At 41.4% G+C, this 230,686-nt stretch carries 218 protein-coding genes, 17 tRNA genes, 2 rRNA genes, 2 pseudogenes and 1 riboswitch (1 of these 240 cut by a window edge); of the genes and pseudogenes, 79 read left to right on the top strand and 160 right to left on the bottom strand.

The window, feature by feature from the left end:
* From ACN6NB_RS05340 to ACN6NB_RS05280, 13 genes are all read right to left on the bottom strand, one after another.
* Positions 1 to 870, bottom strand: partial view of an MFS transporter gene (locus tag ACN6NB_RS05340; protein ID WP_024426491.1) — the 5' portion only. The gene continues 396 nt to the left of window position 1, outside the view; 870 of the gene's 1,266 nt are visible here — the first part of the coding sequence; it begins with the start codon at positions 868 to 870; its stop codon lies off the left edge, out of view.
* 163 nt (positions 871 to 1,033) lie between these two features.
* Entirely contained in the window at positions 1,034 to 1,213 is a 180-nt protein-coding gene (locus ACN6NB_RS05335; protein ID WP_008348517.1) for a YjzC family protein, read from the bottom strand.
* 102 nt (positions 1,214 to 1,315) lie between these two features.
* Positions 1,316 to 2,266, bottom strand: a complete 951-nt coding sequence (argF, locus tag ACN6NB_RS05330; protein WP_039177780.1) for an ornithine carbamoyltransferase — start codon at positions 2,264 to 2,266, stop codon at positions 1,316 to 1,318.
* Positions 2,263 to 5,343, bottom strand: coding sequence for a carbamoyl phosphate synthase large subunit (locus ACN6NB_RS05325; RefSeq protein WP_247544374.1), 3,081 nt, complete (start codon positions 5,341 to 5,343; stop codon positions 2,263 to 2,265). Before ACN6NB_RS05325 ends, argF begins: the two co-directional genes overlap by 4 nt.
* Complete coding sequence (locus ACN6NB_RS05320) at positions 5,336 to 6,397, bottom strand: carbamoyl phosphate synthase small subunit (protein WP_039177774.1); 1,062 nt, start codon at positions 6,395 to 6,397, stop codon at positions 5,336 to 5,338. Before ACN6NB_RS05320 ends, ACN6NB_RS05325 begins: the two co-directional genes overlap by 8 nt.
* Before the next feature lie 70 nt (positions 6,398 to 6,467).
* Complete coding sequence (locus ACN6NB_RS05315; RefSeq protein WP_474253264.1) at positions 6,468 to 7,619, bottom strand: acetylornithine transaminase; 1,152 nt, start codon at positions 7,617 to 7,619, stop codon at positions 6,468 to 6,470.
* Entirely contained in the window at positions 7,616 to 8,392 is a 777-nt protein-coding gene (gene argB / locus ACN6NB_RS05310; protein WP_041089795.1) for an acetylglutamate kinase, read from the bottom strand. The genes ACN6NB_RS05315 and argB overlap by 4 nt, the downstream gene beginning before the upstream one ends.
* 14 nt (positions 8,393 to 8,406) lie before the next feature.
* A complete protein-coding gene (gene argJ, locus ACN6NB_RS05305; RefSeq protein WP_126682022.1) occupies positions 8,407 to 9,627 on the bottom strand; it encodes a bifunctional ornithine acetyltransferase/N-acetylglutamate synthase in 1,221 nt (406 codons plus the stop codon).
* 22 nt (positions 9,628 to 9,649) lie between these two features.
* The gene (argC, locus tag ACN6NB_RS05300; protein ID WP_058838837.1) at positions 9,650 to 10,687 is read right to left on the bottom strand and encodes an N-acetyl-gamma-glutamyl-phosphate reductase; all 1,038 of its coding nucleotides are present in this window, start codon (positions 10,685 to 10,687) and stop codon (positions 9,650 to 9,652) included.
* 137 nt (positions 10,688 to 10,824) lie between these two features.
* Entirely contained in the window at positions 10,825 to 11,373 is a 549-nt protein-coding gene (locus ACN6NB_RS05295) for an MFS transporter (protein ID WP_126682023.1), read from the bottom strand.
* Positions 11,370 to 12,815 carry an FAD-binding oxidoreductase gene (locus ACN6NB_RS05290; RefSeq protein ID WP_126682024.1) on the bottom strand — a complete coding sequence of 482 codons (1,446 nt, stop codon included), beginning with the start codon at positions 12,813 to 12,815 and terminating at the stop codon, positions 11,370 to 11,372. Before ACN6NB_RS05290 ends, ACN6NB_RS05295 begins: the two co-directional genes overlap by 4 nt.
* 124 nt (positions 12,816 to 12,939) lie before the next feature.
* Positions 12,940 to 13,248: a metal-sulfur cluster assembly factor gene (locus tag ACN6NB_RS05285; RefSeq protein ID WP_024425066.1), complete on the bottom strand. Its 309-nt coding sequence runs from the start codon at positions 13,246 to 13,248 to the stop codon at positions 12,940 to 12,942.
* 46 nt (positions 13,249 to 13,294) lie between these two features.
* Positions 13,295 to 14,080 (bottom strand): alpha/beta fold hydrolase, encoded by a 786-nt coding sequence (locus tag ACN6NB_RS05280; protein ID WP_047201775.1) that lies wholly within the window; start codon positions 14,078 to 14,080, stop codon positions 13,295 to 13,297.
* A gap of 137 nt (positions 14,081 to 14,217) precedes the next feature.
* Between ACN6NB_RS05280 and ACN6NB_RS05275 the strand changes: the two genes are divergently transcribed.
* The 3 genes from ACN6NB_RS05275 to ACN6NB_RS05265 all read left to right on the top strand — a co-directional run bounded on the left by ACN6NB_RS05275 (position 14,218) and on the right by ACN6NB_RS05265 (position 15,456).
* The gene (locus ACN6NB_RS05275; protein WP_024425068.1) at positions 14,218 to 15,030 is read left to right on the top strand and encodes a Cof-type HAD-IIB family hydrolase; all 813 of its coding nucleotides are present in this window, start codon (positions 14,218 to 14,220) and stop codon (positions 15,028 to 15,030) included.
* A gap of 88 nt (positions 15,031 to 15,118) precedes the next feature.
* Positions 15,119 to 15,268 carry a hypothetical protein gene (locus ACN6NB_RS05270; protein WP_024425069.1) on the top strand — a complete coding sequence of 50 codons (150 nt, stop codon included), beginning with the start codon at positions 15,119 to 15,121 and terminating at the stop codon, positions 15,266 to 15,268.
* Entirely contained in the window at positions 15,265 to 15,456 is a 192-nt protein-coding gene (locus ACN6NB_RS05265) for a DUF3813 domain-containing protein (protein WP_024425070.1), read from the top strand. The genes ACN6NB_RS05270 and ACN6NB_RS05265 overlap by 4 nt, the downstream gene beginning before the upstream one ends.
* 50 nt (positions 15,457 to 15,506) lie before the next feature.
* Here ACN6NB_RS05265 and ACN6NB_RS05260 read toward each other — a convergent pair whose 3' ends face one another.
* Entirely contained in the window at positions 15,507 to 15,962 is a 456-nt protein-coding gene (locus tag ACN6NB_RS05260; protein ID WP_039177744.1) for a BsuPI-related putative proteinase inhibitor, read from the bottom strand.
* Positions 15,963 to 15,977: 15 nt separating this feature from the next.
* Positions 15,978 to 16,820, bottom strand: a complete 843-nt coding sequence (locus ACN6NB_RS05255) for a YitT family protein (protein ID WP_039177740.1) — start codon at positions 16,818 to 16,820, stop codon at positions 15,978 to 15,980.
* A gap of 139 nt (positions 16,821 to 16,959) precedes the next feature.
* Between ACN6NB_RS05255 and ACN6NB_RS05250 the strand changes: the two genes are divergently transcribed.
* A complete protein-coding gene (locus ACN6NB_RS05250; RefSeq protein ID WP_144491072.1) occupies positions 16,960 to 17,811 on the top strand; it encodes a DegV family protein in 852 nt (283 codons plus the stop codon).
* 47 nt (positions 17,812 to 17,858) lie between these two features.
* Here ACN6NB_RS05250 and ACN6NB_RS05245 read toward each other — a convergent pair whose 3' ends face one another.
* The 3 genes from ACN6NB_RS05245 to ACN6NB_RS05235 all read right to left on the bottom strand — a co-directional run bounded on the left by ACN6NB_RS05245 (position 17,859) and on the right by ACN6NB_RS05235 (position 21,673).
* A complete protein-coding gene (locus tag ACN6NB_RS05245; RefSeq protein WP_144495216.1) occupies positions 17,859 to 19,508 on the bottom strand; it encodes a methyl-accepting chemotaxis protein in 1,650 nt (549 codons plus the stop codon).
* Positions 19,505 to 20,482 (bottom strand): BMP family lipoprotein, encoded by a 978-nt coding sequence (locus ACN6NB_RS05240; RefSeq protein ID WP_039177730.1) that lies wholly within the window; start codon positions 20,480 to 20,482, stop codon positions 19,505 to 19,507. The genes ACN6NB_RS05245 and ACN6NB_RS05240 overlap by 4 nt, the downstream gene beginning before the upstream one ends.
* A 342-nt stretch (positions 20,483 to 20,824) precedes the next feature.
* Complete coding sequence (locus ACN6NB_RS05235; protein ID WP_039177728.1) at positions 20,825 to 21,673, bottom strand: CvfB family protein; 849 nt, start codon at positions 21,671 to 21,673, stop codon at positions 20,825 to 20,827.
* Positions 21,674 to 21,910: 237 nt separating this feature from the next.
* Between ACN6NB_RS05235 and ACN6NB_RS05230 the strand changes: the two genes are divergently transcribed.
* The 4 genes from ACN6NB_RS05230 (at position 21,911) to ACN6NB_RS05215 (ending at position 28,926) form a co-directional block, all read left to right on the top strand.
* The gene (locus ACN6NB_RS05230; RefSeq protein ID WP_012009527.1) at positions 21,911 to 22,402 is read left to right on the top strand and encodes a YajQ family cyclic di-GMP-binding protein; all 492 of its coding nucleotides are present in this window, start codon (positions 21,911 to 21,913) and stop codon (positions 22,400 to 22,402) included.
* A gap of 81 nt (positions 22,403 to 22,483) precedes the next feature.
* A riboswitch (SAM riboswitch) is annotated at positions 22,484 to 22,602 on the top strand.
* A 78-nt stretch (positions 22,603 to 22,680) separates the two neighbouring features.
* On the top strand, positions 22,681 to 24,522 hold the full coding sequence (locus ACN6NB_RS05225; protein WP_474253263.1) for a bifunctional homocysteine S-methyltransferase/methylenetetrahydrofolate reductase: 1,842 nt from the start codon (positions 22,681 to 22,683) through the stop codon (positions 24,520 to 24,522).
* Entirely contained in the window at positions 24,506 to 27,934 is a 3,429-nt protein-coding gene (metH, locus tag ACN6NB_RS05220; protein WP_474253262.1) for a methionine synthase, read from the top strand. Before ACN6NB_RS05225 ends, metH begins: the two co-directional genes overlap by 17 nt.
* A 134-nt stretch (positions 27,935 to 28,068) precedes the next feature.
* Positions 28,069 to 28,926: a GNAT family N-acetyltransferase gene (locus tag ACN6NB_RS05215; RefSeq protein WP_099663143.1), complete on the top strand. Its 858-nt coding sequence runs from the start codon at positions 28,069 to 28,071 to the stop codon at positions 28,924 to 28,926.
* Positions 28,927 to 29,143: 217 nt separating this feature from the next.
* On the opposite strand, the gene ACN6NB_RS05210 is transcribed toward ACN6NB_RS05215, so the two are convergent.
* From ACN6NB_RS05210 to ACN6NB_RS05185, 6 genes are read right to left on the bottom strand one after another with little or no spacing between them, the layout of a single operon-like run.
* Positions 29,144 to 30,958 carry an IucA/IucC family protein gene (locus ACN6NB_RS05210; protein WP_144491068.1) on the bottom strand — a complete coding sequence of 605 codons (1,815 nt, stop codon included), beginning with the start codon at positions 30,956 to 30,958 and terminating at the stop codon, positions 29,144 to 29,146.
* Positions 30,959 to 30,971: 13 nt separating this feature from the next.
* On the bottom strand, positions 30,972 to 32,321 hold the full coding sequence (locus ACN6NB_RS05205; protein WP_064498280.1) for a lysine N(6)-hydroxylase/L-ornithine N(5)-oxygenase family protein: 1,350 nt from the start codon (positions 32,319 to 32,321) through the stop codon (positions 30,972 to 30,974).
* Positions 32,296 to 32,850 (bottom strand): GNAT family N-acetyltransferase, encoded by a 555-nt coding sequence (locus ACN6NB_RS05200; RefSeq protein WP_039177712.1) that lies wholly within the window; start codon positions 32,848 to 32,850, stop codon positions 32,296 to 32,298. Before ACN6NB_RS05200 ends, ACN6NB_RS05205 begins: the two co-directional genes overlap by 26 nt.
* Positions 32,847 to 34,628, bottom strand: a complete 1,782-nt coding sequence (locus ACN6NB_RS05195; protein ID WP_144491067.1) for an IucA/IucC family protein — start codon at positions 34,626 to 34,628, stop codon at positions 32,847 to 32,849. The genes ACN6NB_RS05200 and ACN6NB_RS05195 overlap by 4 nt, the downstream gene beginning before the upstream one ends.
* Positions 34,625 to 36,112: a pyridoxal phosphate-dependent decarboxylase family protein gene (locus ACN6NB_RS05190; RefSeq protein ID WP_144491066.1), complete on the bottom strand. Its 1,488-nt coding sequence runs from the start codon at positions 36,110 to 36,112 to the stop codon at positions 34,625 to 34,627. Before ACN6NB_RS05190 ends, ACN6NB_RS05195 begins: the two co-directional genes overlap by 4 nt.
* A complete protein-coding gene (locus tag ACN6NB_RS05185) occupies positions 36,099 to 37,445 on the bottom strand; it encodes an aspartate aminotransferase family protein (RefSeq protein ID WP_039177704.1) in 1,347 nt (448 codons plus the stop codon). Before ACN6NB_RS05185 ends, ACN6NB_RS05190 begins: the two co-directional genes overlap by 14 nt.
* Before the next feature lie 387 nt (positions 37,446 to 37,832).
* Here ACN6NB_RS05185 and ACN6NB_RS05180 point away from each other — a divergent pair, with 387 nt between their 5' ends.
* Positions 37,833 to 38,369, top strand: coding sequence for a serine O-acetyltransferase (locus ACN6NB_RS05180; RefSeq protein ID WP_041089754.1), 537 nt, complete (start codon positions 37,833 to 37,835; stop codon positions 38,367 to 38,369).
* On the opposite strand, the gene ACN6NB_RS05175 is transcribed toward ACN6NB_RS05180, so the two are convergent.
* The 4 genes and pseudogenes from ACN6NB_RS05175 to ACN6NB_RS05160 form a co-directional block, all read right to left on the bottom strand.
* Positions 38,364 to 38,621: a hypothetical protein gene (locus ACN6NB_RS05175; protein ID WP_039177699.1), complete on the bottom strand. Its 258-nt coding sequence runs from the start codon at positions 38,619 to 38,621 to the stop codon at positions 38,364 to 38,366. The genes ACN6NB_RS05180 and ACN6NB_RS05175 overlap by 6 nt on opposite strands.
* A gap of 34 nt (positions 38,622 to 38,655) precedes the next feature.
* Positions 38,656 to 38,924, bottom strand: a pseudogene (locus ACN6NB_RS05170) (hypothetical protein).
* A 64-nt stretch (positions 38,925 to 38,988) separates the two neighbouring features.
* Positions 38,989 to 39,546, bottom strand: coding sequence for a GNAT family N-acetyltransferase (locus ACN6NB_RS05165; RefSeq protein WP_058838824.1), 558 nt, complete (start codon positions 39,544 to 39,546; stop codon positions 38,989 to 38,991).
* Between the two features lie 14 nt (positions 39,547 to 39,560).
* Positions 39,561 to 40,427, bottom strand: coding sequence for an AraC family transcriptional regulator (locus ACN6NB_RS05160; protein ID WP_144491065.1), 867 nt, complete (start codon positions 40,425 to 40,427; stop codon positions 39,561 to 39,563).
* A gap of 113 nt (positions 40,428 to 40,540) precedes the next feature.
* Here ACN6NB_RS05160 and ACN6NB_RS05155 point away from each other — a divergent pair, with 113 nt between their 5' ends.
* Positions 40,541 to 41,917, top strand: coding sequence for an MATE family efflux transporter (locus ACN6NB_RS05155; RefSeq protein ID WP_144491064.1), 1,377 nt, complete (start codon positions 40,541 to 40,543; stop codon positions 41,915 to 41,917).
* A gap of 228 nt (positions 41,918 to 42,145) precedes the next feature.
* Here ACN6NB_RS05155 and ACN6NB_RS05150 read toward each other — a convergent pair whose 3' ends face one another.
* The 4 genes from ACN6NB_RS05150 to asnB form a co-directional block, all read right to left on the bottom strand.
* Positions 42,146 to 42,985, bottom strand: coding sequence for a phytoene/squalene synthase family protein (locus ACN6NB_RS05150; RefSeq protein WP_144491063.1), 840 nt, complete (start codon positions 42,983 to 42,985; stop codon positions 42,146 to 42,148).
* Complete coding sequence (locus ACN6NB_RS05145) at positions 42,978 to 44,453, bottom strand: phytoene desaturase family protein (RefSeq protein WP_144491062.1); 1,476 nt, start codon at positions 44,451 to 44,453, stop codon at positions 42,978 to 42,980. Before ACN6NB_RS05145 ends, ACN6NB_RS05150 begins: the two co-directional genes overlap by 8 nt.
* Complete coding sequence (locus ACN6NB_RS05140) at positions 44,450 to 45,967, bottom strand: phytoene desaturase family protein (RefSeq protein WP_144495231.1); 1,518 nt, start codon at positions 45,965 to 45,967, stop codon at positions 44,450 to 44,452. The genes ACN6NB_RS05145 and ACN6NB_RS05140 overlap by 4 nt, the downstream gene beginning before the upstream one ends.
* A 147-nt stretch (positions 45,968 to 46,114) precedes the next feature.
* On the bottom strand, positions 46,115 to 47,956 hold the full coding sequence (gene asnB, locus ACN6NB_RS05135) for an asparagine synthase (glutamine-hydrolyzing) (protein ID WP_474253261.1): 1,842 nt from the start codon (positions 47,954 to 47,956) through the stop codon (positions 46,115 to 46,117).
* A gap of 154 nt (positions 47,957 to 48,110) precedes the next feature.
* Between asnB and ACN6NB_RS05130 the strand changes: the two genes are divergently transcribed.
* Complete coding sequence (locus tag ACN6NB_RS05130) at positions 48,111 to 48,638, top strand: DUF2777 family protein (protein ID WP_474253260.1); 528 nt, start codon at positions 48,111 to 48,113, stop codon at positions 48,636 to 48,638.
* Positions 48,639 to 48,676: 38 nt separating this feature from the next.
* Here the strand turns inward: ACN6NB_RS05130 and ACN6NB_RS05125 are convergent, their stop codons facing one another.
* From ACN6NB_RS05125 to ACN6NB_RS05115, 3 genes are all read right to left on the bottom strand, one after another.
* Complete coding sequence (locus tag ACN6NB_RS05125; protein WP_034282135.1) at positions 48,677 to 49,045, bottom strand: YisL family protein; 369 nt, start codon at positions 49,043 to 49,045, stop codon at positions 48,677 to 48,679.
* A 92-nt stretch (positions 49,046 to 49,137) separates the two neighbouring features.
* Positions 49,138 to 50,043, bottom strand: a complete 906-nt coding sequence (locus ACN6NB_RS05120) for a fumarylacetoacetate hydrolase family protein (protein WP_064498271.1) — start codon at positions 50,041 to 50,043, stop codon at positions 49,138 to 49,140.
* Between the two features lie 126 nt (positions 50,044 to 50,169).
* Entirely contained in the window at positions 50,170 to 50,781 is a 612-nt protein-coding gene (locus ACN6NB_RS05115) for a spore coat protein CotG (RefSeq protein ID WP_474253326.1), read from the bottom strand.
* Between the two features lie 241 nt (positions 50,782 to 51,022).
* On the opposite strand from ACN6NB_RS05115, the gene ACN6NB_RS05110 reads away from it, so the two are divergent.
* The 8 genes from ACN6NB_RS05110 (at position 51,023) to ACN6NB_RS05075 (ending at position 54,488) form a co-directional block, all read left to right on the top strand.
* Positions 51,023 to 52,117, top strand: coding sequence for a CotH kinase family protein (locus ACN6NB_RS05110; RefSeq protein WP_151284190.1), 1,095 nt, complete (start codon positions 51,023 to 51,025; stop codon positions 52,115 to 52,117).
* A 122-nt stretch (positions 52,118 to 52,239) separates the two neighbouring features.
* Entirely contained in the window at positions 52,240 to 52,401 is a 162-nt protein-coding gene (locus tag ACN6NB_RS05105) for an aspartyl-phosphate phosphatase Spo0E family protein (protein WP_039177669.1), read from the top strand.
* A gap of 127 nt (positions 52,402 to 52,528) precedes the next feature.
* Positions 52,529 to 52,750 carry a spore germination protein gene (locus ACN6NB_RS05100; RefSeq protein ID WP_024425506.1) on the top strand — a complete coding sequence of 74 codons (222 nt, stop codon included), beginning with the start codon at positions 52,529 to 52,531 and terminating at the stop codon, positions 52,748 to 52,750.
* Between the two features lie 14 nt (positions 52,751 to 52,764).
* Positions 52,765 to 52,998, top strand: a complete 234-nt coding sequence (locus ACN6NB_RS05095) for a spore germination protein GerPB (RefSeq protein ID WP_003210877.1) — start codon at positions 52,765 to 52,767, stop codon at positions 52,996 to 52,998.
* A gap of 30 nt (positions 52,999 to 53,028) precedes the next feature.
* A complete protein-coding gene (locus ACN6NB_RS05090; protein ID WP_047202343.1) occupies positions 53,029 to 53,643 on the top strand; it encodes a spore germination protein GerPC in 615 nt (204 codons plus the stop codon).
* Positions 53,640 to 53,816: a germination protein GerPD gene (locus ACN6NB_RS05085; RefSeq protein WP_003210893.1), complete on the top strand. Its 177-nt coding sequence runs from the start codon at positions 53,640 to 53,642 to the stop codon at positions 53,814 to 53,816. Before ACN6NB_RS05090 ends, ACN6NB_RS05085 begins: the two co-directional genes overlap by 4 nt.
* Entirely contained in the window at positions 53,816 to 54,247 is a 432-nt protein-coding gene (locus tag ACN6NB_RS05080; protein WP_024425504.1) for a spore germination protein GerPE, read from the top strand. Before ACN6NB_RS05085 ends, ACN6NB_RS05080 begins: the two co-directional genes overlap by 1 nt.
* Before the next feature lie 22 nt (positions 54,248 to 54,269).
* A complete protein-coding gene (locus ACN6NB_RS05075; protein WP_003211468.1) occupies positions 54,270 to 54,488 on the top strand; it encodes a spore germination protein in 219 nt (72 codons plus the stop codon).
* Between the two features lie 47 nt (positions 54,489 to 54,535).
* Here ACN6NB_RS05075 and ACN6NB_RS05070 read toward each other — a convergent pair whose 3' ends face one another.
* The 5 genes from ACN6NB_RS05070 to addB are packed head-to-tail and all read right to left on the bottom strand — an operon-like array spanning position 54,536 to position 66,640.
* On the bottom strand, positions 54,536 to 54,835 hold the full coding sequence (locus ACN6NB_RS05070) for an HNH endonuclease family protein (RefSeq protein ID WP_039177660.1): 300 nt from the start codon (positions 54,833 to 54,835) through the stop codon (positions 54,536 to 54,538).
* A 19-nt stretch (positions 54,836 to 54,854) separates the two neighbouring features.
* A complete protein-coding gene (locus ACN6NB_RS05065; protein ID WP_144491059.1) occupies positions 54,855 to 58,250 on the bottom strand; it encodes an AAA family ATPase in 3,396 nt (1,131 codons plus the stop codon).
* On the bottom strand, positions 58,247 to 59,422 hold the full coding sequence (gene sbcD / locus ACN6NB_RS05060; RefSeq protein WP_058838814.1) for an exonuclease subunit SbcD: 1,176 nt from the start codon (positions 59,420 to 59,422) through the stop codon (positions 58,247 to 58,249). The genes ACN6NB_RS05065 and sbcD overlap by 4 nt, the downstream gene beginning before the upstream one ends.
* Positions 59,423 to 59,448: 26 nt before the next feature.
* On the bottom strand, positions 59,449 to 63,153 hold the full coding sequence (gene addA, locus ACN6NB_RS05055; protein WP_144491058.1) for a helicase-exonuclease AddAB subunit AddA: 3,705 nt from the start codon (positions 63,151 to 63,153) through the stop codon (positions 59,449 to 59,451).
* Positions 63,131 to 66,640: a helicase-exonuclease AddAB subunit AddB gene (gene addB, locus ACN6NB_RS05050; protein WP_474253259.1), complete on the bottom strand. Its 3,510-nt coding sequence runs from the start codon at positions 66,638 to 66,640 to the stop codon at positions 63,131 to 63,133. Before addB ends, addA begins: the two co-directional genes overlap by 23 nt.
* Before the next feature lie 152 nt (positions 66,641 to 66,792).
* Between addB and ACN6NB_RS05045 the strand changes: the two genes are divergently transcribed.
* A complete protein-coding gene (locus tag ACN6NB_RS05045) occupies positions 66,793 to 67,239 on the top strand; it encodes a ferritin-like domain-containing protein (protein ID WP_126682047.1) in 447 nt (148 codons plus the stop codon).
* Between the two features lie 197 nt (positions 67,240 to 67,436).
* On the opposite strand, the gene ACN6NB_RS05040 is transcribed toward ACN6NB_RS05045, so the two are convergent.
* Genes ACN6NB_RS05040 through ACN6NB_RS05030 form a run of 3 tightly spaced genes read right to left on the bottom strand, consistent with a single transcriptional unit; the run spans position 67,437 to position 69,159 of the window.
* Positions 67,437 to 67,847 carry a DoxX family protein gene (locus tag ACN6NB_RS05040; RefSeq protein ID WP_039177642.1) on the bottom strand — a complete coding sequence of 137 codons (411 nt, stop codon included), beginning with the start codon at positions 67,845 to 67,847 and terminating at the stop codon, positions 67,437 to 67,439.
* Between the two features lie 57 nt (positions 67,848 to 67,904).
* Complete coding sequence (locus tag ACN6NB_RS05035) at positions 67,905 to 68,744, bottom strand: M56 family metallopeptidase (RefSeq protein WP_474253258.1); 840 nt, start codon at positions 68,742 to 68,744, stop codon at positions 67,905 to 67,907.
* Entirely contained in the window at positions 68,737 to 69,159 is a 423-nt protein-coding gene (locus tag ACN6NB_RS05030) for a BlaI/MecI/CopY family transcriptional regulator (protein ID WP_024425495.1), read from the bottom strand. The genes ACN6NB_RS05035 and ACN6NB_RS05030 overlap by 8 nt, the downstream gene beginning before the upstream one ends.
* A 267-nt stretch (positions 69,160 to 69,426) precedes the next feature.
* On the opposite strand from ACN6NB_RS05030, the gene ACN6NB_RS05025 reads away from it, so the two are divergent.
* On the top strand, positions 69,427 to 70,572 hold the full coding sequence (locus ACN6NB_RS05025; RefSeq protein ID WP_474253325.1) for an AbrB family transcriptional regulator: 1,146 nt from the start codon (positions 69,427 to 69,429) through the stop codon (positions 70,570 to 70,572).
* A gap of 38 nt (positions 70,573 to 70,610) precedes the next feature.
* Here ACN6NB_RS05025 and lepB (ACN6NB_RS05020) read toward each other — a convergent pair whose 3' ends face one another.
* Together lepB (ACN6NB_RS05020) and ACN6NB_RS05015 are read right to left on the bottom strand one after the other, a co-directional pair.
* On the bottom strand, positions 70,611 to 71,123 hold the full coding sequence (lepB, locus tag ACN6NB_RS05020) for a signal peptidase I (protein WP_039177636.1): 513 nt from the start codon (positions 71,121 to 71,123) through the stop codon (positions 70,611 to 70,613).
* Positions 71,123 to 71,740, bottom strand: a complete 618-nt coding sequence (locus tag ACN6NB_RS05015; RefSeq protein WP_024425492.1) for a TVP38/TMEM64 family protein — start codon at positions 71,738 to 71,740, stop codon at positions 71,123 to 71,125. Before ACN6NB_RS05015 ends, lepB (ACN6NB_RS05020) begins: the two co-directional genes overlap by 1 nt.
* A gap of 157 nt (positions 71,741 to 71,897) precedes the next feature.
* Between ACN6NB_RS05015 and ACN6NB_RS05010 the strand changes: the two genes are divergently transcribed.
* The gene (locus ACN6NB_RS05010) at positions 71,898 to 72,266 is read left to right on the top strand and encodes a YhjD family protein (RefSeq protein ID WP_285604975.1); all 369 of its coding nucleotides are present in this window, start codon (positions 71,898 to 71,900) and stop codon (positions 72,264 to 72,266) included.
* Positions 72,267 to 72,327: 61 nt separating this feature from the next.
* On the opposite strand, the gene ACN6NB_RS05005 is transcribed toward ACN6NB_RS05010, so the two are convergent.
* The 3 genes from ACN6NB_RS05005 to ACN6NB_RS04995 form a co-directional block, all read right to left on the bottom strand.
* Complete coding sequence (locus ACN6NB_RS05005; protein WP_039177632.1) at positions 72,328 to 73,284, bottom strand: LCP family protein; 957 nt, start codon at positions 73,282 to 73,284, stop codon at positions 72,328 to 72,330.
* Positions 73,285 to 73,463: 179 nt separating this feature from the next.
* Positions 73,464 to 73,742, bottom strand: coding sequence for a barstar family protein (locus ACN6NB_RS05000; protein ID WP_064498569.1), 279 nt, complete (start codon positions 73,740 to 73,742; stop codon positions 73,464 to 73,466).
* Between the two features lie 65 nt (positions 73,743 to 73,807).
* Positions 73,808 to 74,977, bottom strand: a complete 1,170-nt coding sequence (locus ACN6NB_RS04995) for an MFS transporter (protein WP_064498266.1) — start codon at positions 74,975 to 74,977, stop codon at positions 73,808 to 73,810.
* 145 nt (positions 74,978 to 75,122) lie between these two features.
* Between ACN6NB_RS04995 and pdxR the strand changes: the two genes are divergently transcribed.
* Positions 75,123 to 76,562, top strand: a complete 1,440-nt coding sequence (pdxR, locus tag ACN6NB_RS04990) for a MocR-like pyridoxine biosynthesis transcription factor PdxR (protein WP_064498265.1) — start codon at positions 75,123 to 75,125, stop codon at positions 76,560 to 76,562.
* 31 nt (positions 76,563 to 76,593) lie between these two features.
* On the opposite strand, the gene ACN6NB_RS04985 is transcribed toward pdxR, so the two are convergent.
* On the bottom strand, positions 76,594 to 77,076 hold the full coding sequence (locus tag ACN6NB_RS04985) for a hypothetical protein (protein WP_064498264.1): 483 nt from the start codon (positions 77,074 to 77,076) through the stop codon (positions 76,594 to 76,596).
* Positions 77,077 to 77,398: 322 nt separating this feature from the next.
* A complete protein-coding gene (locus ACN6NB_RS04980) occupies positions 77,399 to 77,977 on the bottom strand; it encodes a competence protein ComK (RefSeq protein ID WP_039177625.1) in 579 nt (192 codons plus the stop codon).
* A 289-nt stretch (positions 77,978 to 78,266) separates the two neighbouring features.
* On the opposite strand from ACN6NB_RS04980, the gene ACN6NB_RS04975 reads away from it, so the two are divergent.
* A complete protein-coding gene (locus tag ACN6NB_RS04975; RefSeq protein WP_008348804.1) occupies positions 78,267 to 78,503 on the top strand; it encodes an IDEAL domain-containing protein in 237 nt (78 codons plus the stop codon).
* A gap of 56 nt (positions 78,504 to 78,559) precedes the next feature.
* Here the strand turns inward: ACN6NB_RS04975 and ACN6NB_RS04970 are convergent, their stop codons facing one another.
* Positions 78,560 to 79,420, bottom strand: a complete 861-nt coding sequence (locus ACN6NB_RS04970; protein ID WP_151284187.1) for an SDR family oxidoreductase — start codon at positions 79,418 to 79,420, stop codon at positions 78,560 to 78,562.
* A gap of 142 nt (positions 79,421 to 79,562) precedes the next feature.
* On the opposite strand from ACN6NB_RS04970, the gene ACN6NB_RS04965 reads away from it, so the two are divergent.
* The 5 genes and pseudogenes from ACN6NB_RS04965 to ACN6NB_RS04945 all read left to right on the top strand — a co-directional run bounded on the left by ACN6NB_RS04965 (position 79,563) and on the right by ACN6NB_RS04945 (position 84,660).
* Complete coding sequence (locus tag ACN6NB_RS04965) at positions 79,563 to 81,095, top strand: FAD-dependent oxidoreductase (protein ID WP_474253257.1); 1,533 nt, start codon at positions 79,563 to 79,565, stop codon at positions 81,093 to 81,095.
* 90 nt (positions 81,096 to 81,185) lie between these two features.
* Positions 81,186 to 81,725: pseudogene (locus ACN6NB_RS04960) on the top strand (protoglobin family protein); the annotation flags it as partial.
* Positions 81,726 to 81,869: 144 nt separating this feature from the next.
* The gene (locus ACN6NB_RS04955) at positions 81,870 to 82,481 is read left to right on the top strand and encodes a methyl-accepting chemotaxis protein (RefSeq protein WP_404841197.1); all 612 of its coding nucleotides are present in this window, start codon (positions 81,870 to 81,872) and stop codon (positions 82,479 to 82,481) included.
* Between the two features lie 61 nt (positions 82,482 to 82,542).
* Positions 82,543 to 83,127, top strand: a complete 585-nt coding sequence (locus ACN6NB_RS04950) for a histidine phosphatase family protein (protein WP_059376272.1) — start codon at positions 82,543 to 82,545, stop codon at positions 83,125 to 83,127.
* A 387-nt stretch (positions 83,128 to 83,514) separates the two neighbouring features.
* Positions 83,515 to 84,660, top strand: a complete 1,146-nt coding sequence (locus ACN6NB_RS04945) for a serine alkaline protease SapB (RefSeq protein ID WP_047202379.1) — start codon at positions 83,515 to 83,517, stop codon at positions 84,658 to 84,660.
* Positions 84,661 to 84,707: 47 nt separating this feature from the next.
* Here ACN6NB_RS04945 and ACN6NB_RS04940 read toward each other — a convergent pair whose 3' ends face one another.
* Positions 84,708 to 85,991, bottom strand: a complete 1,284-nt coding sequence (locus ACN6NB_RS04940) for a M48 family metallopeptidase (RefSeq protein WP_064498263.1) — start codon at positions 85,989 to 85,991, stop codon at positions 84,708 to 84,710.
* A 177-nt stretch (positions 85,992 to 86,168) separates the two neighbouring features.
* Here ACN6NB_RS04940 and ACN6NB_RS04935 point away from each other — a divergent pair, with 177 nt between their 5' ends.
* A complete protein-coding gene (locus ACN6NB_RS04935) occupies positions 86,169 to 86,576 on the top strand; it encodes a YhfM domain-containing protein (RefSeq protein ID WP_064498262.1) in 408 nt (135 codons plus the stop codon).
* 93 nt (positions 86,577 to 86,669) lie between these two features.
* Here the strand turns inward: ACN6NB_RS04935 and ACN6NB_RS04930 are convergent, their stop codons facing one another.
* The 3 genes from ACN6NB_RS04930 to ACN6NB_RS04920 form a co-directional block, all read right to left on the bottom strand.
* Complete coding sequence (locus ACN6NB_RS04930) at positions 86,670 to 88,223, bottom strand: fatty acid--CoA ligase family protein (RefSeq protein ID WP_058838803.1); 1,554 nt, start codon at positions 88,221 to 88,223, stop codon at positions 86,670 to 86,672.
* Between the two features lie 172 nt (positions 88,224 to 88,395).
* Positions 88,396 to 89,385 (bottom strand): lipoate--protein ligase, encoded by a 990-nt coding sequence (locus ACN6NB_RS04925; RefSeq protein WP_024425472.1) that lies wholly within the window; start codon positions 89,383 to 89,385, stop codon positions 88,396 to 88,398.
* A gap of 2 nt (positions 89,386 to 89,387) precedes the next feature.
* Positions 89,388 to 90,131, bottom strand: coding sequence for an MBL fold metallo-hydrolase (locus tag ACN6NB_RS04920; RefSeq protein WP_047202380.1), 744 nt, complete (start codon positions 90,129 to 90,131; stop codon positions 89,388 to 89,390).
* Between the two features lie 156 nt (positions 90,132 to 90,287).
* Between ACN6NB_RS04920 and yhfH the strand changes: the two genes are divergently transcribed.
* On the top strand, positions 90,288 to 90,425 hold the full coding sequence (gene yhfH, locus ACN6NB_RS04915) for a protein YhfH (RefSeq protein WP_008359029.1): 138 nt from the start codon (positions 90,288 to 90,290) through the stop codon (positions 90,423 to 90,425).
* A gap of 339 nt (positions 90,426 to 90,764) precedes the next feature.
* The gene (locus tag ACN6NB_RS04910; protein WP_106025312.1) at positions 90,765 to 92,054 is read left to right on the top strand and encodes a cation:dicarboxylate symporter family transporter; all 1,290 of its coding nucleotides are present in this window, start codon (positions 90,765 to 90,767) and stop codon (positions 92,052 to 92,054) included.
* Positions 92,055 to 92,087: 33 nt separating this feature from the next.
* Here the strand turns inward: ACN6NB_RS04910 and ACN6NB_RS04905 are convergent, their stop codons facing one another.
* The 7 genes from ACN6NB_RS04905 to ACN6NB_RS04875 all read right to left on the bottom strand — a co-directional run bounded on the left by ACN6NB_RS04905 (position 92,088) and on the right by ACN6NB_RS04875 (position 102,132).
* Positions 92,088 to 93,137, bottom strand: a complete 1,050-nt coding sequence (locus tag ACN6NB_RS04905) for a M42 family metallopeptidase (RefSeq protein ID WP_268502998.1) — start codon at positions 93,135 to 93,137, stop codon at positions 92,088 to 92,090.
* A 144-nt stretch (positions 93,138 to 93,281) separates the two neighbouring features.
* Positions 93,282 to 95,591 (bottom strand): YhgE/Pip family protein, encoded by a 2,310-nt coding sequence (locus ACN6NB_RS04900; RefSeq protein ID WP_474253256.1) that lies wholly within the window; start codon positions 95,589 to 95,591, stop codon positions 93,282 to 93,284.
* Between the two features lie 64 nt (positions 95,592 to 95,655).
* Positions 95,656 to 96,234 carry a TetR/AcrR family transcriptional regulator gene (locus ACN6NB_RS04895; protein WP_059376290.1) on the bottom strand — a complete coding sequence of 193 codons (579 nt, stop codon included), beginning with the start codon at positions 96,232 to 96,234 and terminating at the stop codon, positions 95,656 to 95,658.
* A gap of 173 nt (positions 96,235 to 96,407) precedes the next feature.
* Positions 96,408 to 97,820 (bottom strand): protoporphyrinogen oxidase, encoded by a 1,413-nt coding sequence (gene hemY / locus ACN6NB_RS04890; RefSeq protein WP_039177605.1) that lies wholly within the window; start codon positions 97,818 to 97,820, stop codon positions 96,408 to 96,410.
* A gap of 22 nt (positions 97,821 to 97,842) precedes the next feature.
* Positions 97,843 to 98,781, bottom strand: a complete 939-nt coding sequence (hemH, locus tag ACN6NB_RS04885; protein WP_024426557.1) for a ferrochelatase — start codon at positions 98,779 to 98,781, stop codon at positions 97,843 to 97,845.
* A gap of 32 nt (positions 98,782 to 98,813) precedes the next feature.
* Positions 98,814 to 99,872 carry a uroporphyrinogen decarboxylase gene (hemE, locus tag ACN6NB_RS04880; RefSeq protein ID WP_039177601.1) on the bottom strand — a complete coding sequence of 353 codons (1,059 nt, stop codon included), beginning with the start codon at positions 99,870 to 99,872 and terminating at the stop codon, positions 98,814 to 98,816.
* A 124-nt stretch (positions 99,873 to 99,996) separates the two neighbouring features.
* Positions 99,997 to 102,132 (bottom strand): transglycosylase domain-containing protein, encoded by a 2,136-nt coding sequence (locus tag ACN6NB_RS04875; protein ID WP_039177599.1) that lies wholly within the window; start codon positions 102,130 to 102,132, stop codon positions 99,997 to 99,999.
* A gap of 127 nt (positions 102,133 to 102,259) precedes the next feature.
* Here ACN6NB_RS04875 and ACN6NB_RS04870 point away from each other — a divergent pair, with 127 nt between their 5' ends.
* Positions 102,260 to 102,745 (top strand): antibiotic biosynthesis monooxygenase family protein, encoded by a 486-nt coding sequence (locus ACN6NB_RS04870; protein ID WP_024425462.1) that lies wholly within the window; start codon positions 102,260 to 102,262, stop codon positions 102,743 to 102,745.
* A 64-nt stretch (positions 102,746 to 102,809) separates the two neighbouring features.
* On the opposite strand, the gene ACN6NB_RS04865 is transcribed toward ACN6NB_RS04870, so the two are convergent.
* Entirely contained in the window at positions 102,810 to 102,962 is a 153-nt protein-coding gene (locus tag ACN6NB_RS04865; protein WP_228285951.1) for a hypothetical protein, read from the bottom strand.
* Positions 102,963 to 103,245: 283 nt separating this feature from the next.
* Here ACN6NB_RS04865 and ACN6NB_RS04860 point away from each other — a divergent pair, with 283 nt between their 5' ends.
* Positions 103,246 to 104,433 (top strand): M20 family metallopeptidase, encoded by a 1,188-nt coding sequence (locus tag ACN6NB_RS04860; RefSeq protein WP_039177597.1) that lies wholly within the window; start codon positions 103,246 to 103,248, stop codon positions 104,431 to 104,433.
* Positions 104,434 to 104,479: 46 nt separating this feature from the next.
* Here the strand turns inward: ACN6NB_RS04860 and ACN6NB_RS04855 are convergent, their stop codons facing one another.
* From ACN6NB_RS04855 to ACN6NB_RS04845, 3 genes are read right to left on the bottom strand one after another with little or no spacing between them, the layout of a single operon-like run.
* Positions 104,480 to 105,187 (bottom strand): EcsC family protein, encoded by a 708-nt coding sequence (locus ACN6NB_RS04855; protein ID WP_144490882.1) that lies wholly within the window; start codon positions 105,185 to 105,187, stop codon positions 104,480 to 104,482.
* A 53-nt stretch (positions 105,188 to 105,240) separates the two neighbouring features.
* On the bottom strand, positions 105,241 to 106,461 hold the full coding sequence (locus ACN6NB_RS04850; RefSeq protein ID WP_144490881.1) for an ABC transporter permease: 1,221 nt from the start codon (positions 106,459 to 106,461) through the stop codon (positions 105,241 to 105,243).
* Complete coding sequence (locus tag ACN6NB_RS04845) at positions 106,454 to 107,194, bottom strand: ABC transporter ATP-binding protein (RefSeq protein ID WP_047202605.1); 741 nt, start codon at positions 107,192 to 107,194, stop codon at positions 106,454 to 106,456. The genes ACN6NB_RS04850 and ACN6NB_RS04845 overlap by 8 nt, the downstream gene beginning before the upstream one ends.
* 487 nt (positions 107,195 to 107,681) lie before the next feature.
* Between ACN6NB_RS04845 and ACN6NB_RS04840 the strand changes: the two genes are divergently transcribed.
* The 3 genes from ACN6NB_RS04840 to ACN6NB_RS04830 all read left to right on the top strand — a co-directional run bounded on the left by ACN6NB_RS04840 (position 107,682) and on the right by ACN6NB_RS04830 (position 109,995).
* Positions 107,682 to 108,110 (top strand): HIT family protein, encoded by a 429-nt coding sequence (locus ACN6NB_RS04840; RefSeq protein ID WP_024425457.1) that lies wholly within the window; start codon positions 107,682 to 107,684, stop codon positions 108,108 to 108,110.
* A gap of 159 nt (positions 108,111 to 108,269) precedes the next feature.
* Positions 108,270 to 109,349, top strand: coding sequence for a 3-phosphoserine/phosphohydroxythreonine transaminase (gene serC / locus ACN6NB_RS04835; RefSeq protein ID WP_058838797.1), 1,080 nt, complete (start codon positions 108,270 to 108,272; stop codon positions 109,347 to 109,349).
* A 127-nt stretch (positions 109,350 to 109,476) separates the two neighbouring features.
* The gene (locus ACN6NB_RS04830; protein ID WP_039177586.1) at positions 109,477 to 109,995 is read left to right on the top strand and encodes a tryptophan transporter; all 519 of its coding nucleotides are present in this window, start codon (positions 109,477 to 109,479) and stop codon (positions 109,993 to 109,995) included.
* Positions 109,996 to 110,044: 49 nt separating this feature from the next.
* Here the strand turns inward: ACN6NB_RS04830 and yhzF are convergent, their stop codons facing one another.
* The gene (gene yhzF / locus ACN6NB_RS04825; RefSeq protein WP_024425454.1) at positions 110,045 to 110,236 is read right to left on the bottom strand and encodes a membrane protein YhzF; all 192 of its coding nucleotides are present in this window, start codon (positions 110,234 to 110,236) and stop codon (positions 110,045 to 110,047) included.
* Positions 110,237 to 110,364: 128 nt separating this feature from the next.
* On the opposite strand from yhzF, the gene ACN6NB_RS04820 reads away from it, so the two are divergent.
* The gene (locus tag ACN6NB_RS04820) at positions 110,365 to 110,721 is read left to right on the top strand and encodes a YtxH domain-containing protein (RefSeq protein WP_024425453.1); all 357 of its coding nucleotides are present in this window, start codon (positions 110,365 to 110,367) and stop codon (positions 110,719 to 110,721) included.
* A 187-nt stretch (positions 110,722 to 110,908) separates the two neighbouring features.
* Positions 110,909 to 111,529: an HTH-type transcriptional regulator Hpr gene (locus ACN6NB_RS04815; RefSeq protein ID WP_058838795.1), complete on the top strand. Its 621-nt coding sequence runs from the start codon at positions 110,909 to 110,911 to the stop codon at positions 111,527 to 111,529.
* On the opposite strand, the gene ACN6NB_RS04810 is transcribed toward ACN6NB_RS04815, so the two are convergent.
* Positions 111,507 to 111,851, bottom strand: a complete 345-nt coding sequence (locus ACN6NB_RS04810) for a YhaI family protein (RefSeq protein WP_058838794.1) — start codon at positions 111,849 to 111,851, stop codon at positions 111,507 to 111,509. The genes ACN6NB_RS04815 and ACN6NB_RS04810 overlap by 23 nt on opposite strands.
* 232 nt (positions 111,852 to 112,083) lie before the next feature.
* Between ACN6NB_RS04810 and ACN6NB_RS04805 the strand changes: the two genes are divergently transcribed.
* A complete protein-coding gene (locus ACN6NB_RS04805) occupies positions 112,084 to 112,605 on the top strand; it encodes a DUF3267 domain-containing protein (protein ID WP_039177576.1) in 522 nt (173 codons plus the stop codon).
* An 82-nt stretch (positions 112,606 to 112,687) separates the two neighbouring features.
* Positions 112,688 to 112,873, top strand: coding sequence for a hypothetical protein (locus ACN6NB_RS04800; RefSeq protein WP_072368131.1), 186 nt, complete (start codon positions 112,688 to 112,690; stop codon positions 112,871 to 112,873).
* Between the two features lie 51 nt (positions 112,874 to 112,924).
* On the opposite strand, the gene ACN6NB_RS04795 is transcribed toward ACN6NB_RS04800, so the two are convergent.
* Entirely contained in the window at positions 112,925 to 113,014 is a 90-nt protein-coding gene (locus ACN6NB_RS04795; protein WP_017360317.1) for a YjcZ family sporulation protein, read from the bottom strand.
* A 145-nt stretch (positions 113,015 to 113,159) separates the two neighbouring features.
* The gene (locus ACN6NB_RS04790) at positions 113,160 to 113,246 is read right to left on the bottom strand and encodes a YjcZ family sporulation protein (RefSeq protein WP_008361129.1); all 87 of its coding nucleotides are present in this window, start codon (positions 113,244 to 113,246) and stop codon (positions 113,160 to 113,162) included.
* A 161-nt stretch (positions 113,247 to 113,407) separates the two neighbouring features.
* On the opposite strand from ACN6NB_RS04790, the gene ACN6NB_RS04785 reads away from it, so the two are divergent.
* On the top strand, positions 113,408 to 114,286 hold the full coding sequence (locus tag ACN6NB_RS04785; RefSeq protein ID WP_039177572.1) for a peptidylprolyl isomerase: 879 nt from the start codon (positions 113,408 to 113,410) through the stop codon (positions 114,284 to 114,286).
* Between the two features lie 52 nt (positions 114,287 to 114,338).
* Here ACN6NB_RS04785 and ACN6NB_RS04780 read toward each other — a convergent pair whose 3' ends face one another.
* The 4 genes from ACN6NB_RS04780 to ACN6NB_RS04765 form a co-directional block, all read right to left on the bottom strand.
* The gene (locus ACN6NB_RS04780; protein WP_041089925.1) at positions 114,339 to 114,569 is read right to left on the bottom strand and encodes a sporulation YhaL family protein; all 231 of its coding nucleotides are present in this window, start codon (positions 114,567 to 114,569) and stop codon (positions 114,339 to 114,341) included.
* Between the two features lie 116 nt (positions 114,570 to 114,685).
* Positions 114,686 to 115,633: a 3'-5' exoribonuclease YhaM gene (gene yhaM / locus ACN6NB_RS04775; protein WP_024425447.1), complete on the bottom strand. Its 948-nt coding sequence runs from the start codon at positions 115,631 to 115,633 to the stop codon at positions 114,686 to 114,688.
* Positions 115,634 to 115,695: 62 nt separating this feature from the next.
* Positions 115,696 to 118,482: an ATP-binding protein gene (locus ACN6NB_RS04770; RefSeq protein ID WP_144490879.1), complete on the bottom strand. Its 2,787-nt coding sequence runs from the start codon at positions 118,480 to 118,482 to the stop codon at positions 115,696 to 115,698.
* A gap of 16 nt (positions 118,483 to 118,498) precedes the next feature.
* Positions 118,499 to 119,713, bottom strand: a complete 1,215-nt coding sequence (locus ACN6NB_RS04765; RefSeq protein ID WP_144490878.1) for a metallophosphoesterase family protein — start codon at positions 119,711 to 119,713, stop codon at positions 118,499 to 118,501.
* A gap of 171 nt (positions 119,714 to 119,884) precedes the next feature.
* On the opposite strand from ACN6NB_RS04765, the gene ACN6NB_RS04760 reads away from it, so the two are divergent.
* A complete protein-coding gene (locus ACN6NB_RS04760) occupies positions 119,885 to 120,073 on the top strand; it encodes a YhzD family protein (RefSeq protein WP_047202901.1) in 189 nt (62 codons plus the stop codon).
* 30 nt (positions 120,074 to 120,103) lie between these two features.
* On the opposite strand, the gene ACN6NB_RS04755 is transcribed toward ACN6NB_RS04760, so the two are convergent.
* A complete protein-coding gene (locus ACN6NB_RS04755; RefSeq protein ID WP_186315145.1) occupies positions 120,104 to 120,874 on the bottom strand; it encodes an enoyl-CoA hydratase in 771 nt (256 codons plus the stop codon).
* Positions 120,875 to 121,058: 184 nt separating this feature from the next.
* Here ACN6NB_RS04755 and ACN6NB_RS04750 point away from each other — a divergent pair, with 184 nt between their 5' ends.
* The 3 genes from ACN6NB_RS04750 (at position 121,059) to ACN6NB_RS04740 (ending at position 123,175) form a co-directional block, all read left to right on the top strand.
* On the top strand, positions 121,059 to 121,385 hold the full coding sequence (locus tag ACN6NB_RS04750; protein WP_231730827.1) for a potassium:proton antiporter: 327 nt from the start codon (positions 121,059 to 121,061) through the stop codon (positions 121,383 to 121,385).
* Positions 121,386 to 121,450: 65 nt separating this feature from the next.
* On the top strand, positions 121,451 to 121,948 hold the full coding sequence (locus tag ACN6NB_RS04745; protein WP_144490876.1) for a cation:proton antiporter regulatory subunit: 498 nt from the start codon (positions 121,451 to 121,453) through the stop codon (positions 121,946 to 121,948).
* 3 nt (positions 121,949 to 121,951) lie between these two features.
* Complete coding sequence (locus tag ACN6NB_RS04740) at positions 121,952 to 123,175, top strand: cation:proton antiporter (protein ID WP_404526856.1); 1,224 nt, start codon at positions 121,952 to 121,954, stop codon at positions 123,173 to 123,175.
* 38 nt (positions 123,176 to 123,213) lie between these two features.
* On the opposite strand, the gene ACN6NB_RS04735 is transcribed toward ACN6NB_RS04740, so the two are convergent.
* The 5 genes from ACN6NB_RS04735 to ACN6NB_RS04715 all read right to left on the bottom strand — a co-directional run bounded on the left by ACN6NB_RS04735 (position 123,214) and on the right by ACN6NB_RS04715 (position 129,104).
* A complete protein-coding gene (locus ACN6NB_RS04735) occupies positions 123,214 to 124,488 on the bottom strand; it encodes a lysine N(6)-hydroxylase/L-ornithine N(5)-oxygenase family protein (RefSeq protein ID WP_474253255.1) in 1,275 nt (424 codons plus the stop codon).
* A gap of 75 nt (positions 124,489 to 124,563) precedes the next feature.
* A complete protein-coding gene (locus ACN6NB_RS04730) occupies positions 124,564 to 126,063 on the bottom strand; it encodes a coproporphyrinogen III oxidase (RefSeq protein ID WP_474253324.1) in 1,500 nt (499 codons plus the stop codon).
* Between the two features lie 113 nt (positions 126,064 to 126,176).
* Complete coding sequence (locus ACN6NB_RS04725) at positions 126,177 to 127,043, bottom strand: Cof-type HAD-IIB family hydrolase (RefSeq protein WP_144490873.1); 867 nt, start codon at positions 127,041 to 127,043, stop codon at positions 126,177 to 126,179.
* 449 nt (positions 127,044 to 127,492) lie between these two features.
* Entirely contained in the window at positions 127,493 to 127,849 is a 357-nt protein-coding gene (locus ACN6NB_RS04720) for a YlbF/YmcA family competence regulator (RefSeq protein WP_024425750.1), read from the bottom strand.
* Between the two features lie 121 nt (positions 127,850 to 127,970).
* Positions 127,971 to 129,104 carry a DUF445 domain-containing protein gene (locus ACN6NB_RS04715; RefSeq protein ID WP_474253254.1) on the bottom strand — a complete coding sequence of 378 codons (1,134 nt, stop codon included), beginning with the start codon at positions 129,102 to 129,104 and terminating at the stop codon, positions 127,971 to 127,973.
* Positions 129,105 to 129,318: 214 nt separating this feature from the next.
* Here ACN6NB_RS04715 and ACN6NB_RS04710 point away from each other — a divergent pair, with 214 nt between their 5' ends.
* From ACN6NB_RS04710 to ACN6NB_RS04680, 7 genes are all read left to right on the top strand, one after another.
* On the top strand, positions 129,319 to 130,431 hold the full coding sequence (locus tag ACN6NB_RS04710; protein ID WP_039177539.1) for a YheC/YheD family protein: 1,113 nt from the start codon (positions 129,319 to 129,321) through the stop codon (positions 130,429 to 130,431).
* Positions 130,388 to 131,746, top strand: a complete 1,359-nt coding sequence (locus ACN6NB_RS04705) for a YheC/YheD family endospore coat-associated protein (protein WP_064498252.1) — start codon at positions 130,388 to 130,390, stop codon at positions 131,744 to 131,746. Before ACN6NB_RS04710 ends, ACN6NB_RS04705 begins: the two co-directional genes overlap by 44 nt.
* 152 nt (positions 131,747 to 131,898) lie before the next feature.
* On the top strand, positions 131,899 to 132,108 hold the full coding sequence (locus ACN6NB_RS04700) for a YheE family protein (protein ID WP_003211787.1): 210 nt from the start codon (positions 131,899 to 131,901) through the stop codon (positions 132,106 to 132,108).
* 20 nt (positions 132,109 to 132,128) lie between these two features.
* On the top strand, positions 132,129 to 133,004 hold the full coding sequence (locus ACN6NB_RS04695; RefSeq protein ID WP_039177533.1) for a helix-turn-helix domain-containing protein: 876 nt from the start codon (positions 132,129 to 132,131) through the stop codon (positions 133,002 to 133,004).
* Positions 133,005 to 133,146: 142 nt separating this feature from the next.
* The gene (locus tag ACN6NB_RS04690; RefSeq protein WP_064498251.1) at positions 133,147 to 134,253 is read left to right on the top strand and encodes an ABC transporter ATP-binding protein; all 1,107 of its coding nucleotides are present in this window, start codon (positions 133,147 to 133,149) and stop codon (positions 134,251 to 134,253) included.
* A 236-nt stretch (positions 134,254 to 134,489) separates the two neighbouring features.
* Positions 134,490 to 134,693 (top strand): alpha/beta-type small acid-soluble spore protein, encoded by a 204-nt coding sequence (locus ACN6NB_RS04685; protein ID WP_039177528.1) that lies wholly within the window; start codon positions 134,490 to 134,492, stop codon positions 134,691 to 134,693.
* Between the two features lie 285 nt (positions 134,694 to 134,978).
* Complete coding sequence (locus tag ACN6NB_RS04680) at positions 134,979 to 135,596, top strand: NAD(P)-dependent oxidoreductase (RefSeq protein WP_039177527.1); 618 nt, start codon at positions 134,979 to 134,981, stop codon at positions 135,594 to 135,596.
* Positions 135,597 to 135,701: 105 nt separating this feature from the next.
* Here ACN6NB_RS04680 and ACN6NB_RS04675 read toward each other — a convergent pair whose 3' ends face one another.
* Positions 135,702 to 137,717, bottom strand: a complete 2,016-nt coding sequence (locus ACN6NB_RS04675; RefSeq protein ID WP_144490871.1) for an ABC transporter ATP-binding protein — start codon at positions 137,715 to 137,717, stop codon at positions 135,702 to 135,704.
* Complete coding sequence (gene bmrC / locus ACN6NB_RS04670; RefSeq protein WP_144490870.1) at positions 137,714 to 139,471, bottom strand: multidrug ABC transporter ATP-binding protein BmrC; 1,758 nt, start codon at positions 139,469 to 139,471, stop codon at positions 137,714 to 137,716. Before bmrC ends, ACN6NB_RS04675 begins: the two co-directional genes overlap by 4 nt.
* A 556-nt stretch (positions 139,472 to 140,027) precedes the next feature.
* On the opposite strand from bmrC, the gene ACN6NB_RS04665 reads away from it, so the two are divergent.
* Positions 140,028 to 140,534, top strand: coding sequence for a universal stress protein (locus ACN6NB_RS04665; RefSeq protein ID WP_095408097.1), 507 nt, complete (start codon positions 140,028 to 140,030; stop codon positions 140,532 to 140,534).
* Positions 140,535 to 140,579: 45 nt separating this feature from the next.
* Here the strand turns inward: ACN6NB_RS04665 and dat are convergent, their stop codons facing one another.
* Complete coding sequence (dat, locus tag ACN6NB_RS04660; RefSeq protein WP_144490869.1) at positions 140,580 to 141,437, bottom strand: D-amino-acid transaminase; 858 nt, start codon at positions 141,435 to 141,437, stop codon at positions 140,580 to 140,582.
* 296 nt (positions 141,438 to 141,733) lie between these two features.
* Here dat and ACN6NB_RS04655 point away from each other — a divergent pair, with 296 nt between their 5' ends.
* Positions 141,734 to 142,588: a polysaccharide deacetylase family protein gene (locus ACN6NB_RS04655; protein WP_039177516.1), complete on the top strand. Its 855-nt coding sequence runs from the start codon at positions 141,734 to 141,736 to the stop codon at positions 142,586 to 142,588.
* 39 nt (positions 142,589 to 142,627) lie between these two features.
* On the opposite strand, the gene ACN6NB_RS04650 is transcribed toward ACN6NB_RS04655, so the two are convergent.
* The 3 genes from ACN6NB_RS04650 to ACN6NB_RS04640 all read right to left on the bottom strand — a co-directional run bounded on the left by ACN6NB_RS04650 (position 142,628) and on the right by ACN6NB_RS04640 (position 144,743).
* Positions 142,628 to 143,359 (bottom strand): NAD-dependent protein deacylase, encoded by a 732-nt coding sequence (locus ACN6NB_RS04650; protein ID WP_445285727.1) that lies wholly within the window; start codon positions 143,357 to 143,359, stop codon positions 142,628 to 142,630.
* A gap of 29 nt (positions 143,360 to 143,388) precedes the next feature.
* Positions 143,389 to 144,477, bottom strand: coding sequence for a mechanosensitive ion channel family protein (locus tag ACN6NB_RS04645; RefSeq protein WP_039177507.1), 1,089 nt, complete (start codon positions 144,475 to 144,477; stop codon positions 143,389 to 143,391).
* Between the two features lie 164 nt (positions 144,478 to 144,641).
* On the bottom strand, positions 144,642 to 144,743 hold the full coding sequence (locus ACN6NB_RS04640; RefSeq protein ID WP_017360338.1) for a YhdX family protein: 102 nt from the start codon (positions 144,741 to 144,743) through the stop codon (positions 144,642 to 144,644).
* 305 nt (positions 144,744 to 145,048) lie between these two features.
* On the opposite strand from ACN6NB_RS04640, the gene ACN6NB_RS04635 reads away from it, so the two are divergent.
* Genes ACN6NB_RS04635 through crcB (ACN6NB_RS04625) form a run of 3 tightly spaced genes read left to right on the top strand, consistent with a single transcriptional unit; the run spans position 145,049 to position 146,532 of the window.
* Positions 145,049 to 145,765, top strand: coding sequence for a glycerophosphodiester phosphodiesterase (locus tag ACN6NB_RS04635; protein WP_039177505.1), 717 nt, complete (start codon positions 145,049 to 145,051; stop codon positions 145,763 to 145,765).
* 5 nt (positions 145,766 to 145,770) lie between these two features.
* Positions 145,771 to 146,166, top strand: coding sequence for a fluoride efflux transporter CrcB (gene crcB / locus ACN6NB_RS04630; RefSeq protein ID WP_039177502.1), 396 nt, complete (start codon positions 145,771 to 145,773; stop codon positions 146,164 to 146,166).
* On the top strand, positions 146,167 to 146,532 hold the full coding sequence (crcB, locus tag ACN6NB_RS04625) for a fluoride efflux transporter CrcB (RefSeq protein ID WP_039177499.1): 366 nt from the start codon (positions 146,167 to 146,169) through the stop codon (positions 146,530 to 146,532). It abuts the gene before it with no gap.
* Here the strand turns inward: crcB (ACN6NB_RS04625) and ACN6NB_RS04620 are convergent.
* Positions 146,529 to 146,921 carry a hypothetical protein gene (locus ACN6NB_RS04620; protein ID WP_034282242.1) on the bottom strand — a complete coding sequence of 131 codons (393 nt, stop codon included), beginning with the start codon at positions 146,919 to 146,921 and terminating at the stop codon, positions 146,529 to 146,531. The two genes, crcB (ACN6NB_RS04625) and ACN6NB_RS04620, sit on opposite strands and share 4 nt — an antisense overlap.
* 90 nt (positions 146,922 to 147,011) lie before the next feature.
* Positions 147,012 to 148,394 (bottom strand): hemolysin family protein, encoded by a 1,383-nt coding sequence (locus tag ACN6NB_RS04615; RefSeq protein ID WP_039177497.1) that lies wholly within the window; start codon positions 148,392 to 148,394, stop codon positions 147,012 to 147,014.
* Positions 148,395 to 148,731: 337 nt separating this feature from the next.
* On the opposite strand from ACN6NB_RS04615, the gene ACN6NB_RS04610 reads away from it, so the two are divergent.
* Positions 148,732 to 149,172 carry a MerR family transcriptional regulator gene (locus tag ACN6NB_RS04610; RefSeq protein ID WP_075622707.1) on the top strand — a complete coding sequence of 147 codons (441 nt, stop codon included), beginning with the start codon at positions 148,732 to 148,734 and terminating at the stop codon, positions 149,170 to 149,172.
* Positions 149,173 to 149,230: 58 nt separating this feature from the next.
* Entirely contained in the window at positions 149,231 to 150,562 is a 1,332-nt protein-coding gene (locus tag ACN6NB_RS04605) for a hemolysin family protein (protein WP_039177491.1), read from the top strand.
* Positions 150,563 to 150,601: 39 nt separating this feature from the next.
* Here ACN6NB_RS04605 and ACN6NB_RS04600 read toward each other — a convergent pair whose 3' ends face one another.
* The gene (locus ACN6NB_RS04600; protein ID WP_039177489.1) at positions 150,602 to 151,204 is read right to left on the bottom strand and encodes a lysophospholipid acyltransferase family protein; all 603 of its coding nucleotides are present in this window, start codon (positions 151,202 to 151,204) and stop codon (positions 150,602 to 150,604) included.
* Positions 151,205 to 151,574: 370 nt separating this feature from the next.
* On the opposite strand from ACN6NB_RS04600, the gene ACN6NB_RS04595 reads away from it, so the two are divergent.
* Genes ACN6NB_RS04595 through ACN6NB_RS04585 form a run of 3 tightly spaced genes read left to right on the top strand, consistent with a single transcriptional unit; the run spans position 151,575 to position 153,395 of the window.
* A complete protein-coding gene (locus ACN6NB_RS04595; protein ID WP_024425287.1) occupies positions 151,575 to 152,066 on the top strand; it encodes a sigma-70 family RNA polymerase sigma factor in 492 nt (163 codons plus the stop codon).
* Complete coding sequence (locus ACN6NB_RS04590; protein ID WP_041089604.1) at positions 152,059 to 153,117, top strand: anti-sigma factor; 1,059 nt, start codon at positions 152,059 to 152,061, stop codon at positions 153,115 to 153,117. The genes ACN6NB_RS04595 and ACN6NB_RS04590 overlap by 8 nt, the downstream gene beginning before the upstream one ends.
* The gene (locus ACN6NB_RS04585; protein WP_024425288.1) at positions 153,105 to 153,395 is read left to right on the top strand and encodes a hypothetical protein; all 291 of its coding nucleotides are present in this window, start codon (positions 153,105 to 153,107) and stop codon (positions 153,393 to 153,395) included. Before ACN6NB_RS04590 ends, ACN6NB_RS04585 begins: the two co-directional genes overlap by 13 nt.
* A gap of 63 nt (positions 153,396 to 153,458) precedes the next feature.
* On the opposite strand, the gene ACN6NB_RS04580 is transcribed toward ACN6NB_RS04585, so the two are convergent.
* A complete protein-coding gene (locus ACN6NB_RS04580) occupies positions 153,459 to 154,859 on the bottom strand; it encodes an amino acid permease (protein ID WP_024425289.1) in 1,401 nt (466 codons plus the stop codon).
* Between the two features lie 451 nt (positions 154,860 to 155,310).
* Positions 155,311 to 156,141, bottom strand: coding sequence for a C40 family peptidase (locus tag ACN6NB_RS04575; protein ID WP_025093318.1), 831 nt, complete (start codon positions 156,139 to 156,141; stop codon positions 155,311 to 155,313).
* A gap of 353 nt (positions 156,142 to 156,494) precedes the next feature.
* Here ACN6NB_RS04575 and ACN6NB_RS04570 point away from each other — a divergent pair, with 353 nt between their 5' ends.
* On the top strand, positions 156,495 to 157,859 hold the full coding sequence (locus tag ACN6NB_RS04570) for an alkaline phosphatase (RefSeq protein ID WP_058838777.1): 1,365 nt from the start codon (positions 156,495 to 156,497) through the stop codon (positions 157,857 to 157,859).
* A 47-nt stretch (positions 157,860 to 157,906) separates the two neighbouring features.
* Here ACN6NB_RS04570 and ACN6NB_RS04565 read toward each other — a convergent pair whose 3' ends face one another.
* Positions 157,907 to 159,331, bottom strand: coding sequence for a SpoVR family protein (locus ACN6NB_RS04565; protein WP_371412178.1), 1,425 nt, complete (start codon positions 159,329 to 159,331; stop codon positions 157,907 to 157,909).
* A gap of 67 nt (positions 159,332 to 159,398) precedes the next feature.
* On the bottom strand, positions 159,399 to 160,598 hold the full coding sequence (locus ACN6NB_RS04560) for a globin domain-containing protein (RefSeq protein WP_144516502.1): 1,200 nt from the start codon (positions 160,596 to 160,598) through the stop codon (positions 159,399 to 159,401).
* 183 nt (positions 160,599 to 160,781) lie between these two features.
* Between ACN6NB_RS04560 and ACN6NB_RS04555 the strand changes: the two genes are divergently transcribed.
* Positions 160,782 to 161,213 (top strand): Rrf2 family transcriptional regulator, encoded by a 432-nt coding sequence (locus tag ACN6NB_RS04555; protein WP_039177468.1) that lies wholly within the window; start codon positions 160,782 to 160,784, stop codon positions 161,211 to 161,213.
* Between the two features lie 160 nt (positions 161,214 to 161,373).
* A complete protein-coding gene (locus tag ACN6NB_RS04550) occupies positions 161,374 to 162,849 on the top strand; it encodes a catalase (RefSeq protein WP_039177466.1) in 1,476 nt (491 codons plus the stop codon).
* A gap of 144 nt (positions 162,850 to 162,993) precedes the next feature.
* Here the strand turns inward: ACN6NB_RS04550 and ACN6NB_RS04545 are convergent, their stop codons facing one another.
* A complete protein-coding gene (locus ACN6NB_RS04545; protein WP_260982299.1) occupies positions 162,994 to 163,257 on the bottom strand; it encodes a YqzG/YhdC family protein in 264 nt (87 codons plus the stop codon).
* A 248-nt stretch (positions 163,258 to 163,505) separates the two neighbouring features.
* On the opposite strand from ACN6NB_RS04545, the gene ACN6NB_RS04540 reads away from it, so the two are divergent.
* Positions 163,506 to 163,754 carry a YhdB family protein gene (locus tag ACN6NB_RS04540; RefSeq protein WP_024426598.1) on the top strand — a complete coding sequence of 83 codons (249 nt, stop codon included), beginning with the start codon at positions 163,506 to 163,508 and terminating at the stop codon, positions 163,752 to 163,754.
* Positions 163,755 to 163,804: 50 nt separating this feature from the next.
* Here the strand turns inward: ACN6NB_RS04540 and ACN6NB_RS04535 are convergent, their stop codons facing one another.
* From ACN6NB_RS04535 to ACN6NB_RS04465, 15 genes are all read right to left on the bottom strand, one after another.
* On the bottom strand, positions 163,805 to 164,689 hold the full coding sequence (locus ACN6NB_RS04535) for a GNAT family N-acetyltransferase (RefSeq protein WP_144516506.1): 885 nt from the start codon (positions 164,687 to 164,689) through the stop codon (positions 163,805 to 163,807).
* 250 nt (positions 164,690 to 164,939) lie between these two features.
* On the bottom strand, positions 164,940 to 165,590 hold the full coding sequence (locus tag ACN6NB_RS04530) for a response regulator (protein WP_059375321.1): 651 nt from the start codon (positions 165,588 to 165,590) through the stop codon (positions 164,940 to 164,942).
* The gene (locus tag ACN6NB_RS04525) at positions 165,587 to 166,732 is read right to left on the bottom strand and encodes a GAF domain-containing sensor histidine kinase (RefSeq protein WP_059375324.1); all 1,146 of its coding nucleotides are present in this window, start codon (positions 166,730 to 166,732) and stop codon (positions 165,587 to 165,589) included. Before ACN6NB_RS04525 ends, ACN6NB_RS04530 begins: the two co-directional genes overlap by 4 nt.
* A gap of 156 nt (positions 166,733 to 166,888) precedes the next feature.
* Positions 166,889 to 168,634, bottom strand: a complete 1,746-nt coding sequence (locus ACN6NB_RS04520; RefSeq protein WP_064498239.1) for a phospho-sugar mutase — start codon at positions 168,632 to 168,634, stop codon at positions 166,889 to 166,891.
* Between the two features lie 146 nt (positions 168,635 to 168,780).
* A complete protein-coding gene (glpD, locus tag ACN6NB_RS04515) occupies positions 168,781 to 170,442 on the bottom strand; it encodes a glycerol-3-phosphate dehydrogenase (protein ID WP_474253253.1) in 1,662 nt (553 codons plus the stop codon).
* 139 nt (positions 170,443 to 170,581) lie between these two features.
* Positions 170,582 to 172,078 carry a glycerol kinase GlpK gene (gene glpK, locus ACN6NB_RS04510; RefSeq protein ID WP_039177444.1) on the bottom strand — a complete coding sequence of 499 codons (1,497 nt, stop codon included), beginning with the start codon at positions 172,076 to 172,078 and terminating at the stop codon, positions 170,582 to 170,584.
* Positions 172,079 to 172,093: 15 nt separating this feature from the next.
* Positions 172,094 to 172,909 (bottom strand): MIP/aquaporin family protein, encoded by an 816-nt coding sequence (locus tag ACN6NB_RS04505; RefSeq protein ID WP_039177442.1) that lies wholly within the window; start codon positions 172,907 to 172,909, stop codon positions 172,094 to 172,096.
* A gap of 214 nt (positions 172,910 to 173,123) precedes the next feature.
* Positions 173,124 to 173,681: a glycerol-3-phosphate responsive antiterminator gene (locus tag ACN6NB_RS04500; RefSeq protein ID WP_024425304.1), complete on the bottom strand. Its 558-nt coding sequence runs from the start codon at positions 173,679 to 173,681 to the stop codon at positions 173,124 to 173,126.
* A gap of 150 nt (positions 173,682 to 173,831) precedes the next feature.
* A complete protein-coding gene (locus ACN6NB_RS04495; RefSeq protein ID WP_474253252.1) occupies positions 173,832 to 175,172 on the bottom strand; it encodes an aminotransferase in 1,341 nt (446 codons plus the stop codon).
* A gap of 255 nt (positions 175,173 to 175,427) precedes the next feature.
* Positions 175,428 to 177,020, bottom strand: coding sequence for a PucR family transcriptional regulator (locus ACN6NB_RS04490; protein ID WP_474253251.1), 1,593 nt, complete (start codon positions 177,018 to 177,020; stop codon positions 175,428 to 175,430).
* A 33-nt stretch (positions 177,021 to 177,053) separates the two neighbouring features.
* Positions 177,054 to 177,971 (bottom strand): AEC family transporter, encoded by a 918-nt coding sequence (locus ACN6NB_RS04485; RefSeq protein WP_106025337.1) that lies wholly within the window; start codon positions 177,969 to 177,971, stop codon positions 177,054 to 177,056.
* Positions 177,972 to 178,254: 283 nt separating this feature from the next.
* Positions 178,255 to 178,671, bottom strand: coding sequence for a VOC family protein (locus tag ACN6NB_RS04480; protein WP_024425308.1), 417 nt, complete (start codon positions 178,669 to 178,671; stop codon positions 178,255 to 178,257).
* Positions 178,672 to 178,898: 227 nt separating this feature from the next.
* Positions 178,899 to 180,437 carry a bifunctional GNAT family N-acetyltransferase/carbon-nitrogen hydrolase family protein gene (locus ACN6NB_RS04475; RefSeq protein WP_012009394.1) on the bottom strand — a complete coding sequence of 513 codons (1,539 nt, stop codon included), beginning with the start codon at positions 180,435 to 180,437 and terminating at the stop codon, positions 178,899 to 178,901.
* A 15-nt stretch (positions 180,438 to 180,452) separates the two neighbouring features.
* Positions 180,453 to 181,118 carry an HAD family hydrolase gene (locus tag ACN6NB_RS04470; protein WP_041089572.1) on the bottom strand — a complete coding sequence of 222 codons (666 nt, stop codon included), beginning with the start codon at positions 181,116 to 181,118 and terminating at the stop codon, positions 180,453 to 180,455.
* Positions 181,119 to 181,428: 310 nt separating this feature from the next.
* The gene (locus ACN6NB_RS04465) at positions 181,429 to 181,776 is read right to left on the bottom strand and encodes a DUF5365 family protein (RefSeq protein ID WP_041089569.1); all 348 of its coding nucleotides are present in this window, start codon (positions 181,774 to 181,776) and stop codon (positions 181,429 to 181,431) included.
* A gap of 109 nt (positions 181,777 to 181,885) precedes the next feature.
* Between ACN6NB_RS04465 and ACN6NB_RS04460 the strand changes: the two genes are divergently transcribed.
* On the top strand, positions 181,886 to 182,794 hold the full coding sequence (locus ACN6NB_RS04460) for an RluA family pseudouridine synthase (protein WP_064498235.1): 909 nt from the start codon (positions 181,886 to 181,888) through the stop codon (positions 182,792 to 182,794).
* A 37-nt stretch (positions 182,795 to 182,831) separates the two neighbouring features.
* On the opposite strand, the gene ACN6NB_RS04455 is transcribed toward ACN6NB_RS04460, so the two are convergent.
* The 3 genes from ACN6NB_RS04455 to ACN6NB_RS04445 form a co-directional block, all read right to left on the bottom strand.
* Positions 182,832 to 183,398 (bottom strand): class D sortase, encoded by a 567-nt coding sequence (locus ACN6NB_RS04455; RefSeq protein WP_041089565.1) that lies wholly within the window; start codon positions 183,396 to 183,398, stop codon positions 182,832 to 182,834.
* Between the two features lie 46 nt (positions 183,399 to 183,444).
* Positions 183,445 to 186,348: a 5'-nucleotidase C-terminal domain-containing protein gene (locus ACN6NB_RS04450; RefSeq protein WP_474253250.1), complete on the bottom strand. Its 2,904-nt coding sequence runs from the start codon at positions 186,346 to 186,348 to the stop codon at positions 183,445 to 183,447.
* Positions 186,349 to 186,435: 87 nt separating this feature from the next.
* The gene (locus ACN6NB_RS04445) at positions 186,436 to 189,816 is read right to left on the bottom strand and encodes a CheR family methyltransferase (protein WP_260775616.1); all 3,381 of its coding nucleotides are present in this window, start codon (positions 189,814 to 189,816) and stop codon (positions 186,436 to 186,438) included.
* Positions 189,817 to 189,960: 144 nt separating this feature from the next.
* On the opposite strand from ACN6NB_RS04445, the gene ACN6NB_RS04440 reads away from it, so the two are divergent.
* Positions 189,961 to 190,605, top strand: a complete 645-nt coding sequence (locus tag ACN6NB_RS04440) for a spore coat protein (RefSeq protein WP_041089559.1) — start codon at positions 189,961 to 189,963, stop codon at positions 190,603 to 190,605.
* Positions 190,606 to 190,631: 26 nt separating this feature from the next.
* On the opposite strand, the gene ACN6NB_RS04435 is transcribed toward ACN6NB_RS04440, so the two are convergent.
* Both ACN6NB_RS04435 and ACN6NB_RS04430 read right to left on the bottom strand, forming a co-directional pair.
* The gene (locus ACN6NB_RS04435) at positions 190,632 to 191,507 is read right to left on the bottom strand and encodes a hypothetical protein (protein ID WP_144516523.1); all 876 of its coding nucleotides are present in this window, start codon (positions 191,505 to 191,507) and stop codon (positions 190,632 to 190,634) included.
* A 156-nt stretch (positions 191,508 to 191,663) separates the two neighbouring features.
* Positions 191,664 to 192,170 (bottom strand): YhcN/YlaJ family sporulation lipoprotein, encoded by a 507-nt coding sequence (locus ACN6NB_RS04430; protein ID WP_034282294.1) that lies wholly within the window; start codon positions 192,168 to 192,170, stop codon positions 191,664 to 191,666.
* A 151-nt stretch (positions 192,171 to 192,321) separates the two neighbouring features.
* On the opposite strand from ACN6NB_RS04430, the gene ACN6NB_RS04425 reads away from it, so the two are divergent.
* A complete protein-coding gene (locus ACN6NB_RS04425; protein WP_039177410.1) occupies positions 192,322 to 192,720 on the top strand; it encodes a hypothetical protein in 399 nt (132 codons plus the stop codon).
* Positions 192,721 to 192,754: 34 nt separating this feature from the next.
* Here ACN6NB_RS04425 and ACN6NB_RS04420 read toward each other — a convergent pair whose 3' ends face one another.
* Complete coding sequence (locus tag ACN6NB_RS04420; RefSeq protein WP_039177408.1) at positions 192,755 to 193,135, bottom strand: hypothetical protein; 381 nt, start codon at positions 193,133 to 193,135, stop codon at positions 192,755 to 192,757.
* A 97-nt stretch (positions 193,136 to 193,232) separates the two neighbouring features.
* Here ACN6NB_RS04420 and ACN6NB_RS04415 point away from each other — a divergent pair, with 97 nt between their 5' ends.
* The gene (locus tag ACN6NB_RS04415) at positions 193,233 to 194,324 is read left to right on the top strand and encodes a GGDEF domain-containing protein (protein ID WP_126682080.1); all 1,092 of its coding nucleotides are present in this window, start codon (positions 193,233 to 193,235) and stop codon (positions 194,322 to 194,324) included.
* A 211-nt stretch (positions 194,325 to 194,535) separates the two neighbouring features.
* Positions 194,536 to 194,736 carry a cold shock-like protein CspB gene (cspB, locus tag ACN6NB_RS04410; RefSeq protein ID WP_008349061.1) on the top strand — a complete coding sequence of 67 codons (201 nt, stop codon included), beginning with the start codon at positions 194,536 to 194,538 and terminating at the stop codon, positions 194,734 to 194,736.
* 113 nt (positions 194,737 to 194,849) lie between these two features.
* On the opposite strand, the gene ACN6NB_RS04405 is transcribed toward cspB, so the two are convergent.
* The 10 genes from ACN6NB_RS04405 to queG form a co-directional block, all read right to left on the bottom strand.
* The gene (locus tag ACN6NB_RS04405; protein WP_039177402.1) at positions 194,850 to 195,209 is read right to left on the bottom strand and encodes a hypothetical protein; all 360 of its coding nucleotides are present in this window, start codon (positions 195,207 to 195,209) and stop codon (positions 194,850 to 194,852) included.
* 13 nt (positions 195,210 to 195,222) lie between these two features.
* On the bottom strand, positions 195,223 to 195,747 hold the full coding sequence (locus ACN6NB_RS04400; protein ID WP_024425322.1) for an NAD(P)H-dependent oxidoreductase: 525 nt from the start codon (positions 195,745 to 195,747) through the stop codon (positions 195,223 to 195,225).
* A 17-nt stretch (positions 195,748 to 195,764) separates the two neighbouring features.
* Positions 195,765 to 197,384: a DHA2 family efflux MFS transporter permease subunit gene (locus tag ACN6NB_RS04395; protein ID WP_039177398.1), complete on the bottom strand. Its 1,620-nt coding sequence runs from the start codon at positions 197,382 to 197,384 to the stop codon at positions 195,765 to 195,767.
* A 39-nt stretch (positions 197,385 to 197,423) separates the two neighbouring features.
* Entirely contained in the window at positions 197,424 to 198,056 is a 633-nt protein-coding gene (locus ACN6NB_RS04390; protein ID WP_039177397.1) for a biotin/lipoyl-containing protein, read from the bottom strand.
* Between the two features lie 364 nt (positions 198,057 to 198,420).
* Positions 198,421 to 199,584, bottom strand: a complete 1,164-nt coding sequence (gene yhbH / locus ACN6NB_RS04385; RefSeq protein ID WP_268465449.1) for a sporulation protein YhbH — start codon at positions 199,582 to 199,584, stop codon at positions 198,421 to 198,423.
* A 126-nt stretch (positions 199,585 to 199,710) separates the two neighbouring features.
* Positions 199,711 to 201,606 carry a PrkA family serine protein kinase gene (locus ACN6NB_RS04380; RefSeq protein ID WP_107163795.1) on the bottom strand — a complete coding sequence of 632 codons (1,896 nt, stop codon included), beginning with the start codon at positions 201,604 to 201,606 and terminating at the stop codon, positions 199,711 to 199,713.
* Between the two features lie 376 nt (positions 201,607 to 201,982).
* The gene (locus ACN6NB_RS04375) at positions 201,983 to 202,690 is read right to left on the bottom strand and encodes a YrpD family protein (RefSeq protein ID WP_064498231.1); all 708 of its coding nucleotides are present in this window, start codon (positions 202,688 to 202,690) and stop codon (positions 201,983 to 201,985) included.
* Positions 202,691 to 202,862: 172 nt separating this feature from the next.
* Positions 202,863 to 203,336, bottom strand: a complete 474-nt coding sequence (gene trmL / locus ACN6NB_RS04370; protein WP_034282301.1) for a tRNA (uridine(34)/cytosine(34)/5-carboxymethylaminomethyluridine(34)-2'-O)-methyltransferase TrmL — start codon at positions 203,334 to 203,336, stop codon at positions 202,863 to 202,865.
* Positions 203,337 to 203,379: 43 nt separating this feature from the next.
* Positions 203,380 to 204,282, bottom strand: a complete 903-nt coding sequence (locus ACN6NB_RS04365) for an amidase domain-containing protein (RefSeq protein WP_099663079.1) — start codon at positions 204,280 to 204,282, stop codon at positions 203,380 to 203,382.
* 63 nt (positions 204,283 to 204,345) lie between these two features.
* Positions 204,346 to 205,494 carry a tRNA epoxyqueuosine(34) reductase QueG gene (queG, locus tag ACN6NB_RS04360; protein WP_047202907.1) on the bottom strand — a complete coding sequence of 383 codons (1,149 nt, stop codon included), beginning with the start codon at positions 205,492 to 205,494 and terminating at the stop codon, positions 204,346 to 204,348.
* Positions 205,495 to 205,577: 83 nt separating this feature from the next.
* On the opposite strand from queG, the gene ACN6NB_RS04355 reads away from it, so the two are divergent.
* Positions 205,578 to 206,174: a hypothetical protein gene (locus ACN6NB_RS04355; protein ID WP_224927855.1), complete on the top strand. Its 597-nt coding sequence runs from the start codon at positions 205,578 to 205,580 to the stop codon at positions 206,172 to 206,174.
* Between the two features lie 98 nt (positions 206,175 to 206,272).
* Here ACN6NB_RS04355 and ACN6NB_RS04350 read toward each other — a convergent pair.
* The 12 genes from ACN6NB_RS04350 to ACN6NB_RS04295 form a co-directional block, all read right to left on the bottom strand.
* A tRNA-Gly gene (locus tag ACN6NB_RS04350) sits at positions 206,273 to 206,346 on the bottom strand.
* A 127-nt stretch (positions 206,347 to 206,473) separates the two neighbouring features.
* Positions 206,474 to 207,130 carry a hypothetical protein gene (locus ACN6NB_RS04345; protein ID WP_144516513.1) on the bottom strand — a complete coding sequence of 219 codons (657 nt, stop codon included), beginning with the start codon at positions 207,128 to 207,130 and terminating at the stop codon, positions 206,474 to 206,476.
* Between the two features lie 70 nt (positions 207,131 to 207,200).
* Complete coding sequence (locus ACN6NB_RS04340; protein ID WP_039177382.1) at positions 207,201 to 207,482, bottom strand: hypothetical protein; 282 nt, start codon at positions 207,480 to 207,482, stop codon at positions 207,201 to 207,203.
* Positions 207,479 to 208,384, bottom strand: a complete 906-nt coding sequence (locus ACN6NB_RS04335) for a PqqD family protein (protein WP_144516514.1) — start codon at positions 208,382 to 208,384, stop codon at positions 207,479 to 207,481. Before ACN6NB_RS04335 ends, ACN6NB_RS04340 begins: the two co-directional genes overlap by 4 nt.
* On the bottom strand, positions 208,368 to 209,834 hold the full coding sequence (locus tag ACN6NB_RS04330; RefSeq protein ID WP_144516524.1) for a hypothetical protein: 1,467 nt from the start codon (positions 209,832 to 209,834) through the stop codon (positions 208,368 to 208,370). The genes ACN6NB_RS04335 and ACN6NB_RS04330 overlap by 17 nt, the downstream gene beginning before the upstream one ends.
* Complete coding sequence (locus tag ACN6NB_RS04325; RefSeq protein WP_474253249.1) at positions 209,812 to 210,558, bottom strand: ABC transporter ATP-binding protein; 747 nt, start codon at positions 210,556 to 210,558, stop codon at positions 209,812 to 209,814. Before ACN6NB_RS04325 ends, ACN6NB_RS04330 begins: the two co-directional genes overlap by 23 nt.
* Positions 210,559 to 210,673: 115 nt before the next feature.
* The gene (locus ACN6NB_RS04320; protein ID WP_012009371.1) at positions 210,674 to 210,886 is read right to left on the bottom strand and encodes a hypothetical protein; all 213 of its coding nucleotides are present in this window, start codon (positions 210,884 to 210,886) and stop codon (positions 210,674 to 210,676) included.
* Between the two features lie 541 nt (positions 210,887 to 211,427).
* Positions 211,428 to 212,570 (bottom strand): FMNH2-dependent alkanesulfonate monooxygenase, encoded by a 1,143-nt coding sequence (ssuD, locus tag ACN6NB_RS04315; RefSeq protein WP_126682083.1) that lies wholly within the window; start codon positions 212,568 to 212,570, stop codon positions 211,428 to 211,430.
* Between the two features lie 17 nt (positions 212,571 to 212,587).
* Positions 212,588 to 213,418: an ABC transporter permease gene (locus tag ACN6NB_RS04310; protein WP_474253248.1), complete on the bottom strand. Its 831-nt coding sequence runs from the start codon at positions 213,416 to 213,418 to the stop codon at positions 212,588 to 212,590.
* A complete protein-coding gene (locus ACN6NB_RS04305; protein ID WP_427369534.1) occupies positions 213,415 to 214,392 on the bottom strand; it encodes an aliphatic sulfonate ABC transporter substrate-binding protein in 978 nt (325 codons plus the stop codon). Before ACN6NB_RS04305 ends, ACN6NB_RS04310 begins: the two co-directional genes overlap by 4 nt.
* A 29-nt stretch (positions 214,393 to 214,421) precedes the next feature.
* Entirely contained in the window at positions 214,422 to 215,189 is a 768-nt protein-coding gene (locus ACN6NB_RS04300) for an ABC transporter ATP-binding protein (protein WP_474253247.1), read from the bottom strand.
* Positions 215,190 to 215,354: 165 nt separating this feature from the next.
* Positions 215,355 to 215,510: an FbpB family small basic protein gene (locus tag ACN6NB_RS04295; RefSeq protein ID WP_039177358.1), complete on the bottom strand. Its 156-nt coding sequence runs from the start codon at positions 215,508 to 215,510 to the stop codon at positions 215,355 to 215,357.
* Between the two features lie 265 nt (positions 215,511 to 215,775).
* On the opposite strand from ACN6NB_RS04295, the gene ACN6NB_RS04290 reads away from it, so the two are divergent.
* Positions 215,776 to 217,071 carry a homocysteine synthase gene (locus ACN6NB_RS04290; protein WP_039177356.1) on the top strand — a complete coding sequence of 432 codons (1,296 nt, stop codon included), beginning with the start codon at positions 215,776 to 215,778 and terminating at the stop codon, positions 217,069 to 217,071.
* A gap of 41 nt (positions 217,072 to 217,112) precedes the next feature.
* On the opposite strand, the gene lepB (ACN6NB_RS04285) is transcribed toward ACN6NB_RS04290, so the two are convergent.
* Positions 217,113 to 217,679 (bottom strand): signal peptidase I, encoded by a 567-nt coding sequence (gene lepB / locus ACN6NB_RS04285; protein WP_474253246.1) that lies wholly within the window; start codon positions 217,677 to 217,679, stop codon positions 217,113 to 217,115.
* Between the two features lie 155 nt (positions 217,680 to 217,834).
* The gene (gene ltaS, locus ACN6NB_RS04280; protein WP_024427404.1) at positions 217,835 to 219,778 is read right to left on the bottom strand and encodes a lipoteichoic acid synthase; all 1,944 of its coding nucleotides are present in this window, start codon (positions 219,776 to 219,778) and stop codon (positions 217,835 to 217,837) included.
* A 540-nt stretch (positions 219,779 to 220,318) separates the two neighbouring features.
* Here ltaS and ACN6NB_RS04275 point away from each other — a divergent pair.
* From ACN6NB_RS04275 to ACN6NB_RS04255, 5 genes are all read left to right on the top strand, one after another.
* Positions 220,319 to 221,122, top strand: coding sequence for a DUF2262 domain-containing protein (locus ACN6NB_RS04275; RefSeq protein WP_144491026.1), 804 nt, complete (start codon positions 220,319 to 220,321; stop codon positions 221,120 to 221,122).
* 18 nt (positions 221,123 to 221,140) lie between these two features.
* Complete coding sequence (locus ACN6NB_RS04270) at positions 221,141 to 221,830, top strand: DUF1963 domain-containing protein (protein WP_474253245.1); 690 nt, start codon at positions 221,141 to 221,143, stop codon at positions 221,828 to 221,830.
* Between the two features lie 64 nt (positions 221,831 to 221,894).
* On the top strand, positions 221,895 to 222,164 hold the full coding sequence (locus ACN6NB_RS04265) for a hypothetical protein (RefSeq protein WP_144490848.1): 270 nt from the start codon (positions 221,895 to 221,897) through the stop codon (positions 222,162 to 222,164).
* 145 nt (positions 222,165 to 222,309) lie between these two features.
* Positions 222,310 to 222,507, top strand: coding sequence for a hypothetical protein (locus ACN6NB_RS04260; protein ID WP_087975674.1), 198 nt, complete (start codon positions 222,310 to 222,312; stop codon positions 222,505 to 222,507).
* Between the two features lie 62 nt (positions 222,508 to 222,569).
* Positions 222,570 to 223,115 (top strand): histidine phosphatase family protein, encoded by a 546-nt coding sequence (locus ACN6NB_RS04255; RefSeq protein ID WP_106025354.1) that lies wholly within the window; start codon positions 222,570 to 222,572, stop codon positions 223,113 to 223,115.
* Positions 223,116 to 223,145: 30 nt separating this feature from the next.
* On the opposite strand, the gene ACN6NB_RS04250 is transcribed toward ACN6NB_RS04255, so the two are convergent.
* From ACN6NB_RS04250 to ACN6NB_RS04150, 21 genes are all read right to left on the bottom strand, one after another.
* The gene (locus ACN6NB_RS04250; RefSeq protein ID WP_144516525.1) at positions 223,146 to 223,850 is read right to left on the bottom strand and encodes a hypothetical protein; all 705 of its coding nucleotides are present in this window, start codon (positions 223,848 to 223,850) and stop codon (positions 223,146 to 223,148) included.
* A 58-nt stretch (positions 223,851 to 223,908) separates the two neighbouring features.
* Entirely contained in the window at positions 223,909 to 224,703 is a 795-nt protein-coding gene (locus ACN6NB_RS04245; protein ID WP_144516521.1) for a phosphotransferase, read from the bottom strand.
* A 412-nt stretch (positions 224,704 to 225,115) separates the two neighbouring features.
* The gene (locus ACN6NB_RS04240) at positions 225,116 to 225,541 is read right to left on the bottom strand and encodes a hypothetical protein (protein WP_474253244.1); all 426 of its coding nucleotides are present in this window, start codon (positions 225,539 to 225,541) and stop codon (positions 225,116 to 225,118) included.
* Between the two features lie 415 nt (positions 225,542 to 225,956).
* Positions 225,957 to 226,038: transfer RNA gene (locus ACN6NB_RS04235), tRNA-Leu, on the bottom strand.
* A 36-nt stretch (positions 226,039 to 226,074) separates the two neighbouring features.
* A tRNA-Leu gene (locus ACN6NB_RS04230) sits at positions 226,075 to 226,163 on the bottom strand.
* Positions 226,164 to 226,177: 14 nt separating this feature from the next.
* Positions 226,178 to 226,248, bottom strand: a tRNA-Cys gene (locus tag ACN6NB_RS04225).
* A 5-nt stretch (positions 226,249 to 226,253) separates the two neighbouring features.
* Positions 226,254 to 226,328 (bottom strand) — tRNA-Gly (locus ACN6NB_RS04220).
* A gap of 7 nt (positions 226,329 to 226,335) precedes the next feature.
* Positions 226,336 to 226,407 (bottom strand) — tRNA-Gln (locus ACN6NB_RS04215).
* A 9-nt stretch (positions 226,408 to 226,416) separates the two neighbouring features.
* Positions 226,417 to 226,492, bottom strand: a tRNA-His gene (locus ACN6NB_RS04210).
* Between the two features lie 29 nt (positions 226,493 to 226,521).
* Positions 226,522 to 226,595 (bottom strand) — tRNA-Trp (locus ACN6NB_RS04205).
* Positions 226,596 to 226,609: 14 nt separating this feature from the next.
* Positions 226,610 to 226,694, bottom strand: a tRNA-Tyr gene (locus ACN6NB_RS04200).
* Between the two features lie 15 nt (positions 226,695 to 226,709).
* Positions 226,710 to 226,782, bottom strand: a tRNA-Thr gene (locus ACN6NB_RS04195).
* 6 nt (positions 226,783 to 226,788) lie between these two features.
* Positions 226,789 to 226,864, bottom strand: a tRNA-Phe gene (locus ACN6NB_RS04190).
* Between the two features lie 18 nt (positions 226,865 to 226,882).
* Positions 226,883 to 226,959 (bottom strand) — tRNA-Asp (locus ACN6NB_RS04185).
* 4 nt (positions 226,960 to 226,963) lie between these two features.
* Positions 226,964 to 227,040: transfer RNA gene (locus tag ACN6NB_RS04180), tRNA-Met, on the bottom strand.
* Positions 227,041 to 227,055: 15 nt separating this feature from the next.
* Positions 227,056 to 227,131: transfer RNA gene (locus ACN6NB_RS04175), tRNA-Val, on the bottom strand.
* A 33-nt stretch (positions 227,132 to 227,164) separates the two neighbouring features.
* Positions 227,165 to 227,239: transfer RNA gene (locus ACN6NB_RS04170), tRNA-Glu, on the bottom strand.
* A 17-nt stretch (positions 227,240 to 227,256) separates the two neighbouring features.
* Positions 227,257 to 227,347 (bottom strand) — tRNA-Ser (locus tag ACN6NB_RS04165).
* A gap of 4 nt (positions 227,348 to 227,351) precedes the next feature.
* Positions 227,352 to 227,426: transfer RNA gene (locus tag ACN6NB_RS04160), tRNA-Asn, on the bottom strand.
* Between the two features lie 9 nt (positions 227,427 to 227,435).
* Positions 227,436 to 227,551 (bottom strand): 5S ribosomal RNA (gene rrf / locus ACN6NB_RS04155).
* Positions 227,552 to 227,660: 109 nt separating this feature from the next.
* Positions 227,661 to 230,591, bottom strand: a 23S ribosomal RNA gene (locus tag ACN6NB_RS04150).
* Positions 230,592 to 230,686 lie beyond the last annotated feature (95 nt).

Genomic DNA, 230,686 nt, shown 5'->3' with positions numbered 1-230,686 from the left:
TCTCTTAATTTTGACCTTCGCTAGAGCAAAGCCCATCATAAATGCGCCAACTGCAGCAACGCCTCTTAAAATGGAATACACCATGGAGTCACTTTGCAACGCTTCTGCTACGTATACCGCTGAGAGCGCCTGCCACGGAGCTGCTGCGACATTCATTAAGATACAATACAGTGTGAGTGCAAATAAAATGTGATGGTTTTTGACAACGAGAAACCCTCTTTTTAAGTTATACAAATATGTATTCTTCGCTTGTTTAATGCCTGCTGCTTTTTCTTCATCCGTTTTCTTCAGTTTAACCCCGATAATAAACAGGCCAGAAATAACAAATAAAGCAGTGGTGATCAGCAGGGTATCAGCAGGTCCAATTAATTTAACCAAAAGACCAGCCACCATGACTGCTGCAAGTGCAACAATCTCAAAAGAAGATTGCAGGATCGCATTAGCCTTTTGAATGAGATGCTTTGGAACAATCTGCGGTAAGATGGCCACCGAAGCCGGATTATATGCTGCACCTGTTGCCGATTGAATAACCATTAATGAGATCAATAACCATAGAGGCAATAGATGCGAAAAGTGCAGAAGTGGAATAATGAGTACAATTGTTGCTCGAACAACATCTGAAGCGAACATCCATTTAGACAAATGATGCTTTTTCATAAGAGGTCCTAATATTGGGGCTAACAAAGATGAAGGGAGAACAGTTACTGCTAGAAGAAGTCCTGTACCGAGCGCTCCATCCCCTCTTAAAATCAATAGCCAAAGGACGGATGTAAAAGCAAAACTTTCCCCTGTGTTTTTAATGAGTCTTGATATGAATAATGAGGTGAAGCGTTTATTCCAAACACTTTCACTGAGATTCATCTTTTCCATCACACAAATCCTTTCAACAATATATTACATATTTTACCTTAAGTTCTCTTTTTTTCATACTATTTATTTGAAAATTGGAACTTAATTGTTTTTTATTATAAAGAAAAAAGAGGCATGACACATGCCTCTAAAGACTTATTCCTTATGACTCTTAGTCAATAGCTTACGGCTTTCTTTGGTAAGTCCAAACACGATTATGGTTCGAGTTATCAGGAAAGACATCGCCTGCTTTAAGCTTAATCTTTAAAGGATCTTTCACCATACTGCCAGTTTCACCGATCTCGATATATACACCATTATTTGGTGCCTTATTCCCTGATTTAAATTGATGCTGCTGACCCATTTTCATCCTCCTTTCTCGATTGATGTTATTATGTCCCGTCCCTTGACTCTCCAATCCTTTATGCAAAAAGTCCCTGCTCATACGAGTCAGGGACACTTTGATTTATTTGGATGGTTGATACATAAGTTCTTTCATTAACGCTTTTTGCACATGCAGGCGGTTTTCTGCCTGCTGAAATACTTTTGAGTGCGGCCCGTCAATAATATCTGCCGTCACTTCTTCGCCGCGATGTGCCGGGAGACAATGAAGGAAAATATAGTCCTTTGCCGCAAGACTCATCAGTTCGTCATTGATTTGATATTCTTTAAATTCAGCAAGACGTTTCTCTGTTTCTGCTTCCTGTCCCATGCTTGTAAACACATCTGAATAAATAACATCTGCATCTTTTACAGCTGCGACAGGATCTGTCGTCACGGTCACTTCTGCACCTGATTGTTTCGCAAACTCACGGGCAGTGTCTGTTACTTCTTGAAGTGGTTCATAGCCTTTTGGTGATGCAACCGCAATGTCACAGCCTAGCTGCGCACAGCCGACCATCAAGGAGTGCGCCACGTTATTTCCGTCACCGATATAGGCGACTTTGATTCCTTTTAACGTGCCTTTTGTTTCTTTAATCGTTAATAAATCAGCAAGTGCCTGACATGGATGTGAGTAGTCCGTTAATCCATTAATGACTGGAATAGACGCGTATTGTGCAAGCTCTTCAACCTTCTCATGCTCAAAGGTTCGAATCATAATACCGTTGACATAGCCAGACAGCACCTGCGCTGTATCACTGATGGTTTCCCCTCTGCCAATTTGCAAATCATTTGAGCTGAGGAAGAGCGCATGTCCTCCTAGCTGCGTCATCCCCGCTTCAAACGAGACACGGGTTCTAGTCGAAGATTTTTCAAAAATCATTGCTAACGTTTTCCCTTTGAATAAATCTTGATATGGGTTTTGTTTCATTTCTTCCGCTTTTTCAATTAAATATGCAATCTCATGGATTGAGAAATCTTTTAACGATAAAAAGTCTTTTCCGTATAATGCCGGTTGCACGTCGATTTGACTCATGCCGTCACTTCCTTTTTATATAATTCATGGAGTGATACTGGTGATACATCTCCATTTTTCCCTTGCAGGAATGCTTGAACTGTTTCATATTCAGTTAGAACTTGAACGCCGTGTGTGAGTGCTTTTACACGCTGCTCTTTTGCCTCTTCATCTTCTCCTAAATGAATATGAAGGGATTTATCTTCATTCTGCAGCCAGGATTCAAAGCTGCCAGTCCAGACGTCAAAGCCTGCATGTTTCGCTTCATCGATCAATTGCTCACTGCCTTGTATAAAGAGGCTTCCTTTTTTCTTCCAGATCGGTGCAAACACTTTTTTCAAGGCGCTTTCGGCGTTCTTGCCTACACACATTCCTTCTCCTGTCGCTTTCATTTCAGGTGTCAGCTTGAGGTCGATATCTTGAATGGCATGGGATGAGAACACTGGGAATTTGACCGCTGTCCCCCCTTTGTTTTTCGTTGCAGGGTTTAGCTCTTCAAGCGCCGCACCAGCTAATAATTGAGTGGCCATTGGGATCATATCAATGCCCATTACCTTACTGACGACTGGAACAGTCCGGCTTGCCCGCGGATTCACCTCTAATACAAGCGCCTGATCACCTTTGATGACAAATTGGATATTCATAATGCCCTTGAACGCTAATTTCTTCGTTATTTGTTCAGACGCAGTATGCACCTGCTGTTTGATATCTTCACTGATTGAGATGCTTGGTAAAATGGCAAAGCTGTCACCTGAGTGCACGCCCGCTTTCTCAATATGTTCTACGATCGTTGGAATGAAGGCTGTTTTTCCGTCAGAAATAAGATCCACTTCAACTTCTTTTCCAGTGACGTACTCATCAATTAAGATTGGGTATGGCAAATGATCTGGCTGATCGAGCAGTGATGCCAAATGTGCTTCTGACTGAACAACGATCATTCCCATTCCGCCAATGACATACGATGGGCGAATTAATACAGGGTAACCGATGCTTTTCGCATGTACGAGTGCTTCTTCTTTTGAATGAGCTGTATCTCCTTTTGCGTGAGGAAGGTTCAGTTCATCAAGAAGCTGATAGAATAAATCACGGTCTTCAAGTGCATCCAGCGTAGCAAAGGATGTACCTAACAACGTGACACCGGCTTTTTCTAAGCCTTCTGCGACGTTGATCGCAGTCTGTCCGCCAAATTGGACAATGACAAAATCAATTTGTTCTGCTTCCACAACGTTTAGGATGTGCTCTAATGTAATCGGCTCAAAATATAAACGATCTGCAATCTCATAATCAGTACTGACTGTTTCTGGATTGTTGTTCATCATGATGGTTTCAAATCCAAGCTTTTGCAAGGTAAGAACGCCATGAACGGCACTATAATCAAATTCGACCCCCTGCCCGATTCGAATCGGACCTGAGCCAATGATAAGAGCACGCTGCTTTGTTTTTTCTTGATGCTCACCATCACTTTTTCCAAAGTAGGTGGAATAGAAGTAATTCGTTTTTGCATCAAATTCCGCCGCACATGTGTCGACAATTTTAAATGTAGCAGCAATCCCGTACTCTTGACGGAGCTGCCTGATTGACTCTTCCGTTTGACCCGTAAGAAGAGCAATCGTTTCATCAAGGAATCCTTTTTCTTTTACCTTTTTCAAGGTATCTTTTGATAGCGTCCCCTTATGATCGTTCAATTCTTGCTCGAGCGTAATCATATTCTGGAACACATGTAAGAAGAATCGATCGATTTTCGTCGTTTGATGAATCGTTTCAACCGTTTCTTGTCTTGAAAGAAGCTCCATAACTGCGAAAAATCGGCGATCGTCTGGTGTTTTGATGAGTTCAAATAATTGTTCTGTCGATTGCTCTTTCAGTTCTGGCAGGTGGAAGCCCTTCGTTTTAATTTCAAGGGATGCAACTGCTTTTTGGATGGCTGATTCTAAATTCCGATCAATCGCCATGACTTCGCCAGTAGCCTTCATTTTTGTGCCTAATTGACGGTCTGCCTGTTTAAATTTATCAAACGGCCAGCGCGGGAATTTCACGACAACATAATCGAGTGCCGGCTCAAAACTAGCATAGGTTGTGCCTGTGAGCGGGTTTTTCAATTCGTCAAGCGTATACCCCACCGCAAGCTTAGCTGCCATTTTCGCAATCGGATAGCCCGTTGCTTTTGATGCAAGAGCAGATGAACGGCTGACCCGAGGATTCACCTCAATGACAAAGTATTCTTTACTGAGTGGATCAAGGGCAAATTGGATGTTGCAACCACCGACTACATCCAGTGCTGAAATGATTTTCAGGCTCGCTGAACGGAGCATTTGATAATCCTGATCCGTTAATGTCTGGGAAGGTGCAACGACAATTGAGTCTCCTGTATGCACACCAACTGGATCAATATTTTCCATGTTGCATACCGTGATACACGTATTTTGACGGTCTCTCATGACCTCATATTCGACTTCTTTAAAGCCAGCTATGCTTTTTTCAACTAAACACTGGTGAATCGGACTCGCTAAAAGAGCTCCTTCAATGAGCGGCTTAAATGCCTCTTCTGTTAGAGCGATTCCGCCGCCTTTACCGCCAAGTGTGTATGCTGGTCTTAGGATGACTGGGAAGCCGACTTCTTTTGCAAATTGAAGGGCATCTTCCGCATTATCCACAATTTCACTATCTGGCACAGGTTCGTTCAAATGCTTCATGAGAGCACGGAATTTCTCTCGATCTTCACCGTTTTCAATTGTTTCAACTGACGTTCCGAGCAGAGTTACCCCATGCTTTTTCAGCACACCGGCTTTTTCTAGCTCGACAGCAAGGTTTAAAGCCGTCTGTCCGCCAAGGTTGGCTAAAAGACCATCTGGTTTTTCCTTTTCAATGATTCTTGTCACTGAATCAACTGAAAGCGGTTCAAAATAGATTTCATCAGCAAATGACTCGTCTGTCATAATGGTTGCTGGGTTATTATTCACTAAGATGACTTTGTAGCCTTCTTCTTTTAAGGCCATACATCCTTGTGTTCCTGAGTAATCAAATTCTGCTGCCTGACCAATGATGATTGGACCAGACCCGATGACTAGAATGGTTTGTATGCTTTGATCTTTAGGCATGTGCGACTTCTCTCCTTGCTTGTTTCACTTTCTCAATAAAATCATCGAATACCCATTCACTTTCAGCAGGCCCTGGGTGTGCTTCTGGATGAAATTGAACTGACATAATCAGCTTTTCTTTATGAATGAATCCTTCTACAGATCCATCATTGACATGAAGGAATTTCACATCCACTTCTTTGTCATTCATGCTTTTTTCATTCACCACATAGCTGTGGTTCTGACTTGTCATAAAGACACGTTTGGATTCTGTATCCTGTACAGGATGATTCGCTCCCCTGTGGCCAAATGGCAGCTTATACGTATCCCCGCCAAGTGCTAGAGCGATTAATTGGTGACCTAAGCAGATTCCAAGTGTCGGGAATGTCATCATGATGTCATGAATCGTTTTTAAATATGGTGTCATGGTTTTCGGATCTCCAGGTCCGTTTGACAGCAGGATCGCATCTGGTTTGATCTCAAACACCTTTTCCATTTGTTTATATGGAATGACGGTTACTTTACAGCCGCGCGCTGCAAGCGAATCTGCAATTGATTTTTTAAAGCCAAAATCAATGAGCGCCACATGTTCCTCACCACTGCCTTGTGTGTAGATCTCGCTATCTGTCACCTGTGCGACGACATTGTCTTGTTTCATTGCAGGCGGCGTTTCGTTTTCGTCTACACTGAGCACAGCGTTCATCGTTCCATTTGCCCGGATGTTTTGCACGACTGCGCGCGTATCTGTATGTGTCAGAAGCGGAATATTCCACTTTTGTAAATAATCTTTTAAGCTGACCGCTGCAAGATGATGTGAAAAATGCTCTGCTGCCTCGTAAACAACCACCGCTTTTACTTGAGGCTTTTTGCTCTCAAAGTCTTCATGATTAATGCCGTAATTTCCGATCAGCGGATATGTGAAAACAATGATCTGACCTTTATAGGAAGGATCTGTGAGCACCTCTTGATAACCTGTCATACCTGTAAAAAAGACCACTTCACCTGTGATGCCAGCTTCTCCTGTCAGATCTCCTTCAAAAGAGGCTCCATCTTCTAAATTTAAATAACCTTTCATGCTTATGTCACCCCAAAATTGAATAATTAATGATACAAATGTATTTTTATACGTTTCTTTGTAAAAAAATTTACACCGAAACTGTTTTATTGGCTAATACTTGAACAATTGCTTCGATCGCTTGATCCAGCTCTGCTTTCTTCACATTCAGCGGAGGTAATAAACGAATGACATTGGGACCAGCTGGAAGCACCAGCAACCCCAGTTCTCTAAGAGCTGTGATATATTCACCGACTGGCTGACCACATTCAATACCTGCCATCAATCCTTTTCCCCGCACCTCTTTTACGATATTCAGCTGTTTGACATTTTGCAGCTTTTCTAACAAGTAATCACCCTTTTCTTTCACTTCTGAAAGAAACTCTTCTTGGAAAATTACATCGAGTGTCGCATTCACAGCAGCCATGGCAAGCATATTTCCACCAAATGTTGTACCATGTGAACCTGGGGAGAATGCATCTCCTAGAGCTTTTTTCCCTATAACTGCACCAACTGGAAAGCCGTTTCCTAACCCTTTTGCTGCAGAGATAATATCAGGATCAAGACACGTCTCTTCGTACGCAAATGCTGTTCCTGTTCGACCAATGCCCGTTTGAATTTCATCTACAATCAGCAGTGCTTCATGCTTTGTGCAAAATGCTTGAACTGCTTCTAGAAATTCTGGTGTCGCTGGATTCACTCCACCTTCACCTTGCACAACCTCCAGCATCACCGCTGCCACATTATCGACCGCACAGGCTGACATAGCGTCTGGATCATTAAACGGTACATAGTGAAAGCCTTCTAGCATAGGACCAAAGCCAGTTTTGATTTTATCTTGACCTGTGGCAGCCATACCAGCATACGTGCGCCCATGGAAAGAGTGCAAAAATGTGATGATATTTGTTTTCCCTGTCGCTTTACGTGCTAATTTAATGGCACCTTCATTTGCCTCTGCGCCGCTATTGCAGAAAAAAACGAGATCGCCTGAACTGTTTGCTGCCAGCTTTTCTGCTGCTTTTTCTTGCAGACCATTTTCAAACAGATTCGACACATGCCAGACGTGATCAAGCTGTTCCTTAATGGCTTGATTGACCTTTGGATGATTGTGGCCTAAATTTGTTACTGCAATGCCTTGGATAAAGTCTAAATATTTTTTCCCATTTGTATCGACTGCCCAAGAACCTGCTGCCTCTTTAATTTCAACATTCCACCGTCCATAATTTTGAAAAAGATGACTCACAGGACCGCCTCCTTTTGTTTTACGATTCTTGTGCCTTTAAAGGTTTCTCCTGTAAAGATACTGCCTTTGCCATTTACGATCATCACTTCATCTACATCACCTGATAAAGCACTCAAAGCGGATTGTACTTTTGGAATCATTCCCCCGGAAATAATGCCTTCATCAATGAGTGAAAGGGCTTCTTGTTCGGTGACGACATCTAATAGTTCACCATTTTTTAAAATGCCTTCAACATCTGTGACAAACATGAGCTTATCAGCTTTCATGGCTCCGGCGACAGCTGATGCTGCTAAATCAGCATTCACATTTAAGGTTTGGCATTCTTCCGTCATAGACAGCGGCGCAATTACAGGAATGAATTGTTTCTCCATGAGTGCTTCCGCCATTTCTGGATGAACTTCTTTGATTTCGCCAACGTACCCATAAACGTCTTGATCAAGGAAATCGGCGACAAGCATCTGCCCATCTTTACCGGATACGCCGACAGATGATATATCATGCTTTGCGAGCTCTGACACAAAGTATTTATTGACTGTTCCCGAGAGAACCATTTCGGCTACCTCTAACACAGGCTTCGTTGTTTTACGCTGACCGTCAACAAATTCTGTTTTCACTTCTAATTTTTGCAGCATGTCGGTGATTTCAGGTCCTCCGCCATGCACGATAGCCAGCTTAAATCCAGCAGCTTGAAGTGAGCGGACATTTTCATAAAAGGTATCTGAAAGTTCTCGAATGACACTGCCTCCACACTTGAACACGATCGTTTTATCCATGTCTATCTCCTTCTTTATGTGCGATAGCTCGCGTTAATTTTCACATAATCATAGGTGAGATCACAGCCCCAAGCTGCTGCTTCACCATTTCCCTCACTCATTTGAATGAAAATCGTAATCTCATCCTGCTCTAGATATGCTTTTGCTTCCTCTTCTGAGAATGGCTGCGGTTCATTGTGTTTGAATAAACATTGTCCGCCTAAATAAACTTCTACCTCTTCCGGAGTGACGGAAGCTGCGCTATGACCAATGGCTCCAACGATTCGGCCCCAGTTAGCATCCGTACCATATACGGCGGTTTTGACAAGACTTGAACCAACGATTTTTTTCGCAATGATGCCGGCTTCCAAATTATTTTTAGCACCAGCGACTTTCGCTTCGATTAATTTCGTTGCACCTTCTCCATCTCTCGCAATCTCTTTGGCTAAATCCTCACAAGCTAGTTTTAATCCTTCTTTAAACAAAGGCCATTCTGGATGCTCTTCATTGAGTACATCGTTTTCTGCCATGCCATTTGCCATCACGAGCACCATATCGTTTGTCGACGTTTCTCCATCGACGGTAATTTGATTAAAGGTCACATCCGTAATGTCACGAAGCGCTTGCTGTAAGGCTTCCTGTTCGACATTTGCATCTGTTGTGACAAAGCCAAGCATTGTCGCCATGTTCGGGTGAATCATGCCAGAGCCTTTTGCTGCGCCTGAAATGATGATCTCTTTTCCGTCTATCGTAAGGGTGTATGTTGTATTTTTAATGACAGTATCTGTCGTTAAGATCGCTTCTTCAAAATGGCCTTTTTCGGCTTTTGCTTCTTTTAACTCGGCGATGCCCTTTTTGATTTTATCCATCTCCAGACATTCCCCAATGACACCAGTAGAAGAAACAGCAATGTAATCAGGTACTACACCTAACATATCTGCACAGGCTGCCTGCATGTCGTACGCGTCTTTTAATCCCTGCTCACCAGTACATGCATTGGCGATGGCACTATTGACAATGACACCTTTTAATTGTCCTGTCTTTTTTAAGCTTTGTTGTGTGACTTTGAGAGGCGCAGCTTGAAAGTGACTTTGTGTGTAGACCGCTGCACTTGCTGCTGGTACTTCGCTGACGATGAGGCCAAGGTCTTTTTTTGAATAGCGCAAGCCAATGTGAATCCCCTTCGCTTCAAAGCCTTTTGGTGATGATACGTCACCGTCTATTTTGACAATGCTTTTTTCATTCAATTCGATCATGTTTGTTGTCTCCCCTGTTCTCTTATGGATAAAGAGGTGTCATTGTGAGGCCCGCCTCTTCATGTAAGCCTTTGATGATGTTGAAGTTTTGAACCGCTTGGCCGGCCGCGCCTTTCATGAGATTGTCTATGACCGACACGATTGTAAGTCTCCCTGTTCGCTCATCTAAATGAAAGCCAATATCACAGAAGTTACTGCCATATACTTCTTTCGTTTGTGGATAAACGCCGTGATCTCTCACTCTGACAAAATAGGAATCTTCGTAAAAGCCTTTCATTCGCTTCATCAATTCTTCTTTTGTGACATCCGTTTTTAACTGTGTATACATCGTCGCCATAATCCCTCTTGTCATCGGGACAAGATGCGTAGAAAATGTGACGTTCGCCGTCTGCGGATTCCATTCTCTTAATATTTGCTCTATTTCTGGCGTATGCTGATGCTCATTCACCTTATAAATTTTAAAGTTATCGTTTAGTTCTGAAAAATGCGTTCCAAGTGAGGCAGATCGTCCGGCACCGGACACCCCTGTTTTTGCATCTATTATAATCATAGATTCATCTATGACATTCTGTTTGATGAGCGGTGCTAAACCGAGAAGAACTGCGGTAGGAAAGCAGCCAGGATTGGCAATCACTTCAGCTTGTTGAATTTTGTCACGATTCAGTTCGGATAAACCGTACACCGCTTGTTGAACAGATGCTTCATCCGCTGCCCTTCGTTTATACCAAGCTTCATAGGTGTCTCCATCTTGAATGCGCAAATCACCTGATAAATCAATGATCGGCACTCCTTGATTCATAAGCTTTGGCGTCAGTTCACTTGATACGCCTGCTGGAGTCGCTAAAAACACAGCATCTGTCTCTTGCACAATAGCAGCCGGGTCAATGGTTTTTAATGTTTGGTCAGTAATCGCTGTTAGATGTGGATAAGATTGACTGTATGATTGCCCATCACCACTTGATGAATACAATATACATTCCTCCACATGCGGGTGATGCTTGAAGATACGAACCAATTCCGCACCACCGTACCCTGTAGCACCTATAATACCTATTTTCAACGTCAATACACCCTCTTGATCTTTGTGAAATTATTTAACATTATAACATGTATAAAAATTAATTCAATTGTATATTTAATATTTGTTTTCATTTTTTTTCAACAAAAAAACCGCATATCTTCATGAGACATGCGGATTTATCTTTCGTTTTTGATATAGATGACCATGAGCGCACTGCATAAATATAATATAGAGCTTGCATAAAAAATGAAGTAAACGGTAAAGAAATCAGCAAACAGGCCCCCAAGCATAATGGCGATGGATGAAAAAAGAGCTGTCCAAAAATGATAGTGACCGACTTCTTTCATTCTTTTGTTCTCTGTTGTGAGGTCCGTGACGAGCAGTTTCTCTCCGTGCTTTTGAAAGCCGCCAAGCGCACCAAGTGCCAGCTGAATCATATACACTTGCTCCACTTCTGTTATATGCGGAAAAAGCAGCAAAAGAAACGCCATACCGAACGAATGAATGATTAAAAAGAGCCGCTTGTCGGTGGTTTCGGGCAGTTTCCCTAAGAGTAAATGAATAAATGCTCCGCTTAAACCAAACAGGCCGTAGGCAAGACCAAACTGTGAATAGCTTGACCCAACATTTTTAATAAAAAGAATGTAAAAAGGGAAAATCAAACTGCTGGCGAAAAACAGCAGACTTTGTGAGTAGACGAACCATTTCATTGCTTTTGCATTCATTGTGTATTGTACCTCTCATAAAAGTAGTTGGTGAACGTGCCATCTGGATCTGCTTGTTTTTTCTTTTGGAAGAATACATCGGTTTTAGGATACGCCCGCTTCATTTGCGCTTTCGTTTGATAAGGCATATACGGTAAGTAATAGCTTCCATCGTGCTGCAGCGTGATATCTGTCATTTTTCGAATGATTCGCTCGGCTTCCGCCTTCTCTTCTTTTTCGAACCCGTAATTCACTAAAAGCACAAGTGCAAACATATCTTGTTTCGCATAGGAGAGATCCGCTTTTTCATTTTTTTGTACATAACGTATTGTGATATTCATTAGATTCAAATCTTCTTGTTGTAAAAAGGATCTCATGTCATCGATGTACGCACGAAAACGGTCAACTGGGACGAAATATTCCTGCAGCACATCTGTGTCGGATTCATTTTCATATTCTAAAAAGGCAGAGTCAGAACGCATCACATTGTTTCTTGTGATCAGCTGATCATTTTGACTTAAGAAATACTTTTTTTGCAAATTCCAGAGCAGATCTTTTCCCATATCAAATCTTCTTGAAAGGCCGAGCATAAATTTCAAAGGCATGACGAGTTGATCTTCTTTCAGTTCTTGATATGATTCAATCCCTTGTTGTGAAGTAAGTGAATAATTCGTCACATACATCTCTTTCAAAAAGTTTGTTTTCGCTGTTGAGATTCTGGCAAGATGCATGCGTACTTCTTTATTGTGTTTGACATGCTTTTGAAAATAATCCGTATACTCATCGTAACCCAGAGAGGTTGTCTCCATTTTATATAGTTCATCTTTTGTTAAAGAAAGCTCCACATCTAAAATGACACCGAACAAACCGTATCCCCCAATGACGGCAGTAAATAAATCATCGCCTGGCTTTACTGTGACAATCTCACCGTCTGCTTTTAACAGCCTGAATGAGCGAACTGTGTCAATGAGTGACCCGTAACGAATGTCACGTCCATGTGCATTTGCACTTAAAGATCCGCCAATTGTAAAGATATTCTGCGATTGCATTACCTTCACAGCAAGACCATATGGATTCACATATTTTTGTATATCATCCCATGTAGCGCCGCTTTGAACCCGAATCGTTTTCTTTTTAGGATCAAACGCTAAAATCTGGCGGAATTCCGTCATATCGAGCACGATGCCGTTTTCATAATATGTGTGACCGCCCATACTATGCTGTTTACCGGCAATAGAAATCGGCAGGTGTTTTGCTTTTGCTTCTTTCAATACTTCTTTTAACGTGTCTATTTCTTTCCCTTGAACAACTTTTTTGATTTTGACAGGCATGAGATGACTAACATCAGTAAAAGCCTCAAGATCCTGTTTTTTGTGTGTTTGGCTTTCGCGTATGGTGATTGATGCAAAAAATGCAGCAGCATATACGATCAAAAGAACGACCCATAGCCATTTTCGTTTCATGATAGGTACTCCGTTCTATAAAATTACATCCATTATATCAAGCCATTCTCTTCCTCCACCTTAATTTTTCATAAAAAAAACCTGGCATGAGTTTATCTCATACCAGGCATTTTTCATTTTGTGCTTATTGAATACCGAGCGCGATTTTTGCGTATCTTGACATTTTGTCTCGTGTCCAAGGCGGATTCCATACGATGTGAACTTCTGTTTCTTTTACTTCTGGAAGATCACTTAATGCTTTTTTGACTTCATCCACAATAATTGGTGCAAGAGGACAACCCATTGATGTTAAGGTCATGGTGATATCCGCTTTTCCATTCTCATCAAGATCGACATCATAGACAAGTCCAAGGTTGACGATGTCGACATTCAGCTCAGGGTCAATCACCTGTTCTAGGGCGCCTAAAATATTTTCTTTCAATGCTTCATCCATGATATCCACTCCTTTTTCCATTAGTATAACGTACTTTTTGTTATGACTAAACGTTTGTGCTTTTCAGATGAGTCACAAACCAGTCAATCGTTTCAAACATCGCTTGTCTTGAGACCTTATGGCCAGCTTGTCCATCAGTGATAAAGCGAATCAGGTGCGGATCCTGCTTATATTGTGTGGACGCTAACTCATCGTATAGGGATTTTGCGTGCCTGTACGGGACCACAGGATCATTTTCTGCATGCCAGAATAACAGCGGTCTTTTGTTTAATCGATCCGTTTGCAGCGTTAAATCATATGGACGCAGGGCGTCTAATTGCAGATGAACCTCTTCGTCTGTAATGTCTTTCATCAACCCTTTGTGACGCATGTCCATGATCTGTGCTTTTAGAAACGTCGTATAGTTCGGACTCCCCATCAGGCTGACAGCGGCTTTGATCCAGTCATGTTTGGCAAGTGCACCAAAGGTAGTGATGCCGCCCATGGAAGTACCTGCAACGCCTATCAAATCGGCTTCAATCAATTGTTTTTCTTGAAAGTATGTTTTGAGTATATCGATTTCACGAATTTCGTTCAGGACAATTTCCCAGAACTTTGATGCCAGTTCCTCTAAGCTGAGGTTTTCTGATCTTACACCATGATAAGCACAGTCAGGCAAAATGACTCTCATGCCTTTTTCCGCCAGATGGAAGGCGAAGTGTAAATTATGCTCTCGTGCACTTGTAAATCCGTGAATAAAAAATACAAGCGGCAGCGGTTTGTCTTTATTTTCAGCTTTTACGATATGTAAAAATGGAATATCGCGCGTAATTTGCTCATCAATGGTGATCACAGCCTATGAATCCTCCTTTATCATTCCCGTCTTTGTTTATTTTAACATGTAGACAACAAAGATGTGATAAAGATACACTATAGAAAGAGGCGCTAACATGAATTGCCTCCTATCACTTACAGATCAAAGGAGATTTTATGGAGACTAAACCTTATCTAATCGCACTTGACCTGGATGGCACATTATTAAAAGATGATAAAACCATTTCTGCGCACACACTTGACGTCATTCAAAAAGTGAGAGACAGCGGGCATCACGTCTGTATATCAACAGGCCGGCCATTTCGATCCAGCTCTCCTTATTATCAGCAATTACAGCTTGATTCACCAATTGTGAATTTTAACGGAGCGTTTGTCCATCATCCTCTTGATGAGAAATGGGGCAGATTTCATACGTCACTTGATCTTCAAGTGGTCAAACAGCTTGTAGACATTAGTGAAGAGTATAAAGTGCACAATGTGTTAGCTGAAGTGTTAGACGATTTGTATTTCCATTATCATGATGAAAAACTCATTGATATCTTTAATATGAATGCAAACAAAGTCACTGTTGGGGACCTAAGGGACAACCTTGGAGAGAATGTGACGAGCGTGTTAATTCATGCAAAAGAAGAGGACGTCGGAGCTATTCGAAGCTATTTATCAGATGTTCATGCAGAAGTGATTGATCACAGACGCTGGGCTGCCCCGTGGCACGTGATTGAAATCATTAAAACAGGCATGAACAAAGCTGTTGGATTGCAAAAAATCAGTGATTATTACGGTGTTCCTAAGGAGCGGATTGTGGCATTCGGAGATGAAGACAACGATTTAGAAATGCTTGAATTTGCTGGATGCGGTGTGGCAATGGGCAACGGAATTGATGCCGTGAAACGTGTTTCAAATGAAGTCACTGATACGAATGAACAAGACGGGATTGCAAAGTTTCTAACGAATTACTTCTCGCTTTAATTTTTCCATTCATACATAGCAGATGGAAACGGGCATACTACCGTTAGACAGGTTGTCCTGTCAGCTTGTGTAAAGGGGCGGATTCCGAATGGGTAAAAGAAGCAAATCGAAACGCTTTATACAACAAGGTAAAGATTCAGTCAGTCTTCATGATGCACGTTTTCCTTACCGTTCGACACTTGAAGAAGCGTCAGACAGAGGAAATATGAAGACTGATGCTTCTGGAGGTTCATTGTGAGAAACGAACTTTTTGATCAAGCCAAATCATTTACTGAAGAAGCTCTTACTTCTTCATTTTCATCTGGGTTAGAGCGTCAACAGGCAGTCAAACGAGCGAAAAATGCCGTATCCTCTGCATTTGCCAATTCGACAGATGCAGAAAGAAACCAGCTGCATACCTTCCAAGACTTGCTTGATGATCTCTGACATAAAAAAGCTGTCCACATTTGATGGACAGCTTTTTCTAATTCCCTTGCTTATTTGACTTGGAATGTTTTCTTCTCCGTGATTTGTTTCAGCCCTTCTGCTTTTCCTTTAAACGTTACAACCGCTTCGTATGTTCCGGGCTTTACACCGTTTGACCACGTGTCTTGAAAATCATAGGCCTCGCCTTTTTTCAGCACAAAAGTTTGGATGGCCTGTGTGAACATACGGTCTTTCGAATAGCGATATTGTTCGTTCCCGTTTTCGTCATACACACTGAGCTCGAATTTTTGGCTTGTGTTAAAGGTAAATTCAATATCTCGATCTGATTCATTTTTCAGTGACATGTTAAATTGAACTGAAGAACCTTTCTGGACGGGGTCTACTGTGAGTACAACCGTTTTTTCTCCCATTTGACCGGAAACCTCCTTGTCTGGTTCATCCTTTTTTTGTTGTCCACAAGCGGCTAAAAACAATAGAATGAGAAGAAGTACCAACCCTTTTTTCATCTGCTACCCACCTTTTTAATCTCGTCTGAAAAATCCAAGAATATTGGTTGTCTGCACAATATTTGTAAAGGCTTTTGGATCGACTTCTTTAATAATTTGTTCAAGTTCATACAGCTCATACCTTGTAATGACGATCACCATCATTTCCTTTTGCTCGTTGGTGAATGCGCCTTTTGCAGGTACAGTCGTAATACCTCTGACCATTTTTCCGTAAATGGCTTCTTTGATTTCATCTGCTTTTTTCGTCACAATCATCGCGGTCAGCTTCTCATGTCTTGTATGGATGGCATCAATGACCCTTGTGGTCACATATAATGTGACAAGCGTATATAATGCTTTCTCCCAACCTTGTAATAATCCTGCTGTAAAAATGATGATTCCATTTAAAATGAAGAAATACGTGCCAACTGGTTTGTCTTTCCATTTTGCTAATACCATAGCAACGATGTCGAGTCCGCCTGTCGATGCCCCGTATTTGAGCGTGATCCCAATCCCAACGGCGGATATGACACCACCAAACACAGCATTTAATAAAATATCATGGGAAACACTCGTTTCTGGTAAAACGCCAAGGAAAATGGTTGTTAGTGCAACACTGATGATGCTGTACAAAGTAAAGGAACGGCCAACTTTCATCCAGCCTAAAATGCCGACTGGAATGTTTAAAATAAATAATAGAATCCCTGTTGATACATAAAATGGCGCATATTGATCGATTAAGCTGGATAGCAGCTGGGCCACCCCTGTAAAACCGCTCGCATATACGTCAGCTGGGATTAAGAATAAATTCAGTCCAATCGCATTGAGTAATGCACCAATTACGACGACAATGAGTTTTTTTGCTTCTCCAATGAACATGTTGTCATTCCTCCACTTACCATTCTCTCTATGGTTTTCCCTAAAATTTAGAATTTGAACACGAAAAGATGATTTCTATGATATAGTTAGGCTAAAAAGATGTAAAATATGGCTTATTTTTTAGAAAGAAGGGATTTATATGACTGTTCATATCATAGCAGACAGTGCTGCTGATCTGCCTCTTTCTTATTATGATGAACATAACATAACACTCATTCCGCTCCGCGTGTTGCTTGGCGAGCAGGAATTTGAGGATTTGATCACCATTGAACCAAAACAAGTATTTGATGCGATGAGACAAGGAGCCAGTCCAAAAACGTCACAGGCTTCACCAAACCGAATCAAGGAAGCCTTTGTCTCTGCCGCTCAAACCCATACATCTGCCATCTATGTCGCTTTTTCATCAGAGCTTTCAGGTACATATCAGACAGCTATGATGATGGCAAATGAAGTGAAGGAAGAATATCCTGATTTTGATTTACGAATCATTGATTCTAAATGCGCTTCACTCGGCTATGGGCTTGCTGTCAAACACGCTCAATCACTTGCCATTGACGGAAATACAATACAAGAAATTGAAACGTCTGTAAAGCATTTTTGTGAATCTTTACAACATATTTTTACTGTAGACGATTTAACGTATTTAGCAAGAGGCGGAAGAATCAGTAAAGCGTCCGCATTTGTTGGCGGTTTGTTAAGCATTAAACCCATTTTACATGTCGAAGATGGAAAACTCATCCCACTAGAAAAAATCCGCGGACGTAAAAAGCTGCTGAAACGTATTATTGAACTAATGAAAGAACGCGGAACGGATTGGCCTAATCAAACGGTTGGCATTAGTCATGGTGATGATCCTGCACTTGCAGAAGACATGAAACAACTGATTGAAGACGAATTTCATCCTAAAGAAATTGATGTTCATATCATCGGCGCCGCTGTGGGGTCCCATTCAGGACCTAGCACGCTTGCGATCTTTTTTACAGGCAAATGATCATAAAAAGCACCCTTCCCTGACACAACACGGGAAGGGTGCTTTTCTTATGAAAGTTTAAATCGCTGGACGGTTTCATTTAACCTTGCCGTCATACTCATCAATTCTTCAACTTGTTTGTTCATTTGATGGAACGATTGCAGCTGTTCATTGGCTGAGGCAGAAATTTCTTCGCTGCCAGCTGCTGTTTCTTCTACTACTGCACTAATATTTTCAATCGAGTGCAGTACTTGTCCGCCAAGTTCTGTTGATTGGATAATTTGGTCATTTAAGACCGCCATTTCTTGTTTAATATGCTGCGCTTTTGTTTCTATATCTTCAAAGGAGTGTGAGGTTTTGTCCATCGCATCCTGCTGCTGAAGTGAAAGCTTGACCCCTTCTTGAACCGTTTGACTAATGGATTGAATCCCTCTTTCAATATGACTGACCATGTCAAAAATTTGTCTTGTTGCATTTGACGATTCATCGGCAAGCTTGCGAATTTCATCTGCTACAACGGCAAAGCCTTTTCCAGCTTCGCCTGCCCTTGCCGCTTCAATGGCTGCGTTTAAGGAAAGTAAGTTTGTTTGATCCGCAATGTCAGAAACTGTTTTGGCCATGGCCGAGATTCCGCTGGCGTATTGCGTGAATTCTCCTGCTGATTCTTCGATTTGTCTCGTGGCATGTGTATTTTTTTCAATCGCTGATTTTGTTTCTGTTAACGTGTGCTTTCCGCTTTCTACGGCTTCGATGGCATCCTCTGTACTGCGGATGACCGTTTGTGATCGTTCGGAATTTTTACGTCCATGCTGGTCCATTTTCTCAATCAAGCTGACGCCATGCTGGAGATCTTCTGAAATCGCTTGTGACCCATTGGCCATTTCGTCTGTTGAGACAGATACTTGATTGGCAGATTCCATCATCTTTTTATTTTCATCATTCAGGTGGATCGAGAATGTCTCTACTCGGCTTGAGACATGGCTGATTTCTTTAATCAAACTAATCAACTGATCTGTCATTTGATTAAAGGATTCATTCAAGCCTCCGATTTCATCCTTACGCTGAATATCCGTCCGCTCCACAGCAAGATTTCCTTCTGCGATCTGCTTTGCTCTGTAGGATATTGATTTGATAGGTGTCACGATGGATCGCGTTAGTCCAATATTCAAAAAGACGGCAATGACAATCAGTGTGAGGGCTGAGACGAGTGCACTTGTAATAATCCATTGAACATTGTCTGCTGCATCCTCTAGATTTTGTTTATACGCTTCTTCTGCTCTTTTATTCATCGTATGCACATCATTTAAAACGCCATCAATTCTTGCTGCCACACGTCTTGCATCCGAGGCGTTTTTTTCGCCAATGGCATTGTTGGCTTCTTTGGTCCATGTGTCATATTTTGAATTTAACCTTGTTAATGCCTCTTTGTTCAAATTTCCTGCATGCTTGTTTAACGTTTGCAGCTGTTTTTTTGCTGTAGAAATATCGTTTTGAACGATCTCTAGCTGTTCATCTGAAAGTGTCATCGAATAATTGGTCATCGCTTGCTCGACACTTTCAAAACTTGCCTTCGTTTTTTGTACGTTTAATAAGGTTTGGACATCTGCTTCATTTGATGATTGGATCTTTGTCATGCTGACAATGATAAAGGCGATAACGCCAACTGCTAAAAGAAGTGAGATAAGTGAGTTGAGTAAAATTTTGACGCGTAAACTCATGATGCGCCCCCCTCTTCTTTTAGAAGCGTCTGCTTCAGACCATTTAATTTTTTGGTCAGTGTCTCAGCATTTTTCAAGATCCGGATTTTTGCCATATCGATTCCATCATTGCTTAAGTCATAGACAACATGTCCGCTTTTAATTTGATTGTTCTTGACGACCTGTTCGCTGAATTGATAAACCACTTCATCGACTTTTTTCACCATAGATGAAATGACCGCTTTTTCCGCAGTATAATACTGATCGCTGTCAACACCAATGGCATATTTGCCTTGCGATTGCGCTTCTTTTAATACACCAACACCTGAATAACCGGCTGCAGCATATAAAACGTCTGCTTTCTTTTTGATCATATCTTTGGCTATTTTACCGCCCTTGCCTGCATCACTAAATGTACCGGCATAGGTAGATAAGATTTTGATTTTGGGATTGACTGATTTGGCGCCTTTTTGAAACCCTTTTTCAAAACGATGAATGACGTCTGCATCAACACCGCCAACAAATCCAATGACATCGCTTTTTGTTGTCATCGCAGCAAGTGCACCTGCTAAATAGCTGCCTTCCTCTTCTTTAAACGTCACAGAAGTCACATTTTTCAGCTCAGATACGGCATCAATCAGAAGGAACTGCTTCTTCGGATATTTTTTCGCGACTTTTTCTAGGTCTTCTTGCATACTAAAACCTACACCGATAATGAGATCATTACCATCTTTTACGAGTTCTGTCAGCCCTTTTTCATATGTATCAGTTTCTGCAATTTCTCTATAATCAAATTCAATGCCAAGCTCATCACGTGCTTTTTCTAATCCTTTAAATGATGAATCGTTAAATGATTGATCACCAAGACCATCATCTGTGAGCATAACGCCAATATGCTTCGCAGTTGATTTTGGCGACCCCTCCTGTTGATTACCGCATGCGGCGAGCACCATAAGCATGGCTGCCATCAGAAGCAATGAAATCTTCACTTTCATCCAAAAACACACTCCTTTTATCATCCTTACTCCTTTTTTATCGGATTTGAGGGGCGTTGTTTCAATGCTATAGTGAAGGTTTTCATGACTTTTTTCATAGAAAAAATCCATTATTTAAGACAAAAATAAAAAAGTGAGCAAATGCTCACTTTTAGATCATTGACAAAGGGCTAAAATGAACTTTATTTTAGAACTTTGTCTTCTTTTCAGCGTGACCTGAAAACCTTTGCAGTCTAGGAGGGACGAGTACCGGAGCGGAGCGAATTTGACATTCGTGAGTACTGGCACGCAGGACTGACACCGAATGCGAGGGTTTGTCTGCACGCTGAAGTGAGCAAATGCTCACTTTTTCTCGTATGTCCAGCCTTCTTTTTGGTAAACGAGATCATTTTTCATCAGATGACCTAGTGCTCGTTTAAAGGCGGCTTTGCTCATTTGAAATCTTTCGCGGATATCCTCTGGATCACTTTTGTCTCCGTAAGGCATGGCGCCGTTTCTTGTTCTCATATAGGTTAAAATTTCTTCTGCATCGACAGATAATGCATCCTGTTTTCTAGGAAGCAGAGAAACGTTCACGGTTCCATCCTCTTTCACTGCAATAACGCGTCCCGTAACGGTCGATCCTAGTCTTGGCTCTTCTTTTCGTTCCGTGCGGTGAATAAACCCTCGCACACCTGTATCTGTCAGCATAAAAGAACCTGTCGCAATTAAACGATAGATTGTTCCAGTGATTTCTTTGTTCATTAAGGTTTCTGGTGCCTCAGTAAACAATTCACTGATCACGTCTTCTGTGGCTGGTTTTGCGAACATTCTGCCGTAACTTGTGACTTTCAGCATACAGTAGAGTTTGTCTCCTTTTTTCGGCCATGCTTCCTCAAATGGCGGGAGGTGTTCTGTTGCAACAAGTGCATCCTTTGATAGTCCAACATCGACAAATGCACCCATGTCTTCTACCACGTCTACAACTTGTACCCAGCCATATGTATGTGCGTTAATTGTAGGGATTTTCATTGTGGCAGCGAGTCTTTCTTCATGATCTACATATAAATAGACCTCTACTTCATCTCGGTCATCAAGATCCTCTGTCATTTCACTGCGGTGCAGGAGAACCGAATCTTCACCATCTGTCAAAAAGTAGCCGTATTCCATTTCGTTCTCTATTTGCAAGGTCAGTTGCTCACCTGGTCTCATGTTCTCTTCCTTCCTATCTGCCCATAAAAGAGCGTTCGTTCATCTTTTGATTCACTTTATTCTACTATACTTCTCCCCGCATGAACATCTCTAGTTCTGTTAGCTAAAGTGGACAAACTGGTCACGATTTATACCGCAGCCGGCTGAACTCTTTGCCTCATCTCTTCGATAAAGTTTCTTCTTCGCCTATTGGCATGATAAAATAGACGCAATATCAATACTTGGAGGTCATGTGTGATGGCAAAAGAAAGCTCATTTGACATTGTATCGAAAGTCGAACTGCCTGAGGTGCAAAACGCTGTTCAAGCAGCGCTGAAAGAAATTAAAAACCGTTATGATTTTAAAGGAAGTAAAAGTGACATTTCTCTCGAAAAAGAAGAACTTGTTCTCATTTCTGATGATGACTTCAAGCTTGAGCAGCTAAAAGATGTACTTGTGACAAAGCTTATCAAACGAAATGTGCCAACTAAAAACATCGATTACGGAAAAACCGAGCATGCTCTTGGCGGTACAGTACGCCAGCGTGCGAAGCTGATCAGCGGGATTGATCAAGACAACGCTAAAAAGATCAACGCACTCATCAAGCAGTCTGGCATCAAAGTGAAATCACAATTTCAGGATGACCAAGTGCGTGTGACAGGGAAAAATAAAGATGATTTACAAGAGGTTATTTCTCTTATGCGTAAGGCTGATTTGCCGATCGATGTCCAATTTATAAATTTTCGATAAATTTCAAATTTTCCATTGATTATTTTTGCATTTTTCGTTACAGTTGATGGAAGTTCAATTCATTGACATGTTCATATTGCTTTCTTATCAAGAGAGGCAGAGGGACTGGCCCTGTGAAGCCTCAGCAACCGGTGTAGTAGAAATCTATTTTCTATGACCAAGGTGCTAAATCCAGCAAGCAACTGCTTGGAAGATAAGGAGAAGAATTACGATACAGCCAAAAAGTCTTCTTCTTATCAGAAGGCTTTTTTTGTTACATAGAAATAAGGAGGAATACAATGGGCCTATTACAAGACTTACAAAATCGCGTACTGATAGCTGACGGAGCGATGGGAACACTTTTATACTCTTACGGCATTGACCGCTGTTTTGAAGAATTAAATTTATCGAAAGAGGATGAAGTGAAACGCGTGCACGAAGCTTATGTGCAGGCAGGCGCTGACATCATCCAAACGAACACATACGGTGCGAATTATATTAAACTATCCCGCTACGGCTTAGAGGAAGAAATGAAACGCATCAATACAAAAGCGGTACAAATTGCAAAAGCAGCCGCTGGCTCTGCTTATGTTCTCGGAACAATTGGCGGCATTCGAACGTTTAACAAAAATGCCTACTCTATAGAAGAAATCAAACGAAGTTTTAGAGAGCAGCTGTACATCCTATTAAATGAAGAGCCTGACGGATTATTGCTTGAAACGTATTATGACATAGAAGAAGCGAAGGCTGTTCTCCAAATTGCTCGCAAAGAAACGACTCTTCCGATTGTCATGAATGTCTCTATGCATGAACAAGGCGTTTTGCAGGATGGTACCCCGCTGAAGGATGGTTTATCTGAGTTATCATCTCTTGGTGCAGATGTCGTCGGCATCAACTGCAGGCTGGGCCCTTATCACATGATTCAGGCACTCGAAGGCGTTCCACTTTTAGAAAATTCGCATTTATCTGTCTATCCTAACAGTAGTCTCCCCTCTCTTGAAGAAGGCAGACTCGTCTATGATACTGATAACGATTATTTCCGAAAAAGTGCACTTGAATTTAGAAATCAGGGCGCACGCATTATCGGAGGCTGCTGTGGAACAACACCTCAACATATTAGCACAATGGCTGAAGCGGTCAAAGATTTAGCACCGATTACTGAAAAAGAAGTGAAGGTGTTAAAAGAAGAAATCATTTCCATCCAAGATCAGCGCACTGAACCAGGTCTTGATGAGCTGGCTGTGAAAAAACGATCGATTATCGTAGAGCTCGATCCACCGAAGAAGCTGAACTTCGAAAAATTTCTCGTTGCTGCAAATGAATTAAAGAATGCTGGCATTGATGCGTTAACGTTAGCCGATAATTCTCTTGCGACTCCGCGCATTAGCAATGTCGCTTGCGGCGCATTATTAAAGCAGCAGCTTGATATGCGTTCTCTTGTTCATATCACATGCCGCGACCGTAATTTGATTGGGCTACAATCCCATTTAATGGGGCTCGACACCCTTGGATTAACCGATATTTTAGCGATCACAGGCGATCCATCTAAAATTGGAGACTTCCCAGGTGCAACATCTGTCTATGATTTAACCTCCTTTGATTTGATTCGTCTCATCAAACAATTTAATGAAGGCCTTTCTTTCTCAGGAAAGCCTCTTGGCAAAAAGACCAATTTTTCAGTGGCTGGCGCGTTTAACCCAAATGTGCGTCATATAGATAAAGCGGTCAAACGTCTTGAGAAAAAAATCGAATACGGCGCTGATTATTTTATTTCACAGCCTGTTTATTCTGAAGAACAGCTTGTGAAAATTCATGAGGAAAGCCGCCACTTGGATAAACCAATTTACATCGGCATTATGCCGTTAACAAGCAGCCGAAATGCAGAGTTTATTCATCACGAAATTCCCGGCATCAAATTATCTGATTCTATTCGTGACATTATGGCTAAGGCTGGCGAGGATAAAGAAAAGCAGCGAGCAGAAGGTTTAGCGATTGCCCGCTCTTTATTAGATACAGCCTGCGAATTGTTTAATGGCATTTATTTAATTACTCCTTTCCTTCGATCAGATTTAACAGCAGAACTGACCACCTACATCCATCAGAAAGAAAAGGAGTCTAACATCCATGTCAACTATCACTGAACAGCTCAAAAAACGCATCCTCGTCCTTGATGGTGCAATGGGCACAATGATTCAAAACGCCAACCTGACAGCAGAGGAATTTGGCGGAGAAGAGTATGAGGGCTGTAACGAGTATTTGAATGTGACAGCCCCTCACATCATCCGTGCGATCCATAGGGAGTACCTCGAAGCAAGTGCCGATCTCATTGAAACAAATACGTTCGGCGCGACAAAGCTCGTTCTTGATGAATATGGGCTTGGCCACCTTGCCTATGAACTCAATGTTCGAGCTGCACAGCTGGCAAAGGCTGAAGCAGACCGTTTCTCCACACCGGATAAGCCACGTTTTGTTGTAGGCGCAATGGGCCCAACAACGAAAACATTATCTGTAACAGGCGGTACAACCTTCAGTGAGCTCGTCAGAAACTATGAAGAACAGGCCCGCGCTCTAATTGACGGAAAGTGTGATGCCCTTCTTTTAGAAACAAGCCAAGACATGCTGAATGTAAAAGCTGGTTTCAAAGGAATTCAGGAAGCCTTTCAGCAGACGGGCATTCAATTACCACTCATGGTATCAGGAACGATTGAACCAATGGGCACCACCCTTGCTGGTCAGGATATCGAAGCCTTTTATATCTCTCTTGAGCATATGAAACCCATCAGTGTGGGCCTGAACTGTGCGACTGGTCCAGAATTTATGACAGACCACATCCGCACGCTCTCCTCCATCGCAAAGTCAGCGGTGAGCTGCTATCCGAATGCTGGTCTCCCAGATGAAGAAGGCCAATATCATGAATCCCCTGCTTCTCTTGCTAAAAAAATCGCTGCCTTTGCTAAGGAAGGCTGGTTAAATATTGTCGGCGGCTGTTGCGGAACGACACCTGCACATATTCAAGCATTGTCAGATGAAGTACGCACGATTCAGCCGCGTCATATCACTCGCGAATCACCGCAGCATACCGTATCAGGAATTGAGCCCCTTATTTATGAGGATTCAATGCGTCCTCTTTTTGTAGGCGAACGGACCAATGTCATTGGTTCTCGCAAATTCAAACGGCTCATTGCGGAACAAAAGTTTGAAGAAGCAGCAGAAATTGCTCGTGCTCAGGTGAAAAATGGCGCTCACGTCGTTGATGTGTGTCTCGCCGATCCAGACCGTGATGAGGCAGCAGACATGGAAGGCTTTTTACAAGAAGCGATGAAAAAGGTGAAAGCTCCTTTTGTCATTGATTCAACGGATAAACACGTGATTGAAAAGGCACTCACCTATTCTCAAGGGAAAGCCATCATCAATTCTATTAATCTTGAGGATGGCGTGGAACGTTTTGAAGAGATTCTACCTCTTGTGAAGCTATATGGCGGTGCACTTGTTGTTGGCACAATTGATGAAATAGGAATGGCTGTGACAGCAGAACGAAAGCTTGAAATTGCTATACGTTCGCATGATTTGTTAACGAAGAAATATGGAATTCCTGCAAGTGACATTATTTTTGATCCGCTTGTCTTTCCTGTAGGCACTGGAGACGAGCAATATATTGGCGCCGCTGAAGAAACGATCAAAGGCATTAAAATGATCAAGGAAACCCTGCCCGAGTGCCTCACCATTTTAGGCATCAGCAATGTATCTTTCGGACTTCCGCCTGTTGGCAGAGAAATCTTAAATGCCGTCTATTTGTATCACTGCGTGCAAGCAGGACTTGACTATGCCATCGTGAATACGGAAAAGCTTGAGCGCTTCGCATCCATTCCAAAGGAAGAAATCAAACTAGCTGAAACCTTGCTTTATGAAACAAATGACCAAACACTGGCTGAATTCACCCAATTTTACCGCGGCAAAAAGAAAACGGAGAAAAAACCAAAGGTCTCCTTATCACTTGATGAAAGGCTGGCGCTCTACGTCGTCGAAGGAACGAAAGAAGGTCTCATCGATGATTTATCCCTTGCTTTGGAGCAATATGAATCGCCGCTTCATATTATCAATGGTCCGTTAATGCAGGGAATGGCTGAGGTTGGTCGTCTTTTTAATCAAAACGAACTGATTGTCGCCGAGGTGCTTCAATCAGCAGAGGTCATGAAAGCATCTGTTTCGTTCCTTGAGCAATATATGGAAAAGCAGCATGCCAGCGGGAAAGGAAAGATTCTTCTTGCGACCGTAAAAGGAGATGTCCATGATATCGGGAAAAACCTTGTCGACATCATTTTGAGCAATAACGGCTTTCAAGTAGTCGACCTCGGCATCAAGGTGACACCTCAAACATTGATTGAAGCTGTGCAAAAGGAAAAACCAGATATGATCGGATTATCAGGCTTACTTGTAAAGTCCGCACAGCAAATGGTATTAACCGCTCAGGATTTACAAAAGGCCAATATTTCTGTTCCTATTTTGGTCGGCGGTGCTGCCCTTTCTCGCAAATTTACGAAAATGAAAATTTCGCCTCATTATGATGGACCTGTTCTTTATGCAAAAGATGCCATGGACGGTCTGTCATTAGCTAATGAGTTAAAAGCGAATCCACTGCAATTTCAAACAAAGCCCGAAGAGGAGCCAGTGGCACCTTTCAAGGAGAAAGAAGGAAAGCAGCCGAAAGCTGTCATTGAATTACTAGAAAAACGCGCAGCCCTTCCTCAGGCACCGGTATTTACGCCAGAAGATACCGCACGCCATTATGTGAGGGACATCGATTTGCATCATATTATGCCTTATGTGAATGAACAAATGCTCATTGGTCATCATCTCGGCTTAAAGGGAAAGGTCAAAACCTTATTAGCTGAACAGCATCCAAAAGCATTGGAATTAAAACAGCTTGTCACAGATCTTCTAAACGAAGGCAGAGAGAAAAACTGGTTTGCGCCAGCATTTGTGTATCAATTCTTCCCTGCCGGTTCAGACGGAAATGATTTGCATATTTATGATCCCGAAAAGCCTGACCGCATCATTGAAACGTTCCAATTTCCAAGGCAGGAGAAGCTCCCGTACCGCTCCATTTCTGATTATGTACGGAAAAGTGATGAAAACGAGAAAGATTATATTGCCTTATTCGCCGTCACAGCTGGCGCGCGTATACGTGAAGTCGCGCAGCAATTTAAGCAGGAAGGAGATTATTTAAAAATGCATGCTGTCCAAGCTCTGGCACTTGAGCTTGCAGAAGGATTAGCTGAAAGAACCCACCAAGTGATTCGTGACAAATGGGGCTTCCCTGACCCAGTCGATTTTACAATGGAAAAACGATTCCAAGCAAAATATCAAGGGCAGCGCTATTCCTTTGGTTATCCAGCGTGTCCAAATCTTGAGGACCAAGAAAAGCTGTTCAAGCTGCTTCAGCCTGAAAAAATCGGCATCCACCTGACAGAAGGATTCATGATGGAACCTGAAGCATCTGTTTCAGCGATCGTCGTCTCCCACCCTGAAGCTCGATATTTTAATGTTCATTAAGTCTAGAACCTCCGTGATTGGGGGTTCTTTTTTGATACACGCTGAGAGGAAAAGGATCTCCCTTTTCCTTTTTCTTATGCTTTCTTATGGTACGATACATATAGATGAAATCAGCTAAGAAGGAGTTGCGTGTATTGGAAAACGTTGTACAACGAACTTTAACACTTGATGACATACCCGATCTTATCGCATTGTCAAAAGAGGTCGACTGGCCTGATTACAATGCGGATGAGCTTACATCTCTTTTAACAAACGGATATTTTACTGGTTTTTCAACAACGGATGGACAAGTCATCTCATGTGCGGGACTTTTCCAATATGAAAAAGCAGCATCAATTGGTGCTGTGATTGTATCTGAGACGCATCGCGGCTTAGGCCTTGCACGGAAAATGATTGACACCCTGCTTCGCCGGAGCAATCAAAGCGTTCCTGTCGTTTTAACCGCTACTGTACAAGGACAGCCCGTTTATGAAAAAATCGGATTTCAAACGGCCGGCTATATTCATACATACAAAGCACAGACCACGAATCCATCAGCTTTTCGTGTGTCAGGCGGGATTCACCTTTCTCCTGCTGATGAAGCGGACCTTCCGACTATTGAAGCACTTGACGAAAAAGGTGCAGGCACCAATCGATCTAGCTTTATAAGAAAGCGAATGGATCGAGCATCGTTCCGGCTGATCGCACAGAATGAACATCATGAAACAACTGGCTTTGCATTTGGCATCGAAACCCCTGCTAATCTCATGATTGGGCCGCTTGCAGCAAACGATGAACAAACCGCTCTCTCGCTCATCCAATCACTCATCTCGTCTTATTCAGGGGCAATTCGTTTAGATATGCAGCAAGAAACTGCTGAACGCCTTCATGAACCACTTGTTGAAGCAGGATTTACGAAAACAAACGTAGCCCATTTCATGATGATTCGCGGAAAAGAAAAACTAAATGATCCCGCCCTTTTCTATTTCCTTGCCTCTCAAGCATTTTCTTAAAAAACAAACAAGCTGTAGACACTTGATGTCTACAGCTTCAGATTGTTGACAAAGGGCTAAAATGATCTTTATTTTAGCCCTTTGTCTTCTTTTCAGCGTGATAGAAAACCTTTGCAGTATAGGAAGGACGAGTACCGGCGCGGAGCGAATGTGACATTCGTGAGCACCGGCACGCAGACCTGACACCGAATGCGAGGGTTTGTCTACAGCTTTTTTATTACTTCTCTCCAACTGACGAAAGAACATGAGCGAGTGCATTTGTGACCTTCCCATGCTCTGATGCATGCGGGCGGTCATCTCCATCTCCATAGCCATAATCAATCATTCGATTACGATTTAAGCAAAGCTTTGTCAGCTTTGGCTGGAATAGATCAAATAATTCAAAACGGTCTTTTAGCTGTGGGAATTGATTTTGATACTGCTGAATTTCATCAGCAAGCAAACGCCAAAGAGTCGTTTCATCTAACAGATCGTGATTGTCTAATACGTTGGATACATAGCGCAGATTGCAAATAAATAATCCTGTAAAGATAAATTGTACTAGACCTTCTGGCGGCTCACTGCGCAGCACTTCTTTTAAATCTTCTTCTAGTGAAGCTAATTCAGGCAGCGGCTGGTCACTTATATTCACATCATCAACGAAATCTTTGATCGCTAAACGATGCGGCTGATGATTTTTTAACACAAGAATCGTATTTTGACCATGCGGTGAAAAGACTGTGCCGTATTGATACATAAAGTGCAAAAGCGGCGGCATCACGACATGGAAGAACTTCGCCATCCATTCTTTTGCGGAGAGACCTGATTTTTCAATCAACTGCTTGATATACGGCTCTCCTTCATGATCCTCATATGTGAGTGCCGCAAGTGTAACAGGGCTTTCCCCTTCTTCTAAGTACGTATAAATGCTTTCTCTAAAAATGACACCGAGCATCTCGAGATATTGATACGGCGCACCAGGAAGTTTGCTGTAGTATGGATGATCGACATTGATACTTGCATTCTCACCTGGTAAAATGACGCGGCACACATCAGATAAAAATGAGTCTTGATCCGCAATCCCTTTAATATGTGCTGTAATGCGCGGGGCAATGACCGTACGTTCTGATGGGAGTCCACGGTACACAAGTGTATTTAAAATACTCATTGGCAGTTTAATATGATGCTTGCCTTTATTTGAGATATTTGTAAAGGTTCTGATCGACTGCTGCGGGATATATTGATCCAGCCCCTCTCCTAAATACACAATCCGGCGCAAGGCCAAATCTTCCGGAAAATGCTGAATAATCATATGCGTCCATTGCCACTGATGAACAGGCATCATATAATAGTCAGCTGCATTCAGTCCTTCATCCTTTAACACACGTTGAAATTGACGAATCGTGACTTCATCTAATTCTTTGGCGATTACCTGTTCATAGTTTTCATGATCCACTGCATGGAATGTCGCAAGCTCCCTGTGAACAGCAATCCAAGACAGCTGCACACATTCTTGACGTTCTGGTGCATAGGCTAAGTAATCATCGTAGCTGAATCCTATACGCCCTTTGTTATACACAATCCAAGGATGGCCTGTCATTTCTCCTTCAATCCATGCATAATCCGTATCTGTCAGCTCATCCGCACGAAGTGCTTTTTTCGACAGCAAATGGACATCGGCTAACAAAGTATGGTGAAGCTCTTTGATAAGATGGCCTGTTGTGTCAGAGGACATTGGAATGATCGGCTGAATGTCTAGTAAAAACACAATGGCACTGACATCCTTTGACCACTTTCCATCCTGACAGTACTCAATTGATTCAGCGATTGTATCAAAACTATCAAACAACCGAGGTTTTGCCAGATAACGATATTTCTTATGTTCATGAATGATTAATTCATACTGGGCAATGCCATCCTTACGATCTAACTCGACAGGATGAAGCATGTCCTCATACATGTATTCGGACAGCATTTTTGCCACCATTCTCTGGTTCGCCTTTTTCCAAGCAGCAGGATTCACCGCTTTTTTCAATTCGTCTTGTACACTCATCGCTTCATCCTCCTTAACCTTTGATTTCTTCAAATGTGTGTGCGTTCTTGTGTGTACCAAATGTCTGGAAGACGTGCTTTTGATAAAGTGGATACACGGTTTGACGAGCAAGTTCATTGATGATCACACTGTTTCGATAAGCCCCCAGCCCCAAATCTGGAGCGCCGACCCCATGTGTATGAAGCTCTGCATTTTGTACAAAAATATCATTTTCACCCATCGTATTTGTTTTCAAACGATATTCACGTTCCACTTGGAAACGTCCTTGATCATCCCATTGAATGTGGTGAGAAATAGGGTTGATAAATGGCGGCAGAACGGATTGATAGCCAGTCGCCAATACAACAATATCCGTCTCATGCGTAAAGGATTCTTCCTTGACCCATTGCGTGCAGGAAAGTGATAATCCGCCCGCTGTTTCCTCAATCAAGTTGACCTCCGTCATGGCTTGAAGCACTGTGTTCAGCTGCGTTCCGCAGGCAGAACGTTCATAAAGCAAATGATAAATATCACGAATCATCGCCGAACTGATGCCTTTATACAGCAAGTCTTGCTGTTTTAATAACGCATCCTTTTTTGTTTGCGGAAGCTCATAAAAGAAATCAATATAGTCAGGGGAGAAATACTCCAGCCCTAGGTTTGAATATTCCATTGGGAAAAATCCTTTTGACCGTGTGAACCAGTGAATATCCTTCGCTTCATCATCTGATAAAATGTCATAAAACACTTCTGCTGCACTTTGACCAGAGCCGATAACTGTGACAGATTTCCCTTTGAAACAGCCTTCTTTCTTTCGTTTTAAATAGTCAGCTGAGTGAAAAACCTTCTCTCCTAAAGCTGGCTGGAGCGATGCTGGCACCGCCGGCTGCGTGCCAATTCCTAAGACAAGATGTTTGCTTTCAAACACCTCTACAGTTTGGTCATTCACATGACGGACATGCACTTCATACCGCTTTTCCCCTGCCTTTTCAATCAGTGAGACAGATTCGACGTTCATGCCAAATCGGCAAGAGTCTAACTGATCAGCGACCCAGCGGCAATAATGACTGTATTCCTTGCGCGGGATATGGAAGTCCTCTAGAAAGTAAAATGAATACAAACGGTTTTGTTCCTGCAAATAGTTGAGAAAGCTATATTTGCTTTTCACATCTGCCATGCTGACAAGGTCCGCTAAAAATGGGACTTGCAGTGTCGTTCCTTCAATGAGCATCCCTGGGTGCCAGTGAAAGGCTTCACTTCTTTCAAAAAACAAAGCGTCGATTTCATTTACCTCTTCAGATAATGCGGCAAGTCCAAGGTTAAACGGGCCAATGCCGATCCCAATTACATCCACTATATTATTTTGCTTGTTGAACCGCGTCATGGTTATACTTCCTTTCGAATCGTTCTCGATCACAAAACATCAAAAGACCTGTTTTATCCGGTAAAGTGACTGGTTTTACACGTTCAAAGCCGCATTTTTCAAATACATGAATCATTTTTTCATTGCGAATATCCGGCTCAGCGACGATTTTTTCTGTTCGTTTGTTCTGCTCAAATTGAAATGCTGTCATTGCCTGAAGGAGCGGCGCAGCAAATCCTTTTCCCACATAATCCGGCTCCCCTATTAACAGGTGAATGCCTTGATCATGCGGAGAAGGCTCATAGTAGGATTCAATGACATCCCCTTTCACGTTGTAAGCCTCAAAATAACTCATTGGCGTCCCATCAATCGTGCCTAAATAAAGGGTTTGATGCGGATCATGTATTGCCTGATAAAAATGCTTTTCAAAATCAGGAAAAGGAATATTCAAATGCCAAAATGGGTGAACATACTCTTCTTGCATCCACTTATGAACAAGCTGGACGTCTCTTTCATATTCAGCACGAATAAACCTAATACGATGCCTCATCCAATCAGCGCCTCCTTATGTAAAAAGAGCGGATTCAAGACAGCTGTGTAACGAGACTGTGTTTCCAGAGACCCTGTCAGCTCATCCATATCTTCAAATCGTGTCAGCAAATTCGCTTTTGAAGGAAGTTCTTTTGAACGGAGAAGGCTATTTGTCAGATCAGAAGCTCCGTACATCTCCTCATGAGCAAGCAATGTATCTCTCACGAGTGCCAGCAAGTCTTCTTCCTTTGCTAGTCCTTCTGTGCCAAAGCCATTAATGAGACCAAATAAATGATTAAAGAAAAAATAATAACGGAGTCTCTCAACGGCTACATCATCCGCACAAATGGTTTCACTTCTTACGCTCAAGTTTTGAACTAGATTTGCGAGCTTATCTTTTTTTGATTCACTATAATAGTAGCCTTGATTGTCACGATAATAGAAGGTATCTGGATAACCATTCTTCATTTGCACAACAGCATTTTGCTGATGGGCCTCGAGTGCAAGACCATACGTTTCAAACAGCCAGAGCATCGGCTTTAACGAAATGGTTAAGTATTGTTTAAACCAATCTTGGCTGACCGCTTCTGTTGACCGGCCTTCTGCATCTGCAAGTTTATGAATAATTCCTGCTAATCTTGATTTTCCTCCGTACGCATGATCCTGACATAGCCCAGCAATCAAGCTTGCGCCTTTTTCACGATGCAAGAATGGATTTTGACGAATGACCACTTCAAAGCCAGATTCCGCTTCATCTCCTCGAATAGATAGATATGCAGGATCTTCAATGACCCGGAATCCAGAGAATTTTTCATATAAAGAAACGCCTAATTCTGTTTTTAAGATGCGGGACATCTCTACTCCTCGATCCAGTTCCTTTTGTTTATTGATGCGTAACGAATTCGTAATTTTCACAGGAACAGAGAATTTGAGCATGTAAGCAGAATCCTTTTGATAGACCGTTCTAAAGGATGAGGTCGCTGTGTATTCAGACCCCAGCGGTCCTAAATAAGTCAGTTTCCCCTCCTCTATATACCGCTTCACGAATGTCTTCTCCATGACCACTTTGACTTGCAGCGGATGAATTGGAATGAGCACATATTCTCCGTTTTCTGTTAACCTATTCAGTCTCTCTGTTTCTTCTGGCACTTGACGCGAAAGCTCTTCTAACATGAGGGTTGCCGCAGGTTGTGAAATAGATGAATCCTGAAGCACAATCGAATGGTGCGCTTTAAAGTAATGAAGCTGGAAAGCCCCTTTCAGCTCAGGAGAATAGACGGCTTCCTCCTCTTCTGTCATCCCTTGTCTGCTTTTTGGTGTTGGGTGTGTTAAATGTCCTAAGAGAAGTGACTGTTCAGCCTCGATGTACTCAAAATCAGCTTGAGATAAAGCAGCTTGATCACTTTCTCTCTCCCTTAAGAATCGTTCAATATTTCTGCAGCTTAAAATGATGCGAAGCATGAATTCATCCTCTGCATCTGTGCGGCCATATGCAATGAGAAGCTCCTTTGAACATAAAGCAACAAGTGTCGTGTAATCGACGATCGTCCCCTCTTGCTCGCTTCCACTCGGACGAAAGCGAATCGGAAAATCAAAGAGATGGCGGCCTACAGATGAAAAGTATCGGATCGGAATCACAAGCTCAAGGTCTTGCTTTGCTAGTTTTGCCACGAATACAAGCGAACCATCTGCTTTCGTCTCTTTTTTTGCAGATCGATCGATTCCTGTTTCACGTAAAAAACAGTTTAAAAAGCTTTGCATAGTTGCATTTTCAGCCATTTGTTTATATTGACTCAACGTAGTACCCTCCCGGATTGAATATGAGCGATCCCGATATCAACGATGTCAGAAAGGATTTCCTCAATATGTGTGATTGTCGTTCTCGGATTTAATAAAGTGAATTTCAAGCATGTTTGACCATCCACCACTGTTTTTGCAATGACAGCAGTTCCTGATGTGAATAGCGTTCGATGGATGATTTTATTGATGTCATCCGCACCCTTAAATCGAAACACTACTGCATTGATTTCTGGCTCAGGATTGATCACTTCAAGGTGATCATTGCTCTCGATAAGCGCAGCCACATCCTTCGCAAAATCAATGGTATGGTCAATCATGTCACCAAACCCTTCCTCCCCAATCAGACGAAGAGAAAGAAGCAATTTCAGTGCATCAAAACGGCGCGTCGTTTGGACAGATTTATTGACGAGATGTAGTATTCCATCCAGTTCATCTTCTTTTGGATTAAGATAATCTGCATGATAATTGATCAAGCCGAAATGCCTTTTATCCTTCAGCAAAAATGCTCCGCAGGAGATCGGCTGATAAAATTGTTTATGAAAGTCGATCGTGATGGAATCAGCCAGCTCAACACCATCTAATTTATCTCGGTAGTTTTCACTTAATACAAGCGCTCCACCATAGGCAGCATCTGCGTGTATCCACAGACCGCATGGTTTGACGATGTCATACACATCTCGAACCGAGTCAATACTGCCAAAATCAGTTGTCCCGCAAGTCGCCACTAGCGCAAAAGGCAGGAGATCCTGTTCCTTTAACTCAACTAGTTTCTTCTTCAAATCGTTGAGGTCCATGCGGTGATGCTCATCTGTCTCTATCAGAACAACCGCCTGCTCCCCTAAACCTAGTTGGGATGCAGATTTTTTCACAGTGAAGTGAGCATTCTTAGAGCAAAGAATTCTCATGCGGTGAGCCTCACTCGGCAAGCCTTTCTGCTGAACATTCCATTGCCATGTGTTTTCACAAAATGCATCTCTTGCAAGAAGCAGCCCCATGTAGTTTGATTGGGTTCCACCGCTCGTAAATGTCCCATCTGCTAGATTTCCATAAGAAAACTTCGCACATAGCCACTTTAAAATTTCCTCTTCAACCAAAGATGCAATACCGCTTTGATCAAAGGAATCCATTGATTGGTTAAAAGAACTTACTATCACCTCTGCGGCAAGCGCAGGTATAAGCGGCGGGCAATGCAAATGTGCCAAGCATTTAGGATGCGATACATCAACCAGATGTGGCAAAAGGTGCTGCTTTATATCTTGAAAGACAGATTCAATTGATTCGCCAGACGGTTGAAACTGAAATAATGATTCGACACTAGCCGCTAATTTCCCAGGCAATATTCCACTGTATGGTCCTTGGTCTTTTTGCCATTGGTCCAGTAAGCTGTCGATAGATGTATGAAGAGCCGCTTGGAAGGACTCTCTTCCAAGCTGGCTTTGATTGATAAATAATGAATCCACAGAAGCTTTAGTTGATTGCATCGTAAACGGCCTCTTTGAAAATAGCAATAACTTGTTCAAGCTGTTCTTCAGTCATGATCAATGGCGGTAAGAATCGAATGACGCTGCCGAAACGGCCTCCTGTCTCTACAATTAAGCCTTTATCGAAGCAATTCTTTTGAATGAGACTGGCTAGCTCAGGATTTGCTGGATAACTTCCATCCACATCCTGCTTCTCATTTGGATTAACTATTTCAGCACCAATCATTAATCCTCTTCCTCGAACATCACCGATAGCAGGTACATTTTTTTGAATGTCTTTTAGATGAGCCTGCATGCGATTCCCTAACTGGTCAACATGATCAAGCAGATTCGTTTCTTTTATAAATTTAAGCGTAGCGGTTCCTGCAGCCATTGCCATTTGATTTCCTCTAAATGTGCCAATGTGTGCCCCTGGATTCCATTGATCCAAATCTTTATCATAAATCACAACTGAAAGCGGCAGGCTTCCACCAATGGCTTTAGATAATACAATGACGTCTGGCACAATTCCTGCATGTTCAAAAGCAAACATCTTACCAGTTCGGCCAATGCCTGATTGAACCTCATCGATAATGAGCGGAATGCCTTTTTCATTTGTGATTCTTCTCATTTCTTGCATCCATTCAATAGATGCTGGAATTGAGCCTCCCTCACCTTGTACTGCTTCAAAGATCATACCTGCTGGCGGAAGAATACCACTTTCAGGATCATTTAATACACGCTCAATATAAGAGCTGGAAATGCGGTGTGAATCTTTCCCGCCAATTCCGAATGGACAGCGATATTCATATGGATAAGGCATGAAATGCACATCTGGGATTAACCCTTGCACTCTTTCCTTTGGAGACAAATTCCCGCTTAATGACATCGTGCCATGTGTCGCACCGTGATAAGCACCGTGGAAAGAAAGAATGGAACGATTTCCTGTCGCAGTCTTGACTAATTTAATCGCAGCTTCTATGGCATCACCGCCAGTTGGTCCACAAAATTGAATTTTTGCTCTCTTTGCAAACTCTTCTGGCAGGTGAGAAAAAATTTCATTCACAAACTCTTCTTTAATTTCTGAGGTTATGTCCAACGTATGCAATGGCCTTTTTTCATGAAGCATACGTTCAATCGCTTCTATCACAACCGGATGATTGTGGCCAAGTGCAAGTGTTCCTGCGCCTGCTAGACAGTCATAAAACTCTCTGCCATCCGCATCTGTCACGATCATGCCCTCGGCTTTTTGCATGGCTAATGGGAACCGTCTCGGATAAGACCTTGCATTAGATTCTCTTTGACTTTGCTGCTCTAAAAATTGCTGATTTTTAGAAACGGTTTTGATGGACATAATAAAACACTCCTCCAATTGATAAAGATTATCATTTTCATTTACTAGCCTAGAGGATGTGAGATAGGAAAGTCAATTGTATTCAAAAAGATGATTCGAAAAGCATATGAATACAATATTCTCTTTTTAATGAGTATTTTCGAGTAATTTTTACAAACCTTACTGCCATAAGGAGATGGAACGCATGAGACGGATTGACATTGAAAAAAATTACAAATCATTTTTCCTGGTTCATTTGTTCTATTCAATTCAAAGCGCTCATTTTATGCAGAAATTTGGATGAAATGAAGGTAGAAAATTGAAGAAATCACACTGTTTTTTCTTGATATAAATGGTTTGGGTGGTATAATTTCTCTGAAACATAAGGGGATGGAGAGGGGAATTTTGATGATTTTAACAAAGCACGATCTTCACCATTACTTAACGCAGGATAAGAAAGCATTAGCTATCACGCGCAGAAGGCCAAAATGGTTTGGGGACGATATATGGAAATATCAAAGGTATTTACGAAAATATGAATACTATTCTAATAGCGGCGCTACATTGCGCAAATGGTTTTACCGCTATTTACATAAAAAGAAAGGGATGCAGCTTGGCTTTGATATCCCGATTGGCGTCTTTGGCCCCGGCCTTAGAATCAATCATACTGGCCTCTTAATTGTAAATAAGCACGCAAAAATTGGGGCATTTTGTGATATTCATCAAGGGGTGAATATTGGTCAAAACCATTCCGAAAAGGATGTACCAACCATTGGAGATCACGTATGGATTGGACCCGGTGCTAAGCTGTTTGGAGACATTTATATCGCAAATCATATCTCAATTGGAGCAAATGCCGTGGTGAATCATTCCTTTCATGAAGAGCAGATCGTCATTGCTGGTGTACCGGCTCAAAAGGTAAAAGAAAAAGGCCCTTCTTCATGAAGGCGCCTGATAAAAAAGAATAACACCGATTAAAACAGAGATGAGCAGCATGAGATAAAACAAGATGGTTAAAATCAAGATCGTCCAGCCCAGCCCCTTCCTCTCTGTCTTGATCAAATAAATGCCGAGTACGATGGTACTAAAAAGTACGCCTAAAATGGCCCACAGCCATTTGTCTTTGTGATGCTTTGGCGCATCAAACCATAAATAGATAGCAACAGCAAGTGAAACGAATAAACCCGTTATTCTCAAGATTAAACTCCCCCTTATTATGTATACGCGCTCTCTATGATGCGTTTGAGTATCCGATGATCAGCAACAGGAAGTAAAAGACATAGACTAGCATAACAATAGAATAGATGATGATGGACACGATCAGAACTGTCCAGCCCAATCCTTTTCTTCCTGTTTTGATGAGGTATATCCCAAATGCAAAGAGCCCGAATAAAAGACCTAAAATAGACCATAACCATTTATTTTCCCATGTTTTGGTGCATCTATCAATAGATAGATTGCGACTAAAATAGAAACAAACCATCCAGTGATCCAGCCCACATTCTTCTGCCACCCTTCTTAGTTTATTCCATTATATGATTCTTTTTTCCTAAAAAATAATGATTCAGAGGATATTGCGCGGGAGGCTTCGCCATTCTTCTCTCAGCATTCCGTAGCGCATCGAATCATAATACTCTCCTTGATAATAACGGACCTTTCTCAGTCTCCCCTCAAGGACAAATCCGCATTTCTCTGCGCACCGCATCATCCGTTCATTCCCTGACCAAGTGGTTAGACCAATTCGAGGGATATCAATATGCGTAAATAATACATCAATCCATAGATTTAATGCCTTTGTCCCAATGCCCCCGCTCCAAAAGCGTGAGTCATAAATGACAATGCCGCATTCAAGCCACCGTGTACGTTCATTCTCCCAATAATATGATACGGTACCTTTGATATCACCGTCTATTTCAATGCCATATAGCTTTTGGGGAATGGATTCATCCTGTAAGTAACGTTTCTTAAATGCAGAAAGCGGGATTTCGTGTTCATAAAAATAAGGGGCATTCCATTTTCGATAGGACTGGTCTGGTGCTTTAAATTTTAAATGCCACACCGCCTCTAAATCCGTTTCGGTTAATGGACGTATGTTTACAAGCTCTTCCTTTTCTCTTTTCATCTGTTCACGTTCCTTTACTTTGTCGTTCTTTTTGCTAGATGACGGTACTCAATCGGCGTCATGCCTTCATTTTGCCGAAATAGCTTAGAAAAATAAGTAGGGTCGTCAATGCCTACACGCTCTGCAATGGCTGCAATTTTTTCATTCGTTGAGGCAAGCATGCTTTTAGCTTTTTCGATCTTGAGACGATGGCTGTACTGGTTTGGCGTCAATCCGTACACCGTCTGCATACACCTTGTCATGTAGTCAGGATGATAGTGCAGTTTCTCTGCAAGCTGCTCCATATTCAATTTCTCCATAAAGTGATGCTCAAGATAGTGAACCACTTCTGATGCGACAGTCTCCTTTGCACTTGGAATATGGAATGCTTCCTTTTGCAGGTGAATGAGCAGTTCCTCAAATAGAAGCTGTTTTTTCAGCGGAAGTTCAGATGCATCATGATTTAATGCGCTCATCGCTGAAAGGTGTTTTTCTAACACACTTCGTCCCTTCACTTTTCCTAAACGAGGCAGGCTAAATTCATATGTTGCCGGCTTTTCGAAGGTGGCTTGGTTTTGTTTCATATCAATCCAGTGTTCTCTTGGCCGGTTCGTCAGCTCAAATCGGTCAATTGAGAAATGCAGCCACTCATAGTAGGTATCCTCTTCACATGGCAGATGTCCGCCATGAGACAGGCCCGGTGAGAGAATCATATATTCACCTTCTTTTACGTGAAAAGCCTCCTCGTCCTCTGTCATCCATAGTTCACCTTTTGTGACATAGAGAAGATCAAATACAGCGAAGGTTCTTGAGATATGTCTTTCTCCTTGATGAAATATCCCTTTACCTGAAGCTATATAAATAGGAAACGGCGGTACAGTAAATGTAATAAATCGATTCATATTCATCCCCTTATGAAGTCGTATTTCTCCAATAAGTTTCGGTTTCATCTCTTCTTATTATAGTCGATGCAAGGTACACTATAAATCGGATTTACACGAAAGGGGGCTTTGTGATGAAATCTCAAACCCTGTCATATGAAAAGGTTCAAGCCAAAGATGAGAAAACGCACCCTTCATTATTTGCATTAACTTGGCCTATTTTTATCGAAATCTCTTTATATATGCTCATGGGGAGCGCTGATACACTTATGCTCAGCCAATACTCTGATAACAGTGTGGCTGCAGTAGGTGTAAGTAACCAGCTCCTGAATTTATTAATTGTCATGTTCAGCTTCATTACAACAGGAACGACCATTGTGATTGCGCAGCTTCTAGGAGCTGACCGCAAGCAGGAAGCGACTCAAGTCGCCTATGTCTCACTAGGGACCAACTTCTTGATCAGCTTTGTCATTAGTCTCCTCATGTTTATGTTAGCTGTTCCCATTCTGCACATGATGGGCTTATCAAGTGAACTCATGCCGGATGCGGCGGTCTTTTTACAAATTGTCGGGCTGCTTTCTTTTATTCAAGCACTTATTATGACGTATAGTGCTATTTTAAAAAGCTACGGATATACAAGAGACACGATGTATGTCACCATCGGAATGAATTTGCTAAACGTTGCCGGCAATTATTTGGTCATTTTTGGTCCGTTTGGCTTTCCGGTATTAGGTGTCATGGGTGTTGCCTTTTCAACCTCGCTGGCTCGATTGATCGGATTAATGGCGATGATTCTCATTGTCCGCCGCCGAATTGGGTTGCGCTTTTCGCTGAAGAGCATGTTTCACATCCAGCGGACGCATTTAAAAAAGCTGCTGAAAATTGGCATTCCTTCTGCTGGAGAGCAGCTTTCTTATAACGGCTCTCAAATGATCATTACATTGTTTATTACATTTATGGGGACGCAGGCTTTAGCAGCAAAGGTCTACACTCAAAATTTGATGATGTTCATTATGTTATTTGGTGCAGCGATTAGCCAAGGCACACAAATTTTAATCGGGCGCCATATTGGGGCGAAAGAATTCGATGCGGCCTACCGCAGATGTATGAAAAGCTTATACTGGGCCATTGCGATCTCTCTTCTTTCTTCCACTGCTTTATCTTTATCATCGACGCATTTGCTTACGCTTTTCACTAGCAATCATGAAATCATTCAAATCGCCGCCACACTTCTCCTATTGACGATCATTTTAGAGCCGGGACGCTCTTTTAATATGGTCATTATTAATTCATTGCGGGCTGCTGGTGACGCGAAGTTTCCAGTGTATATGGCGATGATTTCAATGTGGGGAATTGGGCTTCCGATCGCTTACTTGTTAGGCATTCAGCTTGAAATGGGGCTCATCGGGGTTTGGATTTCTTTTATCGTGGATGAATGGGTCAGAGGCATCTTTATGTATAGGCGCTGGCGTTCCAGAGTATGGACGGAGTATCGTTTTTCTTCCACATAAAAAGGACTGCGGGGTGCAGTCCTTTTTAGATTGTTGACAAAGGGCTAAAATGGTTTTTATTTTAGCCCTTTGTCTTCTTTTCAGCGTGATAGAAAACCTTTGCAGCCCTAGGAAGGGCGAGTACCGGAGTGGAGCGAATTTGACATTCGTGAGCACCGGAGCGCAGACCTGACAACGAATGCGAGGGTTTGTCTACACGCTGAAAGGACTGCGGGGTGCAGTCCTTTTTTACGTAATATCTTCTAAAATAAGTGCTTTTTCCTGTTTTGAAATAAATGCTCGCTCTGTAAAGACACGGTATTCGTTTTCTCTTGTTTTATCTAAAATGGCTTTATAAAAGTGGGCTGCTGCTTTCACCGGTATACGTGAATATAGCGGGAATTCATGAAGATGGTCAAAAAACTCCTCGTAGTATGCCTCTGCCTCAAAAGCAATGTACTCCCAGACGTGCTGAAAAGCTTGATTGACAATCCCTTCCTTCAATTCTTGCTCTGTGTACCCGAATTGATCCATCACTTGCTTTGGCAAATAAATGCGGTCTCTTTCAGCCTGATCTTCTCCGATATCTCGAAGAATGTTGGTTAGCTGCATAGCGATCCCTAACGAAATGGCTGCTTCTTTTAGCTGCTCTTTTTTACGCGGTGCAATAATAGGAAGGAGCATGAGTCCAACGGTACTAGCAACATGATAGGAATAGATGAGCAGTTCATCTAACGTTTCGTATCGCTGCTGCTCTAAATCCATCTCCTGTCCTTGGAGCAGGTCACGAAACGGGGCTTCATCCATCCGAAACTCTTGAAATGTATGCTCTAGCGCCACCCATATCGGATCATTCCGGTCTACCTCACCTTGTAAAAATTGATCAAACGTCTCCCGAAAGGATGCAAGGTCCTCTTGTGGCGAAGGGGACTCATCTACAATGTCATCTGCTCTCCGGCAAAAGGAATACACGGCCCAGACGGCCTGTCTTTTCTTTTTAGGCAGCATGGAAAAAGCCCGGTAAAACGTTTTTGAATGGGTTTGAATGGTTTCCTCACACACTTTTAATGCTGTTTGTACATCAACCACTTAGTTTCACTTCCTTTCTATCATTCAAATCTTTTAGTAGTACAGAAGCCATGAGCTTCGCACTTTGCATCACGATCGGCACCCCGCCGCCCGGATGGATGGAAGCACCTGCCGCATAAAGATTGTCTGTCTCACTGACCTTCACTTGCGGGCGGAAGACACCTGACTGGAACAAATTAGGCGCAAGTCCAAAGCTGCCGCCTTCAAACAATCCTTCTCGCAAGGAATCATTTGGTGTCCTGACCTTTTTCCAGACAATCGACTCTCGCAATCCCGGAAAACCTCTTTTTTCAAGGACACCCACCATGTTCTCGACAAAATCTGTCTCCTCTTCCCAGTTGATATGATCTCCTGAAGGAACGGGAACGAGCATGTATAGAACACTGCAGCCATCTGGGGCAAGAGATGGATCAATGATCGATGGATTAAATGTATAAAATGACGGGTCTTGAGGAATCGTTTTCGTTTGAAAAACCTCTTTCATATGCTGATCAAAGTGTTCTCCCATAAAAAATTGATGAACAGGTGCTTCCTGATACATCTTGTTTAAACCAAGATACACCATCATACAGCCAGAGGACGGCACGTATTTTCGGCGATCTTGTTCGTCTAAACCAAACTGTTTTAACGCAGCTGGATAATCTCCATTGATCACAAATGCATCAGCGGCTACATGTTCATCATTCACTTTTGCTTTGACTGCCCGTTTTCCCTCAAACACCAATTGCGTAACTTCTTCATTTTTTCTTACATGCACACCCATTTTGATGAGCTGCCCTTCCAATATATCTACTAAACTTGCATAACCGCCTTTTAAATAGTAAATTCCATGTGCGTGCTCACTATATGAAACAAGCGAATAAATGGCCGATGCTTCATACGGGTTTCCCCCAACATAGAGGGTTTGAAGTGCGTATGCATCTCGCAGGCGTTCGTCTGAGAAATATTTTTTCAGAGCGCTTTGTACCGTTCGATACGCCTTTAATTTCATTAAAATCTTCATATTGGCTTTTGTAAAAAATGTACGTTTTTCATGAAATGATTTTTCTAGAAAAGCTTTCTGCCCTTCTTGAAACCGGTCCGTCATTTCTTCCATAAACCTCTGGAACCCTTGATCTTCTTTTGGAAATACACGTCTGATTTCATCTAGCTGACGACGTGCATCAGAGTATTTCGTATAGGAGGTTCCATCTTGATATTGAATTGTGTACAGCGGATCAAGCTGCAACAGATCAAGAGATGATTCGTCAATTCCTACCTCATGTAAAATGCCTTTTAACATGTCAGGAAGTAGGACAATGGTCGGACCTTCATCTACTTTATATCCTTTCTCACGTACAAAAGCAAGTCTCCCGCCAAGCTGTTCATTTTTTTCGACAAGGGTGACATCATGTCCCGCTTTTTTCAAATAAAGCGCTGAGATCATTCCGCCAATACCGCCACCTGCAATCAAAATATGTTGTTTCATGAGGCGCTCCCCTTTTCTTGATGCCGCATTGTTTTGTGTGAATGTTTCTCTTTTGAAAGAATGGCATTTGTCGTGATACGCGCTGATTCTAAAATGGTTGGCAGTCCGCTTCCTGGATGTGTTCCTCCTCCAACGAGCCAGCAGTGCTTTAATTCATCAAATTCATTGTGCGGCCTTAGAACCATCATCTGCGTGAGCTGGTGGCCAAGGTTAAATGTAGCTCCTTCATATACGTAAAGGTCTTCCTCCCATTGCTTCGGTGTGATCATCCGCTCAACTTCTATATGCTGCCTGACATTCTGAAAGCCGGTTTTCCGCTCCAATGTACCCAGCACAAGCTCTCTAAATTCATCTTGATGCGCTTCCCAGTCAATACCGCTTTGGTTATTGGCAACTGGAGCCAGCACATAAAGAGCTGATTTTCCTTTTGGAGCAAGTGAGTCATCGGTTACACTTGCATTTTGAATATAAATAGAAGGATCATCTGGCAGCTCATATGTTTTCGTAATGCCTTTGACGAATCTAGCATAATCATCGGAAAAAACGATGGTATGATGCGGCTCATCATACATGGTATCCAATCCTAAATAGAGCATAAAGGTAGAGCATGAGAATTTTTTCTTTTTTAGTTTTTTCTCACTGTATTTCTTTAAAAGACCTGGCTCGACAAGCCTTGTCATCACATGTGCAAAGTCTCCATTGACGACAACCTCATCTGCTTGTATTTCTTCCCCAGATTCTAAACGAATGCCTTTTACTTTCCTTCCCTCGGTGAGCAGCTTTTCGACGCCAGCTGACAGATGAATCTCTGCACCAGCTTCAACCGCCGCCTTTGCCATCGCTTCTGACAGCTGATTGACACCGCCCTTAGGATGGAATACACCTGTATCATGCTCCATATATGAAAGGATTGAGAACGCACCGGGGCATTCCCACGGCGACATTCCTAAGTACTTTGATTGAAATGTAAAGGCATATTTCACTGATTCATTCGAGAAATAGTCTGACAGTACATCATACAAACTTTTATTTAGCGAAAGCTGTGGAAGTGCTTTGATCACCTTCGGGCGAAGGTAATGATGAAAGCGGTCCATTTTACTTTGTAAAATTGGTGTGAGCCGATCCATTTTGCGCTTTGTATCCTTCATAAATCTTAGATATCCTTCGCCCTCACCAGGTGCAAAGGCTTCTAATCGTTTGTACATTTCATCGCGATCTCGAATCATATCCAGCTGATTGTCTTGAAAAATTAATCTATACATCTCTTTTAATTCAATCACATCGATATAGTCATAAAGATTTTTACCAGCAAAGGTGAACAGCTCCTCTGCAATATGAATCATGCTGAGAAAGGTAGGACCTGTATCAAACGTGAAATCACCAAGCTGAAACTTAGCATTACGTCCGCCGACAAAGGACTGTTTTTCGTATACATGAACTTCATGTCCTTTGCTTTGAAGCATCATAGCTGCCGCAAGTCCCCCTGGTCCCGCTCCGATCACAATGATTTTCATTATCCTTTTTCCTCCAAATTAATTCACTTTAAGTTAATTATACAAATTAGAAAGACTAGATCAACTTTTGATGTGCTCAAAAAGTCTCAAGTTATGTATCAAAAAAGCCGGCTTCCTTTCAACAATTGCAAGAAAGCCGACCCTGTATTACGCTTCTATATCAATTCGATACGTTTCAAACCAATGATGAATCTGTGCTAGATGGGCAATCAACTGTGGGCCCTTCATGAGCTGGCCATACCAAGGCACATGAAAGGAAGCTCCTTCCGTTTCAATCAGTTGCTTTAATTGATGCGGATCTAAAAATTCGTGTAGGACAGAATCTTTTTGTGCGAGACAGTTTGTTAGCATCTCTTTCACAGCCTGAGTATAGGCTGGATGATGTGTTTTTGGGTAAGGACTCTTCTTTCGATAAAGCACTTCATTCGGTAAAATTCCCTCTAATGCTTTTCGTAAAACCCCTTTTTCACGATTTCCATGCATTTTCATTTCCCAAGGAATATTCCACACATATTCGACAAGGCGATGATCTGCAAATGGCACACGTACCTCAAGACTAGCACCCATACTCATTCGATCTTTTCGATCAAGCAGTGTTGTCATAAACCAGATCATATTTAAGTAAAAAAGTTCTCTCCGGGCTTTATCGACTCCAGTTTCTCCATCTAAAAGAGGCGTTTCTGCCACCGTTTCTTCATATTTGCTTTGCGCATATTCCTTAAGTGACAGCTTTTTTTGCCACGAGTCTTGCAGGAGCTGAGTTCTCGCTTCTGTCGATCTCATCCAAGGGAAACTATTTGTTTCATTTGCCATGTGAAACCAAGGATAGCCGCCAAAAATCTCATCAGCACACTCACCTGACAAACCGACAACGAAATCCTTTTTAATTTCTCGGCAGAATATAAGTAAAGAAGAATCGATATCTGCCATCCCTGGTAAATCTCGAACCTCAACCGCTTCCTTCAAATACGCAGCCAGCTCTTTTTGACCGATGATACAGTTGTGATGATTCGTTTGAAACGCTTTGGTCATTTGATCAATCCATGGGCCGTCAGCATTTGGCTGGAATTGACTTGCTTCAAAGAATTGATCATTTTCTTCGTAGTCAATGGAATACGTATGAATCGGTGCTTTCCCTATTTTCTCAAAGTGCTTAGCGGCAATGGCAGTAATGGCACTAGAATCGACGCCGCCAGATAAAAATGTACATACAGGCACATCAGAGACAAGCTGTCTTGTCACAGCATCTGTAAAGAGATGCTTAATGTGCTGTGCGGTGTCATCAAGTGAGTCAGTATGCTCCTTGCTTTTGACATTCCAGTATCTCCACACGCGCAGGCCGTCTTTTGAAAAGGTCAAGGCATGTGCAGGTCTCAGCTCTTTTACCCCTTTAAACACTCCTTGGCCTGGTGTTCTTGACGGCCCTAAGCCAAAGATCTCCGACAGCCCTTCATGATCGACTTTTGCTTTGATATCAGGGTGAGCAAGAAGTGCTTTAATCTCTGAACCAAATAAGAAGGAATGATGACGTTCTGTATAGAAAAATGGCTTGACACCGAGCCGATCTCTCCCTGCAAATAACAATTCACGCTCACTATCCCAGATCACAAATGCAAAAATGCCATTAAAATGGGAGACACACTCTTCCTTCCATTCTGTATAGGCATGAAGAAGAACTTCTGTATCAGAATGCCCAAGAAAGCGGTGCCCCCTTTTTAACAATTCTTTTCTTATATCCTCCGTGTTATAGAGCTCTCCATTGTATACAATCGTATAAGCATGGTTTTGATGTGTATATGTCATCGGCTGCTTTCCGCCTTCTACATCTACCACCGCTAACCTTTTATGCCCGAAAAGAACATGCTCACTTTTCCACGTATTTGTATCATCTGGCCCTCTTTTAGATAATGTATCTGTCATTTGATTGATTACATGATCCTGTTGGATGAGCTGCTTTTTAAAGTCTGCCCAGCCTGTAATTCCACACATCATCATCAGCTCCCATCCGTTTTTCCTCAAGTGTTCTCATTCAGCCTTTCTTAGTTTATGCATCGTCTCCTTGATAGTTGATTTGTCCTTTTTTCCCGGCGTATAGGACAGGCTTGATTTGGTAAGAAAAGAAAGAGGAAAGGAGCTTTTGCAAATGGAGAATCGAATGAAGCAGCTTGAACGCTGTAGCAGAAGATGGTGTAACGGGTATTTGCTCATTGAAAACGGGCATTGTCTGATTGAAGATGAAGAAGGAGAGATCATGCTGCCAGAAAGTCTTCAAAGCACAATGATCTGTTTGAAGGAAAATGACCGATGGACAAAAGGAGAATTGCTTGGTTCCATGGTTCTTCATGAAAACGGGCAGCTAATAGAAGTACAAGGAGGAGAAAAAATTCAATATACGGCGTCCCTTGCCAAAGGCTGGCTCGATCTTCTCATGTTCGTACCAGAGAACGTCTTTGATCACATCCTTGAGCAGGTAGAGCAGCTTGGTTTTTCCGTCTATGATTGTGTCTTCTCTTCCTTTCATTCATCACAGCGCGTCTCTTTCTTTCAGTTTTCGACAGATACGCAATCACTTGCACTTCAATGTCACCATGACCCTGCCTCCAGTCACATTCGTTTTGAATGGACCACTTCAGATGGACAACGGATCGTTTCACAATTTGATGCCACATAAAAAGGACACTGCTTCGTATAAGCAATGTCCTTTTTATATTAAAAGATATGGAAACCGATCGGCAGACGTAAACCGAGAAGAATGGTCACAATCGCAAATACGATAAAACCAATCAACACACCAGTCACCGATTTTCCTTTTTTCTTGCGCACTAGGACCATTTCCATGAAACCGATCACTAGGATACCGAGAATCATTTTTCCGATATACTCGCCCCCGAAACCTGGAATTTTCATTCCTGTGCGAACATACAGCTCTACGCCTGTTGCGATAATGATCAAGTAGAATAAGCGAACGATCATGTGCACAATTTTAGCGCCTTTGTCGTTTTTACCTGCTAGAGCAAAGGCTACGAAGAATAAAATAATCCCCAGCACCCATGCTGTGATATGTAAATGTGTTCCCATTTGTGATTTCCCCCTTTATCAGAACAAGTACCTTCTCATCGTACCACGAAATAAGTCGAACACAAAGCGACAATCCTGTGTCATCACGTGCTTTATTTGACGTGATTTGTCAGCGTCCCAATCGGTTCAATCGTGATGTCAATTCGATCTCCAGAAGCTAAAAACTTAGGCGGTTCAAAGCCCTTCCCTACCCCAGAAGGTGTACCTGTTGCAATGATGTCACCTGCTTCTAGCGTCATCCCTTTTGAAAGAGTGGAGACGATGTTCTCAATTGTGAAGATCATTAATTCCGTACTGGCAGACTGACGAACCTCTCCGTTTACCTTTGTTTCCACATGGAGCGCACCATGATCCTCGATCATTGATTTATGAACGATATAAGGTCCTATCGGGCAGGTTGTATCTAAGCTTTTGCCAATGAAAAATTGTTTGTGTTTTTTCTGCAAATCTCTTGCCGTCACATCATTTAAAATGGTGTAACCGAATATATAATCTTGTACCTCTTCAGGAGCAATGTTTTTCCCTGATTTGCCCATCACGATAGCAAGCTCTCCTTCATAATCCAATTCACTTGTCACATCTTCATGAAGAAGAATCTCATCTTCGTGTCCAATGACAGAAGTAGGTGCCTTTGTAAAAATCATCACGTCTTTAGGAATATCCGCCGCACTTCCCATTTCCATAACATGATCTTGATAATTCTTTCCGACACACATGATGTTTTTAGACGGCTTTGGAATCGGGGCATGGAGTTTCACGTCCGAAAGCGGATATACATAAGAGCCGCGGTCTTCTTCTTTTTTCTCAGCCCAATCAAGAAGCTGCCCCACATGTTCTACAAACTTGTCCCCCATTTTGATGCACTCAGATAAAGAGTTTGGCAGTGTCTCAAGCTCAAATAATTTGGCTTCTGCCTTTTTGACGTCCATCACCCATTCATCATCAATGACTACCCCAATAAACATGCTGCTATGTATCTCACCTGTAAAAAACTTCATGTCTTCCCCTCACAATCTTCATTTCGCTAAGTTATGATGTCTCATTTTATTTCTCTATGAAATAAAAAAAACCCTTTTTTATCATACTCTCTTTTAAAAAGGGTTTCAAAAATGATGATTGAATGCCTAGCGGAAACGGCGATATTCCCACATATTTCCTTGATCCCATTTACGCTCAACATTTCCTGTTCTTTGAGAACGATGCTTCTTCTTTCCACATCTATGGCAAGATCGGCTGCGTTTATGGTGATGAGAACGTTTAGATCGATGGCTACGGCGTGACTTGCGGCTCTTCTTATGATGGGATCTGTGCTTGCTGCGATGTGACTTGCGGCAGCTTTTCTTATGATGCGATCTGTGCTTACTGCGATGTGACTTGCGGCAGCTCTTCTTATGATGCGATCTGTGCTTGCTGCGGTGTGACTTGCGGCAGCTTTTCTTATGATGCGATCTGTGTTTGCTGCGACATGACTTTTTCGGTTCGCTCTTTTTGCTTCTGCAAGATTTTTTGCTTTTATATGACTTTTTACTCTTCATGCTTTTCTTAGAGCGATAACTTTTCTTTGAACGATAGCTTCTGTAGCTTTTTTTACTGCGGCGTGATTTACGGCGTCCACCACCGCCAAAGAACCAATGACCGCGATTTGAATGACGAGAACGAGCTGACTTATGCGAACGTTTCGATTCTGGTTCACGATCTAAGTGATGATCACGTCCCTCACTTCGAAGTGAAGCCACTGCATGTTCAATGTGCGAATGATCAAATGTACTCACGAACAATTCCCCTCCAGTCTATGCTTCGACAAAACAAACAGACAAAGCTGTTTATCTTCTCTGCTTTATGTTACGAGACTCGGTAGACAAGTGTTCGTGACGAATGCCTCTTTCCTTTAAAACTCCATGAATACCTACCAGCCGGTACAGGACATTCCTTCACTTTCATATTGTAAAGAAGAGCATATAGGAGGCTGATGAACGTATGAACACGGAACCTTTAAAACAACTTGATATGTGGATTCATCCAAAGGACCTGATTGAACTAAAAAAAGACATTTGGAACGATGAACCTGTTGAAGCTATTCTGAAAACAGGCCAAACCAAATCACATATTTATGCTTCATACCGCGGTTCACACATTAGAAAGCTTAAGAAAAAATCCTATCAAATTGAATACCGAAAGCCAAAACAAAGACAAGGCGAATCCATCTTTCATTTAAATGCAGAGTACAATGACCCTTCGTTTATCCGAAACAGACTATCCTTTTATTTCTTTGAGCAGATGGGGGTGCTTAGTCCAGCCGCTTCTCATGTGTTTCTCACCATAAACGGAAGAAAAGAAGGCATTTATTTGAAAATAGAATCCGTCGATGAGTTCTTTCTTCAAAAACGGCAGCTTTCAGGAGGCGGCATTTATTATGCGGTTGATGACGACGCGAACTTCTCCCTTTTGAGTTCTTTTGATAAAAAGCCAAAAAAGCACCTTCTTCTCGGATACGAGAAAAAAACGGGGACGTCTCAACATGATCAGCAGTTGAGCGAATTTATTTACTTTCTCAACACAGCAAGAGATGACACTTTTGCAGAAAAAATTGAACAATACCTAGATGTGACACAATATTTCCGCTGGCTCATCGGTGTGGTATGCACACAAAACTTTGATGGTTTTGTTCATAACTACGCTCTTTATGTGAATGAACAAGGGCGGTTTCAAGTACTTCCTTGGGATTATGATGCAACATGGGGTCGTGACATTCATGGAGAAGAAATGGCGTTTGATTATATCCCAGTAAACGGCTTTAATACATTAACTGCTAGATTACTAGATATCCCTTCGTTTAAAGAAGCCTATTACACACTTTTCCAGCATGTACTCGATACACATTTTGTAGAAGACCGGCTATGCCCAATCATCGAGAAATGGCATGAATCGATTGAGGACCGAATTGGAGATGATCCATATACGAAAGATCGAAAAGACATCCTACCATCTGAACGAGACTTAATCCGGCAGTATATCAACAAAAGACGACGTTATTTACAGGCTGAGATCAGAAAAGAAAAATTTGGCACGTAAGAACACTTTCGAATTTTGTCACTTTATTACTCATATTGACGAAACAGCTTTTTTTATAGAAAAATAGGGTATACTAACCATATCCTTCTATTTGATAAAAAATGTGAGAGTTGGCGTCCGTTATGATCAATTATGAAATTGAACAAAAAAGATTACATTTAATTGAGACTGCAAAAAAATTCGGGATGAATGCGGAAGAAACCATCAGATGCAGTCAAGAGCTTGACATGCTCTTAAATAAAGGCATCAAATCCACCTCTAAAGATTGCTCAAAAAAAGGGTAAGCCATACATCTAATTCCTCTCATGAAAAGCTTTCAAAAAGACAATCACACATTAAAAGACCCATCATAAGCTATGGTGAAACGCCCAAAAACAAAGTGCCCTAATTTTATAAAGGATGTGCACCGCTATGCCGGCTATTGTGGGAGCCTTTAAAGTAAATGCCGTCGGAACGAGCGGAGTCGTTCATGTTGGAGACTGTATCACCATTTCTCCAAATAGTCAGGTTAAAACGTTTGCTGGCGCAGGCAGTTTTAATACAGGTGATCAATTGCAAATTAGCAACTACAAAAGTGTGACAAATACGTACGACAGTGATGTCATAGATCAACCGCTTGTTGGTAACTTGTAAGGAGTGAGGATCCGTTGAACTTCTATATTAATCAAGCGATACAAATTAATTATTTACGTGTGGAGTCTGTAAGTAACTCCTCTGTTCTGCAAATTGGGAGTGCTGGATCCATCAAAGCCCTTTCCAACCTGTATAACACGGGAAGCTACGTAGAAGCAGCGCCTGCCGCAGCAGGTACACAAGGAATTGAAGAATCTCAAGGCGCAAGCACAGCACCTTTTGTACCGCTTCAGTCACCAACAACTTAAGTCATCTGCAATCCCCGGAGGTGTAGGTAAATGTATGATTATCAGAGCAACGCTTCACAAGTATATGGCATCATTCAAAAACAATCGCAACAAATCATGATGCTTGAAAAAAGGCTTAACGAGCTTCAGCAGGAAATGCAAATGATCAAAGATAAACCGACAACGAATATTGAACGGATTGATTATCAATTTGATCAACTGAAAATCGAACGGCTGGAAGGGACGCTGAATATCGGCCTCAACCCATCTGATCCAAACAGTGTTCAAAACTTTGAAGTGGGCCAAACAACAACCCCGGGAATTGGAATGATGCAACAAGAAATGGCTGATCAATTTTTCAATCAAACACGGCAGCTTGTCGATGCATTTCTAAATGAAGAAGCTCCAGAACTTCTTGAAGAACTAGAGCAGCGATATGAAGGGTCCCTCGATGAAAGCAACAAACACCATATCATTGAGGACATTCGCAAGCAAATTGACAGCAGGATCAAATACTATGCGGGACAGTTACCACACCGGGAAGATATGACACCGTTGCAGCGTTCAGAGCAAATTGCTGAATATGTGAAGCATGATGTAAAGCGGGCGATTGAGCACTTTTTAGCCCATATTCCAAGTGAAACGAAAGGAGAGGAAAACGGATGAATTTCACAGTTGTCAACCGCAACATTGAGACCGGAAGCATTAAAGTAGTCGGGGTATCGTCTTCTTCCTTATTTATCATCGGGGACACAGATCATGTACAATTATCCTCAATTTTCGATACACCGCCAGAATCTCTGATTATTGGCCCGTTTGTTCCTCTAGCACCTCGATAATGATCAAGCGCACATCTCAAGTGAAGTTCTCAAAGGTGAATTCTGTCGGGATTTCGAGTGTGGTTCAAATCGGTGATACTCAGGAGCTATGTCCGAAAGTCAAAGTGTTAGCTGTTCAACGAACCATTAGTTTGTTTTATGGCTATGAAGCAGAAAATTTAGATGCGAAAGAATTTGAAGTGTATTATGAGCCTATTCCATTGATGCTCCCAGAACGATCAGTGAGAACAGCCTTTTACCATGAAAAGCCTGTGATTAAAGTGTCTTCGATCCATGTAGAAGGGGTATCATCGTCCTCTGTCTATCAAATCGGCTCTACTTGTCGAATGAATGGCGTTGCGCGAGTGAAGCATATTAGGGAGCTATTTAGCAATGATGAAAGTCCGCAAAACTCACAAATGGACCTACCTGCGCATATGATGGTGATATGACTTCGAATAAAGGATGTCGATTATGCCAGCAATTGTCGGACCCATTTACATTAACTCTATTTCTGGAGGCGTCGTAAACGTCGGTGACTCATTCTACCTGTCGCCTAAAAGTTCGTCAAAATCTGCTTTAGGCTCTGGAGCGGGGAATACCGGAGATTTCTTGATATTAAATAATGGCATTAGCGCCACCAACTATGTGGATCCTGACTTAAATGATCAGAATATGGTAGGTAATGCATGAAGCAGCTCCTCTACACCTATTTCAAATAGAGGAGCGCTTTTTTATGCTTATTTCTTTCTGCGCTGTCTCGATTTTTTTGTTTTAACCAGCTTGCTTGCCGGCTGTTTCCGAATCCATTTGATGTACGAAGCAAGCTTTTCATCCTGCCTCAGTGCATCAATTGTGTTCAAACGTGCGGCAAGCTCCTGGTTTGTAAAAAGGGCATGTACTTGTTTATGACAAGGGATGCACAAGAAGGCAGTCGGTAAAAAAGCACCACCCTCTTCTCTTGGCGTTAAGTGATGTTCTGTGAGCAGGACATCTTGTCTTCCGCACAGCTCACATAATCCAATTGTTTGCTTTGCCACCGTGTCATCACCTCAATATTTACATTAATTCCATTGAGACTGTTGTCCCTTTCCCGCTTGGATCTGCTGGATGGACAATCAGTTTCTTCGGCAGCCGCATTTTCAATTCTTCCACATGGCTGATGACACCAACAGCTAAGTTTTGGGATTGTAATTTCTCTAATGCGGTAATGACCGTATCAAGCAAGTCTTGATCAAGGGTACCAAAGCCTTCATCAAGGAAAAAGAATTGCAGCGGAAACTCACCTCTCAGCTGAATCTGCGCTGAAAGAGCTAGTGCAAGCGCAAGCGACGTCAGGAAGGTTTCCCCGCCGGACAAGCTGGACACTGGACGTCTGACACCGCCATTCGCATCATCGCGCATGACAAAGCCGCCTTCTGAATCCACCTCAATCGCATATCTTTGTCTTGTCAAAATACCAAGACGGGCAGATGCATCACGACTGACACTTTCCAGCTGTTCTTCTGCTAAGAACTCAACAAATGTATTTCCTTTAAACACAGTTTGCAGCTTATCAAGCCGATCAATTTCTTGCTGCAGCTCCGCTAAGCGTTCATGAATACTTGCAAATCGCTGGTGATTTTCTTCCATCACACGCAGATGTTCATAAGCAGAGCCGCTCATCACTGTTGCTTCTTCTAATGCCTTTTCTGCCGCTTCTTTCCTCAGTTGAATATCAGTCCACTGCTCTTCATCTAGTGACTCATCTTTCAGCAGTTCAGAAATTCGCTTTAAGTTTGCGGCACATTGCTTTCTTTTATCCTCAAATTCATCAATTTCTTGTTTAACTGATTGACGTACTGCCTGATTCAGGAAAGCAAATTCAATCTCTTGAGGCTTATCAAAAGGAGAAGACTCCGATTCTTTATCCCATGCTGCTCGTGCTTCTTGTTTTCTTCGTTCAGCCTCTTGAAGCTGACGCTCACTGCTTGAAAAATGGCTTTGTGCTTGACTAAAGAGCTCCTGCGCGTGCTGTAATTGCTTGAACGATTGCTGTTCCATTTCATTGAGACGAACAAGCGTGTGTTCAACCTCGATCAGTTCTTCAGAAATAGTGACAGCTTTTAATGGATACCGCCCTAAATCTGTTTCATATTGATGAATGAGCTTTTGCTGACTTTCCAGCTGATGCGCTAGTTTATCAAGTTCCTTCTCCACATCGTATATGGCTGTTTGCAGCTGTTCTTTTGCCTGCTGTTTTTCTTCCAAAAATGAAATACTTTTCTCAATCCGCTCTTTATAGCCTTCCGCTTGCTGGTCCTTTTCATCTATCTGCTTTTGCATTTCTTGTACTTGATGCAATGTAAAGTGCGGGAAGGCCTGTTCAAATTGAGATGTTTGCTCTGAAAGCTCAGATTGAAGCTCCTTGATCAGCCCGTCTAATTCTTCGATACGCTGCTGTTCAAATGTCATCTGATCTTTTATCTTGTTTATCTCTGCTGCTTGATCATGTGTTTCATCCATTAAACGAGCTCGTTTACGATCAACTTCTTGAATATCTTGTTTCAAGCCTTTCCATTCTTGCATGAGATACTGCAAGGACTCCGGATTTTGCACTGCTTCTACTGCTGCCGCAACTTCCGCACCTGGAGCTTTCTGAGATAAAAAGGCAAATTGTTTTACTAATTGATTAGCGTGCGTTTCCAATAGCTGCTTGGCGGCATACATGTCTCTTGTGTATTCCTCTGCCTGCTTAAGCTCTGTGTCCATCCGTTGAATCACTTCATCGATTTGTGCCACTGTTTCTTCATGGTCATTGTTTTCCAATGCCTTTGGGTCATGATGAACAGATCCACAAACAGGACATGGCTCACCATCTACAAGCTCTGCCGCTAATTCTTTTCTTAATTCCGCCGCCCTAACAGCATCACGCTGTTTTAATTTTTCGAGCTTCTGACTTTGTTCTCTTTTACTCCATTCTGTAAAAGCCCGTTCGAATTCACATACATAGAAATAGAGCTGTTCAATCGCTTGAAACGATTGGTCTATTTTTTCATGATGGTCTTTTTGCTGTTTTTGAAGCTTTTCAAATGCTGCTGCGGTCTGTGATGATCGCTTTTTGAGCTCCTCCATCTTTTGTTCTTCCTTGTGTATGCTTTGATGTATTCTTTGAACATTTTCGCTTAAACGCAAAGCATCCTGTACACTTTTCCGTTCTTTTACAGAGACTTGTAATGACTCCAGCTCACGCTTCAGCTGTGTTTGTTTTGCCAGTGCACGTTCTAACAATGATTGGAGATTGTCTGCTTCTTCTTTTTTTTGTAATAATTGCTGCGCTGTATTATTTTTTCTCTGTTCGATTGCCGTCTTTTCCTGAAGAGCCGCCTCTTTTTTTCGTTCAATTTCCTTTAGCTGAATCAGCTGCTCTTTCTTTTGGAGAAGTTCCGGCTCAGTTTCTATTTTCTTTTGTCTGGCTTGCTCATAGTTCTGCGTCATTTGATCATAGATCGATCGTTGATGCAGAAGCTGATTTTCTGCTTCCTGCTTCTCTTTTAATGCTTGAGAAAGCTGATTTTCAGCCTTTGTTAATGCATCCGCATAGGGCTTTAATGCATCTGCCTGCTCAGCAATATGAAGCTTGGCCTTTTTTTCTTCCATTGATGGTGCCAGTTGATTCAGATGGTTTAGTTCCGTCTCATAAGCTTCTTGTTCTTTTTGATACTGCCAAATTGTTTGCGCCTTTGTAAAAGCAGTGAACGCCTCATCCCGCGCTTGTTTTTTCTCATGAAAAATAGCCTTTGCCTGCTCTGCCGCTTCCTTTGCCTTTGCGAGCGCCTCTGGACCAGCTTCACCTAAACCATTCAGCTCAGCAAGCAGTTCATTTTTTTGTCCATACTGATTCTGCGCCTTTGCGCGCAAACGTTTGACGAGCTGATCCCCATACTTTTCCAGGTTAAACAAACGCTGAAGCATTTGTCGTCTATCGGCTCCTTTTAAGGAAAGGAATTCTGCAAACTTCCCTTGGGGCAAGACAACCGCACGCGTAAAATCATCAATGGTTAACCCGAGTAATTCCTCTATTTTACGATTGACCTCACTCGCTTTATCTGCAAGGACTGTCTGCGAATCACCAATTTCAATCAGACGGCATAGTGTCGTTCTGACTTTCATTTCATCCGCCCGCTTAAAAGCACGTTCGACTTTATAAGAAATATGGTGTTCCTTCTGCAAAGCGAACGTAAAGGAAACTGACAGTTTCTCTTCCGCTTGGTTCAAAATACCATGTGTATTATTTAACGCACGTTCCACTTTGCCATAGAGTGCCAGGGTCATTGCGTCTAATATGGACGATTTTCCGCTTCCTGTCGGTCCAAAAATGCCAAACACACCTGCATCACATAATGAGCTAAAGTCAATTGTTTGTTCTTCTCTGAAGCTATGAAGTCCTTTAATGGTTAGCGTAATCGGCTTCAAGTCGCTTCCTCCTCTTGCATTTCATTGGCGAGCTCTAAAAACAGCTTAATTGTTTTTTCATCAGGAAGTCCGCCGCCTGTCTGGCGCTCATAAAATTTCACGAACCGCTCTTCGATCGAGAGCTTTTCGATTTGCTTTTGTTCTTCCAATTGCTGCAGTTCTTTAAATTTTGGTCTAATATGGACAAACCCGCTATGCTGCTTTCGGAGCTGATGGATCTCTTCTATAGAGAGCTGATCTGTTAAATGAATCTCTAAATCAATCCATGCCTGAAGATCCCGTTTTTCATCCAGCCACTCGTGTACTTGACTCAGTCCCTCAGTAGCCTTCCATTTCACAAGTGGTTTTCCGCTTGATAACAACACTTCTTTCCAGCTTGCTTTTTCATTAGGTTTTGCTTCAACAATCGTGACTGATTTGGCATATCCTGATTCAGAAAAGCTGTAAGCAAGAGGTGACCCGGAATAGCGGGCGATCGTTTTGGCACGCTTGATGGTTTGCGGCCTGTGCAAATGACCAAGGGCCACATAGCAGGCTGCTTCTGGCAGACTTTCAGCCGCAACGGTATATGCACCGCCTACTTCAATCGGTCTTTCTGAATCTGTTTGACTTCCTCCTGCCACATAAATATGGCTCGTTGCGATATTGACCGTATCGGCTTGAAATTGAGTGCTTAAATGTTGGAATGCTTGCTGTATTTTTAAATTGTAATGATCACGAAGCACTTTCTCTTCAAATGTTTCAGCCAGTACCTCGTTTAGTCTCGCTTCAGACGGATAGGCGAGTGCTGCAATGGATAAACGTTCACTCGAAGAAGGAACATCGACGCGGATGATATCATTTGTCGGATATCCAATTAAATGAATCCCCTGATCATTTGTTAAAGGAGATGCGGCGGATAGTCGATCCGGATTATCATGGTTGCCTGAGATGACCACGACCTGACGTTTTCCTTTATCAGATAAGGCGGATAGACTTTCGTAAAAAAGCTGCTCTGCTCTAGCAGGCGGATTCACTGTATCAAAGGCGTCTCCAGCCATGACAATGACATCAATGTGTTCGTCTTTTACGATTTGATACAGCTCATCTAAAAACTGTGCTTGCTCATCAAGCCGGCTTCGGCCTTCAAGGGTTTTTCCTAAATGCCAATCCGCCGTATGCAGAATTCTCATGTGATTCACCTCTCATTCCGATACATTTATAATGAAATTTCTATATTCCCATCAAAGAAATAAAGAATTTTCTCCTCTAATGTTCTGTTTGTTAAACGTTCTACTGCTTTTGCATATAACGCGATTTGAGTTTCATAGCGTTTTTTCAATATAGGCACAGCTGCTTCAAGGCCGTCTGTAAATCTGCCTTGCACTCTATCGGTTTTATAATCTAGTAAATATAGCTTTCCGTCCGTTTCAAATAAACAGTCAATCATCCCTTGAATAAGGACAGGCTCCCCCTCTGCATCAATATGGCTGTATACCTCTTTAACAGGTAATACCATACTAAATGACACTTCTCGTTTTACCCAGTCCGCTTTTCGCAGCTTTTGACCAATAGAAGTAGAGAAGAAAGCTGCAATTCCTTCTTGATCAATTGACTGGACTTGCTCATTTGTTAGCAAGTCTCGCTGCTGTAAGGAATCGAGCAGCTGCTGTATACGTGAATCATCGTAGGGCTCGTCAGAAGGAAGCGCAATATGCTGCATGACTGTGTGCATTGCGGTGCCTTGCTCTGCGGCAGTGAGTGCTTTTTTCTTCATGAAAGCCGGCCGGTCATACAACGTGGCACGAGCTTTTCGAAGAGAAGAAGGAACACTGTACTCATCCTGTATTTCTTTCATTCTCTTTATCTCGGAAACAGACTGCTTTGTGCCGACTTGTGAGGCCGCTAGATATGGGTATCTCCATGAAAGTCTCTCTGCTACTTTCTCATCAGCATCACCATATTCTTCAACAGGCAGCCCCTCCATCAAAGCTTGTACCACCTCGTCTTGCTGCTCCTTTTCAAGTGACATATCTTCTTTTAGAAGATCGAAAGCTTGAGTAAATGAGATTGTGAATGCTGATGGATGCGAAAGAACAACATCACCTGTTTCTTCTAAAATAGATGACATTGCTTGGTGACGGATGAGAGCAGGACCAATAAAATCTAAGTATGTTTTCGATTGATAACGTTCAAAATCAGGGAGTAGCCAATCTTCTCCGGTTGCAGCATTTTGCCATTTGCTTAATGCTTTCACCTGATTTTTGACAGAGCCGACCAGAAATAATTTTTCCTTCGCTCTTGTGAGCGCCACATATAGAACTCTCAGCTCTTCAGATAATAGCTCTTTCCTCATCTTTTTTTTCATCGCTACAAGCGGTAATGTTGCATAACTAATTCTCAGCTCAGGATGGATATACTTGCTTCCAAAACCTAGCTCTTTATCAAGTAAATAGGACTGGTTTAAGTCCATCATATTAAAGTTCCTGCCGAGTCCTGCGGTAAAGACGATTGGAAATTCTAACCCTTTACTGCTGTGAATTGTCATCATGCGAACAACATCTTCTGTTTCACTGAACGTTTTTGCCGCACCAAGATCATCTCCACGCTCCTGCATTCTTTCGATAAAACGAAGAAAACGGAACAGTCCTCTAAAGGCAGCTTTTTCATACTGCTTTGATCGATCATAAAGAGCGCGGAGATTCGCCTGTCTCTGCTTGCCTCCAGGCATCCCGCCAACGTAATCTAGATACTGCGTATCGCGGTATACTTCCCAAATCAATTCCGCTACTGAATGATTCATCGAGAAATCACGCCATTTACGCAGCAACCTGAAAAACCGTTCTAGTTTTTTGCATGTAGGGTGATCTGAATGTGTCACCCTCATAAATGCCTTCACAGCATCATAATAAGTGCCTTTTTTATCACTCGTGCGAATCATTGCCATTTCATTTTCGTCTAAATGGACAAGTGGTGATCTTAATACAGCTGCAAGCGGGATATCCTGATATGGATTATCAATGACTTTTAACAGAGAAAGAATGACAGACACCTCTGTTGCTTCAAAATAACCGGAAGAAAGATTCGCATACACAGGGATTCCCTGTTTCTTCAATTCCTCCATCATTTGCGGGGCCCATGGCATAGAACGAAGCAAAATCACAATATCCCGATACTGCAAGTTACGGGTCATTTGCTGTTTTGCATCGTACACTTGAAATGGCTGCTCCACCAATTGTCTTATTTTTTTAGCAATGACTCTCGCTTCAAGCTGTACGGTCTCTAATTCTTCTCGCTCTTCGTCAGTTTCTGCTTCCTGTTGATCTAAATGGACAAGAAGCATTTCTGTCGTTGTATCTTCGCTTTCTGGATAACTCGCTCCAAGCTTTAATTCAGCTTGTTCATCATATTCAATTTCTCCAACTGTTTCCCCCATCAGCTGTTTGAACAAAAAGTTCGTACTGTCTAACACATCTGAACGGCTGCGGAAGTTTTTATTTAAATCGATTCTCTTCCCTGTTTCTTTGCCGTCTGGTGTAAATTGTTTATATTTGTTTAAAAAGAGCATGGGCTCAGCCAGTCTAAAGCGATAAATGGACTGCTTTACATCACCAACCATAAACAGGTTGCCGTCTGCGGCATGTTCCCCTTTAGATACAAGCTTTAAAATCGTTTCTTGTACAAGGTTTGTATCTTGGTATTCATCAACGAGCACTTCTTCAAACTGCTGTTGATAGTACTTGGCCGCTTCTGTTTCGATCAAATTTCCTTCCGCATCCTGCTCTGCTAAAATGCGTAAGCAATAATGCTCTAAATCCGAAAAGTCCACGATTGATTTTTCTTGCTTCGCTTTTTCGAAACGCTGTCCAAATTGGATGACAAGCTCCACAAGTGTTTCGACCACCGGCTTCATTTCAGCTAAGCTCTTCAAATGCTGGGCTGGACTGCGCATAAAGTATTCATCTTTAAGTTTTTCTAATTGTTTTTTTGCTTGATTGCGTGCATCTGTGGCTTTTTCTAACAGCACAGGGTCATATTCGTCCCCTTTACATGTTTTGAGCCTTTTAAAATTGATGTTTGGCAAAAGCTCGTAAAGCTTTTCAAAATCATTTTGGTGCCTGATTAATTCATTGACTTGCTCTAAATCATCTATAAAATTTTCTGCTCTCGGTGCCGGGCCGCCCGGTTCTTTTGATAGGGCGAGAGCTCGTTCGAGTAGTTCGAGACAGCTTCGAAAAACGAGAGAAAGATCCTCTTTGATATATGGGTAAAACGGTAATTGTTCTACTTTTGTTTGAGCATCTACATCATAAAGAGAAAGAAATGCCCTCATCCATTGCTCAGGTGAAGGGTGAGATCTGGAAAACTCATAAATTCTCTTCACAAGCCATTGCAAGTCTAAATCATGGCGGTCAGAAGTATAGCGATCAACCAGTTCAAAGAACGATGGCTTTCCAGCCTTATATTCATCCTCAAACAGTTCATCTAACACTTCATCTCCTAATAATTCTCCTTCTGTTTGATCAGCCAAACGGAAGCCTGGATCAAGGTCAATTTCATAATAAAAGGTGCGCAGAACCTGCAAACAAAAGGAGTGCAAGGTAGAAATATTGGCACGATTCATGAGCGACAGCTGTCTTCTCATATGAAGGGACCCGGGGTTTTTCGCTAATTCCTTTTCAAGTGCTTCTGTGATCCGATGCTTCATCTCTGCCGCAGATGCATTTGTGAAAGTCACAACGAGCAGACGATCCACATCAACTGGATCTTCTGGACGGGTCATTTTTCGAATCAGCCGTTCAACCAAAACAGCTGTTTTACCTGACCCTGCTGCCGCCGCAACAAGGATATCTTGTCCTTCTGAAACGATGGCTTCCCATTGGTCATCCGTCCAAGTACTGTTATTCGGTTTTGGTATTTGCATACTGATCCCCTTCTTTTTTGATCCGGTCTATCACAACATCATCCTTTTCAGATGATAGCACTCTAAATTCATTATCCTCTATCGATTCATCAAATTGGCAAATAGACTTAAATGAACAAAAGCGGCATGGTGTTTGATCCTTCAATTTATATGGATTAATGGCTATTTCACCATTTGTAATTCTTTCGCCTGCTTCTTCAAATGTGCGCCGAACGTGCTTTGTGAGTATATGGAAATGATCTTCACTTAAAACAGCAGAGTCAGAACGGAAAGATCCGTCCTTTTTCAAACCGGCTTGAATGACTTGTGATCTTCCTGATTCAAGCGTTTGATCCATTAGCTTTACCGCTTCTACATCTTCAAGCAATAGACCTTTCATTTTAAATTTCTTGAATATTTCCTGCTCAATTTCATCCTCTGCAAGCGGAATCGGTGCTTGAATAAGCGGATCATGGATATGGAAATATAAAATGCCAGCTGGCGTTGCTTCTACACCGAGCCATTCCTTCGAATACGTAATGGTTAAATCTAAGTAAGTGAGCATTTGCAAGGCAAGCCCATAGTATACCTCTGCTAGATCAAGACCTTTCTCACTCGATTTGTAGTCGACGATTCTCAACAGCAGCCCTTTTGAACCTTCTGCTTTATCTACTCGGTCAATTCTTCCGACAAGCTCCATCGTGCAGCCATTTTTCAATTGAAAAGTGAACGGCGGAAGAGGTCCTTGGCCGCCAAACCCTAACTCAAGTCCAACGGGAGAAAATCCACTCACTCTTGCATGCTCACTTAAGATAGAAGAGACTCGAATTAAGATTTTTTGGAGTTTTTCTTTAATATAAGCATGCCGATTAGAGCTTAAGAGGATTTCCTTTTGAAGACGCGGAGCAAGCTGTTCGATTGCATGTCTTGAATAATTGACACAGTCATCCTTCGTTAAGTTTTTCCAATCCTTTTTTTGTTCAACAAGCGTATCTGAAATATGCTTTAAAGCCGAGTGAAACAGCTGGCCGATATCGGGTGCTTCCAATTTATAAAATTGCCGGTCCTTTAATTTTAAGCCGTGCGAAGCAAAGTGAGAAAATGCACACGCATTGAATTTCTCCATTCTTGAAACACTGCCTTGAATGTGATCACCGTAAAGTTCTTTTGTGACGTTTGGTTTTAAGCGCTTTGCTCGATTTGTAAAAAACAAACTCGACAAGATGTTTTTTGATACATCCCGATGAGTTGACGTTATCAAATAATTATAAACACTCCACCATACACCACTGATGGGATATTGGTTGAGCCATTGCTGCAGCTGCGAGACAGTATACGATAACGAGACATGCTCATTCGCTACAAATTTTAATTGCTCCTCGTCATCCAGCTGTTCCGGGTCTAACACATACAAAGCATGCTGATGATTTGGCATAAGCTCCTGACAATACTTGATAAGAGTCGAAGGCAATAAAGAGCGCCCCTCTTCATCTGACACTGAATAAGACAGATACAAATGATGAGATGGACTCGACAGCGCCTGGTAAATCAAAAATTGCTCATCTAGCAGCCGTTCCTTTCCTGTCTCTGCCAGCTCTGCTCCTGCTCGCTTTAACCATTCCCTGTCATCCTCAGACAAAACACTTTCGTCAGAAGGGCGTGCGGGAATAACGCCATCATTTACCCCAATGATAAACATACACTTCACTTGATACATTCTTGATAAATCCATACTTCCGATAAATACTTGGTCGAGTGAAGGCGGAATTAAAGCGAATTTTAAAGAGGCCAATCCTGTATCCATCATTTGCTGGAATAAAGGAAATGAGAGCTCCTCCTCACCGAGCATTTCAACGAATTCATCCATTAATTGAATAACAGCATCCCATACTTGTCCATGCTGCATGGCTTCAGCTAATCTACCTGCTTCTTCTGCTTCCAGCCTAGCTTTTTCAAGTTTATCCGGCACTTGTATTTCCTCTAAAAAGACATAGACTGCCTCCACCATGTCTTTTACCTTTTGCGCTTTTTTCAGCCTTTTTTGCAATTGGAAAAGCGGAGGTGCAATCCATTCCTTTACATCATTCAGCATCTGTTCCATTTCAATTTCTTGATCTGTTTGTCCAAAATCCTCATCTAAAGATTGGAATCGTCTGTAGTGGAAACGGGAGCCGTTTGTCCAACGTTCTCCTTTTACACCATAAGCAATACAGTAGTTTTCAAGCTGATCTGCCTGTTCTCTCGCTTTGTTTTTGGCAAGTTCGAGCGGAAATAAGAACTCTGTTTTCACGCAGCGAAACACGGCCTCATACCGCCAGTTTCCTTTTATGACATCCAAGCTCGAACGAATCAATTCAATAAGCGGGTGATACTGCATTGATTCATTTCCATCAATAAAAAAAGGAATATCGTAATCTCGAAAAACCTCTTTTAACGTATCTTTATAGTCATCTACATGCCGCGCGACAACTGAAATATCTCGCAGTCTAAGTCCTTCTTCTCTCACTAAATGAAGAATTTCTCTCGCTACTCCCTCAATTTCAGCTCGTTTACTCGCACTTTTAGACACTGTGAGATGAGGGGTTACTTCCTGATATGGCTGCACCGGTCTCTGCTCATATTGGCGTTCTAAATAAGCAAGATCTGGCGTATGAAGATGCCGGCTATTTCTCTCCAAAATGTGCTCAGAAATGGCCGCTCCGCACTCTTTAGCAAGCTGATAGAGCTGGAAATACGTTTTACCAGTCATACGAAATAAATCAAGTTCATTTGGCTGCTTATCATGATAGGAACGATCCACTGTGAACGCAGCCGTTATTTTCTCAGCATGAAGCAGAAGCTGTTCAATGACGAGAAGCTGCTGCGGTGTAAATTGATAAAAGCCATCTATATAAATATGTGCTCCTTTTATTTCTTCAGATAGAGGAATTTGCTGCGTGAGAAGCGTCAAATAGTCTTCTGAGTGCACATATTCATCTTGTAAATGCTGCTCCATCTGCTGATAAAGAACATGCAGATCATGCAATTTTTCGCCTGCCCGTCTTTCTTCTGTATATTCTGAATGTATGCTCGATAATGCAATTTTTTCAATATCCTCCGGCAGCATGCAGTATCTTTTGAACTCAGCCATCGTCTTTTCGATTTGCTCGACAAACCCTGGCTTATCACTCGCTTTTTTGAATACCTTAAACTTTTCTTTCTCTTCTTCAATTACTTTTCTTAAAAGCATTTGAATTCCTGTGCTTGTCACAAATTGCCGGTTCGCTCCGCCAGTCTGCTGTAAAATAGACCAAGCAAGACGCGTGAAACTAAATACTTTGGCCCTGATCATCCCGCCAGCTTCAGACGTTTTTGCAAGCTCGTACTCCATTAAGAATGTCATTTGATCCGGGACTAAAAAAATGATTGGCGGACCCAGCGGATCTAGCCGAAGCTGTTCTTTGATTTCCTCTAAGATTGCAGTCGTTTTTCCACTCCCCGATCTGCCTGCTAAAAACTGAATCTCCACGCTCCACAACACCTTTCTTATGTACTCATATTCTAGCGAAAATAGAATTAAATAGCTATTTTCCCCTTCTCCTTCCTAAAAAGATATAGGCACCTTTCCTAACTCTTCTCATATCATAAACCATCATGAACTCAAAGGAGGCTGGCAATATCATGTATTACGGTTATTATGACTACTCGCCATATGACATGCGCCAAAACACAAGGATCATTTCTGACCTTGAAAAAGCGATCAATGGTGAATATTCTGCGATCCAATGCTACGAAAAACTTGCCCAAAGAGCAAAAACTCCTGAGGCAAAAAAAATCATTCAAGAAATACGCCAGGATGAAGTCAGACACTATCAACTATTTACAAAGCTATATTATTCTTTAACAGGTAAAAACCACAAACCAAACGTAACAGAACCTTGTCCAGATCAATTTAGAGAAGGGCTTCTTTTCGCATTTAAAGATGAACAAAGAACGGTCGATTTTTACTTAACGGTATCAGATTATGTCCGGGATCAAGGAACAAAAGAGCTGATGAAACGTATTGCTCAAGATGAACAGCAGCATGCTGTATGGTTTTTATATCTTTTAACGCACCATGTGTCTTAGATAGTCCTATTTTAATAGGAGATCGTATGTTCCGTCAAAAAATGAAATCGTCTTTTTGTTCATTCAATCTATAAAATAAAGGACTATTTTCAGCAAACCTCTCATCTCTTTCCCTTTTTCAAACGTGAAAACAACAATTTGATAAATAAAAAAACTCCTCTGCCACACATAGCAGAAGGAGTTTTTTTCATGATCGTTTAATGAAATTTTGCTTCATTGCTTTGCTGCTGATGTTTTAGCAGCCCATCAATGGACAGCATCTTACTGCCGCTAAGTGTTAAATAAAGCGCCATGACAAGCAGTGATAGTTCAAATTCATAACCGCCAACAAATCCTTTAGAAAAACCAACCGTCATAATCGCCACAGCCATAATCGGTACAAATAGCGCAGCGAAAATACGTGTTCCTAGACCTAAAATCAAGGCGATACCACCGACCAGTTCAATTGTCTTCACAATATAGGCCATAAATTCCGGTATACCGATTTGTCCAAAGAATGCCGCTGTTCCTCCCAGACCTCCTTGATATGCCTGAAGTCCGTGTAGAAAGAAGATCAAACCTAAAATAACACGCACGAAAAGTGTTCCTATTTCTTGATTCGTTTTCATATAGTGATTTCCTCCTGTTTTTACACTACATAATGTAATGTTAATTAGTAAAAAAAATTAGTAATTTAGATTAAGCATAATTATCAAGACCACCATGAGAATGGTTGATGTGACAATGGGAATGATGGGTACATTGAAAGGAATATTGTATGTTGGATTTAAGATCTTTTGTATTCTTAAATTCAATGCCCGATCTCCAAAGGATACCGCAAACTTCGTTTGTTTTTGAAACTGAGTTCTCTTTTTAATGAGTTTCAAAAGGGCTTGCCCTACTCCAAGCTCAGTGCCTGTCTGCCGAATCGCATAGTCATCTGCGATCACTTCACGAAAAACGGAATAGCTTTGTCTCATATGCTTTAACACTGGAATGTACCAAATAACTTTTGTGAGCATTGAGAATGTGAAGGCCTTTAAAGGATCATAGCTGTATTTGTGGTGCAATTCATGATGAACAACAGCGTCAATCTCCTCTTCATCCAGCATGTCCATGAGAGACGTTGATAAGTAGACCTTTGGGTGAAGCATCCCCATGGCAAAAGCAAGCGGTTCATGACAATGAAACACAACGATGTCGTTTGCATATTTCTCACATAAAGATTCGGTCGACTCGTGATTGACTGCAAGCATGAGATTTTGCTTGAATTGAATGTACGTTTTGATTTGCTTCGTCATATAGAAAATCGCAAATCCCAGTGTATAGAGCACTAAAGCATCTAGAAAATATTTCAAAGGAGTGAATCCATAGAATTCGAGAACAGATTGGCATACATGAATGAGATTATATGCTTGATTCCAGCCAAAAAAGCTTGAAAGCACGTAATACCCCATCTGATAAAAAATCGTTAAACCAATCAATATACCGCCTAAAAATAGCAGGCTCGATTTCATTTTATTCATTTTGCTGCTCCTCTTTTTTGGATGCCAGCCTTGCTTCAAGCACTTTGAGTAATTCAGGGTCAGCACTTTCAATTGCATCCACCATATGATTCACTGCCAGTGGACCAAAATCGTCCATCAGACCTTGCGTAATCCATTTTGTCTGCTCATTTAGAAATTCTTCTTTTGTTAAAATGGGGTTATAAATAGATGAACGCCCTTTTGTTTTCTTCTCCACAATTCCCTTTTCGGTTAAGCGGTTCAGCACAGTCATCACCGTGTTGAAATTAATCGGCTTTTCATCTGACAGCTTCTGCTGCACTTCTTTAATCGGCATATCCTCACCTTGATAAAGGATCTCCATAATTCTTCCCTCTAAAGGACCGAAAAAACGATTCAATCCCTTTTCATTATATTTAAAAGAAGGAATTTTCATGTTATCACCTCACACTAAGGATTGTAGTGTAATTGAAAATGATAGTCAACTGATAACAAAAATAGGGGAAAATCGTTGTATATTTGCTTTTGTTTTTGGTAAAAATTATATCTTCACTTTTATCAAGATGCTGTCAGGTTCTTGATAAGTTAATCTTATGAAAATGGTAAAAAAATTCGTATTTTATTTATAGAGACTTTTGTATTATAGTGAAGATAACAACATTTCACTTACTGAACAAAATTATAGGAAGAAGGTTTACATGTGATGAAACAAGGAAACAGCCTTCGAACCGATCTCATTTTGATCGCAATAAGCGGTTTAGGTGGTTTTCTTTTGTCTTTAACAGGAATGTCTATTGGCTGGATGATCGGTACATTAATCACAGCTGCATTTATTGCCATGCGACGTCCAACCCTGTTTCAGCGTAAAGGAAACAACACCTTGCGTATTCACAGCAGATGGCTACTCCTTGGTCAATTTATTCTCGGAATCGAACTCGGACAAAAAATGAACATGAAAGTTCTTCATATTTTCGCTGAACATTGGCTCCCTGTGAGTTTCATGCTCGTTTTTTCTATTCTACTGGCGATGCTCTCTGGCTTTGCCTTATGGAAGCTGAGTAAAACAGATATGCTGACCAGCTTTGTCGGCACAGCACCAGGCGGTTTATCTGCTATGCCAGGGATTGCCCAAGAGGTTGGAGCAAATACAGCCGTTGTCAGTCTCGTACAAACAACACGTGTATTAATGGTGGTACTCACCATCCCATTTACGGTGTTCTATTTAAATACAAAAAATCCAGCGGATGCAGCTGCAGGCGTTCAAGGGAGCGCCTTTTCATCCGGTGTTTTCACCCTGTCAAATATCTCGTGGACTGCTGCACTTATTTTAGGTGCCTGGCTTATGTCACGCCTGGCGGTTCGTCTTCATTTCCCTGCCCCTTGGCTGATTGGCAGCATGTTAGGAGTTGCTGCTCTTCAAGTAGGTGCAGGTGCGCTCATAGGTCATGATTTGATTCCTTATTGGCCAGCACAAGCGAATATCGCATCACAGGTATTTCTAGGTGCAACCATCGGTTCAAAAATGAATAAACAGATGTTTGTCGGACTAAAAAACACGTTAATTGTAGCTGTCGTCAGCTCAGCTGGATTGATTGCTGCAACGGTTCTCAGTTCAATTGCCATTGCTGAGGTCACAGGGATTTCTGTCATTACAGCCATTCTTGCCTTTTCGCCTGGCGGTATTGCAGAAATGGCAACAACAGCAGTTACACTCCATGAGGACTCAACCTTTGTAGTAGCTGTACAAGTCGTTAGAATCATTCTTGTCATTGCTATGCTGCCACCTTTTTTTCGATTCTTACATCATGTCTGGGCAAAAAGACATCCTGAATATAAAGCCGCTAAATAAAAAAGAGAGGCGCTTTGCATGTGCAGAGCGCCTCTTTTTTATTCATCCTGATTTCTTTTGACACCAACTACTTGATCTTTTGAAATCGTTCCAAAATGCCGGCTATCAAAGCTATGTATTCGGTTATCTCCGATCACGAAGTAATGGTTTTTTTTGATTTTATCATGTCCTGTGATGGCTTTTAGCTGAAAATCCCCTGTCAGGACATTCCCCATTTTATGTTTTTTCTGCTCTTTTAAATAGGGTTCTTTCCATTTTGCACCATCCACAAATAACTGATCATCGACATACTTGATCGATTCTCCCGGGAGTCCAATGACCCGTTTGATCAAAATTTGATTTTTTGGTCCGTGAAATAACACATAATCAAACCGGCTAATTTTCGTGAGTTTTGGCGAGAACTTGTTGATTAATAATTCTGTTCCATCTGTAAATGTGGGGTCCATACTAACCCCTTCTACTTTATACTTCACAAACATGAAATTCTTTACCTGGAACAATAAGACGATGCATGTAATAATCATCAACCATAACAATGGCTTCTTTTTCATTAAGAGCCTCCTTTGTCCTCACGCTTGCTCATTCGAATGTTCAACCTATTTTCTACTCTCTTTCCAACATACCATAATAAAACGATAACTAGAACCGCAAAAACACTTCTTAACGGATTCTTTACTAAAGCAGAAAGGTCATAACCAATAAAACTAATGATAAAGAGCATAACACACTTACCAGCTAAAGCAGCTAATGAAAATTGCCACATGCTAATTCTTGATAAGCCTGCGACCACATTGACGGCTGCAGAAGGTGTAAAAGGAAAGCAGAGTAAAATAAATAACGGACCAAATCCCCGTTTCTCTACCCAAAGCATTAATTTCTTAATAGAAGGGTGTCTGCTGATAAAGTTCAGCATTCTCATCTGTCCAAATTTTCTGATCAGTAAAAAGACAAGAATAGAACCTGCACTTGCACCGATCCAGGTTAATAAAAAGCCTTCCCAAAGGCCGAATGCATTTGCATTTGCCACCGCAAACGCCACGAGTGGTAAAAAAGGAAGAAATGCTTCAATCAGGGGAAGCAATATAGCGACAATTGGTCCAAAGGCCTTGTAGCTTTCAAAAAATGATGTGATATTTTCATGAGTAAATAGAGAAAGAAATGATGTCAACTTGTTTGACTCCTTCAAGGTTTGTCTACATTTCATTTTACATGGAAAACATAAAAATATACAAATAAATCCCACTCGCCCCCCTTGAGATTTTTTGACTCATTCGATATAATAAATAGGAACGTTTGTTCTATTTATAAAGAAAGCAGGCTTGGACATGACGAGACTATCAAGAGTACAGCTTCAAATGATGGAACAGGCCATCTTTCTTCCTATGGTCATCTCCATCCTCAATCGTGATCTGACACACTTAAAACAACATCAAACATTTAAATTAAATGAACCATACATTCAGCTTGTGACCTCTGTGTTAAAGGAAGCACAGAAAGCACTTTATGAACTGAAGCAGCATTTACGTAAAGAAAATATGAAAGTACAGCAAATTGAACACGATGAGGGATTTACAACGTATCTATTTATCATAAATGGCTATGAAGAAAAGCATAAATACTTTAATCCGCGTATACGTCACCGGGTAGAGGAACTGCTGACTCGATATTTTCTCCCACAAACAAATGAACTATAGGCTGAAATGCGGCGCGTTACACATGCAAAAAAGCCTGCCGCGACGGCAGGCTCCTACTTATTTATGATAATTCAAGCTGTTTTCTCAGCTCTGTTCTGACTTCGTTTAATCCTGGTCCATCTAACTCAAAATAATACACATTCCCAGGCTGATAATCATGACCCTTTAGCTGAATGGTATCTACTGATTTCAATGAGCTCAGTAATGGAAAAAGACCGATGAACTGTTTCATGGAAAGATTTGTTGAGACATTATCACCAAGCGTATCAATGATGTTGTCGTATGACGGGATCGAAGAAATCGATTTAGATTTTTCAAAGATGGCTTGAAGTGCTTCCATTTGGCGCTTTCCGCGCATGAGATCACTGTCTGCTTTTCTCGTTCTCACAAAGGCTAAAGCTTCTTCGCCATTCAGTCTATGAGTGCCTGTCTGCACTTGAACTTTTCCTTTTGAATCCTTTTCCATCTGTTTTACGATGCTTTCATCTTCAATCGTTACATCAATTCCGTTTAGCTCATCCACAATGTCTTGAAATGCCTTAAAGTTCCCTGAAATCACATAGTCTACAGGAATGTTCAACAAGTTTTCGACCGTTTTGACTGACAAATCTGCACTTCCAAACGCATGGGCGTGAGCAATTTTATCATATCCTCTTCCCGGTATATCCACATAAGAATCACGAGGAATACTGAGAAGCTTAATGGTTTTGTCTGTTCGGTTCACCGCCGCCAGTAAGACCGCATCACTTCTTGCTTCGTCTACCGTTTCACCTGGACGGCTGTCAATTCCAAGCAGCAGCACCGAAAAGCTGTCTTTTCCTGGATCAAACGCTTTTACACGCTTTTGCGAGGTGTCTCCTCTTTCTAATGATACTTGCGCCTTATTCGACGCTTTTGAAATTTTATAATATGCGTATCCAGTCACGGACACTGCCATCACCATGACAAATGCCATGATAAACAGCACGGCTTTTACCCAAGGCCTTAGTCTTCTTTTTGATCTTGTTTTTTCCTTCATCCTTTCCGAACCCTCACTCTATCTTAGTCTATCAATGTAGGTCCCACTATAACATATTTTGATGAAAGTTTCCTTCATACAACATATTTTTATGAATCCACAATCTTAAACATCAGACAGCTCACCTATTTACAAATCAAAATCAAAAAAACAGCCTGCGGCAGCGGCTGCTTTTTCCATCATGATTGAATATCAAATTGAAATTGTCCCTTCAGTTCTTCTTCTGCTTCTTGAAATAACTGACGCAAGCTCTCAGCATAATCGCCAAGAGCGTCTTTGCTCGTTTGAAAATTCACCCATGTCAGTTCTACTGGAAGATTCACCTCTCCTGTTAAACAGTCCCAAAGGGCATCAAGGTTTTTCCCGTAATAATCAGGAAGGTGTAAAACTGTTTTTAGCTGATCGTGAAGCTCTTCTTGCGACCTGCACACTGCGCCGTCCAGCTGCACTTTTTTCATGTTCATCTTCCCCTCTCCTCTCTATATTTTAAACGAATTGGAAGAGAAAGAGAAAGATAGGCACCTTACTTTTGTTTCTGTCTGACACCTGAGACGAATAGAATGAGGCAGGCAGCCACAACGAGTAAGAAAAAGAGGATTAATACGATCTGAGTACCGTAAATATCAGCGAAGAGGCCAACAAACACACTTGGAATACCAAGACCTAAATAAGCAAACAAGTAATAGCCTGCAACGGCTCTAGCCGCCTCTTTTTTCCCCCGCTCAACAATGAGCTGAAGTCCACCTAAATAAGTAAATCCATAGCAGGCAGTACCCGCCAGCATCGTTCCGGCAAGCACAAGGAAGATAGATCCGCTGTTTGCACCGTATAGCAAGAGGCCATATCCGCATGGAAGACAGATAAACCCCAAAAGAAGCGCTGTGCTGCTATTCATCTTGCGCACAAAGGGCTGCATCAGGACACCTGCCATATTAATCAAAAAGAGCGCCGGTCCTACCCACAATTCATAACCATTTAATTTAAGCTGTGCTGGCAAAATTGAAATGACAAGGCCGCACACCGACCACGCGATAGCAATGGCTGCATTCGCCGGCATTGTTCCTTTTGGAAATCTTGGCATGTTCATCATCGGTTTACGTGAATCTCCTTGGACAGGCGGAACGAAAAAGAAGACACCCACAATAGTTAAGAACAAAAAGGCCAGCACAATCCAATAGCTAAGCGGCGTGAGCGACACACGCTGAAAAGAAAGAAGTGCCGTAAAAAGAGCACCGCCCCCAAATCCAACCGAACTGCATAATGCAATAAAAGTTGGAATCCAGCTTGATTTCTCAGGATATAAAGCAATCAAATATGCGGTGCATGTTCCAACGCTAAGACCAAGACCGACACCTTGCAGCAGCCGGGCAGCAAAAAGCATCTGTATGGAAGGATGTACAATCATCAACAAGGTGGCACATAACGAAAAGCTAAGCGCAACCAATAAAATCGGTTTGCGTCCAGCCCGGTCAGAAATGCCGCCAAGAAAAAGCAAAACTGGAATGAGTCCGAAGACATACGCAGCAAATACAAGTGCTGTTGCCGCCTTTCCGTACCCTGCTTGTTCTGCATACGCCGTATAAAGGGGCACTTGCAGATTCACAGCAATCGTAATCATAAAAAGACCAAGTAAAACGAAAATAAACGGGATGATGGATAAGTGTGCCGTTTCTTCTTTGGATGCTGGGATCATTTGACTCTCTCCTCTATATCATTACATATGAGAACAGTGTACACACCATTTGGCTTACTTCCTACATCCAAAAACAGCACTATTGACCAGTCCATAATTCCGTGTCATCATCATCTTATGTTGTGAAAACGAGAGAAGGTGCACGATGTATATTCATTTAGACCGTTCAAGCGCTACCCCGCTCTGGCAGCAAATCGTGAATGAGATCATTCAAAAAATTCATTCACAAAAACTGCATCCTGACGATCAGTTAACACCGACAAGAGTGCTCGCACAGGAGCTTAATGTATCAAGATCAACCGTCCAGCTTGCCTACGATGAGCTGCTGGCAAGAGGCTACGTCAGCACATCTAGAAGAGGCGGTACAAGGGTCATTTCAAGTGATCAATATACAGCTTCCCCTCCCCATCAAAGTGAACCGCCTTTCTCACCTCCGATAAGACCTCACTTTGAAGAAGCTGAAAAACAAATGGATCATTGGCTATCAGCCAATCAATTTCATGAGAAGCTCGATATTGATTTTCGTCATCAGGAACCGGCGATCGATGACCACTTTCAAAACATATGGAAACGCTCGCTCATGAAAGCATTACAGCGATTAGATATGAAGAATTGGGGCTATTCCTCCCCGCATGGATTATGGGAAGTGCGTTCAGAAATACGCCAATATTTATCTGTTGAGCGCGGGATTGAAGTAGAAGAAGATCAAATGGTGTTAACAGGTGGCACCCAGCAAGCCATTGATTTGATTTCACAGGTATTGCTTAAAAAAGGGGATACAGTAGCTGTTGAAGATCCAGGTTTCCCTGGGGCAAGGCTGTCGTTTATGCATCGCGAAATGAACATTCACCCCGCACCAGTTGATGAAGAAGGAATGGTGGTGAATACTTTGCCCCACCGAACAAAACTGATTGCTGTGACGCCCTCCCATCAGCGTCCAACTGGTGTATGTATGAGTGTAAACAGAAGGCAGCAGCTGCTAAAGTTTGCTGTCAGCCATCAGTCTTATATATTAGAGGATGATTTTGATGGAGATTATCGTTACCATGGCGGGCCGCTCCCTTCCCTATTTTCAGAAGCACCCGAGCATGTGATTTACATCTTAAGCTTCTCAAAGGTGCTGGCGCCTGGCATCCGTCTTGCTGCCATTATCGGCACCAAAGCAGTTATGAAAGAAATTGCCACACTGCAATCACTCATTCAAAGACAGCTGCCCATTATGGAACAAATCACACTCGCTTCTTTTTTCAAAGAAGGAGAATTCACGCGGTATGTCAGGCGAATGAGACAGCTGTATAAAAAAAGACAGGCAGCCATGATGGAAGCCCTTCTCGCACATCACTTTGACAAACACTTCCGTATCTATGGAACCGATACGGGCCTTCATGTCTTTTTAGAAGGAGCGCCAGACTTTGATGAAAAAGGAAGCATTGAAGTAGCAAAAGCAGCTGGCGTTGGCATTTATCCACTAAGTCCTTATTGTTTTGAAAGCAATCGAAAAGGATTACTGCTAGGATTCGCCTGTACAGACGAAAGCATGATTCAAGATGGCGTTCGCCGTTTAAAGAAAATACTTCACATCTAAAAAAGCCTGGAAGTAAACCTTCCAAGCCTTTTTAGGATGATTGCTGAATCTGACCTACTTCTTCAATAAATGCGGCTGTCTGCTGCAAGCCATCCTGAAAATGATGGGTAGCGGATATAAACAGCTTTTCTTGATCGGGATGCTTCAAGAGCTTCTCCACCTTACTAACCCCTTTTTCAAATGAAGCAAGGCCTGTCTTTAATTGTTGATCGGCCTTTTGATAAGCGGCTGGAACTTCTTGATGATCAAGCCCTTTTTGAATCACACGATCAAATGCTTTCGTCGCTTCTGTCAATTTTTTATTTGTTTGAATTTTTCCATGTCCATCTGAGATAAACTGATCGGTCATCTTTTCATATGATTCATTTAACTCATCCATATAAGATTGAACCCATTGTTCATAAGCAGCTTCTTTTGCGTCTTGTTTTGAAGGCGATTGACCTGCTTGCTGACAGGCTGCTAGTAATGTCACTGTTAGGATAAATAGCATCACCAAATGTGATTGTTTTTTCATACAGAGCCTCCATTTCTTCATCCCACTCGTTCATATCGGTCAAATATAAGCATCCTTTACTACATAAAAATACTTCGCAAGAATTGATTTCTTTTATTGTAACAGACAAGCTCGTGTCACTTCTGTGATTTATGAGTAAATGGATGAAAATACGTCTAAGGATTCACATTTCCCTGTCATTTCCCAATACAACCAATAGACGACGAGACATACGTATTTGGTTTCAATGAATTCATCTTTATGATGTATGCCCCCCTTTTCGCATTGCATAAAGTCCATATGAGATAAGAGGTCCAGCGGCTGCTCTGCCGCTGGCTTTTGATTAATATCTGTTACGAAGCTCCCTTAATATAAAATCGTATACGAGATTGAGCTGCTGTTCCTTTGGATACAGCATAAATTCTTGTTTCTTAGGAAGACCTCCATCAAGACGATCTTGAAATTTCGTTCGGAGATATGCTGTTCGGTGCACCTGACTCTCAAATGATTTATATGAGACATCAAGTTTGATGGTTTGCTCATTTGTAAAGGTGACCACCGTGTCTCCGAGGGATGATTCCTGGAAGGTATGAATGTATTTGTGGGAGATCCAGCCGCACTGAGGACGGTTGGATGAATAGGTTGGGAAGAAATACAGATGATTGGATGAGTCAATTACAATTGGAGGCTTATGAGATATTCCTGTTACTTCGTATGTTCCCGCCTTTCTGCCTGCATAGCTTGAGCCGAAGAATCTGCAGCTGCGTTCAATAATTTGCAGGGGCTTTAATTCAACATAAAAGCTTGTCTCTCTTTCTATGACTTTTGAATATACTCTTTTTCCTTCTTCAACTGAAAGGACCGCCATTGTTGTTTGATTAATGACGTATGAATCTAAAGGTGTTTCACTAATTCCTGACACTTCATTTCCTCCTGTGTTAATATTTGGTTATTTAAGATACTATTAATCTATCACCAACATATAAGAAACGACAGGATTTTTTCAAAATTTATTAAAAATCATCTTTTTATCATATTTTTTAGTCCATTCGATCTATCGAAAAGCTTTTTTTAAAGATATATCACATTCTGTCGATTGGACAAGTGATGTCGATTCTGCTCAAAAATAAATTGTCTAAAAATTATAAATTCTTGTTGATTTTTTCTCCGCCAATCCATATACTATAAAAAAGGCATCGGGGGGATTCTTTATGAAAGAGAAAAAAACGTATGCTGAGCTCATGAAGTCCCGCAACACCCAAAAAACCGAAGAAAACGGCGTCACCATTTTAGACATCTATATTCAAATGGTTTTAGATGAGGCGCTTTATAAACAGCGCTTAACCTTCCTAAGAGAAGAGATTGATAAGGCACTGGATCAGCGTGATGAAAAGCGATTCAATGACTTGTCAGCTCAATATGCAGAACACTGCTTACATCAATCATGATGATTTTACTTGCGGCAGAGAGACAGCAAATTGTCTCTTTACCGCAAGTTTTTTGTTTATCCATTTAAAATGGTTCCGCCATTCACATGGAGCATTTGTCCATTCATATAAGATGAATCTTCACTTGCTAAAAATAAATAACTCGGTGCAAGCTCTACTGGCTCTCCAGGACGCTCCATTGGGACATCCCCGCCAAATTCAGAGACTTCTTTTTCCGTAAAGGTTGATGGAATCAGCGGTGTCCAAATGGGACCCGGTGCTACCCCATTCACTCTAATCCCTTGTTTAATGAGCGATAAGGATAATGATCTCGTAAATGTGACGACCGCCCCTTTTGTAGATGAATAATCGATCAATGTTTCATGCCCTTTATAGGCGGTGACAGATGCTGTATTAATAATACTGCTTCCTTTTTTTAAATGAGGAAGAGCAGCCTTTGTTAAATAAAACATGGCAAAAATATTCGTTTGAAACGTCCGAAGAAGCTGATGCGAGGTAATTTGCTCAATGCTTTTTTGCGGATGCTGTTCCCCGGCGTTATTCACCAAAATATCAATGGAACCAAACGCATCTTTTGTTTTTTTGACGACCTCATTTGAAAAAGCCTCATCCCCTAAATCACCTACAATTAAGATGACACGGCCTCCCGCTTTCTCAATATAGTCCTTCGTCTCCTCGGCATCGCGATGTTCACTTAAGTAAACAATGGCGACATTGGCACCTTCCTTCGCAAATAAGACAGAGACTGCTCTTCCGATCCCGCTGTCTCCACCTGTCACAATGGCTGTTTTTCCTGCTAACTTTTTGTCCTGCACCTCACGATCAAAGACAGGTCTAGGGTTCATTTTATATTCAAGACCCGGCCGTTCATTTTGGTGCTGAGGCGGCAATGTTTTCTTCGGCTGCTTTGTTGACACGGTAGTCCACTCCTTCCTTTTATCTTGTTTATTTTTATGTGCTGGCTCCTTTTTTATGTATGACGCCCTTGTTTCCTTTCAGATGTATGATTTTCATTATTGTGGAAAAATTATACACAACAAGTTAAGTGGAGGCGACAACATGGAACAAGAACATAAAGGAATGGAAGAGGCAAAATCGTTATGGCTGTCGGACAGCCGGAAGCATTCTTTTTCTTCTGTCAATGAAGATCTCACAGCAGATGTGATCATTGTCGGCGGCGGTATTACCGGTATCGCTGCGGCCTTTGAAATGACAGAGCGAGGATTAGATGTGATCATCATTGATGCCGAACAATTGCTGCAAGGCACGACCGGACACACAACGGCTAAAATCACCTCACAGCATGATGTGTACTATTATGAGCTGATACAGCAGATTGGCATGCCAAAAGCACGTTTGTATGTAGAAGCAAACGAAAAAGCAAAAGACCTCATTCAAGCTCGTATCAAAGAGCACGACATCGATTGTCAGCTAGAGATAAAAAATGCGTACCTTTATACAAAGGAAGAAAGCGGTGTAAAAAAGTTAAAGAAGGAATTAGATGCCTACAAACAGCTTGGTATTGACCGGGAATGGAAAACAGAGCTTCCTTTTGACGCTGACATCAAAGCAGCCCTTGCGATGACGAATCAGGCACAGTTTCATCCCCTTCATTATCTCAATGCGCTAATTGACAAGCTCCTCGAGCGAGGTGTACGTATCTTTGAACAAACAACCGCTGTTGATGTAAAAGAAGGGAACCGGCCTGCTGTCGTCACAAAAAACGGACATCATCTGACAGGGCGCTACATCATTTCATGCTCACACTTTCCTTTTTATGATGGGAAAGGACTTTACTTCACCCGAATTCATCCAGAACAATCCTATGTCGTAGCAGCCAAAACGACGAAGCCTCTCCCAGACGGGATGTACCTCGGAATTGATCAGCCTGCTCACTCTTTAAGAACGTCAGAATGGCACGGCGAGGAAGTTGTCCTCATCGGAGGAGAAGGTCATAAAACAGGACAAGGCGGAGATGAATCCGCTCACTATGAAGGACTAGAAACGTTTGGAGACGCCACCCTTGGAATTGAAGAAGTGCTGTATCGCTGGTCGACACACGATATGGTCACAATGGATCAAATCCCTTACATTGGCCGCCTGACCAAACACCACCAGAATATCTTTGTAGCGACCGGCTTTAGAAAATGGGGCATGACCACAAGCCACGTGGCTGCTACTCTTATCGGTGATTTAATTGAAGGAAAATCGAATCCATACGAATCAATTTTTACGCCATCAAGACCTGTTACTGACTCTTTCGTCAAAGATTTCATAAAAGAAAATACCAATGTCGCTGCCAAGCTGATCAGTGGTAAATTCAAACGAACTGATCAAACAATCGATGATTTACAACCAGGCGAGGGCGGCATTATCTCGTATGAACATAAAAAGTGCGGCGCCTATAAATCAGAGGATGGAAATGTCTTTCTTGTCGATACCACGTGTACACACCTAGGCTGCGAAGTCGCTTGGAATAATAGTGACCGCACTTGGGATTGCCCGTGTCACGGTTCACGTTTTTCTATTACTGGAGAAGTAGTAGAAGGCCCTGCTAAAAAACCACTAAAAAGGTCGTATAAAGAACAGTAAAATTTCACTCTTCCCCTTTAAAAAATCCAATATTATCCGATAAAAAACATAAAGTCTGATATTTGTGATGATTATGGGGGGACAAACACATTGTTATTTAAAAAAGAACCGAAAAGAAAAAACACTGCTTTTTTCACAGAGCAGGATGATGGGATAAAACGAATCAATTTCTCGAACAATACGGACATCGCTAAACAAATCAAAATGATCGACCTGACGCAGCATGACCTATTGATATTAAAGCAGCTCAATTCAATTGTTCAGGATGATATTGCACATATCGTTGATAAATTTTATAAAAATTTAGAAGTCGAGTCTTCCTTGATGCATATCATTCAAGACAATAGTTCTGTCGATCGTTTGAAAAAAACACTCCGCATTCATATTAGCGAAATGTTTGCAGGTGTGATTGACGAAAACTATGTGGCAAAACGCATTAAAATTGCGCAAGTTCATTTACGGATTGGCCTCCAGCCTAAATGGTACATGGCCGCATTCCAAGACCTTCTGCTATCAATTATGGATTTATTCGCTAACCATATCCAAGATTTCAAAGAATATCAGACAGCAGTCAAAGCGACAACGAAAATTTTAAATTTAGAGCAGCAGCTTGTCCTAGATACATTCCAAAATGAATATTCTAAAATTCGTGATGAAGCAGAAGAGCAGCAGCAGGAGCTTCATACAAAAATCACGGAAACTTCAAATTCGCTTGCTTCTCTCTTCTCAAACACAACAAGTGCAGTTGACAAGCTTGTCTCAAAATCGGATGAGATGGCGGACATGTCACAAGCTGGAACACAAATTTCAGCACAGGTTGAAGAAAAATCAATCGGCGGTAAAAAAGAATTAGAAATTCAGCAAACACAAATGAATCAAATTGACGGCAGCATGACAAAAATTGAAACAGAAATTAAGCGCCTTGAAGAAATCGCTAAACAAATTGAACAAATCTTTGGGATCGTTACAGGTATTGCAGAGCAGACGAACTTGTTATCTTTAAATGCCTCAATCGAATCTGCACGAGCAGGTGAACACGGAAAAGGCTTTGCTGTCGTTGCAAACGAGGTGCGCAAATTATCAGAGGACACAAAGAAAACGGTTTCAACTGTATCTGAACTCGTTAACAATACCAATTCACAAATCGCCATTGTGTCCCAGCATATTGCGGACGTGAACTTACTTGTGACAGACAGTAAAGAAAAAATGACTCAAATCAATTCACTCTTTGATGATATCGTCAGCAGCATGAACTTAAGCAAAAACCAAAACGGAAAAATTGAAATTGACCTTCAGACCTTCCTTAACGAATTGAAGGAAGTCAAACAAACGGTGTCTCAAGTCGCAAGCTCCGTCGAATCCTTAACTAGCCTGACAAATCGCTAATACAGCCTTTTTTCTTCTGCTTTAGTATAATAGAAGAAAAGATAGAAAAGGCGGGATTTGATTGACAACAATTTGCCTAGTCAGACACGGGGAAACAGATTGGAATGCAGCGAAACGAATTCAAGGACGAACAGATATCCCTTTAAACGACAAAGGTAAATGGCAGGCTGAACAAACTGGACTTTACTTAAAGGATGTCCATTGGGATGTTGTCATTTCCAGTCCACTAACAAGGGCAAAAGAAACGGCACACTTGATTTTAAATCATGTCCATGCCCCACTTGTCATCATGGATGATTTCATTGAACGAGATTACGGTGACGCTGAAGGCATGTCGTTTGAGGAACGTTCAAAGCTGTTTCCAGATAAACAGTATCCCAATATGGAACCACTTGAGACGATTCAAAACCGAATGTTAGAAGGTATTGAGAAAGTCAGAGCCGCCTATCCAGATCAACATGTCTTGATCGTAGCTCACGGCGCTGCTATCCATGCTTTACTCACCACTTTGGCTGATGAACATATGGGTCTACAGAACACGAGACTTGTCAATGCTTGCTTAAATTATGTGGAATGGTCAGATGGTAAATGGAAGGTTCGTGATTACAATGTGGTCAGCCATTTAACTCAATCCACCCCTTCTTAAAGAGCCTGTTATCTTAGCAGGTTCTTTTTTATGACAAAAACAATGATAAAATAATATTTTTTTATATCGAAATTCGAAATAGATGCTAGACGATTCTACCTATTTTATGGCTTTTCGGGTATCGAATATTTAACCGGAAATAGATCATGAGAAAAAAAGCACACTCCCTTTTTAATAGATCATCGCTGAAATGATAGAATAAACATATTTTACCACCAGTTCCAAGTGACTTAATTCCCCAATTTTCGCTAGGACTTTCACAAAAATTCAGGTCTACTCTTATTTGCCTACTTCCCTTAAACTGAATATACAGAATAATCAAACGGATCATTCTATTAGACTACGGATGATTATTCTGAAATAAGAAAAAAGGGATGTGGAATGTGCGTGAAAAAGAAAAATGTGATGACAAGTGTTTTATTGGCTGTCCCTCTTCTGTTTTCAGCAGGGTTTGGAGGATCCATGGCAAATGCCGAGACGGTCTCCAAAACAGATAGTGAAAAAAGCTATATTGTTGGTTTTAAAGCCTCTGCCACCACAAACAGCTCTAAGAAACAAGCTGTCATTCAAAATGGTGGAAAACTAGAAAAACAATACCGCCTCATTAATGCTGCACAAGTGAAAATGTCCGAACAAGCCGCCAAAAAACTTGAACATGACCCTAGCATTGCTTACGTAGAAGAAGACCATAAAGCAGAAGCATATGCACAAACCGTCCCTTATGGAATCCCTCAAATCAAAGCTCCAGCTGTACACGCTCAAGGTTATAAAGGTGCTAATGTCAAAGTAGCTGTCCTTGATACTGGAATCCACGCTGCACACCCTGATTTAAATGTTGCAGGCGGTGCGAGCTTCGTCCCTTCAGAGCCAAATGCCACCCAAGACTTTCAATCACATGGAACTCACGTAGCTGGAACCATTGCTGCCCTTGATAACACAATTGGTGTACTCGGGGTCGCTCCAAGCGCTTCCCTATATGCTGTAAAAGTATTAGACCGTTATGGCGACGGACAATACAGCTGGATTATTAGCGGTATTGAATGGGCTGTAGCCAATAATATGGATGTCATCAATATGAGCTTAGGCGGACCAAGCGGTTCAACTGCGCTTAAAAATGCCGTCGATACAGCGAATAACCGTGGAGTCGTTGTTGTGGCAGCAGCAGGTAATTCTGGCTCTAGCGGCTCTAGCAGTACAGTTGGCTATCCAGCAAAATACGATTCTACAATTGCTGTTGCCAATGTAAACAGTAACAATGTCAGAAACTCATCTTCTAGCGCAGGTCCTGAATTAGATGTTTCTGCACCTGGTACTTCTATTTTAAGTACAGTGCCAAGCAGTGGATACACTTCTTATACTGGAACATCTATGGCGTCTCCTCATGTAGCAGGAGCAGCAGCGCTTATTCTTTCTAAAAACCCGAACCTAACAAATTCACAGGTTCGCCAGCGCTTAGAAAATACAGCGACACCGCTTGGTGACTCATTCTATTATGGAAAAGGGTTAATCAACGTTCAAGCGGCTTCTAACTAACCAAGTGTGATAAATAAAATCCGGCTGATCCAGCCGGATTTTATTTATTACTGCTTTTTAGGCGGCTTCTCTTTTTCCGCCGCTTTTTCCATATCCATGATTCTCTCCATCATGGTTGGGTGTCCATAACGGAAAATCTTCACTAGAAACGGTGGATTCACCTGGGACAATCCTGATTTTGCAAGTTTTTGAAAAGACGTTACGCCCGCCTCCCCGTCTTTTGTCATGTTCACCGCATATTCATCGGCTGCCCGTTCTTGATGCCTTGACACTGCATTTGTAAAAGGTGAAGCTGCAAATGACAGCATCGATACGATGATTAAAAGAAGCGGAAGAGCAGCAATGTCGTGTGACACCTTCAGACGAAATGTGGCTGCCCCTTTTTGATAAAGATAAAAATAAAGACGATCGATCGCAAATAATCCGGCCAATGACAGCACTAAATATCCTGCTAATCCAATATAAACATGTTTCATGACGTAATGTCCCATTTCATGCGCCATGATAAATAAAATTTCGCGGTCTTTCAGCTTTTGCAGTGTTGTGTCCCATAAGACAATACGCTTATTTTCACCAATTCCTGTGACATAAGCGTTCATCGTGTTCGTTTTCTCAGACATATTGACCTCATACACATGATCTGCCGGAATATGCGCTTTGTCTGCAAGCGTTAATATCTTCTTCTCAAGCGCTTGATCCTTTAGTGGATAAAAATTGTTATATAACGGATCAATGACGACCGGCTGTATAAAGAAGAGAAACAGCGTAACTGGGACTGTCAAACACCACGCATACAGCCACCAGCGTTTTCTTCTCTTTTGAATCAGCCAAAAAAACACAATTGCACAAAGGGCAAGGAGCGGATATTGAATCCAAAAATCCAGTGTTTGATCTTTCAACCAACTTGCCGTACTTTGTGCAGATACTCCGTAGTGCAAAGACAGCTGATAGCCAATCCACTTCATTGGGAATGAAATGAGCATTGTTAGAAGCGACAGCACAAACACGTACACAAGTTTGCTTAAAAACGTGAAACGAGCTGCTGACAGGCTCCAGTCTGCTATTTTCCGTGAAAACCCTGAAATGAGCAAAAGGAAAAAGACATACCAATCTAATGGGATGGTTATGAAATACAGCAGGTTCCGTATGTTCGAGAAATTCTCGCTGATCGCAAGCTCATGACTTGTCATAAAAGTATGCGGATCTGCACTTGTCCCTTTTACACTTTCAGGTACCGATGAATCCCCCATTAGAAACAAATATGAATAAATAAAAAGACCGTACAATATGTATGCTACCGTTGCAAGAGCTACCCATTTACGTACTCGCACAGGTCAGCCTCCTTTCCATTCCTCTCTCTATTCTAATCACTCTTTTTTTCGTTTAGAACCTGTCTCATGTGGCTCCATCATAGCATGCCCCATCTGAAAAAGCTTTCGCGAAAAAAATGATTATGCGACTTAAAAATCGGAGAAGCTACATGTATAACAGTGAGTTGGAGGATCAAAATGAAGAAAATCCTTGCAGGAGTTGTGATTTTGGGACTTTTATTCATCACCTTCTTTTATGTGTTCAGCCGGACGAGCGAAATCTTTGATGAGAATCGAGCAGAAAAATTGCTGCTCTCGCCTGCGAATGAATCCATCTCGTATGAAATAGATGATAAGGACACAGCAGAAGATCTAATTGAAGAATTAAATAAAGGCAGACAAACAAGCAATCATCTCAAGAAAAATTTAAAAAAGCCCGATTATATCGCCAAAGTGATGTTCGGACGAACAAACGGCACCACCTTTCAGCTTTGGACCGGCCGATCACAAGTCGTTTTTTTAGTTGATGGAACATTTTATGAACTGAATCAAAAACAGTCGAAATCTTTTCAGAAACAGTTAAAAGAAGCCATTCAAAAGAGCTAAAATGATCTTTTTATCCCTTTGTCTTCTTTCGGCGTGAGATGCGAGGATTTGTCTACATGCTAAGGGAGCCTCCTCATCAGAGACTCCCTTTTTTTATTTACTTTCTTCTGCTTGATACTTTTCCTTTAGCGCTCTTCTTAAAATTTTACCTGTTGTGTTTTTAGGAATATCATCTATGAAATGGATCGTTTGGGGCTGCTTATATTTCGCTAAATAGCGTGAACAATGTGTAATGATGTCTTCTTGATTGATGTGAGCATGTTTCTTAGGGGAAATGTAACAGACGACTGCCTCTCCTGTGTTTGGATCTGGCACACCGATGACAACGGCTTCTGCTACAGCTTCATGTTGATAAAGTACCTCTTCTACTTCTCTTGGATACACATTATAACCGCCAACAAGAATCATATCCTTTTTCCGGTCGACAATATAAATATATCCTTCTTCATCTCTTCTTGCCAAATCGCCAGTATACAGCCAGCCGTCTCTTAGTGCAGCTTCCGTATCTTCTGGCATTTGATAATAACCTTTCATGATGTTTGGCCCTTTTGCTATCAGCTCTCCGACTTCATTTGGACCAACTTCTTCTCCTAGTTCATTCACTATTTTATTCTTCACATTCATAATGTCAGTCCCGACAGAACCTGGTTTTCTTTTTCCGTCAAGAGGATTAAATGCAGTCACTGGTGATGCCTCTGATAATCCATAACCCTCAAGGACCGTAACACCGAACTTTTTCTCAAAGCCATGAAGTAAGGCAACAGGCATCGAGGCACCGCCTGATATACAGATCCTCACAGATGCCATCGCTTTATCATGCCCCTCCTGGCGGTACAAATAGTTATACATGGTGGGCACACCAACAAATAGCGTTGGCTTCTCTTTTTCCATCATGCGCAAAAGCTCTGATGGGCTGAAATGCGGCAAGACATAAATCGTCGCACCATGAATCAACGGTGCATTCATGCAGACTGTTAAACAAAAAACATGGAACATTGGCAAAGCGGCAATGACCTTGTCCTTTTTATCAATCGATAAATACTCAGCGACATCTCTAGCATTTGAATAAAGGTTGAAATGAGTCAGCATTGCACCTTTTGGTTTTCCTGTCGTGCCAGATGTAAATAAAATAACAGCGGTATCATCTGGCTGAATGGAAGGATGTACATTCTCATTCGCAACACCTGACACAAGCTTTCCAAAGAAAACAAGTCGATCAGATACTTCCTTGAAGCTTGATCTGCACGCCGATTCATTTTCTGCACAAATGATGACTCTTTCAATGGACGGAAGCTGCTCATACACCTGCTCGTACACTGGCAGAAGCTGTTCAGGCGCCACAATACCTTTTACATCGCCTGTGATGAGCATATACCCAATTTCACTAGGTGTATATGTTGGGTTAATAGGTACTACGACAAGCCCTGCCTTTAATGCGCCAAAAAAAGAAATGACAAAATGCGGTGAATTTCCTAAAATAAGCGCGATATGATCCCCAGCTTGAAACCCTTCGTTGACTAATCCATCTGCAAAACGCTCAATACTTGTCATCAGCTCTCGATAGGTCCACTTCTTTCCTTCATAGATCAGTGCGATATTTTCTCCCTTCGTCATCGCCGTCTGCTGAAGATTTTTGATCAAATCCATTCTCCCACCCCTTACATGTCATCAATGAATGAATAACCATTCATTTTATGGCCGAACATTCCTCCTTTCTATTATAATAGACAATCGAAAAAATCCACAAGATCAAATGTAAATCGCTTTCATTTCCTTCAATCAAAAAAGCACCGCTATCTCTAGCCGTGCTTTCACGCGATTAATAAATCAAATCAAGAAAATCCTCTTTTGATACATTGCCGAAATAGTGGCGCATATCCATATCTTCTAAGACGTCACTGATCGTTTTACGATCATATTGCTGCCCAATGAGCCGCTTCTCAATATCAGCAATATCCCCTACGCCAAAGAAATCACCAAAGATTTTGCAATCCTGGATCATCCCTTTTTTCACTTCTAATCGCAAATCAATGGAGCCTGCAGGGAATCTCTTAGAATGCTGTAAATTAAATTTCGGTGAACGGCCATAGTTCCATTCCCATTTTTGATAGCGATCTCGGGAAATCTCGTGAATCTTTTCCCAATCCTTTTCGGTCAGGCGATATTGAGGCACGTCCCCATTTGTATCAAAAATGTAGCTTAAAAGAATTTTTCTAAACTCTTCTGTTGTCATTTTTTGATCCATCAATTCACTGATATTGGCAACCCTGCTTCTAATCGATTTGATGCCTTTTGATTCTATCTTTTCTTTTTTCACATTTAGAGCCGAAACGACATGTTCAATTTCTGAATCAAATAGCAGCGTGCCATGGCTGAAAATACGTCCTCTTGTTGCAAACTGGGCATTTCCAGAAATTTTACGTCCATCTGCCATGATGTCATTTCTGCCGCTCAATTCAGCTTTAACACCTAGCTTTTCAAGCGCTTTGATGACCGGCTCTGTGAACTTTTTAAAGTTATGGAAGCTGTCCCCATCATCTTTTGTGATAAAGCTGAAGTTTAAGTTTCCTTTGTCATGGTAAACTGCACCACCGCCAGATAAGCGGCGCACGACTTTGATTCCGTTGTCTTCCACATACTTCGTGTTGATTTCTTCTATTGTATTTTGGTTCTTTCCAATAATGATTGACGGCTGATTGATGTAAAACAGCAAATACGTTTCTTCTGGATCTAAATATTTTAAGCAATATTCTTCAATTGCCAAGTTAATCATTGGATCATAATGTTGTTCGTTATCGATAAACAGCATCTCTATCTTCCTTCCTTGTTCCATCTAAGCCCTGAATGGGCAAGCTGTATATTGCCAGTATATAACGCCTGTGCTTCATTGACTAGGTCTTTATGACGACCAAAATGGGGCAGATGGGTGATGATGAGTTCCCCAACATTTGCTTCCTTTGCAATCTTCCCTACCTCTGTACTGTTCATATGTCCAGCACCTGATCCATCCTGTCCAGCGTAAAAATTGCTTTCGGCTATGAGCAGATCTGCTCCCTTGCTAAAAGGAATAAATGCCTCCTGATAGCTTGAGTCTGCTGTATACACGACCACAGCATCCTCTGCCTGAATTCTCATAGCATAGCATTCTGCCGGATGAACCGTTTTCAAAAAATCTATTTGAAAGGGTCCAAGCTGAATCCCTTCTTCTGGCTGATAAGGCTTTGCCTTTGTATGTACATCATCAGAAAGCCGTCCAAACGCTTCTTGATCACCAGTATGTCCATAGATCGGAAGCGGGCCGCTGCTTTTTCCTAAATGATATCCCACTAGCTTCGCATATTGGAGTGGTCCGATATCTGCAATATGATCGTGGTGATAATGAGAAAGGAGAACAGCATCTAGTTCTTCTATATCAATGTATTGCTGAAGCTTTGAAAGAACACCGCTTCCGCAGTCTACAAGAAGCCTGAAGCCATTTGATTCAAAAAGGTAGCCTGATGTCGCTTCACCTGCTGCCGGAAACCCTCCATAGCATCCAATTACGGTTAATTTCATCGTCATTTTTCCCTCCTTTTCTAAAAATCCCCTTCTTACAATATACCCATTTTTCATGGAAAAAGCATTCTTCTTGCCTATTGTTACAAAACAGATTGACAATTATTAATCTGTTATAATACAATGATAGCAACAAAACGTATTGGAGGATGACAAATGCTAGGAAAAATCACAGAGTTTTTTAGAAATTTGCCTTCAAAGAAATGCACAAAATGTGGAAATGATTTAATGGAACAGCACGAGTGTTACGGTAATGAATGTGAGGAATGCTCACAAGTAAGTTATCTTAAATAAGGAAATAAATTGAATAAAAAAGCACTTTTTCCCTCCTCCGTCAGTTGGAGTCAAAAGTGCTTTTTATTTTTTCTGAAAAATAGGTAAAAAGGTAAAACCCTTGTCACAAAAGGGTTTTTTGGTATTTTTATATGATGAGTTTTAGTTCTGAAGACACTTTTTATTGACTAAAAACAATGAAGGAGGTTCTAAATGTCTATTTTTTCTAACAATTTTGTATTTTCTTAATATAATTTTATCGTGGACGAACCTCTTTAATTTTAGTTATACTTTAATTCATATATTAAAACTTAATATGATGGGAATATTCCTTTAATGAATATGTTAGGGAGGAAATCTATGAAAAAATTAAAATTTGGATTGGCTACTCAAATCCTAATCGGTCTTATTCTCGGTGTCGTTGTTGGGGCAATCTTTTTCGGTAACCCAGGAGTCGAGACATACTTAAAACCAATTGGAGACTTCTTCTTAAGACTCATTAAGATGATTGTCATACCAATTGTCGTATCCAGCTTAATTTTAGGTGTTGCAGGTGCGGGTGATGGTAAAAAAGTAGGGAAACTAGGTTTTAGAACCATTCTTTATTTTGAAATTATCACAACATTTGCGATTATCCTTGGCCTTGTCCTAGCAAACTTTGTACAGCCTGGTGCAGGCGTTGACTTTGGACATGCGGAAAAACAAGATATTAGCCAGTATGTTGAAACGGAAAAAGAGCAAAGCAGCAAATCAGTTGCTGATACGTTCCTTCATATCGTTCCAACGAACTTCTTCCAATCATTGGCGGAAGGTGATTTGCTTGCGATTATTTTCTTCACTGTGCTGTTTGCACTTGGCGTTTCAGCGATTGGGGAACGCGGTAAACCAGTGCTCGCCTTCTTCGAGGGTGTATCACATGCCATGTTCCATGTCGTTAATGTTGTGATGAAAGCTGCACCATTTGGTGTATTCGCACTCATTGGTGTGACCGTATCAAAATTTGGTCTTGAATCTCTTATTTCATTAGGTAAGCTTGTAGGTCTTGTTTATTTTGCGCTCGCTCTCTTCCTTATCGTTGTATTCGGAATTATCGGAAAGATGATTGGCGTCAATATTTTCAGATTTCTTGCTTACATGAAAGACGAAATGCTTCTTGCCTTTAGTACATCCAGCTCTGAAACAGTTTTACCAAGAGTCATGGATAAAATGGAACGCATCGGATGTCCAAAAGGAATTGTTTCGTTCGTTATCCCAATCGGTTATACGTTTAACCTGGATGGCTCCGTCTTGTATCAAGCCATTGCTGCGCTTTTCCTTGCACAGGTATATGGCATTGACCTCACGATCGTCCAGCAGCTTACACTTGTTCTTGTACTGATGGTAACATCTAAAGGAATGGCTGCCGTTCCTGGTACTTCATTTGTTGTATTACTCGCGACATTAGGAACGATCGGTGTACCTGCTGAAGGTCTTGCATTTATTGCAGGTGTGGACCGTATCATGGATATGGCACGGACTGTTGTGAACTTAACAGGAAATGCACTTGCAGCTGTTGTGATGTCTAAATGGGAAGGGCAGTATGACCCTGAAAAAGGACATCGCGTGATGACAGGACAAGAGGTACCCGAGCCAACACAGCTTTCAAGCTAATGAAAAAGAACCCCATCTATCGGGGTTCTTTTTTTATGCTGTGATTAATGGTGATTGAACATAGTGATAAAGAAGATCTGCAGTATGGACAAGTGAATCTTCATGTGTTCTTTCAAAGGCATGCGAGGAATCTATACCAGGACCAATCAGTCCATGAATGATATCATGCCCTGCTCTAATGGCTGCTGATGCATCAGAGCCGTAATAAGGGTAAATATCAAGGCGGTAATCAATGTTGTGCTCTTCTGCTAATGCAGCTAAATGCTTGCGTAATCCATAGTGATAAGGGCCGCTCGAATCCTTTACACAAATCGATACACTGTATTCATCTGTTGACTGACCGTCACCAATCGCGCCCATATCTACAGCTAGATATTCCACCGTTTCTTCTGGAATATTCGAGTTCCCGCCGTAGCCAATTTCTTCATTATTAGAAATTAAGAAGTGCGTCGTATGCGGCAATGTGATATTTTCCTTTTGAATTCTGTGGATGAGCCGCAAAAGTAGCGCCACACTTGCCTTATCATCCAGATGTCTTGATTTAATAAAACCTGAAGACGTCACTTCCACTCTCGGATCAAATGAGATAAAGTCCCCTACTTGAATGCCAAGTGCTTTGACATCGTCTGCATCTTTCACCTTTTCATCGAGACGAATCTCCATATTTTCTTGGTTTCGTTTCGCTTTTCCAGCATCCGCATAGACGTGCACGGATGTTTGATGCATAAGAATGGTCCCTGTGTATGTATGGCCTGATGCTGTTTCAATTTCACAATATTCGCCTTCAATTGAGTTATACTGAAAGCCTCCAATAAGTGCTAGACGAAGCCGTCCATTTGATTTAATTTCCTTAACCATCGCACCGAGCGTATCGACATGCGCTGTCAGCATGCGGTGTTCTTTGTCATCTGTTCCTTTAATGGTGGCAATTAATCCGCCTTTTCGATTTCGTTTTGTCTCAATGTTCAAATCTTGTAAAAAACCTTCAACAAAGCCGATCACTTTTTCTGTATTTCCTGATGGACTTGGGATTGATACAAGCTTTTGAATCAGCTGAACGGTTTCATTTACTTCAGTAGTCATTCGGCATTTCCTCCTTTGTCTGAAAGCAATTCCTTCCATGTATGCCTTTTTCAGCATCTCTTCTTAAAATATATCGCTTCAGGTTCGAGATGTCTAATTTCAAATGAAAAATCCTTCCTCTATTAAAGAGAAAGGATTCATGGATTAAGCTTCGTCCTGTTTCATTTTTCTTATGTTCCAAGCAAAGTATGCTGTTGTTGCCGCCATCATGATGATCGCAACTGTTCCAAGGATCGCTGCTTGGTGCCATAAATAGCTGTCATCACCGCTTGCAATGATCGTTCTAAATCCGTTGATTGTATACGTCATTGGAAGCAGACTGTGAATGACTTGGAAGAATTTCGGCACAAGCTCAAGCGGGAATGTACCAGCACTTGCTGCGAGCTGAAGAACCAAGATAATAACAGCAATGAAGCGTCCTGGGTTCCCCATTGTTGTCGCCAGCAGCTGAATGATCGCTAAGAATGTCAGACTGACGATAATCGCAAAGAGATAGAAGCGCCAGAGGCTTTCCACCTCAAGACCGAGCCCAAAGATGAGCAAGGAGCTTGCAATAACTGCTTGTAGGATACCGACAAAAAAGAGCACACTATATTTGCTGAAAAACCATTCAAACGCATTTCTAGGGCGTCCAGCAGGGTCTTTCATTGGGAAGACAACGGTGAGCATGAGAGCCCCTACAAAGAGTCCCATCGATAAAATATAAGGTGTGAGTCCTGTACCATAATTATCAATCTTTTTCGCTGTATCATTTTCTGTTTTCACGGGACTCGCAATCATATTGTAATTGTCTTGACCCGCATCAATTTCTCCTGTTTCATCAGCGGCGCTTTTTAATTTATCGGACAGCTTACCTGTTCCGCTCTTTAAATCTCCCAATCCTTTATCGAGTGATTTTGAGCCTTCAGCAAGCTTAGATGTGTTGCTTTGGATATTCGTTGAACCACTTTCCAGCTTATTTAACGCTGCGCTTAGCTGGCTTGAACCATTTGCAAGCTTATCTGCACCGCTTTTCGCTGTATCAAGCTTTCCATTTGCTGTCTGCAGACCATCTTGTAATTGGCCTTGACCTGTTTGAAGCTTCAGTGCACCTTGATACAATTTATTCGTACCAGATGTCATTTGATCAATCGCATTTTGTATCGCGACTGTAGATGTGTACAGCTGTTCTGTTTTCTGTGGCAGCTGTTTGACTTGCTGCAGCTGAGCTTTTGCAGAAGCAACCGCAGATTGAACCTCACTTGCATCAGGCAGTTCCTGCAAGGCCGCTAAGCTTTGTTCAAGTCCAGACAGATCAGGGAGTTCGATTTTAGGCAGACTGTCAAGCTGATCCATTGCCGCCTTTTTCTCTTCATCTGTCATTGAGCTGTTTTGGATAATGCTTTTTACTTTAGCATCTCGATTCGATAACGCTTCTTTTAATGAAGCAAGTTTTGTACTAAACGTTTTTGCGTCTTTTTTCACCTGATCGAGTTTAGGCGCCATCTTTTCAAGATTCGCTAATTCTGGTGATGACAAGACTTTTTCTACTGCTTCAATTTTTTCTGAAAAGGATTGTGCTTTGTTGTTTAGCTGCTCAATGCCCGCTGTGAATTGCGGCATTTTAGAAGCGAGCTGCTGATGGCCTTCCCGGCTTGTGTTTAACCCTTCAGTCAATGTATCAATTCCTGAACCAAGCTCTCCAAATTTCTGATCGATGGTTTGATAGCCTGTTAAGAGCTGGCCAAGTCCGCTGTCAAGAGATTGTATCCCTGTGTTCAGTTCACCCATTTTACCAGCAAACTGATGAACACCTTCGCTATAGGTTAACGTTCCTTCAGCCAATTTTGCTAAATTGTCTTTTAACTTGTTACTGCCATCTTTTGCACTTTTTGTTCCGTCATCAATTTTCTTCGCACCATCGCTTGCTTGATCTAAGCCTTTTGCAATCGTTTTGAAGTTATCAAAAATGACTTCTGCGTAATTTTTTGTGACTTCCTTTGAAACCGAATCTTTTAATTTGATAATGGCATTATTCGCAATTTGTGACGCCGCATAGTTGGCGCCTGGATTCGTATAATATTTCAGATTCGATTTTTTTGGATGTTTATCAAGGACTGTACTTGCATTTTTCGAGAAATCCTTTGGTATTTCCACGACGAGATAATAATCCTCGTTATTTAATCCCTTCACTGCCTTTTCTTCACTGTCGACAAAATTCCATTTGAAATTATCGTTTTTCTTTAATTCCTTCACTAAATCATCGCCGACATGCAGTGTTTTCCCTTCATAATGACTGCCTTCGTCCAAGTTGACCACTGCTACAGGCAATTGATCGACTGTACCATATGGATCCCAGTACGCTTTTAAAAATACGCCACTGTAAATCAGCGGAATAAATAACACAGCGAAAATCGGGATCAGTAGTTTTTTGCTCGTCACAATGTCTTTCCATTGATTCCGAATTAAATTCATTGCTGTTTTCCTCCCATAGATGAATGACTAAATTTAGAATTTGGTCATTTGAACTTAAAAAAAATTATGTTGCGGCTAAAAGTCCTTTGAGTACATAAAGCTCCAGCGACTCGGCCACCTCTTCTTTTGTTAAAGGCTCGTATCGCTTTTCCCAATCAAAAATAAGTGCAATATATAGTTTCACCATCACAAATGCAGTCAATTCAGGATCACATGGCTTAATATCGCCTTTATCAATCGCTTCTTTTACTTTCGTTTTAACATAGCGAATGATCATTTGCTCCATCTTCTCAATCATTTCCTTGACCGCTGATGTGCCAAGCTCCGCATTTTCCTGAAAGATTTTGATTGTGAGCTGGTGGTTTTTTCGAAATTCCAATATTGCAAAGAGTGCTAAATGAAGGTTTTCAGAGAAACTTTTCTCCTCATCCATTGCTTCATCCGCAATTTTCTTCATCTCTATTAAAAGGGATGTGAAAATTTCATCGAACAGCTCTTCTTTGTTTTTGAAAAAGGTATAAATGGTTCCTTTTCCGACGTTGGCCAGCTTCGCCACAAGATCCATTGTGGTGGCTTTATACCCAAATTGAGTAAATGCCTTCGTAGCCCCGTCTAAAATCATTTGTCTCCTATCAACACTCATGATCTCACTCCCAAAATGACTATTTGAACGTTTTGGTCATTAAGTACAGAAAGTAATATACCACATCCTTTTCTCCGGATGCAACAACTTTGTTCACTTTTATGATTCACAACTCTTTTTGAATTATTCGAACACGAAAAACTCCCTTTCCTTGGTAGAAAAGGGAGTTTATTTTATGAAAATAGATAAGATACAGCCTCTGAAATGGCCGCTTTTCCTTGATCAATACAATCAGGGATTCCGACACCTTCAAAAGCAGCACCTGTGATATAAACACCAGGATATGATTGCTTAAACGTTTCTCGCATGTTCGAAATGGCTTTCTGATGACCGACGTGATACTGCGGCATGCTCGTCTTCCAACGAGTCACTGTCGTCAGTTCTGGATCTGCTTTAATATCCATAATTTTCTTCAAATCCTCCAGCACAATGCTGACGATTTGATGGTCTGACTGTTCGACAATTGATTCGTCGCCAGCCTTCCCTACATAAGCACGCAATAGCGTTTTTCCTTTAGGAGCTGTATGCGGCCATTTTTTGTTCGTCCACGTACAGGCTGTAATAGAGAAATCACTGTTTCTTGAGATGACAAAACCAGTGCCGTCATATTCATTATGAACATCCTCTTCTTTAAAACCGAGTGCAACTGTTGCAACAGAAGTAGATGTCATATCATGCAAGTACTCAAGTCCCGCTTCTTTTGGAAACATGGAATAGATCGATTGATGCGGAGTTGTCACAATGGCTGAATCGGCAAAAAGCGTTTGACCGCTGTCTAATTGCACTCCATAGCCCCCATCAGTTTTTTCAATCTGCTTCACTTTTGTCCCTTTATAAACCGTTGTCAGCTTGAGCTTGCTTTCTACTGCTTCAACAAGCGCTTGCAGTCCTTGATTGATCGTTTGGAACTGCCCTTGTTTTTTCGCTGTCACTTGCTGCGCTTTCGCATGCTGCTGTGATTTTTTCATCCCAAGAATCAAACTGCGATGCTTTTGTTCTGTTTGATAAAACTGCGGGAAGGTGGACATTAAGCTGAGGCGGTCAATGTCACCTGCATAAATGCCTGATAGAAGAGGTTCGATTAAATTCTCAACTACTTCATCACCGACACGTCTTCTAAAAAATTCACCGAGCGACTGATCTTCTGTCTGCTTGCTTTTTGGCAGTACGAAATCCATTGCGGCTCTCGCTTTTCCTGCAACTGAAAAAAGACCGGTTGTGATGAATGGGCTGATTTGAGTTGGAATACCCATGACAGCGCCTTTTGGCATCGGGTGAAGGGTTTCATTGACTAGTACATATGCTTGCCCTGTTTCATTATTGACGAGCTGATCCGCGAGACCAACATCCTTCGCCAGCTGCGGTCCACTGACCTTTCTTTCTAAAAATGAATCAGGTCCACGTTCAATGATGTACCCGTCTTTATATAATGTTTGTATTTTTCCACCTAGCCTAGGGCTCGCTTCAATAAGAGATATTTGAATGGGAAGACCTTTTTCTTCGACTTCCTTTTCCAAATAGAAGGCGGCGGCTAAACCAGTGATGCCACCGCCAATGATGACAAGGTGTTTTTGATTGTCATGCATAGGATCGCCTTCTTTTATATAATTACTTGCTTTCGTCAAGCTTCTTTAATACGACAGTTGCGAGAGCATCAATAAATGCTGGTTTCGCATTTGGCATTTCTGGACGATAGTAGGCTGCACCGATTTCATCTGTCACGACTTTACATTCATAATCGTTGTCGTATAACACTTCAAGATGGTCAGCGACAAACCCAACAGGCACATATACGAACGTTTTATAGCCTTTTTGTTCGAATAGATCCCGTGTTAAGTCTTGAACATCTGGTCCAAGCCATGGATCAGGCGTGTTGCCTTCACTTTGCCAGCCAATTTCATAATGTTCAATTCCTGCACCTTCTGCAATCATTTTGGCAGATTGTGCGAGCTGATCAGGATATGGATCTCCTGCTGCAATAATTTTTTCAGGAAGACTGTGTGCAGACACAATGAGTACGGCTGATTCTCTTTCCTCTTCACTCATCGATGCATACGTATCCTTCACTTGTTTCACCCAATAGTCCACAAACTTCGGCTCATCGTACCAGCTTTCCACAGACGTAATCTTCAGATTGCCAAGCTTGTCTGCCTCATCTTGTGCACGCTTGTTATACGATTTCACGCTAAAGGTTGAAAAATGCGGGGCAAGAACAATACTCACTGCTTCTGTGATGCCGTCTTTGTGCATCTCTGCAACTGCATCCTCAATGAATGGTTCAATATGCTTTAAGCCAATGTAGACATGAAATTCAATGTCGTCTTGGATGTCGTTCAAATGATCACACAAACCATTTGCCTGCTGTTCTGTAATTTTTGATAAAGGAGATATACCGCCGATTGCCTTGTAGCGATCCTTCAAATCTTGCAGCATCTCTGGCTCCGGTTTTCTGCCTCTGCGGATATGTGTATAATAACGTTCAATATCTTCTTCTTTATATGGGGTGCCATATGCCATGACAAGAAGTCCCATTTTCTTTTTCTCCACAACCAACACTCCTTCAGATCATTTGAAATAGTTTAGATGGATGATTTTTTATATTTCGCTGAATAATCGTGAATAAAATCTGTCAGCTTCTTTAACGTATCTGGTGAAACATCAGGAAATACCCCATGACCTAAGTTAAAGATAAAGTGATCTGATTTCATTCCTTGATCTAAAATATCTTTTGCTCTTTCTTCAATGACTTCCCAAGGAGCAAGTAAGATGGTTGGATCAAGGTTCCCCTGTAACGTTTTTGTGAGCCCTTCTTTTCTCGCTTCATCTACACTCATACGCCAATCCAGTCCAACCACATCAAGCGGCAGATCGTGCCAGTCTTTCGCTAGATGGCTTGCACCAACTCCATACATGATCATTGGGACATTTTCAGACTTCAGCTCTGTGAAAATTCGCTGCATGACAGGCTTAATGAATGTCCGGTAATCTGCTGCATTTAAAGCGCCAACCCATGAGTCGAAAATTTGAAATGCACTGACCCCGGCTTTTACCTGCGCGCGTATGTACGTGATCGTCATATCAGCTAACTTGTTCATGAGCAGCATCCACGCCTCAGGATCACTGTACATCAGCGCCTTTGTTTTATGATAATTTTTAGATGGACCGCCTTCAATCATATAGCTTGCCATCGTAAATGGTGCGCCAGCAAAACCGATAAGTGGAACATTCAGCTGCTCCTTCGTTAAAAGCTGAATGGTATCAAGCACATATGGCAGGTCTTCTTCAGGATGAAGTTCCCCAAGACGTTCGATATCTGCTTTAGATCGAATCGGTGCATCAATCACAGGTCCAATTCCATTTTTAATTTCTACGTCCACTCCAATAGCCGGAAGCGGGGTCATAATATCTTTATATAAAATAGCAGCATCTACACCATATTGTTCTACAGGAAGTCTTGTTACATAAGCACATAACTCTGGCTGATGCGTAATTTCAAATAGCCCGTATTTTTCTTTAAGGGCACGATATTCAGGCTGTGAGCGTCCTGCCTGTCTCATATACCAAACTGGTACATGGTCTGTTTTTTCCCCTTTACACGCCTTTAAGAACGTGTCATTAAAAACCTTCGTTTTTCCCATTACCTTTCATTCCACCTTTCGCCTTACACTCTCTTTGCATAAGGCTCAAACACTGCTTTTACTATACCGCGTTTTCAAGGCACGGTATACTAAAGCGGCTCAATGTTCAAAAAATCGCCGAATATTAACGTCCAAAAGACTCTGGCTTGACATACGCACTGCCTTCGCCTTCTTCTTGTGTTTGGGTATTATATGGAACAACTTTATACTCTGCGTTTGAAAATACATTGGCATACGGCATTGTATAACTGCCCACGCCTGTCACTGTGTCGATCAGCGTCTCGCCTCCATTTCTCTTTTCATAGATGCGGTATTCAACGCGTTTATCCTCCTGCTTGTCCCAAGACAGCTCTAATGTAAATAATCCTTTGATTTTAAACGCATAGCGGGCTTCAAATCCTGATACTCCCTCTAAATGGATAGGAGATTGAAGCTCTTTTATTCCCTCTGGTTTTTCAAACGTTTCATTGGTGATTTGAGCTGCTGTTAAAATATCTTTAAACAGCTGCACTGGGTATTGACTGCCACCAGTTAAATAGTGGCTGTTATCGGTTTTGTCATACCCCATCCAAATCGCACCCGTTGTACTAGGCGTATAACCGGCAAACCAAGCATCCTTTGTTGCACCTTTCACACCCGAATATGTGGTCGTCCCTGTTTTGCCAGCTAAATCTCCAGCGTATGAACCGCTCTGGGCTGTCCCGCCTTTGACAACTTGCTGAAGCATTCTTGTCATGTTCCATGCATTCTGCACGCTAAACACTCGTTCTTGCTTACCACGATTCTTTTCTACAGTTTCTCCTTCATCATTGGTGATCTTTTGAATAAAGAAAGGCTTTTTATATACGCCTTCATTGGCAAATGTATGGAAGGCTCCAGCGATCTGTAATGGCGAAACTCCTTTTTCTAAACCACCAAGCGCAATAGCTAAGCCTTTATCAGAGATATCTATCCCCATTTTCTCGAGATATGACTTCGACGTATCAATGCCCAGCTGGCTTAACGTCCACACAGCAGCGGTATTTTTACTTTTCATGAGGGCTTCCATCATTGTGACCCGGCCCTCATACTGCCCATCGTAATTCTTAGGTGAGTAGCCGTCATAGCTTTTTTCTTTGTCTTCAAGCAGCGAATAAGGTCTGAATTTTTTCTCCTGCATTGCCGGACCGTACACCGCGATCGGCTTAAAAACAGATCCCGGCTGCCTAACAGCTGTCACCCTGTTATAGCCTCTCGCCTGATATTCTCGTCCTCCAATGGCTGCTTTCACTCCACCAGACTCGTTATCAATAAATACGGCGCTGCCTTCCGGAGAACCGCTTTTTCCCGGGAAATAACGGTTGTTCTTCATCGCATCATATGCAGTTTTTTGCAGATTCATATCAATCGGTACTTTAATGGTATAGCCGCCTTGAAGCAATTGTTCATGTGAAATGGCATACTCTGATTCTGCTTCTTTTATGATGAGATCAACATAGCTGTCCACCCAAGGTGTTTCTGATTTCTTTTTTAAATGAATGCCTAGTGTTCTCCCTTTTGCTTCTACCGTTTCTGTTGAAGACAAATATCCTTGTTCGTTCATTAAATTCAGGATGGTGTCCCGCCTTTGTTTATTTTTATCAGGGTGTAGAACAGGCGAATAAGTAGATGGTGCCTTTGGCATCGCAGCGAGAGTAGCACCTTCGCTGACCGTTAAATCTTTGACATCCTTACTAAAGTAATAATTGGCTGCTGCCTGAATACCATAAACACCATGGCCGAAGTAAAGCTGATTCAAATACATTTCAAGCAGCTTATCCTTGGAATAATCTCTTTCTAAATTAATGGCAATAATGACTTCTTTCGTTTTTCGAAGAAAGGTTTTGTCATTTGTGAGAAAAATATTTTTTGCGAGCTGCTGAGTAATTGTACTGCCGCCCTCTACCTTTCCTCCTGCTAATATATCTCGATAAACCGCCCTTGAAATAGACTGTGCATCAATTCCGTGATGCTCATAAAAACGCTTGTCCTCGACAGCCACAAAGGCTTTTGCTACTTTATCGGGCACCTCTTTTAACGACACAGGGTCCCGATTTTCTGAATACATGCTTGTGAGTTCTTTTCCATTCTGGTCAATGATTTTGGAGGAAGCGTGAAAAACAAGCTTCTTTTCATCTATGACATAATGTCCTAAAAATAAAATCGTCAGATAGCCAATAAATGAGAGTACGATTGTACTTCCTGCAATGACTAATGGAATGATTATCTTCTTTTTCTTCAAATTAGGTCACCTCATTCCTTTATACGGATAGTATGGGATGTATTGCTTCATAATATGTTTTATGGATTGACTGCCAAAGAATTATATATCATTCTTTTGTTATACTATCAAGCAGGAGGCGGTTTAGATGAATTTCTATATTACATATGGAACAGCAGATTTTTTGCATAAAATCGCAAAAAAACACCATCTGGAAAATCTGCTTTATATGGTCGGGAAAGAACAAGCAGCTCTTTTTCATGAAACGGAGGGTGAGACTGTATTTAAAGCCCCTCATGCCTATGATGTGATTTATGCGAAAGGCGAGCTTGTCCAATCTGGTTTCGTCACCTTGAATCATATCCCTGTTAAGCTTGAAAGCAGAGCACTCTTTGAATCCACCTTTCAGAAAAAGACGAACATCTCAGAACATCAGCGCGGCTTCCAAGCTATTCGCGTTTTAAGACCTCAAAAAGATGAAGAAGTTTATTTGATTTTGACACTTTGGGAATCAGAGGACTTATTTCAAGACTTTCAAGAATCAGAAGCATTCTTTCAGCCACACGAGGATACAGGCTCCATTTTCTCTCGTCCGGCTTACCTCACATCCTACCATGCCGTCACAGACAATTAAGGAAGTGCTGCTCTCAGCACTTCTTTTTTTCATGAAAAAAAGCCCAATCGCTGGGCTCTTCATTTTATGAGCTTGATTTCAGCTCGTACCGATGAATGATCGGCTGAAGCACATAGAAATTCAGCAATATCCAACCCAATAAGACTGGCCATTTCAACATAGGTGAAGCACCTTTCAATTGAACGAGCAGCACCAATAGCGGAATCAAACAGATCATGAAAAAACTCATTTTTGAGACAAACGTTTCTTTGATTTGATGCCGGCAGCTTGGACACATCATCATTTTCGTATGTGATAAATGAAACTTTTCGACGAAAGAAAATGTTTTTGAACAATTTGGACAGCTTCCCAACGCTACTCCTCCCTTTCCCTGCTTCATATCAACTTCGACTTTTATGCAAAATGACCTTTTGATACTGACCACGAAATCCTCTTCTGTTGAAAGATTCTAACAATTACCATACAATCAGTAAAAGAGCATGAAGGAGGTTTTCGATTCAATGACAATATCCACTTTACAGAAAAGCATCAATGAACGTCTTGATGAACATTATGAGGAAATGGTTGAAATTAGACGCCATCTCCATATGAATCCTGAACTTTCTTTTCAGGAAGAAGAAACAGCCGCTTTCATCGCCAGCTACTATGATACATTACAAATCCCTACGCGTACTCAGGTGGGCGGTCATGGCGTACTCGCTTTTATCGAAGGAGCTTCTCCGGGGCCAACCATTGCCCTCAGAGCTGATTTTGATGCACTTCCCATCCACGATGAAAAAGATGTACCTTACAAATCAACAAAACCTGGAGTGATGCATGCGTGCGGTCACGATGGGCATACTGCGACACTTCTTGTATTAGCAAAAGTTTTGCATACACATCGTGACCAATTAAAAGGAAAGATCGTCCTCATTCATCAGCATGCGGAAGAATATGCTCCCGGCGGTGCAAAACCAATGATTGAAGACGGCTGTTTAGACGGTGTCGATGTGATATTTGGTACGCACCTTTGGTCTTCAGAGCCTTGTGGCACGATTCTTTATAAAAGCGGAAACTTTATGGCAGCCGCCGATCGTTTCTCTATTCAAGTCCAAGGGAAAGGCGGACACGGTGCCCAGCCTCATTTAACAAAAGATGCCGTACTCATCGGTTCACAAATCGTCGCAAACCTGCAGCAAGTCGTTGCCCGTAAAGTCAATCCGATTGATTCTGCTGTAGTGTCTGTTGGAGGTTTTGTCGCAGAGAATGCCTTTAATGTCATTGCAGATTCAGCTGTTTTAACTGGTACTGCACGATCCTTTGAAGAAAGTGCACGGCATATCATCGAACGAGAAATTGAACAGGTGGTAAAAGGGGTGTGCCAGATGCATGATGCTTCCTACACATATGAATATGTGAGAGGATATCCAGCTGTCAAAAACCACCCGAAGCCTACTGAATATATTGCGGACGTCGCAGAACAGACGGAAGGTGTAACAGAAGTAAAAGAAGCGGAAACCCAAATGGGCGGAGAAGACTTTGCTTACTACCTTCAGCATGTCCCTGGCACCTTCTTCTACACAGGCGCCATGCCGGAAAACAGCCAGGATGTGTATCCACATCATCATCCAAAGTTCGATATCAACGAAAAAGCAATGCCTGTCGCAGCAAAGGTACTCGCTAACGCCGTTCTTTCCTACAATGAATAAAAAAAAGCCGCTGTCCTCAGCGGTTTCAGCGTCCTCAGCGGCTTTTCTAATTCATATCTTTCAATATTCGCAAGTGAAATACATGGCGTGCGACCTCTCCGAGCTGTCCTGTCAGCTGATGATTTGCCACGCCGCCAACAGCGGCTCCGACGACCGGCATTAATTGAAACAGCTTCACAAGATCAATGTAATCTCGATACTCCTGCTGAAAGCTGTACCAATCCATTTCCTCTCGGCTCGTTTCCCAATCATCTATGATCTTCATCATTTTTTGACGATGTGCACTGCTGGAAAAAGCGAGTTGAAATATACAGAGCAAAAAGAGTCTTTCTTCCTTTTGAGATAAATCAAAGCCGTAAATACACGCCAGCTCATAAAGGCATTTCATCTTTATGCTCAGCAGCAGCGGAAAGTCTGCCATTCCGAGGAATAAACCGCCTGCACCTGTTCCAATCCCTTCGACGGCAGCCGCCTTTTGGTAATACTTCACTTTATCCTTTGCCAGTTCATTTCGTTCTACAAGAGATAATTGTTCATCAATCACTGAAAATGAAGTGAAGTGTGATCCTGATACGGTGGATTCAACCATTGTTTTGACTGCACTTGTGATGACTTGATGAAACCTGGCAGGAATTCGGCGGTTCACCTGCTGCTGAACTGCTTTTGAAAACCGTTCGATCTTTGAAGGTTTTCTTAAAAAACGTGTTTGAAAAAGAATGGCTTCTTCATACAACTCCCGTTCAGCTGCATTCATCCGGTCCCCTCCTAGATGTCATCATACGCGCGTTGTAAAAAACATATCTCCACTTATCTCATCTTTTTTAACCTACTTTGTACGTAAGGCTTAAAGAGGACAAGCACAAACGCTACAGAAATGAGAAGGGCAAGTCCGCTTCCCTGCCAGCCTCCTGCTGGAAGTACTGCACAGCTCAGCAATATCGATTGGATGATGAGCACATTACGGACGAGAACAAAAAAGCTTCGATCCTTTTCTTTTTGAGAAACTGGATAAAGTGCCTGTAATGAAAGATGAGCAAAGTGCTTCGTTAAAGGCACAAGCTGTACACCTGTGATAAATACTGTGAACAAGACAAGCAACGCACCCACCCAGTCTGCTGCACCTGTATACAAAATAATCAGGACAAACACGGCCGTTAATCTAAACACCAGACCAAAATAGTCATTTGAGCGTACAAACGCCCTCACATACATATAAGAAAAAGTTTTACGCTGATCGTAAGGAACAAACTTCAACATCCAGTCCATGTATGCTCTTCTTTTCACCTGTTTCTTTAAGTGAGGCACATCGGTGAATAAGTTTGCCAAACGATAAAAGCGCTGCTTCCGTTTTAATTCATCAGAAATATGCAGTTCCCATTGAAAAGGCTGTTTTTTCACTGCATTTGTTAAGTAGACGAGATAGACACCGTAGATAAGATAAAAAACGATTGCAATCACATAGGCTGCCTGTAAGACGGTGTAGATCAACATCATATTTAATAGAAAACGAAGGGCTGCATCGAGCCATCTCACATGTTTTCCTTGAAAATAAGTCATTCTCCATTGAATGGCTGTATTCAAACCCTTTATCAAAATCATTTGCGCCAGTATCAGCACATACCCCGTGATGCCTCCTGAAGACACTGCCGAATAAAGCGGAAGTGCGACAATGGATACAGCAATGAGAGGAAACAGCTGAGAAATAAAGCTAAAGTTAAAAGCTTGTTTTAAGTAAGGCTCCATCTTCCCTTCTAAAGGAAGTAAAAACACGAGATCGGCTTCTTTAATTAACGTACGTACGTATGAGCTTGTAAGTACTAACGAGAAAACAACTGCCATCACCCAGTAGGATGGGAAGTGAGCCGGAATCTGTTTGAGCCAGCTGCTGTACCAGCTTGCTCCGCCTGCAAGGAAAAAAATGAGCACAATGACAAGATGATCGTTGAACATGTATTTTAAGTATTTTCTTGTTTCTTGTATGTGTTCCTCTAATCTTGATTTCCAAATAGTAAGCGTTGTTTTACTCATAGTTTTCTTCCTTTGTTAATTCCAAATAAAGATCATCGAGTGTCGCATCTCTCATATTGAACTGTTCTCTCAGCTCTGCCAGTGTTCCTTTCGCTCTGATTTCCCCTTCGTGCAAAATAATAAAGGAATCACAATAGCGCTCAGCTGTCGCTAAAATATGCGTTGACATCAGGACACTAGCGCCGCTTTTCTTCGCAGCATTCATCCGTTCAAGCAGTGCATTGATCGCAAGAGGATCAAGCCCTAAAAACGGTTCATCGATGATATACAGCTCTGGTTCCACAAGGAATGCACACATAATCATGACCTTCTGCTTCATTCCTTTTGAAAAATGAGCAGGGAACCATTTCAGCCGTTTCTCCATCCGAAATTCTTTCAGCAACGACGGCAGCCGTTCGTCTAATTGTTCCTTCGATAGACCGTAAGCCATCGCTGTCAGCTCTAAATGCTCTTTTAACGTTAATTCTTCATATAAAACAGGTGTCTCAGGAATAAATGTAAATTGTGAACGATACGCCTCTTGGTCGTCTTGAAGGGTTCGTCCATTCAATTCAATGACACCTTTATGCGGTTTCATAAGCCCGATAATATGGCGGATGGTTGTACTTTTTCCCGCCCCGTTTAAGCCAATGAGACCGACGATTTGATTTCTTTCTAATTCAAATGAAATATTTTTTAGAACGGGATTCTTCGTATATCCACCCGTTACATCTTTTACAGTGAGAAGGGACATGAATTCGTTCCTTTCTTTCTTTTTTCCTTTATAGTAACAAAAACGAATGATAATTTGAAATGTTTACCTATAGACGAGTCATGAATAAAAAATAGGCGCTATGGTCATCATAATGTATGTAGAAGAAATGAACTTGATGACCAATAAGTAAATGAGGTGTTTGTTAAAGGCAAAGAACCGCATGACAAGTTGGTTTTTCATCTAAAAACCTTAGCTTCTGTTTTGCTTCACTGATTCTTGATTTTTGTGTCCTATACAATATGTATACGACAAACCAAAACGTCAAATGAGGTGTTTACGGCAGAAATAGCAGGCATATGAATTCTTTATTTCAGTAAATAGAGAATTCAAAAGGCATATCGAATGAAAGCATCAGCATTTCTTCTGCAGGAGCAGGATGAGCGACCAAAGGAGTTCGCTTGTCCTGTTTTCTTTTTTGCTTCTTTTTGTGATACGATAAAGGAAAAATAATGAGGAGTGACATGGCGTGAGCGACTGCATTTTTTGCAAGATCATTGATGGAGACATTCCATGTGCAAAAGTATATGAAGACGAGCATGTATTGGCTTTTCTTGATATCAGCCAAGTAACAAAAGGACATACCCTTGTAATCCCGAAAATACATAAAGAAAATATCTATGAGATGACACCAGAAGTGTCTAACCACTACTTCCAAGCGATTCCGAAAATTGCAAGGGCGATCAAACAGGAATTTGAACCAATCGGGTTAAACCTCCTGAACAACAACGGTGAAAAAGCTGGTCAATCGGTGTTCCATTACCATATGCATATCATTCCGCGCTACGGCAAAGGTGATGGCTTTGGTGCCGTATGGAAATCACATCAAGATCAATACACGTCAGAGGATTTAAAAGACATTTCTTCTGCCATCCACACGCGGCTTACCTCATCTTAACAGATGAGGTTTTTCTTATTTTTGCCCCTTTTCATCGCTTTCACCTCTTAATAGTAAGATATTTTGAACGATTCAAATTTTTTGTCCAAATGCTTCAAATTTGTGATAGGATGGTTTTATCTTTTGATCCATTAACGCGAGAAATAGGGAGAGATTGTGATGAAGCGAACGACAAATTTTAATGCTGGTCCGGCGGCACTGCCGCTAGAAGTGCTTCAAAAAGCACAGGAAGAACTTGTTGATTTTAAACAAACTGGGATGTCTGTGATGGAGCTTTCTCATCGCAGCGGTGAATATGAAGAAGTCCACAATAAAGCAAAAGCGCTTTTGGTGGAACTGATGGACATTCCAGAAGATTATGAAGTCCTCTTTTTACAAGGCGGAGCTAGTCTTCAATTTGCGATGATTCCTATGAACTTCTTACATGAAGGCGAAACAGCTCATTTCATTCAAACAGGCGCATGGTCAGAAAAAGCATTGTCAGAAGCAAAAGGGTTTGGTCAGACATCTGTCTTTGCTTCAAGTGAAGATGACAACTACTCATATATTCCAGAAGTAGATGCTTCCGGTTTAACAGATGGTGCTTACTTACACATCACATCGAACAATACGATCTTCGGCACTCAGTGGAAAACGTTCCCGAACACGTCACTCCCGCTCATTGCGGATATGTCCAGTGATATTCTCAGTAAAAAAATAGACGTTTCTTCATTTGATTTCATCTATGCCGGGGCACAAAAAAACCTAGGTCCATCAGGTATCACGATTGTGATTGCGCGCAAACGTTTATTAGAGAAAGAGAAAAGCAGCACACCAAAAATATTAAAATATTCGACACACGCAAAAGCTAACTCTCTTTATCACACACCACCGACTTTTGCGATTTATATGCTGTCGCTTGTCCTTGAGCATGTTAAACAAGCTGGCGGTGTAGAAGCAGCGGAAAAACGCAATGAACAAAAAGCAGGCATTCTCTACGATACAATTGATCAGAGCGGCGGTTTTTATCAAGGACATGCGCGTGCTGACAGCCGTTCGCATATGAATGTCACCTTTACTCTTCGTGATGATGCACTTACTTCTTCCTTTGTGGAAAAAGCAAAGCAAGAGCAAATGGTTGGACTTGCCGGCCACCGTTCTGTCGGTGGATGCAGAGCATCTATTTACAATGCGGTCTCAATTGAAGACTGCCAAAAGCTTGCGGACTTTATGAAAAAGTTCCAGCAAGAAAATGAGTAAAAAGGCTTTTCTATAGGGAAATAAATTTGTTATAATAACGAGAAATATAAAGTCATGACTCTTGCAATAAATGATGAGCCATATTATTGGAGAGTCCTATAAGAGCTTAGCAGAGGAGAGCATAGAAATGAAAACAAAAGAATTAGTGATTATGTCATTGCTTGCAGCAATGGGAGCTGTTTTGCATACGATTTTCCCGCCCATCTTTTTCGGAATGAAACCTGATATGATGCTGGTCATGATGTTTTTAAGCATCATCCTTTTCCCAAAGGTTCAGCATGTCGTCGTGATTGCGCTAGTGACTGGTGTCATTTCTGCATTAACAACGGGATTCCCAGGCGGACAAATTCCGAATATGATTGATAAACCAGTGACAGCCTTTATCTTCCTAGCCCTTTTCTTATCTTGCTCGAAGATAAAGAACAAAGTTGTGCTGACCGCTGTGTTAACTGCGATTGGAACCATCGTATCCGGCGTGATTTTCTTATCTGCCGCTTTACTGATCACTGGACTGCCAGCTGCATTACCGGCACTTCTTGTGGGCGTCGTCCTGCCAGCAGCCGTGATTAATACCATCGCTATGGTATTTGTCTTCCCAATTGCTCAGTCCATTCTGAGACGTGCAAGAATGATAGAAGTTGCTTAACGAATAACCGAACCTCTTCATGATAGATGAAGAGGTTTTTTTCATGCTTTTATAAAAGAAAAAGGGTCAGCAGCAAAATGAGGAGCGAAATCCCTGCACCTGCCGCACACACAAGTGCTTTTTGCTTTAAGACATGTTTTGGCGGATAAGACCCTGCATACCCAAGCTGTCTTGCATAATGAATAGAACCACCTGTAAAAACGATGACGATACACATAAAAACGAACAGAAAGACAGACAACCTTCTCCCCTCCCTTTTCTTCAAAAGTATGCTAAAATAAAGCAAGCTATGTATGGAAGTTCAATGAAGCTGATCGTCAGCTCAGAGAGAACATGCGAATGTGTAAAATTTGACTAGAGGTGATTTGAATGGCTAGTGGACGTTCTTTATTAACAGGATTATTTGTAGGCGGTCTCCTCGGAGGTGCGGCAGTGCTCCTGACGACTCCCTCTTCTGGCAGAGATGTGCGCGGAAAAGTGAAAGACGGCTATGACAAATTCGAAGATACGCTGACAAAATTAAAAAGAGATGGACAAGCTTTAAAAGAGCAAATTGTGGAAACAGCAAAAGAAAGCGCAGAGGTGATTAAAGAAGTCGGATCTGAATTGCAAACATCGATTCAGCAATGGCGCGAAGAAATCAAACCTCATCAGCAGGACTTACAAAAGGAAATTCAGGAAATTGAGGAAAAGCTCAAACAACTGGAGAAAACCTTACAAAACTAATATACTCACAAAAAAATATTCGTTTACAAAAGTGTGCGGGGTGCGTATCCCGCACTTTTTTTGTTGAAAAAAGGTTATTTTGTCAATGTTTTTCATGACTTTTAAAAATTCTTGAATTTTCAGCTTTATTAATCTTTATTTTATTGGCATAATAGAATTACAAGAAAAAGAGAAGTAGGTGAAATGGATGAATCATTCGGAACAGCCTTTCGATGTAAAAGAAGCACTTTTATTCAGTCAAAGAATGGCCCAATTGAGCAAAGCTCTTTGGAAATCCATTGAAAAGGACTGGCAGCAGTGGATCAAACCGTATAACCTAAATATCAATGAACATCATATTTTGTGGATTGCGTATCAATTAAAAGGAGCTTCAATATCAGAAATTGCAAAGTTTGGCGTCATGCATGTATCAACGGCGTTTAACTTCTCCAAGAAACTGGAGGAACGAGGATTTTTAAAATTTTCTAAAAAGTTAAACGATAAACGCAATACGTATATTGAACTAACGCCAAAAGGCGAAGAGACATTCCATAAACTACTCGAAGATTATGACCCGGCCCGAACTGGTATTGTCAAAGGCGCACAGCCGCTTCATGACATTTACGGAAAGTTCCCTGAGATTTTAGAAATGATGTGTATCATCCGAAACATTTATGGTGAGGATTTCATGGAGATTTTTGAGAAATCGTTTTCAAACATTGAGAAGGACTTTTTGAATGAGCGAGGAAGAGTCAAGAAAAAGACTGAGGAACTTGAAAACTCAGCGGAGGCAGCAGAAAAAGCGGCTAACACAAATCAAATTGTTTAATGATCTTTATAAATTCATTCATTAGCGGCTGAAAGAGCCCTTGATCATGCAAAGCAAATATCGTCTCATGAACATCCAGCTTTTCAATTAACTGTCCCGCAAAGAGCGCAAGGAGATCGTCAAACATGACGTAGCCTTGTGCTTTTTGCTTATCCATTTCCTCTGAAAGCTCAGCACAAATACGCTCAATTTCCTCTGCCTCTTCTTTCGATACACGCTGCCTGATCAATAACGCATAATATGGATAACGGCTCATATCGGTTGCCGTCAATAAAAGTTCCATATAATATTCAAGCTGGCTCATTCGTTCCTCAATACTCATGTACGTTCCCTCTTTCTCTTAGTCCTTCTATTTTAGCCGAAATTACTCATTGACGAAAGAGACGAACCTCCCCCTTCTGTTCTTTTTTCTTGAAAAATCCAAAGTTTCCTCTCTTTATTCCATTTGAAGGCAGCATTTTATTTTTTTTCATCAAAACCATTGATTTTTATCCTCAGGAAGAGTAAATTATCTTGAGATATTCAATTCGATTTTTAGATTGGAAGGATGAAAAATGAATTGTTGGAAGACCATTAATCTTGAAAAGGATTATGGTTATACGAGAATGATGATTTCTGCCATAAGCCTTGCTATCCTTTTTTTCATTATGGCATTTTTATGTTTTCAACTGACTCATCCTGAAACGAGGCTAAGCAGCCATAACGCACCGCTTTTTGCCGTGCTCTTACTTGTGACATTGCTTGTCCACCGTGTGGTTCACTTGATCCCAGTGATGAAAAACAAGAAAAAAATGACGCTATTTATGAAACGAAATTGCTGGCAGCGCGTGCCTAAAAAAGTGATGCTTTTTTCACTTCTCAGCCCGTTTTGTGTCATCTCACCGGTTTACTTTGTATTAGGCGTGGCGTTTCCTATGTACGCACACTATTTTATCATCATCGCAAGTATACATGCAGGCTATTGTTTGCCTGACTTTTTATTTGCATGGAAGCTACTCAAAGCACCTAAATCCTGCATCATCGATCAAGCTCAAGACGAGTTTGATATTTTAGTTGACCAAACTTCCTCATCATGAGGTTTTTAAAGCCAACTTCTATCTTTTTCATAAAAAATTTGGTAATGTAGTATGGGAATAGCATAGAGAGGGGGGATCTCCGATAGTTTTATTTTACTTCATCGTCTTTGCCGCGTTTATTGTGTATTCAATAAACAGGCTTACTAATACATTATGCCTTGTCAGAGAGATTCCTGAAGAACGGCAAGATAAGGTGTTTCGCTTTATCAATGTATCGATACTGATCTTACTTATCTCATCATTTGTTGAAATTACCATTTCCATTTAAGATCAAAGCAAAAGCTGCCAATTTGAGGGCAGCTTTTTGTGTATATTTTAATTAGCAAATCCAAGATGCACCGATGATGATCAATAAGATGAATAATACGACGACTAGTGCAAAACCGCCAGCAAAGACTTCTCCTCCCATGTAAAAACACCTCCTGCCAGTTCTTCCTCTGTTCTAAGCTCAGTGTATGCAGAAAAATAAAAAGCGTTTAGGCACCTGTCATCGTTTGAAAAAAGAACCGCCCTCACGCACGGCAGGACGGCTCCCTTCTGTCACAGCGATTTAATTAGTAAAGATATGCTGCACCAACGATGATCAGCAAAATGAATAGCACGACCAATAAAGCAAACCCATTAGAATATCCTGCTCCCATATAATTCAGCCTCCTTTTTGTGATCACTATATGTGTATGTCGCGCGCAATTTTTTGACTAGACGAATGCCCTTCCATTTGCATTTCTTTTTACAGCATGTCACAATATGTTATGATACAAGCAATGATAAATAAATTGGAAAGATTAGGAGTGTTTTTTGAATGAAAAAAATGGCTTTAGCAGCTGTAACAGCAGTAAGTGTTTTAACTCTTGGCGCATGCAGTAGCGGTGATAAAGATGTAATCGCAACAACAAAATCAGGAGATGTCACAAAAGGTGAACTTTATACAACTCTTAAGAAACAAGCAGGTGGAGATGCTCTAAACCTACTTGTTCAACAAAAGGTTCTTGCTGACAAATACAAAGTATCCGATAAAGAAATTGATAAGAAATTGGAAGAATATAAAAAGACACTTGGTGAAGATCGTTTAAAACAGCTTCAAGATGAATTCGGTAAAGATTACATCAAAGATCAAGTGAAATATGAGCTGCTGACTCAAAAGGCTGCCAAAGCTAACATCAAAATCACTGATAAAGAAGTCAAAGCGTATTACGATGACCTTAAAGGGAAAATCCGCGCAAGCCATATTTTAGTAGCTGATAAGAAAACAGCTGACGAAGTGGAAAAGAAATTAGATAAAGGTGAAAAATGGGATGCCCTTGTCTCTGAATATTCAACTGATACAGCTTCAGCTGCACAAGGCGGCGATGTAGGCTGGTTCGCAAAAGAAGGCCAAATGGACGAGAACTTCAGTAAGGCTGCTTTCAAACTAAAAGTAAATGAAATCAGTAAGCCAGTAAAATCCCAATTCGGCTACCATATCATTAAAAAGACCGAAGAACGCGGTAAATATGATGACATGAAAGCGGACTTGAAAAAAGAATTGCTTGACCAAAAACAAGCAGACACAAATGAAATCCAAAACATCTTAAACAAATTAGTAAAAGATGCTGATGTGAAAGTAAAAGATAAAGAGCTTGAAAAAACGTTCAAAGAAAAATCTGAACAGCCTGCACAAAATCAGCAGACTCAACAGTAATCACAAAAAACCCCTCTGCCATATCGTGCAGAGGGGTTTTTGTATGACCAGATTAAGCAATCGAATGATCTTCATGTGCCGCAGTATCCTGTGATCTTTTCACCTGCTGATCCTGACGTCTGCGCTCTCTTTCCTGTTCCATTCGCTCGATAAAAATTTCTCCTTCCTTTTCAATAAAGGATTGATCAATTTCTTGCTCCTCTTTGGCTGTTGTCATTAATTTATACGCACAGAAAATAATGCCGATGATACAGGCATACACCCACCACGGAAAAAACAACATTTTTTCATCGCCTCCTTTTCTTAAGGACATTCCTCTCTTCCTTTGTGTTACATGCTTATGCGAAAAGAAGACAAGTTATGAAAAAAACGCCCGCATAAACGGACGTTTTGACATGATTATTCGTGATGGAAGGTTGGTTTATAAAACGAACGATTCTCAAGTGCAAAAATACGTTCTGTATATTCTCCTGGTTTCACATGCTCAAGCGCACGATCCATCATGTTCATTTTCGCATCTAAATTATCAATATAGTGGAGAATTTCAGCCTCTTTCACCATTGGTGGTTTCGGGCTGCCCCACTCTCCTTTTCCATGATGACTTAGGACTAAGTGCTGTAAAATGAGAATTTCTTCTGAATCAATGCTAAGCTCTTCCGCCGCTTTCGCAATTTCTGTCACCATGATGGAAATGTGGCCAATTAAATTCCCTTCCACTGTATATGTGGTAGAGACTGGACCTGAAAGCTCTTTTACTTTCCCTAAATCATGAAGAATGATACCTGAATATAAAAGATCTCGATCTAGTGATGGATATAGGTCAACAATGGATTTTGCTAAATGCAGCATGGACACGACGTGGTAGGCGAGTCCAGAGACAAATTCGTGATGATTTTTTGTCGCTGCTGGATAATCAGCAAATTCCTGTCCATATTTCTTCAGCAAATGCCTTGTAACACGCTGAATATTAGGGTTTTTCATATCAAAGATATATTGCATAATCGTATCCATCATATCGTGTTTTGGAATAGGAGCTGTTTCGAGAAAGTCATCAATTCGAATTTGCTCGTTTTCAGCAACAGGGCGTATATTCCTAAGCTTCAGCTGATTCCTCCCGCGATAATGATGAATGTCGCCTACTACCTTCACGATGGTTTGCGGGCCATAGGTGATTTCATCATTCTGCTTTGCATCCCATAGTTTCGCCTCAATATCTCCACTTTGATCTTGAAGAATGAGCGTTAAAAATGGTTTGCCATTACTTGCAATCCCTTTAGTAGATGATTTAATTAATAAATGCAGGTCAACTTGTTCGCCGACATCATAGGTCATGATCCCTTTAGCCATTCAATAAAAGCTCCTTCCATGTTTCTGCTCATATAAGTATAACATAAGTCATTATTTGTCAATCATTCAACTGCTAAACTCGTAATCTGTCCATCTTCTGCTGCCTGCGCCATATGCTGATGACAGGTAAAATAAAACAGCTGTGTTTCAAAACGCGTGAGTTCATTTATCAACTCCAGCACTCTTCCTAGACGAACATGATCAAAATGAACGAAGCTGTCATCCATCATAAACGGAAGCTGACATTCCTGCTGATGCGACAAGGCGAGTGCAAAACGAATCGCAAGATAGACTTGTTCACATGTTGCCTGTGAGAGCTCTTCTGGGCGGAATATTCGTCCATCCAGCCTTTTCACAATCAGCCGGTCATCCTCGGGTGAAAATAAAATGGCTTCATATCGATCATTCGTTAACGGCTGAATAAAGCTTGAAGCTGTTTGCAGCAATGCTGGCAGCCTTGTTTCTTTATGCTCATTCAATTTTTCTCGAATGACGGAGCGGACAAGCTGAATTGCCGCCCATTTTTTCGCAAGGTGCTTTGCATGCTCCTGCTCAGCTGCAAGCTGATGAGTCAAATCAGACACCGTACCAGAAGCTTCTATTTGCCGGATTTCCACTGCTCGTTCTGCCAGGCGTTTTTCCATATTTGCCGCATTCGATTGTACGTTATTCAGGTGCTGCTTCGCTTCTGCACACTCTTCTTCAAGAAGACGCAATCCTTTGCGAACAATCGATTCTTCCTCATCAAAGCAGCCGCTTCTATGCAGCTCTTGATTCAGCTGCTGCAAATGGGAAAGCCGTTCCCGATATTCTTTCGATAAATGAGAAAGGATTTGGTAATCTTTTTTGGACTCTGCTTCTACTTGACGAAAAAGCGCGTCCATTTGTTTTTCGTAATAGTCAATTTCCCCTTCTAGCGTCGTGATCTGCTGTTTCACATGTTGAATCGATACATCCAATGTCTGACGTTCTTTTTCTCTTTTCGCCTCATCTTTCAATATCTCTTGAAAGGCCAAGATATTCTCTTGAATGGTGCCTTCCTTTCGTTGAAGAAGACTGCTTAACGCTTCCACTCTATGCTCATAATTGGATTGCTGGCCTAAAAGCTCGTCTATTTCCCGGCTAAGCTCCTCATATTCCGCTGTATCCGTTTTTAATTGCTTCAGAATAAGGAAGGCTTCTACAAGGAAAGAAAGCTCTGAGGACAAGCCCAGCTGTCTTTTCTTTTCCTCTACTTGCTGCTGGACAGGTTCCAGCTCCTTCTCCCAGTCTTCATATTGCCGGATAATCCTTTCGTACAAAAGCTCCTTCTGCCTCACAAGCGTTTCAGCTGAAGCTGCCTGCACTTGGAAGGAATCGAATGTTCCCACGCCGCTTCCCTGTTTCACCTGTGCCGATTTCAAAAATGGGTAAATAGCAAAGAAGACAAAAACAGAAAAACCTGCAAATAAGAAAGTAACCCACCACTCTGTTAAAAAGAAAAGGACAAGCAGAAATGCAGCATCAAACATCACCATCACAGGGAATAACCACGCCCGGGAATGAGCCTGTTTCTCTTTTGTTCTTGTTTCCCCAGTTTCCACTGTACTGTGCGATTTGGCCTGCTGTTCCTTTAATCCTTTTAAAGCGGTTTCCGCTTCTTCCAGCTCATGTCTTGCATGATCAAACCTGTCATCCAGCTGTGCCTTTCTGTCCATTAAACGAACATATTGGCTGACAGCCTCCTTTAATTCCCACTCAAATTCAAGGGAGTCGTCGATCTGGTCGAGCTTGACTGAACGCTGCCACTTCAGCTTCACTGCGGCTTCGTCCATTTTTTGTTTCAATGAATCACGTTCTGCTTTACATTCAGCTAAGCGATTTTTGACACGTTCAGCATGAGGAGATTCATCAACGACACGCTTCATCTCCAGTAACGTATCCTTGTCATGAAGCGGTTGAACTTGTGCCAACGTGGTTTGCAAATGATCTAATTTTTGCTTTAGTGCAGTCATTTGAGCCTTTTTCGGGTGAAGGTGTGATTCTAACTTATCCAATTCATGCTCTGTTTCTGATCTAAAGCGTTTGACTCGTTCTGGATAACGGGCTAATTCTTTTTTTAACTCCAGCTTCTTCTCTATCATGGGATAAAGTTGAATGTGTTCAGTTAGCTGCTGTATCTGTTCTTCTGTCTGCTTCATTTCCTTTTGAAGCGCTGCGATCGTCTCTATGAATTCAGAATGCTCCCGTTTCTTTTCTGTATAACGGCCTTCTGCCAATCTAGCTTGTTTCAGCTGGCCAGTCAGCTCTTTTAAACGATCAAGCTGCTGGTTTAATTCTGGCTTGCGTCCATTTGGTTTAAACAGCTGCTCCTGCTGCTTAAGCAGCCTGCTCTCCATCTTGGAGGCCGCATCTGAGCCAAATAAACTTGAGAAAAGAAGAAATTCACCGATTTGATCTTCGTTTAAGGCTTGGACATTTTGCAGTCCAAACACATCAAATGAGTAGATTGATTGGAATAATCTGCGATCCGTTCCCTTTAAAAGAGTCCGCAGAAATGCTTCGTCTTTCACTTCACCATTCGGTAAAAACACCTGTGCTTGACCGCCTCGATCGGACGATCTCTCAATGTGAATGACACCTAACTCCTCATCTAAGCAAGTGAGGGAGCCGCCATAGAAAGAACCTTGTTTCGACTTGTACATCTTGTTTTTTGAAAAACCAAATAACATCGACTCAATAAACGCCTTCAATGTCGTTTTCCCCGATTCATTCAGGCCGTAAACTAGCTGAAAACCGTCATCAGAAAAGTGAAAGGTTCGATTTGAAAATTTCCCGAAATTCGCTATATGGAGTGAACGTATTTTCATCATACCTCTCCTTTTCTCATAATTGCTTCAGCTGTTCCGTCAGCAGCCTTTGTGCTTCTTCTTTTATATCCACTTCATCCTCTTTTGTGAGCGCTTTTCCTGACTTTCTGTAGGTTGGGTGACGCTTGATCGGTGAAAGCAGCTCTTCATATGGCTCAAACTGTGCAATTTCTGTAGTGAGTTCCTTCAAAAAAGAATCCTCTGGATAGATCACATCCTCATTTGTTCGGCAGTCAATTGACATCACCCAAACGAACACGTCTTCATCTTCCTCCTGCTCATGAAAAACAGTCATCAGCTCTTCGAGGACCTCAAGCTGTGTATGCTCAAAGTAAGAAGGCGCATCACCTATCAATTCAATTCTCACAAAATGAGGAATGCCTTCCTCTTTCAGCTTATTGATTTTGCCTTCCACAAGTGTGACAAGATCGGTCATATGAGCCGTTTCTGTGATGTCTATTGCCAGTGTCTCAAAGATGATATCTGCACAGCTGATAAAATCCGCTGTGTGAGAATCTTCGGAGAGGTGAATCAAGTAACAGCCTTTTTCTCCCGTTTCTTTTATATGTCTGCCCTGCACATTACCAGGATAAATAATATATGGATCTTCATGCAGAAGGGCTCTTTTATGTATATGTCCGAGCGCCCAATAATCAAAATCTTGTGAAAGGAGCTGCTGAAGCTGAAATGGGGCGTAGGCATCATGGCCTTCTTGCCCGGCTAATGTGCCGTGAAGCATCGCAATGTGATAGGCAGCATCTGTCGTTTTGACATAATGAGATGTCATATTTTCATAGACAGCCCGCTCTTTATAGCTAAACCCATAAATGCTCGCGACAAGCTGATCCCCTCGATAATAGGAGTGATCACTTGGTGTACTGCTCGAAAAGACATGTACATTCTCAGGCCACTCAATCGGTGTCCATTCACCGCCTAAATGATCATGATTCCCATAAATAATAAAGACTTCAATCCCATGTGTTTGCAGTCTTAAAAACTGGTTTCTTAAAAAGAGCTGTGCTTTCAGGCTGCGATTTGATTCATCAAATAAATCTCCGCTCAGCAGCACAAAGTCTACTTCTCGCGCAACGGCAAGATCAAACATGTTCTTAGCACTTTGAAATGTACTTTCTTTGAGCCGCTTAAATATAGAATTAGGTATAGTCGACATTCCTGCAAATGGACTGTCTAAATGTAAATCTGCGGCATGAATAAAGGTGAGCTTAGTCAAACGTCTATCTCCTTGTCCGATACTGTCATTGTCCATATTTTATCATGCCATTTTTACGAATGCACGTTCTATCACTCTCATTCTACAAAACACATTTTTAAGGGCTAAAAAAGAGGTTTTGTCTTATTCCATGTTTAATTACATTAAAAACAGAGGAAAGGAAGATGAGGAATGGAGAAGACATACTTTTTAACCGTATTTGATCGGTCGGGTGAGACTTTATTAAATGAAAAAATCACAGCGGATAGTGACGAGAAAGCAAAGGAATTAGGGCGTCATCGCTTAATGGAACAGCAATACACAAAGCATTCCCATCGACTCGTTAATCAAGCAGGCAAGCTGCTTTTATTTGAACGTTAAAAAGCCGGCTTTCGCCGGCCTTATGTTCATCTATGCTTTTTGAAAGACAGGTCGTCTTTTTTCTAAAAAAGCCTGTATACCTTCTTTGTGATCATGACTTTTTCTCAGTCTTGCCTGTGCTGCCCTCTCTTTTTGAAGAACTGCTAAGAGCTTTGATTCTGACTGCTGGAAATAGATCATCTTTGTTTCGATAAAGGCTTGAAGCGGCATGTTCATAAACGACTTCACACACACTTTTTGGTACGCATCGACCTCTTCTTGGAACAGCCCGTCTGCAAGGTTCAGCTTTAACGCTTCTTCAGCCGGCAGCTTTTGTCCGCTCCAAATCAATTGTTTGGCGGTTTGCTCACTGACTCTTTTTGTGAGGAAAAAATGCCCCCCGCCATCTGGAATTAATCCTACCCCATTAAAATTCATGGCAAGTTTTGCATCGTGATGCATAAACAAGTAGTCACAGCTTAGGGCAAAGCTAAAAGCGAGGCCTGCTGCTGACCCGTGGATAAGCGCAATCGTCACTTTTTTCATACTAGCTAGTGAAAGTGTAATTCCCTCGATCAAATCCATCACACGATGGAAATCTTCTTCACTTTCCTGCTTAAGCATCATCCCAATATCTCCGCCTGCTGAAAATCCTTTTCCCTCTCCCTTGATGACAACGACTTTAGCACTGCTTTCCTCCGCTGCATCACATGCTTCTTTGAATTCAGCAAACATGTCCACATGAAACGAATTATAAGCTTCAGGCCTATTGAAAACGATTTCAAAAACATCCCCGTCTAACTGACAATTGATATATGTCATCATCCATCCCCCTTTTTGTTTAAAAGCTCATAACTTACTTCCATTTCCATCAAGTAAAACCTTTTTCTCTAAATAAAAAATTTCAAGATCAATTGATACTAAAATAAGCATAATCATTGAAACAAGAAATATATTTTTATATAGTAAAATAAGAAAGAAAATAAATTTGAAAGGAGGAGGATGATTGATCAGATGTTCCATCATGATATTGGTTAGCTTCATCGTCATGTTTTCTCCTTTTTCAAATGTCGTTTTTGCGTCACAAGCAGAAGCGAGCACACCTAGCCTGATTTCTCCATCCATCTATGATGAAGAAATTAATGCTGTGAAGACACCTTCATTTTCAAAAAAACATGCTTCATCCATTCTGCTGAAGGACAGATTATCAATGGCGGATGCCAAGACTTTTCTGCCAAAGCCTGCCCCATCAGCTGCATTATCCATTGATCTATGTTTTTTGGAAATGAAGTGCGCGATCCCCGTTATGTATCAATCTAATTACCTCTACTGATTCATTTTATTTCATCCGTATTTACTATTAGAAAAAACACAGCCTATCAAATTCGGAGGGATAAAATGAACATTAAAGAAAATGATCTTCCTGGGATCGGAAAGAAATTTGAAATTGAAACGAGAAATAGAGAAAAGATGACGATTGTGATTCATGATGATGGCAGACGGGAAATTTATCGTTTTGACGATGATGATCCAGATGAAGTGCTGTCTACCATTTCACTCGATGATGCTGAATCCCGGCAAATCGCTGCTATTATCGGCGGTATGGTGTATAAACCGCAGACACTAGAAACCATTGAAATGGCCTTCAATGACTTGATCATTGAATGGTTTAAGGTCGAAAAAGGTGCAAAAGCGGTAGGACATACACTCGGTGATTTAGATGTGAGACAAAATTATGAAGTCACCGTGATTGCGATCATTAAACATACAAATGAAAAATTACTCAACCCTGGTGCCGATTCGATTATTCAAGCAAATGATACGATGGTCATTTCGGGCGAAAGAAAACACTTGAAGCGATTGGTACGTGATTTTCTTTCTAGAGGGGGAGAGTGATGAATGGATCATTTAGTCTTTGAAGTTGGGACGGCGCTTATTCTTATCGCCATCGCCAGCTTAATCGCCAATAAAATTAAATTTTCTATCATCCCTTTTCTCATTGTCCTCGGAATGATTGTTGGGCCGCATGCTCCAACTATCGGGATCATTGATTTAAAATTTATCGAAAGCACCGAGATTATTTCGTTTTTTGGCAGAATGGGCGTCCTGTTCCTTCTTTTCTATCTTGGACTTGAGTTCTCTGTCGGAAAGCTCATTAAATCGGGTAAATCCATTGCAGTCGGCGGATCTATTTATATTTTGATCAACTTCAGCTTAGGACTGCTCTACGGTTTTATCACAGGGTTTGGATTACTTGAGGTTCTCATTATGGCAGGGGTTATCACCATTTCATCCAGCGCCATTGTGGCCAAAGTCCTTGTCGATTTGAAACGGACGGCAAATCCTGAAACAGAGTTAATTCTAGGGATTATTATGTTTGAGGATATTTTCCTTGCTGTTTATTTATCCGTTGTATCAGGTCTTGTCCTAGGGGATGCCACTACTGTTGGCGGTGCCTTATTATCCATTTTAATTGCTTTTGGTTATATGATGCTTTTCTTTATCATTGCGCGGAAGCTGCCAAAATTATTAAACAAGTTGTTTGATATCCGTTCGAACGAAGTGTTCATCATTGTGATATTTGCGGCTTTGTTCTTTGTCGCTGGTTTCTCAGAAACGATTCATGTAGCAGAGGCTATAGGGGCTCTCTTACTTGGTCTTGTTTTCTCAGAAACAGAGCACTCTGACCGCATCGAGCATCTCGTGGTTCCGTTTAGAGATTTCTTTGGAGCGATGTTCTTTTTCAGCTTTGGTCTCAGTATTGATCCATTTACATTGGGTGATGCCTTCTGGCTTGCGATCGGCGCTGTGTTGCTTACCCTAATTGGAAACTTCACTGCCGGAATGTTTGCTGGACGGAGAGCTGGATTTTCTCATAAAGCCTCTTCTAATATTGGATTAACCATCGTATCGAGAGGAGAGTTTTCAATCATTGTTGCCGAGCTTGGCATTGCGGGCGGACTTGCCGCTACTTTGAAGCCCTTTGCTGCATTGTATGTCTTAATTCTTGCGATTTTAGGACCGCTCTTAACGAAAGAATCTAAGAAAATCTATCAAATCCTAAACAAAATCTTCAAATGGAAATCTGAAAAACCAAAAGTAAAAAAAGAAACGACGATCTAATAAAAAAGGGGCCCTATGCTTGGGCCCTTTTTTATGTCTTATTCAAATTGCTGAAATGCAGTTTCTTGCTTGACTGGCGCTTCCTCGCCCCCGCGAATGGTTTGAATCACTTTCTGGTTGCGGTAAATCGATAGTTTTAAATTGGTCGCCGCTGTTCCATGAGAATGATCAAGATTCGTGAATGTAAAGAAATGATTTGAGCGCTTGTCTTTGAACACAAGCCTGAAGTCGTCTGTCACTTTAAAATGCGCATCACTTTCCCATTCAATCAGAGGTTCATATGCGTCAAACCATTCAGGGATATTCGGTGTGTACCCTGTGGCTAATACGGCATGTTCTGCTGTTATGCTTTTTTCTTTCTTCAGCTGCCACTGTCTGAGGTGCAGCTCTAAGGGCTGCTGCTTTCCTATTTGAATCGCTTCAAGCTCAGTCATTGGCTGAATGATCACAGAAGGCTCTTCACCTGAAACAGAGCGATGATACAATTCCTGATAAATGCGCGAAAGCGTCGATGCATCGATGCCATTTCTTAATCCTGTCAGCCTAGGCAATGTGTTCATACGTTCTTCATAAGGAAGCGAATGAAAATACTCGACATACTTTGGTGTAAAAAGCTCTTGGCCAAGCTCAGCCGTCTCCAGCTCTCTAAATTCACTAGAACGCGTAAACCACGAAAGCTGCTGGACTTTCTTTTGATGCTGTAGCAGGTCTAAGAAAATTTCGGCTGCACTCTGCCCTGAACCGATCACCGCCACCGACTCAGCTTCGTGAAGTGATTTCTGCTGTTCTAAATAACGGCTGCTATGGGTCACATATGGGTATGCTGCTTCAGGCACATCGACCGGAATCATCGGTTTACTTCCTGTTCCAAGCACGACATGCTTTGCACGATACTCAGATAGTGAACCATCTTTCAATCGTCTGACTTTCACAAGGTAGCCTTCTTGGCAGTCCGTCACTTCTTCTACCTTCATCCCAAACTGACAGCTATCTAACTCTCCTGCAACCCATGATAAATACTCATTGAATTCTCTCCGCGGGATATCAAACTGTTCAAATGTATAGAAGCGGTGAAGTCTATTTGATTCATGTAAATAATTTAAAAAGGTATACCTGCTCCTTGGATTCGCCATTGTGACAAGGTCTGCTAAAAAGGAAACTTGTAAATCCGTTCCTTTGATCAGCATACCGGGATGCCAAGCAAACTCAGAATCCTGTTCAAAAAAACAGCATGAGACATCCTCATACTCCTCTAACAAAGCGGCCAATCCTAAATTGGCAGGCCCAACCCCAATTCCGATCACATCTATCATATGTACACCTGCTTTAACTTTTTATCACTTATATACCCTTTTACAAATGAAAAAAACACTGCGTCATCGCAGTGTTTAAACGTGAGAAACAAATAATGATTCAAGGAATTGAATTTTCTCTTCTGTATAGTGTTCATAGCGGTCATTATACGATTTTGGATCTTTTGGATTGGCATACTGTGTAATTTTCCCTGACCGTAGATCAATGAATTTACTTGCTGCACCGCACCCAATGCCAATGATTGTCTGTACTTCTTCCATGATAATGATATTATACAAGCTTTCCTGTCCATCTAATGAATACCCGACATTTTCGAGATTTCCCAAAATATTTTTTTGTCTATATAAATAATATGGGTAATAATGATGCGCTTTCGTCCAAGTGACCGCTTCATCCATCATACGTGTGATTTCTTCTCGGTCTGCTACTTGGTATTTCTCCTTATTGCGCGTCATTTCAGATGCTCTTTTAAAGGAAAGTGTATGCACAGTTAAAGATTCAGGCTTGAGTTCCTCAGTCTGCTGCAAGGAGTGCTGGAATTCTTTGAGCCCTTCTCCCGGCAATCCAATGATTAAGTCCATATTGATATTATTCATGCCGTACTGTCTTGATAAGTGATACTTTTCAATCGTTTCTTCCACACTATGATGCCGGCCAATAGCTTTTAGTGTTTCATTCTCATACGATTGCGGGTTAATGCTAATTCGGTCAATATTGTAGCGGTTTAGCACCTCTAGCTTATCAGGAGAAATCGTATCAGGACGCCCTGCTTCGACAGTTACTTCCCGTATATGCTTCACATCAGGGAACGAGCGATACATTTCTTCATACAGCAAATCCATTTCTTCCGCTGTGATGCTCGTTGGCGTGCCTCCGCCAAAGTAAACGGTCGTCACTTTGATCCCATGTTCTTTTAGCCATTCGCCCATTTTTTGCATTTCATAATGCAGACCAAACAAAAACGTTCCCACTCTACCAGCTTGTCCTTTAATGGCGTAAGCAGGGAACGTACAATAAGCACATTTTGTGGGGCAGAAAGGAATGCCGATATAAATACTCACTTCCTGCTGAAGGTCATACAGATCTGGGATGGCTTTAAGCTGACGGTCGACAATCTCCTGCATCAAATTGATTTTTTCATCATGAATCAAGTAATCACGCTTTAATGTCGCATGTGCATCTTCCTTTGACATGCCTTCTCTCAGCATCTTATGAAGCAATTTCGTAGGACGTATTCCTGTGAGAATCCCCCACTTTTGTGTCATTCCTGTGTGCTCCTGAAGCAAGTGTAAATAAACAGACAGCACTGTGTTTTTGATTTGCTTCCAGCGCTCCTTATCGTTTAAGTTCTTTGGGAGATCCCGTGAAAAACGACTGGTGATATCTGATCCATCGATATAGCCAGACGCTTCCACCATGCCATTTTCTTCCTTCCAACTAAATTCAATGACCAAACCATCATTAAATTCACTTGGTTCAAATATCACTTCACTATCTTCTTCAAATAAATTGGCTATATTGACAAGCGGGCGATGAAATCGTTCATCTGACAGCCCTTTAATTAAAATTCGCATCATATCACCTTTATCTTCAAACTTGTTTCATTTTACAAAATTCATGTAGGAAAAGCAATGAAGGGAACAGACGAAGGCCCTGTCATTTCTTGATTGACAGGGCCTTCACTGTATTATCTTTTAATATCAAATTGATGTAAAAATCCTTCTCTTTGCTGCATTCTAAAGTATTCCTTGATCATATATGCCACACCCTGTTCATCGTGCGAGCGGGTCACCCAATCGGCTTTGCGCTTGACATCATTGGGAGAATTTCCCATAGCAACGCCTAAACCAGCCAATTCAAGCATTGGAATATCATCTGTTCCATGTCCAATAACGACCGTATCTTCTAAAGTAAAACCGAGTGCAGAGGTTAAGAGAGAAAGTCCCGCTTCTTTCGAAACCCCTTTGCAGACAATATTCATTTTCTCATCACTGATCCTAATAAGATCAACAGATGGGAATGCTTGTTGAATGGTCCTGTGAATCTCAGGCTGAAGCTCCGCTGTCGAATATACTTCAATCACTGGTGTACTGACCGGTTCATCCATCAGCATATCACTTAACGATTCAACAAACTGAACGGGATAGAAAATTGGATCAGACGGATGAATGAGCGTCTTTCCCATCAGCTGAGACTGCGTTTTTTTCCGGTTGCCGATCGAGAATTTTTCATGCAGCAAGCGGACATTACAATCGAAGCTTTCAAGGATTTGCACAAGATTAAATGTCTTTTCTTCCGTTAATTTTTTCACATGAAGCGGCTCATCGAGTTTATCCGCGATAAATGCACCACTATGCGTCACAAGGGTTGATGTTGGAATCTTCAACGCCTTGGCAATTTTTTGAGCGGAACGAAAATGCCGGTTGGTGACAATCGTCACGTAAACCCCTTTTTTCTTTACATATTCCACAGCTTCTTTTGTAGCGGAATGGATTTTACCATTGGAACGAAGTAACGTCCCATCTATATTGAGTGCAAGTAGTTTTTTTGACACTGAGGCATCCCCCTTCTTGATGACTGTACTTACGATGAGGATATGCCCTAGCTTGGCGCTTTAGAACATGCAGTTGAAAGAGCCACAGGTTATGAATGATTGATAAATAAAAAAAGCCTACCCCTAGGCTTTTTTTTTATGTATGGTTTGGATGCGTTACAATGGAGTGATGAAGCTCCCCATGATCCCCTTATCTTTCACACACCAAAGCATTGCTTATATCAGATCCCCTTATGCTTTGCGTTTCTCCCAGAAGCGCTTCTCTCTCGTTTGGCTCACTGCCTTAAATCCCAAGTGAAACGCACCCAATTGTCCCTTGAGAGCGCCTTTTTGAAAGCACTTTCAATATAAGTATTATCGCAGAATTTATGTGCTTCGACAACCTTTTTTTAAAAGATATTGAGGAGAAAAGATAAAACAAAAAAGGGCGAATGACATCGCCCTTTCCATTAGTTTTCTTCTGGATTCCCATAAAGCTCTTCAAGTGGCTTCATGATAATTTTATTTAATTCACCGATAAGAACACTCACACGTTGTTCCGCTTCCATCAACTGAGAGATTTTGTCGTGCTGCTGAACAAGCGCAACTGTTTTTTGAGCTTGCTCCACTTCTTCTTGTGTGATCTCTTGACCAGTCATTTGTTTTTGTTGAAGGTTTACTTGAATGTCACGGAAGTTCTCAAACATTCTTTTAGAGGACTCATCCGCGTTTACCTCATCATAAAGATTTCTTAAAGTTGAATATTCTTCGCTATGACGCAATGCTTTTTCAAGGTCATATGCAACATCGTAAAGATTTACAGACATGTTATGTCTCCTTTCTATCCGTTATCACCGATATGATCGGCGGACACCACTCCACTATAACAAACTATGGCTTTCGTTTCACATATATACAATGAATTCATTAAAATTTCTTTAGCTTGTCTTAGAATAGAGCCACAAAAACAGCCTGGATAGCACCAATCATCCCGCCTAAAAGACCGCCTAGAAATGTAATCATTTTCAGCTCCTTATTGGAGATGCTGACTACTAGCTCTTCCATTTTTTCAAGCGGGAAAAGTTCAATTTGTTCACGAATGATATCTTCAAATTGCAGCTTAGCAAGCAGACCCTCTAAAGCATTTGAAGCCGCTCCGATCCCCTTATCAATCAACACTGGCGCAAAGTGTGTTTTAAGATCATCCGCGACAGCACTGACGTATATCCCAACAGGTTTGTCTAATATCAGCTTTGTAGAGAAATGAGAAAGCAATTGATTTTTCACACTAAAAATAAGTTCCTTCACATTCCATTTTTTATCAAGCTCATGAAGAGAAAATTGCTTCACCTTGTCCCATTCTTGAACAAGCAAATCGGATAAAAATCTTTTTGTTTCTGCGTTTCTTAAAAACTTGATGATTTCGGGATGTACACGATCAATTAAGCTTGAATTCCCTAGAAACATTTGGACCATACTGCCAAGCATTCCCCGTTCTTTTAAGAAATCATCAATCATATTGCCTAGCCTTGCTTTGCCTTCATCACTTTCAAAATAATGAATGCCTCTCTTTAAAATATAATCTGCTGCATTTGGAATTTTCGATGATATTTTGTTTTCCACTTCTACAGGGAGCAATTCAGATAAAGTTTGCTGGTTATAAGTTTCAAGCAGTGACTTGAGCTTCTGATCAGACCACTGATGGAGCCATTTATCTGCTTTGACATCAGCCTCTGTAACGCCGAATCTTTCTAGCAGGGAGAATACGGTTATCTCCATATTTGCGCCTTTGTCAATATATCGATGGACTGTACGCAGGATCTCTTGCTTTGCCTCGGATGATTCAAATCGCTTTTGAATACCTTCTGGCGTGAGCAAATGCTCCATAACCATGACACCAACCTGCTTGGCTACTTCGTCTCTTCTTTTAGGGATAAGCCCTGGTGTAAATGGAAGCTGTTTTCCGAATAAGTAATATGGCTTATAAGGCCGAAAAAGCATTTTAATTGCAAGATGGTTTGTCGCTGCTCCTATGACTGCGCCGATAACAATCATAAAGATAAACGTTGTGAATATATTCAAAGTCGTCATCTACCTTTCAAACAACACCCGATGTTTATTGTTTTGATCTATACGTATTATAGTTGTTGTCAAGTTTCCAAGCAAATGAAGTATGCAGCGAGACATATGATCAAGCGATCTGTCGTAATGATAAAGGAGCGCAAGCTTTAAGTAAAATCATAAAAAAACGTTTTTGTGATGGTAAAAAAAGAAGTTGAAAAGAAGGTGTTTTTTAATGACAACATTAGGTATTGTAACCCTTTCTCCGCAGTATGAAGAGGCATTTACACGTCAGCTCGCCAAAGCTGCCTCTTCTTATCATTTAAAGGTTGTTCGTTTTACACCACTTGATTTAAAGCCGGCTTCAAATTTGATACAAGGTCAAACATATATGAATGACCAAGGGTTTGCCGACGCACAGTTTCCGATTCCCGATTTGATTTACGATCGATGTCTTTACCGGCATGACGCACAATCTAAAAAAGCAAAACCCATCATGGAATGGCTAAAAAAGTATCCAAAAACAGATTTTTTGAATACCGGCATTTCAAATAAAATGGTGCTATTTGAACAGCTCCGCCTCCTCTCTGCTTTACAGCCATATTTACCTGGCTGCTCTTTATTAAAAGAGCCCTCAGATCTGATCAATATGGTAAGGGAGTGCGGGGCTGGCGGTTATTATAGAATGCAGCCTCTCTCCCAGCAGCATGCAGCATCTACTTACTTCATTTCCTTTGATGGCAAGTCAACATTCACCGTTCAGCTAAGTTCCAATCAAACCATTACATTTTCTCGGGCGTCAGAGATGGAGCGCTGGTGCAAAAAATATGCAGGCCGGTATTTCCTTCAATTTTTCAACACGAGTGATCAAAAAGAACCTTTATTTAATGAAATCAGGATTTTTCTTATGAAAGATTCACAAAATCAATGGAAACGCATGGGGATTCACACAAAATCACCTGCAGAAAATAGTCTTTTAAGTTATACACAAAAATCGGATCCTGTGATAGGCTTTGAACACTATCTACATACATTGCAGCCACACATCAAGGAGCTCCTTTTAGATGATATTGCATCCATTCAGGCATCAATTCCAGCTTATATAGATAAAACGTACTCTCCTTGCTTTGAATTCGCAGTAGACTTACTTCATACAAGTGAAGGCAGGCTGTTCATATCAAATGTCAGATCAAAGCCAGGACGGTCCGCTTTTTTAAAAGTTTACCCTGAAAAGGAACATCAATTGATTCGTACCATTCTTGAACATGCGCAATCGATGATGTCTCAACCGAAGGAGGTTTCTTATGAACAAAAATCGCTGCATCATCGCCCCACACCTCACAAGTGAAAAAACAATTCATCTTCCAGACCATTATAAACAGAAAGAGGCCATCTATTCTCTTGCTCTAGGGTCTCGTTTAGTTGATGGCTTCAACATTTCCTATCATCAGCATCCAAAGAAAATATTATTATCTGAAGATCTATACAGAGATTTACTGATTCCTTACCAATCAAAAGCTGATGTGATCATCATTGACCATACACTTTTTATAGGGCCGTTGATGGGCATTTTCACTGCAGGTTTTGAGCAAAGCACGCAGCCATTAGGAACAAGATCACAATTCTTTATCAAACTGCTGAATTCTTTCAGACAGCATGCTGGTTTTGCCTATCTTTTTGGGTCACATTCTATTGATTGGGAAAAAGGAATTGTAGAAGGATTGTTGTACCAGCAAGGTTCATGGGTTAAAAAACAGCTTCCACTGCCGTCAGTCATTTATGACCGTCTTCCAAATAGAAAAGCTGCTCAGTCAGCACTCATTCAAGAAACGAAGCGAAAACTCACCCAAGACTATAATATCCCTTGGTTCAACCCTTACTTTTTTAATAAATGGGAGATTCATGAACAGCTATTAACAGATGAAAAAACATGGTCCTTTCTCCCACATTCTGTACAATTAGATCCCATGGACGCTCTAAGTAAAATTGAAACACTTCTCCACCTGCATCAAGTTATATACTTAAAACCGACGAATGGAAGTCATGGAGACGGTATTTATCGGTTAAAAAAGGAAAATCACGGAATCACTGTATGCTCAAATTTTGGAAGGGCTATTCCATATGATTCAATAGATCAGTTTGTTCAAAGGCTGCGAAAAGATCATGCAATTCATGATTTTATTGCACAACAAGGCATTGAGCTTCTTCAAATAGACAATCAGCCGATGGATTTCAGAGTTCATACGAATAAAAATAAAGACGGTGATTGGACAGTCACAGCAGCAGCAGCAAAAATTTCTGGAGATCACACCATCACAACTCACCAGTTACACGGCGGAACGGTGAAAACACTTTATGCTGTCTTTCCAGAAGAAAAGAAACGTTTGCAGATTTTACATCAGCTTTCTCATACTGCCATCACGCTTAGCCAAGTAATAGATAAAAAAATGACCGGGCATATTGGTGAAATCGGTTTTGACTTAGGCATTGATCAAACAGGCGCCATTTGGATGTTTGAGGCCAATTCTCGCCCTGGCCGAGAGATTTTCCAGCATGTCTCTCTGAAAAAATCAGAATGGCTGATCGGGAAAAGAATCATGGATTTCGCATCTTACCTTTCAGAAACGGCACTCACCACTTCAGATCACGCGAACGTCTACTGACTACATTTTTGCCACATGTCGTGCTCTTAAATTTATGCTTTTTCTATGCTCTTTTCATGAGATGAGATACAATAAAATCAAGTTCAAGGTTGTTTCCGTGTTGTCGTGTTTGTTTATTGTTTCATCAATAAAAGCAAGGAGGCAATGATGATATGATTTCTCATTTTCAATGGAAACCTCTTTTTAAAAAAGCACAATTGCCAGGCTGGAAAATATCCTTTTTCCACAATGGTGCGCATTATGAAGGCATCTACCACAAAACAGGTGACATTGAATGGGGCTCTCAGCTTCCGCCCCATGAAGTTGAACCAACCTTAAAAGAAGAAATCCACGAATTAATGCTATTCCATGTCTATGATTAAACTGTTTAAGGAGCCCCGCCATGTTAGAAAAATTAAAACTTGTTTACGGAGACCATATCATCAGTACACCTACTCATGACAAACAAATTCTTTGGTATCAAACAGACGAAGGCGAAATATTTGGAGTAGACAAATCGGAGATTACAGCAAGAGAAACACTACTTCTCAACTCTTTTCTTACACCGATTGATCTATTTCAAAAAGCGCATACCGAGGGTGAACAAAGATGGTTCAGCTATCTTTTTGAAAACAAACCACTAACTGTCCAACATCCCGTCCGTGTTTATTATTTTCAAATGATCCATCAAGAGGAACAAAGACAGCAAATAAAAGAGGCTGTGAATAACAGCCTCGAACATACTCATTTCATATGGACAGGCCCTGAAACAGCTATGCTGATTCAACCAAACGCTACATCAGAAAATAGTCAATTAGATCAATTAAATGATTTGTCTCTGGCCATTACAAGTGATTTTTTAACAGACTCAGTCTTTATACAAGGGCAGCTGCATTTGCCAAATGACCATTTACAGATGAGATTATTAAATGAACAACAGCTCTTTGTATGCCACATGCAGCGAGAAAAGCTTAGATCAGGGGTTGCCACATTTTATCAATGCCTACCATCGTTCATTTGTTATGATGCATCTGTCCTCTCTCATGCTATATCAGATGCTTTTAAAGAAGCGATTGTTGACCGAGATGTTTACCGCACTCTCATGACCTATATGCAATGTAATTTAAACGCATCCAAAGCAGCAAAAGCATTATATGTTCACAGAAACAGTCTTCAATATCGAATTGATAAATTTATTGAGCGCACTGGGCTAGATATACGACATTTTTCAGAAGCATCGGCTGCTTATTTAATGATGACTCTACTCGATCTTTCATAAAAAACGAAGGTATGAGCATCCTGCCCAAAAATGAAAATAGGATGTTGTGCACGTTGTCCATTTACAGACTCTTCCCCATTTTATACACTTTATTCAACAATGAAGCGCTTTCAAAAAGAGAAACTGGGGAGGCTGACATCAAATGGCTGAAATAATGCTGAATCAAATTTATAAAGTGTATGATAACAAGGTAACAGCAGTAGACAACTTTAATCTACATATAGAAGATAAAGAATTTATTGTGTTTGTTGGTCCATCAGGCTGCGGAAAATCAACAACCCTTCGCATGATTGCAGGTCTAGAAGAAATTTCACAAGGAGACTTTCTGTTAGATGGAAAACGGATGAATGATGTAGCACCGAAAGACCGGGATATCGCAATGGTTTTCCAAAACTATGCATTATATCCTCATATGAATGTGTACGATAATATGGCTTTTGGATTAAAGCTTCGGAAGTTTCCGAAAGCAGAGATTGATGAGCGTGTTCGAAATGCGGCTAAAATATTGGGGCTTGAGCAATATTTAGACAGAAAACCAAAAGCACTGTCTGGCGGTCAAAGACAGCGTGTTGCCCTTGGCAGAGCGATTGTACGTGATGCAAAGGTTTTCCTTTTGGATGAGCCGCTTTCTAATTTAGATGCAAAACTCCGTGTTCAGATGCGTGCTGAAATTTCTAAACTTCATCAGCGTCTGCAAACGACATTTATCTATGTGACACATGATCAGACTGAAGCCATGACAATGGCAACCCGCCTTGTTGTGATGAAAGATGGTTTTATTCAGCAGGTTGGAGCACCGAAAGATGTATATGAAAACCCAGAGAATGTGTTTGTAGGTGGATTTATCGGCTCACCTGCAATGAACTTTTTTACAGGAAAGCTCTCTGACGGCGCCATCGCGGTTGGAAAAACGCACATTCGTGTACCAGAGGGAAAAATGAAAGTATTACGCAGCCAAGGCTATATTGGAAAGGATGTCATACTAGGCATCAGACCAGAAGATTTTCACGATGAACCAGTATTTATAGAGGCGTCTGAAGGCACAAAAATTAATGCTAACGTAGAAGTAGCTGAATTAATGGGAGCAGAAACGATGCTTTACTCTTCTATCGATGATCAATCGTTTATTGCACGTGTTGATTCTCGTACCGATGTACAGGCCGGACAGTCTATCCCTCTTGCGATTAATATGAACAAAGCCCATTTCTTTGATTCAGATACAGAGCTGCGCATCCGCTCAGCTGAATAAAAAGATATATAAGCAGCGCCATCACTCATTATTGGGTGATGGTTTTTTGTATGTTCACACAACATTTACCATGTTCTTTTCTCGTATGTTTTTTTCGGAAATAACCATAATACTTAGTACAAAGCAGTTACTGCATTGGGTTTCGCCAAGTGGCAAATGACTTGATCATTTCGCTGGTGCGATTCCAGCAAACCCAACCAAAAAAATAAATCATATACAAAAAGGAGAATCACATCATGGCAAATTCTAATAGTTCAAACCAATTACTAGTTCCTGGAGCAGAGCAAGCAATCGATCAAATGAAATACGAAATTGCTTCTGAATTTGGTGTAAACCTTGGAGCAGAAACTACAGCTCGTGCTAACGGTTCAGTTGGTGGAGAAATCACAAAACGTCTTGTGTCTTACGCTCAACAAAACCTTGGCGGAACAAAAGCTTAATTTCATACCTGGATCATAGAAGGCACCTCTTATGGTGTCTTCTTTTTTTGTTTTTATCCCTCACCAAACTCCTTTCAGCTCATATCATGTAGTAGAAAGGAGCGGATCTTCATGGACATTATTTCTGGTATGAACTTTGAACTTTTACAATTTGTAGGGATCTCTCTATTAAGTGAATATGGTCATAGTATTCGGTCCTTTCACCTTTATAAAAAGAGCATCACATAAAAGTTGTACCATTTTGGGTTCTTTTCACTTATAGTATGTAGTGGAGGGATCGAACAGATGAAAATAGCTCTTTTCGGTGCTCATGGACGTGTAGGACAAGCATTTCTTCGTTTCGTTCAAGTAGATGATCGTTACATGGTTCGTTCATTGATTCGGACAAACCGGGAAGAAATGCTTGCGGGTATGTTTCAAGTCACCGGCAATTCAAGAAATCGAGAAGATGTGCTTGAGACAATGAAAGGAGCAGATATTGTTGTGAGCTGTCTATCAACAGATGGTGATGATACATTATCTGTTTCAATGGAGCATATCGTACAAGCCATGAAGCAAACAAATACATCTAGAATTATTACAATTGGTACAGCAGGTATTTTAAAAGCAAGGCAGCAGCCGGAGCTTTACCGTTTTGAAACAAATGAATCAAAGCGGACTACTTCCCGAGCAGCTAAAGAGCATGCGAAAGCGTTTGAAATCCTTCAATCAACTGATCTAGATTGGACCATTATTTGTCCAACCTATTTACCAGATGGAGAAGTGACACGGTCATATCGCTATGAGAAAGATTTTCTCCCTATAGATGGAAAGAAAATTTCAGTTGAAGATACCGCACACTTTTTATATCAGCAGTTAAATTCGAAGGAATTTGTGCATCAACGCGTCGGCATCGCTTATTGATGTTGCAGCCTGTCCAAATGATATAACCTGTAAAAATCGTCGACTTTTTCATGCAAAGGAAAAGAGCCTCATTCAATTTGAAGAGGCTCTTTTTTCTACTATTCATCAACTGTTTGCAACAGCGCCTTTTTGCAGTTCATACATTTGCGCATACAGCCCTTCTTGCTGCATGAGTTGTTCATGACTGCCACGCTCGACGATTTCACCTTTTTCTAACACCAAGATCATATCGGCTTTCTTAATCGTGGATAATCGGTGAGCAATCACAAAAGTCGTTCGTCCTTCTTTGACTACATCAAGCGCCCGCTGAATGATCGCTTCTGTTTCTGTATCAATGTTGGCGGTGGCTTCATCTAAAATTAAAATCGCTGGATCGTATGCTAATGCGCGCGCAAATGAAATCAACTGACGTTCCCCTGAGGAAAGGGTGCTTCCCTTTTCAACGACTGGTTCATCAAAGCCTTGCGGCAGATGCTTCAATAACTCTGCTGCGCCTACTTGCTTTAATGAGGATTCAATGGTTTCTCTTTTGATGTCTTCATTTCCTAAGCTGACATTGGAGGCAATCGTTCCCGAAAATAAATACGGATCTTGCAGCACAATGCCCATTTGTTTACGCAGCGTTTGACGCGACTGATCATAAATGCTTTCGCCATCTATGAGAATGTCTCCTTGCTGAATGTCATAAAAACGCAGCAGCAAGTTCATGATCGAGCTTTTCCCAGAACCAGTATGCCCCACAAGTGCAACCGTTTGACCTTTCTTAGCTTCAAACGTAATGTTCTTTAAGACATTTTTCCCTTCATTATAAGCAAAGGTGACATCTTTGAACTGAACGTGTCCCTCCAGCTTCTTCTGAACAGGTTCTTCCACCTCTGTACCGGGTTCATCTAATAATCGGAACACCCTTTCCGATGAAACTCTTGCTAATTCCAACCTAGAGAATTGATTCACAATACCTGTGATCGGCTGAAACAATCGATTTAAATAATCGACAAACGCATAGAGCACACCAATGGACACAATGCCTGTCGCACTTAATGACGCACCGCCAAAATACCAAATGAGCGCCACATATGCTAAATTTCGCAGCAGGTTAACCAAGTTATGTGAAAGAAGTGAATTTAAATGCAGCATCTTTCGCTGATACCGAAAGTGATTGTTGTTCAGCTCATCAAATTCCTCTTTCGTCGCTTTCTCATGACGAAACGCTTGAATAATGGTCATCCCTTGAATGGCTTCATTTAACTTGGCATTGATTTCACTGATGATCGAACGAATTCGGTGATTGTACACGGATGCAAACTTTCTGTAAGTCATCGACCATAGGAATATAATTGGTACTGCGACCAAACAAATGAGTGCCAGCTTCACATTTAATAAAAACATGGCAATGTAAATCCCAATCATGTAAATGGCACTCGTCACAAAATTAGCAAGGACTGTGACATATAGGTCACGAATGGTTTCCGTGTCATTGGTGATTCTCGCGACAACCTTTCCAGCCGGTAAATTATCAAAATATCGGATCGGCAGCGTTTGGATGTGCTCAAAGACGTCTACCCTCATTTTTTGAATAATTCGATTTGCAATCCTCTGGAGCAAATAATGCTGCCCATACTGAAAGAAAATCGCAACGATGAGCAGCCCTAGATAAAATAGAACAAGCTGCACCAAACCACTGATTTCTGGGTGATAAAAAGCAAAAATCTCTTCTTTTGATAAACGCTGTACCTCATAGGTCTCACGCTCGTTCCCATTATCAATGGTGAGCTGATCTCCCGATATTTTTCTGTTTCCATCAAAACGAATCGGCTCATTCACAAAATAGTAACCGAACCCGACTTGCACCACATTGATTTGCTTTCCAGATTCCATTCCATTGTTTAATCGATCGCTTCGTATATAGTTATTTCCCTGGTAATAAACGGTTTTGTCTGTCTTTTCATTGACCTCGACATACGGTTTTTCTACACCTAAAATATGATCATCAATCATTTTCTTCCCAATAAACGGTCCTGTCAGCTCAGCACCAACTGCAATCATTAGAAAGATTAAGGCAACAGACAGTACTTTCTTATATAGGAGTGCGTAGGCAAGGAGTCTTCTTCCTGTTGTCATGCCTCATCCCCTCCTTCCAGCTGATTTGTCAGCTGCTGACGCAAAAATTGTTCTTTATACCACCCATCCTGCTGGATGAGCTCGTTGTGAGTGCCCTTTTGGACAATGCGTCCTTCTTCCATGACAAGAATGAGATCCGCATGTTCAACAGCTGATAGGCGATGAGTCGTAATAAACGTCGTTTTGCCATGACGGTTTTGTCTTAGATTTTCTAGGATAGCGGTTTCTGTTTTTGCATCTACCGCAGACAATGAATCATCCAAAATTAAAATGTCTGGATCAATTAATAAAGCACGTGCAATGGATATTCGCTGTTTTTGTCCGCCTGACAGCGCAACACCTTTTTCCCCAACCATGGTCTCCAAACCCTCTGGCAGAAGGCGTAGATCCTTTTCAAAGTAAGCATCTTTGATTGCTTGTGCTAACTCATCTTGTTTCGCGTCCCGATGACCAAAGCGCATATTCTGTTCGACACTTTTTGAGAAAAGAATATGATCCTGCGGTACGTATCCGATCCATTGAAATAACTGATCTAATTCAATGTCTTGGATTGGAACACCTGATAGCAATAGTTGCCCATCACCTGCCGGGTACTGGCGCAGAAGCTGTTTGACAATGGTCGTTTTGCCGCTTCCCGTTTTGCCTGTAATCCCAATCGTCTGCCCTTTTCGAACGGTAAAGGACACATCAATGAGATTATCTTTAGGTGAAGTTGGATACCTGAATGTCACGTGATCAAACTCAATATCTCCAGGCTCTTGTAACGTTTTCGGCTGAGCAGCGTCTGTTACGTCCGGCTTGTAGCTGAGTGTATGATTCAACCGGTCTAACGACGCATTTCCTCTTTGCATAATATTAATCAATTCGCCGATCGCAAACATTGGCCAGATCATCATGCCAAGATAGACGTTAAATGCAACAAGCTCCCCAATGGTTAAATCACTTTGAAATACGAGATAGGCTCCGTAGCCGATTCCGATTAAGTAGCTGATCCCCACAAGTAATTTCACTGTCGGTTCAAACAAGGAATCAATGATCGCCACTCGCATGTTTTTTTGGAATACATCATCTGTCATTTCGCGAAAGCGTTTGACGTCTTGTTTCTCCTGCACAAAAGACCGAATGACTCGAACGCCTGCCACTGATTCAAGAACACGATCGTTCATATCACCAAATGCATCCTGAGCGACAGTAAAGCGCTCATGGATTTTGCTGCCATAAAACGCAATTAAGAGCGCCATCAGCGGCATAGGGATAATCGCCATTAAGGTTAATTTCCAGCTAATTGTCAGACCCATCGTAAAGAAGATCATCAGCATATAAGCAGTGGAATCAACCAAGGTCAGAACGCCAAAGCCTGTCGTTAAGGCTACAGCATTTAAATCGTTTGTTCCTAATGCCATTAAGTTACCGGTTTTTTTCCTTTCATAAAAGGTCGGTGTCATCTTCAGCAAGTGGCGCATCAGTTTCCCGCGCATCACACGCTCCATGACATTTGCGCCGCCAAATAACTGATACATCCAAAAATATGTAAGTGTATAGACGACGACACCGAGTAAGCAAAAAATGGTCACATAAAACAAAATACTGGATGTTGTAAATTGACCAGAACGAATGTCATCCACTGCCTGGCCAAGGTATCTTGGCGGCAGCATTTCAAGCACATTCACAATGAGCAAAAGCGTAATAGCGATTGTATAACGCCTCCACTCTTGTTTAAAGAACCAGCCTAATTTCGCAAATACTGAAAACATGTTTGTCTCTCCTTTTCAAGCTAGCCGCTTTCTAAATTTTCCTGCAAGTCACCTTGTTTCGTTTTTTGGGCTTTTATCATTTGTCTTGATTTTGGCATGTTCACATGCTTTCACTCCTCTTCATTTACTTGTTGTTTTCCATCCCTTTATTTCGGAATGCGAAATGAATACAACAAAAAAAGAGGCCACCAGCTGGCTGGTACGCCTCTTTTCGTCATGTAAAAAGGCGCATGTTGACAAATACGCAACATACGCCTTGATTCATCCGATCAATTGGAACATACGAGTTCCTTTTCAATGACCAATGAAGGTGTAATTGTCACGTGAATCAACCCATTCATGCAGTTTGATTTCATTCTTCCAATGTTGCACATGACATTTCCTCCTTTTGGCTCTTGAATCTTTTTTTATCTTATAGCGGCTGTCACCATTTTGTCAATAAATATTTTTCAATAAATGAAATTTTCTAACAAAAATCAATCTCCCTTATGTGTATCTTTTTCTATTAACGGGTATACCATGAGTGTAAAGACTCCTTTTGAAAGGAATGAGGACATTGTTTCAAGCTGATCGGATGGTCGTTGCGTTTGATGGACATGAAGACAGTAAGAAAGCATTAAAGAAGGCAATCGCTTTAGCCAAAACCTTGCATGCCAAGCTGACCGTTGCCTATGCCCATGATGGCAAAACAGGCAGACAGGTGTTTGATGCACCGCGCCCAATGACTGGCGGAGCTTATATCGGCGGCGGTACGGCAGATCTTCAAACACCCCCTGTGTATGTGCCTCATGATGAACAGCAAAGTCCCTTGATTTTTGAAGACCATACAGAAGAGGTCGTCGCAGAAGCAAGAATGCTTTTAAATGAGGAGCAGTTTGAGGCTGCCATTGAAATTGTGGAGGGAGAACCGGCAGAAGCGATTATCGAATATGCTGAGGAAATATCAGCAGACCTCATCGTCATGGGAGCACGTGACCAAAGCAGATTGAAAAAAATGCTATTTGGCAGTGTGAGTGAAAAGTTATCAGCAAAATCAGATATACCTGTGCTTATTGTGAAATAAATGCATCACAAAAGGCTGTAAACGAATGTTTACAGCCTTTTTTATTTATGAAGAGATCGATGCTTCATTTTCATGTTTAATTTTTTGCTGGAAGCCTTCCTGTACGCGCTTTGTCAGCTCGCCTGGAACGCCTTTCCCTACTGGCTCGCCATCTATTTCAACAATCGGAATGACTTCAGCCGTCGTCGAGCTGATGAAGATTTCCTGAGCGCGCAGCAGTTCTTCTTTGCTTATTCGATTTTCTTCAACAGTACATCCTTCTGCCTCACATACCTCCAGCAGCTTTCTACGGGTAATGCCGTTTAAAATGAGATTGTTTGCAGGGTGAGTGCGAATCACGCCATCAATCACGGCATATACATTCGAGGAGGTTCCCTCGGTCACAAAGCCATCTCTTATCAGGATTGCTTCAAACGCACCAGCTTCAGATGCTTTCTGCTTTTCCATGATGTTATATAAAAGGTTTAAGCTTTTGATATCACATCTTAACCAGCGAAGATCCTCAGATAATATGGCCTTTGCACCAGCTGTCTGCTCTTGAACAGGCTTTTTCACCTGGAACGTATATGCCGTGATTTGAGGAGTGAGAGAATCGCTATATTGATGCTTACGAGGAGCGACTCCCCGCGTGACTTGAATATACACACCGCCATCTGTTAATTGATTGTGAGCGACGAGCTGTTTTAACTTTTCTTCCATATCAGATACTGTACCTTGCAGATGAATACCAATTTCCTTTGCACTCTTGAACAGACGCTCTGTATGCTCCTTTAACGTAAACAAAGTACCATTGTATACTCGGATGACCTCATAGACTCCGTCACCAAATTGATAGCCTCTGTCCTCAATATCAACATGTGCATCTTTTTTTTCAATGAAATCTCCATTGTACAATACTTTCATATGGAATCTCCCCTTCGCTTTGCAATAATGGTTGAATCTGATGCTATCTTAGCGGATAAATGAGTACGTTTCAATGATTATTCAGAATTATTTCACATCATATGAAATGGATAACTTTCTATTGTAACAAATATAGATTCATAACCAAAAAGATTCCAATTTTTTAGCATCTTCTATATTCATAGGCTCTTTTTTCCTGTATACTGACACCATATAAACATGACAAAAAACAGCGGAAAAAGACAGAATCTACTACATGATTCGACACAAATTTTTGATTTATTGGAGCGATTGTAATGCAACGGGTTAAAAAAAAACAGACACCTTCAAACACAATGCTGCTCTCAAAGGCGATTGGTTTTGTCATTCTGACACTGATCCTCTTTTTTATTTGGGATATGTCCAAAACCAATATGCAGGCAGCAGATCAGCCGGCGAAATTGTCTGCGAGCAGTCAATTTAGGGACACAAGCACTAGTATGAAAGCAAAAGATGCTTCTAGGAAAACATTAGATGCACATTTTAAGATCGATTCTAATAAACATGTAACGGATCAAACAATCTTTTTAACCTTTGATGATGGTCCATCAGCGACTTCAAATCAGCTGTTAGATGTGCTAAAAGCGCAAAAAGTGAAGGCTACATTCTTTATGCTCGGGCCGCAGATTAAAGAACACCCGGCAGCTGTGAAAAGACTCCATCAAGAAGGACATCAATTAGGGCTTCATGGTATTACCCATGATGTGAAACGCTTTTATCAAAAAAGTGATTCTCCTGTTAACGAGATGAAGGAAGATCAGCGCATTTTGGCTTCTGTCACAGGTGAGTATACCCATCTTGTAAGAACACCTTATGGCAGCACCCCCAATTTAACCGATCAGCAAAAAGCACGTTTAAAACAAAAAGGCTTTGTCTACTGGGACTGGACCATTGACAGTCTGGACTGGAAATATAAAAGCTCAAAATATGTACCAGAGGTATTAAATCAGCTACAAGTGCTGGAAACAAAATATCCAAAAGAACCAAAAATCATCTTAATGCATGATCAGCCGGCAACAGCAAAATACTTAAGCAGCTTAATCACGCAGCTAAAGGCAAAGGGCTATACATTTGAAGTTCTTGATGAAACAATGAAGCCGCTGCAGCAATAAAGAAAAACCCGCACCTTTAGGTGCGGGTTTTTTAATGATTTATAAAGCTTTCACGAGATCGCCAATTCGCTCATGAAAGACAAGATCAAAAAGCGGATCGAATTCTGTTTCACTCAAATTCATCATCACCATGAAGATGGAAGGATCATGGGCTGCGTCTTCTGGAATATATCTTGCTGGCGCTACTTCTAGGGAAGTCCCCATGACAAGGAGCATGTCCGTTTTCTGAAGTGATGCCTCCACTTGGTCTAAATGTTTGACCATATCTCCAAAAAGAACAACATCTGTTTTTAGCACACGTCCGCACGTACTGCCATCAGAGGAAACCCTTTGACAGACAGGCACCTCTTCTTTTAACAAATAAGGCAAATCATATACCGCCTGGCAGGATGGACAAGTAGCCGTTTGAATGGAACCATGGAGTTCATATACGTGCTGGCTTCCCGCCTTTTTATGAAGACCATCAATATTTTGGGTAAAAATATCCACATGCTTCCCTTGTTGCTCAAGGCTGGCTAAAAAGATGTGCCCGCTATTTGGCTCGTATTCCCCGCTCATTTTCATCTGAAACAATTCCTTAAATTTCGGCCAAAATTGATGAGGATTTGATAAAAAGTAGGACCGGCTCATCACCTCCATGCGAGAAGTATCTTCCGTCCACAATCCACCCGTTGATCTAAAATCAGGAATACCCGATTCTGTACTCATACCTGCACCTGAGAGTACTGTGATATGTGAAGCCTGCGATATTCTCTCTCTTAGCGCTTCCACCTTTTTTTGATCCACGTACCATTCCTCCTTTATTCACCCAGCTGTTTCTCGCCTTTTTGTTTCATATAAATGGTCTGTCCAGGGAAAGCAAATTCTACACCTTCTTCGTGGAAAATATCTATGATGCGATAGTTAATGTCCTGCTTAATATCAAGGTTTTCAGACCAAGCTGTCGTGTTTGTATAAAAGTTGAAAAACAAGTTCAAATAGCTGTCTGCCAGTACATCGAGATTCACCATAATCGTCTCCTTATGCACACCATCATGCTCGTGAAGCATCTGTTTGAGACGCTTAATACACTGATCAATGTTTTCCTTTGGTGTATTGTAGGAAACGCGAACAGAAAACGTAATCTGACGTTTATTCATTCTCGTCCAGTTTGTGATCGGCTCCTTAGAAAGCGTAGAATTCGGAACGGTCACAACGGCTTCAGCAGGTGTTCGAAACTTTGTGCTTCGAAATGTAATATCTTCAACAGTCCCAAGAACACTTGGTGTCTCCACAAAGTCGCCCATCGTAAAAGGCTTCTCTGTAATGATGACTATCCCTCCAAAAAAGTTAGCCACTGTATCCTGCGCAGCCAGCGCAAAGGCTAGACCACCTAAACCAAGACCTGCCACAAGTCCATTGACATCATAATTAAATTCTTGTGCAATGATACTAATACTTAGTGCGATAATAATAAAACGAAGTACCTTTGATAAAAACGGTGCTAAAATATCATCCATTTCTAATTCAAATTTCGAATTGACCTTTTGAAATAAGAAGGAAGATGCTGCGGTTAAATTACAAAGTCCCCACGTCAGCATCAAAATAATGGAGGATCTATACAATTTAATGATGACATCCATATGATGCTCAAAGTATGGCGCCTGTCTTAACGCAAAATATAAACCAAGTGCCACGAAAAACAGTCTGGCTGGTTTTTCAAATGCCACAACAATTTGGTTAATGACCTCCGTCTTCGACCGATTTGTCAGCCTAAACAGAAGTTGAAATAAATACTTCGTAAATACTTTCCGAAGCAATAAAAACAGCAATAAAATACAAAGGCTGATTCCAATTTGGATCGCAATATCTACTGTAAAATATGTATCCATCCATTTTTGTGTAAACATGTCTGTCTCTCTCCTTTAAAACAATCCTCTCTAGTTTATAATATAACCTTCGTTCATGTCCTCTCTTAAATGTCTGACCTCTACATAAAAAGCCTCGGGAATAATCCCGAGGCATGATGTTCAAATATGAAATTTTGGCTAGAGACATATCGACGGGCAGCAAACTACTTTTTCTTCTGAGCCTGATCAAGGAGAGTCGCTTTAAACATTTCAGCATCCGTTTCGGCCTTAATACGTTCTTCCACTCTAATTCTCCCTTTACCCAATCATCTCGCCTCCTTTTCATCATTATAAAACATCAGAATTTTCAGTCAACATGACGAAAGCACTAATATTTTGACGAACGCTGACGATTTGGACAAAATTGATCGAAGAAAAAATGATGTAGTTCAGATTTACTCAATAAGAGCTTGGGATATTCCTGCAACTTTTCACCTTTTATACACGATGCTTTCTCACCACAAGCCATGTTCCATTACATACAGCTCTCCCTCGTTCCATATAGTAAAGAAGGAAAAACAGCAAAAATTTGATATGATAAGACCAGAACTTATGTCAGGAGCTGGAGCATGTGTATATTATCGCACATAGAGGGTCATCAAGCGCTGCCCCAGAAAATACAATCGCCGCATTTGATTTAGCTGTTCAGCAGGGTGCGGATTATATTGAGTTAGACGTCCAGCTGACAATGGATCAGCACGTAGCCGTTATCCATGATGATACCGTTGATCGAACGAGTAACGGAAGCGGATTAGTGAAAAGTTATACACTTGATCGGCTGAAGAAACTGGATGCAGGAAGCTGGTTTGATTCTCAGTACGCCAACGAACGAATTCCCACCTTACAGGAAATCCTTCAAAGGTACAGTCAGCGTGTCGGGATACTGATTGAGATCAAGCATCCAAAACGGCAGATTGGGATTGAAAAAGCAGTTGTCGACATCATCAACCGGTTTGCCTATTCCCGTCACATCATGGTTCAATCTTTTGATGCCAATGCCCTTCAAAGAGTCAAAGCTTACGCCCCTTCTCTTCGAACGGCTTTTATTATAAAACCCTCTGCCTTCAAACTGACGAAAAGGAAATTAGCGGAGTACAGCTCCTTTGCGGATTGCCTTAATATGAAGAAAACGCTGATCAACAGATGGTGGATTGATCGCATCCACTCATTTGGAATGGATGTCTTTGTATGGACAGTGAATGACCAAAAAACAGCCGACAGGATCAAAACATATCCCATTGATGGAGTGGTGACGGATCACCCGCCATTTTTTCTAAAGGAGAAATGATGTAAATGAAAGCATATCTCGCCGTATTTATCGGTGGACTAGTTGGTACCCTTTGTAGATATGAACTTAGCCAGTCCGTTGTCAGCCACACATTCCCCTATGCAACGCTGATTGAAAACATTATAGGCAGTCTGCTTCTTGGCTTTTCAACAGGGTATTTTATGTTTCGGAAGGGAAAAAAATATCTTGCTGCTTTAATCGGAACAGGATTTTGTGGTGGTTTTACGACAATGTCCACTTTTTCTAAAGAAACAGTTCTCTTATTACAGGATGGACTGTTCACATCAAGTGTCATGTACATTCTACTCTCAGTGATTGCTGGAGTGGGCGCTGCCTTATGTGGACTGATCACCGCTCAGCACCTCTTTCAACAAAATGAGCAGCCGAAAGGAAGCAGATAAATGATTGTATTGTATACAGCTGTTGCTGGCGGGATAGGCAGTGCCCTTCGTTTTTTCCTCAGTCAATCGATTCAGAAAACCAAGTTTCATACTCGTTTTCCGTTTAGTATTATTCTCATCAACTTACTCGGCGCAGCCGGTTTAGGTTTACTGACAGGTGCAGTGACTAACAATGATCCGCTGCTTATGATCATTGGGACTGGTTTTTTCGGTGGTTTTACAACATTCTCTACATTTAGTGTAGAGGCTGCGTCCATGCTGCATGAGCGGCAAATTGGACAGCTTGCTGTCTACTTATTGGTCACCATCATCGGGTCTTTATGTCTGTTTGCTGCGTTTTATCAAATAGGACAGCATCTTTTTTAAATATTGGTGATGGCGGCTAAGCTGATGAGCAACTGATCCATGAGCTGGCGCTTCATCAAAAAGAGTGTTTTTTCACTATAGCCGATTTCCATTGCACATTTTGCCATCCGCCAATCTCGAAAATATTTATAATCGATGAGCTGCTGTTCTATTTCATCCAACTCTTTTAATGCCGTTTCAATACAAGCAACGATGAGTTCATACTGACTTTTTTGCTCTTCTAACTTTTTCCGTGTCATGTGGTCGAGATGATGCGGGCTTCTTTTTTCAAGCTGCCTTTCGATATTTAAGATCGCTGCTTGATAATTTTTGAAATTCTTTAAATGAAACTCAATTCGTTTCATTGAGGTTTTTTTCTCCGTGATACTTGCTGTTTCGTACCAAAGCATGTCCATCCCCCTTTATCGAACGTTTGTTCTTATTATATACCGAACATATATTCGTTTAAAAGAGACTAAATACCTAAAAAAACCTTGAGCTTATTTTTCGCTCAAGGTCATTTCGTTTACTAGCAGCGGCTCCTTTATATCAAGCCCAGTGCGTGCACTGCCTTTTTCTGCCGATGTGACACCTTTTTTTAAATCAATCTTTTTAACGTAACGTCCATCCATTTCCAGCACTTTCATTCGAATATCATCAAGATAGATGGATTGTCCTTCTCTAATATCAATATTCTCTTTTAAGATGAGCCCGCCGATTGTATCAATTTCCTCATCATGATATGAAATCTCGATCAAATCTTGAACTTCATCCAATCTCACTTTGCCATCTAAAACATAATGATGATCGGCTCTTTTTTGAATAACTGGCTGCTCATCTTCATCGAATTCATCTCGAATATCTCCGACAATCTCTTCTAAAATATCTTCCGTTGTGACAAGCCCAGACGTTCCGCCATATTCGTCAGTTAAGATCGCCATATGCATTCGATCACGCTGCATCTTGACGAGAAGCTCTTGAATAGGAATCGTGTCGATGACCTCAATCACTGGATATATATAATCTTGAATTTTCAGTTGATCTTTTTCTCCTTGATACACAAGATCTGCAAAGAGCTGCTTTTTGTTCAGCATGCCGATAACATGGTCTTTATCTCCTGAAAACACAGGGAAACGTGTATACTTTTCCTGCGTCATAATGGCGAGGATATCATCTAACGGCATATCTTCTGGAATCGCACAAATTTCTCTGCGCGGTATCATGATCTCTCTGGCAATTCGATTATCGAAATCGAAAATCTTGTTCATATAATTATATTCTGATGGGTTGATTTCCCCATTTTTTAAGCTCTCAGATAATAAAATCTTCAGTTCCTCTTCAGAATGGGAATGTTCTTTTTCAGACCCCATATCGATGCCCATCATTTTAGTTAACAAACGGGCTGACCCGTTTAACACATAAATGAAAGGGAACATAAGGATATAAAATGCATGCAGCGGGCCTGACAGCCATAGCGTCATTTTTTCCGCCTTTTGAATGGCAAGCGTTTTTGGTGCAAGCTCACCTACAACTACATGCAAAAAGGTAATAATAGAGAACGCAAGTGTTGCTGAGATCAGGCTGATTGCTGAATCAGGAATGTTTGTCAAACCAAAACCTCGAACCAAAAGTTCTTTCACAGCCGGCTTACCAATCCACCCTAAACCAAGGGATGTCACTGTAATACCGAGCTGACAGGCTGACAAATATTCATCTAGCCTTGATGTCACCTTTTTCGCCATGATGGCCTTTTTGGACCCTTCGGCAACAAGCTGATTAATTCTTGAACTTCTCACCTTTACTATGGCAAATTCAGATGCAACAAAGAAAGCTGTTAAAGCAATCAAAACACCGACTATACTCAGATTAACAATATCGTCCATTTAACCTTGCTCTTTCTTTGAAGAACAAGGAGTCACCTCCTGATTGATGATGTTATGTTTTGCAAAACGGTTAACTGATTAAATAAGACGACTTTGAGGGCCCCACTTAACCACCTCCGGTTCACGTGAAATTCCGCCTCTCTACATATATATGAAACGGTATTCATTTTATCTTACCATAAATAATCTGAAAATTCCTGTATCATCATGCTGTTTTTGACATGACTGACTAAATTGAGGGAAATCCTCCTCTGTTTCTTCTTATTGGCAGGAAATATGAACAATTAACTTGTGTTTCAGACTAGAATTATATTAAACTATTTTCATAAACTATAACGTGACGGTTAGGAGGAGATGTTCAGATGGGGCTGAGAAAAAGTATCGTATTGGTGAACTAGCACAGATTGCACAGGTAACGAAACGAACTGTAGATTATTATACAAATCTAGGTTTGCTTGCGCCTGTTAGATCTTGCTCAAATTATCGTTATTACGATGAATATGCTTTAAAACGATTACAATTAATCGTTCTTTGCAAACAGCAGAGATTGGCTCTTTCTGACATCAAATCCAGATTAGATGAACAATTTCCTTCTCAAAAGGAAGATCAAGATGAACTTGTCCATTTAACCTCTGATATCGATCGGATGAATGAGCATATGGACCGCATTTTGGCACGTTGTAAGCAGCTTCAGCCAGAACAACGTGAAAAACTAAAAGAACAGCTTACTCCTGAAAAAATGACGGCTGTCCAATCATTTTTACTGCTGTTAAGTTAAAATTTTTACTAAACAGGAGGTGTTACCTTCGTTCTCAAAGTCAGAACGAAGGCCTTAATTGGACATAGTTAATTTACTCATAGTTGCTTTACTTATAGCTTTAACCGCGTTTTTCGTTGCATCAGAGTTTGCGATCATTCGCTTAAGAAGCTCAAGAATTGATCAGTTAATCGCAGAAGGTAATAAAACAGCAGTTGCTGTCAAGCATGTAACGACTCACCTTGATGAGTACCTATCAGCCTGTCAGCTTGGTATTACCATTACCGCCCTTGGTATTGGTTGGTTAGGGGAAGAAACAATTGCACATATGCTTGCTCCACTATTTGTAGAGCTGTCCATTCCTCAATCAGCTAGTTCTATTGTCACTTTTATTATTGCGTTTAGTATCATGACGTTTTTACACGTTGTCGTTGGAGAGCTTGCACCAAAAACGCTTGCCATTCAAAAGGCGGAGCAAGTATCCCTTCTATTTGCTAGACCACTGATGATCTTTTACAAAGTGATGTTCCCGTTCATTTGGGTATTAAATGGTTCTGCTCGTTTGTTAACAAAAGCGTTTGGTCTTCAGCAAGTATCTGAGCATGACATGGCGCACTCTGAAGAAGAATTGCGGATTATTTTATCAGAGAGCTATAAGAGCGGCGAGATTAACCAGTCTGAATTCAAATATGTAAATAAAATTTTCGAATTTGATGACCGTCTGGCGAAAGAAATTATGATTCCTCGTACTGAAGTTGTCAGCTTCCCTCATGATATTACCATTGAGGAAATGTTGAAGGTAACAAAGGTAGAAAAATATACACGTTATCCAATTGAAGATGGCGACAAAGACAACATTATCGGTGTTCTAAATATTAAAGAGGTTCTCACTGCCTGCATTAGCGGTGAGTGTTCTACAAGTGATACGATCGAAAAGTTTGTGAATCCGATTATTCATGTGATTGAAACGGTTCCTGTTCATGATTTATTGCTCAAAATGCAGCGTGAACGTGTACACATGGCCATTTTATCTGATGAATATGGCGGTACAGCAGGTCTTGTCACTGTTGAAGACATTCTTGAAGAAATCGTCGGTGAAATTCGTGATGAGTTCGACATTGATGAAATCAACGAAGTGCGTAAACTTGGAGAAGACCATTACATCTTTGATGGCAAGGTCCTTGTTGATCAAGTCAACCTGCTATTAGGTATACAGCTTGATAATGAAGAGGTCGACACAATCGGCGGCTGGTTCCTTACTCAGAAATATGAAGTAGAGAAAAATGACGCCATTCGTGAACAAGGCTATGAATTTATCATTAATGAAGTCGATGGACACCATGTGGCATACATCGAAGTAAAAAAGTTAAATGAACAATTATTAGAAGCAGCTGAAGAAGGCGCTTCTTAATAAAAAAACGACCCTTGCCTAAGCAAGCGGTCGTTTTTCTTATGACTTTTCAATTAATTGAGCTTCTAGCTCTTTGATTCTCGTGTTTAATACTTCCGTCATGGCACCTAATCTTTCTTTTGGCGGGAGATGGTCAAATTCAGACAGTTCAATCGGTTCACCGATGATTAAGCGCATTTTCCCTTTTTTGAAAAGACTTTTCGCATTTGAAGGTCCTTTATATGCAGCTGGAACAATTGGCGCTTTACCGAGCTGCGCAATGGTCACTGCCCCTCTTTTTAAAGGAACATCCTCTGTTGTACGTGTTCCGCTTGGAAAAATCCCAACGATCTTTCCCTCTTTTAATAATTTAATGGGCGTTTTAATACTGCTTGGCCCAGGGTTCTCTCGATCAACTGGAAAGGCATGAATCTTTTTTAAAAATCCACCGATCCATTTATTCGCAAACAATTCTTTTTTCGCCATGTAATGGATCTCAAACGGAAGAATTCCTGCGCCTAATGCAAGAACATCCACAAAACCCTCATGTGTACAAGCAATGACAAACCCCCGATCAGTTGGCAGATTCTCTTTTTGATATACTTTGATTCCACCTCGGAGACCAAATATTAATTTGACGGTATAGCCTGAAAATTTATACATAGTGCACTTCCTTTGTTTGAAAAATGAAGGATTTGTCTCTATTATAACAAATTTTTTATTACCTGGTACTAAAAATTTATGAGCAGCCCAATCCTCCCTGTCTTTTTCGTTTAAAATGAACGTTCTGACTGTATTCAAGCACATGGTTTTAGGGGAGAATAGAATAGGAATTGTGTCCAATTTTGTCGTTTTTCGATGTTTTTTCCTGATTTGTTCTATTGAAAATACTTTATAAATGATGCAAATTTCGCTATGATAAGGAGAAATGATTTTGATTCGGCGAAAGAAATGAGTAATGTACGGTAATGAGAAGTTTCGTGCAACTTTATGCCTTTCTTATGCGTGTATAACATAGAGGGGAGAAAAATCAGTGACGATCGATGAAATTTATCAAATGTATATGAACGATGTTTACAGGTTTCTGCTCTCCATGACAAAAGACAAACATTTGGCAGAGGACTTATTGCAGGAAACCTTTATGCGTGCTTATATACATATTCATTCCTACGACCATAGCAAAGTGAAACCTTGGTTATTTCAGGTGGCACGAAATGCTTTTATTGATTATGTCAGGAAACATAAAAAAGAAGTGACCATATCGGATGACCTTATTGGCGGTCTTTTACAAACGTCTGTACAAAGCCCTGCTGAACAGGTTGAAATAAAGGAAGTACTCACCATGTATTTGGAGCAGCTTCCAGATAACTACAAGGAAGCGTTGACATTGTATTATTTAAAAGAACTAAATTACAAGGAAGCATCCAAGGTCATGAATATTACTGAAGCAAATTTTAAAAGTGTTTTATTTCGTGCAAGGCAGCGCCTAAAAGCACTTTACAACAGAGGTGTTAATGATGAATGAAGAGTTTAACAAGCGATGGGAAAAATATAATAATGGTGAGATGAATGAGGAAGAAATGATAGCGTTTGAGGAAGAACTTGAAGAAAACGAAAAACGCTTAAGCCAGGAACTGAACGACTCGGATTGGACAGATTTTTCCATCAGTCCTGAGAAGCAAAAAGCCATTTTACAATACGGAAAAAGAAAGTCATATTTACGTATTTCCGTACTTGCTGTCATATCGACACTCATTATTTTACCGCTTTGTACATTAGGAAGTTATCTATACTACGGCGTTGGCGGAGCCGAGAGCAAAGGCAATCACTTCATGGAAACAGCCGCTGTCACCGTTGCTTTGACAAAGCCAAACGTGGCCATAGATATGAAGGATTTAAAAGGTCAGGTCAAACTTTTTGGGATGAACACCGAATTGAAGCTGCAAAAACAAATTGGCAATAAAACAGAAGCCATTGGCAGTGAACAAATCGAGATGTTTTTCGATAAATTAAAGCAGCCTACTATCTCTTATTATGGTGACAGTGCACGCGAAACAGAAGGTTTCTTTACTCATCCTTCGGCGCAGGCAGATGCCTCAAAAAAACAAACACTCACTACGTTAGACAAGCTTCCTGAAGGAACAGTAAGTGAAGTGTATGTATCCTATGACAAAGCTTACACACCAAAGGATGTTTATTCCTTTGCTAAAAAATACGATATGAAAGTGCTGTGGAATGCGATTAAAACAGAGGATTCATTAAGTGGAAATCAGCGGCCAATCGGCTTTCCTGGGAAAGACTCTGAATTTTTAAAAGAGCTTCAGCACACATCCAAAACTGAGGTAGATCAATTCAAAGATGCCCTTGCTTATGTCAATCAGCACCCGACCTGGGCAACCACGATCTCTGGCAGACCTGATCTTGATCTGTCTAATCGTATACGCTATATCGATCAAAATGGCGTCACGGTTTATGGCTCTGTGGTCACTGGACCTTCTAAAGAAATCGAGAAATTTGTGAAGACAAAACGTATTAAAACGGCAAAAGTGAGCGAGGTGGAATTATGGAATTGGTAAGAATCTTTAAAGAGCATAATGTATTTGGCTGGATTTCTGTCGGCACAGCGATATTATCCCTGCTCATGCTAAACCTCGCCATTATCAGCAACGTGACATTTTATTCTTTTCAAATGCTTCCTTTTGCAATGGCCGCAGTTCCATTTGGCATTATTGAACTGTTCATTAAAAAAGGCCGTACGGGTCCAGGTTTCCTCGGTGTCGTACTGAATATCTTTGTCATTGTTTGTGTCTATGCCATCGTATCAATCGATGTCGATCTTCAGTTAGGTTTTTAATCAGCAATCAAAAGCAAAAGCCCGTGTTACTTGACTGCACCAAGTAACACGGGCTTTTTTAATTTATTTTTTATTCAATTCTGAGTGCTTTCTTGAATATAAGAAATACACAACCAGCCCAATGGCAAGCCAGATTAAGAAACGAACAAAGGTGATTGCACCAAGCTTATAAATGAGCAATCCGCAAGATAGAATAGCCAAGATCGGAATAAGCGGAACTGCTGGGCATCTGAATGCTCTCGGTAAGTCCGGCTGCGTTTTTCTCATCACAATGACCGCCACTGAAATCAAAATGAATGCTGAAAGTGTCCCGATGTTCACTAGGCTTGCCAGCTCATCAAGTGGAATAAATCCACCCATTAATGCTGACAATGTACCGAAGAACAGTGTATTGATGTAAGGTGTTTTATGCTTTGGATGAACCTTTGATAGAACCTTCGGCACCAAACCATCACGAGACATAGCAAACATCACGCGTGTCTGGCCGTACAGCATGACAAGCATCACGGTTGTCATCCCTAGGATCGCACCGACATCCACAATACCCGCCACCCAGTTTTGTCCGGCTACTTGTAAAACGAGAGACACTGGATGTGATACTCCCTCAAAATTCATGAAAGGAACGATGCCCGTCATAATCGCACTAACAACAACATAAAGCAGCGTACAAATCAATAAGGAAGTTATAATCCCTCTAGGCAGGTTGCGTGATGGATTTTTTGTCTCCTCTGCCGCAGAAGCTACTGCATCAAACCCGATAAATGCAAAGAATACTAGGGCTGCTGCACTTAAGACCCCTGATGTCCCAAATGGAACGAATGGTGTCCAGTTTTCAGGTTTTACATATTTCACAGCGACTAAAATAAAGAGCAGAATCACAGCAATTTTCATAATAACCATGATGTTATTTACTCGTTTTGATTCTTTAATACCAAAGTACAGCAGGAAAGTGATGACCATTAAAATAATAAATGCAGGAAGATTAAAATATGTCACTTGCCCCTTTAAACCACCTGGTGCTGCTGTTAATTCAACTGGTATATGAATCCCTATCCCATTTAAAAATGACACAAAATAGCCCGACCAGCCCGCTGAAACGGCACTAGCGGCCAGCATATATTCTAATATTAAATCCCAGCCAATGATAAACGCTAGAAATTCCCCCATTGATGCGTACGTAAATGTATACACAGACCCTGATACAGGCACTGTGGAAGCAAATTCCGCATATGACAGTGCTGCAAACAAACAAGCAAGACCTGCGATGACAAATGATAGAACAAGTCCTGGCCCTGCAGTGACGGCTCCTGTACCTGTCAGAACAAATATCCCTGTCCCGATTATGGCTCCAATGCCAAGCATGGTTAAATCAAATGAACCCAATTCCTTTTTTAATGCTTTTTCCCCTTGTGTTGCCGCAATGAGCTCTGAAATGCTCTTTTTTCTAAACAACGAATTGCTCATACCATCACTCCCAAAACTTAGTATCAGTCTAAAGACGCCACATTCATGTAATTCACAATATTTTCTGAATATTTAGATTAAATTTAGCACAATAAATTGGTGGCGTAAAATTATTATATATGAAAATTAAAAAATGAAAACACTTTTTTTAAAAATAGAGTGAAAATTCTTATATATCAACGAAATGTTTGTCAATAAGTAGGTTAGATTTTCTCCATTCCTTATTCAATTGATAGCTTGTCTTTCTCTATTTATTATACAACATAGAAGATTATATTTTTTTAGTATACTTATTATGCAACAAAAAATAGACCTTTTTTTAAAAAGCGGGTCCACAATTATGTTATTTTAAAGCCTTTAGACTGATAGTGATCTATGAGAAAAGACCAGTTCCGCGGCACAAATAATATATGAAAAAAGAGACTGCTTCATAGCAGTCTCTTAAAATGAATTAGTTTACAAATGTTTTCGCTCCAAGATAAATAGGCTTCCAATAGCTTGATGTCATATCACTGATCGTTACTCCGTCAGAAGCAGCATGAATAAACTTGTTGTTCCCAAGGTAGACACCCATGTGAGATGGACCCGATTTATACGTTGTAAAGAAGACAAAATCTCCAACTTTTGGTTTGGATACACTTTTCATCGATCCCCAGAAGCCTTCAGTGGTTTGTCTTGAAATCTTTTTTTGTTTGTTAATGATATACCACATAAATCCGCTGCAATCAAAGCCCTTCGGTGTCGTTCCACCCCATCTATATGGTGTACCGTTCTGCGCTTTAGCATCTGCTATGAGTTTAGACGTGTTTAAGGAAGAAGTAGAGACTGTTTTTTCTTTTACAGGTTTCGTCTTTACTTTAGACGTCTTTTTCACCTTTAGCTTTTGTCCGATTTTGATGAGGTCTGTTTTAAGTTTATTTAACGATTTCAGCTCTTTCACAGTCATCCCATATTTTTTGCCAATCTTCGATAATGTATCGCCTTTGACAACTTTATGAGTGGCAGTTGCTGAAGCCGTTTTTACTTTTGTTGTTGTTTTTGATGTTTTCACTGCTTTTTTCGAAGAAGTGCCATTCACTTTTAAGGTTTGTCCAACATAAATTACGTTAGATTTCAGCTTATTGTCTGATTTAATTTTGCTCACGCTTGTTTTGTATCTTTTCGCTAGAACAGAAAGAGAGTCACCTTTTTGAACTTTTACTGATTGTGCTGAGGCAGCTCCGGCAAATAATGTCGTCCCAAGTAGAACTGCACTTGCAGCTGTGATCAATTGTTTTTTCATTTGTTCCTCCTGTATGTATCTATCTGATCCGATTTTTTATCTACTCCCTATTATAAGGATCAAATACCAGAAGAAATAGTCTTGACTTCCTACGACATTATGCTTATTAATTCGGCAAAATTTATTTTTTTTTAGGGTTCTTTTTATTTCATTTTCATTACACAATCATGACAAAATAATCACACCTTGTCATGGATAAATGATACATTCATTTCTCTTTTTGGTTCATTCTATGTAAAGTGGACCTTTACAATTTTAAAGTGAACTTTACGATGCTGTAAAAAGGAATCCACACTTCTGCTCTAGCATTGTAAACGTAAGAGCGATACATAAACAATGAGGAGGCAAAATGAATGAGTGTGTTGAAAAACTCAAAAACGAAAATCGCTGCAGTGGCAGCAGCATCTGTGCTATCGATTGGCATTTTTTCAGGGATTGAATTTGGACAAGCTGACAAAGCTGAGGCTAAAAAGAAGCCGAAAAATGATGTGCAAAATGTGATCGTGCTGATTGGAGATGGCATGGGAACACCTTATCTTTCAACTTACCGCTCATTTAAACACAACGGTGACCTTTCAAAGCAAACAGCGTTTGACCCTTACCTCACTGGCATGCATAAAACATACCCTGACGACTCTAAAAGTAACATTACTGATTCAGCAGCGGCTGGTACAGCCATGGCCACTGGTAAAAAAACATACAACAATGCCATTGGTGTAAATAAAAACGGCAAAAAATTAAAAACCGTTTTAGAAGAAGCCAAACGCAAAGGAAAGTCAACGGGTCTTGTCGTGACATCTGAATTAACGAATGCCACGCCTGCTGCGTATGCCACTCACGATGTGTCTAGGAAAAACACAGCAGCCATCGCTGATGATTTCTTCGATGAGAAAATCGGTAAACAGCATACAGTCGACGTCATGCTTGGCGGTGGACTTGTCGATTTTGTGCGAAAGGATCGTGATCTGACGAAAGAATTCAAACAAGCCGGTTATGATTATGTCACCAATAAAGCCGCCTTACAAAAAAACAAAAATGAAAAAGTGTTAGGCATTTTTGCTGATGGAGGTCTAGATAAAGCCATCGATCGTGATAAAACGACTCCTTCCCTGCAAGATATGACATCCTCAGCCATCAAACAGCTGTCTAAAAACAAAAAAGGATTTTTCCTTATGGTTGAAGGCAGTCAAATTGACTGGGCTGGACACGATCATGATATTGTCAGTGCGATGAGCGAAATGAAGGATTTTGAGAAAGCATTTGAAGAAGCGATTCGTTTTGCGAAAAAGGATAAAAACACGTTAGTCATCACGACAGCAGATCATTCAACTGGCGGACTTTCCTTTGGAGCAGACGGTTCGGGCAGCTGGGATTACAAGCCTGTCAAAGCAGCGAAAAAGACGCCTGACTTTATCGCAAACAAAATTGTCAGCGGCATGCCTGTTGAGTCAGCGCTGAAACAATATATCAATCTTGATTTCACAAAAGAGGAAACAGCCGCCATTCAAAAGGCAGCTGAAACAAAGGATGCTGTTAAAATTGATGATGCGATTGAAGAAGTGATCAACACGAGATCACATACAGGCTGGACCACATCAGGTCATACCGGTGATGAAGTTCCATTCTATGCATATGGTCCAACAAGTGAGCAGCTAAAAGGTCTGATGGAAAACACCGATCAAGCAAAGCACATTTTCAAACTGCTGAAAAACCAATAAAACGAGCAAAAAAGATGTCTGCTAAGAGACATCTTTTTTCGTCTTTTTTATGCGAGATATTTCCTATGAACCCCTTTTCCATCATAAGAAAACATGACTTCTTTTCCTTCAAGAACGGACTCGATATGCACACTTCTTCCCCATAGCTGATATAAATACGGCAGGACTTTTTCTAAGTATTTCAGATCAAGTTCAATGCCTTCATACCAATGCTTGATATAAAGTTCATTATTTTTTAAATAGTCGCCATCAATCACGGTCAAATACGGAAAGCCGCCATTGACTCTCATGCTAACTAACTGATCACGTACCGCCTTCCATTCTTTATCAATGACTTTATAATCTCTCCCCTGCTTTTGAAACAAGTACAAGTCTTCTCTCATCACAAGGTCTTTCGTTAAGTAGTTTCGAATAAAGGAAATATCCGATTCAATTTCCCTGACTTCAAACATTTTGCTGCGGCCAGATCCTTCTGTGACCCCAGCTTTTTTTAATTCTTCACATGGATTGTCATAGCGCTCTTCGATATCTTCAAAAATCTTCAGCCCTAAATAGTAAGGATTGATGCCTGTTTTAGATGGCTGCACCACACCTGCATTTAATTTTGCGAACTCTATCGATTCACTTGAATCCAAATCAAGCTCCCGCATTATCCGTTGGTGCCAATACGATGCCCAGCCTTCATTCATAATCTTTGTTTCCAGCTGCGGCCAAAAATAGAGCATTTCTTCTCTCAGCATAGTAAGAACATCCCGCTGCCATGGCTCCAGTTCCCGGGAATGCGCTTCAATAAAGAGTAAAAGATCCTTTTCCGGCTTCGGCGGAAATTGCTTGACGGTTTTCTTTTTCTCACGCGTCTTCGGCTCATCCATTCCCCACAAATCATCATAAGGCGTTTGACGTTTTGGTTTATCATCTTCATCTTCTTCTTCATCGTCCATACTCCAGCTTAATTTTGATCGAACAAGAGACGGATCAATATGCTCTTGGATAGCCAATACCGCGTCTAAAAAGGATTCGACTTCTTTTGTCCCGTGAATATGCTCATATTCTTTGATCCGCTCTGCCGCTGCTGACATGCTTTCGACCATATCTCGTTTTGTGTTTTGGAAACGGCAATTATTTTTGAAGAAATCACAGTGTGCCAGTACATGAGCCACAATTAATTTATTTTGAACAAGCGTATTGTTATCAAGTAGAAAGGCGTAGCAAGGATTTGAATTGATCACCAGCTCATAAATTTTACTTAACCCTAAATCATAATGAAGCTTCATTTTATGAAATTGCTTCCCAAAGCTCCAGTGGCTGAATCGTGTTGGCATTCCGTATGCACCGAACGTATAAATAATTTCCGCGGGACAGATTTCATATCTCATCGGATAAAAATCTAGACCAAATCCTTCTGCAATTTCTGTAATTTCATCAATCGCTCTTTGTAAAAGACGTTTTTCAGATACGCTCAAGGAAACCATCCCTCCTCATCGGACTTATCCCTACTATATGAGCGTATGTAAAAAAACATGATGTTCCGCCAACCGTTTAGACGACTTCCATTTCTTTCGTGGATTGCCCGCCGAATGCTTCGAAATGAATATGGTCTGCTGGAATTCCCAGCTCTTTTAGAACATGAATGATCTCCTGTGTAAACACCGGGGAACCGCATAGATAAAATTGGCCTTTCCCTTCTCCGATCACCGATTGAAGAAATGGATGATTAATGCGGGAAGCCGCTTTCTCAACAAGCTCACCCTTTCCAGACTGCGCAAATTGTTCATTACATAGAATGATGCGCCCATGGACAGCTGAAGCTAAAACGCGTTCAAACTCATTTTCAAAAGCGGTGACATCCTCTAGTCGATCAGCATGAATCATCGTAAATGTCCGGCTATTTTGTGCTGCAGTTTTCACTAAACCAATCATTGGTGTGACACCAGACCCAGCACTGATGAAATAAACAGGCTCTTTTATGTCATGTTGCAAGCAGAACATTCCCTGCGGCATACTCACTTGAAGAACGTCCCCTTCTTCCATTTCATCATGCAAAAATGTAGACACATGACCATCACGCTTCACTGTAATACGGTAATAAGATGGATGATGCTCGTCTGATAAGCTGTATTGTCTGCTGCACATATAGGCTTCTCCTGGCATATCTGTCTGAACCGTAATGTATTGGCCTGCTTTATACATTGGCAGCTCTGATTCATCTTCTGGTACTAAATAAAAGGAGATAAACGATGGAGATTCTTGCTTCTTTTTCTTTATCACAAACGGCTTCACATCTGCCCATCCGCCTGTCTGCTTCACATTTTCATCCATCATTTCTAATTCAATTGTAATGAAAATATTCGCAATGATGTCATATGCAGCTTTCCACGCTAATAAAGTGTCATCTTCTTCTCTTAAACCAAACACATCTTTCATCGCTTCAATCAGGTGATATCCGACAATTGGGTACTGCTCTTTTTTGACCATGACACTGACATGCTTATGGGCAATTTGTTTGACCGCAGGAAGTAATTCCTCTAATCGATCAATGTGCAGTGCAGCCTGATATAATGTCGCAGCAAGTGCCTCTGGCTGACTTCCGTTCATAAGATTTGTTTTATTAAATTGATTGAGCAGCTCCGGGTGCTGGCGAATCATATTTTGATAAAAAACAGTGACAAGTTTGGTTCCCTCGGCTTTTAGTAGAGGAGCTGATTGCTTTATTGCATTCATTTGATCTGTAGATAACATCGTCATTCCTTCTTTCAAAAGAAGTATTTTAAATACATCTTTATCGTAATGGATGACAGTCTCTAAAAGCAATATTTATAATACATGTTTTAAATGTTGTCACATTTCACACTTTCTCGAACAGTTTTTGTCTAAAATGTGTTACGATGATACAAAACTCTATTAGGTTTAGAGGTCGTCAAAATGAAACTTACGAATTACACAGATTTCTCATTAAGGGTACTCATTTATTTAGCATCAAGAGAAAACAATGAACTGTCAAATATTCAGCAGATTGCCGATGTTTATGGCATTTCTAAAAATCATCTGACGAAGGTGATTTATCATCTTGGAAAACGCGGGTATGTAGACACGATTCGCGGAAGAAATGGCGGGATCAGGCTTGGAAAAAGCCCAGAAAGCATTAACATTGGAGAGGTTGTCCGTTATACAGAGGATGATTTAGTCATGGTTGAATGCTTTGATCCAAAGAAAAACGGCTGCATCATCTCCCCGATTTGTTCATTAAAGCATGTACTTCATGAAGCACTCACTGCTTATTTAAGCGTTCTTGACCGATACACACTAAAAGATTTAACACAAAACAAAGATGCTCTCAGGGAGCTCCTGCTTTAAGGCGAAAGAATTTTATTCTTTCGTCTTTTTCTTTACCTTCTTGTAATAATAATTTATTTAAAATTATTATAAATAAATATTGACTATCATGTTTGATTCAATATAATTAGGGTATATAGATTGCTAGAAAACACTTTTTTGTTTACAGGAGGAGAAAAGAATGACAAATTCAAATCATAAAAATTTGACAACGAACCAAGGCGTTCCTGTTGGCGATAACCAAAACTCAAGAACAGCTGGTCACCGCGGACCTACCTTTCTTGATGATTACCATTTGATTGAAAAACTCGCACACTTTGATCGTGAACGTATTCCAGAACGTGTCGTTCATGCTAGAGGCGCCGGCGCTTACGGGGTGTTTGAAGTAGAAAACAGCATGGAGAAACATACAAAAGCAGCCTTCTTAAGTGAAGAAGGAAAACAAACAGACGTTTTCGTTCGCTTCTCCACCGTTATTCATCCAAAAGGTTCACCTGAAACCTTACGTGACCCGCGCGGCTTTGCTGTCAAATTTTATACAGAAGAAGGCAACTATGATCTCGTTGGTAACAACTTGCCGATCTTCTTTATTCGTGATGCATTGAAATTCCCTGATATGGTTCACTCTCTCAAGCCAGATCCTGTAACCAATATTCAAGATCCTGACCGTTATTGGGATTTTATGACCTTAACACCTGAATCCACTCATATGCTCACATGGCTCTTCTCTGACGAAGGAATCCCTGCAAGCTACGCTGAAATGCGCGGTTCTGGTGTGCATACATTTAGATGGGTGAACAAATACGGTGAAGCAAAATATGTGAAATATCACTGGAGACCTTCTGAAGGTATTCACAACTTATCTATGGAAGAAGCAGCAGAAATTCAAGCGAACGACTTCCAGCATGCGACAAGAGATTTATATGACCGCATTGAAAAAGGCAACTTCCCAGCATGGGACTTATATGTTCAGCTTATGCCGCTTAGCGATTATGATGAACTTGATTATGATCCATGTGACCCAACAAAAACGTGGAGCGAGGAAGATTACCCGCTTCAAAAAGTTGGACGCATGACACTCAACCGCAATCCTGAAAACTTCTTTGCTGAAACAGAACAGTCTGCTTTCACGCCAAGTGCATTTGTTCCAGGAATTGAGGCATCTGAAGATAAACTGCTTCAAGGCCGTCTGTTCTCATATCCTGATACGCAGCGTCACCGTCTTGGTGCGAACTACATGCGCATTCCGGTTAACTGCCCTTATGCACCTGTACACAATAACCAGCAGGATGGCTTTATGACAACGACTCGTCCAAGCGGTCATATTAACTATGAACCAAACCGTTATGACGATCAGCCAAAAGAAAACCCTCACTACAAAGAAAGTGAGCCAGTTCTTCACGGTGACCGTATGGTGAGACAAAAAATTGAAAAACCGAACGATTTCAAACAAGCTGGGGAAAGATATAGAAGCTACTCTGAGGAAGAGAAACAAGCATTGATTAAAAACCTAACGGCTGATTTGAAAGATGTAAATGACAAAACAAAATTACTTGCAATCTGCAACTTCTATCGTGCCGATGAAGATTACGGTCAGCGATTAGCGGATTCACTTGGTGTGGATATTCGCGCTTATCTTCAAGGAAGCATGAAGTAAATCCATCTCGAAATAAATTGTTGGACAAAGGGCTAAAATGATCTTAATTTTGGCCCTTTGTCTTTTTTTGAGTGTGCTAGTAAGGGCAGTTATTGAGGTTTTGTCAGAACGCCTCGAGCACCTTTTACAAAAAAAGGTGCTTCTTTATAGTCGAAACACGTTAATACTAATCAAATGACCGGTCACCGGATGAAAGTAAATTTCTGCATGTGCGGCAAAACGAGTTGTGCCTTCCTTAACAGTTACGCGAAACACATCTTTTGTCTGCTCATCATTTACTTCTGTCCGGCCAATGTAATGATAATCGTTTAAAGCGGCACCTTTATATTCATCTTGCAACGCTGTGTACGCGAGTCTTTCCCAATTTTCAAACGGCTGCACCGCTGCTTTTAATGCAGGATGAATCATCAAACTGCCAAGCAAAACGATTCCTGCTGCAATAAGCATCCACCATTTCGGCTGCATGATATCATTGATCTCACTTTCATATATGTTTTGTTTAGGTTTAGCAGGCTGGTCCTTTTTCATACATGAAGCAATTATTCAGCCTATAATTCCCGGTACGCAATTCATGCGGACACCAACTTTTCCCCTGAAAAAGTCGATATGATCCGAGCAAACTAATGAGGACTTCTCAAGGGAAAGGAGAAGGTTTAATGAATGTGGCGGATTATGATAAAGCACTTTATTATACGCATCGCTCGCAATGGGATAATTTACTTATTCTTATGGTACGTACGCAAGATGATTTGCTCTCGAAACGTATTGAGCATTTCTTACATGCGTATCAATTTAACCGGAACGATGCAGATGTTGAAAAATGTTTATATGGGCTCCTGCAGTACATTGACCACGCTTCAGAGGCTGCTGCTTCTGAAGTTTATTCACAACCGATGTACACATAAAGAAAAAGGGCTAAAATGAAGTTTATTTTAGCCCTCCCTTTTACATACAATTAGCAGTGCGCTGTGATGGGAAACATAAAGTGGCCTTTTGCCCAGTGTTCCTTTGTGTAAATAAACAATGCATCCTCGTCGTTTGGCTTTGTAACCGCGTGTAAACCTTCAATTGTCGTATCAGGCGTGAAATAAAAGATCACTTTTTCCGTTGTTTCCTTCACAATGCTTTCTACAACTTCTTGTACATTTAGTGTTTGAAGCGAGATGATATCAAACACATGCATCGTTTCATTTTCTTCATTCATCAGCACAACGGTATCTAATGCTTCAATATAAAAAATGTCATCCGGCCATACTAATGTAAAATAAAACATCAATAAGCTGCTGTGATGCTGAGCATCCAGCTTCATTGAGTGAGTTTGCCGCTTTTCTGCGATACGTTCAAGTAATGAGAGGTCTTGCTCCAATGTCAGCTTTTTAACATCTACACCTTTTTTTATTTGAATAGCGCTTTTATTGATATTTAAGCTAAATTCACTTTCGTGATGACGGGTAAAACCAAATCTCGGATAAAAATCTAACACAGTTTCATTAGCAAAAAGAAAGATGACATCACACTCATTTTTGTATTGATCCATGATATGCTGCATTAATTTTGCCGCTAATCCTTTGCGCTGATAGGCTTGATCTGTCATAACAGTGCCGATTTGAACTGCTCGATACGTTTGCCCATCAATGATCACTGACATAAGATAGACAGAAGCGTTAGAGATTACCTTCCCGTTATGTACAAAGGAATAAGGTATATATTTTTCATCCCAATAGCCTCTTTCGTACCAGTCACTAAAATCCAAATCAAATGTATCGATCGCAAGCTTATTAAAGCTCTCTTTTAATTTGACATCATGGCGATAATCACTTACTAATTCATATTTTCCCACTTTGATTCCCTCCCATTTTAAATTCACCTGTGATTGACCAGTTCATCACCTCCTATAAAATAAAAAAAGACTTGATGAGCATCCACTCGTCAAGTCTTTTACGTTTTTCTATTAGAAATTAGACTATACATGCCTCTCTTTTTACACAAAAGCGCACATCAAATAACCAACATCTGTGCTCTTTTTTATTCAATTCATTGAATTGAATGTGCGCTTAAAAGTTTTAGCATAACGACTAAGATCCTTTCTGTCATAGCAGCTCTTTTGGCTGATTTTTTTGATAATCCACTGCATACAGAGCCGCCTGGGTTCGATCTGCCAGCTCTAGCTTTGATAATACATGAGATACGTGCGTTTTGACAGTCTTTTCAGAAATAAACAGAGATGAGGCAATTTCTTTGTTGCTTTTGCCCTTTGCAATCTCAAATAAAACATCTCGCTCTCTATTGGTCAGCTCTTTCATCAATGCCCATTTCTGCTCTTTTGGCTCTGTCAGATGCTGCACAAGAAAGGTCGTGATATGACCATCTAACTGATAGGTGCCATTTTGTACTTCAATCATGGTCGAAAGCAGCTTTTCTGGTGCTACATCCTTTAATTGATAGGCTTTCGCCCCTGCTTGAATAGCGGGAATCACATAATCTTTATCCGCATAGCTTGTCAGGATCACAATGCGGGTGTCCGGCATTTCCAGCATCATTTGTTTCGTTGCCTCAATGCCATTCATGACAGGCATAGACAAATCCATTAAGACAATGTCAGGCTGAGTATCTCTGACAACCTCTAATGCCTCTTGCCCATTGGACGCCTCACCAACGATGTCCACATCAGGCTGTGTCTGTAAGAAAAACACCAGGCCTTTTCTCACAATATGATGATCATCTGCAATGACAACTCTCATGACGATCCCTTCCTTTCTTGTGAAAATGGCACTTTTACATGAATCGTTGTTCCTTTCCCTAACTCTGAATGGATACAAAATGTACCACCTGCTCTTCGGATGCGGTCAGACATCCCTTTCAGCCCAAGTGAAGGAAGGCTCATCTGCTCGTCATATTGAAAACCTTTTCCGAGGTCAATGATTTTCATCTCAAACGTGTCTTTTGATTGCTCAAGTTTGACCTCGACTTCTTCTACTTCCGCATGTTTTTGACAGTTATTCAGCGCTTCTTGACATACCCGAAACAAAGTTTCATTGTGAGAATGATCCATTTCTATACAGCCTGATAAAGATAAATTGCAGCGTAATCCTAAAAGCTGAGCATACTCTTCAATTGCTGTCGTAAACCCTTTTTCAAGGCCTCTTGGTCTCAACTGCCAAATGAGTGACCGCATTTCAATCAGAGCGTCTTGTGACAAATGCTGAATAAAATCAATCATTTCCCCTAGATTCTGATCGCTTGTCATTTGCCGTGCAGCCTTAGCAGTCAGACTCACAGAGAATAGCATTTGGTTGACAGAATCATGTAAATCCTGTGCCAGCCGGTTTCTTTCTTGTAAAAGGGCGTGCTGCTGTTCATTTTGCACAAGCTTCATCCGCTGAATCGCTGTACCAATTTGAAGCGCAATGCTTTCAAGCAAATTCAGCTCTTCTTGTGTAAATGTGACTTTTCCCTTTGCCGCCACATTTAATAAGCCGAACGTACGCTTACATGCTTGTAGAGGCACCGTTGCATGATGTGTAATCCCTTCTGTATCTCCAAGCTTTTGTTCAATCGCCGTTTCAATCCGTTTGCAGTTCATAATATTGGTGGCTGATTGCAGTGAGCCTTTTGTGTATCGATTGATGCAATAACAATCATTTTGACACATGAGCTGTTTTTGATGCTTTGCGAGTGCTTCAGGTAAAGAAACCTCTGCCATCAGTTCATATGACCCGTCTTTTTCTATAAAATAAATCCATGCTGAATGAAAGCCTGTGACATCCATCAGCATATGGAGCACTTCATGGAGCGTTTCTTTCATTTCCATGCCTTCATTTAGCTTTTCAGCAATTTCTTTTAACGTTTTTAATGTTTCAACCTTCTCTTGGTATTCTCCCATACTGTTTACCCCCGGCATTTGCAGCCTTCACTTATCATTACGCTCATTATACCATGAGTCCCCACGCGGCTCTTTCTCCAAAAGAATGATTTCTTCTCATCCTTTTGACTGAGAAAAAAGCCATCATGCATTCATACATGATGGCCTTGTCTTTCGTTATTTCGCTGTTTCTTCCACAATATCATAAACGACTTTCATCACTTCTTCTGACAGATGCTTTAGCTTTTCTTCACTATCTGTTAAAGATGTGCCTTTGACTGCAATATAAAATTTCACTTTAGGCTCAGTGCCGGAAGGTCTTAAGCAGAACCACGAACCATCCTCAAGGAAATATTTCAGCACGTTTGATGCTGGCAGATGAATGGTTTCCTCTTTCTTTTCAGCCACAAGATGTCTTTGACTTGATTGGTAATCCTCGATCACTGTGATGCGCTGCCCTGCGATGGCAGCTGGCGGATTTGTTCTAAAGGTATGAAGGATCGCTGAAATCTGCTCTGCTCCCTCTTTTCCTTTTAAGGTTAATGACTTTAATCCTTCACGGTAAAATCCAAACTGCTTGAAAATATCGACAAGCGCGTCGTACAAGGACTTGCCCTGTTTTTTATAGAAGGCAGCGACTTCAACGGCTAATAGTGCCGCTTGCACCGCATCTTTATCCCGGGCAAAGTCACCGATCAAATAGCCATAGCTCTCTTCATAACCGAATTGAAACGTGTATTCTCCGCTCTTTTCAAACTGCTTAATTTTTTCTCCAATAAATTTAAAGCCTGTAAGTGTGTCTATCGTGTCGGCACCAAAAGCTGATGCTACAGCACGCCCAAGCTCACTTGTGACAATGGTTTTCATCACAACAGGACGAGGCGGCAGCTGACCCAGCTTTTGTTTTTCAGACAATAAATAATGGAGCAGCAGGGCGCCTGTTTGGTTGCCTGTTAAGACGGTAAATTCTCCTTCGTGATCTCTGACTGCAATGCCTAACCTGTCAGCATCTGGGTCTGTGGCAATGAGGATATCGGCATTTTGTTTTTCGCCAAGCTTGATGGCATACTCAAATGCTGCATGCTCCTCTGGGTTCGGCGAGGTTACTGTTGAGAACTGTGGATCTGGTTTTTCCTGTTCAGGCACAACCGTTACATGCTGATAACCTAGAGCCTGAAGCCCGTTTCTGACAGGGTGATTGGCTGTCCCATGAAGCGGAGTAAACACGACTTTGACATCGACCTCATGTGCCAGCTCAGGGTGCACACTTATGGTTTTTAATTTTTCAATATAAGCCTGGTCGATTTCTTTTCCGATCATTTTGATTAGCCCTTGCTGTTTCAACGTTTCTTCAGAATCAACTGAAATCGACAGTTCATTTTCAATTGCATCTACTTCTTGAATGACTTGATCTGCTTCAAATGGAGGCAGCTGCCCGCCATCTTCACCATACACTTTATAGCCATTATATTCTGGTGGATTATGACTTGCTGTCACAACGATTCCAGCAAATGCATGCAGCTCACGAACCGCAAAGGAGAGCTCTGGTGTCGGACGCAATTCATCGAATACGTACGTTTGAATGCCTTGTGAAGCAAGTGTTTTGGCTGCTTCCATCGCAAATTCAGGCGATTTATGACGTGAATCATATGCAATGGCGACGCCTCTTTTTTTTGCATCCTCTCCATGTTTCGCAATATACGCAGCAAGACCTGCTGAAGCTTTACGAACAGTATACACATTCATTCGGTTCGTGCCTGCACCAATCTCACCGCGCATTCCTCCAGTGCCGAACTCAAGGTTTTTGTAGAAACAGTCTTCAAGTGCTTGATGATCATCTTGATGCATCTCCAGCCATTCCCTTAGTTCAGTATCCAGGTGCTTCTCATTGATCCATCGCTCATAACTCGTCTTCCAACTCATGGTCGTCCTCCCCGGCTCTTATCATCAATAAAATAACATCTACTGTTATTTTATATGGAATCATCCTTTATGTCATGCTATATCATTGGCAGTTGGAAAAAATGCAGAATAAATAAAAAAAGCCGATACATGATCGGCTTTTCCTTTTATTCAGCATCAAGCGGTACGACTGCTTCATGGAATAATTGATCTAATTCTGTTTGATGTTTCTGTTTTGCTGCTTCATCCCAGCCAAAACGCTCTGCCATGTAATCAACAACAGGCTGTGCGTATTTTTTTGCCCAATTGATATTAAATAATAGGCTTCCTGTTCTTCTTAAAAAGAAATCGACAGGTGTTACAGCTAATTCTTCTTCGATCGCATAGACAAGCTCTGCCAGCACATATGCTGGAATGTTTCGTTTGTCTGCTTCCCCTTGAAGCTGCTCTACTCGTTTGTAGACACTGCTGACGTTTGAACCATATTTTTCAGCTAGTTTTTGTGCAATCGGTTCTGTTAAACCAACAGATGCTCCTTCTGCTGTTTTCGCTTGAACAAAAGCTGCCATGTTTTTAGATCCGCCTACATGGCCGCCTGAGATTGGCATATTCTTTGTTTTACATGGTCCGTAATCTTTGCCAGTCTCTTGCTTCAATCCATCACGTACGAGATCGACAATATGCTCAGCCATTTTGCGATAGCCTGTTAATTTACCACCAGCAATGGTGATTAAGCCTGAAGATGATGTCCACACTTCATCCTTACGAGAAATTTCTGAAGGATCTTTTCCCTCTTCATGAATGAGCGGACGAAGACCGGCCCAGTTGGACTCCACATCTTTTTCTGTAATATTGAGATCAGGGAACATGTACTGGATCGCTTGGATAACATAGTCACGATCCGCTTTTGTCATACGCGGATGCTCCAGCTGTTTTTTATACACTGTATCTGTTGTTCCAACGTACGTTTTGCCTTCTCTTGGAATGGCAAAGACCATACGTTTATCAGGTGTGTCAAAGTAGATTGCTTGTTTTAATGGGAAGACCGATTGGTCGAATACTAAGTGAATTCCTTTTGTATGCTGTAAGTGTTTTCCTTCTTTTGAGTGGTCCTTGTCTCTAAGCTGATCTACCCATGGACCTGTCGCATTGACGATCTTCTTCGCATACACATCGTATGTTTTCTTCGTCATAACATCTTCAATGACAACACCAACCACTTTGCCTTTATCATAAATAAATTCTTTTACTTTAGCATAGTTGACCGCTTCCGCTCCGAATTTCACAGCCTCTTTCATCACTTCGATTGTGAGGCGTGCATCATCTGTACGGTATTCAACATAGTAGCCGCCGCCTTTTAAGCCGTCCTTTTTGACAAGCGGTTCTTTTGCAAGTGTTTCTTTCGCACTTAGCATGCTTCTGCGTTCGCTATGCTTTACGCCCGCTAAAAAGTCATACACTCTCAATCCAATAGAGGTTGAAAACTTCCCAAATGTCCCGCCTTTATGCATCGGAAGAAGCATCCATTCTGGCGTCGTGACATGAGGACCATTTTCGTATACGATGGCACGCTCTTTACCGACCTCTGCGACCATTTTCACTTCAAATTGTTTTAAATAACGAAGTCCGCCGTGCACTAGTTTCGTTGAGCGGCTAGACGTACCTGCTGCGAAATCCTGCATTTCTGCAAGACCGACACGCATTCCGCGTGAAGCCGCGTCAAGTGCTGTACCAGCGCCTGTTATACCCCCACCAATGATAAACACATCATATGGTTTTTTTGTCATTTCCTGCAGCATTTGTTCTCTTTCTAAGCTAGAAAAAGTCATCTCTTGTTCCTCCCATGTTGTACGGTAAAGAAAAAGAGACCGCAAACACCCAAAGCGTATTTCTACACTTCGGTGCCTGCGGTCTCTCCAGTTCTCCAACCGTTCTATTAACTTACTTGAAGTATACCATACTTTTGGTTTATTTGAAAGCTTGAGCTGCTTTTACAGCCTTTTTCCACCCGCTGTATAACGAGTCACGGCTGTCCTCTTCCATTTTAGGGTCAAAGCGCTTGTCAAGATTCCATTGTTTTGCAATGTCTGAACGGTCGTTCCAGAAGCCAACTGCTATTCCCGCAAGATAGGCCGCACCGAGTGCCGTCGTTTCATTAATTTCTGGACGCTCTACTGGTACATCCAGCAAATCACTTTGGAAGCCCATTAAGAAATCATTCTTTACAGCTCCGCCATCTACACGCAAAGTTTTTAATGAGATGTTTGAATCCTTTTCCATCGCATCTAAAACATCCTTCGTTTGATAAGCAAGTGATTCTAACGTTGCACGGACAAAGTGCTCCTTAGAAGTACCGCGTGTTAATCCGAATACAGCGCCTCTGACATCACTGTCCCAGTATGGTGTGCCTAGACCAACGAATGCTGGAACGACATATACGCCCTCTGTTGACTCAACGCGCTCCGCATAGGCTTCGCTGTCTTTTGAGTCTTTAAACATTCTCAGTCCGTCGCGCAGCCACTGAATCGCTGAACCAGCTACGAAAATACTTCCTTCTAAAGCATATTCAACTTTACCGTCAATGCCCCATGCAATTGTCGTTAATAAACCATGATCCGACTTAATTGCTTTTTCCCCTGTATTCATCAACATGAAACATCCTGTACCATACGTGTTCTTCGCCATTCCTTCTTCAAAGCAAGCCTGACCGAATAGTGCAGACTGCTGGTCTCCCGCAGCTCCTGCAATCGGAATATTTCTGCCGAAGAAGTGATAGTCTGTTGTTTCACCATAGATGTGTGAAGATGGTTTCACCTCTGGAAGCATAGAAGCAGGTACGCCAAGGATATCAAGTAATTCTTCATCCCATTTCAGATCGTAAATGTTGAACATTAACGTTCTTGACGCGTTGGAGTAATCTGTGACGTGTGATTGACCGCCTGTCATCTTCCAAATGAGCCATGTATCGATTGTGCCAAACAGCAAGTCGCCATTTTCTGCTTTCTCACGAGCACCTTCTACATTGTCTAAAATCCATTTTACTTTTGTCCCTGAGAAATAAGCATCAATGAGAAGACCTGTTTTATTTCTAAACGTTTCATTGTGTCCTTGCGCTTTTAGCTCTTCACAAATGCCTGACGTTTGTCTAGACTGCCAAACAATTGCATTATAAACAGGTGCGCCTGTATGTTTATCCCAAACAACAGCTGTCTCACGCTGGTTCGTAATGCCGATACCGGCGATTTGATCTGCTTCAATGCCTGATTCAATTAAAGCAGTTGAAATGACGGATAGAACAGAGCTCCAAATTTCATTTGCGTTATGTTCTACCCAGCCTGGGTTCGGAAAATATTGATTAAATTCCTTCTGAGCTGTATGTGCAATTTTGCCTTCTTGATCAAATAAGATCGCTCTTGAGCTTGTTGTCCCTTGATCTAAAGCGAGAATATATTTTTCTTTTGCCATGGTGTTTTCCTCCCCTTACATACTTTCATTTACAGCATTTGTTTGATTTTTCGTAGAGACATAGAGTCCTAACAATACCACAACTAAAATAACGCTTACAATCCAAAAGGCTGGAGTGATGTTCGCTTTAAAGGCTGCATTGTAGAAAACACCGCCAAATGCGCCGCCTAAAATTGGACCAACGACTGGCACCCAAGCATACTTCCAATTCGATGGACCTTTACCTGGAATCGGTAGAATCGCATGAGCAATTCTCGGACCTAAATCACGTGCAGGATTGATTGCATAACCAGTTGTTCCGCCTAATGAAAGACCAATTGCGACAATTAAGAAACCAACTATCAGCGGATTGATTCCGTCTGCGAATTTATTTGCACCAATCGCTAAGATTCCTAGAACCAATACAAATGTACCAATGACTTCACTAAGTACGTTTGCAAAAGTATGCGGAATCGCAGGACCAGTTGAGAATACACCCAGCTTTGCACCTGGATCGTCTGTTGCTTTCCAGTGCGGTAAGTAATGTAAAAAGACAATAATAGCTCCTAATAATGCGCCAAGCATTTGACCGGCAATATACATTGGTACATCAGCCCAAGGAAAACTTCCTTCTAACGCAAGCCCGATTGTCAGTGCAGGATTCAAATGCGCTCCGCTGATTCCACCTGTTGCATAAGCTGCTATGGCTACTGCAAATCCCCATCCGAAAGCGATTACAATCCAGCCGGACTGATATGCGAGCGATTTCTTTAAATTGACTGCCGCACATACACCGCCTCCAAAAATAATAAGCAGCATTGTACCTACGACTTCACCCCAAAATGGTGTCATGAAAATTCCTCCTCTGGTTCAGTTGCCATCCCCTATGAATGTGTAAAAAAGATAAAGAAAAAAGATCCACAACAAACATACTTTACATCAGGGTCATTTGTCACCTAGTAAAGCGCTGTTGTGGATCTCCGTTTCTCCATCACATGATATTAACTTAGTGCTATAGTATCAGAGGATGAAAACGTTGTCAATCAATTTTCACATTTTATCTTTTTCACTTTTGGAACGCTTTCCAAAGGGCTGTATTCGATGTTGTCACAGCTGTAGCACCTGCTTCAAGCGCTCTTTCTACATCTTCTTTTGTACGGATAAACCCGCCTGCAAATATTGGAATCCCAGCTCGCTCGCGCACTTCTGTAATGAGATCCGGCACGACCCCTGGCAATACTTCAATAAAATCTGGGCGATGTTTCCCTACGAACTCCATGCTTTTTTCCATGGCACTTGTATCAAGTAAAAACATTCGCTGAATGGCATATACCTTTTTTTGCTTGGCTTTTACTATGACAGAAGACCTAGTAGAAATAATTCCTGCCGGCTTCATTTCCTGACAAATAAATTCCGTTCCATACTCATCATGTTTGATCCCATGAATGAGATCGACATGGACAAACATTTTTTTATGATGGGCATTTGCCTCATTCATAATGCCCTTTAGCCGGCCTAAATGGACATCAAGTAAGACCCCATATGTAAATGGACTTTTTAAAAATTCCTCAAATTGCTTCATATTGCGAACAGCAGGTAGAATGGGTTGATCATGAAAACTCATATGCCGTCTCCTTCAAAGTGTATTGGTTCAGTCATCTCCTAACAGTAATAGAATCTCTTCTATTTTTCAATACACCTAGTGTATCCAATGCCGATTTTACTTAGCAGCGTATGTGCTTTTTCCATAGAAAAAAGCAGAGAAATCTCTCTGCTATAACTGTGCCATGCTTTCTTTAAGCGTGTTCATAATAAATGAGGCGTCTTCGTCTGTTATATTGAGCGGCGGTGCAAGCTGGGCAACGTTATTATAGCCGGCAACCGTATCACCATTTTTCCCAATGATCAGTCCGCGTTTTTTACATTCTGCAATCAATTGACCGACAACCTGTGGATCAGCTGGTTTTTTGGACTGTTGATCCTGGACAAGCTCAATTCCAAACAGCAGGCCTTTTCCTCTGACATCACCGACAAATGGATGCTCTTTTAACTCTTGCAAACGTTCAAGCATGTCTTGCCCAAGCGTGTCAGACCGTTCTACTAATTTCTCGTTTTCCATGATCTCTAGGTTCGCAAGGGCAACCGCACAGGAAGCAGGGTGTCCGCCAAATGTATTCACATGGCGCAGCCTGTCATACGTATCTTCCCCTGCGTAGGCTTCATAGATTTCTCGTTTCACGCACGTTGCAGAAAGAGGTAAATAGCCGCTTGTGATCCCTTTTGCCATTGTGATGATGTCCGGCTTTACATCTTCATGCATAAAACCAAACCGCTTCCCTGTCCGGCCAAAGCCGCAGATGACTTCATCCACAATGAGAAGCGCCCCATGAGCCTCACAGATGTCTTTAACCTTCTTCAAATACCCTTTTGGCGGCATCAAGATACCGCCGCCTGTAATGATCGGCTCCATAATAACTCCAGCAATGGTCTCACTTAGTTCCCACGTCATCGCTTGATCGATTGCCGCTGCACTTGCCAAAGTTTCTTGATCCTCAGGATGACGATACATATCAGGCGGTGCGACATGGATAAAGCCTTGACCTAATGGTTCATATTTATATTTACGCTGCGCCTGCCCCGTTGCGGCAAGGGCAGCTGCTGTATTGCCGTGATACGACCGATACCTGGAGATGAACTTTGTTCTTATGCTCTCTCCTTTTTGCGCATGATATTGTTTGGCGATCTTAAATGCGGCTTCATTGGCTTCAGAACCGCTGTTAGAAAAGAAGATGACATAGTCCCCTCCAAGCCATTCATTTAGCTTTTCAGCCAATTGAATCGCTGGCACATGACTTTGCGTCAGCGGATAATAAGGCATTGTATTCAGCTGCTTATATGCCGCTTCTGCAAGCTCTTTTCTGCCATAACCGGCATTTACACACCAAAGACCTGACATCCCGTCTAAATAGCGATTCCCATGAATATCTGTCACCCATGCGCCTTCTGCCTCGTGAATAACCATGCTTTCATTTTCCTTGTTTGTCCCTTTCATATGATGCCAGATCAACTGATCATCTTTCGCCTGAAGATTTTGAGCCTGCTCATGTATTTTCATCTTCTCGCCCCCATGTATCCGTTTTCATCACTAAAGAAGCTTAGACTGGTTCAGCAGCACATTGCCTCTCCATTCATTATATGGATGAAAAGGGAGGCATATGAAACTGAAACTAGGCCGCCTGTAAGAGAGAACCAACCGTTACTTTCATTATAAAAAAGGGGCAGGGCTGATTACATTAGACAGATCGTCAACTGATTGAAAAGAACGATAAGACATTCTACTCGTGTGCCTTAGCAAATCTAACAAACCTCGTTAACGGCGATTTCCTTGCAGGAATTCATATGCAAGAATCGCAAATTCAAGCGCCTGTCGTTTCGGGGCCTGCATCATATCCTCGCCAAGCAATGAATGCAGTTTATCTAGTCTATGATAAAGGGTCTGCCTGACAATAAAGAGCTGGCTTGCAGTTTCCTTTTTAGAACCGTTTGTCTGTAAAAAGATATTCAGCGTTTGATAGAGTCTTCCGCTATTTTGCTTATCATATAAAAGCACAGGCTCCAAATACTCTTTCACCATACATTCAAGCAGTCCGCTTTCCTGCATGACAGGCATGAGACGGAGCATATGCAAATCTTGATAAAATGGGCTTTCCACCCGCTGGGGCATCACTTTCTTTAAATGCAGCACTTCTTTGGCTGCTTGAAAGCTTTTTTTCATATGTTGAAACTGCTCACAATATGGACCGATGCCAAAATTGATCACGGTTCCGCGTGGCTGCTCCCGATCATACAATTGTTTGATGTCGCTTGCAGCCTTCTCTGCACGCTCTTTCCAGTCCTCCTTCTTTCTTGTGTTCAATAAAATAAACAAGGTTTGTCCTTGATGCTCATACGGAATCAAATGGAAACCCGCACGCTGAAAGATGGAGCGGCACGATACGAGAAAATATAAATTTCCTGCGATTTCTTCGATTTGATGATGCTTTTGAAAGAGCATCACGACACAGCCGGTTGGCTTTTTCAATCCTTCTGTTTCTTCAAGATGCTCTAATATATCTCTTTCTGTATGCTCTTCTTGGAACCATTTTTGCAGCCATTCGTTCTCTTTGGTCTTCTTCAATTCTTCTGTATAAAGCTCTCTTAGCGTTTGCTGGGCCAGAGCATTTGCTCCTTTATCCATTACGAGCAGTTCAAATTCTGAGAGTGTGTTTGTTTGATGAATGAGCACAAGGTCTGCAAATGTCTGCTTGAGTGCAAGCACTTCTTTTTTGGTCACTTCGTATCCTTTTGGCAAGGAAGCAAACTGTAAATAATTCATGACCATCTCTTCGGTTTGTTTGGAGGAATCACATAAAATAATCGGCTTCCCCTGAACAGGAATGAGTAAAAGAATGCCCCTTACGTGCTGATACACTTGATCCAAAATATCCATCTGCGGATGGGGAGTCAGCAAAAGCTCATTCAGCTTTGATGATAGTGCTTCTAGATCAGCCATCATTTGATACTGGCGTTCAATCATCATCGTATGGAGATGCTGTGTGATGTTGACGAATTTCACTTCTTTTGTAAACAGAATCAGCGGAAAATTTCTTTCTTCTGCATACTCAATCAGTTCTTCCGGCACATCGAATCTGAGCGGAACAAATTCAATACACAAGCCTGCCGCACCAGAATCGATCAACTGTTTTAAAAATGCTTGAAACACATCCAATTGGTCATGGAAGCCTGCGGCTGTTGTTAGTATGAGCTCTCCCCCATTTAACAAATCTTCTACAGCAGGCACTTCTAACACATGCACCCATCTGACCTGCCGAAACAATCCCTTTTCTCCTGCTAACACTTTCGCATGGGCAAAATACTTTGTTTTCAACACATCACTCACTTGAAAATGAACGTCTACATTCATTGATATGTCCCCCTTTGTTTTGCCGCCTATCCCCTATCCCAGAGGGTGCATAGATAAAATCCATAATAAAACTGGTAATGTCACGATGCTTAAAACGGTACTGAGAAATGTCGTGCTTGAGACAAACTCAGGCTTCGTTCGAAATTGTACAGCCATTAGCGTAGTATTTGCTGCTGTCGGCATCGCTGCAACTAAGATCATAATTTGTTTCACTAGATCATCTACCGGTAAAATAAGTGTAAAGCCAAATGCGATGAGTGGTGAGATAAACAGCTTCAGCAATACAGCATAAGAAATGTTGCGATAATCCACTTGCTTAAAAGAAATGACGGCGAGCTGCATACCTAAAATAAGCATAATCGTCGGTATGGCGGCATCTCCCACAAGCTGGACACCCGTCATCACCTCTTTAGGTAGTGAAAAATCCATCAGCTGAAATAATAGACCGAGGAGTGCCCCATATGCAACCGGCATACGCAGCACTTTTTTCAGCACGACCTTTCCATCCCCTGCATCCTCTCCGCCCTTTGCTGCATAATACATACCGATCGTACTCATGACAAGCTGCTGCAGCACCATTAAAACGATAGCAATATCTAAACCAGCTGCTCCGAAGACAAGCAGGACAACAGGCGTGCCGTAATTCCCATTGTTCATAAATGCTGACGACAGAATCATGGCACAATACATTTCCTTCGAATAACCATAGATACGAGATAAAATAAAGACACATAAAACAAGTGAAAGACAAAGTCCGACGACAAAAATAGATAAGTACACATAGTCCATCGACACTTTGTTTTGATAAAAGGTTTCAAACGCAAGAAATGGTGACATTAAATATAAAGACATTGATGAGAGCGTATGTATGTCAAAACCAATGGCCTTCTGCCCAATATACCCGATAAGGAAAATACCGAACACTGGCAGTAAGACAAGTAAAAACTCCATGCTGCACCTACTTTTCTCTAGATGAATTCCTATTTTTTGTTTCCTCATAATCATACCACTGTTAAACAATAAAAAAGAAGCACCCTTATGAAGGTAGCTTCTAATTATTGACAAAGGGCTAAAATGTTCTTTATTTTAGCCCTTTGTCTTCTTTTCAGTGTGATTGAAAACCTTTGCAGTCTAGAAAGGACGAGTACCGAAGCGGAGCGAATTTGACATTCGTGAGCATCGGAGCGCAGGCCTGACACCGAATGCGAGGGTTTGTCTACAAGCTGAAGCGCCCTTATGAAAGGCCGCTTCTCTCCTCATCCAAATAGAACACTTCCCACAAATGACCATCAAGATCCTGAAAGCTCCAACCGTACATGAACCCATGATCCTGCTTTTCCTTAAACGGTGACCCGCCTGCTGCCATCGCCTGCTCCACCAGCTCATCGACCTCTTTTCGTGAATCAACCCGCATAGAGACAATGACCTCGGATCCCTGCCTTGCATCCACCAATTGCTTCTCTGAGATGGTTTGAAAATGCTTATGGGTTAACAGCATAACCGTAATGGTGTCACCAATGACCAAACAAGCTGCCTGATCATTCGTCAGCTGCTCTTGAAAATCAAAACCCAGCTGCTCAAAAAAAGCCTTTGATTCCTTGACATGCTTTACCGGTAAATTGATATACAAATGTTTAGCTTGTCGCCCCATTTTCCTCTCCTTTTTGAACACATGATCTCGTTTCAGTATATTCAGATTTTTCTCGAGCATCCCTTTATCACATGAAAAAATAAGCTTTCCTCCTTCTTTAGCTTTGTTTACAATACTTATGATGAATCTTGAACAGGTGGCAACGAAAGCCTTAGCTCGTCCAGCTGCTATGTCATTTTAAAAAATGTCATCAAAAAGAAGCGCCTTGTGGTAGGCGCTTCCTTTCATTATTTCTTATATTCAATATGGTACACATCTCTTCTTCGGTCTTTGAGCTGACGTACCGTTCCATCTTGCCGCTGTCTTCTTAAAATTTCTAAATCGACATCGCCAACGACAACCATTTCTATATTCGGATTACATTCTCCTACAATCCCATCTCTTGCAAATTCAAAGTCAGATGGGGCAAAAATCGCTGATTGTGCATATTGGACATCCATATTTTCGGTTTGCGGAAGGTTTCCGACAGTTCCAGAGATGACGGTATAAATCTGATTTTCAACCGCTCTAGCCTGTGCACAATAACGCACTCTTAAATAGCCTTGACGGTCTTCTGTACAGAACGGAGTAAAAATAATTTTTGCTCCTTTATCAGCTGCAATCCGAGCCAGCTCAGGAAATTCAATATCGTAGCAAATTTGGATCGCAATTTTACCACAGTCCGTATCAAATACCCGAACCTGATCACCTGCTGAAATCCCCCACCATTTTCTTTCATTCGGTGTGATATGGAGCTTATATTGCTTTTCAATCGTTCCATCACGTCTAAATAAATAGGCGATATTGTAGATTTTACCTTCCTCTTCAACGAAATGGGATCCACCAATGATATTAATGTTGTACTTCACAGAAAGGTCTGTGAACAAATTAATGTAGTCCTCGGTATATTCCGTGATACGCTGCACTGCAAGACTTGGGGAGCGCTCTTCTAAATAAGACATGAGCTGCGTTGTAAAAATTTCTGGGAAGACGGCAAAGTCAGCTGACGCATCTGATGCGACATCAACATAATACTCCACCTGATTCATAAATTCCTCAAAGGAATGAATTTGTTTCATCGCATATTGAATGACGCAAATACGAACTGGGAACGCCGATTTATAATATCTTTTCGATTGCGGACGATAATCGACGTTATTCCATTCCATTAACGTCGCATATGTGCTGGATGCCTTATCATCCGGCAAATAATTCGGATTAATCCGCATGAGGCTGAATTCATTTAACAGCTGAAAAGATAAAACAGGATCATAAATTTGGTGAAGCATGACCTGCTCCACATATTGACGAGGCGTCATTTCCTCTTGGTATTTGTGATAATTCGGGATGCGTCCACCAATAATGATACTTTTTAAATTTAATCTTCTTGCTAAGTCTTTTCTTGCTTCATATAAGCGATGCCCAATTTTCATGCGGCGGTACTCAGGACTAACCATAACCTCAATTCCGTACATATTCATCCCATCTGGATTATGGTTTGTGATGTACCCATCATCTGTGATGTCCTGCCAAGTATGACGGTCATCGTATTCATCAAAGTTAATTAATAAACTTGAACAAGAGCCAATGATTTCTCCCTCAAATTCAGCACAAAACTGCCCTTCTGGGAAATGTTCAAGATGGCTTTCAAGATGCTCTCGTTTCCAAGGGTCCATGCCCGGAAAGCATACCTCCTGTAAGGCAATGATTCGGTCAATATCTTCTTCCCGGATATTACGGATCACCATTCTTTTTTCAAACCGCGTTAAATCGAGTTTTTCTGCCATGATGTTTTTGCCCCCTTACTGATCCTCTTTTTCAAGCTGATGGAATAGCTGGAGCAATTCGATTTCAGCCATGGATTCTAATCTCACATCATATTCTTCAAATTGCAGCGTGCTCGTCACTTTGTTTGGGACGATGACGCATTTCATGCCTGCCCGTTTGGCAGCCACTGATCCATTCACTGAATCCTCAAAAGCCACACAATCCTTTGGCTCTACACCTAAACAGCTTGCGGTTTGCAAATAAAGCTCTGGATGAGGTTTGACTTCTTCCACATCATCTGACGTGCGGATACATTCAAAGTAATCAAAAAGGCCAATTTGCTTCAGGTGATCAGACACCCATTTATAGTCTGAGCTGGAAGCAAGTCCAATCTTGATTCCAAGCTCTTTTGCTGCCTGTAAATAAGCTTCTACGCCAGGTCGTGCTGATTCATCCTTCATTCTCTTTTGAAAACGAGAACGCCGGTCCGCTGTGAGTGCCTCATGATCGAGCGTCTTTCCTAGCTGTTTTTCTAAGTATTCAAACGGCTTAAAGCCTGCCTGCGTCCCGATGACGTTGCCCCAAACGGAAAGAGGCAGCTCTGACTCATGCTCCGCAAACATTTCTTGTAATACTTCATATTCATGTGTTTCTGTATCTAAAATTAATCCGTCAAAATCAAATATAATCGCCTTTACCAACGAGGCCACTCCTTTTTTTTACGAAAGTCTTTAATATGATACTCAATGCTATCATATCGTGAATAAAATTGACTTTCAAAGATGAATGTCTGCTAAAATAATTATGTATAAAAGGAGCCTGTACCATTTTGTCAGGCTCCTACCCGTGTTCGGTTCATTCTGCAAGAGATCCAAGCGCTCCGATTCGTGGAGAAATAGGCAATGTTGAAAAAGAGCGGGTTTGGTATTACAGATCTAAAGGTTTCTCCGTTCCCTTAAAAATAGTATGTGCGGCAGCCTTGTAAGTTAACAAGGAAGTTCACACCAACTTTTACGCATTTTGAAGGCGGCGGCTGGCAAAATCGTCTAAATCAAACGGAAAAGAAAAGCCGCATGCATTGACCTGCTCACGGTTTCGCTCGAATAGCTCGCGATCACACTTTGTAATATGGCGTTTAGGTTTTACAATAATGGTATGTAATAGCTGAAGTCCCGATAAAATACGAAAAGCATCGTCCATCGTTCCGTTATAAACCCCTTCAACAAAGGTTAGCGGGCGTTCTTTTTGACGCGCAGCTGGGTCTTCGCCGACAGCATGGGATAGAAGATCTTCAACATCCTTTGATATTTCTTCAATTGCCTGCTCTTGCAGGTCTGTAGCAGCTTTCATTATTCTCACGTGACATCTACCTCTCTGTCGTTATTTCTCCATTCAGAATAGCACAGAAAAAAAGGCGTTCGCCAAGGTAAGTGTTTCCTATATATACCCAAAGAGAGGAACGGATATTATGAACATTCAAGGACACACGCTCTCGCTAAAAGTAGGTGAGCAGCATCAAGATACTTCACTGAGTCAGTTTTTAAAAACAGCCGTGTCGGCTTCAAAACCGATTATCCATTTTTGGATGGACCATCAAAAAGTACGTTTAAATCAAAAGCCGGCCCATCACGCAGCAAAAGTCAGTTCAGGTGATCACATACTGATCGATTTATTTGAAACGGAAGAAAGTGATGTGACGCCAGAATATGGTGAATTAGAGGTACTATTTGAGGACGAGCACTTATTGATTGTGCAAAAACCCGCTGGACGACCGACGCACCCGAATGAAAAGGGACAAACGGGCACACTGGCAAACCTTGTGGCCTTCCATTTTCAAGCAAATGGCGAGGAAAAGCGAGTGAGACATATTCACAGACTCGATCAAGACACAAGCGGCACGGTCATTTTTGCTAAACACAGATTAGCTCATGCAGTGCTTGATCAAATGCTTTCTAAAAAAACGATCAGCCGAACCTACATCGCCATCGCAGAAGGACTTTTCAAGAAAAAGAAAGGCACTATTGATGCAGCGATTGGCCGTGACAAGCATCATGCCGTCAGACGAAGAATCTCTCCTACTGGTCAAAGTGCTGTCACACACTTTCAGGTCATGGACACCAATAAACGTCTGCAAATGACATCCGTCAAGCTGCAACTTGAGACCGGAAGAACACATCAAATTCGAGTCCATCTTAGCAGTCTCGGGCACCCTTTAGCCGGAGATACACTTTATGGCGGAGCTCGTCATCATATCAACAGATGCGCTCTCCACGCCAAACAAGTAGACATGACACATCCTTTTACAGGTGAGCACCTGAGCATAGAAGCACCGCTTCCTCTAGATATGTCTCAGCTCATGGACGAAATCATCCATTAAAAAAAGAGCCTGCTGATCAAATGCAGGCTCTTTTTATTTAGACAGATGCTCTTTTTGCATAAATAATATACCGCTCTGGTGCATTGCCGACGAAATGAAATGGATAGCATGTCGTTAACACCAGCTCTTCCTTTTTATTCTGTAAAGTAATAATGGAAGTATCATGCTGATCCACGATTTTCGTATGTGTGATTTCATAAACAAACTCACCATACGGCACAGTGATTTTCAGCTGATCCCCAATATTCAGTTCACCTGTTCGGCGAAACACCGTGTCACGATGGCCAGATAGGACGATTTGTCCCTTCTGATCTGGGTAATAACTGCCTTTGTAATGCCCGACTCCTTTGGCAAGATCATCCGCATCTGTCCCTTCGACAATGGGAAGGTCTGCTTTTAATTTCGGAATCGTCAGGATGCCAGAGGCTTTCCCCACATCAGGAGAAAACTGCTTCTTTGACATCCCTTGATCGTCCGCTACCGCTTTCTTTGCATCTTCTAATGATTGTGCCGTTTGAAGGTGCGTAGAGGCGATTTGCCAAATTCCCCAGCCGAGCAAGACAATTCCTGCTGTCATCACAGTAAGTGCAAGCCACTTTTTCATGCTTAAACTCCTTTACCTGTTACATTTCTCTTAGATGATACGGTCATTAGCTTGCTGCTTTTTCTTCTTGTTTTGCTTTTTGAATGCGTCCCTCTTTTTGATACACAATGGAAGCTCCTTCAAAGCTCTTCACAAAAGCGACAGTAGCTTCTAAATCCTCTGGACCTGTTTCAGGATTTTTCCCAAGCCGTCCTATCGGTGCATATTTACTGCCAGTTGCAGTTGCCATAAAATTATTCACCGTGAGTGTATACGTTTGATCGAGCGCAACGGCTGAACCATCTGGAAGCTTTAAGTCGACTACTTTATATGTTACTGGATCATAGGAATATGAAAAGCCTGAAATGCTATAATCTGGTCCAAATTGAGGAGAAATTTGCGCTTCAATGATTTCAGCCAAGTCTTTCCCCTTAATCTCAAGTTTAACTAAAACGTTGCCAAAGGGCTGAATATTAAACAGATCTCCCCACGTAATCGGCCCTTTTTCAAGGTTTTGCCTGATCCCGCCGCCATTCATCATGGCAAAATCACTTTTCATAGAATATCTCATACCATCGGCAATCAAATTACCGAGCGGTGTGTCTCCATCATTTGAATAGCCGCCTTCCATTTTGACACCAGCTTCTCCAACTACCTCACTAATAATCGGCTCAACTTCTTTCCCGTAATGAGCCAAGATGCCGGCTGCTTCCTTGTCCTTTTCAATACCAGACTGGTCTACATACTGGATATTTGCACTCTTTTTGACAATATCCTTCGTTTTGCGGTCAAGTGTTACATTAACTTCGCCAATGGCCTTCCCATATTCAAAGGCTTGAACAATTAATTTCTCATTGACCTCTCCGTTTACGACTTCGTGATTATGCCCTGCAAAGATGACATCAATTTCATCATCGCCTTCTTTGGCAAGCTTCGCACTCTCTCCAGTGATGGTATCTCCATTTTGCGAGGCTGTCATATGAGCTAAAACCGCAATGGCTTTGATCCCTTTTTCTTTTAATTCCTTCGTTGCTTCATTTACGGCTTTAACTTCATCTGTAAACTGAATGTCTTTAATCCCTTCTGGCATGACCATTCCTGCGGCTGACTTTGTCACAACACCGATAAATGCTACAGGGATTCCTTCGACATCCATGATTTCATATGCAGGTAAAAGTGGTTTACCTGTATCCTTGTATTCACAGTTTGCACAAACGAGCGGAAAATTCTGTCCGTCATATTCCTTTGTGCCTTTAGGATGTTCTCCACCATTTATGATACGTAATAGCTCGTCCACCCCTTCATCAAATTCATGGTTGCCGACCGTGCCAACATCAAAGCCAATGTTCTCCATGAGTTCAACCGTTGGTTCATCTTGCAGAAGAGAAGATATTGGAGAGCTGCCGCCAATCATATCTCCAGCATGGACTGTGATCGTATTTTTGTTTGCTGCTTGTTTTTGTTTCATATAAGCCGCCACATAATCCATCCGTCCGTATGTTCCTTTATTGCCATCACCTTTCAGATCCAGTTCGTATTGTTGATCAATTTTCCCGTGTAAATCATTCATGCTTAAAATGGTTAATGGGACTTCCCCAGTTCCTTCTGCCGGCTGATAGCCAGCCTGTTCTGCTTCTTCTTTCGAAGCAAAAAAGATGCGTTTATCTACAGCGATTTCTTTCCAGCTGTCAGGCGATACGTACGTTTTCGCTGATGAATCACCGACGTAACGTGTCAGTCCTTTTTTCTGTTCACGTGCTCTAAATTCAAACGGCTGTTCCAGCAGCGGATCTGCTTCATTCCAAATGCCAAGCCCTTTTTCTTTCGCCTCTTTGACAGCTTTTTGGAACGTCTGATAATCCTTTTCATCTCCAACCGGCCAGATGAAATACGTAGGAGCATATCCTTTTTTCACAAGCTCTAAATTCGTATTGACCCCTTTTTTGGTTTTCACTTGAGCTAAAAGACGTCCATAGCCGTCCTTCGCTTCTGGACCAATCTTTAATGTGACTTTATCTCCGCTTGAAAGAAGTGTGTTTAAATAGTCCGCCGCCTTCTGTCCAAAACGCAGCTGGTTTTGATCTAATTCATTTTTTGGCTTATGGTACGTTTCCGGCGTGTCCATATTCACAAAGCGCACCTTTGTTGTACCAAGCACAGGCTTCTTTAAATGAATCGTATCTCCATCCACCACCCGGTCAACCGTTGCCTCGTATTCTTTCTTGATTTTTGGCGGCTTTGGCTGGCGTTTCAGCAGGCTGACATCACCCTTCTGTCGTGGAAGCACCTGCAGCGAATCATACCTGCTTAACACTCCTGTAAACTCATACCATTTCCCTGTCTTCACTTCATCAATGGCACTTGTATCCACCATCACTCTAAGGGTGGTGCTGTGATATTTTTTATCAATGATCACCACATTGTATCCACCGCCAGCCGGCTGCTCTGGTTTTGATTCAACATAGCCCTTGACCTTCACAAGTTTTCCTTCATGTTTACGTGCCTGATCCGTTTCTAGTTGTTTCACGGAGACTCGCTTCGGCTTTGGCAAGGTTTGATTCACACCATCGATCTTCAGGCGGTCTCGATCCGGCACAATTTCAATCAGTCCTTTATAAGACGTGATCTTCCCCGATACTGTCACCTTCATGCCCGCTTTTAGTTCTGGGAAGTTGTCAGGCTGTGCTGAATATATATTGATTCCAGCTGATTTGTCTTGAATGTACGTTGACAGTTTCCCATTGCCTATAGCCGATTGATCTGCTGTCACAATTCCGCTCACTGTCACTGTCTCTCCGATTAGCTGACGGGCTTTTTTAATTTTCATTGGTTTCTTTTGGTTCCATACCGTTTCCTTCTTTTCAGACGCACTGGCTTGTTCTGCTGTGATCATGCCAGGCAGTAAGGATTGCAGACTAAAAATCACCAAAACCAAACAGCAGATCATTCGAATGGATAGAACACGTTTCATTAGACATCTCCCCTTCCGAGCTTCATCTCTCATAGTGTACTAAGTAAATATTGATGGTAGATGGATTTCTTGTAAATCTTATGTCTGCTAGCTCATTGGAAACGTAATAATCACCCGTGTCCCCTCAAAGCTTTTGCTTTCAAAACGAATGCTGCCGCCATGGCTTTCAATTATTTTAATCGTCATCATTAAACCAAGGCCAGTCCCTTTTTCTTTCGTTGTATAAAAAGGTTCACCCAGTTTCCCTATTTCGTCTTCTGGTATGCCCTTACCTTGGTCTTCAAAGATCAGCATCATCTGATTATGTTCCAATACGGATGTGACCTGAATAACACCTGTCACACCATCCATCGCTTCAATACCGTTTTTAAGAATGTTTAAGAAAACTTGTTTCAGTTCATTCGGTATACCTTGAATGTTTGGCAGCGACGGAGACAAATTCTTTTGAATAGACACGCCTTTTAAAACCGCTTGTGATTCAACGACCATGATCACTTCTTCGAGCAGAAGATTGACTTGTACCGGCTCAAATTTCACCGATTTGCTTCTAGAGAGCACAAGGAATTCATTAATAATGGCTTCAAGCCGATTAAATTCAGACATCATCACATCTGCATAATCCTTCTGATATTTCTTACTTTGAATCATCAGCTGTAAAAATCCCTTTAACGACGTCAGCGGGTTCCTTATCTCATGGGCGATGCCGGCTGCAAGCTGACCTACTGCGGACAGCATCTCTGACTTCATTAGCATCTTCTCTGACTGCTTTTGATTCGTAATATCCTCTGAAATCCGCATCACGGTAGACTGCATTTTGTCAGGATCATCAATTCGATGTAAAGAGACCCTCTCCCATCGTTCACGACCTGATAAATCCTGAAAGTACAGCTCACCTGTCCAGCTGCCTTCTTTTAAACAAACGTCCCATTGCTTTTCTAAATCATCACATTGACACAGAGAATGGTAGACAGAAAAGATATCTTTGCCGATCAGGTCATATTCATGCTGCTGCACAAACTGGCAAAAACGCTGATTCACGCATTGGATGACCCCTTCCTCAGTTGCAACAACAATATGGATATGGCTATTATCCAGTGCTGTTACCGCTAGATGAAGTGACTGTTTGATTTTTGTCATTTCCGTCATTTTAATCCACGTCATCACCGCTCCCTCATGATCTTGGTCAAGGATAGGTGTGATGTGAACGGTGAATTGTTCTCCTTCATTCGTTTCAATTTCTCGTTCGATGACGCGCTTATCCGAGATAACGGATTGTATGTCATGATAGAGCGTTTCCTGCGTAAGTTTCTTAGCCATCGACTGAAAGGATTGCTGGTGCCTTATTTGAGCTGAAGTAAATAAAGAGGCAGCTGTAGGAGTGTAGTAGCGAATATTCATGTCTCGGTCCACAAACAACGTCGTAAGCTCCGGCTTGACAGAAGGTCTATACAGTTCTTCCCTTGTTACCCTTAAGTTGTTTATGATATTAATAAAATGATCGTGTTTTTTCTCAAGCTCCGCTATTTGCGTGTTTTTCGCTTTTAATTGAGCCCTTGCCTCCTGCTCTTTTTGTTTGACTTCATTTAGTTCATTTTCTAAGTCGACAATACGCTGTTGATAGACTGAATTCTGATCTGACATCCCATTTTCCCTGCTGTTCTTTTGATTTTTTCCTCTCTCATTCATTCGAATAAGAATGACGTATACTCCTTTAAAACGGCGATCAAAACTCTTTACAGTAAAATCCGCATACTGCTTTTTTCCTTTTTCCGAAATGAGAACATGCTGAAACACAACCTCTGTCTCGTCAGTCCATACCTTTTGAAAGGTTTGACTTAACATCTCTTTCAAATATTTAGGTGTCACATATTCGCATGATTGATCTGACACTTCTACATGGTCTAAGAAAGAATAGGCCCCATTTGACATTGCCAGGATCTTGTTACAATCATTAATGACTATACATGCATCATAATCCTCGCTTACATCCTTCATATATTGTGCAGCTCGTTTTTTTAACTCGGCATCACGAGCGTCATGTACCCAAGGGACACTAGGTGCAGGAACGTTGGAATGGGTGTAAATGTTCCACTTCTCATTGAACAATTGAAACAATCGAGGGATATTGGGGACAGTTTCATTTGGCCCTAAAATCAACACCCCTTGATCTTTTAAAGCATATTGGAATCGGGATAATACTCGTTTTTGCACTTCTGGCTCAAAGTACATCAGAACATTTCGGCAACTGATAAAATCGAGGTGGATAAATGGTGAATCAATCAATAAATTGTGAGGAGCAAAAACAATATGTTTTCTAAGCGACTGCTTCACAATAAAAGCGTCACCTTTCTTTTCGAAATATCGCGCCCGCCATTTTTCCGGTATGCTTGCCATAGATTCTCTCGAATAAAGACCTTTACTAGCTATTTGAATGGCTTTTCGGTTGATATCTGTCGCAAAGACTTGAAGTTCAATGGACACATCTCTTCGCTTCATTTCTTCTAAAAATAAAATTGTAAAAGAATAAGCTTCTTCCCCTGTCGAACATCCCGCAATCCAAATTCGGCATCGAGATTTCCCGTTGTTCATTGAATGGTCAATGATTGACGGTATCACCTTCTGTTCACATACTCGCAAAGCCTCCGTATCTCTAAAGAAAGTAGTCGTGCCGCTTAGGAGCTGAGCGTGCAGGCGATCAAGCTCATCTGGTTCTCTTTCTAATAAACGATCGTACTCTGATAATAATGACATCGGCTCGTTTGCAGTGCGCATACGCTTTTGAATGACAGAAAGCAGCCTTTTCTTTTCATAGGCTGAAAAGGCAATCCCTTTATACATTTCAAGACGTTCAATGATTCTTAGTAAAGCTGGATCCATCTCATCAGCATGCGGAACATTGATGATATTGGCCATATATGCCGCAAGAGTGGATGGATTTTTGAATGTGTGATGATACATACTGTCAAAACCACTCTCTACCTCACTGCACGATAAGGCTGTACCGCCTTGCTCAACCAACTGAAGCAACCCACTTCCCACACAATGACCTTTTTGAAAAAAGATCGCAAATGCCTCTTCCTTTTGAACACTGGCAAGTGACTTAAAAAGCGAGTTGACAGAGCATGCCTTGTTTGTTGGCAGCTGCTCAGATACATGAAGCCGGTGATCTTCCGTTAACGTCACAGCTGCATGCTGCGGACAAAAATAGATCGTCTTTTTCATGACTTTCTCACCATGTTTAATCGTTTTTGCCCGGTAGCCAATCGGTAAAACAAGTGCTTCCAAATCTGTTATACAATCGCCTGTCACATGATTTTGCACAACAATAAAAGAGGCATTTAAATCATGTGGTAATGATTGAAAAAAAGCCTCAAGATGATGCTGTTCAAACGGCGAAACACCGATGCCGATCACTGGTGTCTGCACATGTTCGTCTTCTATCAAACGATTAATGATTTTGTCCTGCATCTGGTACCCCCATGTTCATTCGTCTGATACTTTTTTTCGACAAAAAGAAAGAAAACCCTCTAATTGTAAATAATGTTTTTTGCATGAAATCGTGAAAACATCCTCACATTAAAACAGAGTGTATAAACAGAAGGAGGAATCTCAATGCAAAACGATCAGCAGCCAATGTTCCAAGGAAGCGCTCAGCAGCCTGAACTCAACCATGGCGGGCATGAGTTATTCGATTTACATGAAATTTTAGCCGGTACGATTAATATTTTGGATCAATATATGATCTTGCGGCAATTTATTCAAGATCCTGCATTATCCGACATCCTGGATCGACAATATCAATTCGTTTTATCCCAGTACAATGTCACTGTAGATTGTTTTTCTACAGGCCAAAAGCCTAGTGAAGAAACCGCTACTTATATGATGAAAGAACACACTCAAGTGACATACGGAATCAAACCTTCTCAGCCGAAGAAGCCGAACCAGTCACTACAGGATGTAAAAGACTTAGGCATCACAGGACATATGCTCAGCCTAGTCAAATCACACGCTGGGTTACTTTCAATGTCAGCATTAGAAGTAACAAACCCTGTTGTCAGACGTGTGCTTGCTGCGCAGATTCCGAACTTTATCGAAATGGCGTATGAAATTTTCTTGTATCAAAATAAGCATGGCTACTATCAAGTTCCTCAGCTTTCCAAACAAGACATGACCGCCATGACGTCAGCTTTTGCACCGCTTCAGGGGCAGGTTCAAATGCCTCCTAGTAAGGCCGATCAACAAAAGCCTCTTCATTAAGAAAAACGGCTGACCCCCTTCTTTGGTCAGCCGTTTTTTCTTTGGTACATGACTTTAAACTGTTCTTCAAAATCTGTGAGCCTCTTCCCCGTCGCCTGTTCAAAGCCGCTAGCAAATTGGCCCGTTTTCGCAGTTTCCTCTATGATTTCATGTATGACGTCTCGTCCGCAAAGCTGCACCAGCTCATAGATCATATAATAGCTTTGTAAATAGACATCTGTTTCATACGTCACCCGTGAATTCTGCCAGTCTTGATCAGAATGAAGAGATTGAAAAGGAACCACGTCGAAGCGTTCAGACGTAGCATTTAACACGTCATAGGCCGTCCATTCTGCTGTTCCTTCGTGGAACCAAAGCGGAAACATTCCTGGAGACACTTCATATGAATGGACCTTTTCATAGAAAACAAAATGAGCATACTCATGAATAAACAACGTATTGAAAAAGTATAAAGGCAGTGTCTCTTTCTTCAATAATGCTTCCCGTTTATCTGGATATAACCCTATCATTTGATCATGATCAGAGTAAAATCCAGTAATATGCTTGATCCCCGCCACTTGTTCGATCGACTCTTTATCATCAAAATAGATAACGTCTAAAGGTCTGTCAGCTTCAAATTGAAACACTGACGCTGTCCTCTTCTCTGCCTGTTTCAAAGCCTCTATTGTCAGATCAACAAAAGCTTCCTCTTCCTCTGCATAGTAGATTCGAATATGTTCATAGACTTGCTTATTGAGTCCCTCCGTGATAATCGTTTTAGGAGAAGACTGCTGCTCTAAATATTGTCCTGTCAGCTGAAACGCAACATAAATCAAGTACGCGGTGAAAGCATAAAAAATCAGACCTGCTGCAATCATTCCGCCTACAAGTTTTTTATGAATCAATGACGGCTTGGCTTTCATTTGCTCCCCACCCGAATTCATCCTGCACCCTCTTTCTCTTTCTATGAAGAAACAAAGATCAACAAGAGGTGATATATTTTTTACTTTATGCAGTCAGGTACGCGAGGTGCGGTTCCAAACAAAAAAGCCGCATATGACATACGGCTTTTGTCGTAGCTATTTTGATTCAGGGAAGACACGTCTAACCGTTTCAGTAAATTCATCGAAGAATCCTGAAATTGGCTCTCCGCTTTTAATACGTTTTCCGTACCCTTGCATACGATCGACAAAGTCTGGATTAGCAGATACATACACGTTGTCGATTTGTTGATCCGTTGATTTGACTTTGTCTGAAATTTTCTTTTTCAGATCGTCCGTCACATCACCGCTTTTATTGCCTTCAAGCACAACGGCTACAAATGCATTTTTTCCAGTGACAAGCACGTTCGCTGTTTTCACTTCAGACATATTCGCTACAAGCTCTGACGCCTTATCTGCCACTTTGACCTTCTGAGGTGTTTGAACATCTGGCTGATCCTGTCTCATGTTGTCATTCTTATATGTGACATTTTCATATTGCCTTTTCATTGTTCCTCTACGCTCATCGCCTTGATTGTTCATTCCACACCCAGCGGTGATTAATGTTGGCACGAGCAGTAAAGATAGCATCCATTTCTTATTCATCAATTATTCCCTCCTTTTGCTCATAGGTTTTTCATCCAGCCGGCTTTTTATGCACACATCCTCTGTTTTCGTAAAATGAATTCATAATTCAGCTGGGTTTGGTCATCCTAAACATGATGAAGAATCATCACGACCAAATGGAGGGATTCGTTTGTTTAAAAAAAGAAAAGGTATGAGCACTGGCGCAATGATCGCAGTATCAACAGCTATCATTGCATTATTCTCCCCAGTTTTACGAAGAAGGCTGAAAAGCATGGCACAAATGAATATGTCTTCAATGATGACAGGCGCAAACCATCAGCACCAAAACTCATCTCGCCATGAGTCCCACTCACATAAAGAATCAAAAGGAACAGGTGAAGTTGGACAAATGATCAAGCAAGCATTCACAGCTGTCCAGCCAAATCAAACAAACCAGCACCAATCACCAACAAGAACCCATCAGCCAAGAGAGTCTTATGCGCAATCTCTTCACATTGATGAAAATGTGATGAATGTGATGGATGATGAATCAATCCAGCAAGTCATCAATGACATCGAGCACAAATAATAAAACAGGAGCCTTCATAAAAAGAGGCTCCTGTTTATTCTCCAGAAAAATGTTCTTTGACCATGAGACAAAAGGAAGGTAAAAATGAGATTTCGATTGTTGTGAGGAAGTCGTCATGATGCTCTAATATCAGCAACAGCTCCTTTTCTTCCTTCCGATCTTTTTTTATCTCTACATGCTGCACAGTTTTAAAATCATATATGCCTAAAACAGATTCGTTCTTTTTTCGAACAACCTTTAAGGTAAATTCCCGCATAGCAAGCGACATGTCCACAACAAATCGCTCCTCCTGATTCTCGAACCGAAACGTCAAATCTTGATATTCAACCGGCATTTCTTTTTCAAATCCGGCATCTGGCATTTTTTCAAAAAAAGAAAGCCAGTCCGTTTGATCTGGAAAGCGTTTTCCTCGCATTTTCTTCAATTCCTCTTCATTAAAATTTTTATTAATTATCCTTTTTACCCTTTTCTTTTGCAACAAATTTTAGTAATTTTAAAAAGGTGATTCTATTTTGCTAAGAGACCTCTTTATTAATTTAACAATTCTTGTTACTTTCCATTATTTATTTATGCTTGTGTTTAAAGAGAATTTTCTAAAAAAAGAAGATACCTTGCTCAGACAAATATGCAAAGGCATGCTTTCTGGGTTACTCGGTGTCCTTTTAATGTTCTTCTCTATTAAAACAGGACCAGCGATCATCGATTTAAGACATATTCCCCTTATTTTAACGGCCTTTTATGGAGGCATCGCCCAAACAATGATTGCAGCCTTTGTTGTCATCATTGGCCGGTTATTAATTGAAGCCAACATCGCTTCTTCCATCAATATTTTTTCCATGATGTTTATCGCAGCCTCTTCTTTTTTGATTGCAGAGCGTCATATGAATCATGTTGTGAAAATGCTGTTATCCATTACGATTGGTAATGTGATAGCCACAAGCCTGTTTATCATGGTCGTGCATGAGACATCATTTCAACTGCATTCTACTTATTGGATTTTCTCATATATTGCTGGATTGTTTAACTTTTATGTCATTGAGCATCAAACAAAAGCATATCAGCTGTTAAATTTGTATAAATTCCAAGCTCATTATGACTTTTTAACAGGTGTTTTAAATAAACGGAAGTTCGATGAGGTATTAAGTGATGCTTTTACTAAGAAGTTGAAGCAGCCTATCCATCAAATGTCCCTTATTTACCTAGACATCGATTATTTCAAGACCATTAATGATCAATATGGGCATCATGAGGGAGATATCGTTTTAAAAGAAATCGGTACAAGGCTGATTAAAAACACAAGAAGCTCTGATTATATTGGGCGGATTGGCGGTGAAGAATTCGCTGTCCTTCTTCCAAACTGTACAATTGAAAAAACATGGCAGATTGCAGAACGCTTACGAAAAAAAATAGCAGATCAGCCGATTTATTTAAAAAACGGTCTGTCCATTCATACTACAGTATCAATCGGATGTGCTTATTCTCATGGAACTAGTGCAGACATTAAGCAATTACCGATTATAGCTGATCAGGAGCTCTATAAAGCGAAGGAGTCCGGCCGAAATCAAGTGAGCTTTTCAGAGAGAAAAAAAGACCATTTGACATAGGCATTTTCCTCAATTTGTTAGCGCTAATTATTTTTAAAAAAGTTTTCGTATAACAGTTGTTTTTTCCCGCAAACACTGGTAAAGTAAAGGTAATTATTTTTGTTCGTATCATCTTTAAGAAGAAAGTTTTGTAAGAGTTTTCGTCTTTGAAGTTTGTGTAAGAGCAAGAATAGTGAATTTAAGCGTTAAGATCGCTTTAGGAGGAAATTTCATGTTAGAAGGTAAAGTAAAATGGTTCAACTCTGAAAAAGGTTTCGGATTCATCGAAGTAGAAGGTCAAGACGATGTATTCGTTCACTTCTCTGCTATCCAAGGCGAAGGCTTCAAAACTTTAGAAGAAGGTCAATCAGTTTCTTTCGAAATCGTTGAAGGTAACCGTGGACCACAAGCTGCTAACGTTAACAAAGCGTAATTTAAGAGCATCTGCTCTTTTAGCACTTTATAGAGTGAAGGAAAACCGCCCGGCTTCTGCCGGCGGTTTTTTTGTTCCATAAAAAAAGAGAACCTGATGAGAGGTTCTCTTTTTTATTTATCCTTCTGCTTTAGCTTCTGCAAAGCAGAACGATACATATCATCATTCATTTTAGTTTCTGGTTCTTCTTCTTTGACAGGTGGTTCTGGCTGTTTAAACTTTTGAAGCGCCTGTCTATAGAAATCGTCGCCAGACGCAGCATCATCTGTTTGAGAAGGCTCTGACGCTTTTTTTTCAACTTCAGGCTCTACAGGTCTCGCCACAGCTTCTGGCTCGCTATGCGGCACGTCAGGCTGATTGGAGACATCTTCTTTGATCTCTTCCTTATCGGCCGATGCGTGTCTGACATTGAACGCTACTAATCCAATAATGACTAGAACAGCAGCTACTAACGCTACAATAATCGTCGCCAAAAGAACCCTCTCCTTATCGCTTAAATGATGCAGTGACTGATGCTACACGTCTTCCTAGTGCTTTTCCGAGTTCAATGCCTTCAGTCGAAATCAATTCATCAGAATCGATCGGACATGTCACACCAGCTCCATAGTAAGAGCCGTATAAAGCATTCTCAGGAACATTCCCAGGAAGGCCGACAACAAGCATTCCTTGGTGGAACATCGGGGTAATCAAATTATGCATTGTCATTTCTAAACCGCCGTGTGTTGTAGCAGTTGTACAGAAAACAGCACCGACTTTATCGATTAGTTTTCCTTCTGCCCATAAGTAGCCAAGACGGTCAATCCATGTCTTTAACCCAGAACTAATAGTACCAAAGTGACCAGGGCAGCCCCAAATGATCGCATCCATTTGATCAAGCTTGCGAATGTCTGCATCTTTCACGTGATCAATGAATACTTCAGCTTGCTCTGTTTCACCTGCGCCTGCTGCAATCGCTTCTGCAAGTGCTTTTGTATGGTCACCTTCACTATCGTATACAACATAAATTTTCATGTACGGTCCCTCCACACTTATCTTGCATCTTGGTTTGCTTCCTTAGGTGCTGGAAGCAATGATATTTCTTGTTTCTTATGCTGCTGTTCTTTTCGCTTTTTATCCTTACGAACATCTCGCAGGAACAAGCTGAGAATGACACCAGCCGCACAGAATAATGTCACCCACATGTAAGCATCATTGATACCCATCACGTTTGAATCGATCTGTGCTTTCGTAAAGAGCTGGGTGGATACATATTTTTGAGCAGCTTCTGCTGTCATGCCCATATGATGCATCACATTCGATACAGCCGCCTGGAATGAATTCATAAAGAGCGGGTCGGCTGTATTTGTTTGATCCGCCATATTGGAATAATGGAATGTCGTCCGATTCGTATAAATCGTTGTGATCAAACTCGTACCGATGGAACCGCTAATTTGTCTCAATGTATTAGACATCGCTGTACCATGGCTGTTTAAGTGCTGTGGTAATTGGTTCATCCCTGCTGTCATAACCGGCATCATAAGAAGTGACATACCAAATGCACGTACTGCATACATGAGCACAATGTGACTATAAGAAGTATCAATGGTCAGCTTTGTAAACTCATATGTCGTGACAACGGTAATGAGCATCCCCACAATCGCAAGCGGACGAGGTCCAAATTTATCAAACAAGATCCCTGATATCGGGGACATAATGAGCATCGCAAGTGCCCCTGGAAGCATTAATAGCCCAGATTGCAATGCCGTAAATCCAACGAGGTTTTGCAGATAAATCGGAAGTAAGAACATCCCTGTATATAAGGCAACCGTAATAATGATGTTAATAACGCTTGATAATGAGAAAATGCTGTATTTAAATACGCGGAAATCAAGCATCGGATTATCAACTTTCAACTGTTGGAAAATAAAGAGAATAATCGCAATCGCACCAATAATAATCGTAGATAAGACGATCGGATCTGTCCAACCATCACTTCCTGCTTCACTCACTCCGTAAAGAAGGGAAGCAAAACCAACGATTGAAAGAATCGCACCAAGACTGTCCAGCTTGATTTTTTTAGGCTCTACAATATTTTTAAACATAAAGAAAGCCGCGATAATGACAATCGCACCGATTGGCACAAGTCCGTAAAACATAATACGCCAAGAATAATGTTCAATAATGTAACCAGATAATGTTGGTCCTACTGCAGGAGCAAACATCATCGCAAGACCGAAAATCCCCATTCCTTTCCCTCTGTTTTCCGGAGGGAAAATAAAAAGGATTGTTGTCATGACAAGCGGCTGTAAGATACCGCCGCCGACAGCCTGAATCAAACGGCCGATGAGCATTGTTGAAAAGTTTGGCGCAATACCGCAAATAAATGTACCTAGTGTAAATGAGATCATCGCCACTAGGAATAAGCTGCGCTGTCCAAAACGTGTGATTAAAAACGCAGACAACGGAATCAGCACACCGTTGACAAGCATGTAGCCTGTTGTCAGCCACTGAATCGTTGTCGCACTCACATTAAATTCTGTCATTAAATGGGGCATAGCTACGTTCAAAAGCGTTTGGTTTAAAATCGCTACGAACAAACCGGCCATTAAAATGATCAGTAAAGACAAGGAGCCTGCTCCCTGTTTTGTCGCTGCAGGTTGATTTGCCATCTCAGACAACCTCCTTTCATTTTTTGGTATCAATCATCATTAAGATGAAATTTTGACAGAAGCATTCATACCTGGAAGTACTTTGTCTGATGGATTTTTAATTGAAATTTTCACTGCTACTTTTTGCGTTACTTTTGTATAGTTACCACTTGAATTTGTTGCTGGTAGCATATTGAATGTTGAGTTTGTCGCATAACCAATTTGTTCAACAGTTCCTTCAAACGTTGTATCAGGATCTCCATCTACAACGATGTCGACTTTATCGCCTTTTTCAATGTTTTTAATATCTGTTTCTTTAATATTTGCTGTGATGTAAAGCTTGCTTAAATCGATTGTTTCACCAAGAACTGTACCAGGCTGCACTTGTTGGTTGTTTTGGATTTCTTTTTTGACTAATGTGCCATCAGCCACTGCTTTAATGTTTGTTTTTGTTTGTCCTTCAACTTTTGCAACTGTGCTGTCTTTTTCCACTTCGTCACCTTCGTTGATATCCCAGCCTTTGATTTGTCCAGCTGCTGGAGCTGTGATTTGATACATGTCACCTGTCACTTTTGCCTCATCTGTTTTGACAAAGTTTGTGCTTTCGTAGTAGTAATAAGCACCTCCGGCAATAATGGCAAGAATTACAATAAGGCCAATAATGTTCGTTAGCAATAAACGCCCTCTGTTCATGTTTTGTTTCTCCTTTCATGTATAAAAATATAGTGTCATCTGCTTTAGCAAACTTAGAATGCCCATCATCTGACAGAATATGAAACAAGCTCAACAATCTGTCTTTTTCCCTTGATCTACTCCCGCCCGAAACATGGTGTGCAGCCCATTTATATTTATTGTTCAATTATGAGCAAGGAGCAGAAAAAGAAGAAAAGACGATCGGCATCTTTTTTGAAAAACTTATATTTAACAAGATTAAATATTAATAAATGAAAATTGAAATGTCAAAGAGAAAGTTTTACTTTTTTTCTGGTGATCCCTTCCTTCTCCACACAAAAAACCCTTCAGCCCTTATGCTGAAAGGTTTTTTCAAATGTGCTCGTTATGAATGAACTTCTTCCTGCTGAAAAAATTTTTTTAGTGCGAGAAAAACGTCTGATTTTTGCTTCAGAATATAATGCTTAAATTTCTCATCCTGAATATGCTTGTATGCTGACATTAACGTAGAATGCCGGTTGTATTGATTCACTTCACCATAGCAAAATAAATTGGCTTTTTTCATGATCTCAGAAACAAGTTTCACACACCGGCCGTTATCTGATGTCAAATTGTCACCATCAGAAAAATGAAAAGGATAAATATTATACCGCGACGGCGGGTATCGTTCGTCTATGAGCTCTAGTGCCTTTCGATAGACAGACGAGCAAATGGTCCCCCCGCTCTCACCCCGCGAGAAGAAATGTTCTTCGTCTACCACCTTCGCCTCTGTATGGTGAGCAATAAATTCAATATCGACTGTCTCATACTTTGTCCGTAAGAAACGTGTCATCCAAAAGAAAAAACTTCTCGCCATATATTTTTCCCAAAGACCCATACTTCCGCTCGTATCCATCATCGCCAAAACGACGGCTTTCGACTCTGGTTTGGTCACTTCATTCCACGTTTTATACTTGATATCCTCCGGGTAGATGGGATAAAAGGAAGGACTCCCTGTCATCGCATTTCGTTTAAATGCCGAGAGCATCGTTCGTTTTTTGTGGATATTTCCTGTTAACCCGGTTTTGCGAATATCGTTAAACTCAATTTGTTCGACAATGATGTCGTCAAGCTCCTTTTGCTTGAGGTTTGGCAGCTCCAGTTCACGAAACAGTGCTTCCTCGAGATCCATTAATGAGACTTCTGCTTCGTAATAATCCTCACCAGCTTGATCTCCAGCGCCCTGCCCCTTTCCTTGACCCTGCTTACTGTCTGAGCCGTCACGCGCAACAACATCGCCAACCTCGCTGTCTCCATCCCCTTGACCCACATGTTTATTTTTGTCGTAGTTATACCGAATTTTATATTCATCTAATGAACGAATCGGAATTTTCACAACATCTTTTCCGTTCGACATGATGATGCTTTCTTCTGTGACAAGATCCGGCAAATTGTTTTTAATCGCCTCTTTGACTTTTTTCTGATGACGCTGCTGGTCGTCATAGCCTTTTCGATGGAGGGACCAGTCTTCCTGAGACACAATAAACTGACTTTTTTCTTGCCGGGACATCCATCCCCCTCCTCACATTTTTGCACAATTCTTCCTTTATCCTATGCTGATCGTCATCCAAGTTGACGATCATTTCTAAAAAAGACATTACCGGTGCTGATGCGCCAATAATGCCTCCTTCATTTATTAACGATTCAGAAGACTGCCTACATATTTTAAAAGTTCATTTGCACTTGTTGAATTATAGCCATGCTCATCAATCAATCTAGCTACTACTTCGTTGACCTTCTTCAGCTGCTGTTCATCCGGTGTCTTCGTCGATGTCGTAATTTTCACCACATCTTTTAGATCGGCAAACAGCTTCTTCTGAATGGCCTCTCGCAATCTCTCATGCGAATTATAATCAAAGCGTTTTCCCTTTCTCGCATAAGCCGAAATACGAATCAGAATTTCTTCTCTAAATGCTTTTTTGGCGTTTTCAGAAATGCCGATCTGCTCCTCAATTGAACGCATGAGCTTTTCATCAGGATTCATTTCTTCACCTGTTAACGGATCACGCAGCTTGTTTTTATTGCAATAAGCCTCGACATTATCTAAGTAATTATCCATCAGCGTTTTCGCAGACTCCTCATAGGAATACACAAATGCCTTTTGCACTTCCTTCTTCGCAATATCATCATACTCTTTTCGCGCGACTGAGATGAAATTCAAATAACGCTCCCGGTCCTCGCTGGAGATAGATGGATGCTGATCAAGCCCTTCTTTTAAAGAGCGCAGGACATCCAGTGCATTGATCGATTCCATGTTCTTACGAATGATGGTAGATGAAATTCGGTTGATTACATAACGCGGGTCAATTCCGCTCATCCCTTCATCATGAAATTCCTTTTTCATCTCATCAATGTCGACTGACTGGAAGCCTTCGACACTTTCTCCGTCATACAGACGCATTTTTTTCACCAAATCAATATCAGAACGCTTCGGCTCTTTCAATCTCGTCAAAATGGAGAACATTGCTGCTACCTTCAGCGTATGCGGGGCAATATGCACATCTGAGACATCACTTTCTGAAATCATTTTATGATAAATGCGTTCTTCTTCTGTGACCTTTAAATTATAAGGAATTGGCATCACAATAATTCTTGAATGCAAAGCCTCATTCTTTTTATTTGAAATAAATGACCGGTACTCGGTTTCATTCGTATGGGCGACGATCAATTCATCTGCACTAATCAAGGCAAATCTCCCTGCCTTAAAATTTCCTTCCTGCGTTAATGACAAGAGGTGCCATAGAAATTTCTCATCACACTTTAACATCTCCTGAAACTCCATCATCCCTCGGTTTGCTTTATTGAGTTCTCCATCAAAGCGGTACGCACGGGGATCTGACTCTGATCCAAATTCGGCAATGGTTGAAAAATCGATGCTTCCTGTTAAATCGGCAATGTCCTGAGATTTCGGATCAGACGGACTAAAGGTACCAATGCCGGTCCGTTTATCCTCTGAGAAAAAGATCCGCTCGATCCTTACATCCTCAATTCTACCGCCATATTCCTCTTCCAGTCTCATCATGTTCAGAGGCGACAAATTCCCCTGCACACGAATCCCATATTCTCTATAGAAATCCTCCCGCAAATTTTGCGGAATAAGATGAAGCGGATCTTCATGCATAGGGCAGCCTTTGATCGCATAAACTGCGCCATGATCTGTCAGTGAATATTCTTCAAGTCCTCTTTTCAATCTAGTGACAAGCGTCGATTTCCCTCCGCTTACTGGTCCCATCAGTAATAAAATACGCTTCCTGACATCCAGCCGCTTTGCAGCAGGGTGAAAATATTCCTCCACTAATCTTTCGAGTGATTCCTCTAACCCAAACAGCTCCTGATCAAAAAATTTGTAGGTTCTGACCCCATTCTCCTCTTCAATCCCGCTGTCTTTAATCATATGATAAACGCGAGAATGAGCAGATTGAGCGACAAGTGGATTTTCCTTAATAATGTCTAAATAATCGCTGAATGTGCCTTCCCATTTGAGACGCTGCTCTTCTTCTCTGTGCTGTTCGATTTTCTTTAAAATATCCATATGAACCTCCTCTTTCAAGATTGAAGCTAGAAATCAGATACTGTTTTACAATCTATGCGGAGGCGTCCTATTACATGCTTTCGTTCTTCAAAATGACGAATTGGCAAACTGAATTGACAACCATCCGCAAGACCCTTCATAATAAAGGAAAAATAGGAGAAAAATGATTTTCTTCTCCTGCTTTTCAAGGTGAACTTCACATCATATGAAACAGGCAGCGAACGGAACAAAGGGATAAGGGGGAGCTTATATGAGAACGGTCATTATGATGGGCGTCATCATTACGTTTTTAGTATCCATTTTCACTGCTGGCTACGAAGGCAAGCCTGGGAAATGAAAAAAAGGATGTTCCATTTGCGGAACATCCTTTTTTCATTTAGTTCGTTGTTTTCAGCACTTGCATATTCACTGTATTCCCTGACACCTGAACCTTCGTAAAGTCTTGGATATCCACCACAGGTGTGACAGCACGATTATCCAATGTGATGTCAGTAAAACGAGTAGAGAAGTTCGCCCGAATGTCTTTTCGATAAATATCGTCAGTTACTGCTACCGTCGACAGTAGTTTCCATTTGGTCACAGCGCCAATGTTTGAGTTTTGAATTTCTGTAATAATGCGGCCGGTATAGCCAACATTATTTGTGCCCCAGAACGTCGCTCTTGTATGCCCATTCAAATTTTTATAAATCGTCATTTGAACAGTACTTCCAGGTTTAAATCCCTTTGTATACGTAAAGTCATTTTTTCCTTCGATATATGTCTCTTGATTATTTGCTCCTACTTTCATCGTAGGTTTCCACACATTATAGGTTGGACTGTATTGAAGCCCAATATCCGCTTCCTTTGAACCTGTGAATCCAGAATAAATATAAGCTGTACCATTTGACACACTCATTGCGGGAGGGAGCTGAATTTTTGTGACCAATATGGATCCGTTACTATTGATATAAGTACGCCCGCCAATCCCTTTTGATAGCTGAGCTGCTTCTATCTCCTGCGTCTGAGAGAGTCCTGGAATACTGACTGGAATCGTCCCCATTAAAATTGCTGAGCTGATGGCACTAGTGATCAGTAGCTTTTTCATCTCATTACTCCTCCTAATGGATTCATCATTTTTTGAAAACGTCATCACAATCTATCATACTACCTATTTTTTAACATGTCAAAAAAAGTATAATTAAGTCATATTTTTCATCTGTCTGTATCTTATCTCACATAAAAAAGCCGAGATCAGTATCTCGGCTTTTATCATGATCTTATATGAGATCGCGATATTGCTGCTGGCGAAGTGCCTCATATACAAGAATGGCTGCCGTATTCGACAGATTCAGGGAACGAACATGCTCTGTCATCGGTAAACGAAGACAACGATCCATATTCTGTTCAATCAAATCTTTTGGCAATCCACTTGTCTCTCTGCCAAAGACGAAGAAATAGTCTTCATCCAGCTGAGAGTAATCAAATGTCGTATGCGGCTTTTGGCCAAATTTTGTGATATAGAAAAATTGCCCCTTCGGATGAGCCTCAAACAATTCATCAAGTGAATCATGATAGACCACATTGGCATATTTCCAATAATCGAGTCCTGCACGCTTCAGCATTTTGTCATCTGTCGAAAAACCAAGCGGACGAATCAGATGAAGGGTTGTATTTGTTGCTGCACATGTACGCGCAATATTTCCAGTATTAGCTGGAATTTCTGGTTGATATAAAACGACATGAAGTCCCAAAAAAGTTCACCTCTAATTTTCTTTTCCGCTCAACATTATACCACTAACTACCTTTCGCGGCATCGTCCAAAATGTGAAAAAACATATATCGAATAGCAGGTGTATAGGCGGTCGAATCCTCGTATGACCAATAACGCATGCGGCAGTCATACGTCTGTGCATTCACAAGAGGCATTCCACCTTTGTCATGATCAACAACAATGGTTGTATGATTATACCTTCCATCACCTTCAAAATCGTAGCAAATGACATCTCCAATTTGAAGCTCGCGTGGTTCTTTAAGTTTCTTTGCTCTCAAACCCGCTTTCGAATTCGCTAAATAATTTTTCATCGCATGAGCCACCGTCCAGCTATAGCTCCACGTATGCGGACGCACCCACCAGCCAGACCCGCGGTTCGGATATCCTCTTGTTGGCGCATTCCCTGCTTTCAAACATTGTGAAATAAAATTTGTACAGTTATCTTCAAAATTTTTATAGGCTGGATTCCGCTTATTCCAGTAAGTCTCCGCATACTGCACGGCTGCCCGCCGGTCATAGTGAAAAGCTCTACCGAATTGTTCTTCGGTCTGAAAGCGCTCATCCATAAGCTCTTCCCCTTGCCGCTCTTCTAGCATCATCCGATCTTTGACAAGCATGTCGTTATAAAGAAATGCTTCTCTTTTTTCCACCTGTTCCTCTAAATAAAAAGAATCGTCTACATCCTTGCAGACATATGTGAGATGAGCAAGGTACTGCACATGCTGAGCTCCATCATCTTGAATGGCTGAATCGAGAAGTTTTGTTTTTGCTTTCGCCTTCACAATTTCAACCTGTCTTCTAGCAAAAAGCTCTTTTTTCCGCTCTACTGCTTCCACATCAGACATAAGCTGCGGCTGCTTGATTGCACGGTCATTGATTAAATACGCCAGCCTGTCTTCTAAAGTTTTCTCTAATAATTGTTTCACACACAGACACCACCAAACATTTTTTAAAATCTCTGTTTGGTTCATTCTATGTTCACAGGAATGTTATTTAGTATTTAAAGGTGTCTGCAGGAGCTCAATCCCTTTCACAATCTCCGCTTTCGCTTCTTCATCACTTTCCCGCTCAAGAGCCTTTTCCAGCTCTGGGAGCTGCTGATCATCGCCAATTTTCCCAATTGCCCAAGCAGCTGTTCCCCGAATGACCGGTCTTGGGTCCTTGTGCATCAGCTCAATTAACACTGGTAAGGCAGATGTATCTTTAAAATGAGCGAGTGCCAAAATTGCATTCCGCTGAATGGGCTTTTTCCCCCGCCATGAACCTGAAACATGACCGTATTTTTCCTTAAACTCACGATTGCTGATCGTCAGAAGCGGCTTTAACAGCGGCTTTGCAATTTCAGGATCCGGTTCCATTTCAGGATGCAGATGAAAATCTTTTCCTTTATTGATCGGGCAGACAGTTTGACACGTATCACACCCGTACAATCGATTTCCTATTTTCGAACGAAATTCGTCAGGTAAAAACCCTTTTGTCTGCGTTAAAAATGAAATGCACCGCTGAGAATTCAGCTGTCCAGGATTCACAAGCGCACCTGTTGGACACGAATCCACACATTTATTGCATGTTCCGCACTGGTCTTCAATTTTCTCATCCGGCTCAAACGGGACATTTGTGATCATTTCAGCCAAATACACATAAGATCCAAACTCTGGCGTGATAATCATACAGTTCTTTGCACTAAAACCAATGCCAGCACGTTCTGCTACAGCACGATCAGACAATTCTCCTGTATCCACCATTGATTTTGTCCGTATATCGACATGCTTGCTCCGCAAAAATTCTTCGAGCATATCAAGCTTTTTTTTCAGCACGACATGATAATCTGTTCCCCATGAAGCCCGGCAAAAGATCCCCCTTCTCGCATCCTTTGTACTTCGTGGAGCATCTTTCATTTTGGAAGGGTACGCGAGCGCTATCGCAACAATTGATTTGGCCTTCGGAAGCAGCAAAGAAGGGTTTGTTCGTTTTTCAATATCAGGCTCTTCAAAACCTGACAAATACCCTAACGATTCATGTAAGATGAGGCGGTCCTTTAATGAATCAAATGTATCGGCACTTGCAAATCGAATTTTATCGACACCAATTTCTTTCGCATATTGAATCAATTCTTCTTTTAATTCTCCAACATGAATCACCTTGCAAACCTCCTTTCTTTGTTTCTTCTGTTGTTTTCAGTATAATACGAGTGTATCATGACCGATTGGAGTGAGTCACTGTGAAGATACATATGGAAATTTCTCATCCTCAAAACCCGTCTATCCATGTTGGGCAGATTGAATATTCGCATATTGAAGTTGGCACATCACCTCAAATGTTAAAAGGCCGCTTACGCCTGTTTCAAGAATCTTTATTTTTTGAATACGAAGATAAAGTCTTAGAAGAAGTACCAGCCATCAAAGAATGGACGGATCTTTTAAAAGATGTTCCTTTCCTTTCACTTCTTTCTGATATCCAAAAGGAACAATTTATTGACTCGACCAATTCCGTACAGGATTTGTCGATATTTTTCTCACTAAAATATTTCTTACCCATCCTGACATTAGATGCCGATCGCATCAAAGGACCGCTTTCACTGACAAAACATGAGGCTGGTCACATCGAATGGCAGGACGGCGCAGGACTGAATGGATTATTTTCTCAAGCAAGTACAGCACATATTTCTCCAGACACAAAGAACATTCTTCAAATCATCCTTTTCCCTCCATCTATTTCCCGGGAAAAGAGTGAAGCTCTTATTCAATCCTTGACGAAGATGTTTGTACAAATACATGGCGGAGAAAGCAAATATGAACTCATTGAAAAAGCACTGTAGCCTGACAGTGCTTTTTCACATTATACTGACATAATAAAAAACGCAACACTTCGTTTATCTATGAAACGAAATACTGCGTTATAAACAAAATTATGTATTGGAGCGGGTGATGAGAATCGAACTCACGACATCAGCTTGGAAGGCTGAGGTTTTACCACTAAACTACACCCGCATCAATTTTTTAAAAGCAACGTCATCGCGTTGACTTTTATTATGTTACAACTTTCTTAACAATTCGTCAAGAGAATATGAAGATTTTTCGTCAAAAAAATTCATATTCTCCGTATATATTACGATAGTTATTTATCTAGCTGGATATAAAATAAGTATGCATGTGACTTATTTTTCAGCGCTTGCTTTGGATTCTTCTCAATCTCTTCAAATATAGTTGACCCCCCGTCTTTCCCCATCGCCGCTGTATACGCAATCAGAGCCTTTTCTCCTGAAGCCACTTTGACAGTTTCAGATTGTGCAGAAAATACATAGTCACTTACTTTGAACGGAAAGCTTGATGTCGCTTTCGTCATCCCATCATTCTTTTTATCTGACCAAATACTAAATTGTGATTCATATGTATCTTTCTCATGATGTAATTGAAGAAGTACATTCACCGTTTGGTCGGTTCCATTCTGGTGTAAAGTAAAGGTAGCAGATGATGCTTCCTTATTCAATAATCGGCCATTTTTGTAATGGCTCCCGATAAACGTAATACTCTTGTTCTTCTTCGTTAATCCTTTCAGTGTCAGAGCCACCTTTTCATTAGTCGTTGCTGCTTCTAGTAAGTTTTTTTCTTTTTTTGAGAGTTTCATTTGTTCGATGGTTACTTGGTTTTTAGTGGCAGGCTCTGTTTTTATTGTCGAAACCGTCTTTTCGGTTGTCGTCGTTTCTGCAGCCTTCTCGCCGCATCCTGCTAATAGAAAAACTGTGAATAAAAGAATGCTCCATTTTTTAAACATTGTGATCCCCTTTGATGTTTTTTATTTCTTATTATGGTTTGTCATACAAAAAAAGATTAGGAGAATTCTCCTAATCTTTCGCTCTTTTCTGCTTTATTGCTGATAGGCATGCCACAATGAGAAAACTCGCAGCAAAAATTACAATCATATAAATAAAAAAGTTTGGCTTGATCTGAAAAGTAAATGCGGACGAGCCTTCCATCTCAAAAGCGAGACTGTTAAATAATAAAGCATCATTCGTTTTTGATTGAAATAAATGATAGAACAGTACACCGATTGTCAGCATCGGAAAGCCTAAGAACCCTAAAAAACCACCAACTATTGCGCCTTGTTTCATCGCCTGTACGTTCATGATCGTTGTCCTCCTATTCCACCAAGCAATAGCTGCTTCATAATGGATTTACCATCCCCCATAAACGGAAGAAGATAGAGTAATTGAATAAAATACGAGATTGAAAAAATGAAAAAGCCTGTCGAAACCGGATTTTCTTTTAGAAATAAAATGGTCACAATGATGCCTGCTGCGCCAATCACACCGGGAACGAGCGGTCCGAGCAACGTAATCCATACCTGCTTTTTCTGAAACGGATCTAATACGGGTCTTACAAACTTCACTGACATCATGTCACTCGCAAAAAAGCCTTGAGGACCATCTCGCCCTGCAAATTTTCGATGCGCATAGCCATGTGCCGCCTCATGTAAGGCAGTTCCGGTAATTAACCCGAAATAAATAATCGTAAAATAAATCGCAATGGCTGCAATCGATGGATCAGGAATGAATAAAAAAGCGAGCCCTGCCATGACCATGAAAAGCATCCAGAAAAAGATGATTTTACGCGTCACCATGAACAAAGCCGTTCCAAAAATGTGAAGGAACGAGTGACCAGTACAATCAAATCGTTCCTTCATTTTGACTTGATACTGCTTGAAAAATTGACAGCAGGCTGTCACAATCCGATACGGTGAATGATAATGAATGGACAGCAAGTGATGCTGATTCAATCCCGTCATCAGCTGATAAAAGTCACGAGCAATCACCGACTCATCGACCTGAAATAAATCGGCGAGCTCTGCTGTAATACTCGCTTCTGTCCTTTTACCGTCCACTTTCGTTAACATATGATAGGCACTTTCATTGATCGGGAGTGTGCTTCCATACTGCGTATCCGTGAGATGCCTCTTTTGTAAGGTCACATACGGAGCTAGTTCCGGTACCCGCTCAATCTTTAGCTTATTGTTAAGAAGTTGAATCATGTGAATACCTCCATGAAAAACCTTTGTATATGGCAAAGATGAGCAGACCCTCAAATGCAGCGACAAGCAGCCATTGAAGCGTTTGACTCGATGCCCCTATGACATAGTTTCCAATAAAAACAATCGGAATCATGAGTAAAATAAGCGCTCCAAATGAAAATATGCCTGTGTAGGGATTGTTTCGATCAAGAGGAAGTAAAATACCTACTATATAAAAGAGCGCAGTGGCATTGCATAAGACAGCGGCACCAATCAACGCGTGCCAAATTTGATCAGGAAGCGTCAGCGTTGTCAGCATGAATAAAACAATTTGCAGTACACCAACAAGCAGAAGACCGATAAACTTATACAAAGCTACTTCCCATGATCTCAGGCCAAATGTTTTATACATCCCCAGCATTCTTTTATCATTGCCAAACGAATTGAAGGCTGTTAATCCAGCAAGAGCACATAGAACAAAAAACGCTTCTTCTTCAAAGCGGAATCCAAATTGATAACGAACGAATAAGATCACTATGAGAAGAATAAGAAAGTTTAAAATATTTTCTTCATTCCGTACCTGTGACTTCATTTCCTTCACAATAAGTGACCACTTTTTTGAAGAAGAGAATGGCAGCTTGTGTAAAAAGGTTAACGCTTTTTTCTCTGCCATAATCGGCATCATCGCAAGAGAAAGAAATGCGCCGCCTGCCGATAAAAGGATGAACAGAATCAAGATGGCATAATTCACCCCTTCAGGAGACATTCCTTGTGCCGCTAAGAAAAACGGTGCTGTAAAATACATCAAATGATAATCAAACTGTAGATATGATTGCTGAATTTGGCTAATATCAAAATGCGTCAATCCATACGCAACAACGAGTGCCAATAAAACAAATATCGCTGCAAATTTTTGCAACGGTAATTTTAATTTCAAAACGAGTAAATAAGTGATATTGTAAATAAACTGCAGGAGCATTAAGACAAAGAGCGACTGCAAAAGCACCATCAAAAAGAAAGTAAAGATAAAGAAATTACCTATTCCCTGGGCAATAAAATTAGGTAAAAGCAGAATACCGATAAAAAATAAAACAAGTCCTGTCACCACTGTCACCATCGGAATGAAGTATCCAAAACTTTTCTGAAAGGTAGAGAGCGGAAACCAGCTGAGCTGCATAGAAAACCGGTCTTGTTCAGGTGTTCTGACCTTGATCAACACGAATAACAAGCTTGTAAAAATAGAGGCATTGATCGCCATTGAGACAACGAGTAATCCAAGTGACCGTTCATCTCCATTTAAGAAAGCCTTCATAAAGACACCTGTAAAGCTATATCCGATAATGGCCCCCATTGTGACGGCAAACAAAAAGAATAAGACCACAATGATCCGCTTCGTTTGAGTATCAAAGAGCTTATACATCTCCTGCTGCCACATTTTAAGCATCATTTTAGAAATGGTTAATGATTTCATCAAAATGTGCACCCCTATCACTTAACATTGAAGCTTTCAGAAACACCTGTTCCAGTGTGCTTGATTGATACTTCTCCTTTAAGGCTGAGACTGTTCCTTCATCCATTTTATTTCCCTTAGAAATAATGGCGATTGTCTGGCACAGCTCTTCCGCTGAAAGCATATCATGCGTTGAAAGCAAGATCGCACCATGATGCTCGGCATACCGCTTCATCAGTTTCTTTGTGTTTATAACCGCTTCAATATCAAGTCCTCTAAAGGGCTCATCCATGATCACCAATTGACTATCAAGCATAAAGGCAGCAATCAGCTGTGTCTTTTTTTTCATCCCATGTGAATAGGTTTCGATCGGTCTTGATAAAGCCGAGTCCATATCAAACAGTTCAATTAGTTGATTTCTTCTGTGAATTGTTTTACATTCATACATAGAAGAAACAAACTCTAAATATTCAGCACCAGTCAATGCTTCAGGGAGCAGCAGGTCATCTGGAACATAGGCTACTTGTTTTTTAAAGGATGGTTCATCATTAGTGACGCCCTGCAAATGAATTTTTCCTTCTGTATGCTTAATGATGCCAAGTATACAGTTAATCATCGTTGTTTTACCCGAACCATTCGGTCCAGCAACAGCAACGATTTGATGAGGGTCGATCTTTAAATGAAAATCATTGACAGCAGTCACGTTATTTTTATACGTTTTGGTTAAATTCTCGATCGTAAACATATAACCTCCAAGTGTCTGCATATTCTTTAAAAACAGATCAGGCTAAACCGCCCGCCACAGACGGTTTAGCCCTGGTGTCTTATCTAAGAAGTAAAAAGATGAATCCTAAGTATAGCTACTTACATTCAATTTGGACTTTTAAGCCACTTTCCCACTGAACGGCTCCTGTAAAGCTACCCTTGCCGTTTGCGATACACCAAACTGCTGCTCCTAGAACAACTGTTGCTCCCAATCCAAGAAGGACAGCAACAAATACTAAGAACCAAGCTTGGTCCATAATAGCAGGTTCCATAGTGGAATAGTCAACTTGCGGCGCTGCATAAGTCATACTTTTCACCTCCCAGCTTATGATGATCGTATCATAGGCGTCACACGCCAAACATCTACAGAACATCCCATTTTTGACCGAACATACATTTGATTAAAATGTGACTTTTTATTCAATTATTCACCTTCATCTGTTTAAACCCTCTCTTATTTACTAGATTTTAACACCTCTTAAGAACCACAAAACCCATTTAATGTCATTTGCACCATCTTTTTTCTTCTCTTTTTCAAATAGTCCATATTTATCATCTATCATTTTTATTCTTTCTTTTTTGTGAGATAGAAAGAATTCCCCCGATATATCAGATATAAAAGTCCTGATTATATGTCGCAATAACATCAATTATGAAATATTTACTGATCATTCCGATAAAAGAGTGAGTATATTTTCCTTCTTCTCTTGACTCTGAAAATATGTATATACAAGAAAATCGATTGGGAAAAAAGCCCTTACCTTGTTCAGCAGTACACAACATATGACTCGCTCCTATTCTATGAAAAAAAGCAAAGCAGCCATCGCAGACTGCTTTGCTTTTTCATATTTATGAGGAACTAGCAGCAGAGGCTGCATCTGGAAAATGATTGTTCCCAATGATTTCACCAGCTGGCACAGAGAGTCCTGTATCCCCCGACCTCTTAAATGGAAGGAGCGGGAAAACAAGCTCTGCTAAATAATAAGCTTCTTCTAGGTGCGGGTAGCCAGAAAATATAAATGTATCAATGCCTAGAGACTTGTATTCTATGATACGATCTGCTACTGTTTGCGGATCTCCGACGAGTGCTGTTCCTGCACCGCCGCGTACTAAGCCAATGCCTGCCCAAAGATTTGGGCTAATTTCAAGTTTGTCTTTCCTCCCTTGATGCAATTCCACCATCCGTCTTTGACCTATTGAGTCCATCCCCTGTAAAACTTTTTGCGCCTCCTCAATTGTTTTCTGATCTAAATGACGAATCAGATGTTCCGCTGCCTGCCATGCCTCCTCTTCGGTATCTCGCACGATCACATGAAGACGAATGCCAAACTTCACCGTTCTTCCTTCCTTTTCAGCCTGTTTCTTCACTTGTTCAATTTTCTCTTTTACTTGTGCAGGCGGTTCGCCCCAAGTTAAATAGACATCTGTATGCTTGGCGGCCGCTTGAATTCCTGCTGATGATGATCCGCCAAAAAAGACTGGTGGATGGGGGGTTTGAGCTGGCGGGAATAGCAGCCGGCCATTTTCCGCTTGTAGATGTTTGCCATGAAATTGTACATTTTCTCCTTTCAATAACCGCTTCCAAATCGTCAAAAATTCTTCTGTTGCCTCATAGCGTTCATCATGAGAAATAAATAACCCATCTCCTTCAAGCTCCTCTTTACTTCCCCCTGCTACCACATTAATCAGCAGCCTTCCACCTGAAAGACGATCTAATGTAGACGTCATTCTAGCAGCAACAGACGGCTGCATAAGCCCTGGTCTAAGAGCCACGAGAAACTTTAAATGAGTGGTTTCAGCAGCTAAAGCAGCTGCCGTCAGCCATGGATCTTCACATGATCTCCCAGTCGGCAGCAAGACCCCTGTATAACCAAGCTGATCAGCTGCTTGAGCAATCTGTTTAAAATATGGATAGTCTGCCTGTCTTGCCCCTTTTGCTGAACCTAAATAACGGCCGTCTCCATGTGTTGGAATAAACCATAAAATATTCATGACATCGCCCCCTGTTATTATTCACCTTGATAACTAGTGCGCCACTTGAGCAGACGCTTTTCTAACAGACGTACAAATGAATCTGTCAGCTTACCTACTACTGCAAAGATGATAATTCCGACAAACACTTTATCCGTTTGAGAGAATTGCCTTGCATCCATAATCATATAGCCGACGCCGCTGCTTGAACCCATTAACTCAGCTACCACTAAACCTAGCCAAGCAATTCCTAATGACAGCCTCACGCCCAGAAGAATATGCGGAAGAGCAGCCGGTAAAATCAGCTTTGTGATGCTTTGATACAGATTAAACTCTAAGGCGCGAGCCACATCAAACAGCTTATTATCTACACTGCGAATACCAAGAAAAGTATTAATATAAATCGGAAAAAAAGCCCCAAGTGCAATCAATAAAATTTTCGCCGTTTCATCAAAGCCAAACCAGAGGATGAATAAAGGGGTGACCGCTAAATGAGGAACGGTTCTCAGCATTTGCAAGGTCGGATCTACATACTGCTCTGTTTTTTTAGAAAACCCTACGCATACGCCCAGCATAAGACCTAAGCCTCCCCCAAGTAAAAATCCACATATTGCTCGATAAAGACTGATGTAAAGATGGCCAAACAGCTCACCAGAACGTATCAACTCTCGAAAGGATTCAGCAATCAAAACGGGCGAAGGCAATACAGTGGAAGAAACAATTTGAGAACCAGCTATAATCTGCCAAACCGCAATAAGTAGAACAGGTAATACCAGTCCCTTTAACTTATATAAAGAAGACGCTTTTCTCCTTTTTCTCTTTGTCCGCTCGATTTTAGATGCTAAAGCCGGATTCGAAATAGCTTTCATTCATCCATCTCCTCTTTCAGCATTTTTTCAATAAACGAATTATCTACAACCTGATTGACATCAATTTTCCGCTGGATCGCCTTTGTTTTATATTGAAAATCAGCGGTATGCTGCTGAGCATTGATGATCTTCTTCGAAATGGGCTTATTGAGTGGTTCCGTATTGTTTAATACTTGTGTGACGACCTTCTTATCTAAATTTTTTAAACGCGCATATAGAGTAACAGCCTCTTCTGGATGTGATTTCTGCCACTTCACCGCATGGTCATATACCTTTAAAAATTTCACCACTAGTTCAGGATGCTGATCAGCAAACTGAGTGCGAACAAGTGTGAAACCTGGAGAATATAAATCAGTCGCTTCCCCATTCACCAGCAGCTTTGCTCCTTTCTTGATCGTTTCAAGTGATAAGAACGGCTCCCAGATCGACCAAGCATCAACGGACCCATTTTCAAATGCTGATATCGCTTCATCTGGCTGAAGCTGAATGATCTGAACATCCTTCGCAGATAAACCTGCCTGATCTAATACTTTGTATAAAAAGTCAAAGCCACTGCTCCCTTTAGCGACAGCGATTTTTTTCCCTTTTAAGTCTTCTACTTTTTGAATCTTACTGTTCTTATTCACTAAAATACCGTTCGCTTTCAGCCCATCCTGAGATAAACCAATTTCCTTAAAATCAATTCCGGCTGCCTGACCTGCTATGACAGGTGAGTTTCCAACTTGCGAGAAATCTAATTGATTTGCAGCAAGGCCTTCAAATTGGGGAGGACCACTTTGAAACTCCACCCACTTTACCTTCACTCCTTCTTTTTCAAATGATTGTTCAAACCACCCTTTTTCCTTTGCTAAAAGCAGCGGGCTCAAACTTTGCTGAATCCCAATCCGAATTTCTTTCACCTTGTTTTCTGAGCCGTCTGCTGCTTGACCACACCCTGCTAAAACAAGGAGAAGACTCAAAAAAATCACGATCATTTGTATCTTTTTCATGCGATTTCCCCTCCCTATATCCCTGATCCATCAGTTAGTAACAATTCATCTGTTTTCTCAAATTCCGAAAGCACCTTTTGTCTTAAATGTTGAAAAGAGGTTGACGTTCTATCACGCGGAAAAGGCAGATTCACAGGAAGAATTTTATGGATTCGGCCAGGTCTCGCTTGTAAGAGCACAATTACATTTCCTAAATAAATCGATTCATCAATATCATGAGTAACGAGCATCATCGTTGTTTTTTTCTCCTGCCAAATGTCCAGCAGCACATCCTGCAAGTGTTTTCGTGTGAATGCATCCAGCGCACCAAATGGTTCATCAAGCAATAAGATCTCCGGATCACGAAGGAGTGCTCTCGCAATGGCAACCCGTTGCGACATTCCTCCTGAAAGCTCATGTGGATAGGCATGTTCAAATCCTTTTAATCGAACAATTTCAATCAATTCATCCACTTTGCGGCGTACATCCTGTTGTTTTAAATTGAAATTGGCCGCTATGTTTTCTTCGACTGACAGCCATGGAAACAGGCGGTGTTCCTGAAAGATAAAGCCCTGTTTCATTCCTGGTTCTGTGACCCGTCTGTCTCCTATCAAAATTTGTCCATCATACGATGTGTCGAGCCCGCCTATGATTTTTAGCAATGTACTTTTTCCGCATCCACTCGGACCTATCACTGTTACAAATTCACCTGGAATCATGCTCAATCTCAAGTCTTCAAGAACCCGAATGGTCTGTTTGTCTTTCCAAAAGGATTTATCCACAATATCAATTGAAATCGTCATTGAAACCCTCCACTCCTCTTGCCATCAGATAAATACACAGAAAGGCCCTTATCCCCAAAAAAGAGATAAGAGCCTTCGTGTTGTCCGATCAGCTAATCATATTGATTTGTTAGCACCATCCTAAATCACATTAATCCCATAAATCAACTCAATTTTATAAAATAGTTATTTTGTCCTTGTATGCTTTTCATCAATCCGATCGTAAATTGCTTCTATTCGTTCCTTGCTGCTGTAAATCTCATATTTGTTCCGCTCAATTAAGATGTCTAGTGTGATATCCATGTGTTTTCTGTATTTTTTTCGTTTTTTCTTTTTTTCCATCTTCATCATCCTTTCTCATTCAAATAAAAAAAGGCTCTTCACTCATGCTTGAGTGATAGAGCCTTCGGTTGACCGATCAGCCATTCTTGTTCGCGTTTTCAGTATGCTCATATTAATACACACTATTCCTACCTGTCAACTATATTTATTGTTTTTTCAGATTTATCTAAAAAATGATTGACCGAGCAGTGAACAAGATTTATAGTCTTATTAAATATTTCTTATCAAAACAGTTGGTTTTATCTAACAAAAGGAGGATACACACATGTCAGAAGAACGTCCATTTCGTTTAGAAACAAAAGCCATTCACGCGGGTCAGGAGCTTGATTCAGCGACCTATTCAAGAGCCGTGCCTATTTACCAAACAAGCTCCTTTGGTTTTAGAGATAGTGATCATGCAGCGAATTTATTCGGTCTTCAGGAACCGGGAAATATTTATTCACGTATTATGAACCCGACAAATGACGTATTTGAAAAGCGTATCGCAGAGCTTGAAGGTGGGATTGGTGCACTTGCTGTTTCTTCTGGGCAAGCAGCGACGACTTATTCTATTTTAAACATTGCAGGAGCCGGGGATGAAATCGTTTCCTCAAGCAGTCTTTATGGCGGCACCTACAATTTATTTGCCCATACACTCAAAAAACTCGGCATTACAGTAAAATTCGTCGACTCATCCAACCTTGAAGAACTTGAAGCAGCGATCACAGACAAAACAAAGGCAGTGTATGCAGAGAGCATTGGGAATCCAAAAGGTGACATTTTACATATTGAAGCCATCTCAGCCATTGCACACAAGCATCATATCCCACTTATTGTGGACAATACACTCGCCAGCCCTTATTTATTAAGACCTATTGAGTTCGGTGCAGACATTGTCGTCCATTCAGCGACGAAATTTATTGGCGGTCATGGTACATCAATTGGCGGCGTCATCGTTGATAGCGGCCGATTCCCTTGGGCTGACAGCGATAAGTTCAAAGGGCTGACTGAACCAGATCCAAGTTATCACGGTCTGACATATACAGAAGCGATTGGAGAAGCGGCTTATATCACAAAAGCACGAGTACAGCTCTTACGTGATTTAGGGGCAGCTCTGTCGCCATTCAACTCATTTTTACTTCTGCAAGGCTTAGAAACATTACACCTTCGTCTTGAGCGGCATAGTGAAAATGCGTTGAAAACAGCACAGTTCTTACAGGATCATCCTCTTGTCGATTGGGTAAGCTATCCGGGCCTTGAAAGTCACGAATCCTATGAACTTGCTCAAACCTATTTACCAAAAGGACAAGGGGCAATCCTCACATTCGGTATCAAAGGTGGACGCGAAGCAGGTAAAAAGCTCATTGATTCTGTGAAACTTTTCTCCCATCTCGCAAACGTGGGTGATTCTAAATCTCTCATCATTCATCCTGCCAGCACAACGCATCAACAATTAAGCGAGGCAGAACAAAAAGCGACAGGTGTCACACCAGAGCTCATTCGTTTATCCGTTGGAACAGAAGCGATTGAAGATATTCTTGCAGATCTTGAACAGGCGATTACAAAAAGTCAGTCTGAATGACATAGAAAAAAGCACACGGCTGTGTGCTTTTTTCTTGTTTATTAATGATTGAGTAAGCGAATGTCTTGGAAAGGATAAAATACAAATGAGGTAGTTCCTTGAATATCACGCTTTGTAAAAAGACCTAAGCCGTTGCGGCTGTCCATTGAATTTTGGCGATTGTCCCCCATGACAAAGTACTTTCCTTTTGGAACAGTCAGAGGGCCAAAATCAGGTGTCAGCAAAGTACCATCCGCCGCTGCTTTCTTTTTGTTTGACGCTAAGTAAGGCTCTGCCACTTTTTGACCATTGACAAATAGCTGATCATTTTTCATTTCAATTTTATCACCAGGTAAACCAATCAATCGTTTGACATAATGAGTGCTGCGATCTTCCCCATCAAGAACAATGATCTGTCCCCGTTTATAATCACCGAAATAATCAACCGTTTTATTCACAAACACCCGCTCTGTGTTATGCAGTGTTGGGTCCATAGAAGTCCCTTTCACAATGTACGGTGCGAATAAAAAGTTCCGAATGATAAAAACAGCAATAAATGCGATTAAGATGGCTTTGATCCAGCCCCATAATTCTGATTTCTTTTTTTGTGTTTTTGTATTTGTTGTCATAAGCTCCTCCTGAATTCCCCAAGGACGAAATGTGTGTCACCAGCTGCCAGCCAGCATCACGCTTGTTTCTCCCTAAATATAAACATATTTTGCCAACAAATCAAGCAAAGAGAGAGAAAAAGGCAAGCACCTTTCTGTGCTTGCCCAAAACTCAGTTAGTTAGCAGAAGAATCCGCTTCTTTTTCTTTGTTTGCTTTACCATAGAAATAATCCGATGGATTCACTGGTTTGAAATCAGATAACTTATGGAATCGAAGAAGATCCCTATAGAGCACTTTATCTGAAAGACTTAACTGATTATCAACACGGGCTTTAATCGCCTCTGTCTTTTTATTTTGTTTCACCACTTTACCCGTTTTCGTATCATAAACGGTATTATCGACAAGTGTGTATTTCGGTGTCACATAGTTTCCATTACGGAAGGCAACAGTCTCATCATGCTTTTTAGAGAATAAGTCTGTTCCAAAATTCACGAATTCATTTGAATCGATACCTTGTAAGTGAAGAAGTGTTGGCATCACGTCGACTTCACCACCATACGTATGGTTCACGCCGCCCTTCTTACCAGGAATACGAATCATGAGCGGAACACGCTGGTTTTGTGCATTTTGATAAGGAGTGATTTCTTTCCCTTGAATTTCACTCATTGCACGGTTATGGTTCTCAGAAATACCGTTATGGTCACCATACAATAAAATGACTGAGTCTTTATACATACCTGATTTTTTCAAGTCTTTGAAGAATTGCTCTAATGACTCATCTAAATATCTTGCTGTTTGGAAATAGTTATCGACTGTTTTATCGCCCGTTGTTGCCTTAGCGATTGTCGCATCTTTTTCATCTAAATTAAATGGATAGTGATTTGTCAGTGTCATTAAATGTGCATAAAATGGCTTTTTCATTGATTCTAGCATTGGGATTGATTCTTTGAAGAACGGTTTATCCTTCAGACCCATATTCACAAGGTTTTCTTCATCCATGTTGTAATAGGAAGCATCAAAGAATTGATCAATTCCCATATGTTTATAAATCGTGTCACGGTTCCAGAAAGATTTATAGTCCCCGTGAAGCACTGCACTCGTATAGCCTGCTTTTTGATCTAGGATTGCAGGTAGTGATTGGAAGGTATTTTCACCCTTTGTCACAAATGCTGCTCCCTCTGGCAAGCCAAACATACTATTATCCATCATCAGCTCAGCATCAGATGTCTTCCCTTGACCAGTCTGATGGAAGAAGTTATCGAAATACGTAAAGTCATCTTTCCCATGAGCCAGTTTGTTTAAAAATGGAGTCACTTCTTCTCCATTTAATTTGTAGTCAATTAAGAAAGACTGGAAGCTTTCTAAATGAATTTTAATAATGTTTTTACCTTTTGCTTTTCCAAAATACTCTGCATTTGGCTTCGCATAGTGAGAAGACGTATAGTTCACAACATCCGTTAAATCTTCACTGCTTGCATTTGCAACCTGCGTTGCGTTTTGTGCTGCTTGTACCCCGTCATAAATCGTATAATTGTAAACACCTAAGTATTTGACAACATACTTATGATCAAAGGTTCTCGTTAATAATTCTGGACGATCCTTTTCAGCCAAATGAAGGTTTACAAAGAACAGTCCAATACCTGCAGCTACAATCAGCAGTGCAAACGTCTTTTTCATTTGGAACTTCTTCACTTCCGGTCTCCAAATGACAATCGCAATCAAGATGATGATATCAAGGAAGTATAAAAGGTCATGCGGCTTAATGCTTGCTAACACACCGCCAGTCATGCCTCCCCCAAGATTTCCTGCCTGCTTCATTGTTGAGAAAGTCAAAAAGTCATCAAAGAAACGGTAATACGCTACATTTGCATATAAAAGTGCGGTCATAATAAAATCAATAACAATTAAAACAATGGCAGATTTACGCCCCTTCAAAAAGAGAGCAAGTCCAAAAAACACAATGGCTGAACTAAATGGATTCAATAAGAGAAGCCCCTCTTGAAAAGAACCTTTTACTCCTAAATTAAAGTCCATTTTGTAGGCTGTGTATGATTTAGCCCAGAATAATAGGACAGCCAAAACAAAAAAGCTATATTTGTTCGCAAATATTTTTTTCATAAAACCTCTTCTTTCTTATCATCGTTCTGATATAAATGAAATCATAAAAAATTTACATTCATTTTGCAAATGTAAATCTTCTTCGTCAAGCATTCCGATGCTCTGTCTCCGCCGGATACATGCGCTCCTTTAATATAACGAACGAGAGGCATCATAAGTTTCAAAAAAAATACGAGTAAATAAAAGGAAAAATATCCATTTACATTAAATTTACGCACACTTCATGTTTTAGTGGATGAAGAAGGTTTTGTAAATCACTCAGTATTACTTTACTTTTTTCATCTATTCGTGTCAAAGTAATTATAAAGAAAAGGAAGAATAACCTAGGCTTTTCGACTCACTTACCCAAATTTATACAAAATTCGATTCATGCTTCTTTTATTGTGACTCAACCTCCATTAATCCATGTACCTCCTAAAAAAACAGTTTTAAACAAAAAAAGCTTGATTTCCCCTACTGATGTGCGGTGTGATTAAGAGGTAGATTTTGATCATATCATCCTTATGTTCATAACAAAAATATCGAGCTGGAGGACATCACATGAAGATTAACAAACAAATCAACACTTTTGAAGGAAGATTTTCAGAAGATATAGTCACTATCATAGCTGTGACAGGACCTTCTGGCGTAGGGGCAGGGAAAGCAGGACAGGCACCTCTTTGGACCGCTTCTATTCCACTAATTGCCTGGAAGGAAAACGGCCATATCACAAACGAAAATGTAAGACTTTGCTGGTTAACAGATGACGAAGGATTAAGGGAAAAGCAGTCACAATTACATAAAGAATCAATCGTTACACTTCAGGTTCGAAAAGGCGAAGGTGAATTCATGCTTGTATCTTTGATCAATACAGATACAAAGGATCAAGCACTTCAAGAAATTTTAGAACAAGCCCAAAAGCCTGTGTTTTATCATGATGATACACTTGGAACCTTTGAGTTAGTGAAAGGACTAGACTTATTTGAAAAGACGATCCAATGGAGCAATGAAGAGTGCCTTCTCTACTTTAACCTCGAAGAAGATGAAAAAATAAATGACTCTCTTTCTACAGCAAAACAACTCATACAAGAACAAGCTAAATGGGATTCTTCTATTAAATCATTTGCCGCGAATCAGCTGATAGATCTAGCAAAGGATTGGCAGGAACAAGACGAATCAGTTGAAAAGCAAGAAGAACTCACACTGAATCAATTTATGAGCCGCATTTCACTTGAAAGCCTGCATGTTTACCCTGAGGGAGAGTTTGAAGTCTACTATCATGACGGTGATTTATTTTGGGGACATGTCATTATTATCACAGGAAATATAAATGGCACATTTCATGATGCACACATTGCAGGCTAACAGTTGGAGGGACATTAGATGGAGATCAAAGCTTTTCAAGAATTAAATCTAATTGGGAAAACGCCAGCCATCGCCAAAATAGGCGGGTTCCGTCCTGATCCAGCTGTACACAGCTGGTTTGCAGGCCATTTTTTCATCGATCCTCATCAGGGCTGGCCGAAAGATCAAGATGGTGCCATGATTCCGATCTTACAAATTTATTTACCAGAAGTGCCAGGAGGAATGAACGGCTTCAATGAGTGTAAGCTGATTCAAATTTTCCTCAACCAGAAAGCACTTCCGATTGATATCACCAAAAACGGCGAAGGCTGGAAGCTCATTGAATATGCATCAATCGAAGGTTTAGAAGTAGCTGAGACTCCTGAAGAAGTAAGAGGACTCAAACCCTTTCAAATCCAATGGAACGAAAGTGAACAAAGGGACTTCCCTTGCTGGGAAGAAGCATGGTCATATATCGATTTATCAGAAGTAAACGAAAGTGAAGAAGCGACGGACCACTTCTTTAATCAATACACAAATTATTCGTTCACAAAAATCGGTGGATATGGGGCGTATATTCAATCCCCACCCCATCTACAACAAGGCGAATTCATGCTGCAAATCGCCTCAGAAGAAAAACCTCGTTTCATGATTGGTGATAACGGCACGATGTATTTCTATTATGACAAAGAATCAAAAGAATGGTTTATGCACTGGGATTGTTTTTAACGTTTATTGAATGAAACCTTGCCTTCTCCTAAGCGTAATGAATAATATGAAAGGAGGAAGCAAAATGGGATTCATTTTAGACATCTTTTCACTTGCTGTGTATATCCCTTTTCTACAAGTGGATGAAGAGGATATCTCAAGGAACGCAGCACATCTCAAAAAATATAGCTGGTTTAAAGCACTATTACATGATCAAACTTGCAGGGAGCTCATCATTTATGATCCCGGTGTCCGGCGTCTCATAGGCAGGTTTAAAACGGAGAAACTCCATAAGAAGCGATACAACTTAAGATGCGAACGTAAATTACTACAAGCATTACAACGCGCAATGTAAACTGAAACAACAAGAGCCGCACTTTCCTGTGGCTCTTTTTTTATCAATTGAATCGTTCCTTTTGAAGAAAACATTTGACGCCTGGACAACTCTCCCCGTATATTATGTATAAATCCATCTTTTTCAAAGAAAAGGGGGGCCTCACATGCGCTTGTTTAAGAACTGGAGAAAAAAGCAGCCTGCACAGCAAGTCACTTCAGAAAAGCAAGAAGACAGCATCCCAATCAACTTCTCCACACTTCCCTTTGGCACAGACACCGTCGATGATTTTTTGTTCAACCTAGACCTGACCTCCAAGCTCACAGATCCCTATAAAGAAACAGATACGAACAAGCTTACCTAGATCTTCGCAAATCCTCATCCAATACTGGATGATTTTTTTATACTCAATGAAAGGTGTATCCAATGAAAACATATTATATCGTCAGACACTGCCAAGCAGATGGACAATCTAAAGATGCAGCTTTAACACCACAAGGCATCACTCAATCTCACGAACTGTCACAGTTTTTTTCCAGCATTCATCTTAATCAGATTATCTCAAGTCCTTATAAACGAGCGATCCAAACTACTGAGCCCCTTGCTCATGCAAAACAGCTCGAGATAAAAATCGATCAACGCCTCTCTGAACGTGTGTTAAGCAGTAAGCCAATAGACAATTGGTATGAGAAGCTAAAGCTTAGTTTTACAGACTTACATATGACCTGTGAAGGCGGAGAATCGAGCCAAGAAGCCATGAATCGTATTGTAGAAGCGCTCCACGAACAAATAAAATTAGAAAAAGATCATACCCTATTCATCACACATGGCAATATCATGAGCCTGCTTCTTAAACACGCCGATCCAACGATTGGATTCGAGGAGTGGGAAAAATTAAGCAATCCAGATGTCTATATCCTGAAATATTTCAAACCAGATCATGTAGAAATAGAACGAATATGGCATAAATAAACGGCAGAATGAATTCTGCCGTTTCCTCATCTATTGTTGATAATAAAAAGCCTCTACCCACTCATACGGCTTCTTACGCTCCGCACACCATTTCATGAAGCCTCTTGTCTCCGTTTGCTGAAATTTCTTCCAGTCCGATAAAAGCTGATCATAATAGGCTGCTTGTTTTTCAACATTAGTACGAATCCTCTTATCTTCAATCAGCATCATGACATCTTCAATACCCTGAATTCGCTCTTGGTCTTTCTCATAGGTGCTTAAATAAAGATCTTCATGTATATGATGAAACGAATACCACAAGGCCGATAAATAGATTTCACAAATTTGAACAATCACACGCTGCTCCTTGCTGCCCCCAAGCTCTAGTGCCTTCAATAAATAGGGCAGCCCTTCTCCCTGATGTACAAACAAGCCCTGCCAGCGATATGGTCTCACATCCATTGGGTCAACCTTCTCCCACTCTTGCAGAACAGGCTGAATCACCCCAATTATCAATGGATACACAAGCAAATGATGACCATCCTCAAACCGTTCAATCTTCTCAAACAGCCAAGCAACAAATAAACGCTGTACTTCAAAATCGTTCTCTTTCATCTCTTCAATAAAGGCCTGAAGAACTTTTAGCGCATCTTTACGCAGGCCCTGTTCTTTTTTCACACAGTACTGTCTAAAAAGAGGATAATCATGTGATCCCTCGTCTTCAATGATGGTCTGTAATATCGTCTTCGTTTGCAATAACAACGCCGCCTCTTTACATTCATTCTTTTGACTTCTTATTTAAAGGGAAGTAGTTTTACATCCAATCTTTTCTATGTTCATGAATAAATTGAATGTCTTTTTGATAATGCTCAAGGTGCCCCTCATGAATCATGTTTTGAAAAGCGATATCACCCTCACTCGCTTTTCGTTTCATATATTGACATAACCCTTTTAAACGCAGCAGCACCATATCCAAATAATCTTCTGCTATTTCCTCACCATAAGATTCAAAAAACAGTTTCACTCTATGCTTTATCTGGTCTGCATGTTCTAATGAAGAATATTTCACGATCTCCCCTGTTTCAGTGCGAAAAAACCTACTGATAGGTACACATGTATACAGAGTATATGCGATATCCCAAAGCCTTGGACCAGGAGCAGCTACATCAAAATCAATGATTCCTACTGGTTTTTTATCCTTGAAAATAATGTTATACATAGCAAAATCATTGTGGCAAACAACCTCTATGTTGTTAGGCGTATTGTCCATTCGTTCCCAATCGTCTGAAATGGGAAAATCACAAACAGCATCATGATACAGTCTAAGCATTCTCGCTATTTCTTTTAAAGCTTGGTGAGAGCACATGTATTCTTTTAAGGGATCATGGCCAGCTACGCCTTCAATGAAAGACAAGATCTCTCTACCTTTTTCATCAACCCCTAAAAACTTTGGAGCAAAGGAGAAATTCTTTTTTTCTAAATGCTTTAGCAGCTTTCGTATATTGATATTGTCTGACTTTACTTCTCGACGAACCGTATCTCCCGAACGATATACGCTCGAGACATTGCCACCTGTCAATAACTCTTCATGGTCATTTTGTTTTTTCATAAATTCTCCCCTAAAATTGGATCACAATGATGATATCAGCTAAAGATGTGTATTTACCCAAATATTTTTAGTTACACAAAGGTAGTACACTGTTTTGTGTGAATGTGCTACCCCAGTTTGTTTTCTTACATGGTTAAATGTATCTTATCAAATGTTGCAAATCATCTAAAGATTATTCTGCTAAAAGAAGTACATGCTCATTATTTTCTAATAGTTTTCTATTTTTAATAACTCATTTAAACCACAAAAAAACGTTTACCACAAGGGTGAAACGTTAGGTTCACGGTAAAAACCAATCATGAAACTTTTAATAGATACCGATGGCAAGGGTTGAACCGGCACCCGTGATAAATTATTCCTAAAAGGCAAGGTATACCCTCTTAAAGTAAAGTACTCGTTTATAAAATAAGAATCAAAGTTCTTCTTGATATATTTCTGATTTTATCGGCTTTAAACTCAAAGGTATTTTAAACTCATGAATACTTTCAATATGATTAAAAAAATGATCGATATCGTCATAATCCATTGACCATTCTTCTACCACCTTTAAATTTTTTAACTCGCTTGTTGGTTTAAATAAAAATTCACAGTGTAGTTGTTCCATATGAGAATAATCATCTTCTTCATAAACTGTAAACTGACGTACAAGGTCAAAATGAAATAGTTCCTCTCCTGTAAAGTCATAGACACCACACTGAAATAAAATTTCTTTATCTTCTTCGCCCTCAACTGCCTCCTTTGAAAAAGCCTTAAATGTTTCCCAAACCTTTTTTATATCATCGATATCTTCACGAATGCTATCTTTAAGATAACTTTCAGCATTTTTAACCGTAATCATGACAACACCTCTCCTATGTACAATTTATCTCATCCTTCTTCAATTATCCTGCCCTTTTAGTTTAATAATAAGGTAACCATCAATAAAGTAAAAGATAATCTCCTTCATATGTTCCTCGTAAGGCTTTAATTCAGAAATATTTATTCCTTGTACTGTTAGAACATTAAGAAACCCCTTAAATTTATTCATGTAATACTGAATAGAATGTAGTCTCAAATATTTTAACGTCGTGCCATTTAGCTAATTCCCCTTTCACCAGTAAACAGAACACGATTGGAAGCAATTTTGTCGTGTGAAAAATCAGCTAAAAAACAAATAAAAAACGCCCTCCTACAATTTGTAGAAAGACGTTTTAAACGTTGATATTCCTTAATTCTTCTGTAATGAATGATAATAAAGAATATCTAAAACTAGATACCGGTGGCCGGGGTCGAACCGGCACTCCGTGAGGAACACGATTTTGAGTCGTGCGCGTCTGCCAATTCCGCCACACCGGCATGATCATTAAAGAGCGCATCTTATATTAAAAACAATGGTGCCGAGGGCCGGACTTGAACCGGCACGGTAGTCACCTACCGCAGGATTTTAAGTCCTGTGTGTCTGCCAATTCCACCACCCCGGCAGTCTTTTCAAAAAAGGCGACACCCGGATTTGAACCGGGGATAAAGGTTTTGCAGACCTCTGCCTTACCACTTGGCTATGCCGCCATTATTGGAGCGGAAGACGGGATTCGAACCCGCGACCCCCACCTTGGCAAGGTGGTGTTCTACCACTGAACTACTTCCGCACATCAACTGGGCTAGCTGGATTCGAACCAACGCATGACGGAGTCAAAGTCCGTTGCCTTACCGCTTGGCTATAGCCCAATAATAAAATGGGGCGATTGATGGGAATCGAACCCACGAGTGCCAGAGCCACAATCTGGTGCGTTAACCACTTCGCCACAACCGCCATAGATGTAATGAATTATAAAGTATAATTGGCAGGGGCAGTAGGAATCGAACCCACACCGGAGGTTTTGGAGACCTCTGTTCTACCTTTAAACTATGCCCCTATGAAAATAAAAAATGGTGGAGGGGGGCGGATTCGAACCGCCGAACCCGGAGGGAGCGGATTTACAGTCCGCCGCGTTTAGCCACTTCGCTACCCCTCCACATTTGAAAAACAGTGCCGGCAAGAGGACTTGAACCCCCAACCTACTGATTACAAGTCAGTTGCTCTACCAATTGAGCTACACCGGCAAATAGTGGTGGCTCGGGACGGAATCGAACCGCCGACACACGGATTTTCAGTCCGTTGCTCTACCAACTGAGCTACCGAGCCAAGTATTCTTTTGAAAAATGGCGGTCCGGACGGGACTCGAACCCGCGACCTCCTGCGTGACAGGCAGGCATTCTAACCAACTGAACTACCGGACCATTTTGGTTGCGGGGGCAGGATTTGAACCTGCGACCTTCGGGTTATGAGCCCGACGAGCTACCGAACTGCTCCACCCCGCGACGATATAAAAGATATGGTGGAGGATGACGGGCTCGAACCGCCGACCCTCTGCTTGTAAGGCAGATGCTCTCCCAGCTGAGCTAATCCTCCGAATAAAAAATGCTGGTATATATTCTATAAAAATGGTGACCCGTACGGGATTCGAACCCGTGTTACCGCCGTGAAAGGGCGGTGTCTTAACCGCTTGACCAACGGGCCCTTTATTATGTAAATTGTGGCGGAGAGCAAGGGATTCGAACCCTTGAGACGGGGTTACCGCCTACACGATTTCCAATCGTGCTCCTTCGGCCACTCGGACAGCTCTCCAAATTGGCTCCGCAGGTAGGATTCGAACCTACGACCGATCGGTTAACAGCCGATAGCTCTACCACTGAGCTACTGCGGAATGAAGAAAGCCTGGCGATGTCCTACTCTCACAGGGGGAAACCCCCAACTACCATCGGCGCTGAAGAGCTTAACTTCCGTGTTCGGTATGGGAACGGGTGTGACCTCTTCGCCATCATCACCAGACAATTTAGTGACAAAAGATATTATACTATGTATTGAAAATAAATCAAGAGATATTTTAAAAATGTTCTCTCAAAACTAGATAACAATGTTCATGTTTCACATTAGAATATAGGTTAAGTCCTCGATCTATTAGTATCTGTCAGCTCCACGTGTCACCACGCTTCCACCTCAGACCTATCAACCTGATCATCTTTCAGGGATCTTACTTCCTTGCGGAATGGGAAATCTCATCTTGAGGGGGGCTTCATGCTTAGATGCTTTCAGCACTTATCCCGTCCGCACATAGCTACCCAGCGATGCCCTTGGCAGAACAACTGGTACACCAGCGGTGCGTCCATCCCGGTCCTCTCGTACTAAGGACAGCTCCTCTCAAATTTCCTGCGCCCGCGACGGATAGGGACCGAACTGTCTCACGACGTTCTGAACCCAGCTCGCGTACCGCTTTAATGGGCGAACAGCCCAACCCTTGGGACCGACTACAGCCCCAGGATGCGATGAGCCGACATCGAGGTGCCAAACCTCCCCGTCGATGTGGACTCTTGGGGGAGATAAGCCTGTTATCCCCGGGGTAGCTTTTATCCGTTGAGCGATGGCCCTTCCATGCGGAACCACCGGATCACTAAGCCCGACTTTCGTCCCTGCTCGACTTGTAGGTCTCGCAGTCAAGCTCCCTTGTGCCTTTACACTCTGCGAATGATTTCCAACCATTCTGAGGGAACCTTTGGGCGCCTCCGTTACATTTTAGGAGGCGACCGCCCCAGTCAAACTGCCCACCTGACACTGTCTCCCTGCCCGATAAGGGCAGCGGGTTAGAAGGTCAATACAGCCAGGGTAGTATCCCACCGATGCCTCCACCGAAGCTAGCGCTCCGGTTTCCAAGGCTCCTACCTATCCTGTACAAGCTGTACCAACATTCAATATCAGGCTGCAGTAAAGCTCCACGGGGTCTTTCCGTCCTGTCGCGGGTAACCTGCATCTTCACAGGTACTATAATTTCACCGAGTCTCTCGTTGAGACAGTGCCCAGATCGTTGCGCCTTTCGTGCGGGTCGGAACTTACCCGACAAGGAATTTCGCTACCTTAGGACCGTTATAGTTACGGCCGCCGTTTACTGGGGCTTCAATTCGCACCTTCGCTTACGCTAAGCGCTCCTCTTAACCTTCCAGCACCGGGCAGGCGTCAGCCCCTATACTTCGCCTTACGGCTTCGCAGAGACCTGTGTTTTTGCTAAACAGTCGCCTGGGCCTATTCACTGCGGCTTCTCGGGGCTTTAACACCCTAAGAAGCACCCCTTCTCCCGAAGTTACGGGGTCATTTTGCCGAGTTCCTTAACGAGAGTTCTCTCGATCACCTTAGGATTCTCTCCTCGCCTACCTGTGTCGGTTTGCGGTACGGGCACCTCTCACCTCGCTAGAGGCTTTTCTTGGCAGTGTGGAATCAGGAACTTCGCTACTAAATTTCGCTCGCCATCACAGCTCAGCCTTTACGGGAAACGGATTTGCCTATTTCCCAGCCTAACTGCTTGGACGCGGATATCCAATACCGCGCTTACCCTATCCTCCTGCGTCCCCCCATTGCTCAAATGGTGAGGAGGTGGTACAGGAATATCAACCTGTTGTCCATCGCCTACGCCTTTCGGCCTCGGCTTAGGTCCCGACTAACCCTGAGCGGACGAGCCTTCCTCAGGAAACCTTAGGCATTCGGTGGACGGGATTCTCACCCGTCTTTCGCTACTCATACCGGCATTCTCACTTCTAAGCGCTCCACCAGTCCTTCCGGTCTGGCTTCACAGCCCTTAGAACGCTCTCCTACCACTGTTCGTAAGAACAGTCCGCAGCTTCGGTGATACGTTTAGCCCCGGTACATTTTCGGCGCAGAGTCACTCGACCAGTGAGCTATTACGCACTCTTTAAATGGTGGCTGCTTCTAAGCCAACATCCTGGTTGTCTAAGCAACTCCACATCCTTTTCCACTTAACGTATACTTTGGGACCTTAGCTGGCGGTCTGGGCTGTTTCCCTTTCGACTACGGATCTTATCACTCGCAGTCTGACTCCCAAGGATAAGTCATCGGCATTCGGAGTTTGACTGAATTCGGTAACCCGGTAGGGGCCCCTAGTCCAATCAGTGCTCTACCTCCGAGACTCTTACCTTGAGGCTAGCCCTAAAGCTATTTCGGAGAGAACCAGCTATCTCCAGGTTCGATTGGCATTTCACCCCTACCCACACCTCATCCCCGCACTTTTCAACGTGCGTGGGTTCGGGCCTCCATTCAGTGTTACCTGAACTTCACCCTGGACATGGGTAGATCACCTGGTTTCGGGTCTACGACCACGTACTCATGCGCCCTATTCAGACTCGCTTTCGCTGCGGCTCCGCATCTTCTGCTTAACCTTGCACGGGATCGTAACTCGCCGGTTCATTCTACAAAAGGCACGCCATCACCCGTTAACGGGCTCTGACTACTTGTAGGCACACGGTTTCAGGATCTATTTCACTCCCCTTCCGGGGTGCTTTTCACCTTTCCCTCACGGTACTGGTTCACTATCGGTCACTAGGGAGTATTTAGCCTTGGGAGATGGTCCTCCCGGATTCCGACGGAATTTCACGTGTTCCGCCGTACTCAGGATCCACTCTGGAGAGAACAACATTTCAGTTACAGGGCTGTTACCTTCTTTGGCGGGCCTTTCCAGACCTCTTCGCTTATATCGTTCCTTTGTAACTCCGTATAGAGTGTCCTACAACCCCAAGAGGCAAGCCTCTTGGTTTGGGCTGTTCCCGTTTCGCTCGCCGCTACTCAGGGAATCGCATTTGCTTTCTCTTCCTCCGGGTACTTAGATGTTTCAGTTCCCCGGGTATGCCTTCTCATACTCTATGTATTCAAGTATGGATACTACTCCATTACGAGCAGTGGGTTTCCCCATTCGGAAATCTCCGGATCAAAGCTTGCTTACAGCTCCCCGAAGCATATCGGTGTTCGTCCCGTCCTTCATCGGCTCCTAGTGCCAAGGCATCCACCGTGCGCCCTTTCTAACTTAACCATTTCTTACTTTAGAAAGAATCACTATGTGTGATGAACTTTGCATTGCATTCAATGTGAATGTATTACTTATTGTTATCTAGTTTTCAAAGAACA

The organism is Bacillus sp. 11B20 (assembly GCF_056098985.1).
This window is presented reverse-complemented; position numbering and strand designations above follow the sequence as displayed.

Excerpts from the sequence above, each read along its gene's own strand:
- ACN6NB_RS05335 (WP_008348517.1), bottom strand. The coding sequence starts at position 1,213 with ATGGGTCAGCAGCATCAATTTAAATCAGGGAATAAGGCACCAAATAAT.
- argF (WP_039177780.1), bottom strand. The coding sequence starts at position 2,266 with ATGAGTCAAATCGACGTGCAACCGGCATTATACGGAAAAGACTTTTTA.
- ACN6NB_RS05325 (WP_247544374.1), bottom strand. The coding sequence starts at position 5,343 with ATGCCTAAAGATCAAAGCATACAAACCATTCTAGTCATCGGGTCTGGT.
- ACN6NB_RS05320 (WP_039177774.1), bottom strand. The coding sequence starts at position 6,397 with ATGAAAGGTTATTTAAATTTAGAAGATGGAGCCTCTTTTGAAGGAGAT.
- argB (WP_041089795.1), bottom strand. The coding sequence starts at position 8,392 with ATGGATAAAACGATCGTGTTCAAGTGTGGAGGCAGTGTCATTCGAGAA.
- argJ (WP_126682022.1), bottom strand. The coding sequence starts at position 9,627 with ATGATCGAATTGAATGAAAAAAGCATTGTCAAAATAGACGGTGACGTA.
- ACN6NB_RS05295 (WP_126682023.1), bottom strand. The coding sequence starts at position 11,373 with ATGAATGCAAAAGCAATGAAATGGTTCGTCTACTCACAAAGTCTGCTG.
- ACN6NB_RS05290 (WP_126682024.1), bottom strand. The coding sequence starts at position 12,815 with ATGAAACGAAAATGGCTATGGGTCGTTCTTTTGATCGTATATGCTGCT.
- ACN6NB_RS05285 (WP_024425066.1), bottom strand. The coding sequence starts at position 13,248 with ATGGATGAAGCATTGAAAGAAAATATTTTAGGCGCCCTAGAACAGGTG.
- ACN6NB_RS05275 (WP_024425068.1), top strand. The coding sequence starts at position 14,218 with ATGGAGACTAAACCTTATCTAATCGCACTTGACCTGGATGGCACATTA.
- ACN6NB_RS05270 (WP_024425069.1), top strand. The coding sequence starts at position 15,119 with ATGGGTAAAAGAAGCAAATCGAAACGCTTTATACAACAAGGTAAAGAT.
- ACN6NB_RS05260 (WP_039177744.1), bottom strand. The coding sequence starts at position 15,962 with ATGAAAAAAGGGTTGGTACTTCTTCTCATTCTATTGTTTTTAGCCGCT.
- ACN6NB_RS05255 (WP_039177740.1), bottom strand. The coding sequence starts at position 16,820 with ATGTTCATTGGAGAAGCAAAAAAACTCATTGTCGTCGTAATTGGTGCA.
- ACN6NB_RS05250 (WP_144491072.1), top strand. The coding sequence starts at position 16,960 with ATGACTGTTCATATCATAGCAGACAGTGCTGCTGATCTGCCTCTTTCT.
- ACN6NB_RS05245 (WP_144495216.1), bottom strand. The coding sequence starts at position 19,508 with ATGAGTTTACGCGTCAAAATTTTACTCAACTCACTTATCTCACTTCTT.
- ACN6NB_RS05240 (WP_039177730.1), bottom strand. The coding sequence starts at position 20,482 with ATGAAAGTGAAGATTTCATTGCTTCTGATGGCAGCCATGCTTATGGTG.
- ACN6NB_RS05235 (WP_039177728.1), bottom strand. The coding sequence starts at position 21,673 with ATGAGACCAGGTGAGCAACTGACCTTGCAAATAGAGAACGAAATGGAA.
- ACN6NB_RS05230 (WP_012009527.1), top strand. The coding sequence starts at position 21,911 with ATGGCAAAAGAAAGCTCATTTGACATTGTATCGAAAGTCGAACTGCCT.
- ACN6NB_RS05225 (WP_474253263.1), top strand. The coding sequence starts at position 22,681 with ATGGGCCTATTACAAGACTTACAAAATCGCGTACTGATAGCTGACGGA.
- metH (WP_474253262.1), top strand. The coding sequence starts at position 24,506 with ATGTCAACTATCACTGAACAGCTCAAAAAACGCATCCTCGTCCTTGAT.
- ACN6NB_RS05210 (WP_144491068.1), bottom strand. The coding sequence starts at position 30,958 with ATGAGTGTACAAGACGAATTGAAAAAAGCGGTGAATCCTGCTGCTTGG.
- ACN6NB_RS05205 (WP_064498280.1), bottom strand. The coding sequence starts at position 32,321 with ATGACGCGGTTCAACAAGCAAAATAATATAGTGGATGTAATTGGGATC.
- ACN6NB_RS05200 (WP_039177712.1), bottom strand. The coding sequence starts at position 32,850 with ATGAGGCATCGTATTAGGTTTATTCGTGCTGAATATGAAAGAGACGTC.
- ACN6NB_RS05190 (WP_144491066.1), bottom strand. The coding sequence starts at position 36,112 with ATGCAATCAACTAAAGCTTCTGTGGATTCATTATTTATCAATCAAAGC.
- ACN6NB_RS05185 (WP_039177704.1), bottom strand. The coding sequence starts at position 37,445 with ATGTCCATCAAAACCGTTTCTAAAAATCAGCAATTTTTAGAGCAGCAA.
- ACN6NB_RS05180 (WP_041089754.1), top strand. The coding sequence starts at position 37,833 with ATGATTTTAACAAAGCACGATCTTCACCATTACTTAACGCAGGATAAG.
- ACN6NB_RS05165 (WP_058838824.1), bottom strand. The coding sequence starts at position 39,546 with ATGAAAAGAGAAAAGGAAGAGCTTGTAAACATACGTCCATTAACCGAA.
- ACN6NB_RS05160 (WP_144491065.1), bottom strand. The coding sequence starts at position 40,427 with ATGAATCGATTTATTACATTTACTGTACCGCCGTTTCCTATTTATATA.
- ACN6NB_RS05155 (WP_144491064.1), top strand. The coding sequence starts at position 40,541 with ATGAAATCTCAAACCCTGTCATATGAAAAGGTTCAAGCCAAAGATGAG.
- ACN6NB_RS05145 (WP_144491062.1), bottom strand. The coding sequence starts at position 44,453 with ATGAAACAACATATTTTGATTGCAGGTGGCGGTATTGGCGGAATGATC.
- ACN6NB_RS05140 (WP_144495231.1), bottom strand. The coding sequence starts at position 45,967 with ATGAAAATCATTGTGATCGGAGCGGGACCAGGGGGACTTGCGGCAGCT.
- asnB (WP_474253261.1), bottom strand. The coding sequence starts at position 47,956 with ATGTGTGGAATTACAGGCTGGGCAGACTTTAAAAAGCAGCTCATCCAA.
- ACN6NB_RS05130 (WP_474253260.1), top strand. The coding sequence starts at position 48,111 with ATGGAGAATCGAATGAAGCAGCTTGAACGCTGTAGCAGAAGATGGTGT.
- ACN6NB_RS05125 (WP_034282135.1), bottom strand. The coding sequence starts at position 49,045 with ATGGGAACACATTTACATATCACAGCATGGGTGCTGGGGATTATTTTA.
- ACN6NB_RS05120 (WP_064498271.1), bottom strand. The coding sequence starts at position 50,043 with ATGAAGTTTTTTACAGGTGAGATACATAGCAGCATGTTTATTGGGGTA.
- ACN6NB_RS05110 (WP_151284190.1), top strand. The coding sequence starts at position 51,023 with ATGAACACGGAACCTTTAAAACAACTTGATATGTGGATTCATCCAAAG.
- ACN6NB_RS05105 (WP_039177669.1), top strand. The coding sequence starts at position 52,240 with ATGATCAATTATGAAATTGAACAAAAAAGATTACATTTAATTGAGACT.
- ACN6NB_RS05100 (WP_024425506.1), top strand. The coding sequence starts at position 52,529 with ATGCCGGCTATTGTGGGAGCCTTTAAAGTAAATGCCGTCGGAACGAGC.
- ACN6NB_RS05090 (WP_047202343.1), top strand. The coding sequence starts at position 53,029 with ATGTATGATTATCAGAGCAACGCTTCACAAGTATATGGCATCATTCAA.
- ACN6NB_RS05085 (WP_003210893.1), top strand. The coding sequence starts at position 53,640 with ATGAATTTCACAGTTGTCAACCGCAACATTGAGACCGGAAGCATTAAA.
- ACN6NB_RS05080 (WP_024425504.1), top strand. The coding sequence starts at position 53,816 with ATGATCAAGCGCACATCTCAAGTGAAGTTCTCAAAGGTGAATTCTGTC.
- ACN6NB_RS05075 (WP_003211468.1), top strand. The coding sequence starts at position 54,270 with ATGCCAGCAATTGTCGGACCCATTTACATTAACTCTATTTCTGGAGGC.
- sbcD (WP_058838814.1), bottom strand. The coding sequence starts at position 59,422 with ATGAGAATTCTGCATACGGCGGATTGGCATTTAGGAAAAACCCTTGAA.
- addA (WP_144491058.1), bottom strand. The coding sequence starts at position 63,153 with ATGCAAATACCAAAACCGAATAACAGTACTTGGACGGATGACCAATGG.
- ACN6NB_RS05045 (WP_126682047.1), top strand. The coding sequence starts at position 66,793 with ATGTATTACGGTTATTATGACTACTCGCCATATGACATGCGCCAAAAC.
- ACN6NB_RS05040 (WP_039177642.1), bottom strand. The coding sequence starts at position 67,847 with ATGAAAACGAATCAAGAAATAGGAACACTTTTCGTGCGTGTTATTTTA.
- ACN6NB_RS05035 (WP_474253258.1), bottom strand. The coding sequence starts at position 68,744 with ATGAATAAAATGAAATCGAGCCTGCTATTTTTAGGCGGTATATTGATT.
- ACN6NB_RS05030 (WP_024425495.1), bottom strand. The coding sequence starts at position 69,159 with ATGAAAATTCCTTCTTTTAAATATAATGAAAAGGGATTGAATCGTTTT.
- ACN6NB_RS05025 (WP_474253325.1), top strand. The coding sequence starts at position 69,427 with ATGAAACAAGGAAACAGCCTTCGAACCGATCTCATTTTGATCGCAATA.
- lepB (WP_039177636.1), bottom strand. The coding sequence starts at position 71,123 with ATGAAAAAGAAGCCATTGTTATGGTTGATGATTATTACATGCATCGTC.
- ACN6NB_RS05010 (WP_285604975.1), top strand. The coding sequence starts at position 71,898 with ATGACGAGACTATCAAGAGTACAGCTTCAAATGATGGAACAGGCCATC.
- ACN6NB_RS05005 (WP_039177632.1), bottom strand. The coding sequence starts at position 73,284 with ATGAAGGAAAAAACAAGATCAAAAAGAAGACTAAGGCCTTGGGTAAAA.
- ACN6NB_RS05000 (WP_064498569.1), bottom strand. The coding sequence starts at position 73,742 with ATGAAAAAAGTGCAGCTGGACGGCGCAGTGTGCAGGTCGCAAGAAGAG.
- ACN6NB_RS04995 (WP_064498266.1), bottom strand. The coding sequence starts at position 74,977 with ATGATCCCAGCATCCAAAGAAGAAACGGCACACTTATCCATCATCCCG.
- pdxR (WP_064498265.1), top strand. The coding sequence starts at position 75,123 with ATGTATATTCATTTAGACCGTTCAAGCGCTACCCCGCTCTGGCAGCAA.
- ACN6NB_RS04985 (WP_064498264.1), bottom strand. The coding sequence starts at position 77,076 with ATGAAAAAACAATCACATTTGGTGATGCTATTTATCCTAACAGTGACA.
- ACN6NB_RS04975 (WP_008348804.1), top strand. The coding sequence starts at position 78,267 with ATGAAAGAGAAAAAAACGTATGCTGAGCTCATGAAGTCCCGCAACACC.
- ACN6NB_RS04965 (WP_474253257.1), top strand. The coding sequence starts at position 79,563 with ATGGAACAAGAACATAAAGGAATGGAAGAGGCAAAATCGTTATGGCTG.
- ACN6NB_RS04955 (WP_404841197.1), top strand. The coding sequence starts at position 81,870 with ATGGCGGACATGTCACAAGCTGGAACACAAATTTCAGCACAGGTTGAA.
- ACN6NB_RS04935 (WP_064498262.1), top strand. The coding sequence starts at position 86,169 with ATGAAGAAAATCCTTGCAGGAGTTGTGATTTTGGGACTTTTATTCATC.
- ACN6NB_RS04930 (WP_058838803.1), bottom strand. The coding sequence starts at position 88,223 with ATGGATTTGATCAAAAATCTTCAGCAGACGGCGATGACGAAGGGAGAA.
- ACN6NB_RS04925 (WP_024425472.1), bottom strand. The coding sequence starts at position 89,385 with ATGCTGTTTATCGATAACGAACAACATTATGATCCAATGATTAACTTG.
- ACN6NB_RS04920 (WP_047202380.1), bottom strand. The coding sequence starts at position 90,131 with ATGAAATTAACCGTAATTGGATGCTATGGAGGGTTTCCGGCAGCAGGT.
- yhfH (WP_008359029.1), top strand. The coding sequence starts at position 90,288 with ATGCTAGGAAAAATCACAGAGTTTTTTAGAAATTTGCCTTCAAAGAAA.
- ACN6NB_RS04910 (WP_106025312.1), top strand. The coding sequence starts at position 90,765 with ATGAAAAAATTAAAATTTGGATTGGCTACTCAAATCCTAATCGGTCTT.
- ACN6NB_RS04905 (WP_268502998.1), bottom strand. The coding sequence starts at position 93,137 with ATGACTACTGAAGTAAATGAAACCGTTCAGCTGATTCAAAAGCTTGTA.
- ACN6NB_RS04900 (WP_474253256.1), bottom strand. The coding sequence starts at position 95,591 with ATGAATTTAATTCGGAATCAATGGAAAGACATTGTGACGAGCAAAAAA.
- ACN6NB_RS04895 (WP_059376290.1), bottom strand. The coding sequence starts at position 96,234 with ATGAGTGTTGATAGGAGACAAATGATTTTAGACGGGGCTACGAAGGCA.
- hemY (WP_039177605.1), bottom strand. The coding sequence starts at position 97,820 with ATGCATGACAATCAAAAACACCTTGTCATCATTGGCGGTGGCATCACT.
- hemE (WP_039177601.1), bottom strand. The coding sequence starts at position 99,872 with ATGGGAAAAACGAAGGTTTTTAATGACACGTTCTTAAAGGCGTGTAAA.
- ACN6NB_RS04870 (WP_024425462.1), top strand. The coding sequence starts at position 102,260 with ATGAATTTCTATATTACATATGGAACAGCAGATTTTTTGCATAAAATC.
- ACN6NB_RS04865 (WP_228285951.1), bottom strand. The coding sequence starts at position 102,962 with ATGATCTGTTTGATTCCGCTATTGGTGCTGCTCGTTCAATTGAAAGGT.
- ACN6NB_RS04860 (WP_039177597.1), top strand. The coding sequence starts at position 103,246 with ATGACAATATCCACTTTACAGAAAAGCATCAATGAACGTCTTGATGAA.
- ACN6NB_RS04855 (WP_144490882.1), bottom strand. The coding sequence starts at position 105,187 with ATGAATGCAGCTGAACGGGAGTTGTATGAAGAAGCCATTCTTTTTCAA.
- ACN6NB_RS04850 (WP_144490881.1), bottom strand. The coding sequence starts at position 106,461 with ATGAGTAAAACAACGCTTACTATTTGGAAATCAAGATTAGAGGAACAC.
- ACN6NB_RS04845 (WP_047202605.1), bottom strand. The coding sequence starts at position 107,194 with ATGTCCCTTCTCACTGTAAAAGATGTAACGGGTGGATATACGAAGAAT.
- serC (WP_058838797.1), top strand. The coding sequence starts at position 108,270 with ATGAAGCGAACGACAAATTTTAATGCTGGTCCGGCGGCACTGCCGCTA.
- ACN6NB_RS04830 (WP_039177586.1), top strand. The coding sequence starts at position 109,477 with ATGAAAACAAAAGAATTAGTGATTATGTCATTGCTTGCAGCAATGGGA.
- ACN6NB_RS04820 (WP_024425453.1), top strand. The coding sequence starts at position 110,365 with ATGGCTAGTGGACGTTCTTTATTAACAGGATTATTTGTAGGCGGTCTC.
- ACN6NB_RS04815 (WP_058838795.1), top strand. The coding sequence starts at position 110,909 with ATGAATCATTCGGAACAGCCTTTCGATGTAAAAGAAGCACTTTTATTC.
- ACN6NB_RS04810 (WP_058838794.1), bottom strand. The coding sequence starts at position 111,851 with ATGAGTATTGAGGAACGAATGAGCCAGCTTGAATATTATATGGAACTT.
- ACN6NB_RS04805 (WP_039177576.1), top strand. The coding sequence starts at position 112,084 with ATGAATTGTTGGAAGACCATTAATCTTGAAAAGGATTATGGTTATACG.
- ACN6NB_RS04795 (WP_017360317.1), bottom strand. The coding sequence starts at position 113,014 with ATGGGAGGAGAAGTCTTTGCTGGCGGTTTTGCACTAGTCGTCGTATTA.
- ACN6NB_RS04790 (WP_008361129.1), bottom strand. The coding sequence starts at position 113,246 with ATGGGAGCAGGATATTCTAATGGGTTTGCTTTATTGGTCGTGCTATTC.
- ACN6NB_RS04785 (WP_039177572.1), top strand. The coding sequence starts at position 113,408 with ATGAAAAAAATGGCTTTAGCAGCTGTAACAGCAGTAAGTGTTTTAACT.
- ACN6NB_RS04780 (WP_041089925.1), bottom strand. The coding sequence starts at position 114,569 with ATGTTGTTTTTTCCGTGGTGGGTGTATGCCTGTATCATCGGCATTATT.
- yhaM (WP_024425447.1), bottom strand. The coding sequence starts at position 115,633 with ATGGCTAAAGGGATCATGACCTATGATGTCGGCGAACAAGTTGACCTG.
- ACN6NB_RS04770 (WP_144490879.1), bottom strand. The coding sequence starts at position 118,482 with ATGAAAATACGTTCACTCCATATAGCGAATTTCGGGAAATTTTCAAAT.
- ACN6NB_RS04760 (WP_047202901.1), top strand. The coding sequence starts at position 119,885 with ATGGAGAAGACATACTTTTTAACCGTATTTGATCGGTCGGGTGAGACT.
- ACN6NB_RS04755 (WP_186315145.1), bottom strand. The coding sequence starts at position 120,874 with ATGACATATATCAATTGTCAGTTAGACGGGGATGTTTTTGAAATCGTT.
- ACN6NB_RS04745 (WP_144490876.1), top strand. The coding sequence starts at position 121,451 with ATGAACATTAAAGAAAATGATCTTCCTGGGATCGGAAAGAAATTTGAA.
- ACN6NB_RS04740 (WP_404526856.1), top strand. The coding sequence starts at position 121,952 with ATGGATCATTTAGTCTTTGAAGTTGGGACGGCGCTTATTCTTATCGCC.
- ACN6NB_RS04735 (WP_474253255.1), bottom strand. The coding sequence starts at position 124,488 with ATGATAGATGTGATCGGAATTGGGGTTGGGCCTGCCAATTTAGGATTG.
- ACN6NB_RS04730 (WP_474253324.1), bottom strand. The coding sequence starts at position 126,063 with ATGCGAATTTTAATTAAAGGGCTGTCAGATGAACGATTTCATCGCCCG.
- ACN6NB_RS04720 (WP_024425750.1), bottom strand. The coding sequence starts at position 127,849 with ATGTCTGTAAATCTTTACGATGTTGCATATGACCTTGAAAAAGCATTG.
- ACN6NB_RS04710 (WP_039177539.1), top strand. The coding sequence starts at position 129,319 with ATGACAACATTAGGTATTGTAACCCTTTCTCCGCAGTATGAAGAGGCA.
- ACN6NB_RS04705 (WP_064498252.1), top strand. The coding sequence starts at position 130,388 with ATGAACAAAAATCGCTGCATCATCGCCCCACACCTCACAAGTGAAAAA.
- ACN6NB_RS04700 (WP_003211787.1), top strand. The coding sequence starts at position 131,899 with ATGATTTCTCATTTTCAATGGAAACCTCTTTTTAAAAAAGCACAATTG.
- ACN6NB_RS04695 (WP_039177533.1), top strand. The coding sequence starts at position 132,129 with ATGTTAGAAAAATTAAAACTTGTTTACGGAGACCATATCATCAGTACA.
- ACN6NB_RS04690 (WP_064498251.1), top strand. The coding sequence starts at position 133,147 with ATGGCTGAAATAATGCTGAATCAAATTTATAAAGTGTATGATAACAAG.
- ACN6NB_RS04685 (WP_039177528.1), top strand. The coding sequence starts at position 134,490 with ATGGCAAATTCTAATAGTTCAAACCAATTACTAGTTCCTGGAGCAGAG.
- ACN6NB_RS04680 (WP_039177527.1), top strand. The coding sequence starts at position 134,979 with ATGAAAATAGCTCTTTTCGGTGCTCATGGACGTGTAGGACAAGCATTT.
- ACN6NB_RS04675 (WP_144490871.1), bottom strand. The coding sequence starts at position 137,717 with ATGACAACAGGAAGAAGACTCCTTGCCTACGCACTCCTATATAAGAAA.
- bmrC (WP_144490870.1), bottom strand. The coding sequence starts at position 139,471 with ATGTTTTCAGTATTTGCGAAATTAGGCTGGTTCTTTAAACAAGAGTGG.
- dat (WP_144490869.1), bottom strand. The coding sequence starts at position 141,437 with ATGAAAGTATTGTACAATGGAGATTTCATTGAAAAAAAAGATGCACAT.
- ACN6NB_RS04655 (WP_039177516.1), top strand. The coding sequence starts at position 141,734 with ATGCAACGGGTTAAAAAAAAACAGACACCTTCAAACACAATGCTGCTC.
- ACN6NB_RS04645 (WP_039177507.1), bottom strand. The coding sequence starts at position 144,477 with ATGTTTACACAAAAATGGATGGATACATATTTTACAGTAGATATTGCG.
- crcB (WP_039177502.1), top strand. The coding sequence starts at position 145,771 with ATGAAAGCATATCTCGCCGTATTTATCGGTGGACTAGTTGGTACCCTT.
- crcB (WP_039177499.1), top strand. The coding sequence starts at position 146,167 with ATGATTGTATTGTATACAGCTGTTGCTGGCGGGATAGGCAGTGCCCTT.
- ACN6NB_RS04620 (WP_034282242.1), bottom strand. The coding sequence starts at position 146,921 with ATGCTTTGGTACGAAACAGCAAGTATCACGGAGAAAAAAACCTCAATG.
- ACN6NB_RS04615 (WP_039177497.1), bottom strand. The coding sequence starts at position 148,394 with ATGGACGATATTGTTAATCTGAGTATAGTCGGTGTTTTGATTGCTTTA.
- ACN6NB_RS04600 (WP_039177489.1), bottom strand. The coding sequence starts at position 151,204 with ATGTATAAATTTTCAGGCTATACCGTCAAATTAATATTTGGTCTCCGA.
- ACN6NB_RS04590 (WP_041089604.1), top strand. The coding sequence starts at position 152,059 with ATGAATGAAGAGTTTAACAAGCGATGGGAAAAATATAATAATGGTGAG.
- ACN6NB_RS04585 (WP_024425288.1), top strand. The coding sequence starts at position 153,105 with ATGGAATTGGTAAGAATCTTTAAAGAGCATAATGTATTTGGCTGGATT.
- ACN6NB_RS04580 (WP_024425289.1), bottom strand. The coding sequence starts at position 154,859 with ATGAGCAATTCGTTGTTTAGAAAAAAGAGCATTTCAGAGCTCATTGCG.
- ACN6NB_RS04575 (WP_025093318.1), bottom strand. The coding sequence starts at position 156,141 with ATGAAAAAACAATTGATCACAGCTGCAAGTGCAGTTCTACTTGGGACG.
- ACN6NB_RS04570 (WP_058838777.1), top strand. The coding sequence starts at position 156,495 with ATGAGTGTGTTGAAAAACTCAAAAACGAAAATCGCTGCAGTGGCAGCA.
- ACN6NB_RS04565 (WP_371412178.1), bottom strand. The coding sequence starts at position 159,331 with ATGGTTTCCTTGAGCGTATCTGAAAAACGTCTTTTACAAAGAGCGATT.
- ACN6NB_RS04560 (WP_144516502.1), bottom strand. The coding sequence starts at position 160,598 with ATGTTATCTACAGATCAAATGAATGCAATAAAGCAATCAGCTCCTCTA.
- ACN6NB_RS04555 (WP_039177468.1), top strand. The coding sequence starts at position 160,782 with ATGAAACTTACGAATTACACAGATTTCTCATTAAGGGTACTCATTTAT.
- ACN6NB_RS04550 (WP_039177466.1), top strand. The coding sequence starts at position 161,374 with ATGACAAATTCAAATCATAAAAATTTGACAACGAACCAAGGCGTTCCT.
- ACN6NB_RS04545 (WP_260982299.1), bottom strand. The coding sequence starts at position 163,257 with ATGATTCATCCTGCATTAAAAGCAGCGGTGCAGCCGTTTGAAAATTGG.
- ACN6NB_RS04540 (WP_024426598.1), top strand. The coding sequence starts at position 163,506 with ATGAATGTGGCGGATTATGATAAAGCACTTTATTATACGCATCGCTCG.
- ACN6NB_RS04530 (WP_059375321.1), bottom strand. The coding sequence starts at position 165,590 with ATGAGAGTTGTCATTGCAGATGATCATCATATTGTGAGAAAAGGCCTG.
- ACN6NB_RS04525 (WP_059375324.1), bottom strand. The coding sequence starts at position 166,732 with ATGGGAGAATACCAAGAGAAGGTTGAAACATTAAAAACGTTAAAAGAA.
- ACN6NB_RS04520 (WP_064498239.1), bottom strand. The coding sequence starts at position 168,634 with ATGAGTTGGAAGACGAGTTATGAGCGATGGATCAATGAGAAGCACCTG.
- glpD (WP_474253253.1), bottom strand. The coding sequence starts at position 170,442 with ATGACTTTTTCTAGCTTAGAAAGAGAACAAATGCTGCAGGAAATGACA.
- glpK (WP_039177444.1), bottom strand. The coding sequence starts at position 172,078 with ATGGCAAAAGAAAAATATATTCTCGCTTTAGATCAAGGGACAACAAGC.
- ACN6NB_RS04505 (WP_039177442.1), bottom strand. The coding sequence starts at position 172,909 with ATGACACCATTTTGGGGTGAAGTCGTAGGTACAATGCTGCTTATTATT.
- ACN6NB_RS04500 (WP_024425304.1), bottom strand. The coding sequence starts at position 173,681 with ATGAGTTTTCATGATCAACCCATTCTACCTGCTGTTCGCAATATGAAG.
- ACN6NB_RS04495 (WP_474253252.1), bottom strand. The coding sequence starts at position 175,172 with ATGAAAATACATGAGCAGGCTCAAAATCTTCAGGCGAAAGATGATCAG.
- ACN6NB_RS04490 (WP_474253251.1), bottom strand. The coding sequence starts at position 177,020 with ATGAATGTAGACGTTCATTTTCAAGTGAGTGATGTGTTGAAAACAAAG.
- ACN6NB_RS04485 (WP_106025337.1), bottom strand. The coding sequence starts at position 177,971 with ATGGAGTTTTTACTTGTCTTACTGCCAGTGTTCGGTATTTTCCTTATC.
- ACN6NB_RS04480 (WP_024425308.1), bottom strand. The coding sequence starts at position 178,671 with ATGGGGCGACAAGCTAAACATTTGTATATCAATTTACCGGTAAAGCAT.
- ACN6NB_RS04475 (WP_012009394.1), bottom strand. The coding sequence starts at position 180,437 with ATGGCAGAAAAACTCGATTTAACGCGGTTTGAAAAAAGAATGGTGATC.
- ACN6NB_RS04460 (WP_064498235.1), top strand. The coding sequence starts at position 181,886 with ATGAACATTCAAGGACACACGCTCTCGCTAAAAGTAGGTGAGCAGCAT.
- ACN6NB_RS04455 (WP_041089565.1), bottom strand. The coding sequence starts at position 183,398 with ATGAAAAAGTGGCTTGCACTTACTGTGATGACAGCAGGAATTGTCTTG.
- ACN6NB_RS04450 (WP_474253250.1), bottom strand. The coding sequence starts at position 186,348 with ATGAAACGTGTTCTATCCATTCGAATGATCTGCTGTTTGGTTTTGGTG.
- ACN6NB_RS04445 (WP_260775616.1), bottom strand. The coding sequence starts at position 189,816 with ATGCAGGACAAAATCATTAATCGTTTGATAGAAGACGAACATGTGCAG.
- ACN6NB_RS04440 (WP_041089559.1), top strand. The coding sequence starts at position 189,961 with ATGCAAAACGATCAGCAGCCAATGTTCCAAGGAAGCGCTCAGCAGCCT.
- ACN6NB_RS04435 (WP_144516523.1), bottom strand. The coding sequence starts at position 191,507 with ATGAAAGCCAAGCCGTCATTGATTCATAAAAAACTTGTAGGCGGAATG.
- ACN6NB_RS04430 (WP_034282294.1), bottom strand. The coding sequence starts at position 192,170 with ATGAATAAGAAATGGATGCTATCTTTACTGCTCGTGCCAACATTAATC.
- ACN6NB_RS04420 (WP_039177408.1), bottom strand. The coding sequence starts at position 193,135 with ATGCGAGGAAAACGCTTTCCAGATCAAACGGACTGGCTTTCTTTTTTT.
- cspB (WP_008349061.1), top strand. The coding sequence starts at position 194,536 with ATGTTAGAAGGTAAAGTAAAATGGTTCAACTCTGAAAAAGGTTTCGGA.
- ACN6NB_RS04400 (WP_024425322.1), bottom strand. The coding sequence starts at position 195,747 with ATGAAAATTTATGTTGTATACGATAGTGAAGGTGACCATACAAAAGCA.
- ACN6NB_RS04395 (WP_039177398.1), bottom strand. The coding sequence starts at position 197,384 with ATGGCAAATCAACCTGCAGCGACAAAACAGGGAGCAGGCTCCTTGTCT.
- ACN6NB_RS04390 (WP_039177397.1), bottom strand. The coding sequence starts at position 198,056 with ATGAACAGAGGGCGTTTATTGCTAACGAACATTATTGGCCTTATTGTA.
- yhbH (WP_268465449.1), bottom strand. The coding sequence starts at position 199,584 with ATGTCCCGGCAAGAAAAAAGTCAGTTTATTGTGTCTCAGGAAGACTGG.
- ACN6NB_RS04380 (WP_107163795.1), bottom strand. The coding sequence starts at position 201,606 with ATGGATATTTTAAAGAAAATCGAACAGCACAGAGAAGAAGAGCAGCGT.
- ACN6NB_RS04375 (WP_064498231.1), bottom strand. The coding sequence starts at position 202,690 with ATGAAAAAGCTACTGATCACTAGTGCCATCAGCTCAGCAATTTTAATG.
- ACN6NB_RS04345 (WP_144516513.1), bottom strand. The coding sequence starts at position 207,130 with ATGTTTAAAAAATGGAGCATTCTTTTATTCACAGTTTTTCTATTAGCA.
- ACN6NB_RS04340 (WP_039177382.1), bottom strand. The coding sequence starts at position 207,482 with ATGAACGTACAGGCGATGAAACAAGGCGCAATAGTTGGTGGTTTTTTA.
- ACN6NB_RS04335 (WP_144516514.1), bottom strand. The coding sequence starts at position 208,384 with ATGATTCAACTTCTTAACAATAAGCTAAAGATTGAGCGGGTACCGGAA.
- ACN6NB_RS04330 (WP_144516524.1), bottom strand. The coding sequence starts at position 209,834 with ATGAAATCATTAACCATTTCTAAAATGATGCTTAAAATGTGGCAGCAG.
- ACN6NB_RS04325 (WP_474253249.1), bottom strand. The coding sequence starts at position 210,558 with ATGTTTACGATCGAGAATTTAACCAAAACGTATAAAAATAACGTGACT.
- ACN6NB_RS04320 (WP_012009371.1), bottom strand. The coding sequence starts at position 210,886 with ATGACTTATGCAGCGCCGCAAGTTGACTATTCCACTATGGAACCTGCT.
- ssuD (WP_126682083.1), bottom strand. The coding sequence starts at position 212,570 with ATGAATATTTTATGGTTTATTCCAACACATGGAGACGGCCGTTATTTA.
- ACN6NB_RS04310 (WP_474253248.1), bottom strand. The coding sequence starts at position 213,418 with ATGAAAGCTATTTCGAATCCGGCTTTAGCATCTAAAATCGAGCGGACA.
- ACN6NB_RS04305 (WP_427369534.1), bottom strand. The coding sequence starts at position 214,392 with ATGATCGTGATTTTTTTGAGTCTTCTCCTTGTTTTAGCAGGGTGTGGT.
- ACN6NB_RS04300 (WP_474253247.1), bottom strand. The coding sequence starts at position 215,189 with ATGACGATTTCAATTGATATTGTGGATAAATCCTTTTGGAAAGACAAA.
- ACN6NB_RS04295 (WP_039177358.1), bottom strand. The coding sequence starts at position 215,510 with ATGGAAAAAAAGAAAAAACGAAAAAAATACAGAAAACACATGGATATC.
- ACN6NB_RS04290 (WP_039177356.1), top strand. The coding sequence starts at position 215,776 with ATGTCAGAAGAACGTCCATTTCGTTTAGAAACAAAAGCCATTCACGCG.
- lepB (WP_474253246.1), bottom strand. The coding sequence starts at position 217,679 with ATGACAACAAATACAAAAACACAAAAAAAGAAATCAGAATTATGGGGC.
- ltaS (WP_024427404.1), bottom strand. The coding sequence starts at position 219,778 with ATGAAAAAAATATTTGCGAACAAATATAGCTTTTTTGTTTTGGCTGTC.
- ACN6NB_RS04275 (WP_144491026.1), top strand. The coding sequence starts at position 220,319 with ATGAAGATTAACAAACAAATCAACACTTTTGAAGGAAGATTTTCAGAA.
- ACN6NB_RS04270 (WP_474253245.1), top strand. The coding sequence starts at position 221,141 with ATGGAGATCAAAGCTTTTCAAGAATTAAATCTAATTGGGAAAACGCCA.
- ACN6NB_RS04265 (WP_144490848.1), top strand. The coding sequence starts at position 221,895 with ATGGGATTCATTTTAGACATCTTTTCACTTGCTGTGTATATCCCTTTT.
- ACN6NB_RS04260 (WP_087975674.1), top strand. The coding sequence starts at position 222,310 with ATGCGCTTGTTTAAGAACTGGAGAAAAAAGCAGCCTGCACAGCAAGTC.
- ACN6NB_RS04255 (WP_106025354.1), top strand. The coding sequence starts at position 222,570 with ATGAAAACATATTATATCGTCAGACACTGCCAAGCAGATGGACAATCT.
- ACN6NB_RS04245 (WP_144516521.1), bottom strand. The coding sequence starts at position 224,703 with ATGAAAAAACAAAATGACCATGAAGAGTTATTGACAGGTGGCAATGTC.
- ACN6NB_RS04240 (WP_474253244.1), bottom strand. The coding sequence starts at position 225,541 with ATGATTACGGTTAAAAATGCTGAAAGTTATCTTAAAGATAGCATTCGT.